This is a genomic window from Deinococcus apachensis DSM 19763, from assembly GCF_000381345.1.
Classification (GTDB): Bacteria; Deinococcota; Deinococci; order Deinococcales; family Deinococcaceae; genus Deinococcus; species Deinococcus apachensis.
The window spans coordinates 53,685-230,000 of record NZ_KB906399.1 but is presented as its reverse complement, the minus strand read 5'-3'; the positions used below and the strand labels follow the sequence as shown (position 1 = coordinate 230,000).

The window sequence follows — 176,316 nt, the reverse complement described above, 5'->3', positions numbered from 1 at the left end:
TGCGTGACCCGGGCCTGAAGCGTCATGACGGGCGTCAGGGGCACCACTCCCCGCAGGTGCGCGGGTGCGAACCCATACGAGGCGAGGCCGGGCCGCGCCAGACTCAGCCCCGGCAGCTCCCCGAAGCTGAGGATGCCTCCGCCGTTCGCCGCATGCGCCAGGACCGGGGGCAGCGCGGCGAGCACGTGCCCGAAGCGCGCGAGTTGCTCGCGGGCGAAGCTCAGCTCCGGCTCGTCGGCGGTGGCGAAGTGGGTGTACACGCCCTCCAGCAGCCCCCGCTCGGCGAGGCGCAGACCGATCTCCACCGCCTCCTCGGGCCGGGCGCCCAGCCGATTCATGCCCGTGTTGACCTTCAGGTGGGCGCGGGCATGGGCGGGGAGCGCGTCGGCCTCCGCGAGCGAGGCGACCGGGAGCCGCACCCCCAGGTCGGCGAGCGGCCCCACCTCCTCGGGGGTGGGCGGGGTCAGGAGCAGGATGGGCTTGCCGGGGTTCAGCGCCGCCAGGGCCACCGCCTCGCGCGGCACCGCCACCGCCAGCCCCCACACGTCGGGGTGCCGGGCGGCGACCCGGGAGACGAGCTCCAGCCCGTGCCCGTAGGCGTCCGCCTTGACCGGCAGCAGCAGCCGCGTCCCCGCCCGTCGGGCCAGGGCCGTGAGGTTGTCGCCCAGGGCGGACTCGGAGATCAGGGCCTGCGCGCGGGAATGCATCGCCCGTATGGTAACGGCCCCGTTATCATTTTCGGGCAGTGAGCACCCGACTCCCCCTATCCGGCAAGGCGCTCTCCCACACAGCGCTGCTGACCCTCGCCGCCCTGCTGGGCAGCACCGCCTCCGCCCAGGCGAACAATCCCGCTGGCGGCATCCTGCCCCTGGTGTCGGTGGGCGAGAAGTGGCCCCAGGCGCAGGAGACCTACCTGATCCGCGTCTCGCCGGGGGACTCGGGCAAGCCCCTGGGTCTGGAGGTCTACAGCCCCACCTTCAACCTGGCCGATTACGTGGAGGGGCGCCGGGGCGAGGGGTACTTCGGCGACGAGCTGTACCAGAAAAACGAACCCTTCGAGACCACCTTCGTCCTGACCGGGCCCGGGGGCACCGTCGCCGAGCGGCGTTACTCCACGAACCGCGAGCACACCTGGGAGAGCCTCTTCGCGGGTGGCCTCCCGGCGGGCACCTACACCCTCAAGGTCAGCAGCCGGGGCGACGGCAAGAATTCCTTCGCGCTGCGGACCGCCGCCCCCTTCGTGCTGGAGACGAGCGACTTTTCTGTGAACGCCCGCAACACGGAGGAGGCGCCCCTCCTGGCCGCCCGGCTGAACGTCCCTGTGGACTGGGTGGGCAAGACGCTCTCCCTGGTGAACTACGACGTGGACGGCCCAGGGGAGGCCGAACTGTGGGCCGTGCGGCCCGGCGGCGAGCGGGTGAACCTGACGCCGAGCGAGAACGGCAGGTCGGCGACCGACCGCTTCACCGTCGCGGCGGCAGAGGTGGGCGAGTGGCAGGTCTTCCTGCGTGTGCTGCCCACGACCCGGCAGTATTCCAACGCGATCCGCCTCTCCTTTCGCCTGGAGGGCCAGCCCGTGACGGCGCGTGTGGGCGGCTTCACCCCTCCTGAAAACGCCAAGATTGCCAACCAGATTCTCGTGGACGTGGTCGATCCCCAGGGCCGCCCGGTGCCCGGCGCGAGTTACACCCTGGTTGGTGAGGGCTCGGTACGGCCCGCCCTGCCCCCCGGCTACGTGCCGATCAGCAGCGCGATCATCGAGGGCGTGGGCAACGTCGTCTCGCCCACCGAGATCCGCACCCAGCCGGGCTACGCCAAGCTGCGCTTCGTGGCCCGCCCGCCGCTGGGGCAGCTTACCGTGGAGGCGGTGGCCCTGTACGGGGGTGAGCGTCTGCCCCTGAACGGCATCCCCTTCGAGGTGGCCGGGCGGTCCCTCACCACGCCCGCCACGCTGCCGCTCCCGCCGGGCGACTACCCGGTCACGCCGGGCACCGTTCCCGGCAGCACCGTCACGCCGCCTCTGCCCGGCCGGGTGTCCGACGCCGGGACGGGCAAGGTCACCCTGGAGTACCGGGTGCAGACCGAGCTCTCGCTCGTCACCTCGCCCGACGTGCTGAACGCCTGCGACGTGACCCAGCTCACCGCGACCGCCCGCACCGACTTCCCGCAGCGCCTGCCCGCCCGGCTGCGGCTCAACCTGCCCACGGGCTGGAGCAGCGACTACCCACTGGAGGTGCCCGGTGAGATCAGCAGCGCCGCGCCCCTACGCCTGAAGGTGCCCGTCCGCGTCTGCCGCTCGGATACCGCCGAGGCCGTGCTCGATCCCCTCGACCTGCACACGACCGGACAGGCCCGCGTCCGCAACCCCGGCGGCGCCAACGTGACCCGCACCGTGCAGGGGGGCGCCCGAGCCACGCTGGGCAAGAACGTGGAGACCGCCACGCAAGGCTACACCGTCACGCTGACCCTCACCGTGGACCGCACGTTGGAGAACGTGCGCCTCCTCGACCCCCTGCCGACTGGCGGGAGCACACCCGCCGTGCGCGGCACGCTGAACGTCCAGGGTCCCAGCCTCGCCGCGGTTACGCCCCGCGTGGACGGCGACACCATCCTCCTCACGCGGGTGATTCCCGGCACGTACACCCTCACGTACACGCTGCTCACCGACCAGCCCGCCGACCGCGTGATTACGGCCCCGGACGTGAGCTGGTAACCCTGCGCTGAGAATTGTGAAGAAGAGCCGCCCCGACAGGCGGTTTTTCTGTATACTCATGTGAATATGAAACGTGCGTGGCTGCTGCCCCTCGTCGCCGCGTTGCTGGGCGCGTGCGGCACCCTGGCCGAGCCCCCCACCCCCACGGCCGGGGATCTCCTCGCCGCACCGACCGCCCTCCAGATCGCGGGCCGCAGCCTCAAGGCAGACGCGACCTCCAACCTGGACGGGAACACCTTCCAGGTTCGGGTGCGGGTGCAGGGCAGCCGCGCGCCCCTGCCGTCCCTGGCCGTTACCGGCGTCTACGTCGTGACCGAGGACGGCGTCTGGAGCGCCGCCACGACCCAGAGCGGGCGCTGCGGCAAGGGCACATGCCTCCAGGGCACCGGCCGAGGCGGAGCGCGCGGGCTGCGTTCCGGCGAGGGCGTGCAGGTCGTCGTCAGCCTGAGGGACGCCGGGGGCCGGACGCTGTGGCTGCGTGATCCTCAGGCCAGCGTGGGGTAGGCGGGCGCCGAGCAGAACTGAGCCTCGCCTCAATCCCCCGCCGTCACCACCCCGTCCCGGACGCGCAGGGTGTGGTCGGCGAGGGCCGCCACGTCCCGGTCGTGGGTGATCAGGACTACCGTGCGTCCCTCGCGCGCCGGGCCGATCAGCAGTTCCAGCACCCGCTCCCCCGTGTGCGAGTCGAGGTTCCCGGTCGGTTCGTCGGCGAGCAGCACCCGGGGGTCGTGCGCCAGAGCCCGGGCGACCGCGACCCGTTGCGCCTCCCCGCCCGAGAGCTGCGAGGGCAGGTGCGAGGCTCGGTTGGATAACCCCACCTGGTCGAGCAGCGTCCGCGCCCGCTCGCGCCGTTCACGCTGCCCCATCCCCGCCAGCGTGAGCGGAAACTCCACGTTCTCCAGCGCCGTCAGGATGGTCACCAGATTATGGCTCTGGAACACGAACCCGTAGTTCGCCAGCCGGAAGTCGGCCCGCCCCGCCTCGGGGAGCGCGTGCAGGTCGGTGCCGTCTACCCACACCCGGCCAGTGGTCGGCGCATCGAAGCCCGCGAGCAGGTTGAGCAGCGTGCTCTTCCCGCTGCCGCTCGGCCCGACGACCGCCGTCATCCCCGGCGCAAAGGCGTGGGTGAAGGGCGCGAGGGCCGTGACGGTGCCCTCCCCGCTGGGGTAGATGCGCGAGAGGTTCTCGACCCGCAGGACGCAGGAGCCCGGCATCACACGCGCCCCAGCGCGTCGGTGATCCTCAGGCGGCTCGCCGCCCGCGCCGGAAGCAGGCCCGACAGCAGCCCCAGCAGCAGGCTGATCCCCAGCGCGAGCAGGGTCAGCCGGAGGGTTAGCGCCGCCGCGTCGATCCCCGCGAGCCGCTGGGTGTAGGCGTTCACCGCCGCGATACCCCCCAGTCCCAGGATCAGGCCGCCGACTCCGCCCGCGAGCGCGAGCAGCAGGCTTTCACTCAGCACCAGCCACCGCACGAACCCTGGCCGCGCCCCGATAGCCCGCAACGTCCCGAACTCGCGGGTGCGCTCGAACACGCCCATCATCACCGTGTTCGCCACCGCCAGCCCCCCCACGATCAGGGCGATCAGGGAGATGCCGAAGCGCACCGCGTCGCTGATCCGCAGCGCCCGGTCCACAAAGGACAGGAAGTCCGACTGCGTCTGCGCCTCCACGTTCAGCCGTTTGGAGACCGTGTCCGCGACGAGCCGGGCATTCCGCGGATTTGCCAGCTTCAGCGCCACGAGCGACACGCGCCCCTGCGCCCCCTCCGCCCGTTGTAACGTCGTGAGCGGCAGGAAGATGAAGCTGTCCACCAGCCCCGACTTCGGTGCCAGGACACCCACCACCCGCACCCGGTTGCGGCGGTTGAGGTTCAGCACTGAACCCAGCCCCAGGTGAAGGTTCTGCGCGGCCTTCGCCCCGACCACCGCGACCCCCTGGCCCTCGTCGGTTGGAGTCAGGCTGCGGCCCTGGGCCGCCGGGGTGTTCGGAAACACCGCCTCCACCCCCTGCGTCGCCGGGAGACCATACAGCACCGTGCTCTGCGACACGTCCAGGCTGCCGCGCACCGTCATCACAATCGGGGTCACCGAGGTGAGGCCCAGCTCGCCCGAGAGCTTCTGGAGGTCGCTCACCACTGACTGCGGCAGGTTGGGCTGTGGCGCGAAGCCCTGGGTCAGGCCACTCAGGCTCACCTGCACGTCCGGGCCAATGCCGCCCAGCTCCGAGGTGAACACCTTGCGAATGCCCTCGCCCAGCGACAGGAAGACCACCATGCTCGCCACGGCGACGGTGATGCCCAGGGCAGTGAGGAGGGTCCGCACCGGGCGGCGGGTCAGGCCTTTCCAGGCCAGTTTCCAGAGGTCGGACGGGTTCACGGGTCACACGCTACCCCGGTTTGGGGGGAGGGACGGGGGGAAGGGCTGCGGTTGAGGTGGAAGGGGAGGGTCAGCCTCCTAGCGAGAGGGGGAGATGTTCGGTGTGCAGGGCATCTTGACACGGCTTGCGCCCACCCCCTGAGGGGGTAGGGGGAGTGGCGCTGCGCTAGACAAAGGGCTCGCCCATCTCGCCCGTGGTCGCTTTTCTCAACCCGTAAGGCTTGATCTTGCTGTGTGCCAAGTCGCGGGCCACCGTCTCGCTGCGCGAGCAAGGCGGGGTGAAGGCCGTGCGAGAGCAAGTCACGTGCAGGGATCGGCCATTCACAAGAGACGGTTTTCAAAAGCAGGAGCTTTGGCGCTTTTCGCTCCTCCCCCCTTGTGGGGGAGGCCTGGATGGGGTCGCAGGCAAAGCCTACCCTCCAGCACTTGCCCCCGCTCAGTTCCGAGGCGGAGGAGAACTCCAGCGCCCCTCTCTACCGTGTGGGAGTCCGTCCAAAATTCCTGAGGACCGGAGCCGTTCTCCGTCCTCTTAGTCAGACGGTCTCCACCTGCTCCCGCGTCGCCGCTTCCAGTGCCCCGTCCAGCGCCGCCAGCATCTCCTCCAGCTCGGCGTCTGTGATCGTCAGAGGGGGGCCGAGGAGGAGGTGATCTCCGCGCGTGCCGTCCACGGCGCCCGTGCCGGGGTAGGTAATGAGGCCCCGGCTCATGGCGACCTTTGCTACCCGGTCGGCGATGCCTGGGGTCTCGAAGGCTGCTCCCGTCGCCGGGTCGCCCAGGACCAGGCCCAGCAAAAGCCCCTGCCCGCGGGCCTCCAGCACGGTGGGATGCCTCTCCTTCAACCCCCGCAGCCCGGCCAGCAGGCGCTCGCCCTGCACCCGCGCCCGCTCCGTCAGTCCCTCCCGCTCCACGATGTCCAGGACGGCAAGGCCCGCCGCCACGCTGACCGGATGGCCCGCGTAGGTGAAGCCGTGCTTGAAGGCCCCCGAACCGTTCATCACGGTGCCGTACACCTGAGCACTCGCGGCGAGGCCAGCCAGTGGCGCGTACCCGGCGGCCAGGCCCTTGCCCAGCACCACAATGTCGGGCGTCAGGTTACCCCCCAGGCGCATGGCGAGCGGCGCTCCGCAGCGGCCCATCCCGCTCATCACCTCGTCGGCGATGAAAAGGACTCCGGACTCGCGGCAAATCTCGGCGATTCTTGCGTGATAGCCCACATTTGGGGCCAGCGCTGCGTCGGACGCGCCGACGACGGGCTCGGCGATGAAGGCGGCGACACTCGAAGGCCCGGCCTCCTCCAGCACCCCGCGCAGCCGCTCGGCATCCTCCTCGCCGGGCAGGGAGGGGTCTGGCTTCGGCATCTTCGGCCACGCGGCCTCGTTGATCAGGGGTGAGTAGATGGCCCGCCGCGCGCCCATGCCCGAGGCGGCGAGCGCCCCCAGGCTGGCGCCGTGGTAGCTCGGCACGCGGGTGATCACCTTGTAGCGGCCCGGCTCGCCCCGCTCGACGTGGTACTGCCGGGCGAGCTTGATGGCGCTCTCGTTCGCTTCGGAGCCGCCTGACACCGCCCAGAAGCGGAAACCGGGCAGCCCCAGGAAGCGCAGGAGGCGCGCGGCGTACTCCTCCAGCACCGGGCTGGTGAACTGCGACCCGTGGACGAAGGGCAATTCGCGGGCCTGCCGTGCCAGGGCCTCGGCGACCTCTGCCCGGCCATGCCCGATGTTCGCCACGAGCGCCCCCGAGGAGCCGTCCAGGTAGCGCCGCCCGTCGGCGCCAAACAGGTACACGCCCTCGCCGCGCACGGCGGTGGGGTAGGGCTTGCGGGAACGGTAGAAGACGCTGGAATCGGTCACGGGTGGAGCCTTTCAGGAGTCGAAAAGGGGCGGGAGGGCCAGCCAGTCGCTCAGCGGGGGATCACCCTCCACCTCCCATGCACGGAGAATCAGGCGGCAGGCGGCGCGTTGGGGGTCCAGGTCGGGAAAGGGGAGATGCCGCGTATAGGCGGCCCGAAAGTCCCGGGCGCCTTCCGGTGTGAGCAGCAACTCCCACAGGCAGAGGTCGAGTTCGGGAGGAGCGAGGGCACACGACTCCACATCTACCAGCGCGTGGGGTTGACCACCGCGCCACACGAACTGCGTGCCGTTCCAGTCGAGCAGCATGGGCACGGCCCGGGTAGGGGAGGGCACGGAGGCGAAGGCCGACTCGATCTGCGGCCAATCGTCCGTCCGGGCGTCCGGGCCAAAGTGTTCGGCCAGTTCGCGCACCACCTTCAGGGCACGCGGGTAGAAGTCGCTGAGCGGGAAGCCAGTTTCGCCCGTCACCGGTCCATACGTGTCAGAGGCATGGGCGTGAACCGCCGCCACCTGCCGCCCCAGCTCCCCCGTGTCCGCCTCCCGCAGGTCACGGGCGGGCTCGCCCTTCACGAACTCCACCCCGAGCGCCGGGCTTCCCCGGAACTCCATCAGGCCCAGCACATCCGGCACCGCCCACACGCCCAGTTCCCGCCAGAAGCGGTAGGCCCGAGCGGTGGCGCCCAGGTCGCGGGGGTCCACCCCGAACAGCCGGACGAGGCCCAGCATGAAGGGGCTGACCTCCGGCACGGTCCACCAGGCGCGGCGCAGGATCACCGGGCCGCCCGGCAGGTCCACCCGCCACACGTGTGAGGCCTGGCTGGAGTCGCCCGCATTCAGCTCCGTGACGGCGAGCGCCGCACTCAGGTCCAGGGCCGCCGCTGCCCGCGCCCCTACCATGTGTCCCCTCCGCTCGGGGGCGGCCACAGCCCGAGTGCTTGCCGGATCAGCACGACCTGTCCGAGGTGGTAGACACCATGCCCCGCGAAGTTGACGAGGGTGGCGGCCCAGGGCTGGCCCTCGCGGGTGAGGCCGGAGGTGAAGTTGGCATCGCGGCTCAACGCCCGCAGCCGCTCCTGATCACCAAGCAGACGGGCGCGCAGTGCCTCCCAGTCTCCGGGCTCGGGCCAGCCACCCGCCGCGTGTTCCGGCCACACGGGATGACCCCCGCCTGCCGCTTCGAGCAGGAAGTCCTGCCAGAAGGCCACATGAGCGACGATCTGCGCGGCCGAGTGGGACAATCCGGGCGGCACCCGCGCCGCGTCCTCCGCCCCCAGCCCCTCCAGCGCCCGCTCCCAGGGGACATTGGCGGGGCCGCCGGAGAAGAGGTTGCCCACCGCCTTCCCAAACTCGGCCCGTTCCCCGCTCACCACGTGTCCCCGCCCCCGGGCGGCGGCCACGCCCCCAGTGCCTGCCTGACCGTCACCACCTGCCCAAAGTGGTGCGCGGTGTGCAGTGCGAAATCTGCCAGCAGTTCCCCGATGGTCTCGTCGTGGTTCACCGGGTTGGCAAGGTCCGGTCGGGCCGTGTGCGTGTCGACGCGGGCGAGCAGTTCGTAGAACTCGGCCTTGACGCGGCCCCAGTCGGCCTCGCCCACCGCGGACCAGGTGTCCGCCGCGTGCTTCGGGTACGGCATCGCCTGCCCGCCCTCAATCACGTCCAGCATCCAGCGGTTCCACCAGTTCACGTGCGCCACGAGCTCGGCAACGCTGTGAGGGAGACCCTCCGGGCGGCGCACGGCCACCGCTGCATCCAGCCCGCTCAGCGCCGCTTCCACGCCCACGAACGCCTGCCCGCCCCGGAACAGCTTGGGCAGCAGTCGGGCGAAGGCGAGCTGGGCACGCTCGTTCCGGTCAGCCTGGGTGTCGGTCATGGGGGTAGTTTCGCAGAGAGAGGTTGGGAGAGAGTTACCCTGGCCTTGAGATGAATGCCGGGCCACAGATCAAGACGGCGGGCGAGCTGGGCGTCGCGCTCCGCACCTTAGCCGACGTTCCCGAAGTGGTCGGAGCTGCCTTCGGCCTGGACGGGCTGGTCCTGACGGAAGCCGACCTGTCCCCCGAGTTCTTCCGGCTGCGAAGCGGGCTGGCGGGTGAGGCCTTCCAGAAGTTCACGAACTACCGCATCCGGGTCGCGCTCGTGTTGCCGGACTTCACGGCGCACGGGGAACGCTTCGCCGAGCTGGCGTACGAGCACCGGGCCCACCGCTGGATTCGGTTCGTCCACACCGAGGAGGAGGCGTGGGCCTGGTTGGGGGCCCACACCTGACTCAGTACTTCTGCGCCACCGTCTTCGTCTGGAGGAACCAGAAGAGGTAGTCGGGGCCGCCCACCTTCGCGTTCGTGCCGCTCATGCCGTAGCCGCCGAAGGCATGGGTGCCGGACAGCGCCCCCGTGCATTTGCGGTTCACGTACAGGTTCCCCACGTGGATCAGGCGCCGCGCCTCGTTGATCTTCTGGGGATCGCGGCTGTAGAAGGCCGCCGTTAGCCCGTACTCCGAGTCGTTGGCGAGGTCAATGGCGTGGCGCCAGTCGCGCGCCCTCGTGAAGCTCAGCACCGGCCCGAAAATCTCCTCCTGGAAGAGGGGGTCCTTGGGGTCCACGTCCGCGAAGATGGTGGGCTGCACGTAGCCGCCCTCACGCTCCCCGGCATTTACCCGCTCCCCGCCGAGAACGAGGCGGGCCGTTCCCCTCCCCTTCTCGATGTACCCCATGATGCGGTTCGCGCTGCCCTCGTGGATGACCGGCCCGAGGGGGGCATTCTCCTCCGGCGAGCCGACCTTCAGCCCCCGGGCGAGGTTCACGACCCTGTCCAGCAGCTCGTCGTACACGCTTTCCTCCGCGATCACGCGGCTGCACGCGGAGCACTTCTGCCCGGCGTACCCGAAGGCCGCCTGCACGATGCCCTGGGCGGCAGCGTCCAGGTCGGCGTCGGCGCACACCACCGTCGGGTCCTTGCCCCCCATCTCGGCCATCACGCGCTTGAGCCACCGCTGGCCCGGCTGCACCTTCGCCGCGCGCTCCATAATGCGGCAGCCGATCTCCTTGGAGCCGGTGAAGGCGATCATGCGGATGTCCCGGTGGTCCACGAGGGGATCACCCAGCACCTCGTCCGTCCCGGTCAGGAACTGGATGACGTTCCGGGGCAGGCCCGCCTCGAACAGCAGTTCGACCAGCAGCAGGCTGGAGAGGGGCGTCTCCGAGGCGGGTTTCCAGACCACCGTGTTGCCCGCCGCGATGGCCCCCAGCGCCATGCCCAGCGGGATCGCCGCCGGGAAGTTCCAGGGGCTGATGACCGCGACCACGCCGATGGGCTCGTACACCATCGTCACGTGCTCGTCAGGCATGGGATAGACGGGCTTGCCCTGGGCCCACTTCAGCGCCTCACGGGCGAAGACCTCGAAGTGGTCCACGCACTCGGCGATCTCGCCGTCCGCCTCGGCCCAGTTCTTGCCGTTCTCCAGGCCCATCACGGCGTTGAATTCCATTCGGCGGGCGCGCAGCAGCTCGGCCGCCCGCTTAAAGATCGTCGCGCGCTGCATGGGGTCGGAGAAACGCCACTCCTCGAACGCCACCTTCACGCAGCGAATCGCCTCCTCCAACTGCTCCGGCGTCGCCTTCGGAAAGTGCCACACGACCTCACGGGTATCGGCGGGGTTGCGGACATCGAAGGTCTCGCCGCCCTCGACAGGCTTCCCCCCGATATACAGCGGGAAGGTCCGGCCCAAATACTTCTCGCGCACCGAGCGGTAGGCCCCGCGTTGCTTCTGCGCCACGTCCTCCTGCCCAAAGTTGAAGTACGGCTCGTGTTCAAAGGGGAGGAAGCCCTCCATCAGCGTGCTCGTCATTGCCCTGCCTCCTTGAGATTAAGGCGAGGGTAACACGAGCCCTGGAGGCAAGCAAAACCGCTGGCAGACGGCAAAAAAGAGATGCTAACGAGGGGTGAGGGGCCGGACTACGGCGCCCGCAACTTTACATTTGTCAGGTCGCGTCCGCCTCCCGTCCCGCCCAGAGCGCCGCCCCGATCAGCCCCGCGTCCGCTCTCAGCTCCGCGTGAACGACCTCGGGCCGGTAGCGTTCAGGGAAGTGGGCGAGGGCCTCCCGCACCCGCGCTAGGTATCCAGGTCGCAGGCCCACGCTGCCGCCCAGCGCCACCCGGGTGACGCCCAGCAACGCGGCGATGTCCGCGATCTTCCAGGCAATATTGGCAGCCGAATGGAGGTGGGTGTCGGCCGCAACGTCCTCCCCCTCCTCGGCCGCGTCACACAGCGTGCGTGCGTCGGCATACCCCAACTTCCGGGCCTGTTCATTCAGCGCCGTGCCGCTCGTCTCGAACTCCAGCAGGGCGAGGGAACCGAGCCCTGGGACTTCGGCGCCGGGGCTCCAGTGGGCAGGCACGCTCACGAAGCCCAGTTCGGCGTCCAGCCCGTTGGCGGCAAGGTGCAGCCTTCCCCCCAGCACCAATCCCGCTCCCACCCCGGTACTCACCGTGATGAACATAAACTCGCTCGTCCCGCGCCCCGCCCCCGCGCTGAATTCGCCCCAGGCCGCGGCCCGCGCGTCGTTCAAGGCCGCGCACGGCAACTCCAGGCCTTCCGAGACCCGCTCGGCCAGCGGAACGTCCGTCCAGCCGGGGAAGGTGTGGGCGGCTGTGGCGGTCACGCGGCCCCGGGCAACGGCCCCCGCACAGGCGACGCCGACCGCCGAGGCCCGTGGGGCCAGGGGGGTGGCGAGGCCGAGGGCTGCCGTCAGGACGACCTCCGGGAGGGCAGGCTTCGGCGTCCGCGTCTCGTGTCGCTGCGTCACCTGCCCGCCCTCCACCAGCGCGGCGCGAATGGACGTGCCGCCAATGTCGAGGGCGAGGAGGGAGGAGGGTGAGGGTTTTGGAGAAGTCATCCCCTCATTGTCACTGCTCGAGTGTGATCTGCCCGCCGGAGTCGGCAACCCAGCGGGCGCCCATGCCAGGCGTGACATAGTTCTGAGCATGTTGCTGGTCACGCAGGCCGTCGAAGGTCAGTTCGGCGCCGCCGTCACCCCGGATGGAAAGGGGCACGTGCCAGGTCCGCTGGAGTCCCAGTACGCCCGCTCCACGCATTCCCGAATACACACGCGCAGACCGGTCAACGCCGCACCGCTCCGGTTCACCACCTACAGCTTCGTGACGGGCCAGGAGACCTCGTATCCCCACAAGCCCAACTCCAGCAGGCCCGGCGCGAGGGGAGGGGGACGAAGGTGGCGGCGAGCATTCACCCAACCTGTGGGCCCGATGTCTTTCTCTAGAGTTGCCTCCCTCTAAAAGAGTCGGAACGCGCCCGTGCCGTCAGGATTCCAGAAAGAAAGCCAGCACCGCGTCCCGCATTCCCCGGCTGGTGTAGTGCCCCACGCCTGGAAACACGGCCTCCCGGAAGTTCTCCGGGCACTCCTCCTGCGCGTAGGCCTCGCGGTAAGCAACGGCGGTCGGGCCGTGGTGGGCGGCGAGGGGGAACACCGGGTCGCTGTCCCCACTCGCCAGCAGGAGGGGGGTGGGCGGTGCGTCGCCCGCGTGGGTGACGGGGCGGTGGGTCTCCAGAAAGGCCCGCAGTTCCGGCCGCCTCACCTCCGGCTCCTCCCACACCCCAGAGGAGATCAGCACCGCCGCCCGCCTCACCTGCGTCTCGGTCCGGGCGAGGGTCTGCGTCACGTAGCCGCCCATGCTCGACCCGACCACCGAGACGGGCAGCGGGCCGAACGCCTGTTCGAGGGCGTCCAGCAAGGCCGGGGCCTCCGCCACCGTCCGGCGCACGCTCTCCCAGACGTACTCGCGGGCATTCAGGCCGGGCGGTGTGTCGCTCACCCGCTCGCCGTGCAGCGCCGCGTCGGGGATCACGACGGCCCAGCCCCGCACCGCAAGGGCGGAATACACGCCCAGTTTGCCCTCCTTCGCCGCCCCCGCCCCGTGGTACACCAGGCAGAAGGCCCGCACGTCGGAAGCCTCCGGTGGGCGCTCGATCAGGACGGGAACACCCGCCAGGACGCGCCGCTCGATCAAGAAGGGCGTGTCGCCGTGCATGGGTGTGGCATGCGGATCGGCCGGATTGAAGTGTCGTTCGTCCGTCATGAATCCACCTCCAGACGCTCCACCCGTTCCGTTGTGTCCCTGTGGCGGGGTTCGATATGGCGGACGGGGCTCACTGAACGCGCACTTTGCCCCACGACTTCCCGTTGACGATGACCTCGAAGGGGTCCGTGCGGGCTGGGGTGCCGGGGTCGCTGTAGGACAGGGTGGTTTCGGCGTAAACGGCGGGACACACAGCACCCGGACGAGTCTTTGTTGCCTCGGCCTTCAACGTCAGGACCTGCGTTGTCCGGGAAACCAGGGTGAGGCGGTGGTTCGTATCCTCGCACGACCCTATGCTGGCCCGTACATCGACCTGCAGGGGCGCTGCTGGGGAGACCGCAGCCGGAAGGCTGACGTTCACCACATCCAGCTCCACAGTTCGGGAGGCTCCCAGAACTCCGCAGGCACTCAGGGGCAGGGCGAGGAACAGTGCAGCAGCCCAGAATCTTGTCATGTCTCATCCTGCCATCCCGCGCGCCATCCCACCTCCGCAACGTCGGCCGCAAGAGACATGAAAACCGGCCCCACCATCGGGAGCCGGTCGCCCTGGCGCTGCGGCTCAGTGCCCGTCGCCGTCCTGCGCCTCGCGCTTGCCCTCGCGGTACTCGGCGTGCGCCTCGGCGTTGTGGACTTCGGCCTTGCCGCGGTCTACGGCGGCCTCAGCATTATTCTCCAGACGGCTGGCGCCGTCGGTCAGGCCGCTGGCGATCTCGTGTCCTGCCGCACGGGCCCGGTCAGCGCCCTCCTTCAGCTTGGCTCCGGCGGCGTCGCCCATCTTCTCCAACGTGCTCTTGTCATCACTCAAGGTGAACCTCCTGGTCGTGGATTCCCGGTTGGGTGAGGCCAGCATCGCGCGGCGAGGCACCGACCGGGTGAACCCTGACTTCACGCCGCCCAGCTCGACCTTTAGCTGAGCTGCCCACTCGCTTCATGTAGCGGGGGGAGGAGAGGCGCGTGAAAATTTGAACTGCGTCGACACCATTCGGGTGACACGGACACCAATGCACCTCTCAGGCGTGGGAGGGGTAGAGTTGGGCCGACATGACCCAGCTCAGCGATCCGCATATCCAGGTGCCCACCCAGGGCGAGAAGATCCGCATGGAGGGGGGCAAGCTCCAGGTGCCCGACCGGCCCATCATCCCCTTCGTGGAGGGCGACGGCACCGGCCCCGACATCTGGCGCGCCAGCGTGCGCGTGCTCGACGCAGCGGTGGAGCAGGCCTACGGCGGTGAGCGCCAGATCGAGTGGATGGAGGTTTACGCGGGCGAGAAGAGCGTGCAGGTCTACGGCGAGGGCGAGTGGCTGCCCCAGGCGACCATCGACGCCTTCAATGAATTCCTCTTTGGCATCAAGGGTCCGCTGACCACGCCCGTCGGCGGCGGCATCCGTTCCATCAACGTCGCGCTGCGCCAGGAACTCGACCTGTACGCCTGCGTGCGCCCGGTGCAGTACTTCGAGGGCGTGCCCAGTCCGGTCAAGCGCCCCCAGGACGTGAACATGGTGATCTTCCGCGAAAACACGGAGGACATCTACGCGGGGATCGAGTACCGGGCGGGGACGCCCGAGGCCGCCCGGGTGCGCGAGTTCCTGACGGGCGAGATGGGCGTCACCAAGATCCGCTTCCCCGAGACCTCCTCCTTCGGGGTCAAGCCCGTGTCGAGGGAAGGCACCGAGCGCCTGGTGCGCGCCGCCATCCAGTACGCCATCGACAATGGGCGCAAGAGCGTGTCCCTGGTCCACAAGGGCAACATCATGAAGTTCACCGAGGGCGGCTTCCGCGACTGGGGCTATGAGCTTGCCAAGCGCGAATTCGGCGGCGTGGAAGTCGACGGCGGGCCGTGGCTCCAGCTTCCGAACGGCATCGTCATCAAGGACGTGATCGCCGACAACTTCCTCCAGCAGATCCTGCTGCGCCCCACCGAGTACGACGTGATCGCTACGTTGAACCTCAACGGCGACTACATCTCCGATGCGCTCGCCGCGCAGGTCGGCGGCATCGGCATCGCGCCCGGCGCGAACATCAACTACGTGACCGGCCACGCCATCTTCGAGGCGACCCACGGCACCGCGCCCAAGTACGCGGGCAAGGACGTCATCAACCCCTCGTCGGTCATCCTCTCCGGCGAGATGATGCTGCGCTACATGGGCTGGACCGAGGCTGCCGACCTGATCCTGAAGGGCCTGGACCAGACCATCCAGCAGAAGGTCGTCACCTACGACTTCGCCCGCAACATGGATGGCGCGACCGAGGTCAAGACCAGCCAGTTCGCGGACAAGATCATCGAGAACATGCGCGGGGCGTAAAGCCACAGGGCCAGCGTGAGGGGCAGGGGGTCAGCGCGGCTCCCTGCCCCCGCCTGTTAACCTGCCCGGATCGGGGCGAGTTCGGGAGCACGCAGCCGAGAATCACCCTCGTAAAGTGCCCGGAGTTCCCCACAGGCGTCATTGCCGAAGTTTGCCAGCGTGGCAGCACAGTCCAGCAGCGCCAGATCGTCCTGACTCACCTCTGCCACGCCAATTAAGCCCCAGCGGTCGGAACTGGGAAAGCTGTCGATCCCGTGGATGGCGGCGAGGTCATGCACGACCTGTCCGCGCAGGTAGGGCCAGCCGTGCGACTGGGGCTGACTCCAGTCCCAGCCGTAAAGAGTTGCGTCGCTCGCCCCGCCCCGGCAGCGCCCCCACACTTCGGTGGCCGTCTGGAACTGCTCGGGTCCAAGGTCATGGGCGTCGTACGTCACGCCCCCTGCCCGGTGCTGCTCGGGTCCCATCTGCACGTCCACCCGAACCCAGCGCGCCCCGTCGTCCCGCCAGTATTCCGTGATCCAGTGGTTGTAATGCTGCTCACCGGTCATTACGAAGCCGCTGCGCACGCGGGCGGGCACCCCCTGGTGGTGCAGCAGCGCGGCGAGCAGGACGGCGAAGTTCATGCAGTGCGCCGACAGCCGCAGCTCCGGTGATCTGGGCAGGATGAGATCGCGCCCGTCCAGTTCAAGGATGCGGTGCAACTTCGCCTGGGCGCCCCGGTGGTAGCCGTCCTGGGGGTCGCGTTCGGGCGGGAGTTGGACGCCAAACAGATGCGCGTCGAAGGGATGGAGGACCAGACCGCGCACGATCTGGCACAGGGCGGGCACGTCGCGCGGCAAGTCCTGGAAGGCCACGCTATAGGGGCCGAGGTCGGTGTGGGGCTTGGGCCGCCGGAAAAAGTCCAGGGCGATGTGTTGCGGAGTGGTCATACAACCTCCCGTTCAGGTGACGAACACCTGGCCTGCCGTTTGGGTCTGGCCGCGCGACCGCCCACATTGTCCGTGAAGCCGGGGAAAACGTCTCGGGGTTGCACCACGGAAGGGCCAGGGCTACTTTGGGGACAGTTTTGGCAGGCAAATCGAGGGGCGCGCGGGAGCGCTCCTTTCTGTTGGAAACACGCGGGAGGCCCCACTTCTCACCGAGGGCTGACGGCCTCCCCCTCGGCGCTCTATCCTCCCCCCATGACACGCCTGCTGATCGCCCTGGCCGGAGTGGTGCTGCTGGCCGTCACCGCGCTGGCGCTGGTGTGGCTGGCCGGGCAACTGCTCGTGGGGCTGGGCGCCTTCGTGGTCGGGCTGGCGGGCGTGCTGGCGCGGTTGCTGCGCTTCCTCGTTGTGGCTGGCCTGCTGGGCGGCCTGACTTATTTCATTGCGAGTGCGTGGCGCCCTGCACGGGGGGCGCAGCGGTGAGCGCCCCCGACCGTTTTCTGGGGCGCGCGGAAGTGTACGCGGCGGCCCGGCCCTCCTACGCAGCTGCCCTTGGTCTGTGGTTGAAGGAGCGTGGCCTGCTCTCCGGCGGCGTGGCCGACATCGGCGCGGGCACCGGCCTCTTCACCCGCCTGCTGCTCGCGCACGGGGTGAAGATTCACGCCGTCGAGCCGAATCCCGAAATGCGCGCCCAGCTTGCACCGGCCTTGGCAGGGGAGACCACGGCGGGCTGCCTCACTGTTCATGACGGCACCAGCGAGGCCACCGGCCTGCCGGACGCGTCCGTCTCCCTGGTCGCCGCTGCCCAGGCTGCCCATTGGTTCACCCCCGAGCCCACCATCCGCGAGTTCCGCCGCATCCTCCAGCCCGCAAGTTTTGTCCTGCTCGTCTGGAACGACTGGCGGGGCGAGGAAACAGGCTTCAACAAGGCTTACGGCGAGACGGTCCGGCAGTTTCAGGAGGCGGGGACGCCGGATGTCGCCACCCGTGTCCCCGAGCAGGAGTTGCCCCATCTCCTGCCCGGTGGCTTCGAACGGGTCACTTTCGAGAATCCCCTCCCGCTTACCCGTGAGCGCCTGCATGCCCTCGCCGCCAGTGTCAGCTACCTGCCCTCGCCCGAGGATCCCGCCTACCCGGCGATGACGCGTGAACTGGATCACCTCTTCGACAAGCATCAGCAGGACGGCATGGTCACCCTCGCTTACCGCACGCACGCCTTTCTGGGTCGCCTGGATTGAAGGGCGAGCCGTGACGCGCGCTTCAGTTCAGGAAACAAAATCCGTTAAACTATTCGATTGTGACGTGCGCTGACTCCTGAAAGGCTTCAGGCTCCCAGCGCCCCTATCCCTTAGGCACAGTGGAGGCTTCTTGAGTTACTGGCGCAACCAAATCAAACCGCTGCTTGACGCGGAGACCGGGACGCTTTTCAAACAGGCGCCCATCCGCGTCACGCTGGGGTTTCCCAACCGCTATTCCGTGGGGATGGCTTCCCTGGGCTATCAGGTCATCTACCGCATGTTCAATCAGGAAGAAGGCGTCGCCTGCGAGCGGGCCTTCCTCCCCGACGATGTAGACGCTTTCGAGCGAACTGGACAGGCGCTGCCCACCGTCGAGAGCGGGCGCGACGCGGGCGACTGCGAACTCTTCGCCCTCAGCGTCTCCTTCGAGCTGGACCTGACCAACATCATCCGCATGCTGGATGTGGCGGGCATGCGTCCGCTGCGGGAGGAACGCACCGACACCGACCCCGTTGTGATGATCGGCGGCCCTTTCACCTCCTCCAACCCCTATCCGCTGACGCCCTTTGCCGACGTGATCGTGATTGGCGACGGCGAGCAGATCGTTCCCGTGGTGTCGGAGGCCCTGCGCGAGTCGAGCACCCGTGAGGAGTTCTACGACCTGATCGACGGCATGCCCGGCATCTTCCTCCCCTCCCGGCACGTCCACGAGCCGACCTGGGCGACCGCGCCTAAGGAACTGCTGCCCGCCTACAGCCAGATCGTCACGCCTCACTCGGAGCTGAGCAATATGTTCCTGGTCGAGGCACAGCGTGGCTGCCCGCGTCCCTGCACCTTCTGCCTGGCCCGCACGATGTACGGCCCCAACCGCAACAACCAGGCGCAGGAACTTCTCGACACCATCCCTGACTGGGTGGAGAAGGTCGGGCTGGTGGGCGCGGCCCTCTCGGACTTCCCGCATACGAAGTACGTGGGGCGTCAACTCACCGAGCGGGGCATCAAGCTCGGCGTCTCCAGCATCCGCGCCGACACGGTGGACGAGGAACTCGCCGCCATCCTGAAGGCGGGCGGCCTGCGGACCTTCACCGTCGCCTCCGACGCCCCCTCCGAACGCCTGCGCCGCTGGCTGAAAAAGGGCATCACCACGGAAGACCTCGTCAAGACCGCGCAGATCAGCCGCGACCTAGGCTTTTCCGGCATCAAGGTCTACATGATGATCGGCCTGGGTCCCGAGAACGACGACGACATCACCGAGCTGATCAGCTTCACGAAGGACCTGGCGAAGATCAACCGGGTCGCGCTGGGCATCAGCCCCTTCGTGCCCAAGCGGCACACCCCGCACTTCGCGGACCCCTTCGCAGGCGTGCAGACCATCGAGAAGCGTCTCAAGCGCATCCAGAAGGAGCTGCGGACGACCGCCGAACTCCGCAACGTGTCCGCCAAGTGGGCCTGGGTCGAGTCCGTCATCGCCCGTGGCGGCCCTGAGGTCGGCATGGCGGCCTACTCGATCTACCGCAACGAGAGCATCGGCGCCTGGAAAAAGGCCCTAGACGAGGTCGGCTGGCGCGACGAGTTCGAGGCGAACATGCCCGTCATCGGCCTCCCGCCCGGCCAGTATGAGGCGAGGGACGTGAGCGCCCACGCGCAGGGACTGGCGGTTTAAAGGCAAAAGGCAGGGGGCCGGGGTGCAAAAGCCCCGGCCTCCTGTTTATCGACGTGGGTCCGGCCTACTTCGTGCGGGTCAGCGTGCAGGACGCCAGCCCGTCCATCTTCCCCGTGTCGATGTAGTCGTCGAACAGATCGAACACTTTCCGGTCCCCGAGGTTCTTGGCGTAGGCCCTGGTCAGGAGCTTCCCGACCGGCACGGCCCCGGGCTCCCGCACCAGGCAGGCTTCGTAATCCCCGCTGCCCGTGCTGGTGAGCCGCATGGCGAAGATGAACTCGGGGTCCGAGTCGGCGGGGTCGTAGAAGAACAGGTCGGCCATCGCCCTGTCGTTCAGCCGGATGAAGGTGGGGTCGTACGAGGCCGCGTTCCTCACCTTGAAGTCACGGACGCCGACCGTCATGGTCCGCGGGGCGCCCGCGTCGGCGACCTTCGGGGTCATGACCCAGACCTGCCCCTGGGCAAAGACGGGGTCAGCAATCATGGCCGTCGTGGCGGTGGGGGCACAGGCGGCCAGGGTCGCTGCGGCGGCGAGAGCGGCGGTGGGGAGCAACAAACGTTTGGTCATGCCCGGTCAACCTACTTGCCCCTATCCGACAGAGTTGTCAAAGAGGGGGTGCCGGACTCTTCCCACCTGGAAACCACGCGGCAGGCGCCATCCCCGCCGCAAGGCTCCAGTCATCCCCAGTGGACGCGTGGGACGAGCAGGGCCGTGCCAACGTCCTCACCCCGCCCGCGCCTCCCGCAACCTGCGGTCGAAGAGCGGCGCGAGTTGCGCGTCGAAGCGGGCCAGCACCGGGCCGAGGATCGCGGTCAGCAACACGTACACGGCGGCGAGCGGCCCCAGCATGGGCACGAGTTCCAGCCCCAGCCCCGCGATCAGGATGCTGAACTCGCCGCGCGGAATCAGGGTGGCGCCCGCCCGGAACCGGCCCCGCGTCTGGACTCCGGCCCGGGCCGCCCCCCACCAGCCCGTCATGAACTTGGTGGCGCCCGTGATCACGGCCAGGGCCAGCGCGGGCAGCAGCACGCCTGGCACGCTTCCCAGGTCCAGCTGCAGCCCGAAGAATACGAAGAACACGGCGGCGAACAGGTCGCGCAGCGGCTCGATCAGCCCCCGGGTGCGCTCGGCCACCTCGCCCGAGAGGGCGATCCCGACCAGAAAGGCGCCGATGGCGGCGGAGACCTTCAGCAAGTCCGCCACCCCTGCCACGACCAGCACCAGGCCGAACACGCTGAGCAGGAGTGCCTCGCTGCTCTGCACGTTCATCAGGCGGCTCAGGACGTGCCCGTATCTCAGCGCCAGGAAAAAGGCCAGCGCAAAGGCCGCGAGCGCCACCAGCAGGTTGATCTCGATGGCGATCAGCGTGCCACCGATGAGGAGCGCGGCGATGACCGGCAGGTAGACGGCCATCGCCACGTCCTCCAGCACGCAGACGGCCAGGATCACGGGCGTCTCGCGGTTGCCCAGCCTTCCCAGGTCGGCCAGCACCTTGGAGGCGATGCCGCTGGAGGTCAGATACGTCACGCCCCCCAGCAGCACGGCGGCCAACGGCGGGAAGCCCAGGGCGAAGCCCGCCACCAGCCCCGGCGTGAAGTTCAGGCCCAGGTCCAGCAGGCCAACTTGCCGGTTCGCCTTCAGGTTGTCGCGCAGTTCCTGGCTGGTGTATTCCAGCCCCAGCGTGAACAGCAGCAGCACGGCGCCGATCTCCGCGCCAATGTGGATGAACTCCGTGGGCGCGTCGCCCAGCGACATGAAGGCTCCCAGCCCGATCCCGGCGAGCAGGTACAGCGGAATGGGGGTGAGGCCCAGCCGCCCCGCCGCCCGCCCCACGAAGGCGAGCGCGAGAATGACCGCGCCGAGTTCCAGAAACAGTTGAGCCAGGGGCACGTCGAACCTCGTCGAAAGGTGAGAGAGGCGGGGACGGCGTGCGGGAAGGGGATGGGGAGGAGGTCAGCCCTCGCCGCTCAGCAGGTTCGCCGCGCGGACCACCCCCTCGGGCGTGCCCACCACGACGAGCGTGTCCCCGGCGCGCAGCGGGAACTCCGGCCCCGGCGCGGGAACCGCCTGCCCGTCCCGCATGATCGCCACGATGCTCGTCCCGGTGCGCGTCCGCATCATGGTGTCGCCCAGGGGACGCCCCGCGTAGGGGCTGAAGCCCGGCAAGTTCACCCAGTCCATCGCCAGGCCCTCGATATCCTGAGCGAGGCGCGACACGTGCCGGGTGATCGTGCTGCCGCCCAGCAGATCGGCGACCGCCTCGGCCTCCTCGTCGCTCAGGACGATGCTCTGCGCGCAGGCGTCCGGGTCGTCGCGGCGCGAGACGAAGATTTCCCGTCGTCCGTCGCGGTGCGTGATCACGCCCACGCGTTTGCCGAAGCGCCCATCGAAATCGTGCCGCACCCCCACGCCGGGGAGGGGGGTTTCTTCAAGTCTGACCATACCCCCAGCATAGGCTGGGGCCGCGCAATTCTCTGTAATACCTGGCATATGCTAGGTCATCTTCCTTTTGGGCATTCAACCCTATACCTCCCCCGTCCTTTCGCGCGACAATGGCGGCCATGACCGCCTCCCCTCCCCGCCCGCAGACGATGGCGGAAAAGATTCTGTCCCGGCGCGGCGCGCAGATCGTGTACGCCGGGGACCTCGCCGTGGTGGACGTCGATCAGGTCATGGTCGTGGATTCCATCGCCCAGAGCTTCATCGAGCGGATGCGCCGCGATCTCGCCGCCACGCCGAAGTACCCTGGGCGCGTCTCCATCGTGATCGACCACGTCGCCCCCGCCGCCACCGTCAGCGTCGCGCAGGCGCAGAAGGAGGCGCGCGAGTACGCCACCGCGACAGGCGTGCGTCTCTTCGACGTGGGGCGCGGCATCTGCCACCAGGTGCTGATGGAGGAACGCCTCGCGCAACCCGGCTGGATCGTCCTGGGCTCCGACAGCCACTCGACCACGTATGGGGCCGTCGCGGCCTTCGGCACCGGCATGGGCGCGACCGACATCGCCCTCGCCGCCGCCAGCGGCAAGACCTGGCTGCGTGTGCCCGAGAGCGTGAAGGTCACGTTTGCGGGCGACCTCAGGCCCGGCGTGACCGCCAAGGACGCCGCCCTGGAGATGATCCGCGTCCTGGGGGCCGACGGCGCCACCTACCAGAGCATCGAGATGCATGCCGGGGACCGTTTCACCCGCGGCGAGCGCATGACGCTGGCGAACCTGTGCGTGGAGGCCGGAGCGAAGGCCGGACTCTTCGTCCCCGGGGGCGAGATCCTGACCGACTACGGCTACGACATCCCCGACTGGGTGTATCCCGACCCCGGCGCCAGGTATGTCCGCGAGGTCGAGATCAACCTCGCCGCCCTGCGCCCGCGCATGAGTGTCCCCAGCGAGGTGGACAACGTTCATGACGTTTCGGAACTGCGCGGCCTGAAGGTCGATCAGGTCTTCATCGGCACCTGCACCAATGGCCGCATTGAGGACCTGCAGGCCGCTGCCGAGGTGCTGCGGGGTCAGCGGGTCAACCCTTCCACCCGTCTCCTCGTCATCCCCGCCAGCAGCCAGGTCATGGAGGAGGCGATGGCGGACGGCACCCTGCTCACGCTGATGCAGGCGGGGGCGGTGCTGGGGACTCCGGGCTGTGGGCCGTGCATGGGCCGTCACCAGGGCGTCCTCGCTCCCGGCGAGGTCTGCGTCTCGACCTCCAATCGCAACTTCATCGGCCGGATGGGGGACAAGGACGCGAAGATTTACCTGGCGAGTCCAGCGGTAGCGGCGGCGACGGCGGTGATGGGGCGAATTGCGCTGCCGGAGGATGTAAGAGGGCCGGTGGGGGTATGAGAGCGCATACATCGTGGATTCAGGGCGAAAACTTCTTGCCTTGCTTGGAACTCCTCGCTCGCGTGGGTGAAACTACCCTCGACGATGGGCTTAAAGGGGCTTTTGAGGGAGGTTTGAAAGGCACGGATTACGACGGGAACGTGTGGTACGACCTTTCGCTCGGGATGCTGACGGTCGGTGTTGCGAAAGAGGAAAGCGGCAAGGTTTTTCTGCGTGTGAATGCTCCTCATGGTTTTGCGCGAGCGGTTGATGCCGTGACCTTTGCCTGTGCCTCTTACCGTCTGGAGATCAACTGACATGCCCCGCCTCTGGAAATTCGGCGACTCCGTCAACACCGACGACATCCTGCCCGGCAAGTTCGCCCCCTTCATGGCGGGCGAGGACGTGTTTCAAACCTTCGCCTTCCACTACATCCGGCCCGAGTTCGCCTCACAGGTGCGGCCCGGTGACGTGCTGATCGGCGGGCGCAACTGGGGCCTGGGCTCCAGCCGCGAGTACGCCCCGCAGGCGCTCAAAAAGCTCCAGATCGGCGGCATCGTCGCGCCCTCCTTCGCGCGCATCCACTACCGCAACCTGCTCAACCTGGGCATCCCCGCCTTCGAGGCCGACCTGACCGGGGTGCTTCAGGACGGCGACGAGGTCAGGCTGGACGCCCAGACCGGCGAGCTGACCTATGCGGGCGGCACCCTCCAGCTTCCGCCGCCGCCCGAGTTTCTGCGCGAGGCGCTGCGGGAGGGGAGCATCCTGGCCTTTTTCAAGAAGTACGGGCGCTTTCCGGGGGAACGGCCACAGGAGCCCACCCCGTAAACTGGGGCCATGGCGACCCTGGAAATTGATTGCCCCGTGTGCGCGGAGGTGCTGGAACTCAGCGACGCCGACCGCGCTGACTTGTCGGTGGGCGATGTGATCGTGTGCGACTCCTGCAACGCCGAGATGGAAGTGACCCGCAACGGCCCCGGCGAGGACTTCGAGCTGGAGCTGCTGGGCGTGCTGACCACCTGCCCCAACTGCGGCGAGGAATTCGACGTGACCGAGGACATGCTGGCCGAGGCCCCCATCATCGAGGCCCAGGCCGGACACGTGGCGAGCATCGTCTCCTGTCCCCACTGCCGCGCCCGCATCGAACTGGAGTTCGAGGAGGCAGAGTAACCTAGACAATAATGCCTGTAAATTTTTAGGAGCGTTAGCCTGCCATTCGCAAGGAGAAGTTATGCTCACCATTCAATTTGAAAACCCGGAGACAGGCGCCACCATCGAACTCACCGACCCCGAACTCGGCGAACTCGTCATCGACGACGAGACCGGGGTGGAGTACGAGGTGGTGTCCATCGATCCTCCCCGGCTGGAGCAGGCCCCGCAGGAAGCGGAGGACTGGGGAGAATAAGCGTTCAGCCATCGGCGTTCAGCCGTCAGCCGGGGTGCTGACCGCTGAGCGCTGACGGCTGACTGCTCCCCGGAGCCCTATGGCCGAACTCGCCGTTCTGTACGACCGCATCCGCCCCGACGAGAAGATGCTCTTCGAGGCGCTGGACAGCCTTGGCGTGCCCTACGACAAGGTGTACACGCCGCAGCTGCGAGTGACCTTCGACGATGCGGGGCGGGTGCCCTGGCGTGTGGCGCTCGAACGCTGCGTGAGCCAGTCGCGCGGGCACGCCGTCACCCGGGCGCTGGAAGGCCTGGGCGTGCGGGTCATCAACCCCTCGCAGGTGATCGAGCTGTGCGGCGACAAGCTCGCCACAAACGCGGCGCTGGCCCGTGCTGGGTTGCCCACCCCCCGAACCGGCGTGGCCTTCGACGGCGAAGCCGCATTGCAACTCATCGAGGAACTGGGTTACCCGGTCGTCCTCAAGCCCACCGTCGGCTCCTGGGGCCGCATGGTGAGCCGCATCAACGACCGCGACGCCGCCGAGGCGATCATCGAGCATAAGGAGGTGCTGGGCGGTCCGCAGCACGGCGTCTTCTATGTGCAGGAGCTGATCAACAAGCCGGGGCGCGACATCCGCGCCTTCGTGGTGGGCGGCGAGTGCATCGGGGCGATCTACCGCACCTCGGAGCACTGGATCACGAACACGGCGCGCGGCGCGAAGGCGAGCAACTGCCCCGTCACGCCCGAGATCGCGGACCTCGCCCGGCGGGCCGCCGCCGCCGTGTCCGGCGAAATCGTCGCCATCGACCTCGTCGAGGACGCGCAGCGCCGCAACGAGTGGGGGGGCCTCCTCGTCATCGAGATCAACCACACGATGGAGTTCAAGAACTCGGTGAGCACCACGGGCGTCGACATTCCCCGCCAGATGGGGGAGTACGCGCTGGGTCTGCTCAGGGGCACGGCCTCCAGAGAAGCTGTTCCTGAATCGGTCTGATAGGCGGGTTCGACCAGGGGTGTCACCCTGAGCGCATGTTCAGAGTCCCGCCTACTCGCGCCGTTGGCGATGCTTTGCCTGCGGCCCAGCATGACAGTGGGGTGGGCTCCACGCCCGGCTGGACTCGTTCGGGGTAAAGGCCGAATCCCCGGCCCCGGGCTCACCCAAAACCTGCGGCGGTTCTCCAATCACGCGGAAGCCGCCACTTGCCCTGATCCATTCGGCGGTCTGTTCACGCCCTGGTCCCGAAAAGCGCTCAACGCTCCTGCTTGAATCCCAAGACGAGGAGCCTAAGCGCTCTGGCTTAGGCTCCTCGCCGGGCTTGATCTGGCGACGTTTGGGGTCCATCATACCGTCTTATGATTGAGATACTTCCAAGCTTGGAACCATGATGAACAAGACGGCCCAGGCCAATGCTCCGAACGGGGACACCGGCACCGACGCCGTCCAGCTCGGCCAGGAGATGCGGCGGCTGCACCGCCTGATCAGCGGGCGCGTGTTGCTGAACATGCAAGACGAGCTTCAGGACCATGACCTGACCTTTACCCAGATGACGGCCCTGCACCAGCTTCGCGCCCAGGCACCCCTGACCGTGACGACGTTGGCGGAACGCGCCCGGCTGAGCCTGCCCGCCGCCAGCCACCTCGTCGAGCGGCTGGTGCGCCGGGGTCTGGCCGAACGCCGCGAGAACCCGGACAACCGCCGGGAGAAGCTCGTCGTTCCCACCGCGCAGGGGCTGGACATCGTGACCCGGATGGACGCGCGCTTTATCCGGGCCTACGAGGACGCCTTCCGCGAGGTGCGCCCCGAGACGATCCGCGCCGCCGCCGCCGCCGTCCGCGCCCTGGTCGCCGAGGTTAGTCCGGGCCCCGGCTGTGCCCCCCCCTCCCAGGAGGATTCATGACTGCACCCACTGAAACCCCTCCCGCACGCATCAACTACGCGCAGACACTCGATATGGGCACCAAGCGCGTGATCCTGTTCGGCGTGCTGCTGGGGCTGTTTCTCAGCGCGCTCGACCAGACCATCGTGGCGACGGCCATGCCGCGCATCACCCAGGACCTCAACGGGCTCTCGCTGTACACCTGGGTCACCACCGCCTATCTCCTCACGAACACGGCCCTCGTGCCCATCTACGGCAAGCTGTCGGACCTGTACGGCCGCAAGCCCATCCTGATGATCGGGATCGTCATCTTCCTGCTGGGCTCGGCGCTGTGTGGTCTGGCGGGGGAACCCTTCCTCGGCAACCTCTTCGGCGGTGGGATGATGCAGCTCGTCGTGTTCCGCGGCCTCCAGGGCGTGGGGGCGGCGGCGCTCGGCTCGGTCGCCTTTGCGATCATCGCCGACCTGTTCGAGCCCATCGACCGGCCCCGCTACCAGGGCCTGTTCGGCGCGGTGTTCGGCCTGAGCAGCGTGATCGGGCCGCTGCTGGGCGGCTTCCTGACTGACAACATCTCCTGGCGCTGGGTGTTTTACGTGAACCTGCCGCTGGGGCTCATCGCCCTCGCCTTTATCGCCAGCAAGATGCCCCGCCTCGCCAGCGGTCTCCAGGCGCGGGTGGACTGGCTGGGCGCCTTTTTGATCCTGGTCTTCACCGTGCCGCTGCTGCTCGCCCTAACCTGGGGTGCGGACGGCAACTATGCCTGGACGAGTCCCACCATTCTGGGCCTCTTTGGCCTGAGCGCCGCCGCCCTGATCGCCTTCCTCTTCGCGCAGTCCCGGCATCCCAGCCCCATCCTGCCTCTGGCCCTCTTCCGCAACCCGACCTTTGCATGGGGCGCCGTCGCGCGCTTCCTGATTGGCGCGGGTTTCCTGGGGGCGATCCTCTTCCTGAGCCTGTACCTCGTGCAGGTGCAGGGCGTGAGCGCCACCAAGGCGGGGACCGCCACCATTCCGCTGACGGTGGGCCTGATCATCGGCGCTATCGGCTCGGGGCAGATCGCCAGCCGCATCGGGCGGTACAAGCCGCTCATGCTGATCGGCCTGGTCGTCGCCGCGCTGGGCTTTTTCAGCCTCAGCACCCTGAATGCCGACACGCCCTACTCCGGCGTGGTGCTGCGGATGGTCCTGCTGGGCCTGGGCCTGGGTCCCGCGCTGCCGCTGTACACGACCGCCCTGCAACTCTCGGTCAAGCCCTGGGAGATCGGCGTGGCGACGAGCGCCGGGCAGTTCTTCCAGCAGATGGGGAGCACCATCGGCACCGCCATCTTCGGCGCGGTTCTCACGGCGGGCCTGACCACCAACCTCGCCACCCAGTTCGCCGCGCAGGCCGCCGCGCAGCAGGGCACCGTCGCCACCACCCTGAACAGCATCAGCGAGGGGATTCGCAGCGGGTCGGGCGGGAGCGGCAACCAGGACCGCAACGCCGCGCCGCAGAGCCCGGAGCAGATCCGGGCGACCTTCGCCAACCTTCGCCGGAACGTGACCCAGGCCATCGAGACGGGTGACCGGGAGGCCATCGCCGCAATCCAGAACAACAAGACGCTGCCCGCCGAGGCGAAGAAGCAGCTCACCGACATCCCCGCCGGGGGCGTGGCGGCGGGCGTGACCGCTGGATTCGGGCAGGCGTACAACGCCGTCGTCGCGGCCGTGAACAGCGGCGACTCCGCCCGCCTGGCCGCCGTGGCCGCCAACCCGCAGCTTCCCGCCCAGTTGCGCGCCCGTCTCTCGCAGATTCCCGCGCAGGCCCTCGCCAGCCCGCAGGCCCGGGGTCAAATCCTGGCCGGGATCAGGCAGGGGCTGGATGCGGCCGCCCCCGCCGCCGCCCAGCAGGCGCAGCAGCAAGCACTCAGCGCCGCCCTGAAGGGTGTGGACGACGGCGAGCAGGTCGCCCTCGTGAGCGCCCGCGCGACGAGGGTCGCCTTCGCGCAGACCATCGCCACCATCTACCGTTACTCCATCCTGGTGGCCGCCCTCGCCTTCCTCGCCACGCTGATGATGCCCAACCTCAGCATGCCGACGCGGCAGAAGGGCGAGCGAATGGCCCCGGCCCACGCCGAAATCTGAGCAGGACAGGAGGGGAGGCGGGCGTGATGAATACACGTCCGCCTCTCTTTTCTTGAGCTTGAGTGTGAGCGGCCCTCACTGCGCCGTCTGAAAAGGGAGACTCGCCCTGGACGCGAGGTCTGTTCACCCCCTTTGCAAGCAGCTCTGCGAGTTCCAGCCTCCTCCCGGGGATGCTTGATGCGAAATGAGAACTTGGGGGAAGTAGGGTGTTCGTTGTCTGGCACGAGGACGAGCTGCGCTCGTCACCCTTCCCCTTTGCGGGAGAGGGAGAAAAAGACTTCGTTCTAGCAGACGTTTTCCCCATTTCACTACAGGCGTTCAAGGGGCACTACAGGCGTTCAAGGGGGAGGAGCTTTGTTGTCGAGCTACACGACCTTTTCCTCTATGAAAGTCCTACGTGCAGTGCTCAGCCCACAGAGGGGGAGGGAGCAATACGGCATAGCTCCGATTCCCGAACAGCCGGGAGAGCACCAGATATTCCTCCATCTGCGTCATCCCGTATTCTTTGCCACTCGCTCCGCTCGGATGATTCCCTGGGATCATCGCAATTTGGTAGAAACCTTCCCCTAACGCAGGTGCTTTTCCTCCCAGATCAGGTCGCGCAGGACCCAACCGCTGCCGGGAAAGCGCAGTCCCGCGCGGATCTCGGCGAGGAGGTGGTCGCGCACAGCCCACTCGCCTTGGCCCCCGGCGATCACCTCGCCGAGGTTATGTTCGCCGTCCAGCGCCTTTGCCACGGGGGAGGGGGCCACCCGGGTCGTGCCCGAGCGCAGGCGCAGGCTGTGCCAGGCATAGCGACCAGTGGGCTCGGCCCGGCCCTGCCGCACCGCCTCGGCGAGGGTCTGGGCGACGTCAAAGAGGGGCAGCTCGGCCTGCCGCGCTGCGCCGCGCACGCTGCGGCCCTCGGGCTCATCGAAGAGCGGCACCCCTCCCTGAAACACCCGGCTGGGGCTGCCGATGACGGCGCAGACCTGCTCCCACTCGTCCGAGGCCCGCGCCCAGTCGGTCATGAAGTGGTCGTACGGGCCCAGGGGGGAGCCGGTCACGGCGCTCAGCTTGAACTCGAAACTCCCCTCGTCGGGGAGCATCGGGCTGGCGTGCAGCGCGTCTACACCCAGCCAGTCGAGGATGCCGCCGCCCACAACCTCGCCGCCCAGGAAGGCGACCGTGTAGGGCACCTCGGCCTTCACGTCGAGCACGCCGGTCTGCCGGGTGGTGTTCACCAATTCGAGAATCCCCATCAGGGGCAGGTCGGAGAGGAGTCCCTGCATGTGTGGGGTTCAGCCTACCCCATCCCCCGCAGGTCGAGCCATGCCCCCCCCAACTCCGCGCTCACGTCGGTGGCGATCAGGCCATAGCCGTGCTGCTCGCCCGCCCGCTCGCCCGCCCGCGCGTGCAGCCGCACACCGGCCACGGCGGCGTCAGGAGCCGAAAGGCCCTGTCCCAGCAGCGCGGCGATCACCCCGGAGAGCGTGTCCCCCATGCCCGCGCTCGCCATACCGGGATGCCCGCCCCGGCTGACACTCATGCCGCCCGCGTGTGCGACCACGGAGGGGCCGCCCTTGAGCACGAATACTCCCCCGAAGCGTTCTTGCAGGGCGCGGGCGCCGGTGAGAGGATCGCGCGTTACCTCCGCCGTGCTCGTCCCCAGCAGCCGCGCGGCCTCGCCGGGGTGGGGCGTCCACACACAGGCGGCGTGCCCGGCCCCGGCAAGTTCGGATTGCAGGGCGTCGGCGTCGAGCACTGTGGGGATATTCCAGGTGAGAACCTGCCGCGCCAGACGAGCGGCGTCCGGCCCCATCCCCATCCCCACACAGAGGGCGTCCGGCGCTCCATCCGCCCGCGCCTCCTCCAGCGCCCTACCCAAATCCGCGTGCCGCCGCACCATGAGTTCCGGCGTGACGAGGGGTACCTCGGCCGACGAGTGGACGGTCACCAGGCCCGATCCCGCCCGTAATGCCCCCAACCCCGCCAGAGCCGCCGCGCCCACCGTGCCCGGATGCCCCCCGATCACCCACACCCGCCCGGCCGTGCCTTTGTGGGCGTCCGCATGGCGCACCGGTAGCAACGCGCCGATCTCCTGGTCGGTGGGCCGGGTGGCGAGGGCCTCTTCCGCCCGCCACTCCGCGGGCACCCGCAGCGGCGCCAGCACGACCTCTCCGGCCTGGTGCGCGGCGGGACCAAACAGCAGCGCGGTCTTGAGACCGGTCAGGGTGACGGTCAGGTCGGCGCGGATGAACTCCTCCGGCGCATCCGCGTGCGCCGCATCCAGACCGCTCGGCAGGTCGATGGCGACGACCTTGACGCCCCCGGCCCGCGCCGCGTTCACCGCCCCCACGACCTCTGCCAGTTCCGGGCGCAGCGGCGGGGTGAAACCGGTCCCCAGCAACCCGTCCACGAGCACGTCGGCGTTCTGGGAAGCGCGTGTCACAGCCTGCGGCGTCAGCAGCCCAGGCCTCACCCCGAACGCCGCCAGCCGCCGCCGATTCAGCCGGGTGAGGGGATGCTTGGCCGGAGCGGCGAGGACTTCCACCCCATGTCCCAGCGCCGCGAGGTGCCGCGCGGCCACCAGGGCGTCCCCGCCGTTCGCGCCCCCCCCGGCGAGGAGCAAGACCTGGTGCCCGGGGAAGCGCCCGTGAACGGCGTCCGCCACCACCCGGCCCGCCTCCTCCATGGCGAGGTCGAGGAGGCCCGCCGCTTCCAGCCGCGCGTCGAGGGCGCGCACTCCCCCCGGCGAGTACACACGTTCGGGCACCCTAGCCCACCGCCCCGCGCACGATCAGGAACAGCACCAGAATCGCTGCCGCCAGCAGCACCCAGCGCAGGGTCCGCAGCCGGGCGTTCGTGCGGAACTGCTCGCGCATCTCTTCGCGTGTGTCCTCCTGCGAGCGCTTCACGCTCAGGCGCTGGGCGCGGCGGATTGAGCCCACCGACTCGTACACCTTGCCCTGCCGCCGCAGCGCCACGCCGAGGTTGTGGTGCGCCCCGTCGTAGTCGGGGTTCAGCCGCAGCACCTCGCGGTAACGCGCCTCCGCCTCCGCCGGGTGCCCCGACTCCAGCTCCAGGTTGCCGATGTTCGTGATCGCCCGGTAGTGGCCCGGGTCGGCGGTGAGCGCCTCCTCGAAAGTGGCGCGGGCCTCAAGAGGCTCCTCGCGCAGCGCGTGCAGCACACCGACCGCGTTCAGCGCCTCGGCGCGGGTCAGGGGGTGGGCGAGGACCGGGACCAGCCGCTCCCGCAAGGTACCCGGCTCTGTCTCACCGCCGCTCCCGTTGCCCAGCCCCTCTAGGGCCTCCAGCGCCGGGGTGAGCGCGTCGGGCGAGAGGAGCGAACTCAGCAGCGCCGCCTCGCCCGTCAGACCGCGAGCCCGCGCCGCCTCCAACGCCTCCTGGGTGGCGGCCCAACTGCGCCGCGCCTGGGCAAAGCGCCGCGCCCGCACGCCGTCCTGCACGCCGACCGCCCCGTCGAGCACGGCCACCACCTCGGGGGGAGCCCCCGCAAGGCGCGCGGCCGCCAGGGCCCGCCGCCACTCGCCCGCGCGGGCGAACGCCGTCCAGTCCCGGGGCGGATCGGCGGTGAGGGGTTCGGTGGGGCGGGCGGGGTCCGTCATGCGGGGAGTATACTGACGCGCCCGGCGCGGAGCCCTATCCGTGGCCGCCTCGACAGGACTCCCGTGACCCAACCCGACTCCACCCCCCCGACCGCCGACCTGCCGCTCTACTCGCCCGCCCGGGTGCGTTACCTCCTGACCCGCCACGGGCTCAGGCCCACCAAGAGCCTGGGGCAGAACTTCCTGATCGACGGGAACATCCTCCGCGCCATCGCCGAGGCGGGCGGCGCGGCCCCCGGCGTCCCGGTGCTGGAGGTCGGCCCAGGCCTGGGCGTCCTGACCCGCGAGATCGCCTCGCGGGGGGCCCAGGTCACCGCGCTGGAAAAGGACGAGCGCCTCAAACCCGTCCTGGTCGAGACGCTCGCCGGACTGGACGTGAACGTGGTGTGGGGCGACGCCCTCGACTTCGACTACGCCTCCCTCCCGGAGGGTACGCGCGTGATCGCCAACCTGCCGTACTACATCACCGGCGTGCTGCTGTCGCGCTTCATGGGGGCGCCGGGGGTCCTCTCGGCGACCGTCCTCGTGCAGAAGGAGGTCGCGCAGCGGCTCGCGGCCCACCCCGGCGACGACAACTACGGCTTCCTGAGCGCGCTGGCCGCCCTGCACGGCAGCGTTCGCCACGTGCGTGACGTGCCCCGCGGCGCCTTCCTGCCCGCCCCCGACGTGACGAGCAGCGTGGTGCGGCTGGACTTCGACCGCACGCGGCCGCTCCCCGACCCCGCCTTCCTGAAGTTCGTGGAGGCCGCCCTGCACCACCGCCGCAAGACGCTGCGGAACAACCTGCGCCTGGCGGGCTTCCAGGGGGAGGCGGTGGCCGGGGCGCTGGAGGCTGCGGGCCTGCGCCCCGACGTGCGGGCCGAGGACGTGCCCCTCTCACACCTGCTTGACGTTGCCCGGCGGCTCGGCGTGGTACGTTGAAAGCCGCGTTTCAAACGCCAGTTTGCCGTTCTGACGCCCGCGTCTCCCCGAGGAGCGCGGTGCATTGAGGGCCGTTCCAGGCTGGCCCGGAGGTTTCCCCGTGAAGTTTTACGTTATCGGTGACGTGACCGTCGATCACCTCTATCACCTTGACCGCCTGCCCGCCCCCGGAGAGGAGGTTGCCCCCAGGCGCGCCACCATGGAGCCCGGTGGGGCGGGCGGCACCATCAGCGTGACCCTGGCCCGGCTGGGCCACGCGGTGACGCTCGCCGCCCGCGTGGGCAACGACCCCTTCGCCGAATACGCGCTCGACCGCGTGCGCGAGAGCGGCGTCGTCCAGACCGCCATCCAGCGCGACCCCGACCACCTCACGAGCACGATCACCGTGATGCAGACGCCCGACGGCGCGCGCGCCATGATCAGTGACGGGTCCGCCAACCGCCAGCTCGACCCCGCCAAGCTCAAGAAAAAGGACATTGAGGGGGCCGATGCCCTGATCGTCAGCGCCTACAGCCTCACGGAAGGGCCGCAGCGCGAGTACACCCTGAGGGCCATCGAGGCCGCGCAGAAGGCCAAGAAACCCGTCCCCGTCTTCGTGGACCTGGGGACCGGCGCGGTGAACAAGGTGGGCACCGACCTGATCGAGAACGTGATTGGCGCCGATTACCTCACCCTCAATCAGCAGGAACTCCTGGCCCTCACGAACACGACGAGTATCAGCACGGCACTCGCCCAGCTCGGCGAGGCGGGCGCACGGCGGGTGGTCGTGAAGGTGGGGCGCCTGGGCAGCATCGTCTGGACCCCGACCGAGACCGAACTTGTCGACCCCATCCGGCCCGAGGGCAAGGTCGTGGACTCGACCGGCGCGGGCGACACCTTCACCGCCGCCTTCGCCCACGCCGTGCTGACTGGCCAGCCGCTCGCCCAGGCGGCCCGCACCGCCAACGCCGCCGGGGCGCTCGCTGCCACCCGGGTCGGAGCCCAGGCCCGGCCCATCACCCCGGCGGACCTGGAAGCGGCGCTGGCGCAGCCACCCAGGTAAGGCTGGTTCTCCCATCGCCCCGATCCGAGATGGTCGGGGCGTTTGCGTGGGAAGGAGCCGGAGGGCCACCCGCCTCGCTTACACTGCCGGGAATGACGTCCCTCGCCGCCCGCCGCCTCTCCTGGGGCCAGTGCCAGAACGCCCGCGACCTCGGCGGACTGCCCACGACCGATGGCCGTACCCTGCGCCCTCTCGCCCTGATTCGGAGTGACAACCACGACCGCCTGGGGGAGGCCGGGGTCATGGCCCTGCGCCAGGCGGGGGTGCGGCGGGTGGTGGACCTGCGCTCGGGTTGGGAGGCCGAGCGGTTCCCCAGTCCCCTCAAGGTTGCCCCCGAGTACCTGAACGTCCCCCTGTTCGACGAGGCGGACACAGAAGGGCGCGAACTCGTCCGGGCCGCCGAAACGGTCTTCGAGGTCTACCAGATCATGCTGGAGCGGTATCCACGTCATGTGGTGAACGCCCTGCGGGCCATCGCAGACGCCCCGGCAGGCGGGGTGGCCGTCCATTGCCACGCGGGCAAGGACCGGACGGGCGTGGTCATCGCCCTCGCCCTCCACGTGGCGGGCGTCGCCCCGGAGGTGATCACCGCGGACTTCGCGCTGACGGACGAATGTCTGCGGCGGCACTACGCCGAGGAGCTGGCCGCCGCCCCGGATGACGCGGCCCGTGCCCGCTGGAAGACCTTCCAGGTTGCGGAAGCAGGGACGATGCTCGCCACCATAAGCCACCTGCAAGGGCGGTACGGAAGTGTGGAGGGGTATCTCCGAGCAGGTGGGATGCAGGACGAAACCTTCCTGCATCTGCGGACCCGCCTCCGTGCGTGACGTGGACGGCGTTCCCTCGACTCAAAGCCGGAACGGCCCTCCCCGCCTGCTACCCTGCCCCCATGACCGCCGACCTGCTCCTGACCCGGCTGCTGCACGCCGGGGCCGTCTGGCGGGGCCTGCGTGACGAGGCGGCGCCCCTTCCCGACATCCCGGAAGTCTTCGCCCTCGTGCGTGACATGCCCTATGCCCGCGCAAGCACCCATGACCCGGCCGGAATCGCCCGCGAGTGGCGCGGCACGTGCAGCACCAAGCATGAACTCCTCGCCGCCCTGCTCGCCGAGCGCGGCCTGCGCAGCACCGTCATCGCCTGCACCCAGGAGATCGTGCCGCCACCCGGCGCCCCACCCGAACTCGTGGCCCTGACGGGTGGGCGGTCGGTGGTGGACATTCACAACTATCTGGTCGTGCATGCCCCGCAGGGCGACATGGTTGTGGACGCCACCTGGCCCTTGAACGCCGCCGGACTCCCCGTCAACCCGGCCTGGGTCTGGGGCGAGGATCAGCGGGTCGCCTGCATACCGCTCGAAACGTGGCCCGTCCCGGAAGGGGAGAGCGTGGCGGACTTCAAGGCCCGGCTGCTGCGCGAACGTTACACGCCTGAGGAGCTGGAACGGCGCGAGGCCTTTATCCGCGAGGTCGGACGGTTCTTCCTGACGGCACGCTGACCACCGTTCGTATTAGCCTGTCTCCCGTGACCTTCAACCCCGAGTATCCGACCGTCCGGCGGCCCATGTACGCCCGCTGGGGAATGGTTGCCACCAGCCAGCCTCTCGCCGCCCAGGCCGGGCTGAGCATCCTGCAAGCCGGGGGCAATGCCGTGGACGCGGCCATCGCCACCGCCGCCGCCCTGACGGTCGTGGAGCCCACGAGTAACGGCATCGGCGGCGACCTGTTCGCCCTGGTGTGGGCCGGAGGCGAGCTGCACGGCCTGAATGCCAGCGGTGCCGCACCCGCCGCCCTGACCCTGGACGCCCTGCCCGGCGGCGAGATGCCCCGGCACGGCTGGACGCCCGTCACCGTGCCCGGCGCGGTGCGCGGCTGGGCCGACCTCCACGTCCGCTTCGGCCGCCTGCCCTTCGCCGACGTGCTCGCGCCCGCCATCCGCTATGCCCGCGAGGGCTACCCGCTCTCGCCCGTCCTGGCGGCGGGCTGGGCGCGGGCCAGGGGCATCTACCGGAGCCTGAACCGAGAGGTCCTGGAGGAATGGTTCCGGGTCTTCGCGCCGGACAACTTCACGCCCGCACCGGGCTCCCTGTGGCGCAGTGAGGACCACGCCCGCACGCTGGAATTGATTGCCCAGACGGGGGGCGCCGCCTTTTACGAGGGCGAACTCGCCGAGAGGATCGACGCCCACGCCCGCGCGACCGGCGGCCTCCTCCGCGCCTCTGACCTCGCCGCCCACCGTTCGGAATGGGTCAAGCCCATCCACGCCCGTTACGGCGACCACCTCGTTCACGAGATTCCGCCCAACGGGCAGGGCATCGCCGCCCTGATCGCCCTCAATGTCCTGAATGGGATGGACCTGCCTGACCGCCGCGACGACCCGGATGGGCTGCACCTCCAGATCGAGGCGATGAAGCGCGGCTTCCACGACGCGCACACGTATGTGGGTGATCCCCGCCATGTGCCCGTGTACGTGGAGCGGCTGCTGGGCGAGGCCAACACCGCCAGCCACCGCACCTACCTCGGCGAGACGGCCCACGATCCCGCCACCCGCGCCCCGAGTACCGGGGGCACCGTCTACCTCGCCGCCGCCGATGGCGAGGGGGGGATGGTCAGCCTGATCCAGAGCAACTACATGGGCTTCGGCTCCGGCGTGGTGGTGCCCGGCACCGGCATCGCGCTGCACAACCGGGGGCACAACTTCCACCTCGACCCCGCGCACCCCAACGCCCTCGCGCCCGGGAAGCGGCCCTACCACACCATCATCCCCGGCTTCCTCTCGCGCGTAGACGGCACGCCGGTGGGCCCCTTCGGGGTGATGGGGGGCTTTATGCAGCCGCAGGGGCACCTCCAGGTCGTGCTGAACACGGTCCGCTACGGCATGAACCCCCAGCAGGCCCTCGACGCCCCGCGCTGGCAGTGGCTCAGCGGCAAGGGGGTGGAGGTCGAACACGCCCTCGGCGCCGGGCTCGCCCGTGCCCTCGCCGCCCGTGGGCATGAGGTGCGCGTGCAACTCGACTCCGGCTCCTTCGGCCGGGGCCAGATCATCTGGCGCAACCCGGAGACGGGCGTGCTGGAAGGCGGGACAGAGAGCCGAACGGACGGGCACGTCGCGGTCTGGTAATCAGCGCCCCACGTACTCCTCGCTGAGCGTCCACAACCGCTGCGCCGCCCCGTCGTCCAGCGCCCGCGGAGCGGGTTTGACCTCCCGTTCCCGGACGAAGTAGCGCCCGCTCGTACTCAGCTCAGGTTCGCTGGCGAGGTAGATACTGGTCCGCGCCCCCTGCTCGGGGCTGATGGCGAAGCGGTCGATGAGGCGCCACAGCAGGCTAGTTCCGCCGCCGTTGTTGTGCCCGAAGCCGGTTCTCACCATACCGGGATGCAGGCTGTTGCTCCTGACCCCCGGCTCGCGGCGGGCGAGTTCCCGCGCGAAGAGGATGTTCGCCAGTTTGCTCTGTGCATAGGCGCTCCATCCGCTGTACCCCCGGCGGAACTCGGGGTCGTCGAAGCGAATCCGCCCGAAGCGGTGTGCGTCCGAGGAGACGGTGACCACCCGGGGGTCCTGGGCCTGGTGCAGCAGCGGCAGCAATTCCCGCGTCAGCAGGAAGGGCGCAAGGTGATTGAGCGCCCAGGTCATCTCAATCCCCCCCCGCGTCTCCTGCCGCCGGGCGTAGTAGGCGCCCGCGTTGTTCACGAGCACGTCCAGCCTTCCGATCCGCTCGCGGAATTCGGCGGCAACCCGGCGCACCTGCACGAGTTCGGAGAGGTCGGCGATCAGGGCGTCCGCCGCGCCGACCTCCTGCGCCACCCGGGCCGTCTTCCCGGGGTCGCGGCCCACGATGACCACCCGCGCCCCCCGCCGCGCCAGCTCCCGCGCCGTCACCAGCCCGATGCCGTTCGTCGCGCCGGTAACCAGCACGGTCTTGTCGCCCATGGTCTGCGTCATCCCGGCAGGATAGAAGTGCCCCCCAGGCCGTGCGGCGTGAATGAAGACAATGCGGTGATCTTCAAGAAGGTAAGGCTGACCCCATCGGATCAGCCTCCCGGCGCGCGAGCTTCACCCGGCCCGCATATTATGATTGCGCTGATGCCCGAAGTGTACGGGCTGGCCTGTCACAGGACTATGACGATGACGTCAAGGTCGCGTCACCGGAAGAACGGGTAACCTTAAGCCCTCGGCGAGAGGCTCTTGCGGTCGCGGGACTGTTCGGGCCCGGGTGAGTCCCCGCTTGTCCCTGCCTGTTCTGCGGTGAGCAGTTCCCGTGCCACCCCCGAAAGCCGCCCCGCCTCAGATCACCTCGCGGAAGGCCACGCTCTGGCTGCGGTTCTGGAGTTCGCCCCGCAGGTACTGGAGCCGGGGATGCTCCAGCCGCGGGTCGTGCGCGAGGATGTGTTTGGCAAGTTCCCGCGCCCGCTCGATGATCTCCACGTCGCTGGCGAGGTCGCCCAGCTGCAGGTCGGGAATGCCGCTCTGCCGGGTGCCGCGAATCTCGCCGGGACCGCGCAGTTTCAGGTCCGCCTCCGCAATCACGAAGCCGTCCGTCGAGCCCTCGATAATCTTGAGGCGCTGTCGGGTCTTTTTGCTGTGCTCCCCCGCGATCAGGATGCAGTAGCTCTGCGCGCTGCCACGTCCCACCCGGCCCCGGAGCTGGTGAAGCTGCGAGAGCCCGAAGCGCTCAGCGTTCTCGATCACCATGACCGTCGCGTTGGGCACGTCCACCCCGACCTCGATCACCGTCGTCGAGACCAGAATGTCGAACTCCCGGGCCCGGAAGCGGTCCATCACGTATTCCTTCTCGGCCGCCGTCATCTTGCCGTGCAGCAGCTCAATGCGCGCTTCGGGCAGGATGGTTTTCAGGTCGTCGGCGAGTTGTGTGGCGGCCAGCAGCTCCAGGTTCTCGTTCTCCTCGATGAGCGCGGTGACGACGTACGCCTGCCGCCCCTCCCGAATCTGGCGCATCACGAAGCCGTACGCCTGCTGACGGTGCGTGTCCTGGATGAGCTTCGTCTCGACCGGGGTTCGGCCCGGCGGCAACTCGTCGATGATGGAGAGTTCCAAATCGCCATAAGCGGTCAGCGCGAGGCTGCGCGGAATGGGCGTGGCTGACATCACCAGCACGTCCGGGCGGCCCGCAAGCAGCTTGCGCCGCTGCATCACGCCGAAGCGGTGTTCCTCGTCCACCACGGCCAGCCCCAGGTTGTCGAAGCGCACGTTCTCCTGAATGAGCGCCTGGGTGCCCACGACCACGTCCACATCCCCATCCGCGATGCGCGTCTGCATCTCCAGCTTCTGCTTCGGCGTCATCGCGCCGATCAGGAGGCCCACCCGCACATCCAGTTGGGACAGATACCCGACGAGGTTCGCGTAATGCTGCCGCGCCAGAATCTCGGTCGGGGCCATGAGCGCCCCCTGATACCCGTCCCGCACGGCGAGGTAGAGCGCACACGCCGCCACCGCCGTCTTGCCGCTCCCCACATCCCCCTGCACCAGCCGCGCCATCTGCCGCTCCGAACGCATGTCGTCCGTGATCTCTAGCAGCACGCGGCGCTGAGCATTCGTGAACGCGAAGGGGAGGGCTGACTCGAAACGGCTGATATCCTCGCCCGTCGCCTGGAACCGCTTGCCGAGGAGCACGGCGTCCTCGCCCTGAAGGAGCACGCGCAATTCCAGGAAGAGGTACTCGTCAAAGCGCAGGCGGTGCATCGCCCGCTCCAGCTGCGCCTCGTCGCGCGGGAGATGGATGCCCCACAGCGCGTCCCCCAGGTCGGTCAGCCCGTACTGCCGCCGCCAGTGGGCGGGGAGGTAGTCGTCCAGCGGGGCGGCCCGGAGGGACCGGAACGCCGCCCGGCGCAGGAACTCCTGGCTGATGCCGTCCTTGGAGTCGTATACCCCCACGATCCGCCCGGTGCTCAGGCTGTCCTTGGCATCCTCCACCGTCTCCAGGTGCTCGACGCCGAGCTGCACGCTCCGCCCGAACTTCTTCGCCCGGCCCGTCAGCACCAGCCGCGCGCCCTCCTTGAGCTGCCGCTCGACCCACGGCTGGTTGAACCAGGACGCCCGGACCCGCCCGCCCGAGGGGGTCTCCAGCGTCACCTCCAGGATGAACATGTTCGGCTTGGGCTTGCGGCGCGACTTGGCGACGACCGTGCCCTCCACCGTCACCTTCTGCCCCTCCTCGACCTCGGAGAGATCGGGCAGGGCGCGGCGGTCCTCGTGGCGGTGGGGGTAGGCGTGCAGCACGTCGCGCACGGTTCGTAGGCCCAGCGACTGGAGCTTGCGTGCCCCACCCGGCCCGGTGTCCAATCGCGTCACCTCGGCGTCGATGGGGAGGCGTTCGCCGGGGGCCGCGGTGGGCACGGCGGGCTTGATGGGTGGGGCTGCGCGCGGGGCTTTCGCCGCCTTCTCCTGCCCGTCCAGCAGCGCGAGCGCCGCGTACAGAGCCTCCTCCCGACTGGCCGAGTCCAGCCCCGCGTACCCGCTCAGCGCCTCCCGGACCTGTGGAAAGGGACCGGCCAGTGGGGAGGCCAGCAGCCGCTCCAGCCCGCCCGCCACCACCCGATTCACGCAGCCCGAGGCGAGTTCCGCCACGAGCGGACGCCTGAGTCTCTCCCGCATTTCCGCGACCGTCGCCATCCTGGGGCAGGCTAACAGACGCACAGCGGGGGCTTCGTGTCCTGCGGCGGGCCTCCCCGAATTGCGGGTGAAGGTGCCGCGCCTCACCTTACGGCTACACTGCCGGGCATGAAGTGGCTCAATATCCTGCTGATCTTCCTGCCCATCGCGGTCTTCCTGGAAGTCACGCACGGCAGCCCGACGCTGATGTTCGTCAGCGCTGCCCTTGCCATCCTGCCTCTGGCGGGCATCATGGGGACGGCGACCGAGCAGCTCGCCGTTCGGGCGGGCAGCACGGTGGGCGGTCTGCTGAACGCCACCTTCGGCAACGCGACCGAGCTGATCATCGCCTTTTTCGCCCTCCAGGCGGGCAAGCTGGAGGTCGTGAAGGCCAGCATCGTCGGCTCGATCCTGGGGAACCTGCTCCTGGTGATGGGCCTGGCCGTGCTGTTGGGCGGCCTGAAGTACAAGGAGCAGCGCTTCAACCTGAAGTCGGCGGGGACGGTCGCCAGCCTGCTCGTGATCAGCGTGATCGCCCTGATGATCCCCACCATCTTCGACCTCGCGGCGCGGGCCATCGCCCCCGAACGGGTGGCGGCCCTCGACGTGAACCTCAGCGACGCCGCCGCCGTCGTCCTGATCCTGGTGTACGCCGGGTACATCTACTTCACCCTGGTCAGCCACCGCGACATCCTCTCGACCGCCGACGACGAGGGCGCCCATGACGAGCACGACGGCCCGCTCTGGAGCGTGCCCCGGGCCATCGGCGTGCTCGCCGCCGCCACGATTGCCGTCGCCTTCATGTCCGAGTTCCTGGTCGGCACGCTGGAGGAGGCCACCGCCGTCCTGGGCCTCACCGAGTTCTTCGTCGGCCTGATCCTGATCCCCATCATCGGCAATGCGGCCGAACATGCCGCCGCCGTGCTGTTCGCGCTGCGGAACAAGATGGACCTCTCCATGACCATCAGCCTGGGCTCGACGGTGCAGGTCGCCCTTCTCGTCGCGCCGCTGCTGGTGCTGGCGGGGCTGGTCGTCGGGCAGCCCATGAACCTCGTCGTGACGCCGCTGGAACTCGTCGCCATCTTTGGCGCCGTGATCATCGCCAACAGCGTCGTGCGGGACGGGGAGACGAACTGGCTGGAAGGGCTGCTGCTGCTGGCCGTGTACGCGATTCTGGGGCTGGCGGTGTTCTTCTACCCGGTGGAGTGAGGGCGATTCAGGATTCGGCCTCCCTTGCCACACGCAGCCGGGAGGCCGAACCTGTTTTCGGCGTCATGATCCCTGTCGTCACCCTCCCCCGGGTTACCCTCGGGGTGATGGGAGCTTACGACCGTCTCGCCGCAAGTTATGACCGTCTCTGGGGCCGCTACGCCCGGCGAACGGCCCACGAGGTGCTGGACGCGCTGCCACCCCTGGGGTCCGGCACCCTCCTCGATGTGGGCTGCGGCACGGGCATCCTGCTCGCGCTCGCCCGCGTCCGCTTTCCGGAGGCGCGGCTCGTCGGCGCCGAGCCCAGCACGGGAATGCGTGGGGTAGCCGCGCGCACCCTCGCCGGGCAGGGCGTGACTCTCCTCGCTTCCCCAGCCGAGGCCCTCGCGCTGCCGGACGCCTCGGTGGACGCCCTGACCTGCCTGAACGTCTTGCACTACCTCGAAGACCCGGCGGTTGCCCTCCGCGAGTGGTGGCGTGTGTTGCGGCCCGGGGGCATCCTTACCCTCCAAGATTATGTGCCGAACGGCCTGCCCGGTTTTACCCGGCTCGTCTCGCTGAACGACCGGGAACTGGTGCGGGTTTACACGGTGCCGGAACTGGCCGGTCTGCTGGAGGCGTCGGGGTTCGGCGGGGTCACGGCGCGGCCCTTTCGCATTGACCTGTTCTGGCGCGGCGGCCTGGCATCCGGCAGGCGTGATGAACAGGGATACGGCGCCCCCGGTTGACGGGCAGGCCCGCAGGCCAGAGGACGCTCCTCTCTACAACGTCAACGCCAGCCGCACCGCTTCCGCCAGTCCACCATCGTCCACATGACCGACGTGGTAACGCGCAGCCGCCCGCGCCTCCGCGTCGGCGTTGCCCATCGCCACTGGGTAACCGACCTCGCGCATAGCGGTCACGTCGTTGTGGCCGTCGCCGACCATCATGGTGCGTTCCAGGGGTACCCCGTACTCGGCGGCCACCCGCGCCACGGCGCTGCCCTTGCCGATCCCCGCGCGGGTCACGCTGATAAACATTGTGTCGGGCATCACCGGGCTGCCCGCCGGGTGGAGGTCCAGGCCGGGGTGAGGTTCGGCCTGCACCGCTGGCGACTCTGCGAGCGGCACCACCCACTGCGCCCGGACGCGTGTGCCGATCAGCGCCTCCGGGTCGCGCGGGACGAAGGGCACGCCGAGGAGTTCCGCGTGCCGCCGGGCGAGGTCACCGGGGCAGGTCACCCCGTATTCGTTGTCGGTGTACACCTCCAGCAACCGCCCTGTGGCGCGGGCTCGGACGAGCAATTCCTCCAGCGGCTCCACCGGTAGCGGTTCGGACAGGCTCGCGCCGCTGCCCACATTCACGATGGAGGCGCCGTTCTGGAAGATGTGCCAGCCGTCCGGGTCCAGCCGCCGCGCATAGGCGAGCGCGTTGCCAAAGGCGGGCCGCCCACTGCACAGCGCGATCCGCACACCCCTTGAGCGCGCGTCCGCCAGGGCGGCCCACACGTCCTCCCGCACCACGTTTCCGGTGCCCACGAGCGTTCCGTCCACATCCACACAGATCAGGCCAAGCACCGGGGCAGTGTACGCCTCCGGGGTCAGCCCGCCACATCCATGAATGCATCGCCCCGCAGGACGGGCACGGCGCGGCTCACGTTCAGTTCCGCCGCCAGCGCCATGTCCTCCGGAAAGCCGCGCTGGGTCAACTCCACTCCAGAAGCGCAGCCCGCCAGCACCTCCGGTAACCGCCCCCGCAACTCGCGGAAGACGGCCCTGGCCCCGACCGCCTCGGGAGAAGGGGAGAGCCCCAGCGCCTCCACCACCGCGCCTGCGCCCAGCAGGTCCTCCAGCGCGGGCCGCAGGGTGCCGTCCGGCCAGCGTTCCCCAGCCGGGACGATCAGCACGCGCTCGTGGCGTTCCTTCAGGACTTCGGCCACCGCCGCCGCGTTCCGCAGGCAAGCCGCGTACACCGCCGCGCCGCCCGCCTCCTGGGCCTGCGTGCAGAGCGTAGCCCCGTTGGGCGAGGGGAGGACCAGCCGCTCGCCCGCCCGCAAGCCCAGCAGCGACGTGGGGGAGAGGGAAGGCCCACCCGACCTGCGCTCCCCTGCCAGCCGCGCCCCACTTTCCCCGGCGAAGGCCGCCGCCCGCGCGTCCCGCCTGCGAAACGGCAGCACCACCGCGCCGCGCGCCGTAGCCACATCCACGCAGGTCGAAAAGGACAGCACGTCCACGACCACCACCGCAGCCGCGAGCGGGGCGAGGTGGGTCACGCCCGCCTCGCCCCATTCCAGCTGCACCTGGTATCCGGCCTGCGCCCAGAAGCTGCCCTCAGCCACGCGGCGTCCAGTAACCCTCGCGGTCGAGGGCGGCCCGGCCCCCCACCCGGACCTCCTGCACGACTTGCCCGGCGAGCGTCACCTCGACCTCCACCTCGCCGGGGGTGCCGAGCGTGTGGCCCTGGTACACCACGCCCGTCGCCCGGTCGCCCCGCACGGGCAGGCGGCCCTCGCGCGCCAGCAGGGCGAGGAGCGCGCCCGCCGCGCTGCCCGTCACTGGGTCCTCGGGGATGCCGACGGCGGGGGCGAAATCACGGGCGGCGAAGCGGTTGACGCCCATCGGCGCGTAGGCGTACACGCTGCACACGCCGAGCACGTCACTCAGGGCGTGGACACGGGTGAGGTCCGGTTCCAGCCCGTCCAGAATCACCGGGTCCACCAGCGGCACGAAGACGCTCCACAGGCCCGTACTCGCCGCCGCGAGGGGTAGCCCCCGGTGAATCATCCGCTCGTCGATGCCCAGCGCGTCGGCGAGTTCGCGCCGCAGGGTCCGCTCCACCGAGCGGCTTTCCATCCCCCGCTGCTTCATCCACACCCGCGTGGGCGTGCCCGAGTCCGATTCCAGCGTGAGGGGAATGCGGCCGACCAGCGTCTCCAGCACGAGCGGGCCATCCGCCCAGTGCCCGTTCTGCGCCAGCCGCAGCCCCAGGGCGACCGTCGCGTGTCCGCAGAAGTCGATCTCCTGCGTGGGCGTGAAGTACCGCACCCGCACCGCCCCGTCCCCCATCCGGGTCACGAAGACCGTCTCGGGCGCGTCCAGAAACGCGGCGAGGGCCTGCATCTCCGCCTCCGACAGCCCCCCGGCGTCCAGCACGACGCCCGCCCGGTTGCCGTGCCCCGGCGTGTCGGTGAACGCGCTCACCTCGCAATACGCGATCATAGCGGCACTCTAGCGTAGACAGCGGAACAAGACGAAATAAAAGTTTCACGAACAGTGACAAATGCGAATAAAATCACTAGGAGTGGAACAGCGAAGCCGGGCTGGAAACCCGGCTCAGGCGAGAGGTGTCAGGGCGCCATGCGCGTCAGCATTCGCGGGAAGGGGATCGCCTCGCGGATGTGGTCGATCCCGGTGATCCAGGCGATCACCCGTTCCAGCCCCATCCCGAAGCCCGCGTGCGGCACGCTGCCGAAGCGGCGCAGGTCGAGATACCACTCGAACGCCTCCAGAGGCAGGCCCTCGTGCTCGATGCGCGACCGCAGCAGGTCGTAGTCGTGGATACGCTGCGAGCCGCCGATGATCTCGCCGTAGCCCTCGGGGGCGATCATGTCGTCGCACAGGGCCAGGCGCGGGTCCTGGGGGTCGGGCTGCATGTAGAACGCCTTGATCGCCGCCGGGTACCGTTCGACGATCACCGGGCGGTCGAAGTGATACCCCAGGATCGTCTCGTGCGGGGCGCCTAAGTCGTCCCCCCACTCGACGGATTGCACGTCCGATTGCACGTTCGGCGGCAGGTCGCCGTCCTCGATGTGCTGCCGGATGATCTCCAGCGCCTCGGTGTAGGTCACGCGCGGGTAGTTCCCCTCGGCGGCGGGGCGCAGTCTCGACAGGTCGCGGCCCAGCGTCTCCAGCTCGGTCCCACACTCCTCCAGCACACGGCGCACGATAAAGCTCACGAACCGTTCCTGAAGGGCCATGTTCTCGACGTGGTCGCTCGGCGCAACTTCCGGCTCCACCATCCAGAACTCCAGCAGGTGTCGCCGCGTCTTGCTCTTCTCGGCGCGGAAGGTCGGCCCGAAGGTGTACACCTTGCCGAAGGCGAGGGCGCCCGCCTCGGCGTGCAGTTGTCCCGTCTGGCTCAGATATGCCTTGTCCTCCCCGAAGAGGTCGATCTCGAACAGTTCCGTCGTGCCCTCCGCCGCGTTCGGCGTGAAGAAGGGGGCGTCAAAGCGCACGAAGCCCTCCCCGTGGAAGAAGTCCACGATGGCCCGCTGCACGCAGTCGCGCACCCGAAGCACGGCCCACGGGCGGCGGTGCCGCAGCCACAGGTGCCGGTGGTCGAGCAGGAACTCGATGCCGTGTTCCTTGGGCGTGATCGGGTACTCGCCGCCGTTCTCCGGGTAGGGCGCGAGGTCCCGCACCGCGAGTTCCACCCCGCCGGGCGCCCGCTCGTCCGCGCGCACCTCGCCCGTCACCCGGACGGCCTGCTCCTGCGAGAGCCGCCTCGCCGCCTCGAAGACCTCCTCGGTCACGTCGTTCTTGAAGACGGTCGCCTGCACGAAGCCGGTGCCGTCGCGCAGTTTCAGAAACTGGATTTTCCCCTTGCCGCTCTTGTCGGTCAGCCAGGCGTTCACGTTGACGGTCTCGCCCACGTGCGCCTTCAGGTCGTTGATAGTTACATAAGTATCCGTCGCGGTCACGAGCGGAATTATAGGGGAGGGGGTGGAGGCAGCCCGCCGACGAAGGCCCAAAAGAAGACCCCACCCCGAGCCCAGGGTGGGGGAGAGCCGACCTCGCTCACTTCAGGGCGTCGTTCATCCCGATCACGTCCGCCACGTTCAGGCTCGCGCCGCCCACCAGCGCGCCGTTCACGTTCGGCTGGGCGCAGATGGAGGCGATATTGTCCGGCTTCACGCTGCCGCCGTACAGGACGCGGATGCTCCCGGCTGCCGAGCCGTACAGCCCCTCCAGCGCCCCGCGGATCGCGGCGGCCATCTCCTCCGCGTCCCCGGCGGTCGCGGTCCTGCCCGTACCGATGGCCCAGACGGGTTCATAGGCGACGACGAGTTCCGGCCCCACACCCTCCGTGCTGGCCCGGAGCTGGTCCAGGGTGAAGTTGACGTGCTCCCCGCGCTCGCGCACGTCCAGGCTCTCGCCCACGCAGACGATAGGCGTGAGCAGATGCGCCTGTGCCTGCCGCGCCTTGGCCGCCACCACCGCGTCCGTCTCGCTGTGGTACTGCCGCCGCTCGGAGTGCCCGACGATCACGTAGGTCGCGTTCACCTCGCGCAGCATCGCCGCGCTGATCTCGCCCGTGTACGCGCCCGACTCGTGCTGCGACACGTCCTGCGCGCCCACGTCCACCCCGCCGGGCAACGTCTCTTTCAGTCCCGGCAGATCGATGGCGGGGGCCATCACCGCGAGTTCAGTGTCGCCGCGCCTGTAGCCGTGCGCGAGTTCCCGCGCCCAGGCTTTGGCCTCCATCGGCGTCTTGTTCATCTTCCAGTTGAGAGCGAGCAGCGTTCTCGGCTTGGTCATGGTTTCTCCTGCAAGCGGGCAGCAAACGGCTTTCACAAAGGGCGCAGTAATTGCTTTTGGTTCTGACGGCTGCCCGTTCTCACTTCATCGCTTCCACGCCCGGCAGCGTCCGGCCTTCCAGCAGTTCCAGGCTGGCCCCGCCGCCCGTGCTGATGTGGCTGACCCGGTCGGCCTGCCCGCTCTTGTTGATCGCGCTGACGGAGTCGCCGCCGCCGATCACGGTATAGGCGCCGTCGCCCAACTCCGCGACCGCCTGGGCAATCGCGTTCGTGCCCCCCGCGAAGGCCGGGAACTCGAACACGCCGAGAGGCCCGTTCCAGAACACCGTCTTCGCGCCTTGAAGGGCCTCGGTATACGTCCGCACCGTCTCCGGCCCCGCGTCCAGCCCCTGCCAGCCGTCGGGAATGGCGTTGCTGGGCACAACCCGGGTCTGCGCGTCCTCCGCGAAGCGGTCGGCGGCGATCACGTCCACCGGGAGCATGATCTTCTCGCCGTACTCGCTCAGCAACCTCCGGGCGAGGTCAAGCTGGTCATCCTCGTGGATGGAGTCGCCGATCTGGCCGCCCTGGCTCTTGATGAAGGTGTAGGCCATCCCGCCGCCGATCAGCATGCGGTCCACGCGCGGCAGCAGGTTCTCGATCACCTTGATCTTGTCGCTGACCTTCGCCCCGCCGATGATGACGACGTAGGGCCGCGCCGGGTTTTCCAGCAAGCGCGAGAGCGCCTCCACCTCAGTCTCGAGGAGCAGGCCCGCCGCGTGCGGTAGATATTGCGCCACGCCACTCACAGAGGCGTGTGCCCGGTGCGCGCTCCCGAAAGCGTCCAGCACGAAGGCGTCCCCCAACTGCGCGAGCCTCCGCGCGAGCTCCGGGTCGTTCTTCTCCTCGCCCGCCTCGAAGCGCACGTTCTCCAGCAGGGCGACCTCGCCGGACTGCAGTTCCTGCACCTCCCGCAGCGTCTCCTCGCTCGACGGCAGCGAGCCGATGAAGCGCACGTCGCGTTTAAGGGCTCGCTCCAGTACGGGGGCGACCGGCCGCAGGCTGTACTTCTCCTCCGGCCCGCCCTTGGGCCGCCCGAAGTGGCTCATCAGCACCACGGAAGCGCCGCCGTCCAGCAGCCGCTCCAGGGTGGGCAGACTCGCCGTGATCCGCGTGTCGTCCTGCACCGCGCCGTCCTTGACGGGCACGTTGTAATCGACGCGCACCAGAACGCGTTTGCCCCGGGTGTCCAGTTGATCGAGGGTTCGCATGGTTCCTCCTTGGGTGATCAGCGATCAGCCGTCAGCCGTCAGCCGTAATCGCTGAAAACTGACGGCTGACGGCTGACAGCTTCTTAGACGCCCTTTTCCTGCACCAGTTGCACGAGGTCGGCGATGCGGTTGGAGTAGCCCCACTCGTTGTCGTACCAGGAGAAGAACTTCACCAGGTTGCCCATCGCCATCGTGAGGCCACCGTCGATGATCGCGGAGTGCGGGTCACCCACGATGTCCTGAAGGACGATGGGGTCCTCGGTGTACCGGATGATGTTCCTGTACTGGCCCTCGGCGGCCTGGCGGAACACGTCATTGACCTCCTGCGCGGTCACGTCGCGGCCCAGGATGACTACCACGTCGCTGATCGAGCCGACCGGGGTGGGCACGCGCAGCGAGGTGCCGTCGAACTTGCCCTTGAGCTTGGGGTACACCTGCGAGACCGCCTTGGCCGCCCCCGTGCTCGTCGGGATGATGTTGATCGCGGCGGCGCGGGCGCGGCGCAGGTCCTTGTGCGGCAGGTCCAGCACGCGCTGGTCGTTCGTGTACGAGTGGACGGTCGTCATGATCGCCTTCTCGATGCCGAAGGCCTCGTCGAGGATCTTCATGGGGGCGCCCAGGCTGTTGGTCGTGCAACTCGCGTTGGAGATGATGTTGTGGTTCTTGGGATCGTAATCCTGCTCGTTCACGCCAAGAACGACGGCGAAGTCCTCGTTCTTGGCGGGCGCGGTGATGATGACCTTCTTCGCGCCGCCCTGGAGGTGCTTGCTCGCGCCCTCGCGGTCGGTGAAGATGCCGGTCGACTCGATCACGATGTCGGCCCCCATCTCGCCCCACGGAATCGCGGCCGGGTCACGCTCGGCGAGCGCGGCGATGCGCTGGCCGTTCACGGTGAGGGCCTCCTCGTCGTACTCGACCGTGCCGGGAAAGCGTCCGGCAGTCGAGTCGTACTTCAGCAGGGTCGCCAGCGTCTTGTTGTCGGTCAGGTCATTGATCGCCACGACCTCCACGCCGCGCTCGACCAGGTTGCGGAACACCAGACGCCCGATGCGGCCGAAGCCGTTGATGCCTACCTTCATTTCTGTGCCTCCTCGTGAACCTGCGGTCGCCCGCCCCTCGCGGGCACGCCACCAACCACAAATGTAACCCACCTCCGCCTCCTGTGCCTTGGTGTGTTCTGGACACCAAAGGAAGGGTGAATGGAATGGGGGCGCTGGGAGCCGTGTCCCCGCCCTTGCGCCCTACAATGCGCCCGTGCCCCCCCTGCGCTGGACCCGCCGCGTGCGACTGCTGGCCGCGCTGCTGACGCTGGTCGCGGGGCTGGCTTACCCGCTACGGAGCCTGCCCGACCTGTCGCCGATGGGTGTCCAGGCTCATCACGAGGATTCGTGCGGCAGCATGACGCCCGGGCCTGGGTCCCCTCCGGGAATGACCCACGACGCCCACTGCCTGTTCTGCCTGACCGGGGCCTTTTCCGATGTGCCGCAGGCGTCCCTCCCCGTGCCTCCCGGGGTGGAGCGCCTGGCTCATACCCTGCCGCCCGCGCCTCGTGCCGCACACGCCTTCGCGGCCCACGCGGACGCCCGCGCCCCACCCCGCGCGTCGGCCTGAAGTCCCGCACCCAATCCGACCTTCCGAGGGACGCCCTTTCCACGGGCGCCGACCTCCCGCTCACCCACTGGAGAATTCATGCCCCAGTTCCGCCGTTGCCTGCCCCTCTTCCTCGCCCTGCTCCTGCCCGTCGCTGCCGCACACGCCACGGTTCGCACCGAGACGGGCCTCGCCGAGAGCAAGGCCAGCGCCTCCGAGACCTACCGCCTGGGCGTCCCCACCGAAAAAGAGGTCGCCACCACTCAGGTTCGCCTCGTCGTCCCGGCGGGCCTGACGATCACCCGCTTCCAGGTCATGCCCGGCTTCACCCGCACAGTCAAGCTCAACGACGCCGGGCTGGTGACCGAGGTGACCTGGCGGGGGCGTATCGCGCCGATGGAATACGCCCGCTTCTTCTTCCAGGCGCGCAACCCGGAACAGGCGGGCACCCTGAGCTGGAAGGTGTACCAGACCTACGCGGACGGCTCGGTCGTCGCCTGGGACGACACCGACCCCGAGAAGACGCCCGCAAGCAAGACCACCGTCAAGTAAATGCCCGGGGGAGAGGTCCCGCGCCCTCCCCTCCCGAAAGGACTCCCATGCGCTTTCTGCTCCCCCTGATCGCCGCCCTGACGCTGGGCTCCGCGCTCGCCCACACCGAGGTGACCTCGGTGACGCCCGCCGCAAATGCCCGGGTGACCGCCCTCAAAACCGTCACGCTGACCTTCGACGAGCCCATCAACCTGCGCTTCTCGACCTTCAAGGTGGTGCCCCTGCCCGCCGGGGCGGACGTGGAGAAGACGGTCGCTGCCGCCCTCGCCCGCAAGGACGACGCGGCCATGCGGGCCGACACGGCACCGAAGTTGACCGGGATGGCCGCCCGTGTCCGGCTGCCGCTACACGCGGGTCTGAAACCCGGCGCCTACCTCATCGTCTGGCACATCCTCTCGGATGACGGGCACCCGGTCAGCGGGCATTCCGTCTTCCGGGTGGGCTGAGCCGCGACCCATGCTCCCCGCCCTGGCCGCCGCCGGGTTCCTGACCGCGCTGGGCACGCTGCTCCTGGTCGGGGGCGCCTTCGCCCGCCGCGCGTTCACGCCCGCCCATCCCCGTCCGGGCTGGCTGGCGCTGGGGTTCGCGCTGCTGGTGCTGGGGGCGGCGCTGGAGGTCGGCTGGACGCTGAGCGACCTCGGCTTCCTGACCTTCCCGGACGTGCTCGCCTACGTCACGACGACCGCGCCGGGCCGCGCCGCCCTAACGGCGGTGATGGGGGGGGCGCTCCTCCTCGCCGCCGAGCTGTCCGGCTGGCCCGGATGGTTGTCAGTTCTGCCCGCCGCCCTCTTCCTGTGGGGGGTGGCGGGGGAGGGGCACGGCGGGTCGCACGGCCCCGGCACCCGGGTTCTCACCGTCCTGCACGTGGGGGCGATGGGCGTGTGGCTGGGCGGGGTTCTGGCCCTGCTGACCGTACCCGGGCCCACCCCCGCCCTCGCTCGGCGCTTCACGCCCGTCGCCCTGACCTGCGTGGCCCTTCTGGTGGGCACGGGCATCCTGCTCACCGTGCGGCACGCCGGAAACCTCCTCGCGCTTCCGGAGAGCCTGTACGGGCGGACCCTGCTCGTCAAGCTGGGCGTGGCGGCCCTCACCCTGCTTGCCGCCGTGCTCGTGCGCCGCGCCTTTGCCCGGGGGCGGGCCGTGCGCCGCCACCTCGCCCTGGAGACGCTGCTGCTGCTGGGTGTGCTGGGCGTGTCCGCCGCGCTGGGCACCACCTCTCCGCCCACGCACGGGGAGCACGCCCATACCACCGCCCCGCCCTGAGCCGCGCCCCCTGCCCAGACGCCCGTTCCGGTCCCCGGGAGCGGGCGTCATACTGTGGCCCATGGCGTATGCGCTCCTCGTGATGAAGTTCGGCGGCACCAACATGCAGGACGCGGCGGCGATCCGCCACAGCGCGACCCTCGCGGCGCGGAGCATCAGGGAAGGCGTGAGGGTGGTCGTGGTCGTCTCCGCGATGGCCGGGGTCACGAACGGGCTGCTGCGGCTCGCCGACGCCGCCCAGGGCGGGGACATCGCGGCGGCCAACGACGAGATCGCGGCGATGCGGACCCGCCACTTCGCGGCGGCGCAGGAACTCGGCGCCGCGCCCGACTCCGCCGCGGTGCGCGAGATCCGCGAGCTGCACGAGACGTTGCGCCAGGCCATCTACGGCGTCTACCTGTTGCGCGAACTCACCCCCAGGAGCCGCGACCTCATCGTGGCCTTCGGCGAGCGCCTCAGCGCGCCCCTGATGACTCTCGCGCTGGAGGGCCAGGGCCTGCGCGCCCACCACCTCACCGGCGGGCAGGCGGGCATCACGACGGACGCCCACTTCGGCAACGCCCGGCCCCTCCCCGGCACCTACGCGCGCATCCGCGACCGCTTGGGCGCCGTGCTCGACGCAGGGGTCACGCCCGTCGTGGCGGGCTTCATGGGCGAGACCGAGGACGGCACGATCACCACCCTGGGCCGCGGCGGCACCGATTTCTCGGCCACGATCATCGGCAAGGCGCTCGGCGCCGATGAGGTCTGGGCCTGGAAGGACGTGGACGGCGTGATGAGCGCCGACCCCCGGGTGGTGAAAGATGCCCGCAACATCGAGGTCCTGAGCTACGGCGAGGTGATGGAACTCGCCTACTTCGGCGCCAAGGTCCTTCACCCCCTGGCGGTCACGCCCCTGCGTGAGAGCGGCATCCCCCTGCGGGTCAAGAGTGCGGCCGACCCCGATTTCCCCGGCACGCTGGTGCAGGAGGCCGCCCACAACGAGACCGGGCACCCCGTCAAGGCCGTCACCGCCATCCGCCAAGTCAGCCTGATCAACGTGACGGGCGCGGGTGTCCTCGGCGTGCCGGACGTCGTCGCCAGCCTGTTTGGCGCCATCGCCCGCGAGAACATCACCCTGCTGATGGTGTCCCAGTCGAGTTCCATGAGCAACGTCTCGCTCGCGGTGCAGAGCGTGGACGCGGGGCGGACGCTGGCCGCGCTGCGCCGCACGGTGACGATGGAGCTGAACGTCGAGGAGCAGCCCGGCGTGGCCGTCCTCGCCATCGTGGGGGCGGGGATGCGCGGCCAGAAGGGCGTGGCGGCGCGGCTCTTCGGGGCGCTCGCCCGCAGCGACGTGAACATCCTGATGATCAGCCAGGGGTCCTCGGAGCTCAACATCAGTGTCGCCATCGAGGGCTCGCAGGTCGAGGGGGCCACCCGCGCCGTCCACGCCGCCTTTCAGCTCGGCGAGCCCGCAGCGGCGGCCGATTGATCACCGGGGTGTTTCGCCAGCGCGCCGCGATCCTGACGGCTATTCTGCTGCTCGTCGCCGCTTACGCCATCAACGCGACCGGTGCCCTGCGCCTCTTCTACCCGCGCGCCGTGGGTGAGGTGGCCGTCCTCCCCGCTGCCCCACCCTACCGTGCCGGGCAGCGGGTTCTGGTCGTCTCGCCCCACCCGGACGACGAGACGCTGTGCTGTGCGGGGAGCATCCAGCAGGCCCTGGCGGCGGGCGCCCAGGTCTGGGTGGTCTGGTTGACCAGCGGCGACGGCTTCGAACTCGACGCCCTCCTGCTGGAGCACGCGCCCCGGCCTACCGGGTCCCCCCTCGCCGGGCTCGGCAGGCGGCGCATCGGGGAGGCCCAGCGGGCGATGGCGGCGCTGCATGTCCCGCCGAGTCACCTGATCTTCCTGGGCTACCCCGACCGGGGCCTGCTCCACCTCCTGCGCGAGAACCACGACCGGCCTTACACCTCGCGCTACACCCGCGCCACCCGGGTGCCCTATGCCCAGGCCTTCTCGCCCGGCGCCCCCTACATGGGCCGCGAACTGGAACGCGACCTGGGGCGGGTCCTCGACCGGGTGAAGCCCGATCTGGTCCTCGCCCCCAGCGTGCGGGACGCGCACCCCGACCACCGGGCCACGAGTGACTTCATCACCCGGCTGCTCACCGCAAGGGGCCAGGAAAGCCGCCTGCGCTTCTGGATCGTCCACGGCGGCCTGGAGTACCCGCTGCCCAAGGGGCTGCACGAGCAGCTCCCGCTGCTGATTCCCCCGCGCGGCCGCCACCTCGCCTGGCAGCGCCTAGACCTCACCGAGGGGGAGGAGGAGGGCAAGCTGCGCGCGCTGCGCGAGCACCGCTCGCAGATGAACGTGATGGCCCGCTTCCTGCTCGCCTTCGTCCGCGAGAACGAACTTCTGACCCCCCAGGCGGCGCCGCGCCGCTGAGAGCCGGAACTACGGAACTACTGGTCCAGCCCCAGCCCCAACCGCAGCCCCGCCGCCTTCACCCGCGCCAGCCAGTTCGCGTACTCCTGCCGCTCCACGCTCTGGGTCACGCGGGTGGGCAGCGCGCGGTTGCCGGTGCAGCCCTTGACCGTCACGCCGTTTTTCGTCCAGCTCGCCGGGCAGTCGGGGAACCACCAGTTGTTGGTGCTGTTTCGGCCGCGCAGCGGGGTCTCCCAGCGCACCAGGTTGTCCCGCGCCGAGTTGTTGTAGAAGGTGCCGTGCTTGCGGTTCCCGTTCAGGTCCCAGACGTACAGCCCCACCCCCTGGGTGCCGATGGGCCGCCCGTCGGGCAGGTAGCCGCTCGACAGGATGCGGTTCTCGTAGGCCTGGATGTCGTGGCCCGCCGAGATGGCGATGCCCTGATTCCCCGTGTTGATCACCACGTTGCGGTACGCCCTGATGTAGGCGTTGGCGTCGCGCAGGTTCTTCGTGCCGCCGTCCGCCAGGTTCATGCCGCCGCCGCTGTAATGCCCGTCGGTGGGCCGGGCCGGGTAGGCGCCCTGGATGTAGTTGTTGTGAATCAGGATGGACGAGTCGGGCACCCCGCTGGAGAGGAACATGGAGATGACCTCCTCGGGGCGGCTCTTGCCCGGCTCGTTGATCACCTCGTTCCAGGCGATCTCCGCCCCGGCCAGCCGCTGCACCCCGTTGAACTGCACGAACTGCACCAGCCGCGCCCGGTCGAGGGAAAAGGTGTTCGGCCCGGTGCTGTACCGTCCGTCGATGTTCCTGGCCCGGTTGCGGCGAATCTTGATCGTCTCGCCGCGCGCCGCCGTCCCCCGGTAGTCGCGGAAGTACATCCCCGAGGTGCCCACCAGCTCGTTGTTCTCGACGACCGCGCTCTTGAATTCCTCCAGGTGCAGGAAGCGGCCGGGGTAGCGGTACTCGGAAAGCGGGCGGCCCGGGTTGAGCGCGATCCCCTTGGTGCGCCGGATGGTGACCCGCGCCCCCTGAAAGACGCTCTTGATGAGGGTCCCCTTGCCCTGAATCACCGAGTCCTCAATGATCACGGGGTCCGAGGTCTTGATCAGGACCGCGGACTTGTCGGGGTCGAGGCTCTGCCAGTTGCCCCGGTACGTCCCCCCGCGTTGAATCACGATGGGTCCGCTGAACTGGGGCGTGGCCGCCCTGGCCGCGCCCTGGGCCAGCGCCTCTCCCGGCAGGCTGACGGCCAGCAGCGGGAGCAGGAGGGCGAGCAGGGCGGCTTGCCGGGGAGCAGGAGTCATTCAGGTCATTCTAGCGTGTCCACCGCTCCTCCCCGGACACAGTTATGAGCATATCCTTCCTTCACTCTGCCTTGTCCGCGGGGCGACACGCCACACTTGGGGCCGGTCGACTGCACTACGTTCCAGCGGCGCCCGGCCGGGTGGGCTCAGCGCGTGTCCCGCTCGCCCCTGGGGGAGCGCCGCAGCCGCGGCCAGCGCTGCCCCAGGATCAGGTACAACCCCGTCACCCAGACCGCCGACGCGGCGAAGCCCGCCAGCACATCGCTGGGGTAATGCACCCCCAGGTAGTTGCGGCTCAGTCCCACCGCAAGTGCCCACACCGCCCCCAGCACCGCGGCGGGCCACCCCACCCGCGAGCGCCAGAACACCAGAGCGAGGGCGAAGCCGAAGGCCATGTTGCTCATCGCGTGGCCGCTGGGAAAGGAGTACCCCGGCTCGACCAGCACGGCCCCGAGTTCGTCCGGGCGGGGCCGCTGGAAGATGACCTTCGCCAGCACGTTCAGCAGGGTCGCCCCGCCCACGGCGGCAGCCAGGAACCAGGCGTGGGCCCGCGCCCCCACCCGCACGAGCCCGAGCGTGATCGCGGCGGTCACGAGCGGCAGCAGTGGCACGCCCCCCAGCAGCGCGAGCGCCCGCGCCAGGCGCGTCAGCTCCGGCGTTCGGTGCGCGGCGTACCACGCCAGGACGCTCCGGTCCCACGGGTAGCCCCCCTCCCGGAACACATCCTTCGTCAGGTCGGCGAGCAGCAGCAGGGGCAGGAGAATCCCCAGCAGCAGCAGGGCGAGCCGTGTCCAGTGGCGGGCGAGCAGGTGCGGGAGGCGGCGCATCCCCCCCACTCTAGGCCGGGTGCGCGCGGCCCCTCCGCCATTCGGCCCACGCGGCCTGCGCCACCCCGCCGATGCCCGGCCAGGGTCCCTGGGCGCACCATGGGGGCAGCCGGGAAGCTGGAGTGCCGAGCGGCGGAAAGGAAAGCAACCATGACCTCTCTTCATCCTGCCAACGCTGAGCTGCACCTTCGTCTTCACCGTGATCGCGCCGAAGCTCTCCGCGCCGAGGCCCAGCGTGAGCGCCTGGCCCGGGCTGCCCACCCTGAGCGGCACGCGCCGTCCCGCCTCGAAGTCCTGTTGAGCGCCCTTCACCTGCGCCCGCGGGTCCGCCCCGCATGATCGGCTGTGTCTTTGTAGAGCACCGCCCCCTCCGCTGACGAGGGGGCGGTGCTCTTTGGCCTGCGGTGGCATGATTTGGACTGGGTTTTGGGGTTTGATCGGCCAGTTTGCCCCCACCCCCCTACCCCCAGTGGGGGCAGGGGGGAGCGGCGCTGCGCTCGGCAAGTGGCCTGCCCGCCGCGCCCGTGGTCGCTTTTCTCCACGCGCAAGGTTTGATCTTGCTGTTCGCCGAGTCGTGGGCCCATCGTCTCGCTGCGCGAGCAAGGCGGGTGAAGGCCGTGCGAGTGCGAGCTGAGGGCAGGCATGGGCCGTCCACAAGAGACGGTTTTAAAGAGCAAGAGCCTTGCGCTGTTCCTCCTCCCCCCCTTGTGGGGGAGACTGGGACTCGCAGAACTCCTTGCAGAGGGGGTGGCAAGCGTCAGCTTGCCCCGCTCAACGCAGCGGGACGGGTCGGAAGTGGAAGGTCATCCCACTGCCGCACAGCCTTGAGCCCTGTCCACTCCTCAAACCGGCGCTTCGTTCGCCACCCGCTGCGCCAGGAAATCCTTCACGCTCTGTGCCGCACGCAGGTTCATGCCAGGCACGCGGGCGATCTGTTCGACCGGCGCCCCTGCCAGGTCCTCCAGCGAGGTGAAATGTTCCAGCAGCGCATCCTTGCGTTTCTGGCCGATGCCCGGCAGATCGTCGAACACGCTGCGGAGCATGGCCTCCCCGCGCAGCTTGCGATGATAGCTCACCGCATAGTTATGGACCTCGTCGCGCACGCCGATGAGCATCCGCAGGGCCGGGTGGGAGTGCGGCAGCAGCAACTCACGGTCCACGCCGATCTCCGTGCCCGCCTCCAGCCACCACTGCGCGCCGTACCGCCCCGGCAGGACGATCCGCTCCTCCCGCTTGGCGAGGCCAACGACCGGGAGCTGGATGCCCGCCTCCTTCAGGGCGTCCAGCGCCGCGTTCACCTGCCCGCGCCCGCCGTCGATCAGGATCAGGTCGGGGAGGGGCAGCTTGTCGCTCAGGCTGCCCGTGAAGCGGCGCGAGATCGTCTGCTTCATCGCCGTGTAATCGTCGGGGTGGTCCAGCCCCTTCACCTTGAAGCGGCGGTGTTCGCCCCGCCGCGCCCGCCCGCCCTCGAACACGACCATGCCGGAGACGATGTTCGTGCCGAAGAGGTTGGAGTTGTCGTAGCCCTCGATCCGCCAGGGTCGGTCGGGGAGTGCCAGCACCTCCCGCAGCGCGTCCAGGCCGGGGTGGTCGCCCCGCCGCTCCAGCAGCGCGAGTTCGGACTCCAGCCCGTTCTGCGCGTTGCGCTGCGCCATGTCCACGAGGTCCACCTTGTCGCCCCGCTTGGGCGTCCGCATCTCGACCCGGTGCCCGGCCTTCTCACTGAGGAAGGCGCTCCAGACCGGCGCGTCCTCGAACTCGGCGGGCAGCAGGATCAGCGGCGGCACGTGGGTCGCCTGTGAGTAGTAGTCCTGCACAAAGGCGCCCAGCACCTCGCCCACGTCGCCCCCGCCCTCTGCGTCGGTCAGGAAGCGCTTGTCGCGGCCCACCACTCGCCCGCCGCGCAGCCGGAAAAGCTGCACCATCGCATACTCGCCCGCCTGCGCGACCCCCAGGAAGTCCAGGTCCGTCTCCTCACTGACAAAGGCGTGCTGCTCGGTGCCGAAGAGCTTCTCGACGGCGTTCACCCGGTCGCGCAGCCTCGCGGCCTGCTCGAAGTCCTGCCCCTTCGCCGCGACCTTCATGTCCTCCTTCAGCCGGGCGACGACCGGGGCGGCGCGTCCTTCCAGCAAGGCTTTGACATCCTCCACCACCCGCGCGTAATCGTTCGGGTCCGCCGCGTCGATGCACGGCCCCAGGCAGCGCCCCATGTGGTAGTTCAGGCAGGGCCGGGGCTTCTTCTGGAGGGGCAGCCCCGAGTTCTTCCGCAGTGGGAACATCGTGTCGATCAGGTGCTTGACCCGCCGCACGGCCGAGGCGTCCGGGTACGGCCCGTAATAACTGCCCCCGTCCTTGAGGACTCTGCGGGTCACGACGAGCATTGGGAAATCCTCGTTCGTCAGCTTCAGGAAGGGGTAGTGCTTGTCGTCCTTGAGCAGCACGTTGTAGTGCGGGCGGTGCTGCTTGATGAGGTTGGCTTCGAGGATGAGGGCCTCGACCTCATTGCGCGCAGTGATGAATTCCAACTGGTCCGCGAGCGCCGTGAACTTGCCGCTCTTGCCGCCCGCCTTGAAGTGCTGCGCCACTCGGGAGCGCAGGTTCACCGCCTTGCCGATATAGATAGGCGTGCCCCCCTTGCGGAAGATGTACACGCCGGGCGCAGTCGGCAGCACGGGCAGGTCGTCGAAATGCATTACCCCCAGCCTAGGTCAAGTAGGGAAGCACAAAAGTGGGCTGTGGCCGCAGAAATCTTGGGACTTGATGGGTCGCGGCGTGACAGAATGGCGAGCCATGACCGACCCCACGCACCTCCTCCTGATCCGCCACGGACAGACTGCCAAGAACGCTGAGGGTCGTTTTCAGGGACACGACAACACCTCCCTCAATGCGACCGGGTGGACCCAGGCTGCCGCGCTCGCCCGCCATCTCGGCCTGATGAGATTTCCCGAGCCCGTGCTTCACACCAGCGACCTGCCGCGGGCCGTGCAGACCGCCGAGACCATCTCTGCCGAACTCGGCCTCCCCCTCAGCCCGCATCCCGACCTGCGCGAGATCGATGTGGGGGACTGGGGCGGCCAGACCTTTACCGAATTGCAGGGCACCCACCCCGAGGACTTCGCCCGCTGGCTGGGCGGGCACCCGGACTTCCGTTTTCCGAACGGCGAGTCTTTTTCCGAGGTCGCGGAACGCATCGTGCGGCACATCCAGGCCCACCTGCGCCCGGGCCAGACCCTCATCCTGGTCACGCACGGCGTCGCCATCAGCGCGGCGCTGAGCGAACTGCTGGCACTCGATTTTCAGAGCAACTGGGCCAGCCGCGCCACCCTACACGTGAATACCGCCCTGTCGGAACTCACCTGGGACGGCGAGAGTTGGCAGACGGTGCGGCTGGCCGACGCCTCGCATCTCCCGACCGAGACCGTGAAAGGCTGACCCTCACACCACCTGTCCCGCCACCGTCTGCGCGTACGCTGCGAGGTACTGCGGCACGATCCGGTCCGGGTGGAAGCGGGTGAGGGCCGCCCGCCGGGCCGCCGCGCCCATCGCCAGATACAGGTCGCGGTCGCGCAGGATCCGCAGCGCCGCGTCGGCCATCGCGTCCACGTCGCGGACCGGGGCGAGGAAGCCGGTCACACCGTCCTCCACGACCTCAGGGATGCCGCCCGCGTCGGAGGCGACGACGGGAACCTCGCAGCTCATCGCCTCCAGCGCGGCCAGGCCGAAGCTCTCCTGCGACGACGGCAGCAGGAACAGGTCGCTGATCCCCAGCACCGTCTGCACGTCCGGGAACGAGCCCAGGAAGTGCGTGCGCCCGGTAACGCCGAGCTGCCCGGCGAGTTCGACCGCTCGGGGCCGCTCGGGGCCGTCCCCCACCATCAGCAGCCGGGCGGGAATCTCGCTCGCCACCCGGGCGAAGACCTGCACCACGTCCTCCACCCGTTTGATGGGCCGGAAGTTGGAGACATGCACAATCAAGGCCTCGTCCGGGTGCGCGAAGCGGGCGCGCACGGCGGGGTCGGTCACGCGCGTGAAACGCCCCGAGTCCACAAAATTGTGAATCACCTCGATCTCGCGGTCCACGTCGAACACCTCGCGCGTCTGCGCCGCCAGGAAGTGCGACACCGCCGTCACGTGGTCGCTGCGCTCGATGGCGTGCCGGGTCGTGTGCCGGAAGGCGGGCTCGGCGCCCACCAGCGTCACGTCGGTGCCGTGCAGGGTGGTGATGACGCGGCTTCTCCCGGTGATGGCCCGAGCGTGGATCGCGGCGGTCGCGTGCGGAATCGCGTAGTGCGCGTGCGTGAGGCTCACGCCCTGCTCCAGGATGACTTCCGTCAGCGTGTTCGCCGCCGCGAGTTCCGGGTACGGCTGCTCGAACAGCGCGTAGGCGAAGCCGCTCACCTGGTGATAAAAAGGCCCCCCCACCCCCTGGTGCCCCGAGAGCCGGAACGGTACCGCCGGGCCGACGAAGTGGACCTCGTGCCCGGCTTGGGCGACCTTGAGCCCCAGCTCGGTGGCGACCACCCCGGAGCCCCCCGCCCCCACGTGGCACAGCACGGCAATCTTTTCTGGAATGGGCGCCATAACTGCCGAGTATAGGACCACCGGCCTCCTCTCCGCGCGGCGCTCACAGGTGCGTTCCGCGGCCGATCCAGGGCAGAGGCTACACGCCTCCTGTCAGAATCGTGTGCGCCCTCGCTGTCTAAGGTGGCCCCACATGCTCGCCATCGTCACCGACTCCACCTGTGATCTTCACCCCGATGTCGCCCGCGACTTCGGCCTGCGCGTCGTGCCGCTGCACGTGCTGCTGCGGGGCCGCTCCTTTCTGGATTGGCAGGACATCGACCCCGACGCCGTGTACGACCACCAGCGGGGGGGCGGCGAGGTGAGCACCCAGCCCGCCACGCAGGCGGCCTTCGAGGCGACCTACCGCGACCTCCTCGCCACGCACGAGGGCGTGATCAGCCTCCACCTCAGCGGGCAGCTCTCGGCCACGGCGGAACATGCCCGGCAGGCGGCCCAGGCCCTGAAGGCCGGAAGCCGGATTCAGGTCGTGGACAGCGGCCTGGCGTCCCTGCCGCTTGCCGAGGCGGCCATCGCGGCGTGTGAGGCGATCCGCGCGGGCGGCGACATGGCGGCCGCGCTGGGGGCGATCCAGGCCGTGCAGAAGGACCTCCTCGCCGAATTCACCGTGCCCACCCTGGAGTACCTGCGGCGGGGCGGCCGCCTCTCGCGCACTCAGGCCCTGATCGGCAACATGCTCGGCGTGCGGCCCATCCTGCGCTTCGACGAGGGCCGCCTCCAGCCGGTGCGGCGGGTGCGGGCCTCCCAGGCTGCACGTGACATCCTCGCGCAGCTTGAGGAACGCTTCGGCCGCGATCCCGTCGCCGTCACCATCGGGCACGCGGGGCGCGACCCCACCCGCATCGCTGAACTCAAGGCCGCGATAGACGCCAGCCGCCTGAACGTCGCCCGGGGCCGGGTGCAACTCATGGGGCCGGTCATCGGCGCCCACGTCGGCCCCGGCACCTATGGCCTGATGGCCCGGCCCCTGCTGGCCTGAGCTTTCACCCTCTGCGCGCCGTGAACAGCACCCGCGTGAAGGCGTAGAACACCCGCTCCCCCGGCCAGCGTTCCCGCAGCCTGCCCAGATACGCGGTGACGAACCGCTCCCCGTCCTCCGCACTCAGCCGCGATAGGTACGGTACGAGCGCCGTGCCCCGTGTCCAGTCCAGCACACCCTCCGCGCCGGGCAGCACCACCGGGTACACCTTGCTGATCGCCGTGATGTCCACCCCCCCCAGCTCGTCCAGCGTCTCGGCGTAGGCGGCCGGGGTCAGGACCGGCGAGGCCCCCTGCGCCGTGCCGAAGCGGGTGAACCCGCCGAGTTCCGCCGCGAACTCCTCCGCCGTCTCGGTCAGCAGGCGGTGGCTGCCGTGGTCGTGGTTGGCTGGGACTTGGACGGCGATCACCCCACCGGGCCGCAGGTGCCTCCAGAGCCCGAACAGCAGCGCCGCATGATCCGGCAGCCACTGGAGGGCCGCATTCGAGAAGAGCAGGTCGTACTCGCCCCCGAGGTCGAGAATGTCCCCACGCTCGAACTGCAGATTGGGCACGCCCCGCGCGTCCGCCCTCGCCAGCATCTCGGCGCTGCTGTCCAGCCCCATCACTTGCGCGGCTGGAAAACGCTCCGCAAGCCTCCGGGTGTGCTCTCCCGTCCCGCACCCCAGGTCCACGATGTCCCGGTAGGGGAGGTCGGGAATCAGGGCGAGCAGATCGCGGGCGGGTGCATCGCGCGCTTCACGGTGGCGGTGGTACTGCTCGGGGTCCCAGGTCATGGCTCAGCTTAACCAGCCTGGCCCTTAAGTGTACGTACCGGGGTGGTGACAAGTAGGACGGCAGAAGGGATTAATACAAAAGATAGTGAACCGACGGGACTGCTGACTCTCCATCCCGAGCTACTCGTCCTGCTCGCGCCGCTCCTTGTCCCCGGCCTTCTTGGCGGCAGCATGGGCCACGGCGAAGGCACGGTGTTCGTCCCCGCCGTATTCCTCCAGCGCCTTGTTGAACGCTTTCAGGAAAGCGTCCTTCTGATGGTCGTCGTACTGGTCCACCTGCGACTGCGGCAGGTCGGCGGCGCTGCGGTAGGGCATGAGCTCCTCCTGCCATCCATGCTGGGGGACGTTGCTGAGCCCCACGCCGCGGGTTCGTAAAGAAGGGCAAAGGGGCGGACGCCCACAGGCCCCGCCCCTCACCCCGCCCTGCTCAGAGCCGCGTCAGGTACGCCACGCCGCCCTCTACCTCCGCCGCATAGCCCTCGCCCGCGCCGAAATTCAGCTCGGTCGCCAGCACCTCCCCGGCGATGAAGTCGCGCCAGGTCCCGGCCGCCTCGCGGGCATCGCCCCCCAGGTCCAGGCTCAAACGGATGCGGTCCTGCACCTCGAAGCCCGCCGCCTTGCGCGCCTCCTGGATGCCCCGCACCAGGTCGCGGGCCAGGCCCTCCAGCACCAGCTCGCGCGTGAGGTGCGTGTCGAAGGCGACCAGGAACCCCCCGTCCTCCGCTGCCGCCACCCCTTCCGGCGCCCTCGCGTCCACCAGCACCTGTTCGGGCGTCAGCGTGAAGCTTTGCCCGTTCGCCTCCACGGTGAAGTTCTCGCCGTTCTGGACCGCGTGGGCGACCGCCGCCGCGTCCGCGTTTGACAGCGCCGCGCGAACCTGCGGCAGCGCCTTGCCGTATACCTTGCCCAACACGGGGAGGTTGGGGCGCAGGCTGTACTGCACGAGGTCCGTCACGCCCTCCAGGAATGTCACACCCTTGACGTTCAGTTCCTCCATGATCTGTTCCTGCGAGCGGCGCAGGGCGTCCGTCAGCTCCGGCGTACTCGCCCGCACCGTCGCGCTCGCTAGCGGTTGCCGGGTCTTGAGGTTATGGGTGCCGCGCACCGCCCGCCCCAGCTCCACCACCTTGATGACGGCGGCCATCTCGGCGGTCAGCCGCGCGTCCAGCCGCTCCCCCCGCACCTGCGGCCAGCGGGTGAGGTGAACACTCTCCGCCCCCTGCCCCCGTGTGAGGTTCCCGTACATTGCCTCCGCCAGGAACGGAGTGAAGGGTGCCGTGAGCTGCGAGACGGTCAGTAGCGCCTCGTGCAGGGTCGCGTAGGCGGCCACGTCCACCTGCCCGCCCTCACCCCAGAAGCGCGAGCGGTTGCGCCGCACGTACCAGTTGCTGAGGTCGTCCACGAAACGTTCCAGCGCCCGCCCACCTCCACGGGCGTCGTAGGCGTCGAGTGAGGCCGTCACGTCCCGCACCGTCTCCTCCAGCCGAGCGAGCAGCCAGCGGTCCATCTCGGGGCGGTCCTGAACGGCGGGCGCCCCCCCCATCCCCGGCTGATCCAGGTTCGCGTACAGCACGAAGAAGGAATAGACGTTCCAGACCGTGTTCACGTAGGAGCGCTGCGCCTCCGCCACCAGCCGCTCCGAGAAGCGCTTCTGGTCGCCCGGATCGGAGGCCATGAACATGTACCAGCGCACCGAGTCCGCCCCGTAGCGGTCGAAGAGCGGCAACGGCTCGACCACGTTCCCCTTGCTCTTGCTCATCTTCGCCCCGTGCTCATCGACGATGTGGCCCAGGCAGATCACGTTCCGGTACGCGGGCTGGTCGTACAGCATGGTGGCGATGGCGTGCAGGCTGTAGAACCACCCGCGCGTCTGGTCGATGGCCTCGCAGATGAAGTCGGCGGGGAAATGGCGCTCGAACTGCACCAGGTTCGCCTCGGTACCGGGAAGCGCCTGCTCGCCCGTCTCGTCCGTCAGCAGGTGCCACTGGGCGTAGGGCATGGAGCCGGAGTCGAACCACACGTCAAGCACCTCGGGAACGCGGTGGTACGTCTTGCCGCCTTGCTCGAAGGTGATGTCGTCGATGTACGGGCGGTGCAGGTCCAGTTCGGAGAGGTCCCGCCCTGTCAGCTCCGACAGTTCCGCCACGCTCCCCACCACGCGCAGGTCGCCGTCCTCGCTCATCCAGAAGGGGAGGGGCGTGCCCCAGTAGCGCTCGCGGGAGATCGCCCAGTCCACGTTCCCCTCCAGCCAGTTGCCGAAGCGGCCGTGCTTGATGTTCGCGGGAACCCAGTTGATCTGCTCGTTCGTCTCCAGCATCCGGTCCGCCACACTGTTCGTGCGGATGTACCAGCCCTTCTTGGCGAAGTAGAGGATGGGATCGCCCGTCCGGTCGTGGAAGGGGTAGCGGTGGCGCAGGGTGCCCGCGTGGAACATCAGCCCGCGCGCCTTGAGGTCGGCGATCAGCCCCTTATCGGCGTCCTTGAAGAATTTGCCACGCTCCCCCGTCACCCGCAGGATGCCGTGATCGTCCACGCCGAACATCAGCGGCACGCCGTACTTGCGCGCCAGCTCCAGGTCCTCCGCGCCGTACGCCGGGGCCTCGTGGGCCACCCCCGAGCCGTCCTGGGCCGAGACGAAGTCTGCCAGCGTGACGAAGTGCATGACCGGGTGGCCGTCGGCATCGCGCTCGTGAAGCTGCTTCAGCGCCCCCAGCTCCAACGCAACCTCCGGGAACGGCGGCTCGTACTCCACTCCCTCCAGGTCACGGCCCGGGAAGGAGGCGAGCACTTCCAGCGGCGCGGCGTTCTTGTGCAGACTGCTGAGGCGCTCCACCGCGTCCTGCGCGACGATGATCGTTCCGCCCTCGCCCCGCGCCACCACGTACGTCAGGTCCGCGTTCACCGCCGCGAGCGTGTTGCTCGGCAGCGTCCAGGGGGTCGTCGTCCAGACCACGAGCGCCAGGCCCTGCCGGTCCTCCTCGCTCAGCCCACTCAGCGCCGCCCGAGCCCTTTTCGGCAACGTGTCCCAGAGGATCGGGAAGCGCACATACACGGAGGGATCGTCCACCATGCGGTAGGAATCCACCTCGCCCAGCTCCGCTCGAGAGAGCGTCGTGCTGATGCGCGGACTCAGAGGCACGACCTTGTAGTCCTGCGCGATCAGCCCCTCCGCGTGCAGCCGCTTCAGCAGGTTCCACACGCTCTCCACGTAGCTGTTCTGGTAGGTGATGTACGGGTCCCGCAGGTCCACCCAGTACCCCAGCCGCTCGGTAAAGGCATTCCACTCCTGGATCGTCTCCCACACCGAGGTGCGGCACAGCCGGTTGAACTCCTCCAATTCAGCGCGGCTGGCCCCGTGGTTGCGGCCCAGCCACCCGAGCTTCTTCTCCACGCTGATCTCGACGGGGAGGCCGTGGGTGTCCCAGCCGCCCTTGCGGGTGACGTGATACCCCTGCATCACCTTGTAGCGGGGAAACAGGTCCTTGAACGACCGCGCCAGGACGTGGTGCAGCGCCGGTCGCCCGTTCGCGGTGGGCGGCCCCTCGTAGAAGACGTACTCGGGCTGCCCTTCGCGCCGCTCCTGGGTCTGCTCGAAGATGTGCTTCTCCTGCCAGAAGTTCAGGACGTTCGCCTCCAGCTCGCGGAAGCTGGGCTGAGAGGGCACCGGACGGAACAGGGGAGAGGTGGGTTTGGGTTCAGTGGTAGTCATGGAAGCCTCCAAGGGAAATTGGGAAAACAAAAGACAGCGCGTCCCAGACGGTATGCTGGGACGCGCCGGACAGCGTGTGCGCGTGGTACCACCCAACTTCGCCACGCTGCGGTGGCCTCGTTGCGCCCACTGTCGGGGGGCGTCCGGACGGGTCTACTCGGCCCTGAGCCTTTCTTCCGTCGGCGCGGGAGGGGATCTTCGGCGGGGGGCAGCTCGTCCGGCTCTCACCGTCCCGGACTCGCTCATGAGCGCTGTGCCCCGCGTACTCTTCTCGCGGTCGCCTTGAGTTGCTCACCCCCGGTGGGGGTAGCGCTCATGGTAGGCGCGCAGGATGACCTGGTCAATGCGCCAGGTGACGCATGTCGCCCGAGCGCGTATGGTGAATGGACAACAGGTGGGATGAGGGGCCCGCCCGCGGCAGCCGTGCGGCCCGGCTCCCTCCCAGAAACCGCTACTCTGACAGGAGGAGTCAACATGGAATTTTTCATCGATACCGCCGTCGTGGACGAGGTGCGCGAGATCAACGCCTGGGGCGTGCTCTCGGGCGTCACCACCAACCCCAGCCTGGTCGCCTCCTCGGGCCGCGACTTCAAGGAAGTCATCCAGGAGATCGCCGCACTCGTGGGCGGCGCGATCAGCGCGGAAGTCACCTCGCTCGACGCGGAGGGCATGATTCGTGAGGGCCGCGAGGTCGCGAGTTGGAGTGAACACGTCGTCGTCAAGCTGCCGCTCACCCCGGCGGGCCTCCAGGCGTGCCGGACACTGTCCAGCCAGGGCATCAAGACGAACGTGACCCTGTGCTTCTCCGTCCCCCAGGCGCTCCTCGCCGCCCGGGCCGGAGCGACCTACATCTCGCCCTTCGCGGGCCGGGTCGACGACATCGGCTGGGACGGCATCGAACTCGTGCGCCAGATCAAGGAGGCGTACGTGATGGGCGATATCCAGACCAAGGTCCTCGCCGCCTCCATCCGCCACCCTCAGCACGTCGTGCAGTCCGCGCTGGCCGGGGCCGACGTGGCGACCATCCCCTACAAGGTCTTCACCGCGATGATCAAGCACCCGCTGACCCAGGCGGGACTCGACGCCTTCCTCAAGGACTGGGCGAAGCGGGCCGGGGCCAGCCCCGAGACGCCCTCCAGCGAGGCGGGCACCAACCCGCAGGCGGGCGGCGTGACAGCCCAGGGAGGCCAGAAGAAGTGACCGAGCCCCAACTTGCGCCGCTCCCCTTCCACGAACTTCAGGGCAAAATCCTGCCCGAGCTGCACCTGATCGCCGCCCAGAGCGGCATCGAGAACTACCGCAAGCTCAAAAAGGACGCCCTGGCCCTGGCCATCATGGAGCGCCAGGCGGAGGCCGAGGGCCAGGTTCTCGCCCGCGGCTACCTGGACATCAGCGCCGACGGCTACGGCTTCCTGCAGGCCGACCTCCTCGACCCGGCCTCCAGAAGCGTGCTTGTGACGGCGGGTGTGATCAAGCAGTTCCACCTCCGCACCGGCGATGAGGTGATCGGCCGCGCCCGCCGCCCCCGCGAGAACGAGCGCTACGGCACCCTGGTGCAGGTCGAGGGGGTCAACGGCCTGGACCCCGAGTCCGCCCGCCAGCGTCCCCGCTTCGACGACCTGACGCCGACCTTCCCCGACCGCCAGCTCGTCTTGGAAGACCCGCTGATGGACGACAGCCTCTCGCTGCGGGTGGTGGACCTCCTCGTGCCCATCGGCCGGGGGCAGCGGGCGCTGATCGTCGCGCCCCCGAAGGCGGGCAAGACGACCCTGCTGAAAAAGGTCGCCAACTCCATCGTCAAGAACTACCCCGACGTGACGGTAATGGTCCTGCTGGTCGACGAGCGCCCCGAGGAGGTCACCGACTTCCGCGAGAGCGTGCAGGGCGCCCAGGTCATCGCCTCCACCTTTGACGAGCCGCCCCAGCACCACGTCCGCGTGGCGGAGTTCGTTCACGAGCGCGCCCGCCGCATCGTCGAGGAGGGCGGCCACGTCGTCATCCTGCTCGACTCGATCACCCGCCTCGCCCGCGCGAACAACCTCGTCACGCCGCCGACCGGCCGCACCCTCTCGGGCGGTCTGGACTCCAACGCGCTGCACTGGCCCAAGCGCTTCCTGGGCGCGGCGCGCAACATCCGAGACGGTGGCAGCCTGACCATCCTGGCGACCGCCCTCGTCGAGACCGGCTCGCGCATGGACGATGTGATCTTCGAGGAATTCAAGGGGACCGGCAACGCGGAACTCGTCCTCAGCCGCCGCCTGGAGGAGCGCCGCATCTTCCCCGCGCTCGACATCCTGAAGTCGGGCACCCGCCGCGAGGAGCTGCTCCTCCAGCCCGAGGTCTTGAAAAAGATGTGGCTCCTGCGCAAGGTGATCTCCGACATGGACCCCGCCGACGCGATGGAGATGCTGCTCTCGCGCATGGGCAAGACGCGCAACAACGTCGAGTTCCTCCAGTCGCTCGCGGGCGGCTGAGCCGCACTTTCAAAGTTCCTTTCCCCGGGGTGTCCGGGCGAATGCCTCCCGCAGAGGCAACCGCCGGACACCCCCTCCCTGGGGCCGTGTGCCCCTGGAGGTCCAGTGCCCGAGTTTCCCTCCCGCCCCACACGGGGCCACGCTCCCCTGCCCCGGCGGCTCGCCCTCACCCTCGCGCTGTCCGCCCTCGCCCCCCTCGCCGCCGCCCGGCCCGGGAGCCCGGAAGGCGTCGCCGACCTGCTGGGCGTGCCCACCCCCGCGGACCTGCTCCAGGCCGCCCTCCCGAGCGTCCACCTGACGCGCGTGGCCGAACCCCCCAGCGTCCTCGTGGTGAGTACCCAGCCCCCGGCGAGCGTCGCGGCCCGTTACGGGGTTCCCCCGGCGGCGGTGGCCGCCCTTCCCCGCCACGACGGGGAAGAGGCCCGTCTCCTGCGGGTGCGGCTGCCCGCACCCGTGCCGGACCATCCGCCCGCGCTGCCCGCCTCCATCGTCACCCACACCGTGCGGCCCGGCGAGACCCTGGCGAGCATCGCGGCGGACGCGGGCCTGGACCTCGTCGACCTGCTGAGCGCCAATCTCGACCGAACCAGCCTGGACGACCTTGAAGTCGGTGAAGTCCTCTACCTCCCGACCGCTGAGCGCGGTCTGCTCGTGCGGATCAAGCCCGGGCAGACCGCCCTAACGCTCATTGCCGGGTACGGGGCCGACCTCGCCCGCACCGCCCGCGCGAACGATGTGCTGCCCACCGCGCTCGGCGTGGGCGACTACCTCCTCCTCCCCGGGGTGCGCGCACAGGGCCTGTACGCCCAGCTCGCCCGGCACCGTGAGGCGCGGGAGGAGGCCGAGCGGCGGGCTGAGATGCAGGCCCGCTACGACCGCTACCTCGCTCAACAGAAGGAGCGCGAGCGCGCCCGGCTCCAGGAACTGTACGTCATGCAGGCCAAATACGAGGCCTACCTCGCCTGGCGTGACAGCCCCGAGCGCCAGCGCCTGATCGAGGCGTACGAGCAGCAGGCGCAGTACGAGGCCGCGCAGGCCGCCCTGCGCGAACGCGAGCAGGCCGCCCAACCCCTGCACGTCCAGGCCGCCGGAGTGAATGTCGCCGCCGCGGGCCACCTGGCCTGGCCGGTCCAGAATTCCCGCATCACCAGCCGCTTCGGCGAGGCCGACATTGACTACCACAAGCAGATCTTCCACGGCGGGGTGGATCTCGCCGCCCCCGCCGGGACTCCCGTCTACGCAGCGGCGGACGGCACCGTCACCGAAAGCGGGTATGGTGCGTATGGCATGAACGTCTACACGGCGCAGGGGGACAGCACGCTGGTGTACGGCCACCTCAGCCGCACCGCCGTGACGCCCGGACAGGCTGTCCGCCGCGGCGACCTGCTGGGCGAGGTCGGCTGCACTGGCATCTGCACGGGGCCGCACCTGCACTTCGAGGTCCGGCTGGACGGGCGGGCGGTCGACCCCCTGGCCCTGCTGCCATGAGGGCCCCGGCCCCGGACCTGCGCCTGCTCGTGGTCGACGACGAGGAGCAGATCCTCGAACTGCTCGACCTCACGCTGGGCCTCCAGGGCTTCCGGGTGGTCACCGCCCGCAGCGGCCCCGACGCGCTCACCGCCGCCCGGGACGCCGCCTTCGACGTGGTCGTGATGGACGTGCTGATGGCCCCCTGGGACGGCTTCGAGACGGTCCGGCGCCTTCAGGCCGAGCTGCGGGGCGCCATGCCGCCCGTCGTCTTCCTCTCGGGGCTCAACCGCCCCGAACACGTGCCCGGTCTCATCACCGACTACCTCGTCAAACCCTTCCGGCCTTCCCAACTCATCGAGAGCATCCGCCGGGTCGCTGCGGCGCGCGACTGACCCCATCCTTTCCCCCCAACTGGCCCTGCTCATGGGGCCAGTTCTGGACTAGCCTGCCCCCATGAGTGACATGCAGACCGGAACTCCCCAGATCAAGCAGGGCTTTGCCGAGATGTTCAAGGGCGGCGTCATCATGGATGTGGTGACCGCCGACCAGGCCCGCATCGCCGAGGCCGCCGGGGCGACCGCCGTCATGGCGTTGGAGCGCGTGCCCGCCGACATCCGCGCGGACGGCGGTGTGGCCCGCATGAGCGACCCGAAGATGATCAAGGAGATCATCGCCGCCGTGACGATCCCGGTGATGGCGAAGGTCCGCATCGGCCACTTCGTCGAGGCGCAGATCCTCCAGGCGCTCGGCGTGGACTTCATCGACGAGTCGGAAGTGCTGACCCCCGCCGATGACCAGTTCCACATCGAGAAAACGAAGTTCGCCGTCCCCTTCGTCTGCGGCGCCAAGAATCTGGGCGAGGCCCTGCGCCGCGTCGGCGAGGGCGCCTCCATGATCCGGACCAAGGGTGAGGCGGGCACCGGCAACATCATTGAGGCCGTGCGCCACGCCCGCACGGTCCTGGGCGAAATCCGCGCCATCCAGGCCCGCCCCACGGAGGAGCTGATGACCGTCGCCCGCGACCTCCAGGCGCCCTACCACCTCGTTCAGTATGTCCACGAACACGGCAAACTCCCCGTCGTGAACTTCGCCGCTGGGGGCGTTGCCACCCCCGCCGACGCGGCCTTGATGATGCACCTTGGCCTCGACGGCGTGTTCGTCGGCAGCGGTATCTTCAAGAGCGACAACCCCGAGCGCCGCGCCCACGCCATCGTGAAGGCCGTCACCCACTACCAGAACCCCGAGGTCCTCGCCGAAGTCAGCGAGGACCTCGGCGCCCCCATGACCGGCATCAACATCGACAGCCTGATCCCCGAGGAGCGGCTGGCCGGACGAGGCTGGTAGGAGAAAAGAGGAGAGGAGGGGCACCAAGCGCACCCTCCTTTCCTGCAAATTAATACAAAGACAGTTTAGGTAGTCGCTTCTATCGCAACGGAGCCCTATGACCCCACCTGCCACCCCCACCATTGGCGTCCTCGCCCTCCAGGGGGCCTTCCGCGAACACCGCCAGCGCCTTGAAGCCCTCGGTGCCCACGTCACAGAGGTGCGTCTCCCCACCGACCTCGCCGCACTGGACGGCCTGATCCTCCCCGGCGGGGAGAGCACCACCATCGCCCGGCTGATGACCGACTTCGGGCTGTGGAGGCCCGTCCGCGACTTCCACGCGCGCGGCGGAGCCCTGTGGGGCACCTGCGCGGGAGCCATCCTGCTCGCGCGGGAAGTCCTCGGCGCTCCCCCCCAGTTCGGCGGCCAGCAGGACAGCCTCGCCGTCATGGACCTCACCGTGCGGCGCAACGCCTTCGGGCGACAGGTCGATTCCTTCCACACAGGGCTCGACATCCCCGAACTCGGTGCCCCCTTTCCCGCCGTCTTCATCCGCGCGCCCGTCATCGAGCGGGTGGGGGAGAGGGTTGACGTCCTCGCCCACCACGCGGGGCAGATCGTCCTCGCCCGCCAGGGAAGGCTGCTCGCCTCCTCCTTTCACCCCGAACTCACGCCCGACACGCGGCTGCACGCGCTGTTCCTGAAGATGGCGGCCGCCCCCGTCCCCGGCTGAAGCCTCACCACTTTCTTAAGCCCTCCCGGCGGCCTTTCCCGTATGCTCGGGCGCGTGCGAGCCCTGCAATTTCGCTCCCGCGGGGCGACCCTGAGCTACGACGCGACCGGGCACGGCGACCCCATCGTGCTCGTCCACGGCCTGAGCGGGTCGAGCCGCTGGTGGCGGCGCAACGTCCCCGCGCTGTCGGCGGCGCACCGCGTCTACGTCCTCGACCTCGCGGGCTACGGGCAGGCGTGGCGTCAGCGGTCGCTGGGGGTGCACGCCGCCGCCGACCTGATCGCCGCCTGGCTCGACCACCTTGACCTGAGGAACGTCACCCTGATCGGGCACTCCCTGGGCGGGCACATCTCCATGCACGTCGCCGCCCGGCGCCCCGAGCGGGTGCGCGTCCTCGTCCTCGCCTGCGCGAGCGGCCTGCTGCGGGACAGGCTCTACCGGGTCGCCCTGCAACTCCCGCGTGCCGTCCTGACCGGCCGGGTCACCTTCATGCCGCGCATCCTCGCCGACGCCGCGCGCAGCGGGCCCCTCAACCTGTGGCGCAGCACCCGCGACCTGCTGAAAGACAGCGTGCAGGACGTCCTGCCCGGCCTCACCGCCCGGACGCTGGTAATCTGGGGGGGGCGGGACGCGCTGGTGCCCGCCGCCCTGGGCCGCTCGCTCGCCGCCGCGATCCCTGGCGCCCGCTACGAGGAGATTCCGCGCGCGGGCCACGTGGTGATGGTGGACGCACCCGCCCGGTTCAACGCGCTCGTCCTCGACTTCCTGCAAGGGGGCGCTTGAGAGCCGAATCCCGCTACACCCGCGTCCGCGGCCTGCTCACCCACGCCCGGGTGCGCGGCGAGGGCCCTCCCCTGGTCATCGTCCCCGGCCTGGGCTGCGCCTCCTGGATGTATGCGCGCGTCGCCCGTCAACTCGCCCCCGGGCGCACAGTGTACGCCTACGACCCGCCCGGCCACGGCCTGAGCGCGGGCCGCCCCGGCTCCCCGCGCACCATCGAGGGCCTTACGAATCACCTCGCCGCCTGGCTCACGGAGGCGGGCCTGGGCCGCGTGCCGCTGCTGGGCCACTCACTCGGTGCGGAGGTGATCTTCGACCTCGCCGCACGCCACCCGGGGCACGTGTCCGCCGTGATCGCCTGCGCGCCCACCGGCATCCCCGAGAACCCCAGCGTGCGGGTGCAACTGGGGCGCCTCCTCCTCGACCTGCCCCGCGAGCGGCCTGGCCTGTTCCTGCCCGCCCTGGCCGCCTACACCCGCAGCGGCCCCGCCCGGATGTTGCGCCTGGCGCAGAACCAGAGCGAGCACGACACCGGCCCGCTGCTCCCCCACGTGCGGGCTCCCACCCTGCTCCTCGACGGCACCCACGACCCCGTCATCCAGGCCTGGACCCTGGAGGCGATCTGCGCCGCCATCCCCGACGCAACGGTCCGCGAAATTCCGGGCGGCACCCATGCCCTCACCGACTCCTTTCCCCAGACGGTGGCCCGCTATACTCTCGACTTCCTGCGGGAGGCTAAGGCATAGAGCCCCCTTTGGGAGTACCTGCGGCATAGAATTAATACAAGGCAGGGCTTGAGGGATGAGCAGCGCACAAGAGGTCCGGCAAGCCCCCTCACACCCGCTCCACCGTCGTCCGCCGCCGCGCCCGCTCCGCCGCGAAGGCCATTCGGTGAGAATCCAATGACTCGGCCAGGGATGTGGGCACGCCCGCCTCCCTCCGCAGGAAGGCCAGCCACGCCGCGACCAGGGCGAGATCGCCGCCGCCGTGGTTGCCGCCTACATCGGCCGTCAGCAACTCGGCCACGTCCGTGCGGAAGTCATGCACCTCGATCTCACCCCGGTCCAGGTGGCCGCGCAGTTCGCCGTGGGTGCCCAGCAGCTTCAGCGTCCGGGTATTGTCATGGGTGAACGCACTCACCGTGAGTTGGGCCGTCACCCCGTTAGCAAAGACGACGGTGACGGCCTGGTGGTCCACCACGTCATTCCCGCCGCCGTACACGCAGCGCCCATAGGGTCCAGACGCCAGCGCGTCAGCCAGAGAGACGCCCCCCGCCGTCAGCACCGTGACGGGCCAGCGCTCCGGGTCGCGGGTGGTGTAAATGCGCCGCGCGTCATAGGGGCAGCCCATCAGCGGGCAGGTCACACAACGGTCCGAGGCCCCGGGCGGCGCCTCCCCCGGCCGGAAGTGGAACAGCGCCCCCTCGCTGCTCACCCGCACGGGCGGCGCCCCGGCGAACCAGCGCAGCAGGTCGAGGTCATGCCCACTCTTCGCCAGCACGAAGGGCGCGGCGGGCGGCGACTGGGCCCAGTTCCCCCGCACATACGAGTGCGCGTAATGCCAGTACGCCACGTTCTCCGCGTGCTGAATTCCGACCAGCCGTCCCAGCCGCCCCGAATCCAGCACCCCCCGGATCGCCCGGAAGAAGGGCGTCGCCCGCAGCACGTGGCAGACCGTTACGCGCCCGCTGGAGGCCGCCTCTGCCGCCAGCAGCACGTCCAGCTCGGCCTCCTCCAGACAGATGGGCTTTTCCAGCAGCACGTCGTACCCGAGGTCCAGCGCCCGCAGGCACGGCCCCACGTGGGCGTCGTCCGGCGTGGCGATCACCAGCGCGTCCGCCACCCGACCCAGGGCGAAGAAAGCGTCCGAATCGAGGAAACACGCCTCCGGCCCCAGCCCGTGCCTGGAGGCGACCTCCCGCAACCGGGCGGGCCGGGGATCGACGAGGTGGGTGACGCTCGCCCCTTCCGCCGCCAGGTGCCGCGCGTACACGTCCGCCCCCCGGTTGCCGCAGCCGAGGACGGCGACGGTGACGGTCAACTCCGCTCCACCCCCCACCCCATCCCGGTCGGCCGCTCCAGCTGCCCCGCCGTCCACTCCAGCCCCGTGAACGGGTCGTCCCCCAGGAGCAGCGCCCCGTCGAGGTCCGCCCAGTCGCACAGGCCCGCCAGATGCGCCGCCGCCGCGATCCCCAGGCTGCTCTCAATCATGCAGCCCATCATCACCTGGAGGCCGTGGGCGCGGGCCAGCCGGAGCGCGGTGAGGGCCTGCAAGGGGCCGCCCAGCTTGGCGAGCTTGAGGTTCACCCCGTCAAAGGCTCCGGCGAGGGCGAGCACGTCCGAGACATGGTGCAGGCTCTCGTCCGCCACGATGGGCACCCGAGCGAGGCGGCGCAGCCCCGCGTGGCCCTCCAGGTCCCCCGCCGCCAGGGGCTGCTCGACGAGTTCCACCCGGGCCGCCTCCAGCACCGCGAGCATCCGCGCCGCCCGCGCCCGGGTCCAACCCGCGTTCGCATCCACCCGGAGCGCCACGTCCGGAACCTCCTCCCGCAGCGCCTCCAGGATGGCCTCGTCCCGGTCGGTGCCCAGCTTCACCTTCAGGACGCCGTGCCCGCGTGCCACGGCCCCCCGCGCCTGCCGCCGCATCTCCCCGAGATCACCCAAACTGACGGTATAGCTGCTCTCCGGCAGGGGAGAGGACGACAGCCCCAGCAGGCGCCAGACCGGCACCCCCGCGGCACAGGCCGCCCACTCGACCCCCGCCATCTCCAGCGCGCACTTCACGCTGGGGTGCCCCTGCGGCATCCGGGCGTTCATCCGCTCACGCAGCCCGTCCCAGTCCCATCCGTCCGTCAGCGCCTCCGCGAGGAGAGGCAGCACCGCCTCCACCGTCCCGCGCGTCTCGCCGTAAAAGGCGTTCGGGGCCGCCTCCCCCCGGCCCGTCACTCCATCCTGCTCGAAGATGACGAAGGTGCGTGGGTAGGTCGAGTGCGTCCAGCGCGCGATGCCGAAGGGCTGGGCGGTATGCAGCTCCAGCGTCTCCCAGGTCACGCTCACGCGGGCCACCGCCCGAAGCCCGTCAGGGCCCGCTCCAGCCGCGTGCCGTACTCGCCCTCGCCCAGCGTCTCCACCGTGACGCGCATGTGCGTGGCGTTGGCGTGGACGAGCCGCCGAGCGTCCAGCATGACCCCGACGTGGCCGGGAAAGAACACCAGGTCGCCCCGCTGAGGCGTCTGCACCGGCTGCAACGCCTCCTGCTGCTGGTCCGCGTCGCGCGGGAGGGAGAGCCCCAGCGCCCAGTACGCGAGCTGCGTCAGCCCCGAGCAGTCCAGCCCCCACGCGCTGCGCCCGCCCCAGACATAGGGTGTCTCCAACAGGCGCAGCGCGAACTCCGCCGCGTCCGCTGGCGGGGTGGGGGAGAGGATTACCTCCTGCACCCAGGCCCCGGTGCCGTCCGGCAGGAAGACCGGCACCCAGCGGCGGCCATCCTCGGTTTCCACCTCACCGGGCACGCGGGTCAGCCTCGCCCCGGCGCACAGCTCCGCGACGATGGGGCGGCTCACCCGTGGCCCCGCGAAGGCGTGGGCCCGCAGGGCCGTGACGCGCAACTCCTCCCCCCCTGGCCGCCGCCCCGTCAGCAGCGAGTCCCCCCGCGCCCAGCCCGGATACCGGTCGTGCCCTGTCCGCACCCAGGCCCAGCCGCCTTCCCGCTCCGTCAGCACCTCCAGCGCCTCCCCGGGCAGCGCCTCCGTCACCTGCGCGGCGTCCAGATCAGGCCGGGCCCGCAGGCTGACGCGGGCATTCCCGGCGCGCGCCGGACGAGGAGTGACGAAGTGCCACCCCTCGTCCGGCAGGAGGCCGCGCAACTCTGCCGCCGCCAGCCGGGTGACCGGGTCGAAGGCGTGTGTGCGGGGGTCCAGGGGGGGAGCGGTGAGCATGCCCCCAGGGTAGCGCGTCCCCCTACAGGAGGCGGGTCAGCCAGCGGGCCCAGTTCCCGCCCGCCACCCCCGCCCGGTGCTCCTCCGGCAACAGGTCCAGAAAGCGCCCCACGTCCCGGTAGCGCTCCACTCCCGCCGGAGCCTTTTCCCGCCCGAAGCCGCCGTCCAGGTCGGTGCCCAGCCCTACATGCTCCCAGCCCACCAGCCCCGCGTAGTGCCGGGCGTGGGCCGCGAGTTCGTCCAGCCCCACCCGCGGCTGGCTCAGAGTCCACCCCGGCCGGACGAACGGGCTCAGGAACACCAGGCCGATCACCCCGCCCGACGCCGCCGCCGCCCGCGCCATCTCGTCCGTGAGGTGGCGGTTCCCGGGCAGGAACGCGCGGCTGTTGGAATGCGAGACAATCATCCGCGGCCCGATCTCCACCGCCTCCCAGAACGCGGCATCGTCCAGGTGCGAGGCGTCGAGCGCCACCCCCAGGTCCCGCATCGCCGTGACGAGCGCACGGCCCTCCGGCGTCAGCGGCCCCGGCGCGTCCGTGCCCCCCGCGTAGCGGGTCCGGCCCCACGCCGGGCCGATCAGCCGCACGCCCGCCTCCACCCAGAACCCCAGGTCTCCTGGGTCCCGCACCGGGTCCGCCCCCTCCATCAGGAGCACCACGCCGAGGGGACCGTCCGGGTCCGCCAGATGCGTCCCCACCTCCGCCCCATTCCTCAACAGCCGGATCAGCCCCCGGTCCTCCCAGCGGCGGTACGTGTCCAGTTGCGCGAGGGCCTGCGCCCGTGCCCCCGCGGGGTCCATGTACCCTTCCGGACTCTCACCCGTCCGCGGCAACGCGAACAGCGTCCCGAAGCACACCCGCGTCCCCGCCTCCCTCAGCTCCCCGAAGGTCACCATCGCCGTCTGGCCCGGCACCGGGTCGCGTTCCCGCAACGTCTCCAGGTCGAGTGTCAGGTCCCGGCCCAGCCCCGCGGCCCAGGCCAGGTCGAGGTGCCCGTCCACCAGAAAGGGCGGCCGGGTCAAGCGGGCACCGGCCCGTCCACCAGCGCCAGTACGCCCCACAGGCTATGCAGAACTCCCGGCACCTGCCGCGAGAGGTCGATCTGCACTGCCTTCATCCCCAGCGCCCGCGCGGCCTCGACATTCTCCAGCCGGTCATCCACGAACAGCACCTCCCCCGCCGGAAGTCCCAGCCGTTCCAACGCGTACGTGAACGCCCTCCCCTCCGGCTTGTGAGCCCCGACCACGCAGCTCGCCACCGCCACATCCACCCCGTCATCCAGCCCCAGCGCCGTCAACGTCCGGTCGATGCTCGGCAGCGTGTTGCTCAGCACCCCGACCCTCAGGCCCCGGGCCCGCAATTCAATCAGCACCTCCCACGCCCCCTCCACCGGCCTCAGGTAGCGCTCGTAGGGAAAGGCGGCGAGCACCTGAGCAGCCTGCCCCGCATCCAGCCCCAGCCGCGTGCCGAGCTGCTCCCCGTAGTGCGCCCAGAACACTTCCTCCTCCTCGTGCGTCCGCAGATCCCACCACGAGGACGTGTGTTCCTGCCACAGCCCGGCCAGCACCCGCCCCGCCAACTTCGGGTCTACTCCGAACCGCTTACTCGCCCACAGCGCCGCCTCTCGGTACACCCCCGGGTCGGCATACGCCAGGGTGTCGTCACGGTCGAACAGGACAGCGCGCAGCCGCCCGGAGGAACTTGAGGTCGTCACAGTCGATCATTCTAAGCCCTCCAAAAAGAGGAGGAAATACCATTTTCACGAACCAGTCATATCGTGAATATATTCACTTATAGACACTGCTTCCGCTCACATCTCCATGTCAGTTTAAAAGAGGTCAAGGTTTGAAGAAAAGCAACGGAATTGCGCCTTCCCACCCCAGGAACCCATCTAGAGCAATGTTATTGCGTCAGCACCCGGACAGGATGCTACACTCCACCCCATGCTCGAGGACTGCCCCGGCTCCTTCCCGGACCATATCCTGCTGACGCCCGGACCCACGCCAATCCATCCCCGCGCCCAGCGGGCGCTGCTGCGCGGCATGCTCGGTCACATGGACCCCGAGGTGTTCGCCCTGAACGGGGAGATCCAGGCGGACCTGCGAGCGCTGTACGGTACGGCTCCGGAAACCTTCACCGCGTTGCTGGCAGGCACCGGCAGCCTGGGGATGGAGGCGGGGTTCGCCAACCTCGTCGAGCCGGGCGACGAGGTGCTGGTGTGCGTGAACGGGTCCTTCGGGCGGCGTATGGCGGAGATGGCGGGGCGTTACGGCGCGCGGGTCCGTCTGGTGGAGGCGCCACTCGGGCAGCCCATCGAACCGGCCGCTGTGGCCGCGAACCTCGGCGGCGCGCGGCTCGTCGCCGTGGTCCACGGGGAGACGAGTACCGGCGTGCTCAACCCGGTGCCTGAAATTGCGGAGATCGTGCGCGGGAGCGGCGCCCTCCTGACCGTGGATGCGGTGACCACGGCCGGGATGGAGCCCTTCCACATGGATGCCTGGGGGATCGACTACGTATACACCGGCGCGCAGAAGTGCCTCTCGGCCCCCCCCGGCGTCGCCCCGGTGGCGATCAGTGAGCGGGCCTTTGCCCGGTATGCGGCCCGGCGCACCCCCACGCCCCTGTGGTACTGCGACTTCGGTGGGCTGCGCGACTACTGGGAGGAACACACCTACCACCACACCGTGCCCGTCAACCTGCACTACGCCCTGCACGCCGCCCTGGAGGCCGCCCTGGAGGAGGGCCTGACCGTCCGCCAGACCCGGGTGCAGGAGGTCGGGGAGGCCGTGCTCGCAGCGCTGACCCCGCTGGGCTTCGCGCCCTACGTGGAGAACCCCGCCGCGCGGCTGCCCACCGTCCTCGCCCTGCTGCTGCCCGCAGGCTTCGACGACGCCGGGGTCCGCTCCGCCCTACGCGAGCGCGAGATCAGCGTGACGGGCGGCCTGGGTCCCACCGCCGGGCTGATCTGGCGCCTGGGCCTGATGGGGGAGGCCGCGCGCCCCGCCCCCTACCGCGCCCTGCTCGCCGCCCTGGAAGCGTTGCTGAACGAGCGGGGCCTGGTGGACCGCTTCGACCGGGCGCTGGGAGCAGTGCCTGCCTGAAGGGGGTGGGGGTCCCGACCTTGTCCCGGGCCTCTTACCCCATCCGCCCGGTGCGAATCACGTCCGCGACCACCGGCGGCAGGTTCCACGCCAGGATGTCGAAGGCGGAGGAGGCGTAGTCGTAGGGCACCTTGTGCAGGGTGACCCTGGGCCGCCGCCCCACGCAGTCCACCAGGGCCACGTCCGCCCCCGGCTCGCTGTTCAGGCTCAGCCCGACCGAGCCGGGGTCCACGAAGGTTGTCTCGCCGACCACCCGCACGAACGGGACGTGCGAGCCGCCCACCACGATCACCCGGGACCCCAGCGTCTCCGCCAGGTCCTCCAGCTCGCGCTCGGGGGCCATAAGGTCCAGCCGCTGCTCGGGCGCGTGGGGCGAGCCGTGGAAGAAACGCACGCGCCCCACCGGGGTCATCAGGCGGCCGCCGGGGGGCAAGCGGCGCAGGAAGTCGCGCTGCTCGGCCGAGAGCACCTTGCGCGTCCACTCCAGAATCTGGTCCGCGACGCCCCCGCGCGCGGGGTTCCCCCCCAGTTCCAGCGCCACCCGCAGGTCGCTGGAGCCCAGGCCCGTCTGCCAGCCCTCGCGGCGCACGAAGTCGATCACGGGTCCCGGCGAGGCCCCGTAGCCGACCAGATCGCCGACCACGACGACTCCATTCACCACGTTCTCGGAAAGGAAGCGCTTGACGGCCGTCAGCGCGTGGATATTGCCGTGGAGGTCACTGATAAACGCCAGTCTCAAGGTGAGCCCATGCTAGTGCAAAGTCCGCCCGCCCGCTGCCGCATTTCCCTGCTCCGGCCCCTATCATGGCCCGGTGCGTCTGCCGCCCCCCCTGATCGCCGCCTTCCTCGGGGTCCTGCTCGCCGCCTGCGGCCTGCCGCTTCCCTGGAGTTTCCTGTCGTACCTGCCGCTCGCGGGGCTGCTGCTGTTCGTCTCGGGCGGCGCCTCGCCCCGTGAGGTCGCCGGGCGGATGTGGTGGTCGGGCACCGCTTACAGCGCCGTCCACCTGTGGTGGCTCACCGCCTTTCTCGCCAAGCTGTTCGGCACCCCCGCCTTAGGGGTCCTCGCCTTCGCCCTCTTCGCGTTGGAAGGGGCCTTCCTGGCGCTGATGGCCTGGCTCGCCGCGAGACTCGTCCGTTCGCGCGAGGCCCGGGTCTGGGCGCTGGCGGGCGGCTGGGTACTCCTGGAATGGCTGCGTTTCCTCGGGCCGCTCGCCTTTCCCTGGCCCACCCTGGGCTACACCCTCCTGCCCACCCCCGCCATCCAGATTGCCGACCTGGGCGGGGTGCTGCTGGGCAGCGTGCTCATGACCGCCACCGCCGCCGCGCTGGTGTCGTTCTGGTGGGGGAGACGCTCCCCCCTCGTCCTGCTCTCAGCCCTGTGGGTGGGTGCGCTGGCGTACGGAGTGACACGGATGCCGGGAACGGGACCCATTCAGCCCATGCTGGTGCTGCGGACCACCTTCGACTCGTTCGGGCGGGCGACCCGCCAGCTCACGCCTGAGGAGCAGCTCGAGGTTCAGCGCAGGCTCAGCGCCTCCCGCGCGCCCGGGGAACTCGTCGTCTGGAGCGAAACCGCCCTGACGAGCATCGAGGTGCCTGCCCGCCTCCCGGAGTTCCCCGGCCCGGGCATCAGCGGTCTGGGAACTTTCCAGCCCCGCCAGAACGCAGTGGTCAGCGTCGACGCCTCGGGCCGGGTCGTCAGCCTGGACCTCAAGGCCCGGCTGGTGCCGTTCGGCGAGTATTTCCCGCTGTATCAGGCCTTGAGGCCCGCCTACGGGGTGATCGAGGGGGCCATCGGCTTCGAGTTGCCTGTCCTCACCGCCGCCCAACAGATTGCCCCCCTGCGCCTCGGCAGCTCCCTCTACGGTGCCTACGTCTGCTATGACAGCGTCTTTCCCTGGGTCGCCCGGCAACTCGTGGGGAAAGGGGCCAAGCTTCTCGTTAACCCCAGCAACGATGGCTGGTACGAGGGCTGGGGCGTCCAGCAGCACTTCCTGATGGGCCGGGTGCGCGCCATCGAGACCCGGCGCTGGCTGGTCCGCAGCGTGAACGAGGGCGTGGCCGCCGCCGTGAACGACCTCGGCGAACCGGTCCAGACTTTGAGCGCTGGGGAGGGCGCCCTCTACGTCCGCCCCCGCCTGCTGGGCGGGCAGACCGTCTACACCCGGCTCGGCGACCTACCCGCCCTGCTCCTCGCGGCCCTGATGCTCTTCTATGCGCTGCGGCTCGACCGGAGGGAACGTTAAGCCCTACTCCTCCCCAGCCCGCAGCCGCTCCATCGCCTCCACGGCCTCGCGGCGCACGTCCACGTCCATCTTCGCGTAGATCGCGCTCGTCGTGACCGAGGCGTGGCCCAGCAGGTCGGCAACGACATGCAGGTCGCGGGTGGCCCGGTACAGGTGCGTGCCCGCGGTGCGCCGCAGCGTGTGCAGGCCCCACAGCTCGGGGGGCAGGCCGAGGTGGCGGTAGTAGGTGTGGGCGATGAACCGCGCCCCGTCCGTCGAGAGGCGCCCCCCGTAATTCACACCCGACAGGGACACGAGGAGGGCAGGTCCCTCCCCGTCCGCCGTCACCGCGCGGCGGGCCACCAGCCAGCGCCCCAGTACCGCCTTCACCGTGGCGGGCAGCGGGACGACCCGCGCCTTGCCGCCTTTACCCCGCACGGTCAGTGACTCCCCGGTCAGGTCCACGTCGGCCACGGCCAGCCCCACGATCTCTGCCGCCCGCAGGCCCAGCGTGCCCCCCAGCACCAGCAGGAGCATATCGCGGCTGGCCCGCAGCCCGTCCTGGGCGTGGAGTTCCGCGGGTAGAACCAGCAACTCGCGGATTTGCGCCTGCGTCAGCGCACGCTTTTTCGCGTGGGCGGGTGTGGGATCGGAAGGCGGGGATACCCCCGCGCTCGGGTCCGCTTTCAAGACGTTCGCCCAGACCAGGGCCTTCATCAGGTTGCGCGCCCCGTACAGGTGGCGTTTGACGGTGTTCGGCTTCAGCCCGGCCTCCTGCATGTGCAGCAGCCAGACCTCGAAATCCTCGGCCATGAGCTGATTGAGGGCGCGGCTGGGAGCCTCGGGCGGCCCGGTAAACGCCAGGAACTGCCGGATCGATTCGGCGTAGGCCTTCAACGTCAGCTCGCTCGTGCGGCCCTTGCGGCTGGACTTGAGCCGCATATACGTTGTCGTGAGATCGACCAACGCCTCAGCATCCTGCGCGTGCGCGGCCCGCAACCCCTCGCGACGCCGGTTCTCGGAACTGCTCCACTTGCTCGCCAGTTGCAGGGCCAGGCCCGAAGGTTTCGTCATCAGCACATTCTACTTCGCAGAACTGAAATTCTCCGGAGTAGAAAGTAGACATGGAACGGCAGAAGCGGTGTTTCTCTTGCGCTGAGGTAGTACTTCTCGTAGCCTTTGGGCCTCGCCAGAGATCGGCTCACTATCAGGGTTGCCGCCTGACGGCCAAAGTTTGCGCCACCTGTGGGCAAATGCTGAGGATCAAGGCTTACGGCTCGAATGGTCGACACGCCTATTGCCGCTCGCGGAAGGCGAATGTCAGGTACCACGCCAACCCAAGGACTTGCGCGCTCCAGATCGCCCGCTCCATAAACACCGCCGTCACCGAACCGACCAGGGGCCGTGTCACCACTCCGGTTGACGTCGTAACCTTGGCGAAAAAGATTCTCTCCGCAAACACCTGCGCCTACTGCCTCGGCCACCTGGAACTCTTCGGCTCCGCGGTGGACCACGTTGCCCCGCTCTCCCGTGGAGGCCCGCATATATTGCAGAACCTCACCGACGCCTGTGAGCCGTATAACCGCGCCAAGGGTGATCCGCTCGTGAGCGAATTCCGCGAACGGCTCACCGGAGTCGCCCGCCATTTGCCCCCCTCCTGAACCCCTCGGGCGCGGTTGGAGGCCCCTTCCTGGCCTTCCTGTGAGGAGGCCAAAAAAGGGTGTTCTGGACGAAGATGCCCCTCAGGTGTCCAGATCGGCCTTTCTCACCGGTGTCAGGAAGCGGATCGCGCCGGGCAGGATGCTGGCGGTGAAGGGCGTGGTCTCCACGTGCAGTTCGCCGTCGTACTGCAGGGGAAAGGGTTCGTCGGCGTCCACGGTGACGGTCTTGGCCTCCAGCGTCTCCAGGTTGCCGCTGAACAGCGGGTCGCCCAGGTTGAGCTTGACCCGGAAGGAATCGATCAGGTTGGGCACCAGGCGCAGGATGTTCCCGGCCTTGAGCAGGACGACAGTGAAGCGGCCGTCCGACGGGCTGATGTCGCTGGTGATGGGCAGGCGGTAGTTCGCCATGCCGAAGTTCGCCACCATCACGCCGATGCCCTCGAACTCCCGGGGCTCGCCGTCGAGGACAAGGTGAAAGGTGGTCTTTTTGGGGCTGAGCTGCTTCATCGCGCTCAGGACGTAGGCCATCGCGCCAAATCTCTCCTTGAGTTCCTCGGAGTCGCGGATCATGGCGGCGTCCGCGCCCGCCCCGGCGAGCATGGCAAAGCCGCTCTTCTCGCCCTTGACCTCGACCTCGCCCAGGTCCACCCGCACGGTGTGGCCGCCCGCGAGGATGTCGGCGAGCGCGACCGGGTCCCGGGGCAGGCCGAGGTTTTGCGCGATCAGGTTGGCCGTGCCTGCCGGGTAGGCGAGGAGTGGCACGTCTCCATAGCGGGCGGCGTAGGCCAGGCTGCTCACGGTGCCGTCCCCCCCCGCCCCGACGAGAACGTCGTAGTCCTTGAGGTCGGCGACGTATTGCGGCATGGGGGTGTCGGGCTGGAGTTCGCGTTCGGTGACCTCGGCGCCTTCGGCCTGCAACCGACCGACGAAGTCCGGCAACGTGCTCTCCCCCTGGCCGCTGCGGGGATTGAAGACGATCAGCACGCGTGTGCCCGCCAGGCTTGAGCCCCCGTCCGGGGATGTGACATTTTCCGCACCAGGGGGGGTGGTTTGACCGGTCATCTGGGGCTCATTAGACTGCTGAGTCGGAGGCTGCTGCTATGGTGCGTTTCTTCTTTGCTTCTTTACTGTTCATGGGTGCCCTGGCGTCCTGCGCGCCGCGTCAGCAGGCCGCGCCGGGCGTGACCGTCACCCCCGTGCTGATCAAGCTGTCCGAACCGGCGGCGCGGGGCGGCATCCTCACCATCCAGGGGCGCTACCTGGGCGGGCCGTCCACGGGGCGGGTGCGGCTGGGCGCGAACGAGTCGGGCGAGGGCGGCTACGTGTTCCCCGCCTCGGCGGTGCGCTCTTGGACCGGCAGCGAGATCGTCCTGACCATTCCGGCGGACGCCCCGGTCGGCGGCTCCTGGCTGTTCGTGGAGGTCGGCGGACGCCAGTCCACCGGGCTGCCCTACAGCGTGCGGCAGTAAGGCGGTTCGGGAGGGGGCGGCCCGTGCGGATGGGCCGCCCCCTCCCCTGTTTTTCCCCGCTGGCCGCTGGCTGCTACACTTCTCAGGTTATGGCGCTTCAACGCCCCAAGGGCACCCAGGACCACCTGCCGGACGGCAGCCCGAAACTTTCCCGGGACGTACAGGCGTCGGCTTTCATCCATGTGCAGGACACCGCCCGCCGCGTTCTGGAGCGGGCAGGCGCGCAGTTCATCGACACGCCGCTGTTCGAGGAGGCCGAACTCGTCAAGCGCGGGGTGGGCGGCTCGACCGACATCGTCCGCAAGGAGATGTTCACGGTGTACTACTTTGGGGATCACGGCGGCTACGTGCTGCGCCCCGAGGGGACGGCGAGCATCGTGCGGGCGTACCTCCAGAATGGGCTCAAGCAGCTTCCGGCGCCTCTGAAGCTCTGGACCCACGGGCCGATGTTCCGCGCCGAAAACGTGCAGAAGGGCCGCTTGCGCCAGTTTCACCAGGTTGACTACGAGGTGCTGGGCTCGACCGACCCGCTGGTGGACGCCGAGGCGATCTGGCTGATGTGGGAGGTCGTGCGCGAGCTGGGCCTCACGGGCGTGCGGGTGAAGCTGGGCTCCATCGGTGACCCGCAGGACCGCGAGGCCTACAACGCTTACCTCCGCGACCTCTTCACGCCGCACAGTGAGCGCCTCTCCGACGACAGCCGGGACCGCCTGACCCGCAACCCGATGCGGATTCTGGACTCCAAGAGCGAGGGGGACCAGGCGTTGATCCACGAGCTGGGTGTTCGCCCCATGCTCGACTTTCTGGGCGAGGAGGCCCGGGCGCACTTCGAGGCAACGCAGGGCTACCTCCGTGACTGGGATGTGCCCTTCGACATCGACCCCTCCATCGTGCGCGGGCTGGACTACTACCGCCGCACCGCCTGGGAGCTGCACCACGACGGCGTGGGAGCGAAATCGGCGCTGGGCGGCGGGGGGCGCTACGACGGCCTGGCGGCGCAGCTCGGCGGGCAGGAGGTTCCCGGCATCGGCTGGGCCTTCGGCATCGAGCGGCTGCTCCTCGCGCTGGACACGGAGGGCGTGGCCTTTCCGGGAACGGAGAGCCCGCTCCTCTTCCTCGCCGCGATGGACGAGGAGAACGTGGGACTGGCGGCGAGGGTGGCGCTGGAAGGCCGCCGGGTGGCCCGGGTGGAGTTCGCCTACCGCGCCTTGAAACCCGGGAATGCCTTCCGCGAGGCTGACCGGCGCCGTGCCCGCTACGCCGCCGTGATCGGCAGCGATGAGGCGTCGCGGGGTGTCCTGAACATCAAGAATTTGAGCTCAGGCGGGGGGCGGGAAGTGCCGCTGGCCGACCTGAACGCTTTTCTGGAGCAAGCATGAAACGCACCTGTTATGTCGGAGAACTGAATGAGTCCTACGCCGGGCGGGCGGTCACCTTGCAAGGGTGGGTGAACCGGCGACGGGACCTGGGGGGTCTGATCTTTATTGAACTGCGCGACCGTTCGGGCATCGTGCAGGTGGAGGTCGAGCCGGATTCCCCCGCTTTTGCGGAGGCCGACACCGTGCGGGCCGAGTACGTGGTGGAGGTGGAGGGCCACTTCCAGCCGCGCCCGGAAGGGCAGCGCAAGGGTGGCCTCGCCGACTACGAGGTGATCGCCTCGCGCGTGCAGGTGCTGAACACGGCGAAAACGCCCCCTTTCGAGCTGGAAAAAGGCGAGCAGGTGGCCGAGGACATCCGCCTGAAGTACCGCTACCTCGACCTGCGCCGCTCGGAGATGCAGCGGGCGTTGATGCTGAGAAGCAAGGCGGTAGCGGCGGTGACGGCGTTCCTCGACGCCGCGGGCTTCGTTCAGGTGGAGACGCCCATGCTCACGCGGTCCACACCCGAGGGGGCGCGCGACTTCCTGGTGCCCTCCCGGCTGAATCCGAGCGAGTTCTACGCGCTGCCGCAGTCGCCCCAGCTCTTCAAGCAGCTCCTGATGATCGCGGGCTTTGACCGCTACTACCAGCTCGCCCGCTGCTTCCGCGACGAGGACCTGCGTGCCGACCGCCAGCCCGACTTCACCCAGCTCGACATGGAGATGAGCTTCGTGACCCAGGAGGACGTGCTGGAGGTGCAGGAGCGCCTGCTGGCTCACGTCTTCCGCGAGGTGCTGGGCGTCGAGCTGCCTCTCCCCTTCCCCCGCCTGAGCTACTTTGACGCGATGGACCGCTATGGGTCAGACAAGCCGGACTTGCGCTTCGACCTGGGCTTCGTGGACGTGACCGACCTGTTCCGGGGGGGCGAGTTCGGGGCGTTCGCGGACGCACAGGCGGTGAAGGTCCTCGCTGCGCCGAACCTCACCCGCAAGCAGATTGACGAGCTGGAGCGGGTGGCGAAGCAGAACGGGGCAAGGGGGCTGGCCTGGGTCAAGCGCGACGGTGAGGGGTTTACGGGCGGCATCAGCAAGTTCGTGGGCGAGCAGGCGGCAGCCCTGATCGAGCGGACGGGTGTGGGGCAGGGCGCCACCCTCCTCTTCGCGGCGGGCGAGTGGAAGAAGGCGGTGTCGGCGCTGGGGGCGGTGCGGCTCGCGTTGCGGGATCTCTTCGAACTCGCGTCGAATGGCCCGCGCTTCCACGTCTCCTGGGTGGTGGATTTTCCCCAGCTCGAATTCGACGAGGATTCAGGGACCTGGACCTACATGCACCACCCCTTCACGGCGCCGCACCCGGAGGACCTTCCCCTCTTCGGTACAGAGCAGCAGGGAGAAATTCGCGCCCAGGCCTACGACCTGGTGCTGAACGGCTACGAGATTGGCGGCGGCTCCATCCGTATCCACGACCCCGCCGTGCAGGCGCAGATGTTCAGGGCCATCGGCCTTACCGAGGAGCAGGCACGCGACAAGTTCGGCTTCTTCCTCGACGCGCTCGGATACGGCACGCCCCCCCACGGCGGCATTGCCTGGGGCTTCGACCGCCTGGTGATGGTGATGGCGGGCGCGGGCAGCATCCGCGAGGTCATCGCCTTCCCCAAGAACAACCGCGGCGCGGATCTGATGGCAGAGGCGCCCTCCCCTGTCGATGCGGGGCAACTGGCGGAAGTGGGGGTGCAAGTGGCCTCTCCGGTCAGAATGGAGGAGTGAGGGAGGGGGAGTCAGCTCTCCTTCCTCTCATATCTCAGTGTAGGTGAATCTATTCACAAGATCATCTATTCGTGAATTTTTTGTTGTGTCTGTTTAACTGAATAAAAAGTAAGAAGACCGCCCGACCTACTTCCCGCAGCCAGAGGCGGCCCTCCCAAATATCTCGTTCAGCGGCCCAGGCTCAGACTGACGGCGGCCACGCCGTCCTTGAAAGGCGCCACCTTCACTGCACGGCCGACTTCCACCACGAAGGCGTTCCAGCCTCGCTTGAGGGCGACCTCGTAGCCGCGGCTGGCCTTGACCGCTACGTCGGAGTTGACCCAGACGACGAAGAGCGAGCCGCGCCCGGCGCTCAGGGTGACCTCACGCAATTCCTCGCCCTCGTCGTTCTGGCCGTTGCGGTTGGCGTCGCGGTAGGTGAAGAACTTGAGTTCCGCCGTCTGGGTTTCGGCGCTCACGATGACCGGGTCGAGTACGCCGGGCCAGGTGACGTTTTGCGGGTTCAGCGCGGTCTGGGCGCGGAAGCTCGGGGAGGCCCCGGGGACTTCCAGGCGAAACTGGCCGCCGTTGACGGGCACGCTGACGATCTCCTGCACGGGCTGCCCGGAGACGCTGACGGCCCAGCCACTGACCCGGGTATCTGCGGGGACCGTGCCCTCGACCTTCCCCGTCACGGTCAGGGCGGCGCCGGACGAGGCGAGGAGCGCCGCCGCGAGAAGGGAAAGACGCTTCATGTCCCCAGTCTACGCGCCGGGCTGACGGCTGTGTGACGAAAAATGACGCTGGGTTGAGGAAAAAGGGGGGCCGGGGGTGGTGCCCCGGCCCCTTTCCCCGGCCTGAAATTCAGGCGGTGACGTTCAGCGCCTTTTTCACCAGGTCGACGATCTCGGGCATGGTGTCGGCGACGGGCACGTTCGCGGCCCCGAAGGCGGCGAGCTTGCTCTCGGGCGTGCCGACATTGCCCATGATGATCGCGCCCGCGTGCCCCATCCGCTTGCCCGCCGGGGCGGAGCGGCCGGAGATAAAGGCGACCACGGGCTTTTTCATGTTCTGGGCGATGTACTCGGCGGCCGCTTCTTCGTCAGCCCCGCCGATCTCGCCGATCACGACGACGGCGTCGGTCTCGGGGTCGGCCTCGAACATGGGGAGCACGTCGGCGAAGGTCGTGCCGATCACCGGGTCACCGCCGATGCCCACGGTAGTCGAGGTGCCCAGCCCGGCATCAAGGAGCAGCTTGGCCGCCTCGTAGGTCAGGGTACCGGAGCGGGAAATCAGCCCGACGCGCCCCTTCTGCTGGTAGATGCGGTTGGGCATAATGCCCACCTTGCACTCGCCGCTGGTGACGAGGCCGGGGCAGTTGCCGCCGATCAATCGGATGCCCTGCCCGCCCTGCGCGCGGTTCTGGGCGTCGAGTTCCTTGACCTCCTGCACAGCGCGCATCATGTCCACGGTGGGGACGCCCTCGGTGATCAGGACGATCAGGGGCATCCCTGCGTGGGCAGCTTCCAGCACCGCGTCGGCGGCCCCGGCGGGCGGCACGAAGATGATGGAGACATTCGCGTCGTGGGCAGCCTTGGCCTCCTCGACGGAGTTGTAGACGGGCCAGCCCTCGAACTGCTGGCCGCCCTTGCCGGGGGTGACACCCGCGACGACCTGGGTGCCGAACTCGCGCATCGCGCGGGCGTGGTTGGCGCCCTCGCGGCCGGTGATGCCCTGCACGATGACGCGGCTGTCCTTGTTGACGAGAATGCCCATTACTGGTTCGCCTCCTGGGCGGCAGCCTCGGCCGCCTGGAACATGTCGGGGTACATCTGGATCAGGGGGCTGTTCACCTCGGCGAGCAGGGCCTTGGCCTCCTCCTCCGCGGTTCCAGCGACACGCATGCGGACGGGCTTGGTCAGGATGCCCTCGTTCAGCGCCTGGATGATGCCCTTGGCAACCTCGTCCGCGCGGGTGATGCCGCCGAAGATGTTCACGAAGATTGCTTTGACGTCCTGGTCCTTGGAGACGAGCTTGACCGCGTTGTACACGATGTCGGCCCGCGCACCGCCGCCGATGTCGAGGAAGTTGGCGGGCTTGGCCCCGGCGCGGTTCACCACGTCGAGGGAGGTCATCACGATGCCCGCGCCATTGCCCAGGACGCCCACGTTGCCGTCGAGCTTCACGTAGGCAAAGCCGTACTTGCTCGCCTCAATTTCGAGCGGGTGCTCGGCCTCCAGCTCGCGCCAGTCGAGGAGGTCCTTGTGGCGGTACATCGCGTTGTCGTCGATCTCGAACTTGGTGTCGAGCGCGAGCGGCGTACCGTCGGCCTCCACGAAGAGGGGGTTGATCTCCACGAGGACGGCATCCATCCTCAGGGCGGCCTCCGACATCTTCACCATCATGTCGGCAATTTTGTTGAGGTTGCCCTTGAAGCCCGCCTTGATCGCCACCTCGCGCGCCTCGAAGGGGCGCAGGCCGGTGACGGGGTCGACGCGGTGCTTGATGATCTTCTCGGGGGTGGCTTCCGCGACTTCCTCGATCTCCATGCCGCCCTCGGCGGAGGCCATCAGGGTGTAGCTCTGCACGTTGCGGTCGACGATCATGCCGACGTAGTACTCGGTCCCGGCGTCAATGTCGACGGCCTTGGTGACGAGGACCTTCTTGACCGTCAGGCCCTTGATGTCCATCCCGAGGATTTTCTCGCCGTTCTCGTAAGCCTTGTCGAGGGTGGGGCTGAACTTCACGCCGCCCGCCTTGCCGCGCCCGCCGACGTGGACCTGCGCCTTGACGACGACCGGCTGGTCGAACTCGCGGGCGATCTGCCGCACCTCGTCGGGCGTGTAGGCCACCCGGCCCTCCTGCACGTTCACGCCGAAGCGGCGCAGCAGTTCCTTGCCCTGATACTCGTGAAGTTTCACGGACTCTCTCCTCCTTGGGGGTTCCCGCGCGTGGCGGCCTGTCTTTTGTCCCGATCCAGGAGTATAAGCCGCATTCCGGGGAGGCAGGCATCTTGTCCCCCGGGTGGGGACAGTGGGGGCGGGTTCCGTTGGGAGCGGGGGGACGTGTTACCTTCCGCCGTATGACGGTTCTCGAACAGCTCAGGGCGGCGATGGGGCAATCGGGCATGGACGCGCTGTGGGTGAGCAGCCCGGCGAACGTGCGCGCGGTCAGCGGCTTCACGAGCGGCAAGGACGGCAAGGTGCTGGTGACGGGGGCGGAGGCTATCCTCTACACGGACGCGCGCTACACCGTGCAGGCGCGGGAGGAGTCGTCCCTCTCGCAGGTGATCGCTCGCCCACCCGAGACCTATGGGGACGCGGCGGGGCGTGTTCGTGGCCTGCGGGTGGGTTTCGAGGCCGAGCACCTGACGGTCGCCGGGCTGGAGGACCTGCGCGCTCACTGGGACGCGGAGATGGTTCCGACGCGCGGGCTGGTGGAGCGGGTCCGGCTCGTCAAGTCGCCGGGGGAGGTGGCGGCGATCCGGGAGGCGCAGGAGTTGGCCGACCGGGTGTTCGCCGAGGTGCGCCCCATGATTCGGGCGGGGGTGCGGGAACTTGACGTGGCGCTCGAACTCGAACTCGGCCTGCGCCGGGCCGGGGCCGAGGTGGGCTTCGACGTGATCGTGGCGAGCGGTCCGCGCGGGGCGATGCCGCACGGGGTGGCAAGTGAGAGGGTCATTGAGGACGGCGACCTCGTGACGATCGACTTCGGGGCGCGCCTGCGCGGCTACCACTCGGACATGACGCGGACGGTGGCGGTGGGAACGCCCTCGGAAGAGCTGCGCCGGGTCTACAACGCCGTGCTGGAGGCGGAGGAAGCGGCGGTGGCGGCGGTGCGGCCCGGGGCGCGGGGGGGCGACCTCGACGCCGTGGCACGCGGAATTCTGGAGGGGCGTGGCCTGGGCGAGGCCTTCGCGCACTCGCTGGGGCACGGGGTTGGGCTGGATATCCACGAGGGGCCCAGCCTGCGCAAGGGCAGCGATGACGTGTTGGAACCGGGCATGGTCGTGACGGTGGAACCGGGCGCGTACCTGCCTGGGGTCGGCGGGGTCCGCATCGAGGACCTCGTGCTGGTGACGGAGACGGGATACGAGGTGCTGAGCCGCACGCCGAAGGAGCAATTGTGAGGGCGCTGGCGCTCGCGGCGGTCCTCCTGGCCGTTCCAGTTCTGGGCGGGGCACAGGCGAGTTCGGTTCAGCGGGGCCACGCAGTGTACTACGGCGGGCGGTACAACTCGCATACCCGCATGACTGCCGCCCACCGCACGCTGCCGCTGGGAAGCTGGGTGCGGGTGACGCACCGGGGCACGGGCCGCTCCGTGGACGTGCTGATCAACGACCGGGGACCTTTCGGGAGCCGCACGCGGGTGATCGACCTGTCACGGACGGCGGCGGCGCGGCTCGGCATCCTGTCGGCCGGGGTGGCTCCGGTGACGGTGCGGGTGCTCTCGCGGCCCTGAGGCGCCCCCCGCCCCGACGGGATGTTAGAATCGGCCCGGGTTTCACCCCCTAAGAGGAGGAGTTTCAATGACGATGGAAACGGCGCTTCTGACGCTGGACACGCTCGCCAAGTACCTGCGCGAGAAGGAAGTTCAGCTCGACATGGAAGAGAACAACGGCCAGCGGTTCATCCGCATGGGCTGGCGCTTCGAGATGGGCGACGCGGCGGTGCTGGTCTCCGTCAACGACGGCCCCAACAACACCAGCCGTCTGGAGATCACCTGCGTGACCCAGAAGCAGTACGCGCAGCGCCGCCTCGACGTGGCGATGATGCTCAACGACCGCAACCGCGAGCGCGCCTTCAGCCGCTCCATCGACGCCGACGGCAATGTCTGGCTGGAGTACGTGGGCTTCTACCCCACCCTGGCCGAGATGCCCCAGGAAACCTTCGATACCCTGTTCGGCGGCGTCCTGATGCACTTCCAGGACGACTACGCGACGCTCGAGGGCTACGTGCCCGGGCCGCAGCTCCAGCAGCCGCAGGCGTAAGACCGGGAAGGGGGCGGGGGAATCCGCCCTCTTTCTTGTGTTCTTCAAGTGAGTATTTTCACGAGTCGACGACTCGTGAAAATAATTCTTCTTGAGGACCTACTCTTTACAGCCCAGTTGCCCGGAGAGACTGGCTCACGTTCAGGTTGTAGGCGATGTCCTCCACGGTGAAGGTCTCCGAGGGCTTCCCCTCGTCAGCCCAGGTGAAGGTGACCACCCGGGGCAGGTTGACGCCCCCAAAAGCGCCCCACCCGCGAATCTGGGCCAGCCACAGGACTTTATTAGGATTCCTCACGTCCTTATAGCGCATGGCTTCCAGGAGGAACGGGCGCCCGGTGGCCGGGTCGAAGCGGACGATGAAGCGCTCGCGGTCCTCGCCGAAGGGCACGTTCAGGACGGCCGTGTTGTCGTCCAGCGCCTCCCAGCTCACGCGGGGGTCGGTCAAGTAGAGGGCGGGAAACCAGATCGCCTCGGCCCACAGGGCGAGGTTGGCGGCCTGGGCGCCCTCGGGTTCGTTCGCGTTCGAGCCGAAGGGTGTCTCCTGGCGACTCACCCCGCCCAGGTACGACTCGTCGAATGGCAGGAAGGGCCGCCCGTACCACGTCGCCTCTATGGCGTGGCGGTAGTTGCGGCCCGCCTCGTGGGTGAAGCGGCAGCGGCCCTGAACGGCGGGGCCCCACGGCAGGGGGTGCAGGGTGGCCCGGCCGGTGACGACGGCGGTGGAGATCACCGGGACCCAGTCACCGTAGGTCTGGCGGTAGAAGCGCTCGACGGGCTCGGGGAGGCCCGCGGGAAGCCGCACGACCTCCGGGGTGGACGCGCGCCCCGCAACGGCGGGGAACGGGGTGGGCGGGAACTGAAGGCCGACCCAACCTGCAAGTGCCAGGACCACGAGCAGGCTGGCGAGGACGCCCAGCACGCGGCGCAGGATCATGGGGCGGTCCTTTTGAGGACGGCTGGACGGGGGCTTTTCCCCACACCTGGGACGAAACGGTCGAGCATGTTCGCCCCACAGTGTGCGGGAAAGGGGTCAGGCGGTGGTCCTCACTTTGGTGAGGGGCGCGCGGCGAGCAGTTCCTCCAGCCGGTCCACGTAGCCCGCCAGGGTGCGGAAGGTCGCCTCCACCGGTTCGGGCGAGAGCATGTCCACCCCCGCCTCGCGCAGCGCGTCAATGGGGTCGAGGCTGCCGCCGGACTTCAGGAAGGCGAGGTAGCGCTTGCGGGCACCCTCGGGGTCTTCACTGAACTGCGCGAGGAGCTGGTGGGCCGCGCTGATCCCCGTCGCGTACTGGTAGGCGTAGAAGTTGGCGTACAGGTGGGTGGAGAACTGCGCCCACAGGATGCCGCTGCGCTCGCGGTCCATCTTTACGCCCTTGCCGTAGCCCTGCTGCAGGAGGTCGGCGGTCAGGGTGATGAGGTCGGGAGCACTCAGGGTCCCGCCTGCCTCAATGCGGCGGTAGCACTCCAGCTCGAAGGCGGCCAGGGTCGGCATGATGAAGAAGTAGCGGTGGAAGTTGGACAGCGCCTCCTCGATGAGGGCGACCTCGAAGTCGGTGTCGCCCGCCTCCCGGGCTTGCTTCAGGAGATGCTGACGCACCATCGCCTGGTTGAAGTTGGACGCCACCTCCGCGTGGAAGAGGGTGTAGCGCGGCACGGCGAAGGGATGTTCGCGCTGGGAGAGCAGCGAGTGCATGGAATGGCCGATCTCGTGGGCGAGGGTGGAGTAGCTGCTCACCGTGCCATTCCAGGTCATGAAGATGTAGGGCTTGACGCGCCCGCCGCCGTTGGAATAAGCGCCCTGGCGTTTGCCGTCGTTCTCGGCGTAGTCGACCCAGCGTTCGACGGTCAGCCCGGCGCGCAGGTCCCGCACGTAGTCCTCACCGAGCGGGGCCATGCCCTCGGCGATCCACTCCACCGCCTGCTCGTAACTGACTGGGCGGGGCGGCACCAGGGCGGCCTTCACGTCGTACTCGCGCAGCTCGGGGAGGCCCAGCCACTCGCGGCGCACGTTCCAGTAGCGGTGCCAGGTCGGGGTGTGGGCGCGGTAGGTGTCCAGGAGGGTGGTGACGACCTGGGTGGGGATGCGGTCGGGGTCAAGGGTCGCGGTGATCGCGTCGGGGTAGCGGCGGGCGCGGGCCAGGAAGACGTTCTGGCGGACGTTGGTGGCGTACATGCCCGCCTGGGCGTGGCGGACGGCGAGGTGGGCGTCGGCGTAGTTCTCCCAGGCCTGGCGCCGGACCTCGCGGTCGGGGGCGGAGGTCAGGCGGTCGACGTTGCCCTGGGTGACCGTCTCGCCGCCCGCCGTGCCGAAGCGCAGGTCCATGTTGGCGAGGGCCGGGTGGATGCCGCGCTCCGAGGAGAAGGGGGCCTGGACGGCGCCGAGGAGTTCCTCCACCTCGGCGGAGCGAACGTGGGGGCGGTCACGCAGGATGCGCTCAATCCGGATGCGATGGTCGGCCAGGTCGGGGTGACCCAGCCAGCCGCGCAGGGTCTCCTCGTCCAGTGCCAGAAGCTCGGGTTCCGCAAAGGCGGTCACGCTGCCGAACTGAGCGGCGACGGCGCTCGCCCGGTCGCGGCGGGCGGCGGCGGCGGCGTCCCGGCCGTCCACGCTGGCGCCCATGCTCGCGTACGAGAAGAAGCGGTTGAGGCGCAGCTCGACCTCGTCCGACTCGCGCAGGTAGGCGGCCAGGGCCTCGGGGCTGCCCCCGAGCTTCCCGGTGTAGGCGGCGAGGGCGTCGATGGCGGTGGGGAGCGCCTGCGATTCCGCCTCCCAGTCCCCGGGAGTGGCGAAGAGGGCCTCGATGTCCCAGGTCTGCTCACGCGGCACGTCGGCACGGGGCGGCAGCGCCGCCTTCCTCTCGGTGATGGTCATGGGGGCAGGCTAACACCGCTCCCGGCCCCGTGTTTGGCCTAGCGGGACGTCCGGCGCTGGCGCAGGCACTCGTACAGGACGAGCGCGGCGGCGGTGGCGACGTTCAGGCTGTCGGCGGCGCCGTGCATGGGGACGCGCACGGGGAGTTCGGCCTCTCGCCACTCGGGGGGCAGCCCGGCGTGCTCCGCACCGAGGATGAGGGCGACCCGGCCGGTGAGGGGCGCGTCCCAGTAGACGTGGGGGGCGTCGGGGGTGCAGGCGACGCGGGTGAACGCGTGTTCGGCGAGCCAGGTCAGGGCCTCCTCCTCACTCAGCGCGGCGACAGGGACGGTGAAGACGCTGCCCTGGGAGGCGCGAATGACGTTGGGGGAATAGGGGTCGGCGCCGCGGCCAAGGACAAACACGCCTACCGCCCCCGCCGCGTCCGCCGTTCGCAGGATCGCGCCGATGTTGCCGGGTTTTTCCAGGCCGTGCAGGACGACGACGACTGCGTCCTCAGCAGGCTCAGGCAGGCGGGGGGCGGGCGTGGGGAGGAGGGCAAGCAGGCCGTCGGGGTTCTCGCGCCCACTGACCTTCTTGAAGGCCTCGCGGGAGAGTCGGATGCGGGGGCCGGGGAGAGCAGGTTCCACCTCGCACGCCTCGGGACTGTACAGGGCCTCGCAGGTGTAGAGGGTGGCGGGTATGAGCCCTGCCCCCACCGCCCGGGAGAATTCGCGGGCACCCTCGACCAGGAGTACCCCCTCGCGCTCGCGCTCGCGGCGGGTGCGGAGTCGCACGAGCCGTTTGACGTGGGGGTTTTGCAGGGAGGTGATCACGTCAGGGGCGGTCATCGGGTCCCCAGTATGCCCGCTATGCTCGATGGGTGCCTCTCCCCTTTCCGGCCCTGAAGCCCTGCCTCTGCGGTTCGGGGCGCTCCTATGGCGCGTGCTGCGGTCTCCGGCACCGCGGTGAGCGCCCCGCCGAGACACCGGAGGCGCTGATGCGTTCGCGGTACACGGCCTACGCCCTGCGCAATACGGAGTATGTGCGGCGGACCTGGCACCCGGACACCTGCCCGCCGGACCTGGACTTGGAAGAAGATGACGCGCGCTACCTGGGCCTCAAAATTCATCACGCGGAGGGTAACGAGGTGGAGTTCACCGCGACGTTGCGGATGGATGGTCGTACTCACCGTATGCACGAGCGCAGCAGATTTACAAGACTGAACGGCACATGGGTATATGTGGCGGGCGTGGACCCGACCGACCCGGGGGAACTTTCCGGCTGAGCAGTTTCAGGCCGGGGAGAAGAGCGGGGAGTATGTGCTTCCCGGGCAAACCTTCTGTGTAGCGCACCCGCCAGGAGTCCGAGCAACACTCAGCGAAAGCTCCAGCTGTTCAAAAACTGTCTCTTGTGGACGGCCCATTCCTGCCTTCGACTCGCCCTCGCACCGCCTTCACCCCGCCTTGCTCGCGCAGCGAGACGGTGGGCCAGTGACTTGTGAACGGCAAGATCAAACCTTGCGCGTTGAGAACAGCGACCACAGGCGAGATGGGCGAGCCCTTTGCCGAGCGCAGCGAAAAGCTCCCCTGCCCCTCTGCGGGTAGGGGCGAATCGAAGCAAGACCCCCTGCCCCATCCTCCTCAACAAGCCCAACCCGGAAGGCCTCACCCCAATCCCCCGATCTGCGGCAACAACGCCACCACCAGCGCCGCCGTGACCAGACTGGCAAGCGTGCTCAGCGCCACCACACTGGCGACTGTCTCCGAATCAGCCCCATACTCCCGCGCCAGCAGAAAGGCATTCACGGCGGTGGGCATCGCCGATGCCAGGACCAGTCCCTGTAGACCGAGCCCCCTCAACCCGAGCCCCAGACCGAGCCCCAGCGCCAGGGCAGGCATGCCCAGCACCCGCAGCGAGACGGCGGTGAACACCGGCCCGGTCAGCGAGAGCCGCCCCGCCTGCCCGAGTTGAATGCCCAGCGAGAGCAGCACCATCGGGAGCGCGGCCTGCCCCAGCAGGTCGATGCCCCGCCGAAGCCCCAGCGGAACCGGCAGATGCAGGAGCCGCACGAGCAGCGCGGCGACGATGCACCACACGACCGGCAACCGGGCGACGGCGAGCAATCCCGCCCGCGCTCCCCCCGCCGAGCCGTACAGCAGCGGCCCCAGGGTGAAGGTGAGGACGACCGAGCACAGGAAGATCACGACTGCCTGGTCGAGCCCCGGCTGCCCCAGGGCGAAGAGGGCGACCGGCAGCCCGAAGTTGCCATTATTGCCGATGGCGACGCTCGCCATGACGGCTCGGCGGGTCATGCCGGGGGAGCGGCGGGTGGCGAGGAAGGCCAGGAGCACCCCGCTCAGAGCGAGCGCGAAGTAGGCGGCGGCGAGGTGCAGGCCTTCCCCCACGCCCACCGTGGTGCCCAGCAGGCTGCTCAGCGCCAGCGCGGGCGTGAGGCCGTTCAGGCTGACCTTGCCCAGCGTGTCCTGGCTGAGGGTGAAGCGGCGGGCGAGCAGCGCGCCCACCCCCGCCACGAGCACGACGGGCAGCACGACGTTGAGGAGCGCCTGGAACACGGGGGGCAGCATACGCGCCGCCGCCTTTCTGGACTCGGTTCAGAGTTTGGACCCGCGCGTGGAGGGCGCCCTAGCCTGGTCCCATGAGCAGAACGCTGGCATTTCTGGGGCTGGGCGCGATGGGGCGGCCGATGGCGGGACATCTCGCGCGGTACACGGCGGAGACGGGTGGACGCACACTCGTCTGGAACCGCACGCCCGAGAGGGCCGAGACACACGCGCGCGAGTTCGGCAGCGAGGCGGTGGGTTTGGCCGGGGTGGCTGCCGCCGACGTGATCTTTACCTGCCTGCCCACGAGCGCGGAGGTGGACGGGGTGCTGGCCGCGCTGGAGGGGCAGTTGCGGCCCGGCACCGCCTGGGTGGACTGCACGAGTGGTCACCCGGAGGCAGCACGTCGGCAGTCGTCGCGGCTGGCGGGGCAGGGAGTGGCCTTTCTCGACGCCCCGGTGAGCGGGGGCACGGCAGGAGCGGAGGCCGGGAAACTGACGGTCATGGTCGGGGGGGACGCGGGGGCGCTGGCGGCCGTGCGGGACAGCTTCGCCTTCGCGGGCAAGGTGGTGCATGTGGGCGGGACGGGCGCGGGGTTCTCGGTGAAGGCCGTGAACAACGCGCTGCTGGCGGTAACCCTGTGGGCGACGGGTGAGGGGCTGGCCGCGCTCGCCCGCGGGGGGGTGAATCTGGGGGCCGCGCTGGAGGTGATCAACGCGAGCAGCGGGCGCAGCAACGCCTCCCAGAACCTGATCGGGCAGCGGGTGCTGACGCGCGAGTTTCCCGCGACCTTCGGCCTGGGCCTGCTCGCCAAGGACGCGGGGATCGCTGCCGACGTGGTGCGGACGGCAGGGGCCAGCGCGCCCGTTCTGATGAGCGTCGAGGCGCTGATGCGCGCCGCCGCCACCGTCGTCGGCCCGGAGGCGGACCACACGGCCGCCCTGAGGCTGATCGAGCAGATGAACGGGACGGAACTCCGGTGAGCGCGCCCCAGTTCGCTGTGGCGACCGATGGGGGCCTCGACGCCTTCTCCGGGCTGCGAAATGATGTGCCGGTGGCGCCTTTCAGCCTGACCTTCGGCTCCACGACGTACCTGATGGACGAACTCACGCGCGAGGCGCTGTACCGGGAGTTGGGGACGAACCCGGCGCACCCCACCTCCAGCCAGCCCACGCCGCAGGACTGGGCGGGGGCGTACCGGCGGGCGCGTCAGGGGGGCCTGCCGGTCCTGGCCTTGACGATCAGCGGCGGGCTGTCGGGGAGCCGCAACGCGGCGGAGCAGGCGCGGGCGCTCGCGCCGGAAGTCCCAGTCACCATCCACGACACGCGGACCCTCAGCGCGGCGCAGGCGTTTCAGGTTCATGCCGCAGTGACGGCGGCGGGGCGGGGCGAGACGCTGGACACGGCGCTGGACTGGGTTCGGCGCACCCACGAGGAGACGGAGCTGTACTTTACCATCGAGACGCTGGAGTACCTGCGGCGCGGCGGACGCATCGGGCGGGTGCAGGCGACGCTGGGGGGCCTGTTGAACCTCAAGCCGGTGATCACGGTGGACCGGGAGACGGGCGCGTACACGAACGTGGGCCGGGCGCGCAGTTACCGGGGCGCCATCGAGGCCGTGGCGGCCCAGGTCACGGCCCGCTATGGGGAGGGCACCCCGCTGCGGCTGGGGCTGCTGTACGGCAGCGTCCGCGAGGATGCCGACACGCTGTTGGCGGCGATCAAGGCGCGGCACCCGGTCGTGTGGGCGGGCTTCGCTGGGGTCAATCCCGTGCTGAACGTGCATACCGGGCCGCGGGCGGCGGGCGTGGCGGCGGCGCCGGGCGGCTGGGTCTGGGAGAGGTGAGCAGGGAGCCCGGTCAGGCCCCGAAGGGCAGGCGCCCGTGGGCCCCCGTCTCCCCCCGCAGCCAGGCGACCAGAGCCGCGCGGGCCTCGGGGCGGAAGCCGTAGGTCAGCAGGGCCGGGGCGGGCACGTCGAGCACCGCGTAGGGGTTGTACAGGGCGAGGTGCAGGTCGGGCCGCGCCTGGGCCAGGGCAGGCTGACGGTGGCGGGCGGTCGTGGCGAGGAGGACGGGCAGGCCGGAGGCACGCAGGCCGTTCCAGTCGAGTTCGGCGGGGTCGTCGTAGGCGTGCAGCGTCACGTCGTACACGGCGGCGAGGTCCTGGGCGAGGGTGGCGGCATCCACGCTGGCCTCGCTGACATTCTCGCGGGCCACCTTGCGCTGCGCGACGAGCAGGACGTGGCTGCCGGGGGCGGGGGGCTGCGGGCGGCGGAGGGCCGTGAGGCCGCGGGTCCAGGCTTCTGTGAGGAGGGTCGCGTCCGTCTGCGGGTCAAGGCCGGGGTCGTCCTGGGCCGGGAACGCTGTTGCCAGGGCGTGAAGCCGGGCCAGGCTGGCCTCGACCTCGTGGCTGTTCAGGTCGCCTTCCAGCGCGTCCGCCATCGCGCCCAATGTCGCCTCCTGCGCCTCTCGGCGGCCCAGGGCCATCACCAGGTCGGCCCCGGCGCGCAGGGCGAGGACGGCGGCCTCCCCCCGGCCGTAGTTCGCGTCGATGGCCTGCATGCCCATGCTGTCGGTGACGGTCACGCCCGTGTAGCCCCATTCCCCGCGCAGCAGGTCGGTCAGGACGCGGCGCGACAGGGTGGCGGGGGCGGCGGGGTCGAGGGCGTCATACACGATGTGGGCGGTCATCACGGCAGGTGCGAGGGGCAGGCAGGCGCGGAAGGGGGCGAACTCCACGGCGTCGAGTTCGGCGCGGCTCTTGCTCACGCGCGGCAGGGCGTGGTGGCTGTCCGTGTGGGTGTCGCCGTGGCCGGGGAAGTGCTTCACGCAGCCCGCCACGCCCTCGCGGTGGTGGCCGCGCAGAGCGGCTGTCCCGTGCCGCGCCACCAGGGCCGGGTCCGCGCCGTAGGCCCGCTCGCCGATCACCGGGTTGGCGGGATTCACGTTCACGTCGAGTACCGGGGCGAAGTTCCAGTTCACGCCGACCGAGCGCAACTGCCGGGCGAGGGCGGCGTTCACATCTTCCGTCAGCGCGGGGTCATCCGCCGCTCCCAGACCCATGGCGGACGGGGCGAAGGGCCAGAAGTCGGGGCGCAGGATGGCGCCGCCCTCGTGGTCCAGGGCGATCAGGGCCTCCTCCCCCATCACCTCGCGCAGGTCGGTGCACAGCGCACGCAGTTGCCCCACGTCCCGCACGTTCTTGCCGAACAAGCAGACGGCGCGGATGCCGTGGCGGCGCAGGTGGGCAGCGGTGTCGGTGTCGAGCGCCGGGCCGGGGATATCGACCATCACGAGGGAGCCGGGTTTGGGTTGGGTCACCGCCCTAGAGTAAGGGAGAAGGCGGCCGGGGTCATTTCGGCCAGATGCGGTTCATCCAGTCGGCGGGGTTGGTGCCCTCGCCGCGCACGCGCATCTCCAGGTGCAGGTGGGGTCCGGCGCTCAGGCCGGTCGAGCCGACCTCGCCGATCTTCTGGCCGCGCTTCACCTTCTGGCCGACCTTGACCAGAATGCGGCTCTGGTGGAAGTACAGGCTGGTGAGCCCCGCCCCGTGGTCGATCACGACGAGATTGCCGCGCACCGGGTACTTGCCCGCCAGGACGACGGTGCCGTCGTTCACGGCGGTCACGGCGGTGCCGACGGGCGCCGGGTAGTCGGTGCCGTAGTGGTACAGGACCGGACCGCCCGCCACGTAGGTGCGCGGCTGGCCGAAGGCACTGCTCTGGGCCTTCACGTTCACGGCAGGCTGGAAGGGCCGGGTCCAGGTCTGGGGGGTGCGCCGGGCGTAGGCTTTTTCAACGGCGGCGTCCTCGGCCTTGCGCCCGGGGTCCTCCAGCTTGCGGCTGATGCTGGGGGGCAGGTTGATGTGCTGGATGGTCTGGTCCAGGCCTGTCACGGGAATGCTCCCGCGCACCAGGTCGCTCCCCACCTGGACCTCGTAGACGACCGGGGTGGTCTTGCCCAGTACCACCCGGCCGAGGACCACGTACTCCCCCGCCGCGCCGCTGGGGGTGAGCTCCTCGCCGGGCCGCCGCACGTCCTCGCCCACCTCGCTGGGAAAGCGCACGGTTGCGTCCCCGGCGCGCGGTCCGCTGAGGCGCAGCACGAAGGCGTCCCCCATCTGGAGCGAGGCGGGCGCCGAGACTGTCAGCCCGGCGATCTGCGCGGCGGGTACCGCCAGGCCGCCCTGGCCGCCATCGCTGCGCGGCAGGGGCGGGGTGGGCACCAGGGCGGGCTCGCCGGGCAGGCGCAGCACCTGCCCCACCTCGATGGTCGTGCCCGTCAGGCGGTTCAGGCGGGTGAGTTCCGCCACGGTCGTGCTGTGGGCGCGGGCAATGGAGTAGAGGGTATCTCCCGGTTTCACGGTGTAGGCGCCCGCCAGCCCCAGCAGGAGCGCGGCGGCGAGGGGGAGGTGGCGCAAGCTCATGCGGGGCAGGATAGCGGTGAGCGCGGGTGTTCGGGTGAAAGGGTGGGGGGATCGCGGCGGGTTGTTGCGCGGCTTCCTCTGACCAGTGACCAGGACTAACCAATTGTACCCACGTGTTTTTGTATTAATTGTTCTCTGTGTCGAGGGTCAGGGTGACCGGGCCGTCGTTCGTGAGGTCAAGGAGCATGTGGGCGCCGAAGACCCCCTCCCCGACAGGGAGGCCGTGGGCACGCAGGGCCGAGTTGAACTCGGCGTAGAGGGCGCGGGCCTGTTCGGGTGGGGCGGCTCCGGTGAAGCTGGGGCGGTTGCCGCAGCGGGTGTCGGCGTACAGGGTGAACTGGCTGATGCTCAGGACGGCGCCGCCGATGTCGAGCACGCTGCGGTTCATCTTCCCCGACTCGTCGCCGAAGACACGCAATCTGGCGATCTTGGCGGCGAGGGTGCGGGCGGTCTCGGGGGTGTCGTCCGGGGCCACACCGAGGAGCACGAGGAAGCCGGGGCCGGTCTCGCCGGTCACGCGGCCCTCCACGGTGCAGGTCGCGCGGGTGACGCGCTGGAGGACGGCGCGCATGCTAATTGCCCAGCCGGGCGCGCAGGCTGCCGATGGCGTCCGTCAGGAGTTCGGCCTCCGTGAGGTCGAGGTTGCCGCGGGTCTTCTCGGCGAGCATGGTGAGCAGTTTCAGGGACCGCTCGGCGACCTGGCGCGCTCTCCCCTGCTCCAGCAGCCCGTCCCGGGCCGCGCTGGAGGTGGCGGCGTTGAGATCGCCCAGGGCCGCCTCGGCGGTGGCTTGCAGCGAGTTCACGAGGCCGACGAATTCGGGGTGGGGCATGGGGGGCAGTGTAGGGCGTGAGGCTCAGGCGCGCTCGGCTGAGGTGGGTGACAGCAGGGTTCAGAAGTTCCAGAAGGCAGGCAGAGTGCGGTGGCACACGGAGCACTCGAACTCTTCGTCCTTCACCACGTTGATCTGCCCGCAGTGCTCACGCGCCGAAAGACGAAGGGGGCGTAAAGCCGCCGGGCACCTCGACGCCCAGTCGGCCTGACGCGGAGCGCACGGCTCCCCAGCAATCCGGCTCCGGACAGTACCCGGTGGACTGGTTGATCACACCGGAGATGCGAGGAGACTGGTCCCGCTCCACGATGAGTTCACCCGTTTCCACCATGACAGAAATCGACCCTTTTTTGTATTAATTAAGGGTTATCGCTCAGAACAAGATGGGCTGATTTCCCAGAGGTTGGGGCGGGCCGGACACCGGGCCCTCGGGCTCCTTCTCGCCGTGCAGTACGGCAGCGGCCTCGCGGATGTCGCGCCAGGTCAGGCTCTTGGGACCGCCGGGCACGCGGCTGTCCTGGCGCAGCAGGTAGGCGGGGTGAAAGAGCGGCATCAGCAGGGCCTCGTGGGCGCCGCCCTGTCCCTCGGGGTGGCGGAAGCGGTGCCAGGTGCCGCGCAGGCGGGTGATACCCAGGCGGGTGTTCAGCAGGTGCTGCGTCGGCGTGTTGCCCAGGCTGAGGATTACCCGGGGCCGCAGCAGGGAGAGTTGCGGCCCCAGCCACAGCGAGGTGCAGATCTCGATCTCGTCCGGCTCGGGCGTCCGGTTGCCGGGCGGGCGGCACTTGGCGACGCTGGTGAGGTAGGCGTCCTGCCGGGTGAGGTCCACGGCGGCCAGGATGCGGTCGAGGAGCTGTCCCGCCGGACCCACAAAGGGGCGCCCCTGCCGGTCCTCGTCCCCTCCCGGCGCCTCGCCGATGATCACCAGCGGGGCGGCGGGATTGCCATCGGCGACGACGACCTGGGTCGCGCCGGGGCGCAGGCGGCAGGCAGCGCAACCCTTCGCCCGCAGTTCGAGGGCCTGAAGGGCGGGCACGTCGGGCGCCGTCACGGCAGCCCTAGCCCTGGGCGGGCGCGTCGGTGGCCAGACTAGGGCGCTTGCTGCGCGCCTCGCGGCGGGTCTTGGGGTCCAGGCCGACCAGCAGGAAAAAGTTCTCCAGGGCGTTCTCGCGGCCCTTGATGTCGGGGTGCTCGTGCTCAGGCGTGCCGGTCACGAAGGGGAGTTGCCGGTACAGCTCCAGGGCGTGCTCGATTACCTCGTCGCTGGCGTGGGCCTCGGCATAGGTACCCAGCGCCATGTACACCTCCCGGCGGCTCTCGGCGTGGCGCAGAAAGGCGTCGGGGTGGGGCGTCTCGGGCGCGCGCAGCATGTCCTGGCGGGCGATGCGGCGGTAGTGCTTGAGGCCTTGCTGGAGCTGCTCGGTGGTCAGGGGTTCCTTCATCGATCCTCCGTCAAGCGGGATGGGGGGGGCCCGTGGCTTGGCGTCCTGAAGGGAGTATAGGGCCGCCCGGAGGGGGTCTTCCCTCTCCCCCAGATCACACTTGGCGAGGTGCGTGAGAAAAGTGAGGAGCGTAACCGCGTGAGAGACAGGTGGTCAATGCAGTCAGCGCTGTTTTTCCGCCGACTTCAGAAATGAGTCAGTTCCTGAGAAGCTTGAGGATAAGGCGGAACTTTTCTCCGTATTCATCGGGGCGGGGGTCGTATAGGCCACGTATAGGCGCATAAAAACTGGCTTCCAGACCGAGGATTAAGGAAAAAAGAATAAAGACGCGTTAAACTTTCCCCCGTCGATGAAAGCGTTTCGTATCCTCCTCCTCGCCACCGCTCTTGCAGGCGGCAGTGCGCTCGCCGCCCCGTATACCGTGAAGGCGGGTGACACTCTCTCCAAGATTGCCGCTCAGTACCGGATGGACCCGGTGCAGCTTATGCGTCTGAACGGGCTGAGCAGCTCGACCATCCAGGTCGGGCAAAAGCTGAAGGTGGCAGGGGCATCCACTCAGGCGAGTGCCGCCCGCCCAGCCGCTCCGGTGGCGCGCAGCGGGGGAGCCTTCGTGCGGACCGCTGCCACGCAGTTCCTGGGATTCCGCTACGCGGCGGGCGGCACGGGGAACTGGGGCTTTGACTGCTCGGGCTACACCATGCGGGTGTTTCAGGAGATGGGTATTCGCCTTCCGCACAGCGCGGCGGGCCAGTGGCGCATGGGCACGGCGGTCAGCAGCCGCAACCTGCAACCCGGTGATCTGGTGTTCTTCAACACCACGGGTGTCGTTGCCAGCCACGTCGGCGTCTACGTGGGGAACGGCATGATGGCGAACGCCAACAGCTACTACGGCCGTACCATGATCGAGCCGCTGTTCGGCAACCCCTACTGGGCCAGCCGTTTCGTCGGGGCCCGGCGCATCCTGGGCTGAAGCCCGGCCGCGGAACACTCATTGACCGACGCTCTCACCCTAATCGGTGGGGGCGCTTGCGTTTGGAGAGGGAAGGAAGGGGAGTGCCCTGTTGCGGACGACTCCCCTCCTCTCTCAGCTACTTTTGTATTAATTGTTCGTCCGGGAGAACCCTACTGGCGGATGACCTGCGCGTCCTTGGGAAGCGCCCTGAGGCCCGCCGCAGTCAGGCCGCTGTTGACCTTGTAGTTGCTCACCGTAAGGTCGGCGAGTACCTTGCCGCCGCCGACGAGTTGCACCCGGGTCGGCCGCCAGCCCGCCTCGGTGATCCAGACACGGGCGCGGTCGGTGGTGCTGGCGTTCTTGGGCGTGGCCTCCAGTTGGTAGACCTTCTTGCCCGAGACGGTGGTCGTGCCCAACAGCCGCACGTTGTACTGGTTCAGCAGCGTGGCCGCATTCGTGAGCTGGGTAAAGTCGAGCCCGCCGAAGCCCGCGCTCTCGGCCGCCTTCTTGACTGGCGTGACCGTCACCTGGTTGGTCAGGAAGAGGTACTGCCGAATCTCGTTGCGGTCCGCGACCACGATGTTGTCGGCGAGCGCATCGGGCGCGGCGAATTGCAGGCGGGCCACGCCCTGGGCGGGGATGCTCTTGACGGTGAGGTCGATCTTCTGGGGAGAGGATTCGAGGGTGGCGCTGCCGCTCAGCCGGAAGGTCACGTCCTTCGCGGCCTTCTGGGCGGCGTCCACCCGGGTCAGGATGTCCTGCACAGTCTGGGCACTCGCCGTGGAGGCCAGAACCGTGAGGGTCAGCAGGGGGAAGATTCGGTTCACCCCCGGAGTCTTCCACCCCCTCTCATGAGAAGGAAGGGCGCACGCTGACGGGGGATTCACTGCCCCGCGTCGTCGCCCAGGGGAAGGCTGTAGCCCACCCGCGCACCCAGGCCGCCCGTTCCCCCGCGCACGTCCAGGCGGAGGGTGCCGGGTCCGGCGGGGAGGGTGGCCTCCGCCCCGGCCCGCAGGGGGGCGCTGGCGAGGCGCCAGGGCTCGTAGGCGAGGTAGAGCCGCGTGGTGCTGCCCTCGCCCAGCAGGTCGGCAGCGCTCAGGCTGCCCACCGCGCCCAGGGTGCCGGGTCCGGCCAGGGCGTCGAGGGCCAGGGACAAGCCCATTTCCGTGCTGTAGGTCACGCCGCCGGTCACGCCCAGTACCCCCCGGCCCGCGCGGGCGCCGAGGCGCAGCGCGAGGGTGCCGGCGCGCTCGGTGGCGGGTTCCGCCTCGGGGTCGTCCCCCTCGGCGGGGGGCAGGACGCGGGTGAGGTCGCGCCGCCACTCCACCCCGCCCGAGACGTTGTTCTGGGGGCCGAACTCGCCGCCCAGCACCGCGATGAGGGTGCGGCTGACCCGGTAGCGGGCGGTGAGGTCGGCGTTCCAGCCACGGGCGCGCAGGTCGGTGGGCTCCAGCATCCAGGCGGCGAGGGGGTCGACCTCCGCCGCACCCGCTGTGAAGAAGACCCCGCTGAGGTTGAGGGCAACCGGGCCGAGCGTCGCCGTTCCGCCCGAGGTCAGGCGCAGGCCACCCTTCCAGGTGACGGCCGCGCTGGCGCTGGCACTGACGGCCCCAGCAGGGGGCAGGCTGAAGCCCTGGGTGGCGCTGGCCTCCACCGCCCGGTTCGACGCGCTGACCGAGAAGGTGCCGCGCCCCAGGGGAACGTTACTGACGCCCGCCGACAGCCAGGGGCTGCCACCCACGCGGTAGGCCGTGCCGAAGTCGAGGCTGATCGCGCCCGCCGGGGCCGCGAGTGCCGCGGCGAGGGTCAGGGCCGTCATGTGTCTGGTGGCCGGGCTCTGCATATTCGGCAGCGTAGCAGTGCCCGTCAGGTTCTCGGCAGCCGGAACCGTTAACGTACCTCCCGTGAAGAAGCTGCTCCTGGCTCCCCTGCTCGCGCTCGGCCTGGGCGCCTGCGCTCCTGCCCAGCCGCTCGTGCAGGTTCCCACCTTCGAGGTGCAGAGCGTGCGCCTGACCCGCCTGAGCCTGCCCAGCGGCAGGGATCCGGCCCTGGCGAATCTGACCCTGCGGCTGAGGGTGCAAAATCCTAACCCGGTGCCCGTGCGCCTGGCGAATATCGCCGGACGGTTCGTGATCGACGGTCAGGAGGTCGGCACCGTGAACCTCCCCAATGTGAGCCTGCCTGCCCGGGGCGAGGCCGAACAGCGGGCCGACCTGAGCCTCCCCGTGACCCTTCAGACCGCCGGGGCCTTTCTCAGGGTGGCGCGGGGGCAGGAGGTCAGCTACCGCGTGGACGGCGCCTTTACCGCCGACCTGGGCGTGCTGGGCCACCCCACCTTCGGGCCGTTCACCCTGGCGCAGGGCGTGTGGCAACAACCGGCGATTCTGCCCTTCTGAGGGTGGGCTGGAAGGAGGGCGGCCTTCCCTCTTCTGCAGTGTTGTGGGAAGGTCAGCCTCTGGAGGGCAGGCGTCGCCTGCTCCCCCTTCCAACCTCCCATTGCCACCCTTCGGCTGGCTCTCGCACCGCCTTCACCCGCCTTGCTCGCGCAGCGAGACGCGGGGCCAGCGACTGGGAGACCAGCAAGATCAAACATTACGGGCTGAGAAAAGCGACCAGGGGCGAAATGGGCGGGCCCTTGCCGAGCGCAGCGCCGCTCCCCCATGCCCTCTGCTTCGCAGCTTTGCAAGTTTGGGTAGGGGCTGGGGTGGGTACACGGGAAGACGTAGGCAGTTCGCAGCCCAACCAGAGTTACCCTGAGCCCCGTGACCTCCAAGGACTTCCCCGACCCCCAGCGGGCCTGGGCCTACCGCCCCATCTCCCCCCTGCCCGGCGCACCCGGAGGTCCCCTCGCGGGCCTGACCTTCAGCGTGAAGGACCTGTACGGTGTCCCCGGATGGCCGCTGCGCGCGAGTACCCTCGCCCCCGTCCCTGCCCCCGGCGAAAGCCCCCTGGTGCGGCGACTGCTGGAACTGGGAGCGAGCGCCGTGGGCAAGACCCACCTGCACGAGATCGCGCTGGGCATCACGGGGATGAACGGCTTCGGGGGAACGACCCATCCCGTCCATCCGGATCGCGTTCCTGGCGGCAGCAGCAGCGGGGCAGCGGTGAGCGTGGCGCTCGGGCAGGTGGACTTCGCGCTGGGCACCGACACGGGTGGCTCCATCCGCGTTCCGGCCGCGTGGTGCGGCGTGGTGGGGTACAAGCCGACGAAGGGGCACCCGGCGTGGGGCACCGAGGGGGTGCTGCCGCTCTCGTGGACGTGTGACCATACGGGACCGCTGGCCCAGGACGTGCGGACGATTGTGCGGGTGCAGGAGGGGTTGACTGGGCAAACCGTCACTCCGCAGAACTGGGCGGGCGTGAGGGTGGGGGTGTGGCTTCCCGGGAGCTGGGTGGATGACTCTGTTTGGGAGGCGGTGGGGACCTTCGCGGCGCGGCTGGAAAACCTGGGCGCGAGCCTGCAACCCGTCAACTTCCCCGAGGTGCTCGACGCCTACTCCCCCATCGTGCTGAGCGAGGCGGCGCGCGTCCATGCGGAGGCGCTGCGTGAGGACGACCCTGGCTTCCTGCCCTTCACCCTCGCCTCGCTCCGGCAGGGGCAGGCGCTCGGTGAGGCGGAGGTCGAGATGGCCTTCAAGCGCCGCGCGGCGTACCGGGCACAGTTGGACAACTTCCTCACGCAGTTCGACGTACTCCTCGCCCCCGCCGTGCCCACCCCGCCGCCCCTCATCGGGCAGGACGAGGTGACCTTGCGGGAGGGTGTGACGCCGCTGCGCCGCGCCGTGCTGCGCCTCACCGCGCCCTTCAGCCTGCTGGAGGCGCCGACGGTCGCCGTCCCCTCTGCCACTCCGTTCGTTGGCGTGCAACTCGTGGGACGGCATGGGGAGGATGACCGGCTGCTGGGGCTGGCCGGGGCACTGGAGGACTAAGCTGGGCGCATGCCCGGACGCCTTGCCCTGCTGCCGCTGCTGCTGACGCTGCTCTCCCCCGCTCAGGCCCAGGACGCGCCGCAGACGCTGAAGTGGGGCAGTCTGACGGTGACGGTGACGCCGCGCCCAGCGGACAGGTTCGACGCGGAGGCGCGGGCCGTGGTGAAAAACGGCAGCCGGACGGTGCTCACCGTGCAGGGGTGGAACATCACGCCGGAACTGCAGCCCGTGCGGCCGGGCGGACTGCCGGAACTCGTGCTGACGGAGTACTCGGGCGGCGCGCACTGCTGCTTCACGACCTACGTCTTCACACAGGACGCGGGCCGGGTGGGGAACCTCGGCATCATCGAGGGGGGGAACTACGGTCTGCGCTTTGCCGACCTGAACGGCGACGGCACGAGGGAACTCGTGCTGGGGAGCGACACCCTCGCCTACTACGACTGGAGTTTCGCCACGAGTCCGGCCCTGATGACGGTGCTGGGGTGGGATGGGGTGCGGCTGGCGGACCGGACCCGCGCCTACGCCTACGTGCCCGCACAGGAGGCGGCACGTAACCTGCGCGACCTGATCGCCGGACTGGGGAACCCGAATGCCTTTCCCGAGGACCTGCGGGCGAGGCTGGGCGGGTACTACGCGAACATGATCCTGGCCGGGCAGGGCACGCAGGCCGAGGGGGTGCTGGCGGCGCAGGTGTTCACGAAGTCCGTGCCGCTGCGTGACTGGTTCGCGGGGCACCGCACTGACCTCATCAACGCGACCTACGCCCAGCCCGAGGGCCGCCTACGCGCGGTGAACAGCGCCACGTACCCGTTGAAAGAGCTAGGCACGCCCTGAGCCCGCCGCAAAGGCAACATCAGACACACTTCATGAGGGCTGCTTAGGCTGCGGCATGCGCTTTGCTGCCTTTCGCCACGTTCTGCCTCCTGCCGCGCTCCTTCCCGCCCTCACCGGCTGCGCTTTCGGGGCCTTCATCAGTCCGAGTACAGCCTTAGAAAAGGCGCTCAACGGCACCTACGAGGGTATCGGCGTGGGGGGCACCGGCCGGGTACCCTACCGCCTGGTCCTGAGCGTGCAGGAGCGCGAGGGGCGGGCGAGCGGCGTCATGACCAATCTGGAAAGCCGCAAGGCCTACGCCCTCAGCGGCAAGTTCCGGCGCTCCGGGGAGGGCGGCAGCCTCGACGTGAACCTGTACGAGAACGGCGACCGGCTGCGGGGCACCCTGCGCGGTGAGATCAAGGGGACGCAGTTCAGCGGGACGCTGCGGACAGTGCTGCTGGGCAAGGAACTGCTGGGCTACACGGTGAATCTGGAAAAGCAGGTGGAGGGCGCCGCCCCCAATACTCCCGCCGTCCCAGCACCGACCACACCCTGAACGCTAGAATCTCTCCCGGTCGCGGCTATCCATGCCGCGCGCAAGGCCCCGGAATCCCCCCGTCAGGCCGAGGAGAGAACCAGAGAATGAAGGCACACCTGATTACCTACGGCTGTCAGATGAACGAGTACGACACCCATCTGGTCGAGTCGCAACTCGTAAGTTTCGGCGCGGACATCGTTTCTACCGTGGACGAGGCCGATTTCGTCCTGGTCAACACCTGCGCCGTGCGCGGCAAGCCGGTGGACAAGGTCCGCTCGCTGCTGGGAGACCTCCGCAAGCAGAAGGCGCAGCGTCCCCTCGTTGTCGGCATGATGGGCTGCCTCGCGCAGCTTGAGGAGGGACAGCAGATCGCCCGCAAGTTCGAGGTGGACGTGCTGCTCGGCCCCGGCAGCCTGCTCGACATCGGCAAGGCACTGGAAGCGAATGAGCGGTTCTGGGGCCTGCAATTCAAGGACGAGTTGCACGGGCATATTCCGCCGCCTCCGCAGGGCAAGCTTCAGGCACACCTCACGATCATGCGGGGGTGTGACCACCACTGCACGTACTGCATCGTGCCGACCACACGCGGGCCGCAGGTCAGCCGCCACCCGGACGACATCCTGCGCGAACTCGACCTGCTCCTTGCCGCCGGGGTGCAGGAGGTCACGCTGCTGGGGCAGAACGTGAACGCCTACGGGGTGGACCAAGGGGCGAAGTTGGCAGGATACCCGTCCTTCGCCGACCTGCTGCGGCTGGTGGGGCAGAGCGGCGTACGGCGTATCAAGTTCACCACGAGCCACCCCATGAACTTCACGGAGGACGTAGCCGCCGCGATGGCCCAGACGCCCGCCGTGTGCGAGTACGTCCACCTGCCGGTGCAGAGCGGGTCGAACCGGGTGCTGCGCCGCATGGCCCGCGAGTACACCCGCGAGAAGTACCTGGGCCACATCGCCGAGATCAAGAAGCACATGCCGGGCGTGGTGCTCGCCACCGACATCATCGTGGGCTTTCCCGGCGAAACCGAGGAGGACTTCGCCGAGACGCTGAGCCTGTACGACGAGGTGGGCTACGACTCCGCCTACATGTTCATCTACTCCGCGCGGCCTGGCACGCCGAGCTATAAGCACTTCGCCGACCTGCCACGCGAGCTGAAGACCGAGCGGCTCCAGCGCCTGATCGTCAAGCAGAAGGAGTGGAGCGCCCGCAAGAATGCGGAAAAGGTGGGCACCGTGCAGGAAGTTCTGCTGCGCGGCGACGCACACGACACTGGCTTCCTTGAGGGCCACACGCGCGGGAACCATCCGGTCGTCGTGCCCAAGGCGGTCACCGCGGGTGGATCAGGCCTCTACCACGCCCGGATCGAACACGCCACGCCGCACATGCTGTACGGGCGGCTGATCGGCGCGGATGGTCAGGACCTGCCCGAGTTGCCCCGCTTCAACCCCGAGGCGGCGGCGCTCAGCAGCCCGCTCCAGATGGTGTAGGTGCCCGCTTCCCCTCCTGTCCTCATACTCGCTCAAGAGGGCCGTCACCTGCGGATAAGCTGGGGCGCGGAGAGTGGGCCTGATGAGAAAACTTGCTTTGGGAGTGGCGGGTCTGTGCGCGGTGCTGGCGGGTTGTGGGGAGACCACCCCGCCCGGCAACGCCTACCTGGGGATGAAGCCCGAGTTGCGGACGAACTACATCGACATCGCCACGGACAGGTATGTCGCCTGCGACAAGTCCTACGCCAGCATTCCCTTCAGGCAGAACATCGTCGTTGTGGAGTTCTCGGCGCCGGGCATTCCCGACCTGGCCTCGGCCGACGTCGAGGTGATCGGCGAGAAGACGGGGGACAAGACCTTTGCAATGGACAGCGAACTCAGGAAGTCGAGCCGGGGCAACTACATCGCCGATGTGGTGTTCTACGAGCGGCTGGTTCCAGCCAGCCTGGGCGCGCTGAATATCCAGCCGCAGTACCAGTACGTTAGCCTGACGAGCCGCCCACGCGGGAGCTTCAAGGCGCAGTTGACGATAGACACGCCGAATGGCCCCGAGACGGCCACGACGGACAGCGTGAACGTCTACGACTCCTGCGCCTACCTGAACAACACGGAGCCGAGGGACTGAGGAAAAAGCCCGCCCCGCTGACTCTCGGTCATATTTGTGTTCGGCTCACGTTTCTTGAAGGCCACATCACCCTGGGGTCAGGTTCAACCGCCACAGTGAGAGCCATGAAAAAGATGCTGTTGGGAGCGGTCGGCCTGAGTGCGTTGCTGGCGAGTTGCGGATCGGGTGTGGCGCCTGACCTCAGCGGGTCGGGAAGGGTGACGGCAGTGCGGACGGAGTATAGACTGGGGAACGAGAGCGGGCCGTTCATCGCCTGTGATAACTACAACGGCGCTACGGCGACCACCCAGGTTTCCGTGTACTTCGACGTAGCGGGCAATGTGCAGACAGTTGATCTGGCCCTGCGCGGGAACACCACCAGTGAGTACGATGAAAACTACACGGCCAGGTTTACGGGTGAGCAGCTTGAGGCGGTGGGGAACGGCAGCTACCGGGCGACCTTCAACGCCAATCCCATCACGGGTGGCCTCCTTCCCCAGTCCATCGTCGTCAACCCGGCGCGGGCCAAGGTCAAGGTTGTCACGGCGAGCGGCAGGCCGAGCAATACTGCTGGCTTCCACGCGGCCCTGAATGTCGATACCGGCACCGCGACCTATGAGTTCAACAGCCGCTTGGTTCCTGGCGGCAACGTGGCCGTCTACACCTCCTGCACCTTCGCTCGGAATACCAACGAGGACGTGTAAGACCAGCCATCCAAAGCAAGAGGCCGCCCCCTTCCGGGCGGCCTCATTTGTACTCGCCTCACGTGCTCTCAAGCTCCTATCATCTCCGGGTCAGATTCGTCCCCCACAGTGAGAGGTATGAAAAGAATGTTGTTGGGAGCATTGGGGTTAAGCGCGGTGCTGGCAAGTTGTGGCGACATCACGGTGTTCATTCCCGACCCCATCCCCGGAACACAGCCTTCCCCCACCCTGACGCTGGAAGCTGTCACTGGATACAACACGAGCTACCGCCTCACACAGGATGTTCGTGACCAGAACGGTCAGACCATCACAGCGGGCACGAACGTGATCTGCGACAACGGCAACACGCAGATGGCCGTGGACGTCGACTGGACAGGTGGACTCAGCAGGCTCTACGCCCAGTTCAAGGGACTCAGGACGGGCGATTACGAGAACGTGACCTTCTACCCCTTCGGCAGTGTGGACTACAGCGGATCGGGCACGGCGACCTATACTTTCGGACCGAACACGGCGCCCCAGAGCGTCGGCAAGAGCATTGGTGCCCAGGCCATCGTGGTCAACCCGGTCACGGACGTCAACGTCAAGGGCTACACCTACGTTCGCCTGCAAGGGCTCGACGAAAATGGCCGCGCCAGTAACATCGTCGAGAGCGTGACGGCCATCCCCGTCGTCGACTGCCTGTAGGTCTGTAAGAACACGAGGCCGCCCAACGAGGCGGCCCCTTTTCTTCTTTGCCCTCAGCGTTCGCCGGTTTCCTGCGCCTCGCTGAGGTGTCCACTCCGCCCGCTCGTGTGGCCGCTGCCCGTCATCAGCAGGCCGAGCTGCGTCTCGGTGGCGGAGGCGGCGTCGACCTCGCCCACGACCCGGCCCTCGTACATGACGAGGATGCGGTCGGAGAGGTTCATGACCTCGCCCAGGTCGGCGCTGACGAGCAGCACGGCGAGGCCCTGGTCGCGCGCCTCGACGATGCGGGCGTGGATGAACTCGATGGCACCGATGTCCACGCCGCGGGTAGGCTGGGAGGCGACCAGGATTTTGGGGTTCTTGTGCATCTCGCGGGCGACGATCAGCTTCTGCGCGTTGCCGCCAGAGTAGCGGCCCGCGTGCAGATTCACCGAGCGCGGCCGCACGTCGTACTGCTCGCTAAGGCTGCGGGCGTTTTCCTCAATGGCGCTCAAGTTCAGGAAGCCGAAGGGACCCGCGAAGGGGGCGTTGTCGTGCTTGCCCAGGATGTAGTTCTCGGCGGTGGTCATGTCGAGCACCAGCCCGCGCTCGTTGCGGTCCTCGGGGATGTGCGAGACGCCGCTGGCCTCCACCCCGCGCACCCCGTCGGCGCGGCGGCCCAGGTAGGTGATCTCGCCGCCCGACGCGGGGGTCAGCCCGGTGATCGCCTCCACGAGTTCGCTCTGGCCGTTGCCCTCCACGCCCGCGATGCCGACGATCTCTCCAGCGCGAACCTGGAAGGACACGTTGTCCACCGCGTTGCCGTGTTCGCCCTTTACGGTGACGTTCCGCAGGTCAAGGGCGACCTCGCCGGGTCGGGCGGGGGCTTTTTGCACCTTCAGGCTGACCTCGCGCCCCACCATCATGCGGGCAAGGGTCTCGGTGGTGGCGCCCTGGGTGGGAATGGTGCCGATCATCTTGCCGTCGCGGATCACGCTGATGGTGTCGCTGATGTGCAGCACCTCGTGCAGCTTGTGGCTGATGAAGATCACGGCGTTGCCGCTCGCCGCGTACTGGTTTTTCAGGAAGTCGAACAGCTCGTCCGTCTCGCTGGGCGTGAGGACGGCGGTGGGCTCGTCCAGGATCAGGATGCGGGCGCCGCGGTACAGCGTCTTGAGAATCTCGACCTTCTGCTGGAGGCCCACCGGGAGGTCACCCACGAGCGCGTCGGGGTTCAGGTCGAAGTTAAACTGCTTGATCAGTTCGGCCACCCGCCGCCGGGCCGCCGCGTAGTTGATGGAGGTGCCCGCCCGGGGCTCGGCGCCCAGGATCACGTTCTCGGTGACGCTGAGGGTGTCCACCAGCATGAAGTGCTGGAAGACCATGCCGATGCCCCGCGCGATGGCCTGCGAGGGATCGGTGAAGTTCACGACCTCGCCGTCCACCACGATCTCGCCGGAAGTGGGGGGCTGGGCGCCGTAGACGATCTTCATCAGGGTACTCTTGCCCGCGCCGTTCTCGCCGCACAGGGCGTGGACGCTGCCCCAGCGGACCTGCATGGAGATGTTGTCGTTCGCCAGCACGAGCGGGAAGCGTTTGGTGATGCCGCGCAGCTCCAGCGCGTGTTCGGAGTTGTGCCGCACCTCGCGCAGCACGTCGGTGGTCGCTACCGTCATAGATCCCAGTGTACCGCCGCATATCTGCTCGCTTAAAAAGGAAAGAAGCCTCACAATAGGCACACATGGAATCCTTCTGGCTGGCCGTCACGAACCTCGGGCGTGACGAGGTGTTTATTGTCGTCCTGGCGCTGTACACCTGGCTGGTGAACCCCCGCGGCGGGCGGAACCTGGGGGTGGCGTTCGCCCTCTCGTACCTCGTGAACACCGCCCTGAAGTTCGGCTTCAATGAGCCCCGCCCCTTCACGGGCAACCCGGGGCAGGTCAGCGACGCGGCGCGGGCCACCGCCCTCGGTCCCGGCCTGCCCAGCGGACATACCCAGATGGCGGCCACCTTGTGGGGCGGGATCGCCGCGCAGGTCGGGCGGACGGGGATGTGGGTCGTCGCGCTCGTCCTGATCGCGCTGATCGGCGTGTCACGGGTGGCTCTGGGCGTTCACTATCCCCTCGACGTGCTCATCGGTCTGCTGCTGGGCGCGGCCTTTGCCGGGCTGGCCGCGAGCGGGCGCTTCCCCCAGGAGGGGGCAATGCGCTGGATCATCCCCCTCATCCTCCTCGTCCTCGCGGCGTTCCTCCCCGCAGGCACGCCGCGAGAGTACGGCACCTCGCTGGGGCTGCTTGCGGGCTTCTGGTTGGTGCGCCCGCACTTCGCGCCGCCACGCGACTGGACGGGCCGCCTGATCGTCGCCCTGGTCGGCCTGGTGGTCGTGTTCGCCGTGTACTTCGGGTTGAGCGCGTTGCCACAGGCGTTCAAGGATATCGGGCTGATCCGGGCACTGCGTTACGCACTGCTGGTGGTGGTGGCGGTGGAGGTCGTGCCGCCCCTGCTCAGGCGCTGGCTGCCGAGGGGGTGAAAGCGGGTTTGGAGAGGAGCGTATCGAAGGGGGAGCAGGCCCGAGGAGAGGCTGCTCCCCACTTCTTTTGAATCCGTGTCAGCCGTTACAGGGCAGGCTTGAGCTTGCCACACCCTCTGCCAGCAGCTCTGCGAGTCCCAGCCTCTCCCGCGAGGGGGAGGAGTAAGTGCGCCCAAGTTTTAGCCCTTCAAAACCGCCCTAGGTGGACGGCCCATTCCTGCCATGAGCTCACTCTCGCACGGCCTTCACCCCGCCTTGCTCGCGCAGCGAGGCGGTGGGCGAGCAGCTTAGTGCACAGCAAGATTAAACCTTCCGCACTGAGAGAAACGGCCACGGGAGAGATGGGCCAAGCCTCTTGCCGAGCGCAGCAGAAAGCCCCCCTGCCCCCGGCGGGGGCAGGGGGGTGGGGGCAAGGTCAGCGACTTGAGCGGAAACTCCGCAAGAACAACCCCTACGCCCCGTATTCCCCAAACACCGCCCGGCTGATCACGAGCTGCTGAATCTCGCTCGTCCCCTCGTAGATCTCGGTGACCTTCGCGTCCCGGTACAACCGCTCGACCGGGTACTCCCGGCTGTACCCGTTGCCCCCGAAAATCTGGATAGCGTCCCGCGTGCAGTCCACCGCCGCCTCCGAGGCGAGCAACTTGGCGATGCTGGCCTCCTTCCCGTACGGCTGCCCCTGATCCTTGAGCCAGGCGGCCTTGAGGGCGACCAGCCGGGCGGACTCGATGCGGGCGGCCATGCGGGCGACCTTGAAAGACACACCCTCAAACTCCTTGAGCTTCTTGCCGAACTGCTCGCGCTCACTGGCGTAGCGGGCGGCGTGTTCCAGGGCGGCACGGGCAATCCCGAGAGCCTGCATGGCGATACCGATGCGCCCGGAGTCCAGACTGGCGAGCGCGATGACCAGCCCCTGGCCCTCCTCCCCGACCATGTTCTCGTGAGGAACACGCACGCCGTCGAAGGTGACCGTCGTGGTGTGCGCCGCGTGCAGGCCCATCTTCTCCTCGGGGCGCCCGAAGCTCAAGCCGGGGGTGTCGGCGGGGACGATGAAGCAGGACACGCCCCGCGCACCCGAGCCACCCGTGCGGGCCATGACGAGGTAGGTGTCCGCCTGCCCGCCCGAGGTGATCCAGGCCTTGGATCCGTTCAGAACCCAGCCGTCCCCGTCCCGCTCGGCCTTCAGGCGCAGGCTAGCGGCGTCACTGCCCGCCCCGGGCTCGGTGAGGCAAAAGGCGCCGATATGCTTCCCGCGGGCGAGGGAGCGCAGGTACTTCTCACGCTGCACGTCGGTGCCGTACTTCAGGATCATCTGCTCGGGCAGGCCGTTTTGGACGCTGACGATCACGGCCACGCTGGCGTCGGCGGCGGCGATCTCCTCCAGGCACAGGGCGTAGGTGACGGAGTCGAGGCCCGCGCCGTCCCACTCCTCGGGGAGGGTGGCGCCCATCAGGCCCAGTTCGGCGAGGCCGCGCAGTTGCTCGTGGGGGAACTCACCGCTGCGGTCGTACTCGGCCGCTCTCGGGGCGATCTCGGCCCGGCAGAACTCGCGGACGTGCTGCACGATCATGCGCTGGTCGCCCGACAGGGCGAAGGCCATGCCTGCGTCGGCGGCGGAGAGGGTCGTGGTCATGCCCCAGGCTACCAAACGGGCGTTAGGCCAATCGGGTCTTAGACTCCTGCAAGGGCGTCCCCCAGCGCCTCCTCGATGCCACGCCCCCGCCAGCCAGCGTCCACGCCGAGGGCCTCCCCACCCTCCCAGTGCAGGGCCGCCCCGATCACTGCGCCGCCCGCAATGGCGAGGGCCGCTGCCCTGAGGCTGTCCAACGGGGCCTGCGGGCACAGCCGGGCCGCCGCGCGCTCCAGGGCCGGGGCGAGGGGCAGGGGTGGACGGGTGACGCGGACGCGGGCGGGCAACTCGGGCACGTGCCGGAGTGTAGCGCCCGGCCGGAAGGCCGCTAGAATGCCCGGCGATGACGGGCGCGGGGCGGGCGACATGCGGGCACTGAGGTGGATTTTGGTCGTGCTGCTGGCCCTCGTCACGCTGGGGCTGGCGGCCCTCACGCTGGGGAGTTTTGCCAGCCTGAACCCGAATGCGCCCCTGTGGCTGCGCTCGATGGGCAGTGTCGAGCTCCTGCTGAGCGCGCAGGTGGGGGCCGCTGGTCTTCCCGCCTTCACCCGGGCCATCGCCCTGACCCTCCTGACAAGCGTGCTGGCGGGGCTGGTCGCCTTCCTCAAACCGCGCGCCTGAACAGTTCCGGGCGCCAGGGTGACCCGTGCTACCCTTGGGGCGTTTTGCCGCGAGGAGACGTGTCCAGGCCACCCGGTCCCTCCTCCCACCGCAAGGAGTGTCTGCCCCTATGGAACCCATGCTCATCCAGGACGTGCTGAAAATTCTGCCGCACCGTTTTCCCTTCGTGCTCGTCGACCGCGTGCTCAGCGCGGGGGGCGGCGAGGTCCACGCGCTGAAGAACGTGACGGTGAACGAGCCCTTCTTCCCCGGGCACTTCCCGCAGGAGCCCGTGATGCCGGGCGTGCTGATCATCGAGGCGCTGGCGCAGACGAGCATGTTCTGCCTGCACGAGCAGATCGAGCCGGGCACAGTGGGCTACCTCGCGGGCGTAGAGGGAGTCCGCATCAAGCGCAAGGTGATCCCGGGCGACCAGCTCCACCTGTACGCGAAACTGGAGTTCCTGCGCCGGGGTCTGGGCAAGACGACCTGCCGCGCCGAGGTGGAGGGGCAAGTGGCGGCGGAGGCGACCATCCTGTTCGCGGTGGCGAAGGGATGAGGCCCTGGGGTGTGGGGTGTGGATCGTGGGGCAAAGACGGCGAGGATTCTACGCCTCACCCCCTGCAACCCACCTCCCCCTGTGGAGGATTCTTCCGTTGACCCGCCTCACCCGTTACGTCACCCGGGAACTGCTGCCGCCCCTCGTCGCGGGGACGCTGCTCTTCACCGCGATCCTCAGCTTCGGGTACTTCTTCATCTCCAGCCAGTGGCTGCGGGGGGTGCCGGTCAGTCTGATCGGGCAGTGGATCGGGTATCAGGTGCCCGACACGCTGGTGAAGGTGCTGCCGATGGCGGTCGTGCTGATGACGGTGGTGGCCTTCGGTCGCCTCGCCACCGAGCGCGAACTCGTGGCGGTTCAATCCGGTGGGGTGAGGCTGGGGCAGGTGGCGCGGCCCGTGGCGGTGGTCGCGGCGCTCGTGACGGCCCTCGCCGTGTGGTTGAGCCTGTGGGTCGCCCCCCGCGCGAACGTGGAGACGCGCGGCCTGTATTGGGACGTGCTGACGGGAGCGGGGCTCTCGCAGCTCGTTGGGAAGACAGTGGACCTGGGGGGGAACCTCACCCTGTCGCTGGGGGGGTACCACGCTCCTTCCCGCGAACTCCGGAGCGTGCGAGTGGAGCGTTGGGCGGCGGACAATCCGAGGCGGGCGACGGTGATCTTCGCGGACCGCGGGACGTTCGAGAACAACCAGCTCACGTTGCGGGGGTACCAGGTGTACACGGTGGACTACGCCGCCGCCGCCCAGCTCGCCGGGGTGCGGGATAATCCCGCCGCCTTCCTCTCGGCCGTGCAGGAGGTCTTTCCCAACGTGGTGATTCCCGAGGACAGCTCCAGCACCCTGAACCTTGACACCGGCCTCTCTCGCAAGCAGACCCTCGCGCAGTATGCCGACGCCATCGGGGCGGACAGTGAGGGGTGGCCGGAGCTCGTGGGCAAGCTGAACGATCCGGCGGTGGAGGCCAGCGAGCGGCAGGACGCCCGGGTCAATCTGAACCGCAAGCTGGCGCTCCCCTTCGGCAATCTGGTGCTGGCCCTTGCCGCGCTGCCCTTCGCGCTGCGGTACGGGCGGACATTGGGGGTTTCGCTGGGCATCGCGCTCATGATCGCGGTCGCGTATTACCTCGTCTTCTTCGTGGGGCTGACGTTGTCGGGAGCGCTGCCGGGTCTCCCCGAGGTCGGCGTCTGGCTGGCGAACGTGGTCTTTGCGGGAGCCGGACTGTGGCTGCTGAGGCGGGCGTGAGGGAGGATACAGGCGGGCAGGCGGCTCCCCTGCGGACGCTGTTCGTCTCGGCCTCTATCGGGTCGGGGCATCACCAGGCGCAGCTCGCGGTGCAGCAGGCACTCCAGGCTCGGGGGGTGGCCTTCGAGGACCATCAAGGCGACGCGGTGACGTATCTGGGGCCGGTTGAGCGGCGCCTGACCGTGGATCTCTATGCCTTCGAGTTGCGGTACGCCCCCTGGCTGTACAAGGGCTTCTACCAATTCACGGACCTTGACCACCCGGTCAACTTCATCAGCAGCGCCTTCTCGTGGGTGGGGCTGCCCGGGATGCGGGTGGACCTGGAGCGCAGCCAGCCAGACGTGGTCGTCAGCAGCTACTGGGCGCCGACCGCGCTGGCGGGCACGGTTCGCCGACGCACCGGGCAGCCGTTTCTCAACGCCCTGATCGTCACCGACTACCGGGTCCACCGCCACTGGATCCGCCACGAGGCCGATCTGGTGATGGTCGCCTCGCCGGAGACGGCGGAGCAGATGCTGGAGCGCGGCCTGGAGCCGGACAGGGTGGTCGTGACCGGCATTCCCATCGCGCCCGCCTTTCGCAGGTTAATGGGGGCGGACCGCCGGGCACTGCGCCTGCAGCATGGCCTGGACCCCGACGTGCCGCTGATCCTGATCTCGGGTGGGGGGACGGGCACGTTCCGGGGACTGGGGACGGTGCTGGCGGAGCTGTCGAACCTGGGCCAGCGCGTGCAGGTCCTCGTGCTGGCCGGGGCGGACGGGCACGGGGTCGAGCGGGTGGGCGGCGCGACGATCCATCACCTGGGCTTTACCACCGACTTTCCCGAACTGCTCGCTGCCTCCGACCTCGTGGTGGGCAAGGCGGGCGGGCTGACGGTGGCCGAGGCGACCACGCTGGGCATTCCGCTGGTGGTTCACGAGCCCATTCCGGGGCAGGAGGAGTACAACGCTGACCTGCTGGTGCGCCACGGGGCGGCCATGTGGGCGCGGGAGCGGCGGGACGTGCGCGGTGCCGTGCTGCGTGCCCTGGACCCGGACGAGCGGGCGCGAATGGGTTGTGCCGCCCGGCGCCTTGGGATGCCCGACGCGGCCGACCGGGTGGTGGCTGCCCTGCTCCAGAGGCTGGGGCGGGAATGAGGCGGCGGGGCTGGGTCGCCCTGGCGCTGCTGGGCTACGTTGGCCTCCCCTACCTGCTCGCACAGCGGTTGGGCCTGGGAGTGATCCGGGAGGGACGTCAGACCCGGAAGGCCCTCGCCCTCACCTTCGACGACGGGCCGGACCCGGAGACCACTCCGGCCGTGCTGGACGCCTTGCGGGAGGTCGGGGGCCGCGCCACCTTCTTCGTCCTTGCACACCGGGCGGAGGCGCACCCCGACCTGATCGGGCGGATGCTCGCGGAAGGACATGAGGTGGAGGCGCATGCGGACCGCCACCTCCACGCCTGGATACGGACTCCGTGGGGGACCTTCTTCGACCCCTTGAGAGCGGCGCGGCGTATTTCGGCGGTGACCGGACGACCCACCCGCCTGCACCGGCCCCCACATGGCGCCTATACCCTCGCCACGCTGCTCGGCCAGCGCGCGGCAGGGGTGACGGGCGCGCACTGGGACATCGAGGGGCGCGACTGGCACCCGGCCTCCACCCCCGAATCGGTGCGGCAGAGGGTGAACGCGCTCGCCCACCCCGGTGCTGTCGTGGTGCTGCACGACGCGGGGCCGGGGGCCCGAATCACGGTGCCGATGCTGCCCGGCCTGCTTGAGGACCTGCGGGGCCGGGGCCACGCGCTCGTGCCGCTGGGGGAGTTGGACGGCGCACGGCCGCTGACCCTCAGGGACCTGCCAAGGCGCCTGATGGGGAGTCTCGACCAGGTGTTCGACCGGCTGGGCAACACCCGGCCCGCCGGGGGGCACGCGGACAACCTCTTCCGGGTGGGGCCGGTGCGGTTCCCCCTGGAGGGCGTGACGCTGGCCGACGGCACCCCCATCCGCAAGGGCACCCCCTCCGCCGAGTTCCACGTCAACAATCCGCTGCTGGTGGACCTGGGCCTGCGCCGCAGCCTGCGCCTCGCCCGGGAGGACCTGCGGGACGTGGCGCGGGACCTCCAGACGCGACCCGAGTTGCGGGATGCGCGGGTCGTCTTCTGCCTGAGCGCCCTGTCCCCCCTCCTCGCCACGCTGGGCTTCGAGACGCAGAACCTCTCTCCTGCAACGACTCAACGCCTGCGCCTGTGGGCGAGCGTGCTGCGCCGGGCTTACGGCAGCGCTTCTCAGGCACCCGAGCCCAGGTTAAGCGTGATGGGGCGGGGGGCGTTCGTGGAGCGGTACGGGGCGGGGAAGGGCCGGGGAAGTCACTGATTCACACGGCGCGAAACCGCAGGCCCATCCCCAGGTTCCGCCCCAGCCTTCAAGGTTTCTGGGCAGGCGGCCAGCACGATACCATCATGTATGGCGCAGAGTGCAGGCAAGTCCGTGGTGGTGCCCTTGTGAGCCCGGGACGATTGATCGTCGTGAATGGAACGTCCAGCGCGGGCAAGAGCACCTTCTGCCGCACCCTGCAAAGCTGGCTGGAAGAGCCGTACCTGCTGCTGGGCTACGACCTGCTGTGGATGACCATGCCGCTCCGTTACTTTCCTTTTCAGACGCAGGAGAAGGAGGGAGCGTGGTACGAGACGGCGGACGGCGCCGCTCCACCCGTGACCGGGCTTGGGCTGGGTCCGGTGGGCCAGCAGGTGGTGTCCGGGCTGCACCACGCGGTCGCGGGGTTGTTGACCTCCGGCAACAATGTGCTCGTGGACGTGCTGTTCCTGGAACGCTCCTGGGTCGAGGAGGCGGCGCGGTTGTGGCAGCCCTTTCACCCTCTCCTGATCACGCTCAAACCGCCCCTGGAGGCCTGCGAAGCCTGGGAGGCCGAGCGGGAAGCCACCCGGGCCGGAAGGCCGCGGGGTCTGGCCCGCTGGGCCTACGACAAGGTGTATGCCCACGGGGAGGGGGATCTCGTGATCGACCCCTCCTCCAGCAGTCCCGAGGAGTGGGCGGGAGACGTGCTGGAGTGGTTGCGGCAGGACCGACCCCGAAAAGGGTTGCAGGTCAAGACCTTGCCCGTCTGACTCGCCCTGCGCCAACGTGCAGCCCGCTTGCACGGGGTTCCCACTTTCCCCGTACCCTCTTCCCCGTGAACTACGACGACTTCGCCGACCTCTACGACCACCAGTACGACATCTACCGCGACGACCTGCACTTCTACGCGGGCGTGGCCGAGCGGGCCGGTGGGCCGGTGCTGGAGGTGGGGGCGGGGACGGGCCGCGTGACGGCCTTCCTGGCGCGCCGGGGCGTGCGGGTGGTGGGGCTGGAGCCAAGCGCGCGGATGATCGAGCGGGGGCGGGCACGGGCGCGGGAGAGTGGCCTGACGCTGGAGTTCGTGCAGGGGGAGGCGGGCACCTTCCGGCTGGAGGAGCGCTTCCCCCTGATCATCGCCCCCTTCAACTCGCTGATGCACCTGTACACGCCGGGCGAGCAACTGGCCGCTCTGGAGAACCTCCGGGCACACCTAGAGCCGGGCGGGCAGTTCATGTTCGACCTGTACGTGCCCCGATACGGCGAGATGAACACGCTGCGGCACGAGGGCGAGACCTTCCACGCCCCGGACGGCTCTCGCACCGACGTCTTTCTGGTACAGCGGCACGACCGGGTCCGGCAGCACGTGACGACCGAGTATTACGCCGACACCACGGCGCCGGACGGCACGCTGCGGCGGCGGCACTATACCCTCACCCAGCGGTACTACACCCGCTTTGAAATGGAGTGGCTGCTGCGCTGCGCGGGCTTCGAGCCGCCGCGCGTGACGGGAAGCTTCCAGGGTGGGCCGCTGACGGAAACGAGCGACGTGATGGTGTTCCAGACGCGGGCGGGATAGGCCCGGTTCCACAGATTTGCACCTCATCCCAGAAGTCCCCCTGAATGCTCATTCAGGTGGGTCTGCTCGTGGGCCTGCCGCCGCCCTCCTGCGCGCCGTCCTTTCAGGTCGGGGGCGAGACGGTGCGGGTGCTGGGCGGCACGGCGTTCGGGTTCGTGAAGTCTGTGGAAGGAGACACGCTGAGCCCCGAGGCGCTGGCCGCACGTCTCGGGGAGACCTGCGTGACCTTCCAGGACTGTGCGGGGGCGGGGGTGTCGGCCCGGGAGGTGCGCGCTGTGGGGCTGAAGGCCGCCCGCGACATCTGCGTGGGGGTCGCCACCCGGGTGCGGCAGGCACAGGAAGCCTTCAACGTGGTGAGGGGCATCGTCCTCCCGGCGTTGGCGGTCGCCGCCGCCCTGTTCCGGTTCCTGCTGCGCGCCCTGACCTTCCAGGCCTGACCGGCGCCCCTCAGGCCCGGCCCCGCACCTTCCGCCGCGCGTGGCGCATTCCATGGTCGGGCCGCACGCCGTCGGCGATGAGGTGGAGCCACTGGCTGAGGTAGTAGCCGCTCAAGAGGGGCAGCAGCACCTTCAGGCTGAGGGGTTGCGGGATGGTCGGGAGCGGCATGTTCGGCCACACGAAGCGCAGCAGGCCGACGACGAGGCCCACAATGACAGCGAGGTACGCCAGCCGGGTGAGCGGGCCGATCAGCCAGGTGTGCGAGAGGCCGCGGTGGCTGAAGAGCATGCCGTAGGGCACCCACAGCACCCCCAGCACGCCCCAGCGCCGCTTGCTGTCCACCCGGCCCTCGGCGAGGTCGAGGTCAGGCGAGAGGAGGAAGGTGCCCGCGAAAAAGCCCAGGCTGAAGTTCAGGGCCTGCGCGGGCGTGACGGTGAGGAGGCTCTGCCGGGTGGCAAGCAGCACTCCGGTAGCGAGGACGCTGTAGGCAGCGATATTGATGAGATTGTGAATACGTCCGCTGGGCACGCCCCATTCTGACGTCGCCAGAGCGTTCATGCACCTTCATTTTCGATGAGGCATGCTGAGATCTACATGAAAAGACTTTCCGCCCTGCTCACGGCAGCGCTGCTGTCCGCCTGCACACAGACTCCCGAGCCCGTCACCCCCCAGACGGTCGCGCTGGGGAGGGCGCTGAGCACCTCGGCGTCGCAGTCCTTCGGCGGGTCATGGAGCATCGAGAAGGTGCCCGACTGGCTGAGCGTCTCGCCTTCCTCCGGAAAAGGCGACGTGAGCGTGAACTTCACAGCGGACCGGTCGCGGGGAACGCCGGTCTCGGCGGATCAGCCCCGGCTGAGCGGTGAGGTGACGGTCGTCTGGAAGAACGGCTCGGCGAGTGGCCGCACGGTCTGGACGGTCACCGCGGACCAGTACACGGTTACCGGGCGGGTGATGGACGCGGCCAGCGTGCAGGCGACCGATGTGGAGCCGGAGGGCCGCCTGGGGACGCAGAGTGCCGGGGAAGCTCGCGGCGTTATCGTGAAGTACCGCTCGGCGGCGGCGCAGGCCGTCGCACTGGGCCGGGCAGTCCCGGTGACCACCCTGAGCGAGGCGGCCCAGGACGTGACCCGGGGCACGCTGACGCGGCTGGACGTTCCGCGCGGCGAGCGGCGGGATCTGGGCAGCCGGGCCGTGCTGCTGGAAACGGCGGACGTGGCGGGGGCACTGCGGAGCCTGCAAGCCGACCCCAACGTGGAATATGCGGTGCCCAATGCCGTGCTGCACGCGCAGGGGCTGGGCCAGCCCGTGGTGCCCACCGACCAGTACGCGGGCCTCCAGTGGGCCTACAAGCTGCTGGGGTACGGGGCGGTCTGGCGCGACATGGAGGCCGGGGGGTACACCCGACCGGTCACGGTGGCGGTGATCGACACGGGGGTCCGCTTCGACCACCCCGACCTTCAGGGGGTGCTCTACGGGCCGGGCGAGGGCGCGCTGGACGTCGTGACGAGCAGCAGCAACGGGGACGGCAATGGCCCCGACACCGATCCCACCGATCCCGACACCCCGGGCCGGAGCACCGGCAGCCACGGCACCCACGTGACGGGGATCATCGCCGCGCGCTGGGGCAAGATCGCGCCGTACGCGGGTTGCGGGTCGTGCAGCACGAGCGGCGTGGTGGGGGCGGCGTACCGGGCGTCCGTCAAAGTGCTGCCCATCCGGGTGATCGACACGGCGGACAATGCGACGACCGCGGATGTCGTGAACGCAGTGCGCTACGCGGCGGGCCTCACGGTCACGCTGGGGGGAAAGACGTACACCAGCCCCCATCCTGCGGCGGTGATCAACCTCAGCCTGGGGGGGCCGGTGTCGGCCGAGGAAGCGCGGCCCCTGTGCGGCGCGGTGGCCGAGGTGACCGCGCGGGGCGCCCTCGTGGTGGCGGCGGCGGGCAACGGCTACGGCAGCGAGCCCTACTACCCGGCAGCCTGCGAGGGGGCGGTGGCGGTCGCCTCAGTCACCCTCTCGGGGGCGAGCGCTCCCGTTCACGCTGAGTACAGCAACAGCTACCCGCAGGTCATGCTCTCGGCACCGGGTGGCGTGGACGTTTCGCGGGAGGCCACCTTCTACAATGGGGGCAGCCTGAACGGCAAACCCTACCCCGACGTGATCCTCTCGACCGACTGGGACTACGCCAAAGATCAGCCCACCTACTACAGCTACGCGGGCACCAGCCAGGCCACCCCGCAGGTCAGCGCGCTCGCGGCCCTGCTGCTCAGCAAGGGCGTCACCAAGGGGCGGGACGACACGCTGGCGCGCATGGTGGCGACCACCACCGATCTGGGCGAGGCCGGGCGCGACGAGGCGTTCGGCTACGGCATGATTAACCCGGCGGCGGCACTGGGCAACCTGACCGTCAGCAACACGCTGGGGCTGCGCGTGCAGGGCAACCGGGGCTCGGCCTTTCAGCCCACCCTCGACGCGCTGGGCCGCTTCACTGCCTACCTGCCCGACGGGACCTTCAGCGTGATCGGGGGCCGCGACCGCGACGGCGACGGCATCTACGGCGGGGCGAACGAGCCGCGCGACGAGCGCCGGGTGAGTATCGGCCCGGACGAGCCGCAGGCCGCGTTGGGCGAACTCACGCCGGGGCCGTGAGGCGGCGTGGGCAGGGCTTTCTTGCCCTTTGCCAGGTCCGCGCCCCCCCGCCCGGTTCACCTTCCCTTGACACTGTTCCCGCCCCCCCCTACGCTGAGCGCACTTGCGCTCGATCCCGCTGCTCGCCGCCCTCCCGTCCGCTGCCCAAGCGGGGGGACGCGGCCTGACGCAGCACCTGGAGGCCACATGAAGAAACTGCTCCTGACCGCCCTGCTCGCCACCCTGCCCAGCGCCGGAGCCGCCACGCTCGTCTTCGGCAACAACGGGGACCCCGTCAGCCTGGAGCCGGGCAACATCACCGACGGCATCAGCATCGCCGTGCAGCGTCAGATTTACGACACGCTGGTGGACTTCAAGGACGGCACCACCGACCCCATTCCCGGCCTGGCGACGAGTTGGAAGGCCAACGCGAATGCGACCCAGTGGACCTTCACCCTGCGCAAGAACGTGAAGTTCCACGACGGCACGCCCTTCAACGCCGACGCGGTGGTGTTCAACGTGAACCGCTGGTGGGACAAGAACAACGCCTTCGGCTTCCGCAACCAGGGCCGCACCTACGAGATCTGGGGCCAGCTCATGGGCGGCTACAAGGGCGACGCGACCTCCGTGCTCAAGAGCGTCACCAAGGTGAACGACTCCACGGTGCGTTTTGACCTGAACAAGCCCTCCACGGTGTTCCCCAGCGTGATTGGCGCTGGCTACTTCGGGATCGCCAGCCCCACCGCCATTCGCCAGCAGGGGGCGAAGTACGGCACGCCAGCGAGCAAGCCGGTCGGCACCGGACCCTTCATCTTCCAGTCGTGGCGCACCGGGGACCGCATCACCCTGACGCCCAACAAGGCGTACTGGGGCGCCAAGCCCAAGGTGGACAGCCTGGTCGTCCGCTCCATCAAGGACGCCAGCCAGCGCCTGAACGAGCTCAAGGCCGGGACCATCGACTTCGCCAACGACCTGACGCCCGACAGCCTCAAGAGCGTGCAGGCGGACAAGAACCTTGTGGCGGTTAAGCGCCCCTCCTTCAACGTGGGCTTCCTCAGCCTGAATAACCGCAATCAGTACCTCAAGAACGACAAGGTGCGCCAGGCTATTTCCATGGCGATCAACAAGGACGCCATCGTGGAGGCCTTCTGGCCGGGGCTGGGCATCAGCAGCGCCAGCTTCCTGCCCCCGGTGCTCGCCTGGGCGAACTCCAAGAACGTCCCGGCCGACTACAAGTTCGATCCCCAGGCGGCCAAGAAACTGCTCGCTGAGGCGGGGTACCCCAACGGCTTCACGCTGGACCTGTGGTACATGCCGGTCAGCCGTCCGTACTTCCCGTCGCCCAAGCCCATCGCCGAGGCGATGGCCGCCGACCTCTCGGCCATCGGCATCAAGGTCAACCTCAAGACCGAGGACTGGGCCAAGTACCTGGACGACCGCAACAAGGAACCCGGCTTCGACATGTACATGATCGGCTGGACGGGCGACTACGGCGATCCTGACAACTTCTACAGCGCCTACTACGGCCCCACGGCCTCCGACGACATCAACTGGAACCCTGCGCAGCTCGAGAAGCTGCTGGAGCAGGGCCGCGCGGCGGTCAGCCAGGCGGACAAGGCGAAGGCTTACGCCCAGATCCACGACATCACCTACAAGGCGAACTACCGCATTCCGGTGGTGCACAGCAACCCGCTGGCGGCGGCCCGCACCTACGTCAAGGGCTGGGTGCCCAGCCCCCTGGGCAGCGAGGCCTTCAACAACATCAGCCTGGTGGGCAAAAAGTAAGCCGGGGTCAGGGGCGCCGCGCCCCTGACCACAGGCAGGCACGCGGGACGGGCGAGAGGCATGGCCCGCCCCGCGTGCCCTTGATCAAGAGAAGGAGAGCCGAGCTTTGGGCAGTTACCTGATCCGCCGCCTGCTGCGGACCCTGCTGGTGATGATTGGAATCAGCGTGGTGGTGTTCGCCTTTGTGCGCTCGATTCCCGGCGACCCGGCCGTCGCCATGCTGGGGGAGCGCGCCACCCCCGAGGCCGCTGCCGCCCTGCGCGAGCAACTTGGGCTGAACAAGCCCTGGTTCATCAACTACAAGGACCCCGCCCACCTGTTCGACGCGCAGTTCCCGAAGTATGTCGGCCAGCTGGTGCAGGGCAATTTGGGCAGCGGGATCAAGAGCAACATCCCGGTGCGCGACGAGTTGGCCGCCCGCTTCCCCGCGACGGCGGAACTCGCCGTGGCGGCGCTGCTGTTTGCCCTGCTGATCGGCCTGCCCGCCGGGGTCGTCGCGGCGCTTCGGCGCAACAGCGCGTGGGACAACCTCGCCACCACGATCAGCCTGGTGGGCGTGAGTATGCCGATCTTCTGGCTGGGGCTGCTGCTCTCGTATTTCTTCGCGGTGCGGCTGGGCTGGCTCCCGCCCTCAGCGCGGCTGGGCAACGAGACGACACTGCAACCCCTCACCGGCTTCTACGTCCTCGATGCCCTGCTGCGCGGGCAGCCCGCCGCCGCGTGGGACGCCATCCGTCACCTGATCCTGCCCGCCATCGCGCTGGGGTCGATTCCGCTGGCGATCATCGCGCGCATCACCCGCTCCAGCCTGCTGGAGGTGCTGGGGCAGGACTACGTGCGGACCGCCCGCGCCAAGGGGCTCGCGGGGCGCACCGTGACCCTCAAGCACGCCCTGCGGAATGCGCTGCTGCCGGTCGTCACCGTGATCGGCCTTCAGGCGGGCGCGCTGCTGGGCGGCGCCGTGCTGACCGAAACGATCTTCTCCTGGCCGGGTCTGGGGTCGTGGGTGTACGACGCGATCAGCCAGCGCGACTACCCCATTATCCAGGGCGGGGTGATCTTCGCCGCGCTCGTCGTGAGTGTGGTCAACCTGCTGGTGGACCTGAGCTACGCCGCCCTCGACCCCCGCATCCAGTACCGCTAGGCCAGGTGACCGTATGACCACCCTCTCCCCTCCCCAGGCGGCCCCCAAGCGTCAGCCCAGCATCTTCTGGCGGCGCTTCCGGCGCTCCACGCCCGGCAAAGTCGGCGCGGTCATCGTGGCCGTGTTCGTGCTGCTGGCGCTGCTGGCTCCAATCATCAATCCCTACGATCCGACCACCGACCGCAACTACCGCCTGAACCTCAAGCCCCCCTCGGTTCAGGCGCTGTGGAACAGGGACACGGCGGACGTGTACCGCGACCCGGCGACGGGCACCGTCAATGCCTGGGCCGCCCCTTTCGGCACCGACAACCTGGGGCGCAGCGTCGCCACGCGCGTGCTGCACGGCGCGCAGCTCAGCCTCAAGGTAGGCGTGGTCAGCACGGTGCTGGCGCTCGTCGTGGGCACGCTGCTGGGCGTGCTGTCGGGGTACTTCGGCGGGTGGTTCGACACGGTGGTGGGCTACCTGTCGGACGTCATGCTGGCCTTCCCGTCCATCCTGCTCGCCATCGGGTTTGCCAGCATCTTCTCGGCGGACAAGCCGCCCCTGCTGATCCAGGCGATGGACCGCCTTTTCGCGCTGAACAGCCCGCAGCTCGTGACTGCCATGCTCGCCGTGTCGCTCGTGCAGGTGCCGGTTTACATCCGCCTGGCGCGGGCGGTCGTGCTCAGTGTGCGCGAGCGCGAGTTCGTGCAGGCGGCGGGGGCGCTGGGGGCTACTCAGGGCCGGATGATCTTCCGGCATGTGCTGCCCAACAGCCTCTCGCCGCTGATCGTGCAGGGCGCCCTGAGCATCGCCACCGCCACCATCGAGGTCGCCGCGCTGGGCTTCCTGGGGATCGGCGCGCAGCCGCCCCTGCCCGAGTGGGGCACCATGATCAGCGACTCGCGGCAGTACTACATCGACGCCCCCTGGACGATGGTCTTTCCCGGCCTCGCCATCTTCCTCACGGTGCTGGGCTTCAACCTGCTTGGCGACGGTCTGCGGGACGTGCTGGACCCGCGCAGCACGCAGTAGACATGGGTAAGGAGAGGCGTGGGGTGTGGAAGTAGCCCCTGCGCCTCTCCTTTGCACGCTGGATGGGCAATAGAAAAGTTGCCTTCCGGGTGAGCTCTTTTGCCCCTCCCCCCTTGCGGGGGAGGCTGGGACTCGTAGAGCTGCTTGCAGAGGGGGGAGGCAAGCGCCAGCTTGCCGTCTTGTGCAACGGGAAAAAGCTCTCTTTACCCAACTCCTCATTCCGCATCAGGCGTTTTACACCAGCGCCTCCGCCAGTCCCGCCAGATCCTCCGGGCGATACCGCTGCCCCGTCGCGTGCAGCAGCTGTCGGGAGAGGCGCAGGGCAGGCAGGGCGGAGAGGTCGAGGATCGCTGCCCCACTCGTCCCCGCCTTGCCCTGCCCGGTAAGGTCGGCGAGGGTATGGTAGGGCTGAAGGAGGCCCGGCGGAAGGGCGCCCCCCGTCAGCACGATCAGGTCGGCCCGTTCCGCCAGAGACAGCAGGGCCGGGTCGCGGCGGCCCAGGGCATAGACCCGCAGGTTGCCCGGCAGGTCGCGGATGAAACGCTGCGCCTCGGGAAGGTTGTCGGCGGCCACCGTGACCTGGCCGAGGCCCAGGCGCACGAGCGGCAGCGCCTGCGCGAGGTCGGGGCCATTGCCGACGAGCAGGGCACTCGCCCCGCGCGCCGCGTACCCGCTCGCCTCGACCGCGTCCAGCAGGGCGTCGGCCAGGGTGTAGGTGCCAGTTGACCCCCCTGACGCACCGCCCGTAAAGGCGACCGCGTCCACCCGTCCGGCCCGCCGCGCGTCGGGGTCAGCCTCCACGACCTCCGTCACCGACGCCTCACGCGAGGGGTGGACGAGGGCTCCGACAAAGCGCAGGGTCCGGCAGGCAAGCAGCACGGCGGGGAGGTCGTCGCCCGGCACGTTCAGGGCGAGCAGGCCGACCTCGCGGAGGGCCAGGGCGGCGCGGGACGGGTGACCGATCAGGGCGAGGGGCGCGTCGGGTGGGGCGGACATCAGGGCCAAGTGTACCGCGCGTCACGAAGAGGGCCGCCCCGGGGTGGAGGCGGCCCGATGGGTGCGGGGCTCAGTTGGACTTGCTGGCGGGGTTCTGCGGGGGATTCGGACTGGTCCCCGGGGCCGTCGTCGCCGTGGGGCTCGCCGCGGGGGCACCCGGGGCGGGCGAGGAGCCCCAGGTCGCGCCACTCGTGCCCGCCTGCGTTCCTGCGGCCGGGGCGGGAGCGGCGGGGGCGGGCCGGGGTCCCTCCTCCAGGGGCTCCAGCCACATGGTGCCGACGATGTTGCGGGCCTGGCGGCTGGCCCGGTGCAGGCGCTCGGCCGCCTCGGGGCTGACGGACTCCACGGCTTTCAGGATGGAGTGGCGGGCGCTGGGCACGCGGGCCAGGACGACGGCGCCCACACCGACCAGCGCGAGGAGCAGCAGGCCGCCGAAGCCCCCACGCCCCTCGGCCCGGCGCTGGGCCTCCAGGGCGCGGCGCTGCCGCCGGGCCTGCTTGTCCAGACGGGCGAGTTCACGCTCGGTCTGCTTCTGGACGGGGGCGACCTTCTTGGCGATGGCCCGCTCCAGCTTGTCGGCGTCCCAGTCGCGCTGGCGCGCCCGGAATTCCTTCTCGGCGCCCCGGCGAGCGCGGTGCAGCAGGCTCTCCGCGTCGCGGCGACGGCTCTCGAAGCTGCCCTCGGCGCCGCGCAGCCAGCCTCCCACCTCGGCCTCTGCCCGGGAGGCGAGGGCTCGACTAGCCTTCCGGGCCTTCTTTGCCTCGCGCCGGGCCTGGCGCTGGCGCCGCTCCAGCTTCCGCTCGGCCTCGTGGTGGTGCCGGGCCACCCGGTCCTGGACCTTCCGGGCCGTCTGCTGGACCTCTTGGGCGAGTTCGGCAGTCTCGGCACCGACCGCACCCGCCACTGTTCCCGCGGCTTCCTGGGCACCCTCCAACAGGGAGTGGGCTCGACTGGGCACCTCTTCCCGCAACGTTTCCACCGTCTGGGCCCCCTTGTGGGCCGCGACCCTGGCCTCGTGCCGCGCCTCATCCAGCAGGGCCTGGGCCCGGTCCGGCACCTTCTTGCCCAGAGTGCCGAGCGTTTTCGCTCCCCGTTGGGTGGCAACATGGGCGCCGTGCTCCGCCTGGCTGGCGGAGCTCGACAGAACGGGCTTCACGGTCTCGTCCAACGTCTCCTGCGCCGTGCCGAAGAGGTCACGCCCGCCCTCGATGAGGCGGCGGCGGACCTGCGCGTTCAGGGCCAGGGCGCTCAGCGCGCCGAGCAGCAGCAGGCTGCCGCCCCTCACGCCTGGGTCGTTGTCGTTCATGTGGTGCTCCTTTCGTCACTCCACGCGGCAGGCGGGAGGACCATAGGGCCATTCTGCGAGCCACCCGAGGCAGGAACGTGGGGAGAACGTGACGTGGATTTCATGTTCCCGTGTGCTTCACCGTGAGCCACGTGCCCCTTCCCCGGGCCGCAAACGCTCTACACTCGGGGGCGTGACCCGCAAGGCCCGCGCCGCCACCGCCTCCCCTGCGCCGTCCCCGTCCGTGCCTGCCCCGGCCGTGGCGGGGCCGCACCTCGCGCGGCTGGAGGTGCGGAACCTCGCCACCATCCGCGACCTGACGCTGGAGTTCGGGCCGGGCTTCAGCGCCTTTACCGGCGAGACGGGCGCGGGCAAGAGCATCATCGTGGACGCGCTGGGGCTGCTGCTGGGGTCCAGGGCGAACACCGACCTGATCCGCACGGGCGAGGACAGCCTGCTGGTAACGGGTTTCTGGGGCGAGCAGGGCGGGGACGAGAGCAGCGCCAGCCGCCGCGTCACCACCCAGGGACGCGGCACCGCCCGGCTGGACGGCGAGGTCGTCAGCGTGCGCGAGCTGGGAGAGTGGGCGGCGGGCAGGCTCACGATCCACTGGCAGCATTCCGCGGTCAGCCTGCTCACGCCCGCCAACCAGCGGTCCCTGCTCGACCGCCAGGTGGGGGCCGAACTGGCGACCTACGCGGCGGCCTACCGCGCCTGGATGGACGCCCGCGCCCGGCTGGACACCCTGCGCACCAACGAGCGCGAGCGGGCGCGGCAGCTCGACCTCCTCAGCTTCCAGGTGCGCGAGATCACGTCGGTCGGTCCCCAGCCCGGCGAGGAGGAGCCGCTGACGGCGGAACTCACCCGGCTGTCGAACCTGGAGACCATCGCCATGGGGGCGGCGGGGGCGCTGGAACTGCTCTCGGACGGCGAGACGAGCGCGGCGGGGATGATCGCCGATGCGGTAAAGGCGCTGAACGCCGGGGCGAAATACGACGAGACGAGCGCGCAGCTTCAGCGCGACCTGCGCGAGGCGCTGGACAGCGTGCAGGCCGTGGTGGGCGAGTTGCGCGGCGTGGCCGAGGACAGCGCCCCCGACGGCGAGGAACTCGCCCGGGTGGAGGCGCGGCTCTCGGCGCTGGGCAAGCTGCGCGCCAAGTACGGGCCGACACTGGAGGACGTGCTCGCCTTCCAGGCGGGGGCGGAGGAGGAACTCGCGGCGCTGACCCAGGACGAGCAGGACGCGGGTACCCTGGAGGCGGAGGTGGGCCGCCTGGAGGGCGAGGCGCGGCGGGCCGGGGAGGCCCTCGACGAGGCCCGGACCCGGAAGGCGGGGCCGCTCGCCGAGGCCCTCGTCGCCGTCGTGCGCGAGCTGGGGATGCCGCACGCCCGGCTGGAGTTCCGCCTCTCGCCATTGCCGAACCCCAGTCCCTCCGGCCTGAGCGACGTGACACTGCACTTCACGGCGAACCCGGGCGAGGCGCTGGGTCCCCTGGCGGACGTGGCCTCGGGCGGCGAGCTGTCGCGCGTGATGCTGGCGATCAGCACCGTGCTGGGGGCCGACACCCCCTCCGTGGTCTTCGACGAGGTGGACGCGGGGATCGGCGGCGCGGCGGCCCTGGCGGTGGCCGGGCAACTCGGGCGTCTGGCCCGCGAGCGGCAGGTTCTCGTCGTGACCCACCTCGCGCAGATCGCGGCCCATGCCGACCACCACTACAAGGTGGAAAAGGGGATTGAGGACGGGCGCACGGTGAGCCGGGTGCGGCTGCTGAGCCCCCAGGAACGCCTGGAGGAGATCGCGCGGATGCTGAGCGGCCACGCCTCGGAGGCGGCGCTGGGCCACGCGCGGGAGTTGCTGGCGGGACGCCTGGCCTGACCTTTCCCGCGTGGGTGTTTGCTCAAGGGCACCTTCAGTCGGTCGTCAGAGACCGCCCCTAAGCTGGCCGCATGAACAAGACGCTGACCGCCGCGCTGCTGGGCGCGGGTCTTCTCGCGGGCTGCTCGGTGAACGGCCCGGGCACCCTCAAGGTCCACGAGGTGCTGCTGTACGGCGGCACCCAGGAACGCATCGTGTGGGTGTACGGCACCCTGGGGTCGGGCGGGCAGACGGGCGTGAAGCTCGGGGGACAGGCGGTGGACTTGCGGGCGCAGGTGCAGGACCCCCTCGCCGTGGCCGGGACCCTCAGCGTGAACGGGAAGGCGACGTACCGCGTGCCGACGACGGTCGTGTCCCCCAAGCTGGTGCTGACGCGTGACACGCGCGGCCTGTTCGACATCTCCTTCAGCGAGGCGGGGGGGATCATCTACTACACCGACGGGCGCACCTGGACCCGCCTGAACTCGACCTCGGGCCGGGGGGTGACCGGGACCCCGGTGAACGGTCTACGCGGCGCGGGCAACCTGACCGAGGCCGAGGCGACCGCCCTGGGCTCCGCGCTGCTGAACCAGGGAACGCTGGCCGTCGCCGTGCTCAACGAGGCGACTGTACCCGACGCCGCCCTGGCGGTGGAGCCCACCGCAGGGGAGTACCGCCGCACGGCCCTGTACGTGCTGCCCGGCGTGCGGACCGTCACCGCGAGCGCGGGCAACTTCACCCCGACTCCAGCACCCACCCCCGGAGGCCGCTTGAACTTGACCGTCCTTGCCAGCGGAACGAACGCCAGCGCGACCACCTCCGCCGTACAGGTCGCCACCACCCAGGCGGGCGTGAGCGCCCTGTACAACGTCGCCTATGGGCGGCAGACGGGCGTGCCCAATGTCCCCAACCTCGCGGGCGGTGAGACGGTCGTCGGCGTGTTCCTGGGTCAGCGGTCTACCGGAGGCTACAGCGTGCGCGTCACCGGGGCGAGCGCCCAGAACGGCGTGCTCACGCTGACGGTCGCCCTATCGGCCCCCGGCCCCGGCACAATCACCACCCAGGCGATCACCAGCCCCTGGACCATCGTTCGCGTGCCCGGCAGCTACCGAGAGGTCCGGGTGGTGGACATACAGGGCCAGCCCTTCGAGCAGGGGGCGGGCGGCGGTTCGGTCCGCTGAAGTTCGCGCGGGCAAGGTGGGGAGCGCCGCGCCAGGGCGCTCCCCCGCCTTTTGTCCCCTCCTACGTAACAACCGTTCGTTTGGAATGGAACCGGTTCCTGGGGCAGGATGAATGCGAATATTCAGACATTCCGTCCCCCACCCCCGGGACTGCCCGAGACCGAAAGGAACCCGCCATGAGCCTGACCCAGACTCCGCTGCTGCAAAACCTCGGTATCACCGACGCGACCATCCATCACAACCCCGGCGTGGACGAGCTGTACGCGGCGGCCATTCGCCGGGGCGAGGGCGAGCAGGCCGCCTGCGGTCCCCTCACGGTCCGCACCGACAAGACCGGCCGCAGCCCCAAGGACCGCTTCATCGTCAAGGACGACCTGACGCGGGAGAGCGTGTGGTGGGGCGGTTTCAACACGCCCATCAGCCCCGAGGTCTTCGACCGCCTGCTCGCCAGGATGACCTCCTATGCCGAGGGGCGCGAACTGTTCGTGCAGGACGTGTTCGCGGGCACCGATCCCCGCTACCGCATCGGGGTGCGGGTGGTGACCGAGATGGCCTACCACTCGCTCTTCGTCCGCAATATGTTCGTGCGGCCCACCCCGGAGGAGCGCGAGGACTTCCGGCCCGACTGGACGGTGCTCAACATTCCGTCCTTCAAGGCGGACCCGGCGACCGACGGCGTGAGGAGCGAGACCTTCATCCTGGTGAACTTCACCCGGCGAATGATCATCGTGGGGGGCACCCAGTACGCGGGCGAGAACAAGAAGGGCATCTTCGGCGTGCTGAACTTCCTGCTTCCCGAGCAGGGCGTGATGCCCATGCACTGCTCGGCGAACGTGGGCAGGGGCGGCGACGTGGCCCTCTTCTTCGGCCTGAGCGGCACGGGCAAGACGACCCTGAGTGCCGATCCCGAGCGGAAACTCATTGGCGACGACGAGCACGGTTGGACCGACACGGGCATCTTCAACTTTGAGGGCGGCTGCTACGCCAAGGTGATCAACCTGAACGCCGAGGCCGAGCCCGCCATCTACCGCACCACACGGACGTACGGCACGGTGCTGGAGAACGTGGTGCTGGACGGGGGCGGGATGCCCGACCTGGACGACGGCTCCCTGACCGAGAACACCCGCAGCGCCTACCCGATCACCGAGATCGACAACATCGTCGAGGAGGGCCGCGCCGGACACCCGAGGAACGTCGTGTTCCTGACCGCCGACGCCTTCGGGGTGTTGCCTCCGCTGAGCCGCCTGACCCCCGAGCAGATGATGTACCAGTTCATCAGCGGCTTCACCGCCAAGATTCCCGGCACCGAGCAGGGCGTCACCGAGCCGCAGCCCACCTTCTCCACCTGCTTCGGCGCCCCCTTCATGCCCCGGCACCCCGGAGAGTACGCCCGTCTGCTGGCACAGAAGGTGCGGGAGAGCGGCGCCCGGGTGTGGCTGGTGAACACCGGCTGGACCGGCGGGCAATACGGCCAGGGCAAGAGAATGAGCATCGCCCACACCCGGCGACTGATCAACGCGGCCCTCTCCGGCGAACTCGACGACGTGACCTTCGAGCGCGAACCCTTCTTCGGCCTGGAGATTCCGACCGAGGTTCCGGGGGTGCCCGCCGAAGTCCTGAACCCGCGCGGTGCCTGGGCGGATAAGGACGCCTACGACCGCACCGCGCGCAAACTGGCGGGGATGTTCCGCGAGAATTTCAAGCGGTTCGAGGACGGAGTGGACCCGGCCATTACGGCGAGCATGCCCGTGCAGGACTGAAGGTCCGGAGCCGGAGGCCGGGGAGCGGGTGCCCCGGCCTTTCTGTGTTGAAATGAGAGCCGGTCACGGTCGGCCGGGGCCTTTAAGGAGGAGAGCGCGTGGAAGCAGTGTTCATCATCGTGGCGGTGTTCGGCAGCATCTTCGGGGGCGTGATGGGGATCATCCACGTCTCGGGCAGACACAAAGTTCAGGTGCTGCGGGAGAAGCGCCTGCTGGCGGAGGCGCAGCGGCCGCTCCCGCTGCCAGCCCCGGCTCCCGCCGACCCGAATGCGGCGCCCGTACTGGCGCTACGCCTGCCGGAGCCGCAGCGGAGCATGGCGTTGGCCCTGCTCTCCCAGCTGGCCGACGCACCCACCTCGCTCGACGCCCGCAGCAGCTACCTGCTCCGGCAGGCCCAGGCCGAGTACCTTCCCGAGACGCTCCGCGCCTACCTGGAGCTGAAGGACGGCGCCCGGCAACAGCTGAACGCCCAGGGCCTGAACCCCGAAACTCTCCTGACCGAACAGCTGGAACTGATCCGCCAGGGGGTGGAGGACGCGCTGCGCCTCGACCACGTGGCCGCCGACCGCGTGCTCACGCAGGGCCGCTTCCTGCGCGAACGCTTCAGGTTGCCCACTACGGAAGAGACGGCCCCGGCCCTGTCACTTGAACCCCTGAAGGTCTAGCACCAGGTTCGCCCGACCGTTCGTCTGCCTGCTGTGCGGCGGCAGCGGGACATCAGTTCGCCGGTTCCGCCTCCACCACCGCCCGATCACCGCTCAGGCTGATGCCCGCGCTGGCGGCGATCACGCAGAGCATGGCGAGCCACTGCAGGGCGGACAGGCGCTCGTGCAGGAAGAGCAGGCCGCTCAGGGCGGCAATGGCGGGTTCCAGGCTCATCAGCACGCCGAAGACGCGGGCGGGGAGGGCGCGCAGGGCGGCCATCTCCAGGCTGTAGGGCAGGGCACTGGAGAGGACGGCGACGGCCAGGCCCGTGAGGAGGGCGGTGGGGGCGAGCAGGGTGACTCCCGCTGTCAGGAGGCCGAAGGGCAGGGTGACCACCGCCGCCACGATCATCCCCGCAACCACCCCGGTCACACCCGGCACCCGCCTCCCCAACTTCCCCCCCGCCAGGATGTAGAGCGCCCAGAAGGCCCCAGCGGTCAGGGCGAGCGCGGCGCCGAGGAGGTCGAGGCGCCCCTCTCCCCCACCGTGCGGCGCGATGAGGACGATGCCAAGGGCGGCGAGGGCGACCCAGAGCAAATCCTGCATCCGGCGGGAGAGCGCGAGGGACAGCACGAGCGGCCCCACGAACTCCAGCGTGACGGCCAGACCCAGCGGCAGCCGCGTCAGGGAGAGGTAGAAGGAAAGATTCATCAGACCGAGTGCGGCGCCGTAAGGCAGGACGGCCCGCCACGCCGCCGGAGTCAGGGCGCGTAGATTGGGGCGAAAGACCAGGCTCAGCAGGGCCGCCGCGAGCGTCACTCGCAGCGCTGTGGTGCCCGCCGCCCCCAACGTGGGAAAAAGCGTCTTGGCGAAAGCCGCACCGCCCTGGATGCTCAGCATGGAGAGGAGGAGCGCCGGAATAGGGGGTATGGATGGGGGCAGGACGCGGCGCACGGGGGGCATTATGGGGCTCGGAGCCACGAAGGGTGAGCCATGAACAAGACAGGAGGAGCTGAAGCGTCGGCCGCAGCTCCTCCTTCCCCATCACCCCTCAGAGCCTCTTCATGCCCACTTGATCAGGCCCGCCTCCAGGTCGTTGCTCAGGCCCTCGATCTCGGGGAGCATCCGCACACCCACCGAGTACAGGCCGCTGTCCTCCAGAGGGACCTGGGCGCTGTAGTGGCCGTTCCCCCGGGGGGCGAGGGGCACGCGGGTGAACTGGTCACCGCGCTTCAGCACCGCCTCGACGCGCAATTCCTCGGGCTTGATGCCTGCCGGGTTCACGGTCGCCTGCACCTCGACGCGTTCGCCGGGGCGGGCAGTGGCGGGCAGGTGGGCGCTGGCCTGGAGGCTGGTGTGGGGCCACTGCTGGCGCACCCAGCTCTTCCAGCCCGCGATCTCCCGGGCGCGCTGACTGCCGTCCTTCGCCAGGGCTGCGCCGCGCTCGGTCAGGGGCAGGTAGTACTGATTGACATAATCAATGACCTGACGCTGCATGGAGAAGCGTGGGCTGACGGTCTCGATGGCCCGGCGCACGACCTGCCGCCAGCCGCTACGGCCCTCGGCGTCGGGCTGGGGCGGGGCGTAGTACAGGGGCACGATCTGGGTTTCGAGAGTCGAGTACATGCTGAAGGCGTCCGCGTCATCCTGCGTGTTCAGGTCGGCGTACTCACGCTCCTCGCCGATGGGCCAGCCGTTCGTGCCGTCATACCCCTCACGCCACCAGCCGTCAAGGATGCTGAAGTTGGGTGAGCCGTTGAAGCTGGCCTTCATGCCGCTCGTGCCGGAGGCCTCCAGAGGGCGGCGGGGGTTGTTCAGCCAGATATCCACGCCCTGAACGAGGTGGCGGGCCACGTTCATGTCGTAGTTCTCTAGAATCACGATCTTGCCGCGGAACTCGGGTTCCTGGCTAACGCGGTAGATCTCCTGGATAAAGGCCTTGCCGGGATTGTCGGCGGGGTGCGCCTTGCCCGCGAACACGAACTGCACGGGGCGCTGCGGGTCATTCACGATGCGGCTGAGGCGGGCCTTGTCGCGGAAGAGCAGGGTCGCGCGCTTGTAGGTGGCGAAGCGGCGGGCGAAGCCGATGGTCAGCGCGTTCTCGGAGAGCACGCCGTCGGTGGCCGCCACTTCGGCGGCGCTCGCCCCGTTGCGGGTCAGTTGCTCGCGCAGTCGGCGGCGCACGAACTCGATCATCTCGCGCTTCATGTCGAGCTGCACGTCCGCGAGTTGGGCGTCGGAAAGTTCCTCGACGGCCTTCCACATCTCCTCGTCCTCCAGCCGCTCGGTCCAGTCCCCGGGCAGGACCGTGCCCAGCAGATCGCGCATGGGCTGCGAGGTGAAGGTGAGGTTGTGCGCCCCGTTCGTGACGTGGCCGATGGGCACCTCCCCCGCCTCGGCGCCCTCGTACAGGAACTTCCACATGTCACGGCTGACCTTGCCGTGGAGCTCCGAGACGCCGTTCGCCGCGCGGCTCATGTTCAGGGCGAACACGGTCATGGAGAAGGTGGGGACCCAGTGGCCGTCCCAGAACTGGTCGTGACGGGCGAGAGCATACAGCTCCTCGCGCGAGGCGTGCAGCAGGGCAGGCCAGCGGCCCAGGTAACGGTCCATCAGGTCGTACGCGAAGGCGTCGTTCCCGGCGGGCACGGGCGTGTGGGTGGTGAACAGGGTGGAGCTGGCGACCGTCTCGGTGGCGGTGCGGAAGTCGAGCCCCGTCTCCACGAGTTCGCGGATACGCTCCAGGCCGAGCAGGGCGGCGTGGCCCTCGTTCATGTGGTAGACCTGCGCGGAGACGTTCAGCGCGCGCAGCGCCCGGATGCCCGCCACCCCCAGCAGCACGTACTGCTGCACGCGAAGTTCCTGGTTGCCACCGTACAGCCGCGCGGTGAGTTTACGGTCCTCTTCGGAATTCTCAGGTACGTTGGCGTCGAGGAGGAGGACCCGGATGCGGCCCACACGCAGGTCCCACACCCGCACGTGGACCTCGCGGTTCCCGATCTGCACGCTTACCCGGGCCTCCTCGCCCCCGGCGGTCAGCGCGGGCTTGATCGGCAACGTGGTCAGGTCGAGTTCGTCATAGGCCTCCTCCTGCCAGCCGTCCTTGTTGAAGAGCTGGCGGAAGTAGCCCTGGTGGAACAGCATCCCGACCGCCGTGAAGGGCAGGCCCAGGTCGGACGCACTCTTGCAGTGGTCGCCCGCCAGCACGCCCAGGCCACCGCTGTAGATCGGCAGCGATTCGTGGAAGCCGTACTCCATGCTGAAGTAGGCGACGGGACCGAGGGCGGAAGCATTCTTGCTCGCCCAGGTGTCCTTCTTCCCCATGTAGGCGTCGAAATCGGCCAACACCTGCTTGTAGCGCCCCAGGTAATCGGGATCGGCCGCTGCCTGCTCCAGGCGGTCCTGCGACACCTCCAGCAGCACGCGCACCGGGTTGTGCTGGAAGCGCTCCCAAATTTCGGGATCGAGGTCCCGGTACAGCGCTTGGGCGTGCGGCGTCCACGACCAGTAGAGGTTGTAGGCGAGTTCGGACAGCCGCGAGGTAGCCTCGGGAAGCTGGGGGAGCACGGTGACCTGGCCGATGACGTTCATACCCGCTGAGATTACACTACGGTGCCATGCTCTTCTTCCGCCCGTGTGGCGGGAGAGACGGCGAAAATCGAACCTGCCCAGACAGGACTGGGGGGCTCAGCCGTGGCCCTGCCGCAATTCCCGGCGCTCCCAGGTCGTGACGCGCTTGAGGACGGCTCTCAGCACGAACACGGCGGCGAACAGGCCGATCTGGTTCCAGGTGGTGATCTCCATCGTCCGCAGCAGGGTGGCCACGACCTTGAGGTTCAGCGCGAACAGGATGCCGTCCACAACGAGGAGCCGGGCGCGGGGTATACCCCCTCCCCGAATTAGGGTCAGCAGCGCGGCGACGATATACCCGAAGAGGACCAGGTTGGTGACCAGTTCCACGAGCAGACGCAGCAGGGGGAGCACCTTCCACTCCTACTGCTGGCCCTGTTCCTGGCGGATGGGGTGGGTGATCCTGGCGTCGGCGGTCTGCTGCTCGGTCTCGCGCACCTCCCGGCCCAGGAAGTAGTTCAGCGCCGTTCGGATGGCCGCGATGGCTGCCAGCTTGCCGATGTCGTTCCAGTTCGGCGCCACGGCCGTCCGCAGGATGTCGGCGGCCAGCAGGAATTCCAGCACGACCGAGAGCCAGCGGCCCAGGCGGAGCCGGATGGCCTCTTTCAGCGACTCGGGGCGTTCGTGCTGCACGAAGAACAGGGCCAACGAGCGCCACACCGCCTCGATCACCGCGAGCCCCACGATGATGCCGGAGGCTCCCTCCACCCCCGTCGCCAGATACCGCGTGATGAGGCCCACCACCGCCTCGAACTGCGTGAAAAAGCCCCCCAGATTGCCTTCCATGCCCGCAGGCTAGGCGCTCCCTGGGGACGAGGGTGATAGGCGCGCAGAGAAGATTTTGAGAAAGAGGGCTGCCACCCACGCGCTAGCCTGAGGCGTGACGCGAGCTGCCCACGAGGACGACCCCCAGTCCCTGCTCCATGCCGAGGGCGAACGCCTGGCCCGGCGCCTCGCGCAGACCTTGGGAAGTGGCGAGCTGGATGTGGCCCGGGCGCACCTGCTGGGCCTCAGCCTCGCTGTGAACCTGGTGAATGCGCTGATCCCCACCGTCGAGCAGATCACGCGCCATGCCGGGCGGCCCCTACACGCCCACCTTGTCGCGGACGAGCGGGGCCGGGCGGTGATCGAGACGGTCACCCCCGACGGCGAGCGGCACACCCGGCTGCCGGTGGACGACCTGCTCGACTCGGCGCTGTACCGGGCGGGGCGGCTGCATCCCACCGTCTCGGCGCATCTGAGTGAGGCGATGACCGGCAGCGAACACCACGCCACCCGCGCGCTCGCGGCCTGCCTGAAAAGCGCGCCTGTCCTGGATGCCATCCGGCGGCAGCTCACGGCCCTGCTCCAGAAATAGGCGCCGGGGAGGGGCGCGCTTAGGCTCCCTCCCCGGTTGACACCCGACCTCAGTTCAGGCGGGTGATGCGATTTTTCGGCCCCGGCGTGACCGTCTTCGACTTCAGGTAGGCCACGAACGCGTCGAGGTCCACGTCACCGCCCAGGCGGTTCGTGCCCTGCGTGAACGCCGTGAAGTTGTCGCCACCATCGGCCAGGAAGTTGTTCACCGTGACGCGGTAAGAGGCGGCGGGATCGAGGGGCTGGCCGTTCAGGGCGATGTTGCTGACCTTCTCCCCCTTGGGCTTGCTGTTGTCCCAGGTGTAGGTAAAACCCTCGCTGACCTGGAGGATGCGGTTGTCGGTCGCCGACGGGTTGCCGAACTGCTGCTCCAGCACCGCCTTGATCTGCGCGCCTGTCAGGGTGATCACCGTCAGGATGTTGCCGAAGGGCTGCACGGTGAAGGCGTCCCCGTAGGTCACCTTACGCTGCGGATTGGGCAGGTTCACGGGCAGGTCGGCGCGGATGCCACCGGGGTTCATGAAGGCGATCACGGCGCCGCCCTTCTCGGGGGCGCGGGTGGCCGCGAGCTGCGAGTCGGCGATCACGTCGCCCAGGGCACTCTCGCCCGCCGCGTTCTGCGCGCGGGTGATCTGCTCGGCGCCCAGGGTGGCGATGGTCTGCTGCGCCACCGGGTCGGTGAGGGCCTTGGCCTTCTGGACGATGGCGGTCATGGCCGGGTCCTTGGGTCCATTCTTGGCATCGACAACGACGTTCTGGGCCTTGACGGACAGCACCTGGTCCTTCTGAAGGCTGATCTTGAGGTCGAGGCGCTGGAGCAGGTGGCCGTAGGCGTCGCCCTGGATGACCACGCGCTCCTTGCCGCTGGGGTCGGGCACGAGGCAGTTGTAGCCCCTATGCGTGTGGCCGGTCATCACGACGCTGATCGCCGGGTCGAGCCCCTTGGCGATGTTCACGATGTCCCCCGTCAGGGTCTTGCAGTCGGTGATGTCGAAGCCATCCTTGCTCGCGCCGCCCTGGTGGACGAGTGCGATGATCGCGTCGGCCCCGCCGCGCTTGATCTGCGGGATGACCGAGTTGATGGACGCCACCTCGTCCTCGAAGCGCAGGCCCGCCACGCCCGAGGGGGTCACGACGGTTGGGGTGTCCTTGAGGACCGCGCCCACAAAGGCGATGCGCGCCGGGCCGACGTTCACGATCTTGTAGGCGGGAAAGACGCGCTGGCCGGTCTTCTCGTCGATGACATTCGACGCGATGTAGGTGTATCCAGCGCCGGGGAAGGTGTTCTCGTACTTGCAGGCCCGCTCGGGCGCGTTGCTGTCGCAGCCGCCCTTCTGGAAGCGCAGGAGTTCCTGGATGCCGTTGTCGAACTCGTGGTTGCCGACCACGTTGACCTGCATGCCGAGCTGGGTCAGGGCGTCAATGGTGGGCTCATCGCGCAGCAGGGCGCTGATGAGGGGGCTGGCCCCCGTCATGTCGCCCACGCCCACGAAGACCGTGTTGGGGTTGTCCCTGCGGGCCTGGGCGAGGACGCCGCCGATGGCCTCGATACCGCCCGCGGGCAGGTTGATCTGCTTGGTGGGGTCGGCGGGATCGGGGATCTTGACACCAGAGAAGCCAGTGGGCAGCAGGTTGCCGTGAAAGTCGTTCACGCCGATGACGGTCACCGTCACGTCGGGCTGGTCCGGGCTCAGCAAGGAGGAGCAACTGCTCAGGCTGAGCGCGGCGCCCACCAGCATCAGGTTCTTTTTCATGCGCCCACAGCATAGCGGGCGGCGCGTGATGGGAGTGTCAACTGGCAGCCGGGAGGAAGGCCTTAACCGGGTTGTAAGGCATCCGCCAGCAGGCTGCGAACAGCCTGCCTGAATTCCCCGGGACGTTCGGTCGTTCCCTGGGCGAGCGCGGGGCGGCCACCCCCTTTGCCGCCCGTGACCTTCAGCGCAGCTCCCAGCAGGTTCCCGGCGGGCACATCCACCCGCCCGCTGCCGATGCCGCAGCGTCCGCCCGGGGCGATTGCGCCCCGCACCTCCCCCGCCGGGGTGGCGGCCAGAGCGGCAGGCAGGAGCGCCGCGTCGTCCAGGGTGAGCCAGCGCAGCGGGACCCCAGAGACCTCTTCCAGCGGCGCCGCATCCGCGAGGGCCACGGCCAGCCGCTCGCGCAGGGCCGCTGCCTCGACCTTGAGGGCGTCCCGTTCCGCCACCAACGCCGTGACCCGCTGAGGGAGGGCGGGAACCGGCACGCTGAAGCCCTGGGCCAGAGCGCGGGCCTCCCGGTACACGCCCGTGAGGAAGGCGGCGGCCTCCTCGCCCGCCATGAACACGATTCGGGTCAGGCCCGACCGGATGCGCTCGGTCCGCAGCACGACGACCGGGGCGACCTGGCCCGCCCGGGGGACATGGGTGCCGCCGCAGGCGCTCACGTCGAAGGGGGTGCCGTCCGCCTCGCGAAAGATCACCAGCCGCACGTCGCCGCGCACCTTGGTCTCCCGCCGCAGGGGGTAGAGGTGGAGGTCCGCCTCGGGGACGGTGGGCGTCTCCAGCGTGAGGTCGCCGCGGGCCAACGTCTCCCGCAGCAGCGTCTCGGCGGCTTCCACGTCGGCCTCAGCCGGGTCACCCTCCAGATCGAGGGTGCTCTCGGCATTCCGCATGCTGACCGCCGCCACCCGGAAGGCGGGGTTGACGCGGAGGAAAGCCTGGGCGAGCAGATGCTCCGCGGAGTGCCGCGCCATGTGCCGCCAGCGCCGCGCCGCGTCCACCTCGCCCGTCACTGGTGTGCCGACCGGGGGCGATGTCCCCTCCACCTCGTGCCAGACCACACCGCTCGGCTTGTCCTTGCGGGTATCGAGGACCTGGGCCTCGCCGCCCGGCCAACGCAGCACGCCCGCGTCCCCGTTCTGCCCGCCGCCCTCGGGGTAAAAGGCCGTGGCGTCGAGGGCCACAGCGCCGTCACGCACGTCCAGGACCGTGGCGGTGAAGGTGAGGAGGGTCGGCGACTGATGGTACAGGGCGAGGGTCATGGGGCCAGGGTAGAGCGTCCAGGTGCCTCTCAGGAGGGCTGGGGCGTCTGGGGGCGCGGCGTCAACCCGTTCTGCCGCACCATCCGCCGGACCTCCTGGCAGCGGCAGCCCGGATAGGTGCAGAGCAGCGCCTCGGGGTCGGCGGTCAGCAGCCGCACGGTGCCGTCCACCAGGTCGCGCACCCGGTATAGGCGTAGCGTCGCGTTGCCGACCCGGGTGGACCGCCCCCGTACATAGGGTTCCAGGCGCCCGAAATCCGCCGAGCAGTTGGGAAAGGCGGTGGGCAGCACCTGACCCTCCAGCGGCACGTAGCGGGTGAGAAGCGGCATTCCGGCGACATGTTCGCCGTAGTGGATGGTCGTGTTGCTGCCGAAATCCACGCCCATCAGCAGGGCGTACCCGTTCAGGTCGTACAGCGCGCCGACCGGCGCGTAGGGGCTGGCAAGGGTCTGCGCCGCCGTAACTCGCCCCGCCTCCGCGCCCAGCGCGATGAAGCTCAGGGTGGGGTGGAAGGAGCGCACCGCATCCGCCCGCTCCACGAGTTCCTGGGGCACCCGGCCGATGTCGCGGCTGACCCGCGAGTCCCGGTGGAAGCGCGCGTGGACGGGCGACGTGGGATGGCGCAGCAGGGTGTGGTAGGTGAAGGCCGGGGCCACCACTGTCGCGGCCCGCGCGGTCAGGGTGTCCACCACCGCCCGCGCCCCACCCTCCAGGTGACCGAACGACTTCAGGCTGGCGTGGACGATCACGTGCTGCGACCCGTCGAGCCCCAGCTCGGCCAGCCCGGTCTCCAGCTCGGCGGGCGTGACGGACGGTTTACGCAGCATGTTCAACACAGGGTCAGTTTACCAGCGGCCCGCCGTCCGCGATCAGAGGGCAGCCCACAGAAAGAGAAGGGAGCCGTCCGGACGCGGACGGCTCCCTTCTCTTTCTGAACGTTGACCTCTTTACTTCACGAACAGCAGTTGCCGGTACGTAGGCAGCGGCCAGTGCTTGTCGGCCACGACCTTCTCCAACCGGTCGGCGGCCTGCCGAACCTGCTTCATCGCGGGCAGCACGTGGTCGCGGACGTGGTGGGCCTTGTCGTGGATCTCCTCGCCGCCTGTCTCCCGGTTCTGCTCGCGCAGGGTCTGGAGGGCGTCGTACAGCTCGTCGGTGAGTGCAGCGACCTCGGTGGCGGTCGCGTCCAGGGCGCGGCTGGGCGTCTTCACCGCACTCAGGTCGCCCAGGTACTCGGCGGCGGCGGGCAGGATCATCGTCTGGGCGATGTACTCGGTCGTCTCGCCCTCGATGTTCACCGTCTTGAAGTAGATGTCGTACATGATCTCCTGCCGGGCCGCCAGCTCGCGCTCGGAGAGGACGCCGAACTTGCCGAACAGCTCCACGTTCTCCGGGCTCGTCAGGAGCGGAATGGCGTCCAGGCTGGTCCGCAGGTTCAGCAGGCCGCGCTCATGCTCCGCCTCGCGGTGCCACTCCTCAGAGTAGCCGTCGCCGTTGAACACGATGCGCTTGTGCTTGCTGTACGTCGTCTTCACGATCTCGCCGACCGCCGCGTCGAGCCCCGCGCCGCGGTTGAGTTGGGCCTGCAACTCGGCCGTGAGCGACTGCACCGCGTCCGCCACGATCAGGTTGAGGACCGTGATCGGGAAGGAGATGCTCTGGGAGGAGCCCACCGCCCGGAACTCGAACTTGTTGCCGGTGAAGGCGAAGGGGCTGGTGCGGTTGCGGTCCCCGGCGTGGCGCGGCAGCGGCGGCAAGACGGGTGAGCCCAGGCCCAGCAGACCGGCCTCGGCGCCGCGCCCGCCCTGGCCGCTTTCCAGACGGTCGAAGATCTCGGTCAGCTCGCTGCCCAGGAAGATGGAGATGATCGCGGGCGGCGCCTCGTTCGCGCCCAGGCGGTGGTCGTTGTTGGCCGCCGCCACCGAGATCCGCAGCAGGTCCTGGTGCTCGTCCACGGCCTTGACCACGGCCGCGCAGAAGAACAGGAACTGGAGGTTCTCGTGGGGGGTGTCGCCGGGTTCCAGCAGGTTCTCGCCCGCGTCGGTACCCATGCTCCAGTTGCAGTGCTTGCCCGAGCCGTTCACGCCCGCGAAGGGCTTCTCGTGCAGCAGGGCGACCAGGCCGTACTTGCGGGCGGTGTTCCGCAGGATCTGCATGATGAGCTGCTGGTGATCAGCGGCCACGTTGCTCTGCTCGAAGATGGGGGCGATCTCGAACTGGCCGGGGGCGACCTCGTTGTGGCGGGTCTTGACCGGGATGCCCAGCGCGTAGAGCTGCTGCTCGGCGTCGGTCATGAAGCTCAGCACCCGGTCGGGGATCGCGCCGAAGTAGTGGTCCTCCAGCTCCTGCCCGCGCGGGGGCTGCGCGCCGAAGAGGGTGCGTCCGGTCATCACCAGGTCGGGGCGGCGGAAGAAGAACTCCTCGGCGATCAGGAAGTATTCCTGCTCGGCGCCCAGCGTGCTGCCCACCCGGGTGCCGAGGGAGGCGCCGAAGAGGTGCAGCGCCGGGGTCACCGCCTGGTTCAGCGCCTCGACCGATCTGAGCAGCGGCGTCTTGAGGTCCAGCGCCTCGCCGGTCCACGAGGCGAAGGCGGTGGGGATGCACAGGGTCGCGCCGTTCGCGTGCCGCATGATGAAGGCCGGGCTTGAGGGGTCCCAGGCGGTGTAGCCGCGGGCCTCGAAGGTGGCGCGCAGGCCGCCCGAGGGGAACGAGGAGGCGTCGGGCTCGGCCTGGATGAGTTCCTTGCCGCTGAAGGTGGCGATGGCCCCGCCGTCCCCGTTCGGCGAGACGAAGGAGTCGTGCTTCTCGGCGGTCGCGCCCGTCAGGGGCTGGAACCAGTGGGTGTAGTGGGTCGCGCCCTTCTCCATCGCCCAGGTCTTCATGGCGAGGGCGACCGTGTCGGCGATGGCGGGGTCCAGGGTCTCGCCGCGTTCCACCGTGCCCCGCAGGCTCTTGTACGCCGACTTGGAGAGCCGGTTCTTGAGCTCCTCCAGGGTCAGCACGTCGCTGGCAAAGAGTTCGCCGACCACCTGGGCGGGCGAGGCGGGCGGCGAGGTCTCGACCCGCCAGTTGCGGGCGGCGGAAATTACGTCCAGATCGTGGTTCATAAGGCATCCCCTCCGGGCGGGTGGTCGGAACTGTGCCCCGCCATGCAGTTCCCGCGAGTATAGGCGCGTGTGGAAGAGGTGGTCAACGCGGCCGCGACAACTTGCACAGATAGGCTGGACACCTCCCATTTCTGCATATCAGATCTGCAAATTGTCCACTACCCTTTGGCAAGAAGGACAAAAGCCGAAGGACAAGTCGCATCCATCGGAACGCCACGGCTTGCGCGTCCCCCCCCCTTCCAGCTACGGTCAGGGGGCACGGAGGCCCTGACATCCCATGATCCCACCCCCCCCACCCACCGCGCAGGACCTGCTGGGCACGCTCCGGCAGGAGGGCGTGGAGTTCCTGCGGCTGCAATTCACCGACATCCTGGGCACGACGAAGAACGTAGAGGTGCCGCAGTCCCAGTTCGAGAAAGCCCTGCGCGGCGACGTGACCTTTGACGGAAGCGCGGTCGAAGGCTTTACCCGCGTCGAGGAGAGCGACATGCTGCTCTCGCCCGACCTCTCCACCTTCCTGATCTACCCGCAGTTCTCCCGGGGGGACGAGGGCCGGGGCCGGGTCGCGCGGCTGATCTGCGACGTAACCCTGCCGGACGGCACGCCCTTCGAGGGCGACCCGCGCTTCGTGCTGAAGCGGCAGGTGGAGCGGGCGCGGGAGAAGGGCTTCGAGATGTACGTGGGCACCGAGCCCGAGTTCTTCCTGTTCGAGCGCGACGCGGGTGGAGGCGTGAACCCGGTCACGCACGACAAGGCGGGGTACTTCGACCTCGCCCCGGTGGACCGGGGCGAGCGCATCCGGCGCGAGATCGCGGGGAAACTGGTGCAGATGGGCTTCGAGATCGAGGCCGCCCACCACGAGGTCGCGCCCGGACAGCACGAGATCGACTTCCGCTACGCCCCGGCGCTGGAGACGGCCGACCGCATCGCCACCTTCAAGTTCGTGGTCAAGCGGGTGGCGCTGGAGTACGGCCTGCTGGCGAGCTTCCTGCCCAAGCCCATCGTGGGGGTGAACGGCTCGGGGATGCACTGCCACCTCAGCCTCTTCCGGGAAGGGCAGAACGCCTTCGCCGACCCGGAGGGTGAACACGGCCTCTCGGACACCGCCCGGCACTTCATCGCCGGAATACTGGAACACGCCGAGGGCATGGCGGCAATCACCAACCCGCTCGTCAACTCGTACAAGCGGCTGGTGCCGGGCTACGAGGCCCCGGTTAATGTCGCCTGGAGCACCAGCAACCGCACGGCGCTGATCCGCATTCCCGCCAAGCGCGGCAACTCCACCCGCGCCGAGGTGCGGATGCCCGACCCCTCCTGCAACCCGTACCTGGCGCTGGCCGCGCTCCTGGCGGCGGGGCTCGATGGCATCGAGGGGCAGATGGAGCCGCCCCCCGCCATCCAGCGCAACATCTTCCGCATGACCGTGCGTGAGAAGCGCCACCACCGCATCCGCGAACTGCCCGCCGACCTGCGCGAGGCGGTGGACGAGCTGGAAAAGGACCCTGTGATCGCCAGGGCGCTGGGCGAACACGTCATGGAGCATTTCGTGGCCGCCAAGCGGGCCGAGTGGCGCGAGTACAGCGCGACCGTCCACCCCTGGGAACTGGAGCGGTACCTGGACCTGGTTTGAGGGTGCTTCCGGGAAAGTGCACCTCCCCCCACCCCCATCGGCGGCCCTCTCACGTGTTTTTAGCGGGAAGAAGCCCCTGGCGCAGCTGGAGCAGTGGACTATTGCTTCTTCTTCCTCTTCTTGAGCAACATCATTTTTCTGAATTGGTTTGGAACCGGTTCCCGTTGAAGTTCACCTCATGAGCCTTACATTGACTTCCCTTTATAACCTGCCTAGAATCAGCGCCATCTCAACCACCGCGCATACCGCGCAACACCCCGGAGGACGCATGAAGAAATCCGCCCTGAGCCTCTCCGTTCTGGCTGCCCTGGCCCTGGGGACTGCCAGCGCCCAGACGACCGTCAAGATCGCCACGCTCTCGCCCCTCTCGGGCGGGCAGAGCGACCTGGGCACCCAGATTCGCAACGGCGCGCAGCTCGCCGTGAACGAGTACAAGGCGCAGTTCCAGAAGCTGGGCCTGAACCTGCAGCTCGTTGCCTACGACGACCAGGCCGACCCGGCGACCGGCACCGCTCAGGCGCGCAAGATTGCTGCCGACCGGCAAATTCTCGCCGTGGTGGGCACGCTGAACTCCGGCGTCGCCATCCCCTCCAGCGCCGCCCTGGCCGCCAGCCGCGTGGCGATGGTCAGCCCCGCCAACACCGCCAACAATGTCACCGACCGCGGCCTGAGCAACATGAACCGCATCGTCGCCCGCGACGACGCGCAGGGCCCGGCGGGCGCGAACTTCATCACCGGCAACCTCAAGGCCAAGAAGGTCTACATCCTGAACGACAAGACCGCCTACGGCGAGGGCCTGGCGAAGGAAGTCGAGAAGGCGCTGAAGGCCAAGAACATCCAGGTGGTCGCCAACGAGGGTACCGAGGAGAAGAGCGACTTCTCCGGCATCGTCTCCAAGATCCGCCTTCAGAACCCCGACGCGATCTACTTCGGCGGCATCTACAACCAGGTGGGCGTGTTCATCAAGCAGCTCCGCGACGCGGGCGTCAACACCCCGGTCGTCGGCGGGGACGGTCTGGACAGCTCCGAGCTGGCGACCATCGCCGGGACGGGCGCGAACAACATCTACTTCACGACGGTCGCCGCACCCATCGAGGCGCTGCCCGCCGCGCGGGTGTTCGCCACCAACTTCCAGAAGACCTTCAAGGACCAGGCGCAGGGCTTCGGGGCCTTCGGCTACGACGCCGCCAAGGTGGTGCTCCAGGGCATCCTGAACGCGGCCAAGGCCAACGGCAACAAGGCGCCCACCCGCCAGCAGGTGGAGACGGCGATCCGCAAGGGCAGCTTCACGGGCCTGCTCTCCGGCAACGTCAGCTTCAACAGCGTCGGTGACCGCACGGCGGCCACCCTGTACGTGATGAACGTGCAGGGCGGCAAGTACAAGCTCGCCACCCGCATTCCGGTCAAGCCCGCGCGGCAGTAACGCCGCCGTCCACCGTTCCAGACGGCGGGGGAAGGCCGAGCGAAGTCCATTCCCGACCTCTCCCCCGCGAATCCTGGGGCTGGGCATCATGCCCGGCTCCTTTTTTTGGGGATGGGCTGTGCCGGAGGCTGACCGGGCGCCGTGAGGTGCGCTACCGTGTGCGGAAGGTTCTTTCCCTGCGCCGCGTGACCACCCGCCGTCTTCGCCCCATCCCCCGGACCAACCGAGAGAGGAGTTCTGACTTTGGACCTCGCCACACTGCTGCCATTCATCGTGAACGTGATTGTGGGCGGCCTCGTGCTGGGCTTTGTGTACGCCATCATCGCGCTGGGATACACGATGGTGTACGGCGTGCTGCAGCTCATTAACTTCGCGCACTCGGAAGTCTTCGTGACCGGTGCGGTCGTGGGCTTTGAGATCTTCCGGGTCCTCGCGCCCAGCCCCATGAACGGCTACCTCAAGCTGCTGATCGCCCTTGTCGCCGCGATGGCCGTCTCGGGCCTGCTGAACGTGCTCATCGAGCGGCTGGCGTACCGCCCGCTGCGGAATGCCCCCAAGCTGGTGCCGCTGATCACCGCCATCGGCGTGTCGCTGATCCTCCAGGACGTGCTGAGGATCATCGAGGGCTTCCAGGGGAGATTCGACCTCACGTACACACTGCCCGCAGGCTTCAGCGGCAAGTTCTGCGCGGCGGAGAGTTCCTGCGCCGCCGTTGGCAACGTCCTGCGGACGGTCGGCATCGACCTCCAGCTCAAAGACGTGATTCTGATCGTGGTCTCGCTGCTCAGCCTGGGCGTGCTCAACTACCTGGTGAACCGCACCCGGCTGGGCAAGGCGATCCGCGCCGTCGCGCAGGACCGGGTCACTGCCGGTCTGATGGGCATCGACGCCAACCGCATGATCAGTGCGACCTTCCTGATCGGCGGGGCGCTGGGCGGCATCAGCGGCGTGCTGTTCGGCATGAAGTTCGGCACCGTGAACGCCTACTCGGGCTTCGATCCGGGCATCATCGCCTTCACGGCTGCCGTGCTGGGCGGCATCGGCTCCATTCCGGGCGCGGTGCTGGGCGGGCTGGTGCTGGGCGTGATTCAGAACCTGATCGGCGTGACCAACGTGTTCGGGAGCCTGCTACATATCGCTAACCTGGAATCCATCAACGCCTCGTACCAGCGCATCGGGGCCTTTATCGTGCTCGTCCTGATCCTGATCTTCAAACCGACCGGCCTGCTCGGCAAGAGCAATGTGGAGAAGGTATGACGGCTGCCAACCCGTCGGCCCCGCGCCGCGCCCGGCCCGCGCCGGAACGGACCAGCCTGCTCCTGCTGATCTTCCTGGTCACGAGCGGCCTGCTGCTGCTGTCGCACAACGGCGATCTGATCGGCACTCTGGGTGGTGTGGGCAGTCTGCTTCAGAATCCCATCGTGGAGGCGGTCGTCGTCTCGCTCTTCCTCGCCAACGTGCTGTTCGCGTACCTGTGGCGCGCTGCACCCTGGGCCAAGGCGCTGGTCGGCCTGGGCAGCCTGCTCCTGGTGCTGCCGTGGGCCGGGCAGGAGGACACCAGCCTGCTCGACCTCAGTATCCAGATCATGATCTTCGCGGCGCTCGCGCTGGGCCTGAACATCGTGGTGGGGCTGGCGGGCCTGCTCGACCTGGGGTACGTGGCCTTTTTCGCGGTGGGCGCCTACACCTGGGGCATCTTCGGCAGCCCACGTTTTGGCGAGATTCTGCGCTACTACGGCGAGAACCCCGGCGCCACGAACGCGGCCACGCTGGCCTTCGGGCTTTTCCTGACGGCGGTAACGGCGGCGAGCATGGTGTACATCCGGCGCCGCATCGTGCGGCCCACCCGGCTCTCGACCTGGAGTTTCGGGCTGGCGAGCTTCGGGCTGGTCGCGGGGGTGCTGCTGACGGGCCGCGCGCTCCTCGTGCTGAACGCCTTTCACGCCCAGGGGCTGGCGACGGGCATCAATGGCAACTTCTTCTGGCTGTTCCTGGCGCTGAGCGTCATGGCCGCCGCCATCGTGGGCGTCCTGATCGGCCTGCCGGTGCTGCGGCTCAAAGGGGACTACCTCGCCATCATCACGCTGGGGCTGGGCGAGGTAATCCGGGTGCTGGCGAACAACCTCGACCTGTTCACGGCGGGCTCGCAGGGCATCACGCCGATCAAGAGCGCGCCCGTGCCGTGGTTCGACCGGCTGGCAGGGGCGCTGGGCTTCCAGCCCGACCAGTACTACCTGCTGTTCCTGTACCTGCTCGTGCTGGTCATGATCGCCCTGATCCTGACGGTGAACATCCGCCTGGACCGCTCGCGCATCGGGCGGGCCTGGATCGCCATCCGCGACGACGAGGTCGCGGCGCAGGCGATGGGCGTGCCCCTGGTGCAGACGAAGCTGATCGCCTTTGCGACCGGGGCCTCCTTCGCGGGCGCGATGGGCATGATCTTCGCGGCCAAGCAGACCTTCATCAGCCCGGAGAGCTTCAACCTGTTCCAGTCCATCGGCGTGCTCGCCATGGTGATCCTGGGCGGCATGGGGTCCTTCCCCGGCGTGATTCTGGGCGCGGCGGTGGTGACGCTGCTCAACCTGCGAATTCTGCCCGGGCTGGGCGAGGCGACCTCCAACGTGGCGTGGATTCCGCAGCAGGTGAACCCGGGGCAGCTTCAGCGGCTGGTGTTCGGCGTCATCCTGGTGACGATCATGTTGCTGCGCCCCGAGGGGCTGCTTCCCAACCGCCGCCGCACGCTGGAACTGCACCAGGAGGACAACCAGGAGGACGAGAGCGCGCAGGGCAACGCCGGGGCGCTCACCACGGGCGGCGAAGTGTACAGCGCCGGATTCGCCCCCCAGAAGGAAGAGGACCGGGCAGGAGGAACCAGGTGACCGCGAGCAGAATGATGGGTTCCGGCCCCATCCTCAATGTGCAGGGGGTCACAAAGACCTTCGGCGGCCTGACCGCCGTGAACGACGTGACCTTCCAGGTGCCGCCCCAGAGCATTATCTCGGTGATCGGGCCGAACGGGGCGGGCAAGACGACCTTTTTCAACCTGATCACGGGCATCTACAGCCCGGACCGGGGCACCATCCGGCTGGCCGGGGAGGAACTCGTGGGCCTGCGGCCCGACCAGATCGCCGCCGCCGGGATCGCCCGCACCTTCCAGAACATCCGGCTCTTCTCCACCATGACGGCCGAGGAGAACATCATGGTGGGACGGCATTCCCGGCTGAAGGTGGGGTTCTGGGACGCCGTGCTGCGGACCGGCACCTTCCACCAGACCGAGGCCGAGGCGCGCGAGACGGCCCGCGTGATGCTGGACTTCGTGGGGCTGAGCAAATGGCGGAACGAACTGGCGACGAACCTCCCCTACGGCGACCAGCGCAGGCTGGAGATCGCCCGGGCGCTCGCCACCACGCCCAAGCTGATCCTGCTGGACGAACCGGCGGCGGGCATGAACCCGCGCGAGACGGAGGACCTCAAGGCCCTGATCCGCCGCATCCGCGACGACCTGGGGGTGACGGTGGTTCTGATCGAACATGACATGCGCCTGGTGATGACGCTGTCGGAGAACATCACCGTGCTCGACTACGGGACGAAGATTAGCGAGGGGCTCCCCCACCAGGTCCGCAACGACCCGCGCGTGATGGAGGCGTACCTGGGCCGCGGCGCGGCGGCGGGCGAGTACGGCAAGGAGGCGAGACCGAATGCCTGAGACGCAAACGATGCCGCAGACCAGGCAGGAGATCGGTACCCCGCTGCTGGAGCTGCGCGACGTCCACACCTACTACGGCCACATCCACGCTCTCAAGGGCCTGAACATCGCGGTGAACGAGGGCGAGATCGTGGCCCTGATCGGCGGCAACGGGGCGGGCAAGACGACCACCCTGCGGACGGTCAGCGGCATGATGAAGCCCCGCCACGGCCAGGTGGTGTACCAGGGCCAGAACGTCAGCGGCGTGCCCGCCCACGTCATCATGGGGCGCGGCATGAGCCACGTGCCGGAGGGGCGGCGCATCTTCGGGCAGCTCTCCGTGCGCGAGAACCTGGAGGTCGGGGCGTACACCGTGACCGACCGCCGGGTGATCGAGGAGCGGATTCAGGAAGCCTTCGCACTGTTCCCCCGCCTCAAGGAACGTGAGGGGCAGCTCGGCGGCACGATGTCGGGCGGCGAGCAGCAGATGTTGGCGATTGCCCGCGCGCTGATGGTCAACCCGAAACTCCTGCTGCTGGACGAGCCCTCGATGGGCCTCTCGCCCCTCTTCGTGGAGGCGATCTTCGACATCGTGGAGCAGCTGAACAAGGAGCGCGGCACGACCATCCTGCTGGTGGAGCAGAACGCGAGCATGGCGCTCGCCATCGCCAACCGCGCCTACGTGCTCCAGACGGGCGAGATCCGCCTCAGCGGCCCGGCGGCCCAGATCGCCCAGGACGAGAGTGTCCGCAAGGCCTACCTGGGCGACGAGTAAAGAAAGATTCAAGATGCAGGGCCGCCTCCGATGTGGGGGCGGCCCCTTTCCTGTGCGGGTGCCCACCGAGCGCCGGGACAGGACCGGGTACGGTGAGCCATGAGACTCCAGACGCTCCCCCTGCTGGCGCTGGCCTCCGCCACCCTGCTCTCGTCGTGCCTGCCCCCCCCCGAGGCCTTCGATCCCAACCGCCAGCCGCAGCCGTCAGACTTCGGGCCGCACAATGTGGCGACGGAGTGGTGGTACGTCTCCGGGTATCTGCCCGAGTCGGGGCTGGCCTTCCACTGGGCGCAGTTCAAGGTCAACTACCGGGGCATTCCCTACCATGCCGGGCACCTCGCGGTCGCCGACCTGCGGGCGAACACCCTGAATCTGTTCGAGAACGAGTCGCAGAGCACCCGTTACGGCTTTCCGCCCCTGCGCGTCGAGCAGGGCCAGTGGCGCCTGAACCAGCAGCCAGACGGGAGTTTCCAGCTCGCCGCCGGACCGCTGAACCTCACGCTCAAGCCGCTCAAGGGGCTCGTCGTGCATCCGCCCGGCTACTCGGGCACTCGTGAAACCGGGCGGCTGTACTACCAGAGCATCACCCGGCTGGAGGCGAGCGGCACGGTGGCGCTGGCGGGGGGAGAGACGCGCGAAGCGAGGGGGCTGGTGTGGCTCGACCACCAGTGGGGTGACCAGCAGCCCGGCGCACAGGCCCGCTGGGACTGGTTCGGGCTGCACCTCTCGGACGGCTCGGACCTGATGCTCTACCGGGTGCGAGATGCCTCCGGGAAAGTGGTGCAGGTGGCAGGCTCGCGGGTGGATCAGGCGGGTGTGGCACGCGAGGTGCCGAACGTGACCATGACACCGGGCCGGGTGTACCGCAGCCCCAGCGGGCGCGAGTACGTACTGGGGTGGACCGTGAGCGCCCCCGGCCTGACCCTCACCCTGGACGCCGTGCGCGACGAGCAGGAGTTGCTGACGAGGAACACCTCGGTCGCCTACTGGGAGGGGCCGGTGCGGGGCGAGGGGACCTGGAACGACCAGCCGATCACAGCCGAGGGTATGGGCGAGTTCATTGGCGGCCTCCTGACTCGGGCAGAGGGCGGACGCTTTGCGCCTTCTGGGCGGTGAGGCCCGTGGGAGAGAACACAGCTCTTAACACTCCACAAACTTGACATAACCACACTCAAGTTGCACAATAGGGGTACTGAAGGCATTTGTCCCACGGAGGTACCCCTCTTGAATCCCGAACGTTTCACCGAAGCTGCCACGCAGGCCCTGGCCGCCGCGCAGCAACTCGCCCAGACCAACCACCAGCAGAACCTCACCGTCGCGCACGTGCTGCGGACGCTGACCGACAACGACACCGCCGCCCGCGCGCTCACTGCCGCGGGGGCCGATGTGAAGACCCTTCGCACCGAGCTGGACGGAGAGATCGCCCGTCTGCCGCGCGTGCAGGGGGGCGGTGACAATCTGTACCTCGACCCCGCGCTGAACCGAGCCCTTCAAAAGGCCGAGGAGGAGGCCAAGACTTTCGGCGACGCCTTTATCGCCGCCGACACGCTGCTCCTCGCCCTGCGCCGCGAGAGCCGCGTACCCAGCCTGCCCGCCGAGGCCGCGCTGCGCCAGGCCGTGCAAGGCGCCCGGAAAGGAAAGACCGTGACCACCAAAACCGCTGAACAACAATTCGAGGCGCTGGAGAAGTACGGCACCGACCTCACCCAGCGCGCCCGCGACGGCAAGTTCGACCCCGTGATCGGCCGCGACGAGGAGATTCGCCGTGTCATGCAGATTCTCCTGCGCCGCACGAAGAACAACCCCGTGCTGATCGGTGAGCCCGGCGTGGGCAAGACCGCCATCGCCGAGGGCCTCGCCATCCGCATCGTGAAGGGCGACGTGCCCGAGGGGCTCAAGAACAAGCGCATCGTCTCGCTGGAGATGGGCAGCCTGCTCGCGGGCGCCAAGTTCCGCGGCGAGTTCGAGGAGCGCCTCAAGGGCGTGATTGACGAGGTCGTGCAGTCCGCAGGCGAGGTCATCCTCTTCGTGGACGAGATCCATACCATCGTCGGCGCGGGTAAAACTGAGGGCAGCCCCGACGCGGGCAACATGCTCAAGCCCGCCCTGGCGCGCGGCGAACTGCACCTGATCGGCGCGACCACCCTCGACGAGTACCGCGAGATCGAAAAGGACCCCGCCCTGGAGCGCCGCTTCCAGCCCGTCTTCGTGGACGAGCCCAGCGTGGAGGACACCATCTCCATCCTGCGCGGCATCAAGGAGCGGTATCAGGTTCACCACAATGTGGAGATCACCGACCCCGCGCTCGTGGCCGCCGCGCAACTGTCCCACCGCTACATCAGCGACCGGCAACTGCCCGACAAGGCCATCGACCTGATCGACGAGTCGGCCGCCCGGCTGCGGATGGCGCTGGAATCCAGCCCTGAGCGCATCGACCAGCTCCAGCGGCGCAAGCTGCAACTGGAGATCGAGCGCGAAGCCCTGAAGCGCGAGAAGGACCAGGATTCCCAAAACCGCCTGCTCGACATCGAGGACTCGCTGCGGGCGATCACCGACGAGTTAGCCGAGGTTCGCAGCCGCTGGGAGGCCGAGCGCGGCGAGGTGCAGGCCCTGCGCGAGAAGCGTGAGGCGCTGGACCAGGTCCGTACCGACATCGAGAAGGCGCGCCGGGAGTACGACCTCGGGCGAGCTGCCGAGCTGGAGTACGGCCGTCTGCCGCAACTGGAGCGCGAGGTGCAGGAGCTGGAGCGCAAGCTCAAGGGCGCCGAGTTCGCGCACATGGAAGTGACCGAGGAGGACATCGCCGCCGTCGTGAGCCGCTGGACAGGCATTCCGGTCAGCAAGCTGATGGAGGGCGAGCGCGAGAAGCTGCTGCACCTGGAAGAGCAGCTTCACCAGCGGGTGATCGGCCAGGACCGCGCCATCGTGAGCGTGGCTGACGCCATCCGCCGCGCCCGCGCCGGTCTGAACGACCCCAACCGTCCGCTGGGTTCCTTCATGTTCCTGGGGCCGACGGGGGTGGGCAAGACCGAGTTGGCGAAGGCGCTGGCCGAATTCCTGTTCGACTCGACCGACGCGATGGTCCGGCTCGATATGAGTGAATACATGGAGAAGCACACCGTCGCTCGCCTGATCGGGGCCCCTCCCGGCTACGTGGGCTACGAGGAGGGCGGCCAGCTCACCGAGGCCGTGCGGCGCCGTCCCTACGCGGTGATCCTGCTCGACGAGATCGAGAAGGCCCACCCGGACGTGTTCAACGTGCTGCTTCAGGTGCTGGACGACGGCCGCCTCACGGACGGCCAGGGCCGCACGGTGGACTTCCGCAACACGCTGATCATCATGACGAGCAACATCGGCTCGCCGCTGATCCTGGAGGCCCAGGCCCGGGGTGATAGCGCCGAGAGCATCCGCGAGCAGGTGCTGGGCGTGCTTGGGCAGAACTTCCGCCCGGAGTTCCTGAACCGCGTGGACGACATCATCGTCTTCGACGCGCTGACCCCCGCTGACCTGCACAAGATCGTCGACATTCAGATGACCGGCCTGCGTAAGCGCCTCGCCGAGCGCCGCGTCACGCTGCACCTCACCGAGGCGGCCAAGGACCACCTGGCCCAGGTGGGCTACGACCCCGCCTTCGGTGCCCGTCCCCTCAAGCGCGCCATCGCCCGCGAGATCGAGACGCCCCTCGCCCGCGAAATCCTGGTTGGCCGCGTGCCCGAGGGCAGCTCGCTGACCGTGGATTACGACGGCCAGAAGTTCGACTTCGAGACCGGGGTGCTGAACTAAGGCTTTCAGCCGTCAGATAAAAACAGCCGCCGCCCAAGCACGGGCGGCGGCTATTTGCTGGAAAGTTAACGGCGCGTGGTGGTCGTCGTGGTGTCCACCCGGCGCGCGGTCGTGGCGCGGCGTCCACCCAGGCCCGCCAGGCCCAGCAGACCGGCGAGGCCCAGCCAGCCCCAGTCGGTTCCGCGGTTGGTGGTCGTGGCCGTGGTGTCCGTCGTTGTGGTGGTGTCGGTGGTCCCGGCGGTATCGGTCGTCCCCGTCGTATCCGTTCCGGTCGTATCGGTCGTGCCCGTCGTATCCGTGGTCGTGGTATCCGTGCCCGTCGTGTCGGTCCCAGTGGTGTCTGTGCCCGTGGTATCGGTCCCAGTCGTGTCCGTGCCCGTCGTGTCGGTGCCTGTGGTATCCGTCCCGGTCGTATCCGTCCCCGTAGTATCGGTGCCCGTGGTATCGGTCGTGGTTCCCGTCGTATCGGTGGTGCCCGTGCCCGTCGTATCCGTGTCGGTCTGGGCGAGGACACTCGTGGGCGCGGCGAGCAGGGCGGTGACGGTCAGAATTCGCAGGGTCTTCTTCATAAGTGACCCCAGTGTGACCCGAGATTCCAACAGACACATCTCAGCCGGGCGCCTTTTTCTTGACCAAACCTCTATGCACTCCTTCACATCTCTATACCTTTACGAAAGCAAGCTCTTCAATTCGTTGCCTTCCAGACGAGCCCCACGGCCTCCTCCACACTGCGGACGCCCTCGCGCCCATCCAGGCCGGGGGGCACGATCAGGTTGCGGTAACCCGCGCGGCGGGCCTCCTCGGCGCGGCGCAGGGCACCCTGGGTCGAGCGGACCTCGCCCGCCAGACCAACTTCTCCGAAAACGGCGACATTGCCCGGCAGGGCGCGCCCCACGACGGCGGAGTACACCGCGAGCGCCACCGGGAGGTCGAGGCCGGGGTCGGGCACCTTCAGGCCGCCCGCCAGGTTGACGTACACGTCCAGCCCGCCCAACGTGAGGTCCAGACGGCGTTCCAACACGGCGAGCACCACGTCCACCCGGCGGGGGTCAAGACCGACCACCACCCGGCGGGGGTTGGGGTAGGGCGTCTTTGCCGCGAGCGCCTGGACTTCGAGCAACATGGGGCGCTGACCGTCGATGGTGGCGGCGACGACACTGCCGGGCACGCCGACGGGCCGCTCGGCGAGGAAGGCGGCGGAGGGGTTCTCGACGGCGACCAGCCCCTCGCCCCGCATCTCGAAGACCCCCAGTTCCCCGGCCTGACCGAAGCGGTTTTTCACGCTCCTGAGCAGGCGGAAGGAGCCGACCGTTTCCAGGAACACCGTCGTGTCGACGATGTGTTCCATCACCTTCGGCCCGGCGACGGTGCCCTCCTTGGTGACGTGACCGACGAGGACAGTAGCCGTTCCGGTCTCCTTGGCGGCGCGGGTCAGCAGGGCCGTCCCCTCGCGCACCTGGGCGACGCCGCCGGGGGTGCCGTCCCCCTCGACGGTCACCGTCTGGATGGAATCCACGATGCACAGGGCGGGCTTATGCTCGGCCATCAGGGCGGCGATATGTTCGGCGCGGGTGTCGCGGGTGAGCTGAATCTCGGCGGCCACATTGAGGCGGTCGGCCCGCAGGCGAATCTGCTCCAGCGACTCCTCGCCCGCGACGTAGAGGACCGTTGAACCGCCCCGCGCCAGCTTGTCGGCAACCTGAAGGAGCAGCGTGCTCTTGCCGATGCCGGGTTCGCCACCGATGAGGGTGACGCCGCCCGCCACGAGACCGCCACCCAGCACCCGGTCGAGTTCGGGGATGCCGCTGGGAAGGCGGGGTTCCTCGCGCCGCCCGACAGTGGAGAGGGGAGTGAGGCGACCGCCCGAGACGCCCCCATAGCCGCCTCCCAGTCCGCCCCGCGCTTTTGAGCTGGTGGCAACCGGCACCTCCTCCTCGAAGGAGTTCCACGCCTGGCAGTTGGGGCAGCGGCCAAGGGGCTTTGCCGACTGATAGCCGCAGCTCGTACAGATATATTTCGTCGTAACTTTAGCCATTGGGCCTGCTGTCCGCCCGCCAGTACGTGCCGTTTCCCCGGTCGAGGTAGTCCCCATCCACGAGTTCGGTGAGCAGCACGCCGGGGTCCTCCAGCGTGCTGTGGTCACGCAGCACCCTTATCACCTCATCCTCGCTGTAACGGCGACCCGGCTCGAAGAGACCTGTAAGGTAGTCGAGAATGGCGAGCTGATGCGCCCGGCGGCGGTCGGAGGGCCAGCCCGTAATGCGGCCATATTCGTCCTGAAAGGCGGCGATGCTCTTGGTCATGGGGGGCATGGTAGCGGTCCAGGCGCCTCATCACAGGAATCCAATGCTCGCACCGCTGAGCTCACCGGGGCGTCCGCTGCCGTTCACGCAGGTACAGGAACAGCGGCAGGCCGAAGGAAGGCCCGACACACAGCGTTCCGAGAATGGCCGCCCAGGACCCACGAACGCCGCTGCGCCGCCCCTCAACGACGATCAGCAGGATCACGGCCAGCGCGCTGACGAGAACATCGGCCCACGCGAAAGCCGAGATGCGGGTCGCCACCGCCTCCCGGACAAGCAGCGGCAGGTTCAGGCCGTTCTCCATGAGCCAGGGCACGAACTGGCTGAATGGCAGGACGAAGCCGAGGAGGGCCAGGACCAGCAAGAGGGCCTGCATTTGCCAGAAACTCTACCCAAAAGAACTGGGCGGAGGACATAGGGTCGCTCCGCCCGGCTGGGTTAAGTGCCTTTAAGCCAGGATCTGCGGCGGCGCCGTCTTCCCGCGTTCGAACTGGATGCCATCGGTCCCCAGCACCACGCGCAGTTCCTCACCCGCATTGCCGATAAGTTCCAGGGCCAGCGGGTCCTCGATCTCCTCGCGGACGAGGGTGCGGAGCTGGCGGCTGGAGCCCACCGCGTGCTTGGGGCTGCGGGCCTTGAGCTTGCTGACCAGCCACGGGGCGATGGCGGGGTCGAAGGTGACGTTGAGCTCGCGGCTGGCGAGTTCCTCGCGCATCTCGCCCATGAGCTGCTGCGCGACGCGCACGAGTTCGTCCTCGCCCAGCGGGCGGAAGCGAATCACGTCGTCGAGGCGGTCGAGGAATTCGGGCGTGAAGATGTGCCGCAGCGGCGTGTTGTTGTCGGGCGTGACGGGCGAGAAGCCCACCGTGGGGTTCACGTTGAAGCCCGTGTTGCTCGTCATGATGATGATCGTGCGGCGGAAGTCCACCGTGCGGCCCAGCCCGTCGGTGAGGCGGCCGTCGTCGAGCACCTGGAGGAAGGTGTTGTAGATGTCGGGGTGCGCCTTCTCGATCTCGTCGAGCAGGATCACCGAGAAGGGCTGGCGGCGCACGGCCTCCGTCAGGCGACCGCCCTGCTCGAAGCCCACGTAGCCGGGAGGCGAACCGATCAGCTTGGAGATGGAGTGCGACTCCTGGAACTCGCTCATGTCCACCCGGATCAGCGACCGCTCCGAGCCGAAGAGGGTGCGGGCCAGGACCTTGGCGAGGTGCGTCTTGCCCACGCCGCTGGGGCCGACGAAGAGGAAGCTGGCGGCAACGCGGGTGCGTCCGCCCAGACCAACGCGGGCACGGCGCAGGGCGCTCGACAGCGCCTTGACCGCCTCGGGCTGGCCGTAGGTCTGATCGTTGAGCTGGTCTTCGAGGTCGTTGAGTTGCGCGGCCGACTCCTCGGAGTAGATGCCGCCCATCGAGTTGATGACACTCTCAATGTCCTCGCGGGCCACCATCGGCTCGCCGTCCTCGGTCTCGGAGACGGGGAGGCCAACGCTCATGTTGAGGCGGACGCGGCTGGCCGCCTCGTCGATGAGGTCAATGGCCTTGTCGGGGAAGTTGCGGCCCGGGAGGCTGCGCTCGCCGATGCGGACGGCGAGTTCGAGGGCGGCCTCGGGAATCTGGACGCCGTGGTGCTCCTCATACCGGGGGCGCAGACCGCGCAGGATTTGCAGCGTCTCGGCGGGGCTGGGCTCCAGCACGATCACGGGCTGGAAGCGGCGCTCCAGGGCGGCGTCCTTCTCGATGTAGCGGTGGTACTCGCCAGTCGTGGTCGCGCCGATGACCTGGATTTCGCCGCGGCTCAGGGCGGGCTTGAGGATGTTCGCCGCGTCGAGGGTGCCCTCCGCACCGCCCGCCCCGACCAGGGTGTGCAGCTCGTCGATGAAGGCCATGACCTTGGCGTTGCGGAGTTCCTCAATGATCTGCCGCAGCCGCTCCTCGAACTCGCCGCGGTACTTGGTCCCGGCGACGACGCCCGAGAGGTCGAGGCTGACGAGGCGGACGCCGTGCAGGTTGGGCGGCGTCCGCTTCTCGTGGATGGCGAGCGCGAGCCCCTCGACGATGGCGGTCTTGCCCACGCCGGGGTCGCCGATGAGGACGGGGTTGTTCTTGGTACGGCGGGTGAGGATCTGGGTGACGCGGCGGATCTCCTCCGAGCGGCCGATCACCGGGTCGAGCTTGCCCTCGCGGGCCTGCTTCGTCAGGTCACGGCCGTACTCGTCGAGAAAGGGCGTGGCGACCGGCTTGGCGGTCTTGCCCCCGGTGCTGCCGTCCCCCTGCGCGAGCACCCGCCAGCGGATCGTGTCCACATCCTTGGTGAGTTCCTGGAGGATGCGGAAGGCCACCCCGTCCCCCTCGCGGATGATGCCCAGGAGGATGTGCTCGGTGGAGGTGACCTGCGCACCGAGAGAACGGGCCTCGGCGGACGCGAGTTCCATGACGCGGCGGGCGCGGGGGGTGATGGAGGGGGCGTCGTTCAGGCGGTTGCCCTCGCCCCGGCCGATGATCTCCTCGACGCGGCGGCGCAGGCCGTCGAGCGAGGCGCCGAACTCGGTGAGGATGGTTGCGGCGGTGCCGCCCTCGCGCATCAGGCCGAGCAGGAGGTGTTCGGGGCCGACCATCGCGTGCCCCAGCCGGTTGCCCTCTTCCCGGGCATAGTGGAACACGAGGCGGGCGCGGTCGTCATATCTGTTCATGGGCTACCCCCTGTGTCGGGCGGGCCGCACTTTGCCGGGGCTCAGCGCGCTGGAAGATCTGGTAGGACTGCATTGATTCTAGTGTACGGGCGCCTTCCCGTGCAGGACGCGGTCGGGCGTTACCTTCTGTTCACACCCGGGGTGCCCACCCCCAGAGTAGCGTCAGGGGCCTGACTGGGGTCTGTCTGCGCCGACCCGATTGGCCGCTTCTGACCAGCCAGGGCACGCAGGGCGGTGAGAGCGGCTTCTAGTGTGGTATCGCGGCCCTCGGTGGTCAGCACGCCAATGTCAGTGGGCGCCGCCACTTCGGGGGTGATGGCGTCGGGGAGAGGCTGGTCCCCGTCGGTGTACGCCCGCAGCACGGTCACCGACAGCACGCCGCCGTCCGGCATGGGCTGGAAGACCACGCCGCTGTTGCCCACCCCGCGCGTCTTCTCGCCGACGACGATGGCCCCAGCCTGCCGGGCGTAGTACGTGAAGACCTCGGCACAGGAGGCGGTGTTGGGGCCGACCAGGACGGCGAGCGGGCCGGGCCAGACGTTGCGGTCGGGGCGGGCGGCGCGGGCCAGGAAGGGGAGCACCTCCTCGCCGAGCAGGCCGCCGTAGGTGTAGCCCCCGCCCTGCCAGCGGGTCTTGTACAGCACGGGGCCGAAGGTGCTGGCGGCGGCCACGCACTGGTCCAGCGACCCGCCGCCGTTGTAGCGCAGGTCCACGATCAGCGCCTTCGCCCCGGCGTCCCGCGCCTCGCCGACGCGCTTGAGGAAGAGTTCGGAGCTGTCGCTCGCCAGGAAGGTCGGGTAGTCGATCACGGCGGTCTTGCCCTCCGGCCCGGTCCAGCTCAGGGTGGGCTCGTCCCGCGCCTGGAGGCTGGCGGTGCCCAGGGTGAGGTCGCGGTCCGGCTGGCCCGCCCGGCGCACGGTCACCCGCAGGGGCGTGCCCGCCCGCTCCAGCCGCGTAAACTCGTTCGGCCCCACCGCGAGGTTCTTGCCCGCCGCGTCCTTCCCGGCGGCCTGGCCATTCACGGTGGTCAGCAGGTCGAAGCGGCGCACCCCAGCACCCTCGGCGGGGCTTCCCGGCATGACGGATACGACGAGCAGGCCGCCAGCCACCCGCACGACACGCAGGCCCGTCCGGTTCACGGCGCGGCCAAAGGTGACCTCCGCGATGCGCTCGGCCCCCTCTGCGTCGCGGATGTTGGTGTGGGGGTCGCCGAGTTCGGTGAACATGTCACTCAGAACGGTCCGCCCCGTGGTGTAGTCGCAGGCGTCGCCCTGGGGGGCGCACTTCTGGGCGAGGACAGCGGCGTACTTAGTGCCCAGTTCCTTGCGGTCAGTGGTGGACCAGCCGTAGTAGCGGCTCTGCACAGCCTGGGTGGCGGCGTCGAAGAGGTCCGTGGCCGGACTCGCCCCCGCCGTCAGGGAGGCGAGCAGCGCGAGGGCCAACGTGCGGGCACAGTGGCGGGTGGGCACACCTCAGGCTAGCGTGTGGAGCCATCAAAAAATCGTGTCAGCGACGCTATCCGATGTGAGTCGTGAGAACCCCGACCCCCTCGACCTCCACCTCGACGGTATCGCCCTTTTGCAGCGGGCCGACGCCCTCCGGCGTGCCCGTGAGGACCACGTCGCCGGGTTCCAGCGTCACGAAGCGGGTGATGTAGGTCAGAATCTGCACCACGTCAAAGATCATGTGGCTCGTCCGCCCGTCCTGCCGGGTCTCGCCGTTCACGCGGGTTTGCACACGCAGGTCGCCCGGCTCCAGGTCCGTCTCCAGCCAGGGGCCGAGGGGGCAGAAGCGGTCTGCGGCCTTGGCACGAAACCATTGCAGGTCGGTCTTCTGAAGGTCGCGGGCGGTGAGGTCTAGGCCGCAGGTGTAGCCCAGCACGGCGTCCAGCGCGTTGTCCGGCCCCAGGTCCCGCGCCCGGCGCCCGATCACCAGCGCGAGTTCGCCCTCGAAGTGGAAGTTATGTGTCCAGGCAGGGTAGTCCACCGTGCCGCCCGGCTCAGCCAGCGCGTTCGGCCCCTTCAGGAAGAGGCCCGGCTCGCTCGGCAGGTCGCCCTTGTCGTTGCCCAGCTCGCGGATGTGATCGAGGTAGTTGCGGCCCACGCAGACGATCTTGGTGGGCTCGGCGGGGACGAGGAGTTGGGCAACCTCCAGCGGCGCCGTCTCCCCTGTGCGCTCGCCGCCCATGCCGCGCGTGAGGTGGACGGTATCCCCCTCGACCTGGCCCCAGTGAGGGGCGCCCCCGTGCTCGATTCTGACCAGACGCATGGGGGGAGGATATAGCCTGGCAGGGTGCTGACCCTCGCCCAGCTCCGCGAACTCCAGTCGCTTGCCCAGGCGGGCCTCACCTACACCCGCGATCCCTACGACCGCGACCGCTACGAACGGCTGCTGGCCCTGACGGCGGAGTTGCTGGCCGAGCAGACCGGGCAGTCACCGGGCAAGGTTCACGAATTGCTGCGAGCGGAACAGGGCTACCTGACGCCCAAGGTGGACGTGCGAGCGGTCGTGCTCAACGACCGGGGCGAGGTGCTGCTGACGCGGGAGAAGGTGGACGGCCTGTGGAGTCTGCCGGGGGGCTGGGCGGACCCCGGCGACAGTCCCCGTGAGGTCGCCGCGCGCGAGGTGCGCGAGGAGACGGGGCGGGAGGTGCGGGCAACCCGGCTCCTCGCCCTTCTCGACAAGGGCAAGCACACCCATCCACCCGACCTCTGGGCTGTGTACAAGGTGTTCGTGGCCTGCGAGTTGTTGAGTGATCCCGGCAAGCATCCCCGGAACACCGAGACGCTGGACAGCGGCTGGTTCTCCCCGGATGCCCTGCCGCCCCTCAGCCTAGGCCGCAACCTCCCCGAGCAGGTGGCGCGGATGGTGGAGCTGGCCCAGCATCCCGAACTGGGCGTGGACGTGGATTGAGTCCCAGGCAGGACGTCCCCCAACGCTGGGGGCTAGACTGCCGCGGTGACGACCGGCCCAACAGGCAGCTTGCCCCCAGGTTTCATCCGCGCGCAGGACGTGCTCGACGAGCGGTTCAGCCCCGAACAGGCGCGCACGCTCGACACCCGCTATGGCAACGAGGAATTGCTGTTCGGCCTGAATCTCCTGGGCCTCGCGGGGCCTTTTTACCGGGTCACCCCCTGGGAACTGGAGGACGAGCAGGGCGTGCGGCGCATCAACGCCTCGGGGTACGCGGCGGTGCCGTTCGGGGACATGCCCCCAGTACTTACCGCCTTCGTGCGGGAGTTCATGGAGAAGAACCGGGCGCAGACCCTGCCCCAGCAGGCGAGCAGTCCGTGGCGGGCGGCCCTCCAGACGAACCTCGTGCGGCTGTTGGCCCGCGAACTCCCCTCCCACGCCGACTCGCAGGTCTTCTTCTGCTCCAGCGGCACCGAGGCCATCGAGGGCGCGCTGAAGTTCGCCAAGGCGTGGCGGCCCCGGGGCAAGTTCTACATCTCCTTTTCCAGTGGCTACCACGGCAAGACGCTGGGCAGCCTGAGCCTGACCCCCAACCCCGAGTACCAGGACGTGTTCCGCCCGCTGATTCCCGGCGCGCTGACGAGCCCGTATGGTGACTTGGACGCGCTGACCCGGCTGATCCGGCGGCTGGGGCCGGACAACGTGGTCGCGGTGGTCGTCGAGCCCATCCAGGGCGAGGGCGGTGTGAACATTCCCCCGCCCGGCTTCCTGCGCGGAGTCGGGGACCTCTGCCGCCGCCACGGCATCGTGTGCATCGCGGACGAGATTCAGACCGGGCTGGGCCGCACCGGGCACTGGTTCGAGTCGGCGGTGCAGGGCCTGGACCCCGACATCGTGACGCTCGCCAAGCCGCTGGGCGGCGGGATGACAGCGGTGGGCGCGACCATAGTGCGCCACACGATCTACAAGAAGATGCTGGGCGGGCTGAGCAGCAAGCGTCACTCCAACACCTTCGGCGGGAACGCGCTGGCGATGGCGGTGGGCCTCAAGGCGCTCGAATACCTGATCGAGCAGGACCTCCCCGCCCGCAGCGCGCGGCTGGGTGCCCTGGGCCTGGAGCGGCTGCGGTCGCTTCAGCAACAGCACCCCCGACTCTTCGAGGACGTGCGCGGCCAGGGGCTGCTCCTCGCCATGCAGTTCAAACCGATAGTCGGCCTTCCGCTGCCCGGCGTCCTCAAGGAACTCGTGTTCGAGGCGACCGCCATCCTCGCCCTGCGTGAGCTGCACGAAGCGCGGGTCCTCGCCAACCTCAGCCTCAGCTCCAAGCGCACGGTGCGCCTGACCCCCGCCCTCGACATGCCCGAGGACCTGTTCGGCGAACTCTTCAATCGGGTCGCCACCTTCGCCGAGCGCAACCCCGCCTCACGCCACATCCTGACGAACACGCCCCCTGCCATGACCGCCCGATTGGCTAAGTTCGCCGCGAGCAAGCCGAAGAAGCGGACGGAGAGCGACGGGTAGGGAGGCGGGAAGCTGGGGGGCGGTCCTTCCCTACGCCAGACCGCACGCCCGCTGCACGAGAAGATGCACCTCATCCCGCGCGAGCCTGCGGGTCTGGAGGGGCAGGCTGAGGGGCAGGTCGCTCAGGCCGCGTACCAGCGGCGCGTACTTGAACTCCGGCTTGACCACCAGGTCGCGGGCGGCGGTGAAGGCGAGGACGAAGTCGACCTTCAGCTCGAAGTGGGCGTTCAGCTCGGCGCGCAGGGGCCCCGGGTCACCCGCGAGCAGGGCGAGGAGCGCCGGGTGCGTCTCGAACCCGTCGTCGAGCGACTGGGAGACGCGCCCGGTATCGAGCAGGAAGGCGGCGCCGGGCATGGCATAGCCGGTGACGCGGCGGCGGCAGAGTTCGGGGGCGTCCCCACGCATGGGCCGGACCTCCCGCCCGGCGCGCTCGGCGCTCGACAGGTAGGCCCAGAAGCGTCCCAGGCTGCTGTAACGCGCGAGTTCCACGTACCCGGCGGGCCGCGTGGGCAGTGGGCGGATGGGCCTGGGATTCACGCGGCCATGGTAGAGCGCCCGCTCAGTCGTCGTGGGGTGGGGGCTGGTCGGGGTCGCAGTAGTCAATGGCCGCCGCATGGAAGGTGCCCAGCACGACCTCGCGCTTGAAGGGATAGCCGATCCGCACGCCCTCGGCGGCGCACTCCAGAGAGAAGCGCTGGCCCCTGGGGACGGGCGTATCCCCGATCACCAGGGGCCGCCGGGCCTCGTAGATCGCGCAGTAGGGGGTGCAGAAGTAAAAGCCCACGGGCTGGCCGTTCGGGTGCCGGGCGAGGGCCGCGCCGCCCGTCTCCAGCGCCCGTCGAATGTCGTCCCACAGAGCCACGCTGGCCGCCGGGTCGGGGTCGAGCGCCCACATCTCGTCGATCACGCGCCGGGCATTGGGGTCACGCTTCAGGGACTCCACGCTGTCTGGATTGGTCATCGCCCAGGGGTCAAAGCCCGGTTCGCCCGGCAGGGGCGTGCGGGCAAGGGTCTTGCGGCTCCCCCCGCTCGCCGCGCGGCCCCCCTCACTGAGCAGGGCCGGGTAGCTCAGGAGCTGGCCGACCCGGTAGAGCCCCTCGATGGCGCGTTTGGCGTGGTCCTCGATCTGCTCGTGCAGGGCGAGGGACGCGCCGGGCACATACATGCGCGAGACGTACCCCGCCCCCGAGAGCACCTCGGCGAACTGGCCGCGCAGGCGGGCAAGCTTGGGGGCGTCGGCCTGGGGGGTGGCCTGCTCCAGCCGGTGCATTGCGGCCTCGGCGTGCAGGCGCATGGCGTCCAGTGCAGCGATCATCGCGTCGAGGTGCGGGCGGGGGCAGGGCTCGACCGGGGACCACTCGGGCAGCCGGGCGGGGAGCGTTCCGGCGGGCAGGTCGAAGTCGGGGTCATGGGCAGCATGGCTCGCGTACCCCAGCCAGCGCTGGACCTCGGCGTAGTAAGCCTGCACCTGCCCAAAGGTCACGGGCGGGACGAAGCCGACGGTGGCGGGGTCGGCGACCTCGTCCGCCTCCAGCATCTTGTCACCCAGCGTCTGGAGGGCGAAAGCGTTCCAGGTGCAGGCGAGTTCCAGGCCCACATGCCGCCTCACGGCGAAGGGGCTCGTGCCGCTCAGGGTCAGGTCGAAGCGGCGGCGCTCGGCGGCGTCGAGGAGCTCGTGAACCTGCGCGCCCGCCCGGCGGTAGGCGTAGAGGGTCTCGGCATCCTGCTCACCGCGCGTCAGGGCCCGCAGCCGCGCCCACACTCCAGGAGTTTGCATACCCTGCACACTACGGTGCCCCGGATCACGGCGTTCCCTCACCTGCGGCCCTCCCCCATTGGGGGGGCATCCCGCCTCGCGTCCAACGCTGAATATTGAGTGAACACCGGGTGGGTTAGGGCTCGCAGTCCGCCGACCCCCTGCCGCGTACAACGGACCCATGACCTCCCAACCAAAAAACCCCGCGGAGTTGCTCGCCCAACTCGACCCCGAAGCGCTGGCGCGGCTGGGCCAGAGGGTGGACCTCCCCGCCCTGCTCTCGGCCGCCTCGCGCCTGAGTGACCGGCAACTCGGGCAACTCGCGCGGATGATGAGGGGCGGCGGAGCGCCCAAAGCCCTGCCCGAGCCCGACGGCGACTTCTACGGGCAGCTTGCCGACCTTACCCCCGAGCAGCAGGAGGTCCGGCTGGCGGTGCGCGGTTTCATGCAGGAGCATGTCGCGCCGGTCATGAACGCCTACTGGAGCCGCGACGAGTTCCCGCGGCACCTTATCCCCGAGCTGCGAAAGCTGAACCTGCCCCGCCGCATCTGGAACGAGGACGGCACCCGGAGGCCCGGCGCGACGATGACGGAGGGGCTGATCACCCTGGAGGCGTGCCGAGTCGATGTCTCGACCGCCGTCTTTTTCGGCGTCCACGCGGGGCTGGCCTTCGCCTCCATCGCGCTGGGGGGCAGCGCCGCGCAGAAGGCCGAGTGGCTGCCGAGGATGCTCGACCTGGAGGCCATCGGTGCGTTTGGCCTGACCGAGCCGGAAGGCGGCTCGCAGGTCAGCCAGGGGATGCGGACGACCTGCCGCCGCGACGGGGACGAGTGGGTGCTGGACGGCGAGAAATACTGGATCGGCAACTCGCCTTTCAGTGACTTCACGGTGGTCTGGGCGCGCGACGAGGACACCCAGGAGGTGCGGGGCTTCATCGTGCGGGCGGGGACGCCGGGCTACCACGTGCGGAAGCTCGAGGGCAAGGTGGCGCTGCGAATCGTGGAGAACGGGCACATCACGCTGACGGGGTGCCGGGTGCCCGACTCGGATCGCCTTCAGGAGACGCGCGGCTGGCGCACAACCGCCGAGGTGCTGCGGCTGACCCGCGCGGGGGTGGCGTGGCAGGGGGTGGGCTGCGCGTTCGGGGCCTACGAGCTGGCGCTGGCCTATGCCCAGAGGCGCGAGCAGTTCGGCAAGCCCATCGGGAATTTCCAGCTCATCCAGAACCACCTCGTCCACATGCTGGGGAACGTGACGAGCATGCTCTCGCTCGTGCTGCGCCTCTCGCACATGGCCGACGCGGGGCAGATGCGCGACGAGCACGCCTCGCTCGCCAAGGTGGTCACCGCCGCCCGCTGCCGGGAGACGGTGGCGCTCGCCCGCGAGACCTTCGGCGGGAACGGCATTCTGCTCGACAACGGGGTGATCAAGCACTTCGCGGACACCGAGGCGATCTACTCGTACGAGGGCACGAACGAGATCAACACGCTGGTGGTGGGGCGGGCGATCACAGGGTTCAGCGCCTTCGTGTAACGGCGCCGTCAGCGAAAACGCCATATGAGGGGGGTATTAAGCGTCCGGGGAACGCCAACTGCGGCAGTGAAGCTTAGGGTGGGCACCGAGGCACCCCGAACCTCCAGCAGGAGGTGGGGTGCGCCGTGACCTTTCCCCCGGGGCGGGGACGGCGCGACAAGGAGAAGCTATGCCGCTGAACACCGATCCACTCTCCCACCGCATCAGTTGGCGAGGCATCCTCGCCGGGGTCGTGATGGGCCTGGTCACCACGCTGACCATCATCGCCCTGGGGCTGGTCATCACCGCCCTGACCGGCCTCACCCTGACGGGCACGGGCATCCAGGCCGGAATCTGGACGGCCATCGCCGCGCTGGTAGGAGCCTGGGCGGCGGGCCGCACCGCCGTGCGTGCGAGCGCCCCCTCCACCCGCAACGACGACGGCATCGC

Annotated in this window: 172 protein-coding genes and 1 pseudogene (2 of these 173 running past the window's edge); 91 read left to right on the top strand and 82 right to left on the bottom strand. The window is 69.1% G+C overall.

Features of this window, described 5'->3' with window-relative positions; all coding sequences use genetic code 11:
* Nucleotides 1-707 carry the 5' portion of an alanine racemase gene (gene alr / locus F784_RS22375; protein ID WP_019585742.1) on the bottom strand. It extends 397 nt beyond the left edge of the window, so only the first 707 of its 1,104 coding nucleotides appear in the window; its start codon is at nt 705-707; its stop codon lies beyond the left edge, outside the window.
* A 38-nt stretch (nt 708-745) separates the two neighbouring features.
* Between alr and F784_RS0105645 the strand changes: the two genes are divergently transcribed.
* Together F784_RS0105645 and F784_RS0105640 are read left to right on the top strand one after the other, a co-directional pair.
* Nucleotides 746-2,713 (top strand): hypothetical protein, encoded by a 1,968-nt coding sequence (locus F784_RS0105645; RefSeq protein WP_019585741.1) that lies wholly within the window; start codon nt 746-748, stop codon nt 2,711-2,713.
* 66 nt (nt 2,714-2,779) lie between these two features.
* Nucleotides 2,780-3,217 carry a hypothetical protein gene (locus F784_RS0105640; RefSeq protein WP_019585740.1) on the top strand — a complete coding sequence of 146 codons (438 nt, stop codon included), beginning with the start codon at nt 2,780-2,782 and terminating at the stop codon, nt 3,215-3,217.
* 29 nt (nt 3,218-3,246) lie between these two features.
* On the opposite strand, the gene F784_RS0105635 is transcribed toward F784_RS0105640, so the two are convergent.
* From F784_RS0105635 to F784_RS0105610, 6 genes are all read right to left on the bottom strand, one after another.
* Complete coding sequence (locus tag F784_RS0105635; RefSeq protein WP_019585739.1) at nt 3,247-3,927, bottom strand: ABC transporter ATP-binding protein; 681 nt, start codon at nt 3,925-3,927, stop codon at nt 3,247-3,249.
* The gene (locus F784_RS0105630; protein ID WP_019585738.1) at nt 3,927-5,087 is read right to left on the bottom strand and encodes an ABC transporter permease; all 1,161 of its coding nucleotides are present in this window, start codon (nt 5,085-5,087) and stop codon (nt 3,927-3,929) included. Before F784_RS0105630 ends, F784_RS0105635 begins: the two co-directional genes overlap by 1 nt.
* Before the next feature lie 533 nt (nt 5,088-5,620).
* Entirely contained in the window at nt 5,621-6,937 is a 1,317-nt protein-coding gene (locus tag F784_RS0105625) for an aminotransferase family protein (RefSeq protein WP_019585737.1), read from the bottom strand.
* Between the two features lie 12 nt (nt 6,938-6,949).
* Nucleotides 6,950-7,834, bottom strand: a complete 885-nt coding sequence (locus F784_RS0105620; protein ID WP_019585736.1) for a hypothetical protein — start codon at nt 7,832-7,834, stop codon at nt 6,950-6,952.
* Nucleotides 7,828-8,334 (bottom strand): DinB family protein, encoded by a 507-nt coding sequence (locus F784_RS0105615; protein ID WP_019585735.1) that lies wholly within the window; start codon nt 8,332-8,334, stop codon nt 7,828-7,830. The genes F784_RS0105620 and F784_RS0105615 overlap by 7 nt, the downstream gene beginning before the upstream one ends.
* Entirely contained in the window at nt 8,301-8,807 is a 507-nt protein-coding gene (locus F784_RS0105610) for a DinB family protein (RefSeq protein WP_019585734.1), read from the bottom strand. The genes F784_RS0105615 and F784_RS0105610 overlap by 34 nt, the downstream gene beginning before the upstream one ends.
* Nucleotides 8,808-8,857: 50 nt before the next feature.
* Between F784_RS0105610 and F784_RS0105605 the strand changes: the two genes are divergently transcribed.
* On the top strand, nt 8,858-9,199 hold the full coding sequence (locus F784_RS0105605; RefSeq protein ID WP_019585733.1) for a DUF4180 domain-containing protein: 342 nt from the start codon (nt 8,858-8,860) through the stop codon (nt 9,197-9,199).
* 1 nt (nt 9,200) lies between these two features.
* On the opposite strand, the gene F784_RS0105600 is transcribed toward F784_RS0105605, so the two are convergent.
* From F784_RS0105600 to F784_RS0105575, 6 genes are all read right to left on the bottom strand, one after another.
* Nucleotides 9,201-10,778 carry an L-glutamate gamma-semialdehyde dehydrogenase gene (locus tag F784_RS0105600; RefSeq protein WP_019585732.1) on the bottom strand — a complete coding sequence of 526 codons (1,578 nt, stop codon included), beginning with the start codon at nt 10,776-10,778 and terminating at the stop codon, nt 9,201-9,203.
* A 133-nt stretch (nt 10,779-10,911) separates the two neighbouring features.
* On the bottom strand, nt 10,912-11,826 hold the full coding sequence (locus F784_RS0105595) for an ROK family protein (RefSeq protein ID WP_019585731.1): 915 nt from the start codon (nt 11,824-11,826) through the stop codon (nt 10,912-10,914).
* A 10-nt stretch (nt 11,827-11,836) separates the two neighbouring features.
* A complete protein-coding gene (locus tag F784_RS25990; protein ID WP_157465040.1) occupies nt 11,837-12,025 on the bottom strand; it encodes a hypothetical protein in 189 nt (62 codons plus the stop codon).
* Between the two features lie 225 nt (nt 12,026-12,250).
* Complete coding sequence (locus F784_RS0105585) at nt 12,251-13,027, bottom strand: alpha/beta fold hydrolase (RefSeq protein ID WP_019585729.1); 777 nt, start codon at nt 13,025-13,027, stop codon at nt 12,251-12,253.
* 70 nt (nt 13,028-13,097) lie between these two features.
* On the bottom strand, nt 13,098-13,481 hold the full coding sequence (locus F784_RS26770; RefSeq protein ID WP_157465038.1) for a hypothetical protein: 384 nt from the start codon (nt 13,479-13,481) through the stop codon (nt 13,098-13,100).
* Between the two features lie 105 nt (nt 13,482-13,586).
* On the bottom strand, nt 13,587-13,832 hold the full coding sequence (locus F784_RS0105575; protein WP_026332292.1) for a hypothetical protein: 246 nt from the start codon (nt 13,830-13,832) through the stop codon (nt 13,587-13,589).
* Nucleotides 13,833-14,068: 236 nt separating this feature from the next.
* Between F784_RS0105575 and icd the strand changes: the two genes are divergently transcribed.
* On the top strand, nt 14,069-15,331 hold the full coding sequence (gene icd, locus F784_RS0105570; RefSeq protein WP_019585726.1) for an NADP-dependent isocitrate dehydrogenase: 1,263 nt from the start codon (nt 14,069-14,071) through the stop codon (nt 15,329-15,331).
* Between the two features lie 56 nt (nt 15,332-15,387).
* Here the strand turns inward: icd and F784_RS0105565 are convergent, their stop codons facing one another.
* Complete coding sequence (locus F784_RS0105565) at nt 15,388-16,260, bottom strand: transglutaminase-like domain-containing protein (protein WP_019585725.1); 873 nt, start codon at nt 16,258-16,260, stop codon at nt 15,388-15,390.
* 252 nt (nt 16,261-16,512) lie between these two features.
* Between F784_RS0105565 and F784_RS0105560 the strand changes: the two genes are divergently transcribed.
* The 3 genes from F784_RS0105560 (at nt 16,513) to F784_RS0105550 (ending at nt 19,158) form a co-directional block, all read left to right on the top strand.
* The gene (locus F784_RS0105560; RefSeq protein ID WP_019585724.1) at nt 16,513-16,740 is read left to right on the top strand and encodes a hypothetical protein; all 228 of its coding nucleotides are present in this window, start codon (nt 16,513-16,515) and stop codon (nt 16,738-16,740) included.
* The gene (locus F784_RS0105555) at nt 16,737-17,495 is read left to right on the top strand and encodes a class I SAM-dependent methyltransferase (RefSeq protein WP_026332291.1); all 759 of its coding nucleotides are present in this window, start codon (nt 16,737-16,739) and stop codon (nt 17,493-17,495) included. The genes F784_RS0105560 and F784_RS0105555 overlap by 4 nt, the downstream gene beginning before the upstream one ends.
* 130 nt (nt 17,496-17,625) lie before the next feature.
* Nucleotides 17,626-19,158: a B12-binding domain-containing radical SAM protein gene (locus F784_RS0105550; protein ID WP_019585722.1), complete on the top strand. Its 1,533-nt coding sequence runs from the start codon at nt 17,626-17,628 to the stop codon at nt 19,156-19,158.
* A gap of 64 nt (nt 19,159-19,222) precedes the next feature.
* Here F784_RS0105550 and F784_RS0105545 read toward each other — a convergent pair whose 3' ends face one another.
* From F784_RS0105545 to F784_RS0105535, 3 genes are all read right to left on the bottom strand, one after another.
* Nucleotides 19,223-19,726: a hypothetical protein gene (locus tag F784_RS0105545; protein WP_019585721.1), complete on the bottom strand. Its 504-nt coding sequence runs from the start codon at nt 19,724-19,726 to the stop codon at nt 19,223-19,225.
* 156 nt (nt 19,727-19,882) lie between these two features.
* Complete coding sequence (locus tag F784_RS0105540; protein WP_019585720.1) at nt 19,883-21,049, bottom strand: cation:proton antiporter; 1,167 nt, start codon at nt 21,047-21,049, stop codon at nt 19,883-19,885.
* Nucleotides 21,050-21,112: 63 nt separating this feature from the next.
* Nucleotides 21,113-21,601, bottom strand: coding sequence for a cation:proton antiporter regulatory subunit (locus F784_RS0105535; RefSeq protein ID WP_019585719.1), 489 nt, complete (start codon nt 21,599-21,601; stop codon nt 21,113-21,115).
* Between the two features lie 119 nt (nt 21,602-21,720).
* Here F784_RS0105535 and F784_RS0105530 point away from each other — a divergent pair, with 119 nt between their 5' ends.
* From F784_RS0105530 to F784_RS0105495, 8 genes are all read left to right on the top strand, one after another.
* Nucleotides 21,721-22,992 (top strand): 3-isopropylmalate dehydratase large subunit, encoded by a 1,272-nt coding sequence (locus tag F784_RS0105530; RefSeq protein WP_026332290.1) that lies wholly within the window; start codon nt 21,721-21,723, stop codon nt 22,990-22,992.
* Between the two features lie 44 nt (nt 22,993-23,036).
* Nucleotides 23,037-23,288 (top strand): hypothetical protein, encoded by a 252-nt coding sequence (locus tag F784_RS0105525; protein ID WP_157465035.1) that lies wholly within the window; start codon nt 23,037-23,039, stop codon nt 23,286-23,288.
* 1 nt (nt 23,289) lies between these two features.
* Nucleotides 23,290-23,799, top strand: a complete 510-nt coding sequence (locus F784_RS0105520) for a LeuD/DmdB family oxidoreductase small subunit (protein WP_019585716.1) — start codon at nt 23,290-23,292, stop codon at nt 23,797-23,799.
* A gap of 9 nt (nt 23,800-23,808) precedes the next feature.
* Nucleotides 23,809-24,141: a zinc finger motif protein gene (locus F784_RS0105515; RefSeq protein ID WP_019585715.1), complete on the top strand. Its 333-nt coding sequence runs from the start codon at nt 23,809-23,811 to the stop codon at nt 24,139-24,141.
* A gap of 61 nt (nt 24,142-24,202) precedes the next feature.
* Nucleotides 24,203-24,376, top strand: a complete 174-nt coding sequence (gene lysW, locus F784_RS0105510) for a lysine biosynthesis protein LysW (RefSeq protein WP_019585714.1) — start codon at nt 24,203-24,205, stop codon at nt 24,374-24,376.
* Nucleotides 24,377-24,455: 79 nt separating this feature from the next.
* On the top strand, nt 24,456-25,352 hold the full coding sequence (lysX, locus tag F784_RS0105505) for a lysine biosynthesis protein LysX (RefSeq protein WP_019585713.1): 897 nt from the start codon (nt 24,456-24,458) through the stop codon (nt 25,350-25,352).
* A gap of 388 nt (nt 25,353-25,740) precedes the next feature.
* Nucleotides 25,741-26,256, top strand: a complete 516-nt coding sequence (locus tag F784_RS24410; protein ID WP_019585712.1) for a MarR family winged helix-turn-helix transcriptional regulator — start codon at nt 25,741-25,743, stop codon at nt 26,254-26,256.
* Nucleotides 26,253-28,358, top strand: a complete 2,106-nt coding sequence (locus tag F784_RS0105495) for an MDR family MFS transporter (RefSeq protein ID WP_019585711.1) — start codon at nt 26,253-26,255, stop codon at nt 28,356-28,358. Before F784_RS24410 ends, F784_RS0105495 begins: the two co-directional genes overlap by 4 nt.
* 566 nt (nt 28,359-28,924) lie before the next feature.
* Here F784_RS0105495 and F784_RS0105490 read toward each other — a convergent pair.
* The 3 genes from F784_RS0105490 to F784_RS22365 are packed head-to-tail and all read right to left on the bottom strand — an operon-like array spanning nt 28,925 to nt 31,966.
* Nucleotides 28,925-29,629 carry a DUF4388 domain-containing protein gene (locus F784_RS0105490; protein ID WP_019585710.1) on the bottom strand — a complete coding sequence of 235 codons (705 nt, stop codon included), beginning with the start codon at nt 29,627-29,629 and terminating at the stop codon, nt 28,925-28,927.
* A gap of 14 nt (nt 29,630-29,643) precedes the next feature.
* Nucleotides 29,644-31,113, bottom strand: a complete 1,470-nt coding sequence (locus F784_RS0105485; protein WP_026332289.1) for an NAD(P)H-hydrate dehydratase — start codon at nt 31,111-31,113, stop codon at nt 29,644-29,646.
* Between the two features lies 1 nt (nt 31,114).
* Nucleotides 31,115-31,966, bottom strand: a complete 852-nt coding sequence (locus tag F784_RS22365; protein ID WP_019585708.1) for a tetratricopeptide repeat protein — start codon at nt 31,964-31,966, stop codon at nt 31,115-31,117.
* Between the two features lie 63 nt (nt 31,967-32,029).
* Here F784_RS22365 and rsmA point away from each other — a divergent pair, with 63 nt between their 5' ends.
* The 5 genes from rsmA (at nt 32,030) to F784_RS0105450 (ending at nt 37,046) form a co-directional block, all read left to right on the top strand.
* Nucleotides 32,030-32,887 carry a 16S rRNA (adenine(1518)-N(6)/adenine(1519)-N(6))-dimethyltransferase RsmA gene (gene rsmA, locus F784_RS0105470; RefSeq protein WP_019585707.1) on the top strand — a complete coding sequence of 286 codons (858 nt, stop codon included), beginning with the start codon at nt 32,030-32,032 and terminating at the stop codon, nt 32,885-32,887.
* Between the two features lie 100 nt (nt 32,888-32,987).
* Nucleotides 32,988-33,929: a carbohydrate kinase family protein gene (locus F784_RS0105465; RefSeq protein ID WP_019585706.1), complete on the top strand. Its 942-nt coding sequence runs from the start codon at nt 32,988-32,990 to the stop codon at nt 33,927-33,929.
* Between the two features lie 92 nt (nt 33,930-34,021).
* Entirely contained in the window at nt 34,022-34,756 is a 735-nt protein-coding gene (locus tag F784_RS0105460) for a tyrosine-protein phosphatase (protein WP_019585705.1), read from the top strand.
* A gap of 62 nt (nt 34,757-34,818) precedes the next feature.
* Nucleotides 34,819-35,424 carry a hypothetical protein gene (locus tag F784_RS0105455; protein ID WP_019585704.1) on the top strand — a complete coding sequence of 202 codons (606 nt, stop codon included), beginning with the start codon at nt 34,819-34,821 and terminating at the stop codon, nt 35,422-35,424.
* An 83-nt stretch (nt 35,425-35,507) separates the two neighbouring features.
* Nucleotides 35,508-37,046 carry a gamma-glutamyltransferase family protein gene (locus F784_RS0105450; protein WP_083939150.1) on the top strand — a complete coding sequence of 513 codons (1,539 nt, stop codon included), beginning with the start codon at nt 35,508-35,510 and terminating at the stop codon, nt 37,044-37,046.
* Here the strand turns inward: F784_RS0105450 and F784_RS0105445 are convergent, their stop codons facing one another.
* Entirely contained in the window at nt 37,047-37,868 is an 822-nt protein-coding gene (locus tag F784_RS0105445; protein WP_019585702.1) for an SDR family oxidoreductase, read from the bottom strand.
* 342 nt (nt 37,869-38,210) lie between these two features.
* The gene (gene recG, locus F784_RS0105440; RefSeq protein WP_026332287.1) at nt 38,211-40,556 is read right to left on the bottom strand and encodes an ATP-dependent DNA helicase RecG; all 2,346 of its coding nucleotides are present in this window, start codon (nt 40,554-40,556) and stop codon (nt 38,211-38,213) included.
* Between the two features lie 108 nt (nt 40,557-40,664).
* Here recG and cax point away from each other — a divergent pair, with 108 nt between their 5' ends.
* Both cax and F784_RS0105430 read left to right on the top strand, forming a co-directional pair.
* Nucleotides 40,665-41,744, top strand: a complete 1,080-nt coding sequence (cax, locus tag F784_RS0105435; protein WP_019585700.1) for a calcium/proton exchanger — start codon at nt 40,665-40,667, stop codon at nt 41,742-41,744.
* Nucleotides 41,745-41,851: 107 nt separating this feature from the next.
* Nucleotides 41,852-42,472, top strand: coding sequence for a class I SAM-dependent methyltransferase (locus tag F784_RS0105430; protein ID WP_169405640.1), 621 nt, complete (start codon nt 41,852-41,854; stop codon nt 42,470-42,472).
* A 33-nt stretch (nt 42,473-42,505) separates the two neighbouring features.
* Here F784_RS0105430 and F784_RS0105425 read toward each other — a convergent pair whose 3' ends face one another.
* From F784_RS0105425 to gap, 7 genes are all read right to left on the bottom strand, one after another.
* On the bottom strand, nt 42,506-43,300 hold the full coding sequence (locus F784_RS0105425) for a Cof-type HAD-IIB family hydrolase (protein WP_019585698.1): 795 nt from the start codon (nt 43,298-43,300) through the stop codon (nt 42,506-42,508).
* A 23-nt stretch (nt 43,301-43,323) separates the two neighbouring features.
* Nucleotides 43,324-44,061: a 2-phosphosulfolactate phosphatase gene (locus F784_RS0105420; RefSeq protein WP_019585697.1), complete on the bottom strand. Its 738-nt coding sequence runs from the start codon at nt 44,059-44,061 to the stop codon at nt 43,324-43,326.
* Entirely contained in the window at nt 44,054-44,941 is an 888-nt protein-coding gene (locus tag F784_RS0105415) for a PhzF family phenazine biosynthesis isomerase (protein WP_019585696.1), read from the bottom strand. The genes F784_RS0105420 and F784_RS0105415 overlap by 8 nt, the downstream gene beginning before the upstream one ends.
* Before the next feature lie 128 nt (nt 44,942-45,069).
* The gene (gene asnS / locus F784_RS0105410) at nt 45,070-46,422 is read right to left on the bottom strand and encodes an asparagine--tRNA ligase (protein WP_019585695.1); all 1,353 of its coding nucleotides are present in this window, start codon (nt 46,420-46,422) and stop codon (nt 45,070-45,072) included.
* Between the two features lie 97 nt (nt 46,423-46,519).
* On the bottom strand, nt 46,520-47,260 hold the full coding sequence (gene tpiA / locus F784_RS0105405; protein WP_019585694.1) for a triose-phosphate isomerase: 741 nt from the start codon (nt 47,258-47,260) through the stop codon (nt 46,520-46,522).
* 79 nt (nt 47,261-47,339) lie between these two features.
* Nucleotides 47,340-48,509 carry a phosphoglycerate kinase gene (locus F784_RS0105400; RefSeq protein WP_019585693.1) on the bottom strand — a complete coding sequence of 390 codons (1,170 nt, stop codon included), beginning with the start codon at nt 48,507-48,509 and terminating at the stop codon, nt 47,340-47,342.
* Nucleotides 48,510-48,592: 83 nt separating this feature from the next.
* Complete coding sequence (gene gap, locus F784_RS0105395) at nt 48,593-49,588, bottom strand: type I glyceraldehyde-3-phosphate dehydrogenase (RefSeq protein WP_019585692.1); 996 nt, start codon at nt 49,586-49,588, stop codon at nt 48,593-48,595.
* Between the two features lie 175 nt (nt 49,589-49,763).
* Here gap and F784_RS0105390 point away from each other — a divergent pair, with 175 nt between their 5' ends.
* The 6 genes from F784_RS0105390 to F784_RS0105365 all read left to right on the top strand — a co-directional run bounded on the left by F784_RS0105390 (nt 49,764) and on the right by F784_RS0105365 (nt 54,344).
* On the top strand, nt 49,764-50,120 hold the full coding sequence (locus tag F784_RS0105390) for a DUF2946 family protein (RefSeq protein WP_019585691.1): 357 nt from the start codon (nt 49,764-49,766) through the stop codon (nt 50,118-50,120).
* Between the two features lie 78 nt (nt 50,121-50,198).
* The gene (locus F784_RS0105385; protein ID WP_019585690.1) at nt 50,199-50,651 is read left to right on the top strand and encodes a DUF1775 domain-containing protein; all 453 of its coding nucleotides are present in this window, start codon (nt 50,199-50,201) and stop codon (nt 50,649-50,651) included.
* Nucleotides 50,652-50,698: 47 nt separating this feature from the next.
* On the top strand, nt 50,699-51,097 hold the full coding sequence (locus F784_RS0105380) for a copper resistance CopC family protein (protein WP_019585689.1): 399 nt from the start codon (nt 50,699-50,701) through the stop codon (nt 51,095-51,097).
* A gap of 10 nt (nt 51,098-51,107) precedes the next feature.
* Nucleotides 51,108-51,914, top strand: coding sequence for a CopD family protein (locus F784_RS0105375; RefSeq protein ID WP_019585688.1), 807 nt, complete (start codon nt 51,108-51,110; stop codon nt 51,912-51,914).
* Nucleotides 51,915-51,975: 61 nt separating this feature from the next.
* Nucleotides 51,976-53,388 carry an aspartate kinase gene (locus F784_RS0105370; protein WP_019585687.1) on the top strand — a complete coding sequence of 471 codons (1,413 nt, stop codon included), beginning with the start codon at nt 51,976-51,978 and terminating at the stop codon, nt 53,386-53,388.
* The gene (locus F784_RS0105365) at nt 53,385-54,344 is read left to right on the top strand and encodes a PIG-L deacetylase family protein (RefSeq protein ID WP_019585686.1); all 960 of its coding nucleotides are present in this window, start codon (nt 53,385-53,387) and stop codon (nt 54,342-54,344) included. Before F784_RS0105370 ends, F784_RS0105365 begins: the two co-directional genes overlap by 4 nt.
* Before the next feature lie 17 nt (nt 54,345-54,361).
* Here the strand turns inward: F784_RS0105365 and F784_RS0105360 are convergent, their stop codons facing one another.
* Nucleotides 54,362-55,630, bottom strand: a complete 1,269-nt coding sequence (locus F784_RS0105360; protein WP_019585685.1) for a hypothetical protein — start codon at nt 55,628-55,630, stop codon at nt 54,362-54,364.
* Between the two features lie 146 nt (nt 55,631-55,776).
* Nucleotides 55,777-56,457 carry a phosphatase PAP2 family protein gene (locus tag F784_RS0105355; protein WP_019585684.1) on the bottom strand — a complete coding sequence of 227 codons (681 nt, stop codon included), beginning with the start codon at nt 56,455-56,457 and terminating at the stop codon, nt 55,777-55,779.
* Nucleotides 56,458-56,607: 150 nt separating this feature from the next.
* Here F784_RS0105355 and F784_RS25980 point away from each other — a divergent pair, with 150 nt between their 5' ends.
* Entirely contained in the window at nt 56,608-56,796 is a 189-nt protein-coding gene (locus tag F784_RS25980) for a hypothetical protein (protein ID WP_157465030.1), read from the top strand.
* Nucleotides 56,797-57,299: 503 nt separating this feature from the next.
* On the opposite strand, the gene uvrC is transcribed toward F784_RS25980, so the two are convergent.
* On the bottom strand, nt 57,300-59,150 hold the full coding sequence (gene uvrC, locus F784_RS0105350; RefSeq protein ID WP_019585683.1) for an excinuclease ABC subunit UvrC: 1,851 nt from the start codon (nt 59,148-59,150) through the stop codon (nt 57,300-57,302).
* 97 nt (nt 59,151-59,247) lie between these two features.
* Between uvrC and F784_RS0105345 the strand changes: the two genes are divergently transcribed.
* Nucleotides 59,248-59,889 (top strand): histidine phosphatase family protein, encoded by a 642-nt coding sequence (locus F784_RS0105345; protein WP_019585682.1) that lies wholly within the window; start codon nt 59,248-59,250, stop codon nt 59,887-59,889.
* Nucleotides 59,890-59,892: 3 nt separating this feature from the next.
* On the opposite strand, the gene bshA is transcribed toward F784_RS0105345, so the two are convergent.
* Nucleotides 59,893-61,038 carry an N-acetyl-alpha-D-glucosaminyl L-malate synthase BshA gene (gene bshA / locus F784_RS0105340; RefSeq protein WP_019585681.1) on the bottom strand — a complete coding sequence of 382 codons (1,146 nt, stop codon included), beginning with the start codon at nt 61,036-61,038 and terminating at the stop codon, nt 59,893-59,895.
* Nucleotides 61,039-61,171: 133 nt separating this feature from the next.
* On the opposite strand from bshA, the gene F784_RS0105335 reads away from it, so the two are divergent.
* Nucleotides 61,172-62,017 carry a DegV family protein gene (locus F784_RS0105335; RefSeq protein WP_019585680.1) on the top strand — a complete coding sequence of 282 codons (846 nt, stop codon included), beginning with the start codon at nt 61,172-61,174 and terminating at the stop codon, nt 62,015-62,017.
* Nucleotides 62,018-62,021: 4 nt separating this feature from the next.
* Here F784_RS0105335 and F784_RS0105330 read toward each other — a convergent pair whose 3' ends face one another.
* From F784_RS0105330 to ileS, 3 genes are all read right to left on the bottom strand, one after another.
* On the bottom strand, nt 62,022-62,792 hold the full coding sequence (locus F784_RS0105330) for a methyltransferase domain-containing protein (protein ID WP_019585679.1): 771 nt from the start codon (nt 62,790-62,792) through the stop codon (nt 62,022-62,024).
* A 120-nt stretch (nt 62,793-62,912) separates the two neighbouring features.
* Nucleotides 62,913-63,107 (bottom strand): ChaB family protein, encoded by a 195-nt coding sequence (locus tag F784_RS0105325; RefSeq protein WP_019585678.1) that lies wholly within the window; start codon nt 63,105-63,107, stop codon nt 62,913-62,915.
* A 112-nt stretch (nt 63,108-63,219) separates the two neighbouring features.
* Complete coding sequence (ileS, locus tag F784_RS0105320; RefSeq protein ID WP_019585677.1) at nt 63,220-66,501, bottom strand: isoleucine--tRNA ligase; 3,282 nt, start codon at nt 66,499-66,501, stop codon at nt 63,220-63,222.
* Nucleotides 66,502-66,975: 474 nt separating this feature from the next.
* Here ileS and fsa point away from each other — a divergent pair, with 474 nt between their 5' ends.
* The 8 genes from fsa (at nt 66,976) to F784_RS0105280 (ending at nt 74,027) form a co-directional block, all read left to right on the top strand.
* Nucleotides 66,976-67,701 (top strand): fructose-6-phosphate aldolase, encoded by a 726-nt coding sequence (fsa, locus tag F784_RS0105315; RefSeq protein ID WP_019585676.1) that lies wholly within the window; start codon nt 66,976-66,978, stop codon nt 67,699-67,701.
* The gene (rho, locus tag F784_RS0105310; protein WP_019585675.1) at nt 67,698-68,975 is read left to right on the top strand and encodes a transcription termination factor Rho; all 1,278 of its coding nucleotides are present in this window, start codon (nt 67,698-67,700) and stop codon (nt 68,973-68,975) included. The genes fsa and rho overlap by 4 nt, the downstream gene beginning before the upstream one ends.
* Nucleotides 68,976-69,080: 105 nt before the next feature.
* Nucleotides 69,081-70,463, top strand: a complete 1,383-nt coding sequence (locus F784_RS0105305) for a peptidoglycan DD-metalloendopeptidase family protein (protein ID WP_019585674.1) — start codon at nt 69,081-69,083, stop codon at nt 70,461-70,463.
* Nucleotides 70,460-70,837 carry a response regulator gene (locus F784_RS0105300; protein WP_019585673.1) on the top strand — a complete coding sequence of 126 codons (378 nt, stop codon included), beginning with the start codon at nt 70,460-70,462 and terminating at the stop codon, nt 70,835-70,837. Before F784_RS0105305 ends, F784_RS0105300 begins: the two co-directional genes overlap by 4 nt.
* Before the next feature lie 61 nt (nt 70,838-70,898).
* Complete coding sequence (gene pdxS / locus F784_RS0105295) at nt 70,899-71,789, top strand: pyridoxal 5'-phosphate synthase lyase subunit PdxS (RefSeq protein ID WP_026332284.1); 891 nt, start codon at nt 70,899-70,901, stop codon at nt 71,787-71,789.
* 97 nt (nt 71,790-71,886) lie between these two features.
* The gene (gene pdxT / locus F784_RS0105290; protein WP_019585671.1) at nt 71,887-72,501 is read left to right on the top strand and encodes a pyridoxal 5'-phosphate synthase glutaminase subunit PdxT; all 615 of its coding nucleotides are present in this window, start codon (nt 71,887-71,889) and stop codon (nt 72,499-72,501) included.
* A 42-nt stretch (nt 72,502-72,543) separates the two neighbouring features.
* Nucleotides 72,544-73,284 carry an alpha/beta fold hydrolase gene (locus tag F784_RS0105285; protein ID WP_019585670.1) on the top strand — a complete coding sequence of 247 codons (741 nt, stop codon included), beginning with the start codon at nt 72,544-72,546 and terminating at the stop codon, nt 73,282-73,284.
* Nucleotides 73,281-74,027, top strand: a complete 747-nt coding sequence (locus F784_RS0105280) for an alpha/beta fold hydrolase (protein ID WP_019585669.1) — start codon at nt 73,281-73,283, stop codon at nt 74,025-74,027. The genes F784_RS0105285 and F784_RS0105280 overlap by 4 nt, the downstream gene beginning before the upstream one ends.
* Nucleotides 74,028-74,115: 88 nt before the next feature.
* On the opposite strand, the gene F784_RS0105275 is transcribed toward F784_RS0105280, so the two are convergent.
* The 5 genes from F784_RS0105275 to F784_RS0105255 are packed head-to-tail and all read right to left on the bottom strand — an operon-like array spanning nt 74,116 to nt 78,931.
* Nucleotides 74,116-75,321: a Gfo/Idh/MocA family protein gene (locus F784_RS0105275; protein ID WP_157465028.1), complete on the bottom strand. Its 1,206-nt coding sequence runs from the start codon at nt 75,319-75,321 to the stop codon at nt 74,116-74,118.
* Nucleotides 75,318-76,346, bottom strand: coding sequence for a dipeptide epimerase (locus F784_RS0105270; protein WP_019585667.1), 1,029 nt, complete (start codon nt 76,344-76,346; stop codon nt 75,318-75,320). Before F784_RS0105270 ends, F784_RS0105275 begins: the two co-directional genes overlap by 4 nt.
* The gene (locus F784_RS0105265; RefSeq protein ID WP_019585666.1) at nt 76,334-77,218 is read right to left on the bottom strand and encodes a C40 family peptidase; all 885 of its coding nucleotides are present in this window, start codon (nt 77,216-77,218) and stop codon (nt 76,334-76,336) included. The genes F784_RS0105270 and F784_RS0105265 overlap by 13 nt, the downstream gene beginning before the upstream one ends.
* Nucleotides 77,219-77,240: 22 nt before the next feature.
* A complete protein-coding gene (locus tag F784_RS0105260; RefSeq protein ID WP_019585665.1) occupies nt 77,241-78,239 on the bottom strand; it encodes a dipeptidase in 999 nt (332 codons plus the stop codon).
* A complete protein-coding gene (locus tag F784_RS0105255) occupies nt 78,236-78,931 on the bottom strand; it encodes an HAD family hydrolase (RefSeq protein ID WP_019585664.1) in 696 nt (231 codons plus the stop codon). Before F784_RS0105255 ends, F784_RS0105260 begins: the two co-directional genes overlap by 4 nt.
* Nucleotides 78,932-79,160: 229 nt before the next feature.
* Here F784_RS0105255 and F784_RS0105250 point away from each other — a divergent pair, with 229 nt between their 5' ends.
* Nucleotides 79,161-80,318: an aminotransferase class V-fold PLP-dependent enzyme gene (locus F784_RS0105250; RefSeq protein ID WP_019585663.1), complete on the top strand. Its 1,158-nt coding sequence runs from the start codon at nt 79,161-79,163 to the stop codon at nt 80,316-80,318.
* 34 nt (nt 80,319-80,352) lie between these two features.
* Here F784_RS0105250 and F784_RS0105245 read toward each other — a convergent pair whose 3' ends face one another.
* Nucleotides 80,353-81,057 (bottom strand): metallophosphoesterase family protein, encoded by a 705-nt coding sequence (locus F784_RS0105245; protein ID WP_019585662.1) that lies wholly within the window; start codon nt 81,055-81,057, stop codon nt 80,353-80,355.
* Between the two features lie 73 nt (nt 81,058-81,130).
* On the opposite strand from F784_RS0105245, the gene lnt reads away from it, so the two are divergent.
* On the top strand, nt 81,131-82,564 hold the full coding sequence (lnt, locus tag F784_RS0105240; RefSeq protein WP_019585661.1) for an apolipoprotein N-acyltransferase: 1,434 nt from the start codon (nt 81,131-81,133) through the stop codon (nt 82,562-82,564).
* Between the two features lie 3 nt (nt 82,565-82,567).
* Here lnt and F784_RS0105235 read toward each other — a convergent pair whose 3' ends face one another.
* Nucleotides 82,568-83,617, bottom strand: coding sequence for a tyrosine-type recombinase/integrase (locus F784_RS0105235; RefSeq protein WP_019585660.1), 1,050 nt, complete (start codon nt 83,615-83,617; stop codon nt 82,568-82,570).
* 359 nt (nt 83,618-83,976) lie between these two features.
* Between F784_RS0105235 and F784_RS27760 the strand changes: the two genes are divergently transcribed.
* Entirely contained in the window at nt 83,977-84,204 is a 228-nt protein-coding gene (locus tag F784_RS27760) for an HNH endonuclease (protein ID WP_040382484.1), read from the top strand.
* Between the two features lie 81 nt (nt 84,205-84,285).
* On the opposite strand, the gene F784_RS0105225 is transcribed toward F784_RS27760, so the two are convergent.
* Complete coding sequence (locus F784_RS0105225) at nt 84,286-85,266, bottom strand: diacylglycerol/lipid kinase family protein (protein ID WP_083939143.1); 981 nt, start codon at nt 85,264-85,266, stop codon at nt 84,286-84,288.
* Between the two features lie 38 nt (nt 85,267-85,304).
* Here F784_RS0105225 and F784_RS0105220 point away from each other — a divergent pair, with 38 nt between their 5' ends.
* From F784_RS0105220 to aspS, 3 genes are all read left to right on the top strand, one after another.
* The gene (locus tag F784_RS0105220) at nt 85,305-85,673 is read left to right on the top strand and encodes an IPT/TIG domain-containing protein (RefSeq protein ID WP_019585657.1); all 369 of its coding nucleotides are present in this window, start codon (nt 85,305-85,307) and stop codon (nt 85,671-85,673) included.
* A gap of 89 nt (nt 85,674-85,762) precedes the next feature.
* The gene (hisS, locus tag F784_RS0105215; protein WP_019585656.1) at nt 85,763-87,052 is read left to right on the top strand and encodes a histidine--tRNA ligase; all 1,290 of its coding nucleotides are present in this window, start codon (nt 85,763-85,765) and stop codon (nt 87,050-87,052) included.
* Complete coding sequence (gene aspS, locus F784_RS0105210; RefSeq protein ID WP_019585655.1) at nt 87,049-88,794, top strand: aspartate--tRNA ligase; 1,746 nt, start codon at nt 87,049-87,051, stop codon at nt 88,792-88,794. The genes hisS and aspS overlap by 4 nt, the downstream gene beginning before the upstream one ends.
* A gap of 167 nt (nt 88,795-88,961) precedes the next feature.
* Here the strand turns inward: aspS and F784_RS0105205 are convergent, their stop codons facing one another.
* The 3 genes from F784_RS0105205 to sucC all read right to left on the bottom strand — a co-directional run bounded on the left by F784_RS0105205 (nt 88,962) and on the right by sucC (nt 91,694).
* Nucleotides 88,962-89,528 (bottom strand): hypothetical protein, encoded by a 567-nt coding sequence (locus tag F784_RS0105205; RefSeq protein ID WP_019585654.1) that lies wholly within the window; start codon nt 89,526-89,528, stop codon nt 88,962-88,964.
* Between the two features lie 109 nt (nt 89,529-89,637).
* Nucleotides 89,638-90,549: a succinate--CoA ligase subunit alpha gene (gene sucD, locus F784_RS0105200; RefSeq protein ID WP_019585653.1), complete on the bottom strand. Its 912-nt coding sequence runs from the start codon at nt 90,547-90,549 to the stop codon at nt 89,638-89,640.
* Nucleotides 90,549-91,694 (bottom strand): ADP-forming succinate--CoA ligase subunit beta, encoded by a 1,146-nt coding sequence (sucC, locus tag F784_RS0105195; protein ID WP_019585652.1) that lies wholly within the window; start codon nt 91,692-91,694, stop codon nt 90,549-90,551. Before sucC ends, sucD begins: the two co-directional genes overlap by 1 nt.
* Before the next feature lie 161 nt (nt 91,695-91,855).
* On the opposite strand from sucC, the gene F784_RS0105190 reads away from it, so the two are divergent.
* The 3 genes from F784_RS0105190 to F784_RS0105180 all read left to right on the top strand — a co-directional run bounded on the left by F784_RS0105190 (nt 91,856) and on the right by F784_RS0105180 (nt 93,763).
* Complete coding sequence (locus tag F784_RS0105190; RefSeq protein WP_019585651.1) at nt 91,856-92,902, top strand: M24 family metallopeptidase; 1,047 nt, start codon at nt 91,856-91,858, stop codon at nt 92,900-92,902.
* Nucleotides 92,899-93,234 carry a septal ring lytic transglycosylase RlpA family protein gene (locus tag F784_RS0105185; protein ID WP_019585650.1) on the top strand — a complete coding sequence of 112 codons (336 nt, stop codon included), beginning with the start codon at nt 92,899-92,901 and terminating at the stop codon, nt 93,232-93,234. Before F784_RS0105190 ends, F784_RS0105185 begins: the two co-directional genes overlap by 4 nt.
* A 67-nt stretch (nt 93,235-93,301) precedes the next feature.
* Entirely contained in the window at nt 93,302-93,763 is a 462-nt protein-coding gene (locus F784_RS0105180) for a YbjN domain-containing protein (RefSeq protein WP_019585649.1), read from the top strand.
* 106 nt (nt 93,764-93,869) lie between these two features.
* Here the strand turns inward: F784_RS0105180 and F784_RS0105175 are convergent, their stop codons facing one another.
* From F784_RS0105175 to F784_RS0105165, 3 genes are all read right to left on the bottom strand, one after another.
* Nucleotides 93,870-94,697 (bottom strand): DUF6544 family protein, encoded by an 828-nt coding sequence (locus F784_RS0105175; RefSeq protein ID WP_019585648.1) that lies wholly within the window; start codon nt 94,695-94,697, stop codon nt 93,870-93,872.
* A 110-nt stretch (nt 94,698-94,807) separates the two neighbouring features.
* Nucleotides 94,808-96,634 (bottom strand): oligoendopeptidase F, encoded by a 1,827-nt coding sequence (gene pepF / locus F784_RS0105170; RefSeq protein WP_019585647.1) that lies wholly within the window; start codon nt 96,632-96,634, stop codon nt 94,808-94,810.
* Between the two features lie 38 nt (nt 96,635-96,672).
* Nucleotides 96,673-97,464, bottom strand: coding sequence for a TrmH family RNA methyltransferase (locus F784_RS0105165; RefSeq protein ID WP_019585646.1), 792 nt, complete (start codon nt 97,462-97,464; stop codon nt 96,673-96,675).
* Between the two features lie 32 nt (nt 97,465-97,496).
* On the opposite strand from F784_RS0105165, the pseudogene F784_RS27690 reads away from it, so the two are divergent.
* Together F784_RS27690 and F784_RS22355 are read left to right on the top strand one after the other, a co-directional pair.
* Nucleotides 97,497-97,568, top strand: a pseudogene (locus F784_RS27690) (SEC-C metal-binding domain-containing protein); the annotation flags it as partial.
* Nucleotides 97,569-97,610: 42 nt separating this feature from the next.
* The gene (locus tag F784_RS22355) at nt 97,611-97,901 is read left to right on the top strand and encodes a YchJ family protein (RefSeq protein ID WP_342662476.1); all 291 of its coding nucleotides are present in this window, start codon (nt 97,611-97,613) and stop codon (nt 97,899-97,901) included.
* A 379-nt stretch (nt 97,902-98,280) separates the two neighbouring features.
* On the opposite strand, the gene F784_RS0105155 is transcribed toward F784_RS22355, so the two are convergent.
* On the bottom strand, nt 98,281-99,189 hold the full coding sequence (locus F784_RS0105155) for an AEC family transporter (RefSeq protein ID WP_157465024.1): 909 nt from the start codon (nt 99,187-99,189) through the stop codon (nt 98,281-98,283).
* An 83-nt stretch (nt 99,190-99,272) separates the two neighbouring features.
* On the opposite strand from F784_RS0105155, the gene F784_RS0105150 reads away from it, so the two are divergent.
* The gene (locus tag F784_RS0105150; protein ID WP_019585643.1) at nt 99,273-100,160 is read left to right on the top strand and encodes an NAD(P)-dependent oxidoreductase; all 888 of its coding nucleotides are present in this window, start codon (nt 99,273-99,275) and stop codon (nt 100,158-100,160) included.
* Nucleotides 100,157-101,023 carry a DegV family protein gene (locus F784_RS0105145; RefSeq protein ID WP_019585642.1) on the top strand — a complete coding sequence of 289 codons (867 nt, stop codon included), beginning with the start codon at nt 100,157-100,159 and terminating at the stop codon, nt 101,021-101,023. Before F784_RS0105150 ends, F784_RS0105145 begins: the two co-directional genes overlap by 4 nt.
* 13 nt (nt 101,024-101,036) lie before the next feature.
* Here F784_RS0105145 and F784_RS0105140 read toward each other — a convergent pair whose 3' ends face one another.
* The 6 genes from F784_RS0105140 to F784_RS0105115 all read right to left on the bottom strand — a co-directional run bounded on the left by F784_RS0105140 (nt 101,037) and on the right by F784_RS0105115 (nt 105,871).
* Nucleotides 101,037-102,497, bottom strand: coding sequence for a glycoside hydrolase family 3 protein (locus tag F784_RS0105140; RefSeq protein ID WP_019585641.1), 1,461 nt, complete (start codon nt 102,495-102,497; stop codon nt 101,037-101,039).
* Between the two features lie 31 nt (nt 102,498-102,528).
* On the bottom strand, nt 102,529-103,602 hold the full coding sequence (locus tag F784_RS0105135; RefSeq protein WP_019585640.1) for a LysM peptidoglycan-binding domain-containing M23 family metallopeptidase: 1,074 nt from the start codon (nt 103,600-103,602) through the stop codon (nt 102,529-102,531).
* 124 nt (nt 103,603-103,726) lie between these two features.
* The gene (dtd, locus tag F784_RS0105130; protein ID WP_019585639.1) at nt 103,727-104,173 is read right to left on the bottom strand and encodes a D-aminoacyl-tRNA deacylase; all 447 of its coding nucleotides are present in this window, start codon (nt 104,171-104,173) and stop codon (nt 103,727-103,729) included.
* 1 nt (nt 104,174) lies between these two features.
* Nucleotides 104,175-104,432 carry a DUF1844 domain-containing protein gene (locus F784_RS0105125; protein ID WP_019585638.1) on the bottom strand — a complete coding sequence of 86 codons (258 nt, stop codon included), beginning with the start codon at nt 104,430-104,432 and terminating at the stop codon, nt 104,175-104,177.
* 373 nt (nt 104,433-104,805) lie between these two features.
* A complete protein-coding gene (locus tag F784_RS0105120) occupies nt 104,806-105,480 on the bottom strand; it encodes a uracil-DNA glycosylase (protein ID WP_019585637.1) in 675 nt (224 codons plus the stop codon).
* A 7-nt stretch (nt 105,481-105,487) separates the two neighbouring features.
* On the bottom strand, nt 105,488-105,871 hold the full coding sequence (locus F784_RS0105115; protein WP_019585636.1) for a hypothetical protein: 384 nt from the start codon (nt 105,869-105,871) through the stop codon (nt 105,488-105,490).
* A gap of 349 nt (nt 105,872-106,220) precedes the next feature.
* Between F784_RS0105115 and F784_RS0105110 the strand changes: the two genes are divergently transcribed.
* Complete coding sequence (locus tag F784_RS0105110; protein ID WP_019585635.1) at nt 106,221-106,841, top strand: C40 family peptidase; 621 nt, start codon at nt 106,221-106,223, stop codon at nt 106,839-106,841.
* A 152-nt stretch (nt 106,842-106,993) separates the two neighbouring features.
* Here the strand turns inward: F784_RS0105110 and F784_RS0105105 are convergent, their stop codons facing one another.
* Both F784_RS0105105 and F784_RS0105100 read right to left on the bottom strand, forming a co-directional pair.
* Nucleotides 106,994-107,650: an outer membrane lipoprotein carrier protein LolA gene (locus F784_RS0105105; protein WP_019585634.1), complete on the bottom strand. Its 657-nt coding sequence runs from the start codon at nt 107,648-107,650 to the stop codon at nt 106,994-106,996.
* 56 nt (nt 107,651-107,706) lie between these two features.
* Entirely contained in the window at nt 107,707-108,666 is a 960-nt protein-coding gene (locus F784_RS0105100; protein ID WP_157465022.1) for a hypothetical protein, read from the bottom strand.
* Between the two features lie 61 nt (nt 108,667-108,727).
* Between F784_RS0105100 and F784_RS0105095 the strand changes: the two genes are divergently transcribed.
* The 8 genes from F784_RS0105095 (at nt 108,728) to F784_RS0105060 (ending at nt 115,582) form a co-directional block, all read left to right on the top strand.
* Complete coding sequence (locus tag F784_RS0105095; RefSeq protein WP_019585632.1) at nt 108,728-109,219, top strand: LEA/WHy family protein; 492 nt, start codon at nt 108,728-108,730, stop codon at nt 109,217-109,219.
* A gap of 366 nt (nt 109,220-109,585) precedes the next feature.
* A complete protein-coding gene (locus F784_RS0105090; protein ID WP_019585631.1) occupies nt 109,586-110,752 on the top strand; it encodes an amidase in 1,167 nt (388 codons plus the stop codon).
* Between the two features lie 9 nt (nt 110,753-110,761).
* On the top strand, nt 110,762-111,586 hold the full coding sequence (locus F784_RS0105085; protein WP_019585630.1) for a hypothetical protein: 825 nt from the start codon (nt 110,762-110,764) through the stop codon (nt 111,584-111,586).
* Between the two features lie 55 nt (nt 111,587-111,641).
* Complete coding sequence (locus tag F784_RS0105080) at nt 111,642-112,124, top strand: hypothetical protein (protein WP_019585629.1); 483 nt, start codon at nt 111,642-111,644, stop codon at nt 112,122-112,124.
* Nucleotides 112,125-112,210: 86 nt separating this feature from the next.
* Nucleotides 112,211-113,590, top strand: a complete 1,380-nt coding sequence (gene miaB / locus F784_RS0105075; RefSeq protein WP_019585628.1) for a tRNA (N6-isopentenyl adenosine(37)-C2)-methylthiotransferase MiaB — start codon at nt 112,211-112,213, stop codon at nt 113,588-113,590.
* 82 nt (nt 113,591-113,672) lie between these two features.
* Entirely contained in the window at nt 113,673-114,215 is a 543-nt protein-coding gene (locus F784_RS0105070; RefSeq protein ID WP_051086930.1) for a hypothetical protein, read from the top strand.
* A 104-nt stretch (nt 114,216-114,319) separates the two neighbouring features.
* A complete protein-coding gene (locus F784_RS22350; protein ID WP_245557762.1) occupies nt 114,320-114,898 on the top strand; it encodes a hypothetical protein in 579 nt (192 codons plus the stop codon).
* A gap of 117 nt (nt 114,899-115,015) precedes the next feature.
* Complete coding sequence (locus tag F784_RS0105060; RefSeq protein WP_245557761.1) at nt 115,016-115,582, top strand: hypothetical protein; 567 nt, start codon at nt 115,016-115,018, stop codon at nt 115,580-115,582.
* A gap of 53 nt (nt 115,583-115,635) precedes the next feature.
* Here F784_RS0105060 and F784_RS0105055 read toward each other — a convergent pair whose 3' ends face one another.
* Entirely contained in the window at nt 115,636-117,237 is a 1,602-nt protein-coding gene (locus tag F784_RS0105055) for an ABC transporter ATP-binding protein (RefSeq protein ID WP_019585624.1), read from the bottom strand.
* Between the two features lie 65 nt (nt 117,238-117,302).
* On the opposite strand from F784_RS0105055, the gene F784_RS0105050 reads away from it, so the two are divergent.
* The gene (locus F784_RS0105050; RefSeq protein ID WP_019585623.1) at nt 117,303-118,091 is read left to right on the top strand and encodes a phosphatase PAP2 family protein; all 789 of its coding nucleotides are present in this window, start codon (nt 117,303-117,305) and stop codon (nt 118,089-118,091) included.
* A 451-nt stretch (nt 118,092-118,542) separates the two neighbouring features.
* Here the strand turns inward: F784_RS0105050 and F784_RS0105045 are convergent, their stop codons facing one another.
* Both F784_RS0105045 and F784_RS0105040 read right to left on the bottom strand, forming a co-directional pair.
* Nucleotides 118,543-119,724 (bottom strand): acyl-CoA dehydrogenase, encoded by a 1,182-nt coding sequence (locus F784_RS0105045; RefSeq protein ID WP_019585622.1) that lies wholly within the window; start codon nt 119,722-119,724, stop codon nt 118,543-118,545.
* Nucleotides 119,725-119,762: 38 nt separating this feature from the next.
* Nucleotides 119,763-120,017: a hypothetical protein gene (locus F784_RS0105040; RefSeq protein WP_019585621.1), complete on the bottom strand. Its 255-nt coding sequence runs from the start codon at nt 120,015-120,017 to the stop codon at nt 119,763-119,765.
* 37 nt (nt 120,018-120,054) lie between these two features.
* On the opposite strand from F784_RS0105040, the gene F784_RS0105035 reads away from it, so the two are divergent.
* From F784_RS0105035 to F784_RS0105000, 8 genes are all read left to right on the top strand, one after another.
* Nucleotides 120,055-120,342, top strand: coding sequence for a hypothetical protein (locus F784_RS0105035; RefSeq protein WP_019585620.1), 288 nt, complete (start codon nt 120,055-120,057; stop codon nt 120,340-120,342).
* 109 nt (nt 120,343-120,451) lie between these two features.
* Nucleotides 120,452-120,880 (top strand): 3-hydroxyacyl-ACP dehydratase FabZ, encoded by a 429-nt coding sequence (gene fabZ, locus F784_RS0105030; RefSeq protein ID WP_019585619.1) that lies wholly within the window; start codon nt 120,452-120,454, stop codon nt 120,878-120,880.
* A gap of 97 nt (nt 120,881-120,977) precedes the next feature.
* A complete protein-coding gene (locus tag F784_RS0105025; RefSeq protein ID WP_019585618.1) occupies nt 120,978-122,120 on the top strand; it encodes an LptF/LptG family permease in 1,143 nt (380 codons plus the stop codon).
* Nucleotides 122,117-123,256 (top strand): MGDG synthase family glycosyltransferase, encoded by a 1,140-nt coding sequence (locus F784_RS0105020; protein ID WP_026332280.1) that lies wholly within the window; start codon nt 122,117-122,119, stop codon nt 123,254-123,256. Before F784_RS0105025 ends, F784_RS0105020 begins: the two co-directional genes overlap by 4 nt.
* Nucleotides 123,253-124,473, top strand: a complete 1,221-nt coding sequence (locus F784_RS0105015; protein WP_019585616.1) for a polysaccharide deacetylase family protein — start codon at nt 123,253-123,255, stop codon at nt 124,471-124,473. Before F784_RS0105020 ends, F784_RS0105015 begins: the two co-directional genes overlap by 4 nt.
* Nucleotides 124,474-124,616: 143 nt before the next feature.
* The gene (locus tag F784_RS0105010) at nt 124,617-125,225 is read left to right on the top strand and encodes a phosphotransferase-like protein (protein ID WP_019585615.1); all 609 of its coding nucleotides are present in this window, start codon (nt 124,617-124,619) and stop codon (nt 125,223-125,225) included.
* A 65-nt stretch (nt 125,226-125,290) separates the two neighbouring features.
* On the top strand, nt 125,291-126,031 hold the full coding sequence (locus F784_RS0105005; protein ID WP_019585614.1) for a class I SAM-dependent methyltransferase: 741 nt from the start codon (nt 125,291-125,293) through the stop codon (nt 126,029-126,031).
* A 44-nt stretch (nt 126,032-126,075) separates the two neighbouring features.
* Nucleotides 126,076-126,468, top strand: coding sequence for a hypothetical protein (locus F784_RS0105000; RefSeq protein WP_019585613.1), 393 nt, complete (start codon nt 126,076-126,078; stop codon nt 126,466-126,468).
* A 10-nt stretch (nt 126,469-126,478) separates the two neighbouring features.
* On the opposite strand, the gene F784_RS0104995 is transcribed toward F784_RS0105000, so the two are convergent.
* Nucleotides 126,479-127,027 carry a metal-binding protein gene (locus F784_RS0104995; protein WP_019585612.1) on the bottom strand — a complete coding sequence of 183 codons (549 nt, stop codon included), beginning with the start codon at nt 127,025-127,027 and terminating at the stop codon, nt 126,479-126,481.
* Nucleotides 127,028-127,063: 36 nt separating this feature from the next.
* Here F784_RS0104995 and F784_RS0104990 point away from each other — a divergent pair, with 36 nt between their 5' ends.
* The 4 genes from F784_RS0104990 to F784_RS0104975 all read left to right on the top strand — a co-directional run bounded on the left by F784_RS0104990 (nt 127,064) and on the right by F784_RS0104975 (nt 133,044).
* Nucleotides 127,064-129,121: a S8 family serine peptidase gene (locus F784_RS0104990; protein WP_019585611.1), complete on the top strand. Its 2,058-nt coding sequence runs from the start codon at nt 127,064-127,066 to the stop codon at nt 129,119-129,121.
* 186 nt (nt 129,122-129,307) lie between these two features.
* Nucleotides 129,308-130,885 carry an ABC transporter substrate-binding protein gene (locus F784_RS0104985; protein ID WP_019585610.1) on the top strand — a complete coding sequence of 526 codons (1,578 nt, stop codon included), beginning with the start codon at nt 129,308-129,310 and terminating at the stop codon, nt 130,883-130,885.
* Nucleotides 130,886-130,991: 106 nt separating this feature from the next.
* Nucleotides 130,992-132,029: an ABC transporter permease gene (locus F784_RS0104980; RefSeq protein WP_019585609.1), complete on the top strand. Its 1,038-nt coding sequence runs from the start codon at nt 130,992-130,994 to the stop codon at nt 132,027-132,029.
* Nucleotides 132,030-132,042: 13 nt separating this feature from the next.
* Nucleotides 132,043-133,044 carry an ABC transporter permease gene (locus F784_RS0104975; RefSeq protein WP_019585608.1) on the top strand — a complete coding sequence of 334 codons (1,002 nt, stop codon included), beginning with the start codon at nt 132,043-132,045 and terminating at the stop codon, nt 133,042-133,044.
* 234 nt (nt 133,045-133,278) lie between these two features.
* Here the strand turns inward: F784_RS0104975 and F784_RS0104970 are convergent, their stop codons facing one another.
* Nucleotides 133,279-134,040 carry a hypothetical protein gene (locus tag F784_RS0104970; RefSeq protein WP_019585607.1) on the bottom strand — a complete coding sequence of 254 codons (762 nt, stop codon included), beginning with the start codon at nt 134,038-134,040 and terminating at the stop codon, nt 133,279-133,281.
* A gap of 70 nt (nt 134,041-134,110) precedes the next feature.
* Nucleotides 134,111-135,346: a hypothetical protein gene (locus F784_RS22345; RefSeq protein ID WP_019585606.1), complete on the bottom strand. Its 1,236-nt coding sequence runs from the start codon at nt 135,344-135,346 to the stop codon at nt 134,111-134,113.
* Nucleotides 135,347-135,518: 172 nt separating this feature from the next.
* Between F784_RS22345 and recN the strand changes: the two genes are divergently transcribed.
* The 4 genes from recN to F784_RS22340 all read left to right on the top strand — a co-directional run bounded on the left by recN (nt 135,519) and on the right by F784_RS22340 (nt 140,786).
* Nucleotides 135,519-137,201 (top strand): DNA repair protein RecN, encoded by a 1,683-nt coding sequence (recN, locus tag F784_RS0104960; RefSeq protein WP_019585605.1) that lies wholly within the window; start codon nt 135,519-135,521, stop codon nt 137,199-137,201.
* A 71-nt stretch (nt 137,202-137,272) separates the two neighbouring features.
* Nucleotides 137,273-138,361: a protease complex subunit PrcB family protein gene (locus F784_RS0104955; RefSeq protein ID WP_019585604.1), complete on the top strand. Its 1,089-nt coding sequence runs from the start codon at nt 137,273-137,275 to the stop codon at nt 138,359-138,361.
* A gap of 176 nt (nt 138,362-138,537) precedes the next feature.
* Nucleotides 138,538-140,121 (top strand): phosphoenolpyruvate carboxykinase (ATP), encoded by a 1,584-nt coding sequence (gene pckA, locus F784_RS0104950; protein ID WP_019585603.1) that lies wholly within the window; start codon nt 138,538-138,540, stop codon nt 140,119-140,121.
* Nucleotides 140,122-140,219: 98 nt separating this feature from the next.
* Nucleotides 140,220-140,786, top strand: coding sequence for a hypothetical protein (locus F784_RS22340; RefSeq protein ID WP_019585602.1), 567 nt, complete (start codon nt 140,220-140,222; stop codon nt 140,784-140,786).
* Nucleotides 140,787-140,838: 52 nt separating this feature from the next.
* On the opposite strand, the gene F784_RS0104940 is transcribed toward F784_RS22340, so the two are convergent.
* The 4 genes from F784_RS0104940 to F784_RS0104925 form a co-directional block, all read right to left on the bottom strand.
* A complete protein-coding gene (locus F784_RS0104940) occupies nt 140,839-141,729 on the bottom strand; it encodes an EamA family transporter (RefSeq protein ID WP_026332279.1) in 891 nt (296 codons plus the stop codon).
* A 99-nt stretch (nt 141,730-141,828) separates the two neighbouring features.
* Nucleotides 141,829-144,357 (bottom strand): glycosyltransferase family 1 protein, encoded by a 2,529-nt coding sequence (locus F784_RS0104935; RefSeq protein ID WP_019585600.1) that lies wholly within the window; start codon nt 144,355-144,357, stop codon nt 141,829-141,831.
* A gap of 96 nt (nt 144,358-144,453) precedes the next feature.
* A complete protein-coding gene (locus F784_RS0104930) occupies nt 144,454-144,750 on the bottom strand; it encodes a DUF1622 domain-containing protein (RefSeq protein WP_019585599.1) in 297 nt (98 codons plus the stop codon).
* A gap of 9 nt (nt 144,751-144,759) precedes the next feature.
* A complete protein-coding gene (locus F784_RS0104925) occupies nt 144,760-145,182 on the bottom strand; it encodes a DUF1622 domain-containing protein (protein WP_019585598.1) in 423 nt (140 codons plus the stop codon).
* 94 nt (nt 145,183-145,276) lie between these two features.
* Here F784_RS0104925 and F784_RS0104920 point away from each other — a divergent pair, with 94 nt between their 5' ends.
* Nucleotides 145,277-145,753: a hypothetical protein gene (locus tag F784_RS0104920; RefSeq protein ID WP_019585597.1), complete on the top strand. Its 477-nt coding sequence runs from the start codon at nt 145,277-145,279 to the stop codon at nt 145,751-145,753.
* Between the two features lie 49 nt (nt 145,754-145,802).
* Here F784_RS0104920 and F784_RS0104915 read toward each other — a convergent pair whose 3' ends face one another.
* The 4 genes from F784_RS0104915 to F784_RS0104900 form a co-directional block, all read right to left on the bottom strand.
* Complete coding sequence (locus F784_RS0104915) at nt 145,803-147,506, bottom strand: bifunctional metallophosphatase/5'-nucleotidase (protein WP_019585596.1); 1,704 nt, start codon at nt 147,504-147,506, stop codon at nt 145,803-145,805.
* 62 nt (nt 147,507-147,568) lie between these two features.
* On the bottom strand, nt 147,569-148,768 hold the full coding sequence (locus F784_RS0104910; RefSeq protein ID WP_019585595.1) for an alanyl-tRNA editing protein: 1,200 nt from the start codon (nt 148,766-148,768) through the stop codon (nt 147,569-147,571).
* Nucleotides 148,769-148,797: 29 nt separating this feature from the next.
* On the bottom strand, nt 148,798-149,604 hold the full coding sequence (locus F784_RS0104905; RefSeq protein ID WP_026332278.1) for an AAC(3) family N-acetyltransferase: 807 nt from the start codon (nt 149,602-149,604) through the stop codon (nt 148,798-148,800).
* A 111-nt stretch (nt 149,605-149,715) separates the two neighbouring features.
* Complete coding sequence (locus F784_RS0104900; protein ID WP_019585593.1) at nt 149,716-151,875, bottom strand: glutamine synthetase III family protein; 2,160 nt, start codon at nt 151,873-151,875, stop codon at nt 149,716-149,718.
* Nucleotides 151,876-152,152: 277 nt separating this feature from the next.
* Here F784_RS0104900 and glnA point away from each other — a divergent pair, with 277 nt between their 5' ends.
* From glnA to clpB, 8 genes are all read left to right on the top strand, one after another.
* Nucleotides 152,153-153,505, top strand: a complete 1,353-nt coding sequence (gene glnA, locus F784_RS0104895) for a type I glutamate--ammonia ligase (protein ID WP_019585592.1) — start codon at nt 152,153-152,155, stop codon at nt 153,503-153,505.
* A gap of 268 nt (nt 153,506-153,773) precedes the next feature.
* Nucleotides 153,774-154,928: a branched-chain amino acid ABC transporter substrate-binding protein gene (locus F784_RS0104890; protein ID WP_019585591.1), complete on the top strand. Its 1,155-nt coding sequence runs from the start codon at nt 153,774-153,776 to the stop codon at nt 154,926-154,928.
* Nucleotides 154,929-155,171: 243 nt separating this feature from the next.
* Nucleotides 155,172-156,185, top strand: a complete 1,014-nt coding sequence (locus F784_RS0104885) for a branched-chain amino acid ABC transporter permease (RefSeq protein WP_019585590.1) — start codon at nt 155,172-155,174, stop codon at nt 156,183-156,185.
* The gene (locus F784_RS0104880) at nt 156,182-157,807 is read left to right on the top strand and encodes a branched-chain amino acid ABC transporter permease (protein WP_019585589.1); all 1,626 of its coding nucleotides are present in this window, start codon (nt 156,182-156,184) and stop codon (nt 157,805-157,807) included. Before F784_RS0104885 ends, F784_RS0104880 begins: the two co-directional genes overlap by 4 nt.
* 11 nt (nt 157,808-157,818) lie before the next feature.
* On the top strand, nt 157,819-158,634 hold the full coding sequence (locus F784_RS0104875) for an ABC transporter ATP-binding protein (RefSeq protein WP_019585588.1): 816 nt from the start codon (nt 157,819-157,821) through the stop codon (nt 158,632-158,634).
* A complete protein-coding gene (locus F784_RS0104870; protein WP_019585587.1) occupies nt 158,627-159,388 on the top strand; it encodes an ABC transporter ATP-binding protein in 762 nt (253 codons plus the stop codon). The genes F784_RS0104875 and F784_RS0104870 overlap by 8 nt, the downstream gene beginning before the upstream one ends.
* 99 nt (nt 159,389-159,487) lie before the next feature.
* Complete coding sequence (locus F784_RS0104865) at nt 159,488-160,504, top strand: lipocalin family protein (protein WP_019585586.1); 1,017 nt, start codon at nt 159,488-159,490, stop codon at nt 160,502-160,504.
* Nucleotides 160,505-160,612: 108 nt separating this feature from the next.
* On the top strand, nt 160,613-163,171 hold the full coding sequence (clpB, locus tag F784_RS0104860; RefSeq protein ID WP_019585585.1) for an ATP-dependent chaperone ClpB: 2,559 nt from the start codon (nt 160,613-160,615) through the stop codon (nt 163,169-163,171).
* A gap of 65 nt (nt 163,172-163,236) precedes the next feature.
* Here clpB and F784_RS22335 read toward each other — a convergent pair whose 3' ends face one another.
* From F784_RS22335 to F784_RS0104825, 7 genes are all read right to left on the bottom strand, one after another.
* On the bottom strand, nt 163,237-163,740 hold the full coding sequence (locus F784_RS22335) for a hypothetical protein (RefSeq protein ID WP_019585584.1): 504 nt from the start codon (nt 163,738-163,740) through the stop codon (nt 163,237-163,239).
* 116 nt (nt 163,741-163,856) lie between these two features.
* Nucleotides 163,857-165,206, bottom strand: a complete 1,350-nt coding sequence (radA, locus tag F784_RS0104850; RefSeq protein WP_026332276.1) for a DNA repair protein RadA — start codon at nt 165,204-165,206, stop codon at nt 163,857-163,859.
* Nucleotides 165,199-165,474: a DUF2087 domain-containing protein gene (locus tag F784_RS0104845; protein ID WP_019585582.1), complete on the bottom strand. Its 276-nt coding sequence runs from the start codon at nt 165,472-165,474 to the stop codon at nt 165,199-165,201. Before F784_RS0104845 ends, radA begins: the two co-directional genes overlap by 8 nt.
* A 61-nt stretch (nt 165,475-165,535) precedes the next feature.
* Nucleotides 165,536-165,850: a DUF2834 domain-containing protein gene (locus F784_RS0104840; protein WP_019585581.1), complete on the bottom strand. Its 315-nt coding sequence runs from the start codon at nt 165,848-165,850 to the stop codon at nt 165,536-165,538.
* A gap of 72 nt (nt 165,851-165,922) precedes the next feature.
* Entirely contained in the window at nt 165,923-168,163 is a 2,241-nt protein-coding gene (locus tag F784_RS0104835) for an ATP-dependent Clp protease ATP-binding subunit (RefSeq protein WP_019585580.1), read from the bottom strand.
* Nucleotides 168,164-168,282: 119 nt separating this feature from the next.
* Nucleotides 168,283-169,632 (bottom strand): S41 family peptidase, encoded by a 1,350-nt coding sequence (locus F784_RS0104830; RefSeq protein WP_245557760.1) that lies wholly within the window; start codon nt 169,630-169,632, stop codon nt 168,283-168,285.
* 46 nt (nt 169,633-169,678) lie between these two features.
* Nucleotides 169,679-170,431 (bottom strand): fumarylacetoacetate hydrolase family protein, encoded by a 753-nt coding sequence (locus F784_RS0104825; RefSeq protein WP_019585578.1) that lies wholly within the window; start codon nt 170,429-170,431, stop codon nt 169,679-169,681.
* A 24-nt stretch (nt 170,432-170,455) separates the two neighbouring features.
* Here F784_RS0104825 and F784_RS0104820 point away from each other — a divergent pair, with 24 nt between their 5' ends.
* Together F784_RS0104820 and F784_RS0104815 are read left to right on the top strand one after the other, a co-directional pair.
* Nucleotides 170,456-171,076 (top strand): NUDIX hydrolase, encoded by a 621-nt coding sequence (locus F784_RS0104820; protein ID WP_019585577.1) that lies wholly within the window; start codon nt 170,456-170,458, stop codon nt 171,074-171,076.
* A 45-nt stretch (nt 171,077-171,121) separates the two neighbouring features.
* Nucleotides 171,122-172,597 carry an aspartate aminotransferase family protein gene (locus F784_RS0104815; protein WP_157465013.1) on the top strand — a complete coding sequence of 492 codons (1,476 nt, stop codon included), beginning with the start codon at nt 171,122-171,124 and terminating at the stop codon, nt 172,595-172,597.
* A 30-nt stretch (nt 172,598-172,627) separates the two neighbouring features.
* Here F784_RS0104815 and F784_RS0104810 read toward each other — a convergent pair whose 3' ends face one another.
* Together F784_RS0104810 and F784_RS0104805 are read right to left on the bottom strand one after the other, a co-directional pair.
* The gene (locus F784_RS0104810; protein WP_019585575.1) at nt 172,628-173,134 is read right to left on the bottom strand and encodes a hypothetical protein; all 507 of its coding nucleotides are present in this window, start codon (nt 173,132-173,134) and stop codon (nt 172,628-172,630) included.
* Between the two features lie 22 nt (nt 173,135-173,156).
* Nucleotides 173,157-174,374, bottom strand: a complete 1,218-nt coding sequence (locus tag F784_RS0104805) for a hypothetical protein (protein WP_040382468.1) — start codon at nt 174,372-174,374, stop codon at nt 173,157-173,159.
* 160 nt (nt 174,375-174,534) lie between these two features.
* Here F784_RS0104805 and F784_RS0104800 point away from each other — a divergent pair, with 160 nt between their 5' ends.
* Together F784_RS0104800 and F784_RS0104795 are read left to right on the top strand one after the other, a co-directional pair.
* Nucleotides 174,535-175,887, top strand: coding sequence for an acyl-CoA dehydrogenase family protein (locus F784_RS0104800; protein WP_019585573.1), 1,353 nt, complete (start codon nt 174,535-174,537; stop codon nt 175,885-175,887).
* 169 nt (nt 175,888-176,056) lie between these two features.
* A protein-coding gene (locus F784_RS0104795) for a hypothetical protein (RefSeq protein WP_019585572.1) crosses the window boundary here: on the top strand, nt 176,057-176,316 show its start. The gene runs 691 nt beyond the window's last position; 260 of the gene's 951 nt are visible here — the first part of the coding sequence; it begins with the start codon at nt 176,057-176,059; its stop codon lies off the right edge, out of view.

Bases quoted from the DNA above. Each gene is read 5' to 3' on its own strand.
- F784_RS0105640 (WP_019585740.1), top strand. From the start codon at position 2,780: ATGAAACGTGCGTGGCTGCTGCCCCTCGTCGCCGCGTTGCTGGGCGCG.
- F784_RS0105635 (WP_019585739.1), bottom strand. From the start codon at position 3,927: ATGCCGGGCTCCTGCGTCCTGCGGGTCGAGAACCTCTCGCGCATCTAC.
- F784_RS0105620 (WP_019585736.1), bottom strand. From the start codon at position 7,834: ATGGTAGGGGCGCGGGCAGCGGCGGCCCTGGACCTGAGTGCGGCGCTC.
- F784_RS0105610 (WP_019585734.1), bottom strand. From the start codon at position 8,807: ATGACCGACACCCAGGCTGACCGGAACGAGCGTGCCCAGCTCGCCTTC.
- F784_RS0105605 (WP_019585733.1), top strand. From the start codon at position 8,858: ATGAATGCCGGGCCACAGATCAAGACGGCGGGCGAGCTGGGCGTCGCG.
- F784_RS0105600 (WP_019585732.1), bottom strand. From the start codon at position 10,778: ATGACGAGCACGCTGATGGAGGGCTTCCTCCCCTTTGAACACGAGCCG.
- F784_RS0105595 (WP_019585731.1), bottom strand. From the start codon at position 11,826: ATGACTTCTCCAAAACCCTCACCCTCCTCCCTCCTCGCCCTCGACATT.
- F784_RS25990 (WP_157465040.1), bottom strand. From the start codon at position 12,025: ATGCGTGGAGCGGGCGTACTGGGACTCCAGCGGACCTGGCACGTGCCC.
- F784_RS0105585 (WP_019585729.1), bottom strand. From the start codon at position 13,027: ATGACGGACGAACGACACTTCAATCCGGCCGATCCGCATGCCACACCC.
- F784_RS26770 (WP_157465038.1), bottom strand. From the start codon at position 13,481: ATGACAAGATTCTGGGCTGCTGCACTGTTCCTCGCCCTGCCCCTGAGT.
- icd (WP_019585726.1), top strand. From the start codon at position 14,069: ATGACCCAGCTCAGCGATCCGCATATCCAGGTGCCCACCCAGGGCGAG.
- F784_RS0105565 (WP_019585725.1), bottom strand. From the start codon at position 16,260: ATGACCACTCCGCAACACATCGCCCTGGACTTTTTCCGGCGGCCCAAG.
- F784_RS0105560 (WP_019585724.1), top strand. From the start codon at position 16,513: ATGACACGCCTGCTGATCGCCCTGGCCGGAGTGGTGCTGCTGGCCGTC.
- F784_RS0105545 (WP_019585721.1), bottom strand. From the start codon at position 19,726: ATGACCAAACGTTTGTTGCTCCCCACCGCCGCTCTCGCCGCCGCAGCG.
- F784_RS0105535 (WP_019585719.1), bottom strand. From the start codon at position 21,601: ATGGTCAGACTTGAAGAAACCCCCCTCCCCGGCGTGGGGGTGCGGCAC.
- F784_RS0105530 (WP_026332290.1), top strand. From the start codon at position 21,721: ATGACCGCCTCCCCTCCCCGCCCGCAGACGATGGCGGAAAAGATTCTG.
- F784_RS0105520 (WP_019585716.1), top strand. From the start codon at position 23,290: ATGCCCCGCCTCTGGAAATTCGGCGACTCCGTCAACACCGACGACATC.
- F784_RS0105515 (WP_019585715.1), top strand. From the start codon at position 23,809: ATGGCGACCCTGGAAATTGATTGCCCCGTGTGCGCGGAGGTGCTGGAA.
- lysW (WP_019585714.1), top strand. From the start codon at position 24,203: ATGCTCACCATTCAATTTGAAAACCCGGAGACAGGCGCCACCATCGAA.
- lysX (WP_019585713.1), top strand. From the start codon at position 24,456: ATGGCCGAACTCGCCGTTCTGTACGACCGCATCCGCCCCGACGAGAAG.
- F784_RS24410 (WP_019585712.1), top strand. From the start codon at position 25,741: ATGATGAACAAGACGGCCCAGGCCAATGCTCCGAACGGGGACACCGGC.
- F784_RS0105495 (WP_019585711.1), top strand. From the start codon at position 26,253: ATGACTGCACCCACTGAAACCCCTCCCGCACGCATCAACTACGCGCAG.
- F784_RS0105490 (WP_019585710.1), bottom strand. From the start codon at position 29,629: ATGCAGGGACTCCTCTCCGACCTGCCCCTGATGGGGATTCTCGAATTG.
- F784_RS22365 (WP_019585708.1), bottom strand. From the start codon at position 31,966: ATGACGGACCCCGCCCGCCCCACCGAACCCCTCACCGCCGATCCGCCC.
- F784_RS0105460 (WP_019585705.1), top strand. From the start codon at position 34,022: ATGACGTCCCTCGCCGCCCGCCGCCTCTCCTGGGGCCAGTGCCAGAAC.
- F784_RS0105455 (WP_019585704.1), top strand. From the start codon at position 34,819: ATGACCGCCGACCTGCTCCTGACCCGGCTGCTGCACGCCGGGGCCGTC.
- F784_RS0105450 (WP_083939150.1), top strand. From the start codon at position 35,508: ATGGTTGCCACCAGCCAGCCTCTCGCCGCCCAGGCCGGGCTGAGCATC.
- F784_RS0105445 (WP_019585702.1), bottom strand. From the start codon at position 37,868: ATGACGCAGACCATGGGCGACAAGACCGTGCTGGTTACCGGCGCGACG.
- recG (WP_026332287.1), bottom strand. From the start codon at position 40,556: ATGGCGACGGTCGCGGAAATGCGGGAGAGACTCAGGCGTCCGCTCGTG.
- cax (WP_019585700.1), top strand. From the start codon at position 40,665: ATGAAGTGGCTCAATATCCTGCTGATCTTCCTGCCCATCGCGGTCTTC.
- F784_RS0105430 (WP_169405640.1), top strand. From the start codon at position 41,852: ATGGGAGCTTACGACCGTCTCGCCGCAAGTTATGACCGTCTCTGGGGC.
- F784_RS0105415 (WP_019585696.1), bottom strand. From the start codon at position 44,941: ATGATCGCGTATTGCGAGGTGAGCGCGTTCACCGACACGCCGGGGCAC.
- tpiA (WP_019585694.1), bottom strand. From the start codon at position 47,260: ATGACCAAGCCGAGAACGCTGCTCGCTCTCAACTGGAAGATGAACAAG.
- F784_RS0105400 (WP_019585693.1), bottom strand. From the start codon at position 48,509: ATGCGAACCCTCGATCAACTGGACACCCGGGGCAAACGCGTTCTGGTG.
- gap (WP_019585692.1), bottom strand. From the start codon at position 49,588: ATGAAGGTAGGCATCAACGGCTTCGGCCGCATCGGGCGTCTGGTGTTC.
- F784_RS0105385 (WP_019585690.1), top strand. From the start codon at position 50,199: ATGCCCCAGTTCCGCCGTTGCCTGCCCCTCTTCCTCGCCCTGCTCCTG.
- F784_RS0105380 (WP_019585689.1), top strand. From the start codon at position 50,699: ATGCGCTTTCTGCTCCCCCTGATCGCCGCCCTGACGCTGGGCTCCGCG.
- F784_RS0105375 (WP_019585688.1), top strand. From the start codon at position 51,108: ATGCTCCCCGCCCTGGCCGCCGCCGGGTTCCTGACCGCGCTGGGCACG.
- F784_RS0105370 (WP_019585687.1), top strand. From the start codon at position 51,976: ATGGCGTATGCGCTCCTCGTGATGAAGTTCGGCGGCACCAACATGCAG.
- F784_RS0105360 (WP_019585685.1), bottom strand. From the start codon at position 55,630: ATGACTCCTGCTCCCCGGCAAGCCGCCCTGCTCGCCCTCCTGCTCCCG.
- F784_RS0105355 (WP_019585684.1), bottom strand. From the start codon at position 56,457: ATGCGCCGCCTCCCGCACCTGCTCGCCCGCCACTGGACACGGCTCGCC.
- F784_RS25980 (WP_157465030.1), top strand. From the start codon at position 56,608: ATGACCTCTCTTCATCCTGCCAACGCTGAGCTGCACCTTCGTCTTCAC.
- uvrC (WP_019585683.1), bottom strand. From the start codon at position 59,150: ATGCATTTCGACGACCTGCCCGTGCTGCCGACTGCGCCCGGCGTGTAC.
- F784_RS0105345 (WP_019585682.1), top strand. From the start codon at position 59,248: ATGACCGACCCCACGCACCTCCTCCTGATCCGCCACGGACAGACTGCC.
- bshA (WP_019585681.1), bottom strand. From the start codon at position 61,038: ATGGCGCCCATTCCAGAAAAGATTGCCGTGCTGTGCCACGTGGGGGCG.
- F784_RS0105335 (WP_019585680.1), top strand. From the start codon at position 61,172: ATGCTCGCCATCGTCACCGACTCCACCTGTGATCTTCACCCCGATGTC.
- F784_RS0105330 (WP_019585679.1), bottom strand. From the start codon at position 62,792: ATGACCTGGGACCCCGAGCAGTACCACCGCCACCGTGAAGCGCGCGAT.
- F784_RS0105325 (WP_019585678.1), bottom strand. From the start codon at position 63,107: ATGCCCTACCGCAGCGCCGCCGACCTGCCGCAGTCGCAGGTGGACCAG.
- ileS (WP_019585677.1), bottom strand. From the start codon at position 66,501: ATGACTACCACTGAACCCAAACCCACCTCTCCCCTGTTCCGTCCGGTG.
- fsa (WP_019585676.1), top strand. From the start codon at position 66,976: ATGGAATTTTTCATCGATACCGCCGTCGTGGACGAGGTGCGCGAGATC.
- F784_RS0105300 (WP_019585673.1), top strand. From the start codon at position 70,460: ATGAGGGCCCCGGCCCCGGACCTGCGCCTGCTCGTGGTCGACGACGAG.
- pdxS (WP_026332284.1), top strand. From the start codon at position 70,899: ATGAGTGACATGCAGACCGGAACTCCCCAGATCAAGCAGGGCTTTGCC.
- pdxT (WP_019585671.1), top strand. From the start codon at position 71,887: ATGACCCCACCTGCCACCCCCACCATTGGCGTCCTCGCCCTCCAGGGG.
- F784_RS0105285 (WP_019585670.1), top strand. From the start codon at position 72,544: ATGCTCGGGCGCGTGCGAGCCCTGCAATTTCGCTCCCGCGGGGCGACC.
- F784_RS0105265 (WP_019585666.1), bottom strand. From the start codon at position 77,218: ATGCTCACCGCTCCCCCCCTGGACCCCCGCACACACGCCTTCGACCCG.
- F784_RS0105250 (WP_019585663.1), top strand. From the start codon at position 79,161: ATGCTCGAGGACTGCCCCGGCTCCTTCCCGGACCATATCCTGCTGACG.
- F784_RS0105235 (WP_019585660.1), bottom strand. From the start codon at position 83,617: ATGACGAAACCTTCGGGCCTGGCCCTGCAACTGGCGAGCAAGTGGAGC.
- F784_RS0105225 (WP_083939143.1), bottom strand. From the start codon at position 85,266: ATGACCGGTCAAACCACCCCCCCTGGTGCGGAAAATGTCACATCCCCG.
- F784_RS0105220 (WP_019585657.1), top strand. From the start codon at position 85,305: ATGGTGCGTTTCTTCTTTGCTTCTTTACTGTTCATGGGTGCCCTGGCG.
- hisS (WP_019585656.1), top strand. From the start codon at position 85,763: ATGGCGCTTCAACGCCCCAAGGGCACCCAGGACCACCTGCCGGACGGC.
- aspS (WP_019585655.1), top strand. From the start codon at position 87,049: ATGAAACGCACCTGTTATGTCGGAGAACTGAATGAGTCCTACGCCGGG.
- F784_RS0105205 (WP_019585654.1), bottom strand. From the start codon at position 89,528: ATGAAGCGTCTTTCCCTTCTCGCGGCGGCGCTCCTCGCCTCGTCCGGC.
- sucD (WP_019585653.1), bottom strand. From the start codon at position 90,549: ATGGGCATTCTCGTCAACAAGGACAGCCGCGTCATCGTGCAGGGCATC.
- F784_RS0105190 (WP_019585651.1), top strand. From the start codon at position 91,856: ATGACGGTTCTCGAACAGCTCAGGGCGGCGATGGGGCAATCGGGCATG.
- F784_RS0105180 (WP_019585649.1), top strand. From the start codon at position 93,302: ATGACGATGGAAACGGCGCTTCTGACGCTGGACACGCTCGCCAAGTAC.
- F784_RS0105175 (WP_019585648.1), bottom strand. From the start codon at position 94,697: ATGATCCTGCGCCGCGTGCTGGGCGTCCTCGCCAGCCTGCTCGTGGTC.
- pepF (WP_019585647.1), bottom strand. From the start codon at position 96,634: ATGACCATCACCGAGAGGAAGGCGGCGCTGCCGCCCCGTGCCGACGTG.
- F784_RS0105165 (WP_019585646.1), bottom strand. From the start codon at position 97,464: ATGACCGCCCCTGACGTGATCACCTCCCTGCAAAACCCCCACGTCAAA.
- F784_RS0105150 (WP_019585643.1), top strand. From the start codon at position 99,273: ATGAGCAGAACGCTGGCATTTCTGGGGCTGGGCGCGATGGGGCGGCCG.
- F784_RS0105135 (WP_019585640.1), bottom strand. From the start codon at position 103,602: ATGAGCTTGCGCCACCTCCCCCTCGCCGCCGCGCTCCTGCTGGGGCTG.
- dtd (WP_019585639.1), bottom strand. From the start codon at position 104,173: ATGCGCGCCGTCCTCCAGCGCGTCACCCGCGCGACCTGCACCGTGGAG.
- F784_RS0105125 (WP_019585638.1), bottom strand. From the start codon at position 104,432: ATGCCCCACCCCGAATTCGTCGGCCTCGTGAACTCGCTGCAAGCCACC.
- F784_RS0105115 (WP_019585636.1), bottom strand. From the start codon at position 105,871: ATGAAGGAACCCCTGACCACCGAGCAGCTCCAGCAAGGCCTCAAGCAC.
- F784_RS0105110 (WP_019585635.1), top strand. From the start codon at position 106,221: ATGAAAGCGTTTCGTATCCTCCTCCTCGCCACCGCTCTTGCAGGCGGC.
- F784_RS0105100 (WP_157465022.1), bottom strand. From the start codon at position 108,666: ATGCAGAGCCCGGCCACCAGACACATGACGGCCCTGACCCTCGCCGCG.
- F784_RS0105085 (WP_019585630.1), top strand. From the start codon at position 110,762: ATGCCCGGACGCCTTGCCCTGCTGCCGCTGCTGCTGACGCTGCTCTCC.
- F784_RS0105080 (WP_019585629.1), top strand. From the start codon at position 111,642: ATGCGCTTTGCTGCCTTTCGCCACGTTCTGCCTCCTGCCGCGCTCCTT.
- miaB (WP_019585628.1), top strand. From the start codon at position 112,211: ATGAAGGCACACCTGATTACCTACGGCTGTCAGATGAACGAGTACGAC.
- F784_RS0105070 (WP_051086930.1), top strand. From the start codon at position 113,673: ATGAGAAAACTTGCTTTGGGAGTGGCGGGTCTGTGCGCGGTGCTGGCG.
- F784_RS22350 (WP_245557762.1), top strand. From the start codon at position 114,320: ATGAAAAAGATGCTGTTGGGAGCGGTCGGCCTGAGTGCGTTGCTGGCG.
- F784_RS0105060 (WP_245557761.1), top strand. From the start codon at position 115,016: ATGAAAAGAATGTTGTTGGGAGCATTGGGGTTAAGCGCGGTGCTGGCA.
- F784_RS0105055 (WP_019585624.1), bottom strand. From the start codon at position 117,237: ATGACGGTAGCGACCACCGACGTGCTGCGCGAGGTGCGGCACAACTCC.
- F784_RS0105050 (WP_019585623.1), top strand. From the start codon at position 117,303: ATGGAATCCTTCTGGCTGGCCGTCACGAACCTCGGGCGTGACGAGGTG.
- F784_RS0105045 (WP_019585622.1), bottom strand. From the start codon at position 119,724: ATGACCACGACCCTCTCCGCCGCCGACGCAGGCATGGCCTTCGCCCTG.
- F784_RS0105035 (WP_019585620.1), top strand. From the start codon at position 120,055: ATGCCCGGCGATGACGGGCGCGGGGCGGGCGACATGCGGGCACTGAGG.
- fabZ (WP_019585619.1), top strand. From the start codon at position 120,452: ATGGAACCCATGCTCATCCAGGACGTGCTGAAAATTCTGCCGCACCGT.
- F784_RS0105015 (WP_019585616.1), top strand. From the start codon at position 123,253: ATGAGGCGGCGGGGCTGGGTCGCCCTGGCGCTGCTGGGCTACGTTGGC.
- F784_RS0105000 (WP_019585613.1), top strand. From the start codon at position 126,076: ATGCTCATTCAGGTGGGTCTGCTCGTGGGCCTGCCGCCGCCCTCCTGC.
- F784_RS0104995 (WP_019585612.1), bottom strand. From the start codon at position 127,027: ATGAACGCTCTGGCGACGTCAGAATGGGGCGTGCCCAGCGGACGTATT.
- F784_RS0104990 (WP_019585611.1), top strand. From the start codon at position 127,064: ATGAAAAGACTTTCCGCCCTGCTCACGGCAGCGCTGCTGTCCGCCTGC.
- F784_RS0104985 (WP_019585610.1), top strand. From the start codon at position 129,308: ATGAAGAAACTGCTCCTGACCGCCCTGCTCGCCACCCTGCCCAGCGCC.
- F784_RS0104975 (WP_019585608.1), top strand. From the start codon at position 132,043: ATGACCACCCTCTCCCCTCCCCAGGCGGCCCCCAAGCGTCAGCCCAGC.
- F784_RS0104970 (WP_019585607.1), bottom strand. From the start codon at position 134,040: ATGTCCGCCCCACCCGACGCGCCCCTCGCCCTGATCGGTCACCCGTCC.
- F784_RS22345 (WP_019585606.1), bottom strand. From the start codon at position 135,346: ATGAACGACAACGACCCAGGCGTGAGGGGCGGCAGCCTGCTGCTGCTC.
- F784_RS0104955 (WP_019585604.1), top strand. From the start codon at position 137,273: ATGAACAAGACGCTGACCGCCGCGCTGCTGGGCGCGGGTCTTCTCGCG.
- pckA (WP_019585603.1), top strand. From the start codon at position 138,538: ATGAGCCTGACCCAGACTCCGCTGCTGCAAAACCTCGGTATCACCGAC.
- F784_RS0104940 (WP_026332279.1), bottom strand. From the start codon at position 141,729: ATGCCCCCCGTGCGCCGCGTCCTGCCCCCATCCATACCCCCTATTCCG.
- F784_RS0104935 (WP_019585600.1), bottom strand. From the start codon at position 144,357: ATGAACGTCATCGGCCAGGTCACCGTGCTCCCCCAGCTTCCCGAGGCT.
- F784_RS0104925 (WP_019585598.1), bottom strand. From the start codon at position 145,182: ATGGAAGGCAATCTGGGGGGCTTTTTCACGCAGTTCGAGGCGGTGGTG.
- F784_RS0104915 (WP_019585596.1), bottom strand. From the start codon at position 147,506: ATGAAAAAGAACCTGATGCTGGTGGGCGCCGCGCTCAGCCTGAGCAGT.
- F784_RS0104910 (WP_019585595.1), bottom strand. From the start codon at position 148,768: ATGACCCTCGCCCTGTACCATCAGTCGCCGACCCTCCTCACCTTCACC.
- F784_RS0104900 (WP_019585593.1), bottom strand. From the start codon at position 151,875: ATGAACCACGATCTGGACGTAATTTCCGCCGCCCGCAACTGGCGGGTC.
- glnA (WP_019585592.1), top strand. From the start codon at position 152,153: ATGATCCCACCCCCCCCACCCACCGCGCAGGACCTGCTGGGCACGCTC.
- F784_RS0104890 (WP_019585591.1), top strand. From the start codon at position 153,774: ATGAAGAAATCCGCCCTGAGCCTCTCCGTTCTGGCTGCCCTGGCCCTG.
- F784_RS0104880 (WP_019585589.1), top strand. From the start codon at position 156,182: ATGACGGCTGCCAACCCGTCGGCCCCGCGCCGCGCCCGGCCCGCGCCG.
- F784_RS0104875 (WP_019585588.1), top strand. From the start codon at position 157,819: ATGATGGGTTCCGGCCCCATCCTCAATGTGCAGGGGGTCACAAAGACC.
- F784_RS0104870 (WP_019585587.1), top strand. From the start codon at position 158,627: ATGCCTGAGACGCAAACGATGCCGCAGACCAGGCAGGAGATCGGTACC.
- F784_RS0104865 (WP_019585586.1), top strand. From the start codon at position 159,488: ATGAGACTCCAGACGCTCCCCCTGCTGGCGCTGGCCTCCGCCACCCTG.
- F784_RS22335 (WP_019585584.1), bottom strand. From the start codon at position 163,740: ATGAAGAAGACCCTGCGAATTCTGACCGTCACCGCCCTGCTCGCCGCG.
- radA (WP_026332276.1), bottom strand. From the start codon at position 165,206: ATGGCTAAAGTTACGACGAAATATATCTGTACGAGCTGCGGCTATCAG.
- F784_RS0104845 (WP_019585582.1), bottom strand. From the start codon at position 165,474: ATGACCAAGAGCATCGCCGCCTTTCAGGACGAATATGGCCGCATTACG.
- F784_RS0104840 (WP_019585581.1), bottom strand. From the start codon at position 165,850: ATGCAGGCCCTCTTGCTGGTCCTGGCCCTCCTCGGCTTCGTCCTGCCA.
- F784_RS0104835 (WP_019585580.1), bottom strand. From the start codon at position 168,163: ATGAACAGATATGACGACCGCGCCCGCCTCGTGTTCCACTATGCCCGG.
- F784_RS0104825 (WP_019585578.1), bottom strand. From the start codon at position 170,431: ATGCGTCTGGTCAGAATCGAGCACGGGGGCGCCCCTCACTGGGGCCAG.
- F784_RS0104805 (WP_040382468.1), bottom strand. From the start codon at position 174,374: ATGCAAACTCCTGGAGTGTGGGCGCGGCTGCGGGCCCTGACGCGCGGT.
- F784_RS0104800 (WP_019585573.1), top strand. From the start codon at position 174,535: ATGACCTCCCAACCAAAAAACCCCGCGGAGTTGCTCGCCCAACTCGAC.